Source organism: Pseudarthrobacter sp. lyk4-40-TYG-27, from assembly GCF_030209295.1.
GTDB lineage: Bacteria > Actinomycetota > Actinomycetes > Actinomycetales > Micrococcaceae > Arthrobacter.
Genome location: NZ_JARVSH010000005.1, coordinates 1 through 224,258, shown reverse-complemented (window position 1 = coordinate 224,258; position 224,258 = coordinate 1). Strand labels below are relative to the sequence as shown.

The 224,258-nt window shown below is 66.7% G+C and carries 221 protein-coding genes and 1 pseudogene (1 of these 222 running past the window's edge); 119 read left to right on the top strand and 103 right to left on the bottom strand.

Going from position 1 to position 224,258, the window contains the following annotated elements; genetic code table 11:
• From QRM96_RS11790 to QRM96_RS11750, 9 genes are all read right to left on the bottom strand, one after another.
• Positions 1–487, bottom strand: the 5' portion of a protein-coding gene (locus QRM96_RS11790) for an HNH endonuclease signature motif containing protein (RefSeq protein ID WP_285319816.1). Its footprint begins 1,007 nt before the window's first position; the window shows 487 of its 1,494 coding nt (coding positions 1–487); its start codon is at positions 485–487; its stop codon lies off the left edge, out of view.
• A 147-nt stretch (positions 488–634) separates the two neighbouring features.
• Entirely contained in the window at positions 635–1,282 is a 648-nt protein-coding gene (locus tag QRM96_RS11785; RefSeq protein ID WP_018761071.1) for a uracil-DNA glycosylase, read from the bottom strand.
• Between the two features lie 21 nt (positions 1,283–1,303).
• The gene (locus tag QRM96_RS11780; protein ID WP_026264396.1) at positions 1,304–2,284 is read right to left on the bottom strand and encodes an aldo/keto reductase; all 981 of its coding nucleotides are present in this window, start codon (positions 2,282–2,284) and stop codon (positions 1,304–1,306) included.
• A 51-nt stretch (positions 2,285–2,335) separates the two neighbouring features.
• Positions 2,336–3,700 carry an LssY C-terminal domain-containing protein gene (locus tag QRM96_RS11775; protein WP_081624116.1) on the bottom strand — a complete coding sequence of 455 codons (1,365 nt, stop codon included), beginning with the start codon at positions 3,698–3,700 and terminating at the stop codon, positions 2,336–2,338.
• Between the two features lie 20 nt (positions 3,701–3,720).
• Positions 3,721–6,546 carry a molybdopterin-dependent oxidoreductase gene (locus QRM96_RS11770; protein WP_285319814.1) on the bottom strand — a complete coding sequence of 942 codons (2,826 nt, stop codon included), beginning with the start codon at positions 6,544–6,546 and terminating at the stop codon, positions 3,721–3,723.
• Positions 6,547–6,548: 2 nt separating this feature from the next.
• Positions 6,549–7,478, bottom strand: coding sequence for an FAD binding domain-containing protein (locus QRM96_RS11765; RefSeq protein WP_018761067.1), 930 nt, complete (start codon positions 7,476–7,478; stop codon positions 6,549–6,551).
• Entirely contained in the window at positions 7,469–8,692 is a 1,224-nt protein-coding gene (locus tag QRM96_RS11760) for an XdhC family protein (protein ID WP_285319813.1), read from the bottom strand. Before QRM96_RS11760 ends, QRM96_RS11765 begins: the two co-directional genes overlap by 10 nt.
• A 100-nt stretch (positions 8,693–8,792) precedes the next feature.
• Positions 8,793–10,322 carry an NCS2 family permease gene (locus QRM96_RS11755; protein ID WP_109044979.1) on the bottom strand — a complete coding sequence of 510 codons (1,530 nt, stop codon included), beginning with the start codon at positions 10,320–10,322 and terminating at the stop codon, positions 8,793–8,795.
• 14 nt (positions 10,323–10,336) lie between these two features.
• Entirely contained in the window at positions 10,337–10,831 is a 495-nt protein-coding gene (locus QRM96_RS11750) for a nucleoside deaminase (RefSeq protein ID WP_018761064.1), read from the bottom strand.
• Positions 10,832–11,216: 385 nt separating this feature from the next.
• Here QRM96_RS11750 and QRM96_RS11745 point away from each other — a divergent pair, with 385 nt between their 5' ends.
• On the top strand, positions 11,217–12,593 hold the full coding sequence (locus QRM96_RS11745; protein ID WP_285319812.1) for an 8-oxoguanine deaminase: 1,377 nt from the start codon (positions 11,217–11,219) through the stop codon (positions 12,591–12,593).
• A 39-nt stretch (positions 12,594–12,632) separates the two neighbouring features.
• Positions 12,633–13,877 carry a non-homologous end-joining DNA ligase gene (gene ligD / locus QRM96_RS11740; RefSeq protein WP_285319811.1) on the top strand — a complete coding sequence of 415 codons (1,245 nt, stop codon included), beginning with the start codon at positions 12,633–12,635 and terminating at the stop codon, positions 13,875–13,877.
• A gap of 9 nt (positions 13,878–13,886) precedes the next feature.
• Here the strand turns inward: ligD and QRM96_RS11735 are convergent, their stop codons facing one another.
• Together QRM96_RS11735 and QRM96_RS11730 are read right to left on the bottom strand one after the other, a co-directional pair.
• On the bottom strand, positions 13,887–14,912 hold the full coding sequence (locus tag QRM96_RS11735; protein WP_285319809.1) for a glycoside hydrolase family 16 protein: 1,026 nt from the start codon (positions 14,910–14,912) through the stop codon (positions 13,887–13,889).
• Between the two features lie 215 nt (positions 14,913–15,127).
• Positions 15,128–15,313 carry a hypothetical protein gene (locus QRM96_RS11730; protein ID WP_109044984.1) on the bottom strand — a complete coding sequence of 62 codons (186 nt, stop codon included), beginning with the start codon at positions 15,311–15,313 and terminating at the stop codon, positions 15,128–15,130.
• Positions 15,314–15,661: 348 nt separating this feature from the next.
• Between QRM96_RS11730 and pucL the strand changes: the two genes are divergently transcribed.
• Together pucL and QRM96_RS11720 are read left to right on the top strand one after the other, a co-directional pair.
• A complete protein-coding gene (gene pucL / locus QRM96_RS11725) occupies positions 15,662–16,570 on the top strand; it encodes a factor-independent urate hydroxylase (RefSeq protein WP_285319806.1) in 909 nt (302 codons plus the stop codon).
• Between the two features lie 152 nt (positions 16,571–16,722).
• On the top strand, positions 16,723–18,228 hold the full coding sequence (locus tag QRM96_RS11720; protein WP_109044986.1) for a nucleobase:cation symporter-2 family protein: 1,506 nt from the start codon (positions 16,723–16,725) through the stop codon (positions 18,226–18,228).
• Positions 18,229–18,304: 76 nt separating this feature from the next.
• On the opposite strand, the gene QRM96_RS11715 is transcribed toward QRM96_RS11720, so the two are convergent.
• A complete protein-coding gene (locus tag QRM96_RS11715; protein WP_018761057.1) occupies positions 18,305–19,060 on the bottom strand; it encodes an IclR family transcriptional regulator in 756 nt (251 codons plus the stop codon).
• A 221-nt stretch (positions 19,061–19,281) separates the two neighbouring features.
• Here QRM96_RS11715 and QRM96_RS11710 point away from each other — a divergent pair, with 221 nt between their 5' ends.
• The 4 genes from QRM96_RS11710 to QRM96_RS11695 are packed head-to-tail and all read left to right on the top strand — an operon-like array spanning position 19,282 to position 24,471.
• Positions 19,282–20,733 carry an NAD-dependent malic enzyme gene (locus QRM96_RS11710; RefSeq protein ID WP_285319804.1) on the top strand — a complete coding sequence of 484 codons (1,452 nt, stop codon included), beginning with the start codon at positions 19,282–19,284 and terminating at the stop codon, positions 20,731–20,733.
• Between the two features lie 34 nt (positions 20,734–20,767).
• A complete protein-coding gene (aceB, locus tag QRM96_RS11705; protein WP_285319803.1) occupies positions 20,768–22,366 on the top strand; it encodes a malate synthase A in 1,599 nt (532 codons plus the stop codon).
• 1 nt (position 22,367) lies between these two features.
• Positions 22,368–23,642, top strand: coding sequence for a DUF6986 family protein (locus tag QRM96_RS11700; RefSeq protein ID WP_285319802.1), 1,275 nt, complete (start codon positions 22,368–22,370; stop codon positions 23,640–23,642).
• 16 nt (positions 23,643–23,658) lie between these two features.
• Entirely contained in the window at positions 23,659–24,471 is an 813-nt protein-coding gene (locus QRM96_RS11695; protein ID WP_018761053.1) for a bifunctional allantoicase/(S)-ureidoglycine aminohydrolase, read from the top strand.
• An 87-nt stretch (positions 24,472–24,558) separates the two neighbouring features.
• Here QRM96_RS11695 and QRM96_RS11690 read toward each other — a convergent pair whose 3' ends face one another.
• The 4 genes from QRM96_RS11690 to QRM96_RS11675 form a co-directional block, all read right to left on the bottom strand.
• A complete protein-coding gene (locus QRM96_RS11690) occupies positions 24,559–25,740 on the bottom strand; it encodes a zinc-dependent alcohol dehydrogenase (RefSeq protein WP_026264394.1) in 1,182 nt (393 codons plus the stop codon).
• 43 nt (positions 25,741–25,783) lie between these two features.
• Entirely contained in the window at positions 25,784–26,494 is a 711-nt protein-coding gene (locus tag QRM96_RS11685; RefSeq protein WP_285319800.1) for an HAD family hydrolase, read from the bottom strand.
• Positions 26,494–26,784: a YegP family protein gene (locus QRM96_RS11680; protein ID WP_018761050.1), complete on the bottom strand. Its 291-nt coding sequence runs from the start codon at positions 26,782–26,784 to the stop codon at positions 26,494–26,496. The genes QRM96_RS11685 and QRM96_RS11680 overlap by 1 nt, the downstream gene beginning before the upstream one ends.
• 114 nt (positions 26,785–26,898) lie before the next feature.
• Positions 26,899–28,707: a glycoside hydrolase family 15 protein gene (locus QRM96_RS11675; protein ID WP_285319798.1), complete on the bottom strand. Its 1,809-nt coding sequence runs from the start codon at positions 28,705–28,707 to the stop codon at positions 26,899–26,901.
• A 40-nt stretch (positions 28,708–28,747) separates the two neighbouring features.
• Between QRM96_RS11675 and QRM96_RS11670 the strand changes: the two genes are divergently transcribed.
• Both QRM96_RS11670 and QRM96_RS11665 read left to right on the top strand, forming a co-directional pair.
• Entirely contained in the window at positions 28,748–29,479 is a 732-nt protein-coding gene (locus QRM96_RS11670; protein WP_285319797.1) for a DUF72 domain-containing protein, read from the top strand.
• 31 nt (positions 29,480–29,510) lie between these two features.
• Positions 29,511–30,623, top strand: a complete 1,113-nt coding sequence (locus QRM96_RS11665) for an App1 family protein phosphatidate phosphatase (RefSeq protein ID WP_133831726.1) — start codon at positions 29,511–29,513, stop codon at positions 30,621–30,623.
• 27 nt (positions 30,624–30,650) lie between these two features.
• Here QRM96_RS11665 and QRM96_RS11660 read toward each other — a convergent pair whose 3' ends face one another.
• From QRM96_RS11660 to QRM96_RS11650, 3 genes are all read right to left on the bottom strand, one after another.
• The gene (locus QRM96_RS11660; protein ID WP_285319796.1) at positions 30,651–32,198 is read right to left on the bottom strand and encodes a glycoside hydrolase family 1 protein; all 1,548 of its coding nucleotides are present in this window, start codon (positions 32,196–32,198) and stop codon (positions 30,651–30,653) included.
• A 95-nt stretch (positions 32,199–32,293) separates the two neighbouring features.
• Entirely contained in the window at positions 32,294–32,671 is a 378-nt protein-coding gene (locus tag QRM96_RS11655) for a hypothetical protein (protein ID WP_018761045.1), read from the bottom strand.
• A 96-nt stretch (positions 32,672–32,767) separates the two neighbouring features.
• Positions 32,768–33,193, bottom strand: a complete 426-nt coding sequence (locus QRM96_RS11650; protein WP_026264393.1) for an Hsp20/alpha crystallin family protein — start codon at positions 33,191–33,193, stop codon at positions 32,768–32,770.
• A 142-nt stretch (positions 33,194–33,335) separates the two neighbouring features.
• Between QRM96_RS11650 and QRM96_RS11645 the strand changes: the two genes are divergently transcribed.
• Entirely contained in the window at positions 33,336–33,650 is a 315-nt protein-coding gene (locus QRM96_RS11645; RefSeq protein WP_018761043.1) for a MerR family transcriptional regulator, read from the top strand.
• A gap of 34 nt (positions 33,651–33,684) precedes the next feature.
• On the opposite strand, the gene QRM96_RS11640 is transcribed toward QRM96_RS11645, so the two are convergent.
• The 3 genes from QRM96_RS11640 to QRM96_RS11630 form a co-directional block, all read right to left on the bottom strand.
• Entirely contained in the window at positions 33,685–34,482 is a 798-nt protein-coding gene (locus QRM96_RS11640; protein WP_285319795.1) for a phosphatase PAP2 family protein, read from the bottom strand.
• Between the two features lie 118 nt (positions 34,483–34,600).
• Positions 34,601–35,479, bottom strand: coding sequence for an NAD-dependent epimerase/dehydratase family protein (locus QRM96_RS11635; protein WP_285319793.1), 879 nt, complete (start codon positions 35,477–35,479; stop codon positions 34,601–34,603).
• A 41-nt stretch (positions 35,480–35,520) separates the two neighbouring features.
• Complete coding sequence (locus tag QRM96_RS11630; protein WP_109045732.1) at positions 35,521–36,114, bottom strand: adenylate kinase; 594 nt, start codon at positions 36,112–36,114, stop codon at positions 35,521–35,523.
• 290 nt (positions 36,115–36,404) lie between these two features.
• On the opposite strand from QRM96_RS11630, the gene QRM96_RS11625 reads away from it, so the two are divergent.
• Together QRM96_RS11625 and QRM96_RS11620 are read left to right on the top strand one after the other, a co-directional pair.
• Positions 36,405–37,148 (top strand): GAF and ANTAR domain-containing protein, encoded by a 744-nt coding sequence (locus tag QRM96_RS11625; protein WP_018761039.1) that lies wholly within the window; start codon positions 36,405–36,407, stop codon positions 37,146–37,148.
• 68 nt (positions 37,149–37,216) lie between these two features.
• A complete protein-coding gene (locus tag QRM96_RS11620) occupies positions 37,217–37,624 on the top strand; it encodes a response regulator transcription factor (RefSeq protein WP_018761038.1) in 408 nt (135 codons plus the stop codon).
• Between the two features lie 52 nt (positions 37,625–37,676).
• On the opposite strand, the gene QRM96_RS11615 is transcribed toward QRM96_RS11620, so the two are convergent.
• The gene (locus tag QRM96_RS11615; RefSeq protein ID WP_109045731.1) at positions 37,677–38,513 is read right to left on the bottom strand and encodes an alpha/beta fold hydrolase; all 837 of its coding nucleotides are present in this window, start codon (positions 38,511–38,513) and stop codon (positions 37,677–37,679) included.
• A gap of 155 nt (positions 38,514–38,668) precedes the next feature.
• Here QRM96_RS11615 and QRM96_RS11610 point away from each other — a divergent pair, with 155 nt between their 5' ends.
• A complete protein-coding gene (locus QRM96_RS11610; protein WP_081624115.1) occupies positions 38,669–39,046 on the top strand; it encodes an ArsR/SmtB family transcription factor in 378 nt (125 codons plus the stop codon).
• The gene (locus tag QRM96_RS11605) at positions 39,043–40,119 is read left to right on the top strand and encodes a cation diffusion facilitator family transporter (protein WP_285319791.1); all 1,077 of its coding nucleotides are present in this window, start codon (positions 39,043–39,045) and stop codon (positions 40,117–40,119) included. The genes QRM96_RS11610 and QRM96_RS11605 overlap by 4 nt, the downstream gene beginning before the upstream one ends.
• Before the next feature lie 71 nt (positions 40,120–40,190).
• Here the strand turns inward: QRM96_RS11605 and QRM96_RS11600 are convergent, their stop codons facing one another.
• From QRM96_RS11600 to QRM96_RS11590, 3 genes are all read right to left on the bottom strand, one after another.
• Complete coding sequence (locus QRM96_RS11600; protein WP_109045728.1) at positions 40,191–41,360, bottom strand: fatty acid desaturase family protein; 1,170 nt, start codon at positions 41,358–41,360, stop codon at positions 40,191–40,193.
• Between the two features lie 13 nt (positions 41,361–41,373).
• On the bottom strand, positions 41,374–42,471 hold the full coding sequence (locus QRM96_RS11595; protein ID WP_026264392.1) for a ferredoxin reductase: 1,098 nt from the start codon (positions 42,469–42,471) through the stop codon (positions 41,374–41,376).
• 142 nt (positions 42,472–42,613) lie between these two features.
• Positions 42,614–43,642 (bottom strand): LLM class flavin-dependent oxidoreductase, encoded by a 1,029-nt coding sequence (locus QRM96_RS11590; RefSeq protein WP_018761031.1) that lies wholly within the window; start codon positions 43,640–43,642, stop codon positions 42,614–42,616.
• Positions 43,643–43,697: 55 nt separating this feature from the next.
• Between QRM96_RS11590 and QRM96_RS11585 the strand changes: the two genes are divergently transcribed.
• Genes QRM96_RS11585 through QRM96_RS11570 form a run of 4 tightly spaced genes read left to right on the top strand, consistent with a single transcriptional unit; the run spans position 43,698 to position 46,076 of the window.
• A complete protein-coding gene (locus QRM96_RS11585; RefSeq protein ID WP_018761030.1) occupies positions 43,698–44,057 on the top strand; it encodes a YnfA family protein in 360 nt (119 codons plus the stop codon).
• Between the two features lie 40 nt (positions 44,058–44,097).
• Positions 44,098–45,300 (top strand): L-2-hydroxyglutarate dehydrogenase, encoded by a 1,203-nt coding sequence (lhgD, locus tag QRM96_RS11580; protein ID WP_285319788.1) that lies wholly within the window; start codon positions 44,098–44,100, stop codon positions 45,298–45,300.
• A 39-nt stretch (positions 45,301–45,339) separates the two neighbouring features.
• Positions 45,340–45,744, top strand: coding sequence for a YidH family protein (locus tag QRM96_RS11575; RefSeq protein WP_285319786.1), 405 nt, complete (start codon positions 45,340–45,342; stop codon positions 45,742–45,744).
• Positions 45,744–46,076, top strand: a complete 333-nt coding sequence (locus QRM96_RS11570; protein WP_285319785.1) for a DUF202 domain-containing protein — start codon at positions 45,744–45,746, stop codon at positions 46,074–46,076. Before QRM96_RS11575 ends, QRM96_RS11570 begins: the two co-directional genes overlap by 1 nt.
• A 9-nt stretch (positions 46,077–46,085) precedes the next feature.
• On the opposite strand, the gene QRM96_RS11565 is transcribed toward QRM96_RS11570, so the two are convergent.
• Positions 46,086–46,484: a DUF3592 domain-containing protein gene (locus QRM96_RS11565; protein WP_018761026.1), complete on the bottom strand. Its 399-nt coding sequence runs from the start codon at positions 46,482–46,484 to the stop codon at positions 46,086–46,088.
• Between the two features lie 86 nt (positions 46,485–46,570).
• On the opposite strand from QRM96_RS11565, the gene QRM96_RS11560 reads away from it, so the two are divergent.
• A complete protein-coding gene (locus QRM96_RS11560) occupies positions 46,571–46,807 on the top strand; it encodes a DUF2630 family protein (RefSeq protein WP_109045723.1) in 237 nt (78 codons plus the stop codon).
• 80 nt (positions 46,808–46,887) lie between these two features.
• On the opposite strand, the gene QRM96_RS11555 is transcribed toward QRM96_RS11560, so the two are convergent.
• Positions 46,888–47,574, bottom strand: coding sequence for a DUF2848 domain-containing protein (locus QRM96_RS11555; RefSeq protein ID WP_285319782.1), 687 nt, complete (start codon positions 47,572–47,574; stop codon positions 46,888–46,890).
• A gap of 158 nt (positions 47,575–47,732) precedes the next feature.
• Between QRM96_RS11555 and QRM96_RS11550 the strand changes: the two genes are divergently transcribed.
• Positions 47,733–49,142 (top strand): MFS transporter, encoded by a 1,410-nt coding sequence (locus tag QRM96_RS11550; protein WP_285319781.1) that lies wholly within the window; start codon positions 47,733–47,735, stop codon positions 49,140–49,142.
• Here QRM96_RS11550 and QRM96_RS11545 read toward each other — a convergent pair whose 3' ends face one another.
• Positions 49,143–49,799, bottom strand: coding sequence for a GntR family transcriptional regulator (locus QRM96_RS11545; RefSeq protein ID WP_109045720.1), 657 nt, complete (start codon positions 49,797–49,799; stop codon positions 49,143–49,145).
• Between the two features lie 32 nt (positions 49,800–49,831).
• On the opposite strand from QRM96_RS11545, the gene QRM96_RS11540 reads away from it, so the two are divergent.
• Together QRM96_RS11540 and QRM96_RS11535 are read left to right on the top strand one after the other, a co-directional pair.
• Positions 49,832–50,626, top strand: a complete 795-nt coding sequence (locus tag QRM96_RS11540; protein ID WP_133831736.1) for a carbon-nitrogen hydrolase family protein — start codon at positions 49,832–49,834, stop codon at positions 50,624–50,626.
• Between the two features lie 324 nt (positions 50,627–50,950).
• The gene (locus tag QRM96_RS11535; protein ID WP_018761020.1) at positions 50,951–52,300 is read left to right on the top strand and encodes an ammonium transporter; all 1,350 of its coding nucleotides are present in this window, start codon (positions 50,951–50,953) and stop codon (positions 52,298–52,300) included.
• 81 nt (positions 52,301–52,381) lie between these two features.
• On the opposite strand, the gene QRM96_RS11530 is transcribed toward QRM96_RS11535, so the two are convergent.
• A complete protein-coding gene (locus QRM96_RS11530; RefSeq protein ID WP_285319779.1) occupies positions 52,382–53,008 on the bottom strand; it encodes a PadR family transcriptional regulator in 627 nt (208 codons plus the stop codon).
• Positions 53,009–53,187: 179 nt separating this feature from the next.
• Here QRM96_RS11530 and QRM96_RS11525 point away from each other — a divergent pair, with 179 nt between their 5' ends.
• A complete protein-coding gene (locus QRM96_RS11525; protein WP_285319777.1) occupies positions 53,188–55,359 on the top strand; it encodes a transglycosylase domain-containing protein in 2,172 nt (723 codons plus the stop codon).
• 65 nt (positions 55,360–55,424) lie between these two features.
• Here the strand turns inward: QRM96_RS11525 and QRM96_RS11520 are convergent, their stop codons facing one another.
• The 4 genes from QRM96_RS11520 to QRM96_RS11505 form a co-directional block, all read right to left on the bottom strand.
• A complete protein-coding gene (locus QRM96_RS11520; RefSeq protein ID WP_285319828.1) occupies positions 55,425–56,024 on the bottom strand; it encodes a DnaJ family domain-containing protein in 600 nt (199 codons plus the stop codon).
• Positions 56,025–56,145: 121 nt separating this feature from the next.
• The gene (locus QRM96_RS11515) at positions 56,146–56,643 is read right to left on the bottom strand and encodes an SRPBCC family protein (protein WP_018761016.1); all 498 of its coding nucleotides are present in this window, start codon (positions 56,641–56,643) and stop codon (positions 56,146–56,148) included.
• Positions 56,644–56,655: 12 nt separating this feature from the next.
• Positions 56,656–56,988 (bottom strand): ArsR/SmtB family transcription factor, encoded by a 333-nt coding sequence (locus tag QRM96_RS11510; protein WP_285319775.1) that lies wholly within the window; start codon positions 56,986–56,988, stop codon positions 56,656–56,658.
• Positions 56,989–57,070: 82 nt separating this feature from the next.
• Positions 57,071–57,805: a GAF and ANTAR domain-containing protein gene (locus tag QRM96_RS11505; RefSeq protein WP_133831962.1), complete on the bottom strand. Its 735-nt coding sequence runs from the start codon at positions 57,803–57,805 to the stop codon at positions 57,071–57,073.
• Positions 57,806–57,919: 114 nt separating this feature from the next.
• On the opposite strand from QRM96_RS11505, the gene QRM96_RS11500 reads away from it, so the two are divergent.
• From QRM96_RS11500 to QRM96_RS11425, 16 genes are all read left to right on the top strand, one after another.
• A complete protein-coding gene (locus QRM96_RS11500; protein ID WP_285319773.1) occupies positions 57,920–58,636 on the top strand; it encodes a GAF and ANTAR domain-containing protein in 717 nt (238 codons plus the stop codon).
• A gap of 7 nt (positions 58,637–58,643) precedes the next feature.
• A complete protein-coding gene (locus tag QRM96_RS11495) occupies positions 58,644–58,985 on the top strand; it encodes a hypothetical protein (protein WP_018761012.1) in 342 nt (113 codons plus the stop codon).
• 168 nt (positions 58,986–59,153) lie between these two features.
• The gene (locus tag QRM96_RS11490) at positions 59,154–59,882 is read left to right on the top strand and encodes a GAF domain-containing protein (RefSeq protein WP_285319772.1); all 729 of its coding nucleotides are present in this window, start codon (positions 59,154–59,156) and stop codon (positions 59,880–59,882) included.
• Positions 59,879–60,133, top strand: coding sequence for a hypothetical protein (locus tag QRM96_RS11485; protein WP_285319770.1), 255 nt, complete (start codon positions 59,879–59,881; stop codon positions 60,131–60,133). The genes QRM96_RS11490 and QRM96_RS11485 overlap by 4 nt, the downstream gene beginning before the upstream one ends.
• Positions 60,130–60,891, top strand: coding sequence for an ANTAR domain-containing protein (locus QRM96_RS11480; RefSeq protein WP_018761009.1), 762 nt, complete (start codon positions 60,130–60,132; stop codon positions 60,889–60,891). Before QRM96_RS11485 ends, QRM96_RS11480 begins: the two co-directional genes overlap by 4 nt.
• Positions 60,892–61,124: 233 nt before the next feature.
• Positions 61,125–61,322, top strand: coding sequence for a hypothetical protein (locus QRM96_RS11475; RefSeq protein ID WP_018761008.1), 198 nt, complete (start codon positions 61,125–61,127; stop codon positions 61,320–61,322).
• A 194-nt stretch (positions 61,323–61,516) separates the two neighbouring features.
• A complete protein-coding gene (locus tag QRM96_RS11470; protein WP_018761007.1) occupies positions 61,517–61,996 on the top strand; it encodes an Asp23/Gls24 family envelope stress response protein in 480 nt (159 codons plus the stop codon).
• Complete coding sequence (locus tag QRM96_RS11465; RefSeq protein ID WP_018761006.1) at positions 61,993–62,184, top strand: DUF2273 domain-containing protein; 192 nt, start codon at positions 61,993–61,995, stop codon at positions 62,182–62,184. The genes QRM96_RS11470 and QRM96_RS11465 overlap by 4 nt, the downstream gene beginning before the upstream one ends.
• Positions 62,181–62,552 carry a hypothetical protein gene (locus QRM96_RS11460; RefSeq protein ID WP_285319768.1) on the top strand — a complete coding sequence of 124 codons (372 nt, stop codon included), beginning with the start codon at positions 62,181–62,183 and terminating at the stop codon, positions 62,550–62,552. The genes QRM96_RS11465 and QRM96_RS11460 overlap by 4 nt, the downstream gene beginning before the upstream one ends.
• Positions 62,549–63,130, top strand: a complete 582-nt coding sequence (locus tag QRM96_RS11455) for an Asp23/Gls24 family envelope stress response protein (protein WP_109045710.1) — start codon at positions 62,549–62,551, stop codon at positions 63,128–63,130. The genes QRM96_RS11460 and QRM96_RS11455 overlap by 4 nt, the downstream gene beginning before the upstream one ends.
• A gap of 17 nt (positions 63,131–63,147) precedes the next feature.
• Entirely contained in the window at positions 63,148–63,747 is a 600-nt protein-coding gene (locus QRM96_RS11450; RefSeq protein ID WP_243835462.1) for a hypothetical protein, read from the top strand.
• A 34-nt stretch (positions 63,748–63,781) separates the two neighbouring features.
• On the top strand, positions 63,782–64,012 hold the full coding sequence (locus QRM96_RS11445; RefSeq protein ID WP_018761002.1) for a CsbD family protein: 231 nt from the start codon (positions 63,782–63,784) through the stop codon (positions 64,010–64,012).
• Positions 64,013–64,126: 114 nt separating this feature from the next.
• A complete protein-coding gene (locus QRM96_RS11440; protein ID WP_018761001.1) occupies positions 64,127–64,693 on the top strand; it encodes an RNA polymerase sigma factor in 567 nt (188 codons plus the stop codon).
• Positions 64,694–64,695: 2 nt separating this feature from the next.
• The gene (locus QRM96_RS11435; protein WP_285319764.1) at positions 64,696–65,271 is read left to right on the top strand and encodes an anti-sigma factor; all 576 of its coding nucleotides are present in this window, start codon (positions 64,696–64,698) and stop codon (positions 65,269–65,271) included.
• Positions 65,268–65,612: a hypothetical protein gene (locus QRM96_RS11430; RefSeq protein WP_109045706.1), complete on the top strand. Its 345-nt coding sequence runs from the start codon at positions 65,268–65,270 to the stop codon at positions 65,610–65,612. The genes QRM96_RS11435 and QRM96_RS11430 overlap by 4 nt, the downstream gene beginning before the upstream one ends.
• Positions 65,613–65,757: 145 nt before the next feature.
• The gene (locus tag QRM96_RS11425) at positions 65,758–66,795 is read left to right on the top strand and encodes a nitronate monooxygenase (protein WP_285319762.1); all 1,038 of its coding nucleotides are present in this window, start codon (positions 65,758–65,760) and stop codon (positions 66,793–66,795) included.
• Between the two features lie 89 nt (positions 66,796–66,884).
• Here the strand turns inward: QRM96_RS11425 and QRM96_RS11420 are convergent, their stop codons facing one another.
• Both QRM96_RS11420 and QRM96_RS11415 read right to left on the bottom strand, forming a co-directional pair.
• The gene (locus tag QRM96_RS11420) at positions 66,885–67,925 is read right to left on the bottom strand and encodes an NAD(P)-dependent alcohol dehydrogenase (RefSeq protein WP_018760997.1); all 1,041 of its coding nucleotides are present in this window, start codon (positions 67,923–67,925) and stop codon (positions 66,885–66,887) included.
• 149 nt (positions 67,926–68,074) lie between these two features.
• Positions 68,075–69,091, bottom strand: a complete 1,017-nt coding sequence (locus QRM96_RS11415) for a zinc-dependent alcohol dehydrogenase family protein (RefSeq protein WP_109045704.1) — start codon at positions 69,089–69,091, stop codon at positions 68,075–68,077.
• A 140-nt stretch (positions 69,092–69,231) separates the two neighbouring features.
• On the opposite strand from QRM96_RS11415, the gene QRM96_RS11410 reads away from it, so the two are divergent.
• The 8 genes from QRM96_RS11410 (at position 69,232) to QRM96_RS11375 (ending at position 77,149) form a co-directional block, all read left to right on the top strand.
• Positions 69,232–70,125, top strand: coding sequence for a helix-turn-helix transcriptional regulator (locus QRM96_RS11410; RefSeq protein WP_018760995.1), 894 nt, complete (start codon positions 69,232–69,234; stop codon positions 70,123–70,125).
• 62 nt (positions 70,126–70,187) lie between these two features.
• On the top strand, positions 70,188–70,835 hold the full coding sequence (locus QRM96_RS11405; RefSeq protein WP_240617782.1) for a hypothetical protein: 648 nt from the start codon (positions 70,188–70,190) through the stop codon (positions 70,833–70,835).
• A 318-nt stretch (positions 70,836–71,153) separates the two neighbouring features.
• Positions 71,154–72,269, top strand: coding sequence for an ABC transporter substrate-binding protein (locus QRM96_RS11400; RefSeq protein ID WP_018760992.1), 1,116 nt, complete (start codon positions 71,154–71,156; stop codon positions 72,267–72,269).
• A complete protein-coding gene (locus tag QRM96_RS11395; protein WP_285319760.1) occupies positions 72,266–73,120 on the top strand; it encodes an ABC transporter permease in 855 nt (284 codons plus the stop codon). The genes QRM96_RS11400 and QRM96_RS11395 overlap by 4 nt, the downstream gene beginning before the upstream one ends.
• Positions 73,096–73,866: an ABC transporter ATP-binding protein gene (locus QRM96_RS11390; RefSeq protein ID WP_018760990.1), complete on the top strand. Its 771-nt coding sequence runs from the start codon at positions 73,096–73,098 to the stop codon at positions 73,864–73,866. Before QRM96_RS11395 ends, QRM96_RS11390 begins: the two co-directional genes overlap by 25 nt.
• 61 nt (positions 73,867–73,927) lie before the next feature.
• A complete protein-coding gene (locus QRM96_RS11385; RefSeq protein WP_285319759.1) occupies positions 73,928–75,307 on the top strand; it encodes an LLM class flavin-dependent oxidoreductase in 1,380 nt (459 codons plus the stop codon).
• A complete protein-coding gene (locus QRM96_RS11380; protein ID WP_285319758.1) occupies positions 75,307–76,653 on the top strand; it encodes an LLM class flavin-dependent oxidoreductase in 1,347 nt (448 codons plus the stop codon). Before QRM96_RS11385 ends, QRM96_RS11380 begins: the two co-directional genes overlap by 1 nt.
• A gap of 73 nt (positions 76,654–76,726) precedes the next feature.
• The gene (locus tag QRM96_RS11375) at positions 76,727–77,149 is read left to right on the top strand and encodes a universal stress protein (protein ID WP_026264383.1); all 423 of its coding nucleotides are present in this window, start codon (positions 76,727–76,729) and stop codon (positions 77,147–77,149) included.
• 79 nt (positions 77,150–77,228) lie between these two features.
• On the opposite strand, the gene QRM96_RS11370 is transcribed toward QRM96_RS11375, so the two are convergent.
• The 5 genes from QRM96_RS11370 to QRM96_RS11350 form a co-directional block, all read right to left on the bottom strand.
• Complete coding sequence (locus QRM96_RS11370) at positions 77,229–77,624, bottom strand: (R)-mandelonitrile lyase (RefSeq protein ID WP_018760987.1); 396 nt, start codon at positions 77,622–77,624, stop codon at positions 77,229–77,231.
• A gap of 40 nt (positions 77,625–77,664) precedes the next feature.
• On the bottom strand, positions 77,665–78,891 hold the full coding sequence (locus QRM96_RS11365; RefSeq protein WP_285319757.1) for an MFS transporter: 1,227 nt from the start codon (positions 78,889–78,891) through the stop codon (positions 77,665–77,667).
• Between the two features lie 70 nt (positions 78,892–78,961).
• Positions 78,962–79,858 (bottom strand): DUF817 domain-containing protein, encoded by an 897-nt coding sequence (locus QRM96_RS11360; RefSeq protein WP_133831757.1) that lies wholly within the window; start codon positions 79,856–79,858, stop codon positions 78,962–78,964.
• The gene (locus tag QRM96_RS11355) at positions 79,851–80,669 is read right to left on the bottom strand and encodes an oxygenase MpaB family protein (protein WP_285319755.1); all 819 of its coding nucleotides are present in this window, start codon (positions 80,667–80,669) and stop codon (positions 79,851–79,853) included. Before QRM96_RS11355 ends, QRM96_RS11360 begins: the two co-directional genes overlap by 8 nt.
• An 85-nt stretch (positions 80,670–80,754) precedes the next feature.
• The gene (locus tag QRM96_RS11350) at positions 80,755–81,273 is read right to left on the bottom strand and encodes a hypothetical protein (RefSeq protein WP_240617781.1); all 519 of its coding nucleotides are present in this window, start codon (positions 81,271–81,273) and stop codon (positions 80,755–80,757) included.
• Between QRM96_RS11350 and QRM96_RS21015 the strand changes: the two genes are divergently transcribed.
• On the top strand, positions 81,272–81,550 hold the full coding sequence (locus tag QRM96_RS21015) for a hypothetical protein (RefSeq protein ID WP_350224067.1): 279 nt from the start codon (positions 81,272–81,274) through the stop codon (positions 81,548–81,550). The genes QRM96_RS11350 and QRM96_RS21015 overlap by 2 nt on opposite strands.
• Positions 81,551–81,625: 75 nt before the next feature.
• Here QRM96_RS21015 and ilvD read toward each other — a convergent pair whose 3' ends face one another.
• Positions 81,626–83,485: a dihydroxy-acid dehydratase gene (gene ilvD, locus QRM96_RS11345; RefSeq protein WP_018760982.1), complete on the bottom strand. Its 1,860-nt coding sequence runs from the start codon at positions 83,483–83,485 to the stop codon at positions 81,626–81,628.
• A gap of 85 nt (positions 83,486–83,570) precedes the next feature.
• On the opposite strand from ilvD, the gene QRM96_RS11340 reads away from it, so the two are divergent.
• Positions 83,571–84,407 (top strand): helix-turn-helix transcriptional regulator, encoded by an 837-nt coding sequence (locus QRM96_RS11340; RefSeq protein ID WP_285319754.1) that lies wholly within the window; start codon positions 83,571–83,573, stop codon positions 84,405–84,407.
• On the opposite strand, the gene QRM96_RS11335 is transcribed toward QRM96_RS11340, so the two are convergent.
• The 3 genes from QRM96_RS11335 to QRM96_RS11325 all read right to left on the bottom strand — a co-directional run bounded on the left by QRM96_RS11335 (position 84,404) and on the right by QRM96_RS11325 (position 88,247).
• Positions 84,404–85,639 (bottom strand): amidohydrolase, encoded by a 1,236-nt coding sequence (locus QRM96_RS11335; RefSeq protein ID WP_285319752.1) that lies wholly within the window; start codon positions 85,637–85,639, stop codon positions 84,404–84,406. The two genes, QRM96_RS11340 and QRM96_RS11335, sit on opposite strands and share 4 nt — an antisense overlap.
• A 46-nt stretch (positions 85,640–85,685) precedes the next feature.
• On the bottom strand, positions 85,686–86,633 hold the full coding sequence (locus tag QRM96_RS11330; RefSeq protein WP_109045695.1) for a polysaccharide deacetylase family protein: 948 nt from the start codon (positions 86,631–86,633) through the stop codon (positions 85,686–85,688).
• A 63-nt stretch (positions 86,634–86,696) separates the two neighbouring features.
• The gene (locus QRM96_RS11325) at positions 86,697–88,247 is read right to left on the bottom strand and encodes a purine-cytosine permease family protein (protein ID WP_285319750.1); all 1,551 of its coding nucleotides are present in this window, start codon (positions 88,245–88,247) and stop codon (positions 86,697–86,699) included.
• Positions 88,248–88,353: 106 nt separating this feature from the next.
• Between QRM96_RS11325 and QRM96_RS11320 the strand changes: the two genes are divergently transcribed.
• Complete coding sequence (locus QRM96_RS11320) at positions 88,354–89,964, top strand: PucR family transcriptional regulator (protein WP_285319748.1); 1,611 nt, start codon at positions 88,354–88,356, stop codon at positions 89,962–89,964.
• Positions 89,965–90,035: 71 nt separating this feature from the next.
• Here QRM96_RS11320 and QRM96_RS11315 read toward each other — a convergent pair whose 3' ends face one another.
• On the bottom strand, positions 90,036–90,599 hold the full coding sequence (locus QRM96_RS11315; protein ID WP_018760976.1) for a dihydrofolate reductase family protein: 564 nt from the start codon (positions 90,597–90,599) through the stop codon (positions 90,036–90,038).
• 160 nt (positions 90,600–90,759) lie between these two features.
• On the opposite strand from QRM96_RS11315, the gene QRM96_RS11310 reads away from it, so the two are divergent.
• Positions 90,760–91,602 (top strand): sulfurtransferase, encoded by an 843-nt coding sequence (locus QRM96_RS11310; RefSeq protein WP_285319747.1) that lies wholly within the window; start codon positions 90,760–90,762, stop codon positions 91,600–91,602.
• 71 nt (positions 91,603–91,673) lie between these two features.
• Here QRM96_RS11310 and QRM96_RS11305 read toward each other — a convergent pair whose 3' ends face one another.
• The 12 genes from QRM96_RS11305 to QRM96_RS11250 form a co-directional block, all read right to left on the bottom strand.
• Positions 91,674–92,507, bottom strand: a complete 834-nt coding sequence (locus QRM96_RS11305; RefSeq protein ID WP_285319745.1) for an IclR family transcriptional regulator — start codon at positions 92,505–92,507, stop codon at positions 91,674–91,676.
• 61 nt (positions 92,508–92,568) lie between these two features.
• The gene (locus tag QRM96_RS11300; RefSeq protein ID WP_285319744.1) at positions 92,569–93,825 is read right to left on the bottom strand and encodes an aminopeptidase P family protein; all 1,257 of its coding nucleotides are present in this window, start codon (positions 93,823–93,825) and stop codon (positions 92,569–92,571) included.
• An 83-nt stretch (positions 93,826–93,908) separates the two neighbouring features.
• A complete protein-coding gene (locus tag QRM96_RS11295) occupies positions 93,909–95,279 on the bottom strand; it encodes an MFS transporter (RefSeq protein WP_026264380.1) in 1,371 nt (456 codons plus the stop codon).
• A gap of 270 nt (positions 95,280–95,549) precedes the next feature.
• Positions 95,550–95,870 carry a ferredoxin gene (gene fdxA / locus QRM96_RS11290; protein ID WP_133831768.1) on the bottom strand — a complete coding sequence of 107 codons (321 nt, stop codon included), beginning with the start codon at positions 95,868–95,870 and terminating at the stop codon, positions 95,550–95,552.
• A gap of 4 nt (positions 95,871–95,874) precedes the next feature.
• Complete coding sequence (locus QRM96_RS11285) at positions 95,875–97,347, bottom strand: aldehyde dehydrogenase family protein (RefSeq protein WP_285319743.1); 1,473 nt, start codon at positions 97,345–97,347, stop codon at positions 95,875–95,877.
• A gap of 22 nt (positions 97,348–97,369) precedes the next feature.
• Complete coding sequence (locus QRM96_RS11280) at positions 97,370–98,170, bottom strand: SDR family oxidoreductase (protein WP_285319742.1); 801 nt, start codon at positions 98,168–98,170, stop codon at positions 97,370–97,372.
• Positions 98,170–99,123: a dihydrodipicolinate synthase family protein gene (locus QRM96_RS11275; RefSeq protein WP_231369841.1), complete on the bottom strand. Its 954-nt coding sequence runs from the start codon at positions 99,121–99,123 to the stop codon at positions 98,170–98,172. The genes QRM96_RS11280 and QRM96_RS11275 overlap by 1 nt, the downstream gene beginning before the upstream one ends.
• 13 nt (positions 99,124–99,136) lie before the next feature.
• Positions 99,137–99,970, bottom strand: a complete 834-nt coding sequence (locus QRM96_RS11270) for an enoyl-CoA hydratase-related protein (RefSeq protein WP_285319739.1) — start codon at positions 99,968–99,970, stop codon at positions 99,137–99,139.
• Positions 99,967–101,226, bottom strand: coding sequence for a CaiB/BaiF CoA transferase family protein (locus tag QRM96_RS11265; protein WP_133831770.1), 1,260 nt, complete (start codon positions 101,224–101,226; stop codon positions 99,967–99,969). Before QRM96_RS11265 ends, QRM96_RS11270 begins: the two co-directional genes overlap by 4 nt.
• Positions 101,223–102,620: an FAD-dependent oxidoreductase gene (locus QRM96_RS11260; RefSeq protein WP_285319738.1), complete on the bottom strand. Its 1,398-nt coding sequence runs from the start codon at positions 102,618–102,620 to the stop codon at positions 101,223–101,225. Before QRM96_RS11260 ends, QRM96_RS11265 begins: the two co-directional genes overlap by 4 nt.
• Before the next feature lie 11 nt (positions 102,621–102,631).
• A complete protein-coding gene (locus QRM96_RS11255; RefSeq protein ID WP_109045684.1) occupies positions 102,632–103,963 on the bottom strand; it encodes an MFS transporter in 1,332 nt (443 codons plus the stop codon).
• A gap of 162 nt (positions 103,964–104,125) precedes the next feature.
• A complete protein-coding gene (locus QRM96_RS11250) occupies positions 104,126–104,731 on the bottom strand; it encodes a helix-turn-helix domain-containing protein (protein WP_018760963.1) in 606 nt (201 codons plus the stop codon).
• 160 nt (positions 104,732–104,891) lie between these two features.
• Between QRM96_RS11250 and QRM96_RS11245 the strand changes: the two genes are divergently transcribed.
• From QRM96_RS11245 to QRM96_RS11205, 9 genes are all read left to right on the top strand, one after another.
• Entirely contained in the window at positions 104,892–105,356 is a 465-nt protein-coding gene (locus QRM96_RS11245) for an LpqB family beta-propeller domain-containing protein (RefSeq protein WP_018760962.1), read from the top strand.
• Positions 105,293–107,113 (top strand): DUF5671 domain-containing protein, encoded by a 1,821-nt coding sequence (locus QRM96_RS11240; RefSeq protein ID WP_285319736.1) that lies wholly within the window; start codon positions 105,293–105,295, stop codon positions 107,111–107,113. Before QRM96_RS11245 ends, QRM96_RS11240 begins: the two co-directional genes overlap by 64 nt.
• Positions 107,114–107,220: 107 nt before the next feature.
• Positions 107,221–107,382, top strand: coding sequence for a hypothetical protein (locus QRM96_RS11235; RefSeq protein WP_285319735.1), 162 nt, complete (start codon positions 107,221–107,223; stop codon positions 107,380–107,382).
• Between the two features lie 276 nt (positions 107,383–107,658).
• Positions 107,659–107,757, top strand: coding sequence for a potassium-transporting ATPase subunit F (locus tag QRM96_RS11230; protein WP_018760959.1), 99 nt, complete (start codon positions 107,659–107,661; stop codon positions 107,755–107,757).
• Positions 107,758–107,764: 7 nt separating this feature from the next.
• Positions 107,765–109,432 carry a potassium-transporting ATPase subunit KdpA gene (gene kdpA / locus QRM96_RS11225; RefSeq protein WP_285319734.1) on the top strand — a complete coding sequence of 556 codons (1,668 nt, stop codon included), beginning with the start codon at positions 107,765–107,767 and terminating at the stop codon, positions 109,430–109,432.
• A complete protein-coding gene (gene kdpB, locus QRM96_RS11220) occupies positions 109,429–111,564 on the top strand; it encodes a potassium-transporting ATPase subunit KdpB (protein WP_285319732.1) in 2,136 nt (711 codons plus the stop codon). Before kdpA ends, kdpB begins: the two co-directional genes overlap by 4 nt.
• Positions 111,565–111,572: 8 nt before the next feature.
• Complete coding sequence (gene kdpC, locus QRM96_RS11215; RefSeq protein ID WP_109045680.1) at positions 111,573–112,184, top strand: K(+)-transporting ATPase subunit C; 612 nt, start codon at positions 111,573–111,575, stop codon at positions 112,182–112,184.
• A 30-nt stretch (positions 112,185–112,214) separates the two neighbouring features.
• Positions 112,215–114,935 (top strand): DUF4118 domain-containing protein, encoded by a 2,721-nt coding sequence (locus QRM96_RS11210; RefSeq protein WP_285319731.1) that lies wholly within the window; start codon positions 112,215–112,217, stop codon positions 114,933–114,935.
• Positions 114,932–115,609 (top strand): response regulator, encoded by a 678-nt coding sequence (locus QRM96_RS11205; RefSeq protein WP_109045678.1) that lies wholly within the window; start codon positions 114,932–114,934, stop codon positions 115,607–115,609. Before QRM96_RS11210 ends, QRM96_RS11205 begins: the two co-directional genes overlap by 4 nt.
• Positions 115,610–115,683: 74 nt before the next feature.
• Here QRM96_RS11205 and QRM96_RS11200 read toward each other — a convergent pair whose 3' ends face one another.
• The 3 genes from QRM96_RS11200 to QRM96_RS11190 all read right to left on the bottom strand — a co-directional run bounded on the left by QRM96_RS11200 (position 115,684) and on the right by QRM96_RS11190 (position 118,456).
• On the bottom strand, positions 115,684–117,636 hold the full coding sequence (locus QRM96_RS11200) for an ATP-binding protein (RefSeq protein WP_285319730.1): 1,953 nt from the start codon (positions 117,634–117,636) through the stop codon (positions 115,684–115,686).
• A 101-nt stretch (positions 117,637–117,737) separates the two neighbouring features.
• Positions 117,738–118,145, bottom strand: coding sequence for an SRPBCC family protein (locus QRM96_RS11195; protein WP_018760952.1), 408 nt, complete (start codon positions 118,143–118,145; stop codon positions 117,738–117,740).
• Complete coding sequence (locus QRM96_RS11190) at positions 118,142–118,456, bottom strand: ArsR/SmtB family transcription factor (RefSeq protein WP_285319728.1); 315 nt, start codon at positions 118,454–118,456, stop codon at positions 118,142–118,144. Before QRM96_RS11190 ends, QRM96_RS11195 begins: the two co-directional genes overlap by 4 nt.
• Before the next feature lie 177 nt (positions 118,457–118,633).
• Between QRM96_RS11190 and QRM96_RS11185 the strand changes: the two genes are divergently transcribed.
• On the top strand, positions 118,634–119,368 hold the full coding sequence (locus QRM96_RS11185) for an EAL domain-containing protein (protein ID WP_285319727.1): 735 nt from the start codon (positions 118,634–118,636) through the stop codon (positions 119,366–119,368).
• Here QRM96_RS11185 and QRM96_RS11180 read toward each other — a convergent pair.
• Positions 119,365–119,670 (bottom strand): hypothetical protein, encoded by a 306-nt coding sequence (locus QRM96_RS11180; protein ID WP_285319726.1) that lies wholly within the window; start codon positions 119,668–119,670, stop codon positions 119,365–119,367. The two genes, QRM96_RS11185 and QRM96_RS11180, sit on opposite strands and share 4 nt — an antisense overlap.
• Positions 119,671–119,717: 47 nt before the next feature.
• On the opposite strand from QRM96_RS11180, the gene QRM96_RS11175 reads away from it, so the two are divergent.
• On the top strand, positions 119,718–120,077 hold the full coding sequence (locus tag QRM96_RS11175) for a VOC family protein (RefSeq protein WP_133831780.1): 360 nt from the start codon (positions 119,718–119,720) through the stop codon (positions 120,075–120,077).
• 57 nt (positions 120,078–120,134) lie between these two features.
• Here the strand turns inward: QRM96_RS11175 and QRM96_RS11170 are convergent, their stop codons facing one another.
• Positions 120,135–120,479, bottom strand: a complete 345-nt coding sequence (locus tag QRM96_RS11170) for a hypothetical protein (RefSeq protein ID WP_285319724.1) — start codon at positions 120,477–120,479, stop codon at positions 120,135–120,137.
• A 97-nt stretch (positions 120,480–120,576) separates the two neighbouring features.
• Between QRM96_RS11170 and QRM96_RS11165 the strand changes: the two genes are divergently transcribed.
• Positions 120,577–121,101, top strand: a complete 525-nt coding sequence (locus QRM96_RS11165; protein WP_285319723.1) for a flavodoxin domain-containing protein — start codon at positions 120,577–120,579, stop codon at positions 121,099–121,101.
• A 73-nt stretch (positions 121,102–121,174) separates the two neighbouring features.
• Here QRM96_RS11165 and QRM96_RS11160 read toward each other — a convergent pair whose 3' ends face one another.
• The gene (locus tag QRM96_RS11160; protein WP_285319722.1) at positions 121,175–122,164 is read right to left on the bottom strand and encodes a patatin-like phospholipase family protein; all 990 of its coding nucleotides are present in this window, start codon (positions 122,162–122,164) and stop codon (positions 121,175–121,177) included.
• A gap of 189 nt (positions 122,165–122,353) precedes the next feature.
• Here QRM96_RS11160 and QRM96_RS11155 point away from each other — a divergent pair, with 189 nt between their 5' ends.
• The gene (locus QRM96_RS11155) at positions 122,354–122,827 is read left to right on the top strand and encodes a GNAT family N-acetyltransferase (protein ID WP_285319721.1); all 474 of its coding nucleotides are present in this window, start codon (positions 122,354–122,356) and stop codon (positions 122,825–122,827) included.
• A gap of 75 nt (positions 122,828–122,902) precedes the next feature.
• On the opposite strand, the gene QRM96_RS11150 is transcribed toward QRM96_RS11155, so the two are convergent.
• Both QRM96_RS11150 and QRM96_RS11145 read right to left on the bottom strand, forming a co-directional pair.
• Positions 122,903–123,943 (bottom strand): metallophosphoesterase family protein, encoded by a 1,041-nt coding sequence (locus QRM96_RS11150; RefSeq protein WP_285319720.1) that lies wholly within the window; start codon positions 123,941–123,943, stop codon positions 122,903–122,905.
• A gap of 273 nt (positions 123,944–124,216) precedes the next feature.
• Entirely contained in the window at positions 124,217–125,836 is a 1,620-nt protein-coding gene (locus QRM96_RS11145; protein WP_285319719.1) for an HNH endonuclease signature motif containing protein, read from the bottom strand.
• Positions 125,837–126,064: 228 nt separating this feature from the next.
• Here QRM96_RS11145 and QRM96_RS11140 point away from each other — a divergent pair, with 228 nt between their 5' ends.
• From QRM96_RS11140 to QRM96_RS11095, 10 genes are all read left to right on the top strand, one after another.
• Positions 126,065–126,523, top strand: a complete 459-nt coding sequence (locus QRM96_RS11140) for a hypothetical protein (protein WP_285319717.1) — start codon at positions 126,065–126,067, stop codon at positions 126,521–126,523.
• Between the two features lie 214 nt (positions 126,524–126,737).
• A complete protein-coding gene (locus tag QRM96_RS11135; protein WP_051083420.1) occupies positions 126,738–127,601 on the top strand; it encodes a MurR/RpiR family transcriptional regulator in 864 nt (287 codons plus the stop codon).
• Positions 127,602–127,662: 61 nt separating this feature from the next.
• A complete protein-coding gene (locus QRM96_RS11130) occupies positions 127,663–128,574 on the top strand; it encodes an NAD(P)-dependent oxidoreductase (protein WP_285319716.1) in 912 nt (303 codons plus the stop codon).
• Between the two features lie 37 nt (positions 128,575–128,611).
• Positions 128,612–130,159, top strand: coding sequence for an aldehyde dehydrogenase family protein (locus tag QRM96_RS11125; RefSeq protein WP_285319714.1), 1,548 nt, complete (start codon positions 128,612–128,614; stop codon positions 130,157–130,159).
• A gap of 7 nt (positions 130,160–130,166) precedes the next feature.
• The gene (locus QRM96_RS11120) at positions 130,167–131,393 is read left to right on the top strand and encodes an amidohydrolase (protein WP_285319713.1); all 1,227 of its coding nucleotides are present in this window, start codon (positions 130,167–130,169) and stop codon (positions 131,391–131,393) included.
• On the top strand, positions 131,390–132,778 hold the full coding sequence (locus tag QRM96_RS11115; RefSeq protein WP_285319711.1) for a DUF3100 domain-containing protein: 1,389 nt from the start codon (positions 131,390–131,392) through the stop codon (positions 132,776–132,778). The genes QRM96_RS11120 and QRM96_RS11115 overlap by 4 nt, the downstream gene beginning before the upstream one ends.
• Positions 132,779–133,041: 263 nt before the next feature.
• A complete protein-coding gene (locus tag QRM96_RS11110) occupies positions 133,042–134,133 on the top strand; it encodes a type I restriction endonuclease (protein ID WP_285319710.1) in 1,092 nt (363 codons plus the stop codon).
• Positions 134,130–134,795, top strand: a complete 666-nt coding sequence (locus QRM96_RS11105) for a DUF8548 family protein (RefSeq protein ID WP_285319709.1) — start codon at positions 134,130–134,132, stop codon at positions 134,793–134,795. The genes QRM96_RS11110 and QRM96_RS11105 overlap by 4 nt, the downstream gene beginning before the upstream one ends.
• Positions 134,796–135,117: 322 nt before the next feature.
• Positions 135,118–135,684 carry a DUF6932 family protein gene (locus QRM96_RS11100; protein ID WP_285319707.1) on the top strand — a complete coding sequence of 189 codons (567 nt, stop codon included), beginning with the start codon at positions 135,118–135,120 and terminating at the stop codon, positions 135,682–135,684.
• Positions 135,675–136,736, top strand: coding sequence for a hypothetical protein (locus QRM96_RS11095; protein ID WP_285319706.1), 1,062 nt, complete (start codon positions 135,675–135,677; stop codon positions 136,734–136,736). Before QRM96_RS11100 ends, QRM96_RS11095 begins: the two co-directional genes overlap by 10 nt.
• A gap of 696 nt (positions 136,737–137,432) precedes the next feature.
• Here the strand turns inward: QRM96_RS11095 and QRM96_RS11090 are convergent.
• The 3 genes from QRM96_RS11090 to QRM96_RS11080 all read right to left on the bottom strand — a co-directional run bounded on the left by QRM96_RS11090 (position 137,433) and on the right by QRM96_RS11080 (position 142,477).
• The gene (locus tag QRM96_RS11090; RefSeq protein WP_285319705.1) at positions 137,433–139,490 is read right to left on the bottom strand and encodes an ABC transporter ATP-binding protein; all 2,058 of its coding nucleotides are present in this window, start codon (positions 139,488–139,490) and stop codon (positions 137,433–137,435) included.
• The gene (locus QRM96_RS11085) at positions 139,487–141,235 is read right to left on the bottom strand and encodes an ABC transporter ATP-binding protein (RefSeq protein WP_285319703.1); all 1,749 of its coding nucleotides are present in this window, start codon (positions 141,233–141,235) and stop codon (positions 139,487–139,489) included. The genes QRM96_RS11090 and QRM96_RS11085 overlap by 4 nt, the downstream gene beginning before the upstream one ends.
• Positions 141,236–141,385: 150 nt before the next feature.
• Positions 141,386–142,477, bottom strand: coding sequence for an SDR family oxidoreductase (locus QRM96_RS11080; protein WP_109045659.1), 1,092 nt, complete (start codon positions 142,475–142,477; stop codon positions 141,386–141,388).
• Positions 142,478–143,007: 530 nt separating this feature from the next.
• Between QRM96_RS11080 and katG the strand changes: the two genes are divergently transcribed.
• Positions 143,008–145,302 carry a catalase/peroxidase HPI gene (gene katG, locus QRM96_RS11075; protein WP_285319702.1) on the top strand — a complete coding sequence of 765 codons (2,295 nt, stop codon included), beginning with the start codon at positions 143,008–143,010 and terminating at the stop codon, positions 145,300–145,302.
• On the opposite strand, the gene QRM96_RS11070 is transcribed toward katG, so the two are convergent.
• A complete protein-coding gene (locus QRM96_RS11070) occupies positions 145,209–145,448 on the bottom strand; it encodes a nuclear transport factor 2 family protein (RefSeq protein ID WP_285319701.1) in 240 nt (79 codons plus the stop codon). The two genes, katG and QRM96_RS11070, sit on opposite strands and share 94 nt — an antisense overlap.
• A gap of 149 nt (positions 145,449–145,597) precedes the next feature.
• On the opposite strand from QRM96_RS11070, the gene QRM96_RS11065 reads away from it, so the two are divergent.
• Complete coding sequence (locus tag QRM96_RS11065) at positions 145,598–146,137, top strand: GNAT family N-acetyltransferase (RefSeq protein ID WP_285319699.1); 540 nt, start codon at positions 145,598–145,600, stop codon at positions 146,135–146,137.
• Positions 146,134–146,436 (top strand): antibiotic biosynthesis monooxygenase family protein, encoded by a 303-nt coding sequence (locus QRM96_RS11060; RefSeq protein ID WP_109045655.1) that lies wholly within the window; start codon positions 146,134–146,136, stop codon positions 146,434–146,436. The genes QRM96_RS11065 and QRM96_RS11060 overlap by 4 nt, the downstream gene beginning before the upstream one ends.
• A 167-nt stretch (positions 146,437–146,603) precedes the next feature.
• Here QRM96_RS11060 and QRM96_RS11055 read toward each other — a convergent pair whose 3' ends face one another.
• The 3 genes from QRM96_RS11055 to QRM96_RS11045 all read right to left on the bottom strand — a co-directional run bounded on the left by QRM96_RS11055 (position 146,604) and on the right by QRM96_RS11045 (position 150,358).
• Positions 146,604–148,217, bottom strand: a complete 1,614-nt coding sequence (locus tag QRM96_RS11055; RefSeq protein WP_285319698.1) for an AMP-binding protein — start codon at positions 148,215–148,217, stop codon at positions 146,604–146,606.
• Positions 148,218–148,353: 136 nt separating this feature from the next.
• Positions 148,354–149,013: a response regulator transcription factor gene (locus tag QRM96_RS11050; protein ID WP_285319696.1), complete on the bottom strand. Its 660-nt coding sequence runs from the start codon at positions 149,011–149,013 to the stop codon at positions 148,354–148,356.
• Positions 149,006–150,358, bottom strand: coding sequence for a sensor histidine kinase (locus tag QRM96_RS11045; protein ID WP_285319695.1), 1,353 nt, complete (start codon positions 150,356–150,358; stop codon positions 149,006–149,008). The genes QRM96_RS11050 and QRM96_RS11045 overlap by 8 nt, the downstream gene beginning before the upstream one ends.
• Before the next feature lie 165 nt (positions 150,359–150,523).
• On the opposite strand from QRM96_RS11045, the gene QRM96_RS11040 reads away from it, so the two are divergent.
• Both QRM96_RS11040 and QRM96_RS11035 read left to right on the top strand, forming a co-directional pair.
• Positions 150,524–151,627 carry an FtsX-like permease family protein gene (locus QRM96_RS11040; RefSeq protein WP_285319693.1) on the top strand — a complete coding sequence of 368 codons (1,104 nt, stop codon included), beginning with the start codon at positions 150,524–150,526 and terminating at the stop codon, positions 151,625–151,627.
• Between the two features lie 26 nt (positions 151,628–151,653).
• Positions 151,654–152,358 (top strand): ABC transporter ATP-binding protein, encoded by a 705-nt coding sequence (locus QRM96_RS11035; protein ID WP_285319692.1) that lies wholly within the window; start codon positions 151,654–151,656, stop codon positions 152,356–152,358.
• Positions 152,359–152,438: 80 nt separating this feature from the next.
• Here the strand turns inward: QRM96_RS11035 and QRM96_RS11030 are convergent, their stop codons facing one another.
• On the bottom strand, positions 152,439–155,393 hold the full coding sequence (locus QRM96_RS11030) for an exo-alpha-sialidase (RefSeq protein WP_285319691.1): 2,955 nt from the start codon (positions 155,391–155,393) through the stop codon (positions 152,439–152,441).
• Positions 155,394–155,542: 149 nt separating this feature from the next.
• On the opposite strand from QRM96_RS11030, the gene QRM96_RS11025 reads away from it, so the two are divergent.
• Positions 155,543–157,261 carry a sialidase family protein gene (locus tag QRM96_RS11025; protein ID WP_285319689.1) on the top strand — a complete coding sequence of 573 codons (1,719 nt, stop codon included), beginning with the start codon at positions 155,543–155,545 and terminating at the stop codon, positions 157,259–157,261.
• A 4-nt stretch (positions 157,262–157,265) separates the two neighbouring features.
• Here the strand turns inward: QRM96_RS11025 and QRM96_RS11020 are convergent, their stop codons facing one another.
• Positions 157,266–158,159: a DUF4862 family protein gene (locus tag QRM96_RS11020; RefSeq protein WP_018760919.1), complete on the bottom strand. Its 894-nt coding sequence runs from the start codon at positions 158,157–158,159 to the stop codon at positions 157,266–157,268.
• 151 nt (positions 158,160–158,310) lie between these two features.
• On the opposite strand from QRM96_RS11020, the gene QRM96_RS11015 reads away from it, so the two are divergent.
• Genes QRM96_RS11015 through QRM96_RS10985 form a run of 7 tightly spaced genes read left to right on the top strand, consistent with a single transcriptional unit; the run spans position 158,311 to position 166,485 of the window.
• Positions 158,311–159,951 carry an ABC transporter substrate-binding protein gene (locus QRM96_RS11015; RefSeq protein ID WP_285319688.1) on the top strand — a complete coding sequence of 547 codons (1,641 nt, stop codon included), beginning with the start codon at positions 158,311–158,313 and terminating at the stop codon, positions 159,949–159,951.
• Positions 159,952–159,972: 21 nt separating this feature from the next.
• On the top strand, positions 159,973–160,929 hold the full coding sequence (locus QRM96_RS11010; RefSeq protein ID WP_285319686.1) for an ABC transporter permease: 957 nt from the start codon (positions 159,973–159,975) through the stop codon (positions 160,927–160,929).
• Between the two features lie 3 nt (positions 160,930–160,932).
• Positions 160,933–163,053 carry a dipeptide/oligopeptide/nickel ABC transporter permease/ATP-binding protein gene (locus QRM96_RS11005; RefSeq protein WP_285319685.1) on the top strand — a complete coding sequence of 707 codons (2,121 nt, stop codon included), beginning with the start codon at positions 160,933–160,935 and terminating at the stop codon, positions 163,051–163,053.
• Positions 163,050–163,856 carry an ATP-binding cassette domain-containing protein gene (locus QRM96_RS11000; protein ID WP_285319683.1) on the top strand — a complete coding sequence of 269 codons (807 nt, stop codon included), beginning with the start codon at positions 163,050–163,052 and terminating at the stop codon, positions 163,854–163,856. Before QRM96_RS11005 ends, QRM96_RS11000 begins: the two co-directional genes overlap by 4 nt.
• Before the next feature lie 43 nt (positions 163,857–163,899).
• Positions 163,900–164,829, top strand: a complete 930-nt coding sequence (locus tag QRM96_RS10995; protein ID WP_285319681.1) for a dihydrodipicolinate synthase family protein — start codon at positions 163,900–163,902, stop codon at positions 164,827–164,829.
• Positions 164,830–164,839: 10 nt separating this feature from the next.
• Complete coding sequence (locus QRM96_RS10990; protein WP_285319824.1) at positions 164,840–165,805, top strand: ROK family protein; 966 nt, start codon at positions 164,840–164,842, stop codon at positions 165,803–165,805.
• The gene (locus QRM96_RS10985; RefSeq protein WP_109045645.1) at positions 165,802–166,485 is read left to right on the top strand and encodes an N-acetylmannosamine-6-phosphate 2-epimerase; all 684 of its coding nucleotides are present in this window, start codon (positions 165,802–165,804) and stop codon (positions 166,483–166,485) included. Before QRM96_RS10990 ends, QRM96_RS10985 begins: the two co-directional genes overlap by 4 nt.
• A gap of 6 nt (positions 166,486–166,491) precedes the next feature.
• Here the strand turns inward: QRM96_RS10985 and QRM96_RS10980 are convergent, their stop codons facing one another.
• The 3 genes from QRM96_RS10980 to QRM96_RS10970 form a co-directional block, all read right to left on the bottom strand.
• Positions 166,492–167,052, bottom strand: a complete 561-nt coding sequence (locus QRM96_RS10980; RefSeq protein ID WP_285319679.1) for a hypothetical protein — start codon at positions 167,050–167,052, stop codon at positions 166,492–166,494.
• A 229-nt stretch (positions 167,053–167,281) separates the two neighbouring features.
• Positions 167,282–168,049, bottom strand: a complete 768-nt coding sequence (locus tag QRM96_RS10975) for a glucosamine-6-phosphate deaminase (RefSeq protein ID WP_285319677.1) — start codon at positions 168,047–168,049, stop codon at positions 167,282–167,284.
• A gap of 106 nt (positions 168,050–168,155) precedes the next feature.
• Positions 168,156–168,887 (bottom strand): FadR/GntR family transcriptional regulator, encoded by a 732-nt coding sequence (locus QRM96_RS10970; RefSeq protein ID WP_018760909.1) that lies wholly within the window; start codon positions 168,885–168,887, stop codon positions 168,156–168,158.
• A gap of 236 nt (positions 168,888–169,123) precedes the next feature.
• Here QRM96_RS10970 and QRM96_RS10965 point away from each other — a divergent pair, with 236 nt between their 5' ends.
• Entirely contained in the window at positions 169,124–169,600 is a 477-nt protein-coding gene (locus QRM96_RS10965; protein WP_285319675.1) for a sensor histidine kinase, read from the top strand.
• A 314-nt stretch (positions 169,601–169,914) separates the two neighbouring features.
• A complete protein-coding gene (locus tag QRM96_RS10960; RefSeq protein WP_285319673.1) occupies positions 169,915–172,557 on the top strand; it encodes an exo-rhamnogalacturonan lyase family protein in 2,643 nt (880 codons plus the stop codon).
• A gap of 80 nt (positions 172,558–172,637) precedes the next feature.
• Here QRM96_RS10960 and QRM96_RS10955 read toward each other — a convergent pair whose 3' ends face one another.
• The 3 genes from QRM96_RS10955 to QRM96_RS10945 are packed head-to-tail and all read right to left on the bottom strand — an operon-like array spanning position 172,638 to position 175,749.
• Entirely contained in the window at positions 172,638–173,873 is a 1,236-nt protein-coding gene (locus QRM96_RS10955) for a metal-dependent hydrolase family protein (protein ID WP_018760906.1), read from the bottom strand.
• Positions 173,870–174,358 (bottom strand): GAF domain-containing protein, encoded by a 489-nt coding sequence (locus QRM96_RS10950; RefSeq protein WP_109045638.1) that lies wholly within the window; start codon positions 174,356–174,358, stop codon positions 173,870–173,872. Before QRM96_RS10950 ends, QRM96_RS10955 begins: the two co-directional genes overlap by 4 nt.
• Positions 174,355–175,749 (bottom strand): MFS transporter, encoded by a 1,395-nt coding sequence (locus tag QRM96_RS10945; protein WP_285319672.1) that lies wholly within the window; start codon positions 175,747–175,749, stop codon positions 174,355–174,357. The genes QRM96_RS10950 and QRM96_RS10945 overlap by 4 nt, the downstream gene beginning before the upstream one ends.
• A 102-nt stretch (positions 175,750–175,851) precedes the next feature.
• On the opposite strand from QRM96_RS10945, the gene QRM96_RS10940 reads away from it, so the two are divergent.
• On the top strand, positions 175,852–176,730 hold the full coding sequence (locus tag QRM96_RS10940) for a MurR/RpiR family transcriptional regulator (protein ID WP_109045637.1): 879 nt from the start codon (positions 175,852–175,854) through the stop codon (positions 176,728–176,730).
• Positions 176,731–176,786: 56 nt separating this feature from the next.
• Here QRM96_RS10940 and QRM96_RS10935 read toward each other — a convergent pair whose 3' ends face one another.
• On the bottom strand, positions 176,787–178,799 hold the full coding sequence (locus tag QRM96_RS10935) for a rhamnogalacturonan lyase (RefSeq protein WP_285319822.1): 2,013 nt from the start codon (positions 178,797–178,799) through the stop codon (positions 176,787–176,789).
• 198 nt (positions 178,800–178,997) lie between these two features.
• Here QRM96_RS10935 and QRM96_RS10930 point away from each other — a divergent pair, with 198 nt between their 5' ends.
• Entirely contained in the window at positions 178,998–179,225 is a 228-nt protein-coding gene (locus QRM96_RS10930) for a hypothetical protein (RefSeq protein ID WP_018760901.1), read from the top strand.
• 11 nt (positions 179,226–179,236) lie between these two features.
• Here the strand turns inward: QRM96_RS10930 and QRM96_RS10925 are convergent, their stop codons facing one another.
• Positions 179,237–179,716, bottom strand: coding sequence for an Lrp/AsnC family transcriptional regulator (locus QRM96_RS10925; RefSeq protein WP_165838029.1), 480 nt, complete (start codon positions 179,714–179,716; stop codon positions 179,237–179,239).
• 83 nt (positions 179,717–179,799) lie between these two features.
• Between QRM96_RS10925 and hisC the strand changes: the two genes are divergently transcribed.
• From hisC to QRM96_RS10900, 5 genes are all read left to right on the top strand, one after another.
• Positions 179,800–180,918 (top strand): histidinol-phosphate transaminase, encoded by a 1,119-nt coding sequence (gene hisC, locus QRM96_RS10920; protein ID WP_285319669.1) that lies wholly within the window; start codon positions 179,800–179,802, stop codon positions 180,916–180,918.
• Positions 180,919–180,953: 35 nt separating this feature from the next.
• Entirely contained in the window at positions 180,954–181,604 is a 651-nt protein-coding gene (locus tag QRM96_RS10915; RefSeq protein WP_285319820.1) for a YitT family protein, read from the top strand.
• A gap of 100 nt (positions 181,605–181,704) precedes the next feature.
• Positions 181,705–182,322: a PAS and ANTAR domain-containing protein gene (locus QRM96_RS10910; protein ID WP_018760897.1), complete on the top strand. Its 618-nt coding sequence runs from the start codon at positions 181,705–181,707 to the stop codon at positions 182,320–182,322.
• A 25-nt stretch (positions 182,323–182,347) separates the two neighbouring features.
• Positions 182,348–183,016 carry an NADPH-dependent F420 reductase gene (locus QRM96_RS10905; RefSeq protein ID WP_331271247.1) on the top strand — a complete coding sequence of 223 codons (669 nt, stop codon included), beginning with the start codon at positions 182,348–182,350 and terminating at the stop codon, positions 183,014–183,016.
• A gap of 200 nt (positions 183,017–183,216) precedes the next feature.
• Complete coding sequence (locus QRM96_RS10900) at positions 183,217–183,567, top strand: hypothetical protein (RefSeq protein WP_018760895.1); 351 nt, start codon at positions 183,217–183,219, stop codon at positions 183,565–183,567.
• Between the two features lie 48 nt (positions 183,568–183,615).
• On the opposite strand, the gene QRM96_RS10895 is transcribed toward QRM96_RS10900, so the two are convergent.
• On the bottom strand, positions 183,616–184,548 hold the full coding sequence (locus QRM96_RS10895) for a threonine/serine dehydratase (RefSeq protein ID WP_285247804.1): 933 nt from the start codon (positions 184,546–184,548) through the stop codon (positions 183,616–183,618).
• Positions 184,549–184,550: 2 nt separating this feature from the next.
• Positions 184,551–184,826 (bottom strand): hypothetical protein, encoded by a 276-nt coding sequence (locus QRM96_RS10890; protein ID WP_018760893.1) that lies wholly within the window; start codon positions 184,824–184,826, stop codon positions 184,551–184,553.
• A gap of 188 nt (positions 184,827–185,014) precedes the next feature.
• Here QRM96_RS10890 and QRM96_RS10885 point away from each other — a divergent pair, with 188 nt between their 5' ends.
• The 5 genes from QRM96_RS10885 (at position 185,015) to QRM96_RS10865 (ending at position 189,510) form a co-directional block, all read left to right on the top strand.
• The gene (locus QRM96_RS10885; RefSeq protein ID WP_285319667.1) at positions 185,015–186,190 is read left to right on the top strand and encodes an SLC13 family permease; all 1,176 of its coding nucleotides are present in this window, start codon (positions 185,015–185,017) and stop codon (positions 186,188–186,190) included.
• Entirely contained in the window at positions 186,139–186,267 is a 129-nt protein-coding gene (locus QRM96_RS10880; protein WP_285319666.1) for a hypothetical protein, read from the top strand. The genes QRM96_RS10885 and QRM96_RS10880 overlap by 52 nt, the downstream gene beginning before the upstream one ends.
• A 116-nt stretch (positions 186,268–186,383) precedes the next feature.
• On the top strand, positions 186,384–186,968 hold the full coding sequence (locus QRM96_RS10875) for a dTMP kinase (RefSeq protein ID WP_285319665.1): 585 nt from the start codon (positions 186,384–186,386) through the stop codon (positions 186,966–186,968).
• Positions 186,969–187,076: 108 nt separating this feature from the next.
• A complete protein-coding gene (locus QRM96_RS10870) occupies positions 187,077–188,564 on the top strand; it encodes a cation:dicarboxylate symporter family transporter (RefSeq protein ID WP_133831829.1) in 1,488 nt (495 codons plus the stop codon).
• 193 nt (positions 188,565–188,757) lie between these two features.
• Positions 188,758–189,510 carry a GntR family transcriptional regulator gene (locus QRM96_RS10865; RefSeq protein WP_018760889.1) on the top strand — a complete coding sequence of 251 codons (753 nt, stop codon included), beginning with the start codon at positions 188,758–188,760 and terminating at the stop codon, positions 189,508–189,510.
• A gap of 6 nt (positions 189,511–189,516) precedes the next feature.
• On the opposite strand, the gene QRM96_RS10860 is transcribed toward QRM96_RS10865, so the two are convergent.
• Together QRM96_RS10860 and QRM96_RS10855 are read right to left on the bottom strand one after the other, a co-directional pair.
• Positions 189,517–189,975 carry a PTS sugar transporter subunit IIA gene (locus QRM96_RS10860; RefSeq protein WP_109045626.1) on the bottom strand — a complete coding sequence of 153 codons (459 nt, stop codon included), beginning with the start codon at positions 189,973–189,975 and terminating at the stop codon, positions 189,517–189,519.
• The gene (locus QRM96_RS10855) at positions 189,975–190,205 is read right to left on the bottom strand and encodes a PTS sugar transporter subunit IIB (RefSeq protein WP_018760887.1); all 231 of its coding nucleotides are present in this window, start codon (positions 190,203–190,205) and stop codon (positions 189,975–189,977) included. Before QRM96_RS10855 ends, QRM96_RS10860 begins: the two co-directional genes overlap by 1 nt.
• Positions 190,206–190,436: 231 nt before the next feature.
• On the opposite strand from QRM96_RS10855, the gene QRM96_RS10850 reads away from it, so the two are divergent.
• Genes QRM96_RS10850 through QRM96_RS10835 form a run of 4 tightly spaced genes read left to right on the top strand, consistent with a single transcriptional unit; the run spans position 190,437 to position 194,493 of the window.
• Positions 190,437–191,687 carry a PTS transporter subunit EIIC gene (locus QRM96_RS10850; protein WP_285319663.1) on the top strand — a complete coding sequence of 417 codons (1,251 nt, stop codon included), beginning with the start codon at positions 190,437–190,439 and terminating at the stop codon, positions 191,685–191,687.
• 43 nt (positions 191,688–191,730) lie between these two features.
• Positions 191,731–192,510: a glucosamine-6-phosphate deaminase gene (gene nagB / locus QRM96_RS10845; RefSeq protein ID WP_285319661.1), complete on the top strand. Its 780-nt coding sequence runs from the start codon at positions 191,731–191,733 to the stop codon at positions 192,508–192,510.
• Positions 192,495–193,304 carry a copper homeostasis protein CutC gene (locus QRM96_RS10840; protein ID WP_133831832.1) on the top strand — a complete coding sequence of 270 codons (810 nt, stop codon included), beginning with the start codon at positions 192,495–192,497 and terminating at the stop codon, positions 193,302–193,304. Before nagB ends, QRM96_RS10840 begins: the two co-directional genes overlap by 16 nt.
• Positions 193,294–194,493, top strand: a complete 1,200-nt coding sequence (locus QRM96_RS10835) for an N-acetylglucosamine-6-phosphate deacetylase (protein ID WP_109045622.1) — start codon at positions 193,294–193,296, stop codon at positions 194,491–194,493. The genes QRM96_RS10840 and QRM96_RS10835 overlap by 11 nt, the downstream gene beginning before the upstream one ends.
• 91 nt (positions 194,494–194,584) lie before the next feature.
• Here QRM96_RS10835 and QRM96_RS10830 read toward each other — a convergent pair whose 3' ends face one another.
• The 6 genes from QRM96_RS10830 to QRM96_RS10805 form a co-directional block, all read right to left on the bottom strand.
• The gene (locus tag QRM96_RS10830) at positions 194,585–194,932 is read right to left on the bottom strand and encodes a hypothetical protein (RefSeq protein ID WP_018760882.1); all 348 of its coding nucleotides are present in this window, start codon (positions 194,930–194,932) and stop codon (positions 194,585–194,587) included.
• 93 nt (positions 194,933–195,025) lie between these two features.
• On the bottom strand, positions 195,026–195,403 hold the full coding sequence (locus QRM96_RS10825; protein WP_018760881.1) for a low affinity iron permease family protein: 378 nt from the start codon (positions 195,401–195,403) through the stop codon (positions 195,026–195,028).
• Between the two features lie 114 nt (positions 195,404–195,517).
• Positions 195,518–196,345: an MBL fold metallo-hydrolase gene (locus QRM96_RS10820; protein ID WP_285319658.1), complete on the bottom strand. Its 828-nt coding sequence runs from the start codon at positions 196,343–196,345 to the stop codon at positions 195,518–195,520.
• A 170-nt stretch (positions 196,346–196,515) separates the two neighbouring features.
• A complete protein-coding gene (locus tag QRM96_RS10815) occupies positions 196,516–197,391 on the bottom strand; it encodes a Rieske (2Fe-2S) protein (RefSeq protein ID WP_109045620.1) in 876 nt (291 codons plus the stop codon).
• 113 nt (positions 197,392–197,504) lie between these two features.
• Positions 197,505–197,804 carry a putative quinol monooxygenase gene (locus tag QRM96_RS10810; protein WP_018760878.1) on the bottom strand — a complete coding sequence of 100 codons (300 nt, stop codon included), beginning with the start codon at positions 197,802–197,804 and terminating at the stop codon, positions 197,505–197,507.
• 109 nt (positions 197,805–197,913) lie between these two features.
• Positions 197,914–199,383, bottom strand: a complete 1,470-nt coding sequence (locus QRM96_RS10805; RefSeq protein ID WP_285319655.1) for a cation:dicarboxylate symporter family transporter — start codon at positions 199,381–199,383, stop codon at positions 197,914–197,916.
• Between the two features lie 238 nt (positions 199,384–199,621).
• Here QRM96_RS10805 and QRM96_RS10800 point away from each other — a divergent pair, with 238 nt between their 5' ends.
• Complete coding sequence (locus tag QRM96_RS10800; RefSeq protein WP_285319653.1) at positions 199,622–200,650, top strand: hypothetical protein; 1,029 nt, start codon at positions 199,622–199,624, stop codon at positions 200,648–200,650.
• A gap of 12 nt (positions 200,651–200,662) precedes the next feature.
• Here the strand turns inward: QRM96_RS10800 and QRM96_RS10795 are convergent, their stop codons facing one another.
• Positions 200,663–201,691: an Lrp/AsnC family transcriptional regulator gene (locus QRM96_RS10795; RefSeq protein ID WP_109045617.1), complete on the bottom strand. Its 1,029-nt coding sequence runs from the start codon at positions 201,689–201,691 to the stop codon at positions 200,663–200,665.
• Between the two features lie 130 nt (positions 201,692–201,821).
• Between QRM96_RS10795 and QRM96_RS10790 the strand changes: the two genes are divergently transcribed.
• Both QRM96_RS10790 and QRM96_RS10785 read left to right on the top strand, forming a co-directional pair.
• Positions 201,822–203,048: a M20 metallopeptidase family protein gene (locus QRM96_RS10790; RefSeq protein WP_285319651.1), complete on the top strand. Its 1,227-nt coding sequence runs from the start codon at positions 201,822–201,824 to the stop codon at positions 203,046–203,048.
• Positions 203,049–203,140: 92 nt separating this feature from the next.
• Entirely contained in the window at positions 203,141–204,391 is a 1,251-nt protein-coding gene (locus QRM96_RS10785; protein ID WP_502934887.1) for an MFS transporter, read from the top strand.
• Positions 204,392–204,459: 68 nt separating this feature from the next.
• Here the strand turns inward: QRM96_RS10785 and QRM96_RS10780 are convergent, their stop codons facing one another.
• From QRM96_RS10780 to QRM96_RS10745, 8 genes are all read right to left on the bottom strand, one after another.
• Positions 204,460–205,827 carry a NosD domain-containing protein gene (locus QRM96_RS10780; RefSeq protein WP_285319648.1) on the bottom strand — a complete coding sequence of 456 codons (1,368 nt, stop codon included), beginning with the start codon at positions 205,825–205,827 and terminating at the stop codon, positions 204,460–204,462.
• Between the two features lie 20 nt (positions 205,828–205,847).
• Positions 205,848–206,792 carry a carbohydrate kinase family protein gene (locus tag QRM96_RS10775; protein ID WP_285319647.1) on the bottom strand — a complete coding sequence of 315 codons (945 nt, stop codon included), beginning with the start codon at positions 206,790–206,792 and terminating at the stop codon, positions 205,848–205,850.
• Between the two features lie 13 nt (positions 206,793–206,805).
• Positions 206,806–208,386, bottom strand: coding sequence for a glycoside hydrolase family 32 protein (locus tag QRM96_RS10770; protein ID WP_285319645.1), 1,581 nt, complete (start codon positions 208,384–208,386; stop codon positions 206,806–206,808).
• Between the two features lie 38 nt (positions 208,387–208,424).
• Complete coding sequence (locus QRM96_RS10765) at positions 208,425–209,468, bottom strand: LacI family DNA-binding transcriptional regulator (RefSeq protein ID WP_018760869.1); 1,044 nt, start codon at positions 209,466–209,468, stop codon at positions 208,425–208,427.
• A 69-nt stretch (positions 209,469–209,537) separates the two neighbouring features.
• Positions 209,538–210,488, bottom strand: coding sequence for a carbohydrate ABC transporter permease (locus QRM96_RS10760; RefSeq protein WP_285319643.1), 951 nt, complete (start codon positions 210,486–210,488; stop codon positions 209,538–209,540).
• The gene (locus QRM96_RS10755) at positions 210,488–211,375 is read right to left on the bottom strand and encodes a carbohydrate ABC transporter permease (protein ID WP_285319642.1); all 888 of its coding nucleotides are present in this window, start codon (positions 211,373–211,375) and stop codon (positions 210,488–210,490) included. Before QRM96_RS10755 ends, QRM96_RS10760 begins: the two co-directional genes overlap by 1 nt.
• 66 nt (positions 211,376–211,441) lie before the next feature.
• Positions 211,442–212,722, bottom strand: a complete 1,281-nt coding sequence (locus tag QRM96_RS10750; protein WP_285319640.1) for an ABC transporter substrate-binding protein — start codon at positions 212,720–212,722, stop codon at positions 211,442–211,444.
• 265 nt (positions 212,723–212,987) lie between these two features.
• On the bottom strand, positions 212,988–213,848 hold the full coding sequence (locus tag QRM96_RS10745; RefSeq protein WP_285319639.1) for a hypothetical protein: 861 nt from the start codon (positions 213,846–213,848) through the stop codon (positions 212,988–212,990).
• Positions 213,849–214,039: 191 nt separating this feature from the next.
• Between QRM96_RS10745 and QRM96_RS10740 the strand changes: the two genes are divergently transcribed.
• From QRM96_RS10740 to QRM96_RS10705, 8 genes are all read left to right on the top strand, one after another.
• Positions 214,040–214,840, top strand: coding sequence for a hydroxypyruvate isomerase family protein (locus QRM96_RS10740; RefSeq protein ID WP_285319638.1), 801 nt, complete (start codon positions 214,040–214,042; stop codon positions 214,838–214,840).
• Positions 214,841–214,890: 50 nt separating this feature from the next.
• Entirely contained in the window at positions 214,891–215,769 is an 879-nt protein-coding gene (locus QRM96_RS10735) for a 2-hydroxy-3-oxopropionate reductase (RefSeq protein ID WP_285319637.1), read from the top strand.
• 158 nt (positions 215,770–215,927) lie between these two features.
• Positions 215,928–217,718 (top strand): glyoxylate carboligase, encoded by a 1,791-nt coding sequence (gene gcl / locus QRM96_RS10730; protein WP_285319635.1) that lies wholly within the window; start codon positions 215,928–215,930, stop codon positions 217,716–217,718.
• Between the two features lie 2 nt (positions 217,719–217,720).
• The gene (locus QRM96_RS10725; RefSeq protein ID WP_285319634.1) at positions 217,721–218,914 is read left to right on the top strand and encodes a glycerate kinase; all 1,194 of its coding nucleotides are present in this window, start codon (positions 217,721–217,723) and stop codon (positions 218,912–218,914) included.
• Complete coding sequence (gene allB / locus QRM96_RS10720; RefSeq protein WP_109045606.1) at positions 218,907–220,250, top strand: allantoinase AllB; 1,344 nt, start codon at positions 218,907–218,909, stop codon at positions 220,248–220,250. Before QRM96_RS10725 ends, allB begins: the two co-directional genes overlap by 8 nt.
• A gap of 9 nt (positions 220,251–220,259) precedes the next feature.
• Complete coding sequence (locus tag QRM96_RS10715) at positions 220,260–220,910, top strand: winged helix-turn-helix domain-containing protein (protein WP_018760860.1); 651 nt, start codon at positions 220,260–220,262, stop codon at positions 220,908–220,910.
• A 79-nt stretch (positions 220,911–220,989) separates the two neighbouring features.
• Positions 220,990–221,469, top strand: a complete 480-nt coding sequence (gene bcp / locus QRM96_RS10710; RefSeq protein ID WP_018760859.1) for a thioredoxin-dependent thiol peroxidase — start codon at positions 220,990–220,992, stop codon at positions 221,467–221,469.
• Between the two features lie 129 nt (positions 221,470–221,598).
• A complete protein-coding gene (locus tag QRM96_RS10705; RefSeq protein WP_018760858.1) occupies positions 221,599–222,171 on the top strand; it encodes a GNAT family N-acetyltransferase in 573 nt (190 codons plus the stop codon).
• Between the two features lie 201 nt (positions 222,172–222,372).
• Here the strand turns inward: QRM96_RS10705 and QRM96_RS10700 are convergent, their stop codons facing one another.
• A complete protein-coding gene (locus QRM96_RS10700) occupies positions 222,373–222,654 on the bottom strand; it encodes a hypothetical protein (RefSeq protein WP_285319631.1) in 282 nt (93 codons plus the stop codon).
• A gap of 257 nt (positions 222,655–222,911) precedes the next feature.
• On the opposite strand from QRM96_RS10700, the gene QRM96_RS10695 reads away from it, so the two are divergent.
• The gene (locus tag QRM96_RS10695; RefSeq protein ID WP_285319630.1) at positions 222,912–224,027 is read left to right on the top strand and encodes a PP2C family protein-serine/threonine phosphatase; all 1,116 of its coding nucleotides are present in this window, start codon (positions 222,912–222,914) and stop codon (positions 224,025–224,027) included.
• A pseudogene (locus tag QRM96_RS10690) lies at positions 224,024–224,258 on the top strand (cellulose synthase); the annotation flags it as partial. The gene QRM96_RS10695 and the pseudogene QRM96_RS10690, both read left to right, overlap by 4 nt.

Here is a 224,258-nt window from a genome sequence, read left to right as displayed (position 1 = left end):
CGGGGTCCAGGAAATGGGTCTCCAACCCCGCCGCCCCCGCAGCATCCAGCCCGGCCGTTTCATCGGCCAACACCGTGGCGTGCTGCCAGGAGATCACCCCCGCCTGCAACGCCGACAAGGTCAACGGCAACCCCTTGACCACAGCCTGCGAGGTGGCCAGGAACGAAGACGCAGCCCGCGGACCAAGCGCCAGCACACACCCAACCTCCGCCGCGACCGCCATCTCCTGCGCCACCACCGGCACCCCCGGCCCCGCCACAACACCCGCAGCATCCGCAAACGCCACCGCAGCCCGCGCCTTCAAACCAGCGACCCGGGCCTCCACCTCACGGACACCGGCCAGAACATCAAGGCAACCATCCGCCAACCCAGCCAACGGATCAGCAGCAGAGAACGGCTCGGCTCCCGCTCCGTCCACCTCGGCAACCAACACCGCAAGGGCAGCACGAATATCCGCCAACGCCCCCACCACCGCCGCTTTCCCCATAAACCCATCATCACAAGGGGGTACGACATTCAAGGGGCAGAGATTTAGGGGCCGGCCACGACAACCGGTCACCCAAAGAAGGCAGATTAAGTTTCGACAAACCAAACCACCGGCTCCCGGTTTCGGCAAGCTCAACCACCGGTGCCCTCAACCACCAGCGGCGAGCAGTTCCTCCAGCCCTTGTTTGAAGCCCGAGCGGCCGCCGTGGGCCGGATGCCTGATCTTGGGCGCAGCCACCCCGCTGCGTTGCAGGCTGTGCTGGGCCACGTTGCCCACCGCAACGATGGAGCTGATCCCAAACAATCCGGCCAGTTCCTGCCAGAAGGGCGTGCCGAGTTTGGTTTCGGACGGCTTGGGCGTGCGGTTGGACCACGGCTTTCCGGGTTGGTGCGGGTGCCAGGGGAAGGCACTCCACAGCAGTGGGAGGAAATTTACTTCTTCCAGGACCTGCCACAGCACCGTTGCCGTTGGCTCGGCAGCTACCCCAGCAGCTTCGGGCGGCACAACGTACCCCTTGCCCGGGCCAAAGAGCCCAAAGCTGTTAAGCGGGCCCTCCAGGATGGTCCGGTTGGTAAACGGCACGCCGGTAATACGCATGCCCCTGAAACCCGGCGCCTCCCCCAGCAACAGCACGCCGGGCTGCCGGTCCCGCATTTCCTGCAAATAAATCTCCAGGTTCCGGCGGCGCAGCGCATTCTCCGGCGCCGCGTCGGAGAAGAAGTTGGTGCAGGCCGGTCCGGTTTCCGCGGCTGCCAGCCGCGCCACGAACTCCTTGATGCCGCTGCCGGAACGCACGCCGATACCTGCGGACAGGTATTACCAGCGGGGGTGGATGGCCTCGCGGAAGTAGTGGTCGTAGATCCAGCGGACCCCGTCGTCGAACTCCTTGCCAACACTTACACCGGCAGCGGCGGCGTTGCCCTGGGCCTGCTCCACGTTGCGCGCGCCGGGAATGACGGAGCTGACGCCGTCCTGCGCCGCAATCCAGGCGATGGCGGCCTGTGCCGTGGTGGCCCCGGCGGGCACCAGTTGCTCGAACTCCGCCACGGCCTTCAGGCCCAGCTCAAAGTCGACGCCGGAGAAGGTCTCTCCCACGTCGAACGCTTCGCCGTGGCGGTTGTAGTTCCGGTGGTCGTTCTCCGCGAAGGTGGTGTCCTTCGAGTACTTTCCGGACAGCAGGCCGGAAGCGAGCGGCACCCGGGCGATGATGCCCACGCCGGCAGCCTTGGCCGCGGGGAGGACTTCATCCAGCGGCTTGAGCCGGAAGGCGTTCAGGATGATCTGTACCGATGCGGTCCCTTCGTGGCGGATCGCCTCCAGCGCCTCGTCCGTTCGTTCCACGCTGACACCGTAGTTGCGGATGGCGCCTTCGGCGACCAGCGTGTCCAGCGCGTCATACACCTCGTTGTTGCTGTAGACGGCACTTGGCGGGCAGTGCAGCTGGACCAGGTCGAGGGTTTCGGTGCCTAGGTTCTTCCGTGAGCGGTCCACCCACTGGCGGAAATTGGCCAGTGAATAGTTTTCCGGCCGCTGCTCCATCCGGCGGCCCATCTTGGTGGCAACGGTGACGCCGTGCCCCGGGTTGTCCGCGAGGAACTTCCCGATGGCCTGCTCGCTCTTTCCGTCGCCATAGACATCGGCCGTGTCAAAGAAGGTGACGCCTGCCTCCACGGAGGCGGCGAGGATGGCCTGGGCCTGTGCCGGGTCCACGGTGCCCCAGTCCGCGCCGAGCTGCCAGGTGCCCAGCCCCACGATGGAGACGTTCCGTCCGGTCTTACCTAAAATCCGCTGTTCCATCCCCTGACTATATGGGTTTGGCGTAAAGCTGGGTGAATCCTCCGAAGGAATTTAGCTGCCCGGCACCGGTACGCCGCCCAAAGACCCGGGGTGCCCCAGGGCGCCCGTCCGCCGCCGGGCGAAGGTCCTGGACCGTTCGCTGGAGAGTGCGAGGATCAGCAGGATGTCCAGCGACAAGCTGACCAGCGTGGTGCCCAGCGTGATGGGCGGTCCGCCCGAGGCAGTGGTGGCGAATTGGGTGATGATGGAAAGGCTCCCCAGTGTCATGGCAGTTACCCGGGCGCGGTTTCCGCCCCGGGCGATGAACCATGCAAGGAGGAACTCAGCGAGGGCGAAGACCCCCATGACGATGGCCCCCGGAAGCAGTGCCCCGGACACGTCCAGGTCGCCGGCGGAACCGCCCAGGAGCGGAGGCGCCAGGGTTTCGTCGGATGCGGCGGCCAGGAGCAGGAAAGCCAGGAAGAGGGCGGCGAATCCCCTGCATGTGACCAGAACTGCCCCGAAGAGAGTGGGCAGTGGCCGCCGCTCCTTCGCAGCCTGCACCCGGGCCGGTCCAGGACCAGCCGCCGGTATCCGGGTGAGGTCCACAATGGGCAGGTCGCCGTCGGTCATGATGTTGTCCCCTCCCCCGTTCCTGGAGTGGTAGCCGGTGGAGAAGTCCTTGATGATCGTCACGGCCGCTTCCGGCGCAGCCGCTTGGATGGACCCCACCACGTAGTCCCGTTCCTCGTCGATGCCTGGGGCGATTTTGTGCGTTACCTGCAGCGTGAACAGGGAAAGTCCCACGGCCCTGTCGTAGGTCCCGGCGGCGAGCCAGTCCACCGGGATGCCCCCGGGAAGCAGCCAGCCCGGGGGTACCTTCCAAAAGCGGATGTGGTGGCGTTTGCCTGGGTTGCCGTCCACCTCCTGCTGGTAGGCGAAATCCTGCTGGCGGCCAAAAAGGAACAGTGGACTCACCGGCGCCTCGTCGTAGCTGCGCCTGGTCAGCGTGGAAGTGATGATGCGGCGGCTTGAGGCGAAGGTCACCGGATCGGCGAGGGTCCATCGGGCCTGCCGCATGGCTGCATGGATTTGGGCCTCCCGGCCACGCAGGGCCACGTTGACCGGGTCCCCAAGCAATCCGTCGCTGGTGCGCGAACGGCCAATGAAGTAGTCGGGCAGGTAGATCCTGGTGAGGATGCGGTGCAGGCGGGGAAGCACCAGGTAGGCAAGCGCTGCCCAGAAGACCACCAGGACCCAGATGTGCGGCCATTCCAGGCTCGACTGCAGGAGCAGCACGGCAAACCAGATCGAGCTGAGGCCGCTGAACGTAAAGAACAGCCGGTCGACCACGGTGTCCGCCGCGGCCGTGGCGGCGGGCGCGGGGCCCGGCATGCCTCCGTCCCGGCCCGCATCCATGGCTGTCTCGCCCGTCATGGCCACAGGCTACACCTGGATTACCGCACCGCGCCCGCCTCAGCCGGAACGAGGCCTGCTTCCTTCAGCCCCAGGTAGATCCGGTCCCGGGCGATGGGAAGCTGCGCGAAGCGGACTCCGGTGGCGTTCCTGATGGCGTTGGCGAGCGCCGGGGCCACGGGGTTGAAGGGACTCTCGCTCATCGATTTGGCGCCCAGCGGGCCCAGCGTGTCATTGGTGTCCGCGAAGTACACCTCGCTGCGCGGCACGTCCGCAAAGGTCGGAATGTGGTACTGACGCAGGATGTCCGTGGTGACCTTGCCGTCGTCGTTCACCACCACTTCCTCGTAAAGCGTGGCACCAATGGCCTGGGCGATCCCGCCTTCGATCTGTCCACGGCACTGTCGCGGGTTGACCACCACGCCGGCATCGGCCGCCTGGACGCTCTGCAGGATTTTCAGCTCGCCGGTGCCGCGGTTCACCGCCACCCGGAACCCGTGCACGTTGAAGGCAACCGAACGCGGCGTGCCGCCCCAGCGTCCCTCGGCGGCGAGGTCGACGCCGGCTTCCTCGGCGGCCTGCGCCAGCTCAGCAAGTGCCACGCGGGTTCCGTCGACCACCACGGCGTCGCCGTCGAGGACGCACGCGGAGGCCTGCGTTTGGCGGATGCCGGCCGCGAACGCCCGGATCCGGACGGCCAGCTCTTCGGCAGCTTCAAGGGTGGCCTTGCCGGCCACCACGGTTCCGGCCGAACCGAACGCGCCCGTGTCGTGCTCCACCAGGTCCGTGTCCGATTGCCGCACCGCCACCCTGGATGCCTCCGTGGACAACGCCGTGGCGGCAAGCTGGGCATGCACCGTGGTGGTCCCGTTTCCGAACTCGGCGGTCCCGACGTCGGCCTGGTACGTTCCGTCCGGCAGGAGCCGGAGCCGGGCATGGGCAAAGTGGCCACGCGGCGGGACGGTATCGATCATGGAGAGCGCCGCGCCTTCGCCCACCATCCAGTCCGGCCCGAGGTCCTCAAGCCCAGCCTGCCGGTAGCGTTCGCTGCCCCGGCCCAGGGCGTCCCGGACCAAGTCCAGGCACTGGTCCAAACCGTAGCTTCCGTAGAGGACGTCCTCCTCCGGCTGGGGCTGGGTGGACAGCATGTGGTCCCCTTCCCGGACCATGTTCCGGCGGCGGAACTCGAGCGGATCCATCCCGATCCCGGCGGCCAGCTCATCCATCGCGGACTCGATCGCAAAAATCATCTGGCTGAGGCCGTAGCCGCGGAACGCGCCGGCCGGGACGGTGTTGGTGTAGACCGACTGGGCGTCCACCTTCTTGTTGGCGCACTTGTAGACCGCCAGCGATTCACCGCAACCATGGAACATGACGCCTGGGCCGTGGTTGCCATAGGCGCCGGTGTTGGTCACCACGTCCAGTTGCAGGGCTGTCAGCCGGCCGTCCTTGGCGGCACCGGCTTTCAGCTTGATGGTGAAGGGGTGCCGGGTTGTGGTGGCGGTGAACTGTTCCGTGCGGGTCAGTTCCAGCTGGACTGGCCGCTTCAGTTTCAGGGCCGCGAGCGCCACGAGGTCCTCGGTGAGGACTTCCTGCTTGCCGCCGAATCCGCCACCCACGCGTCCGGCCACCACGTGCACGCGGTCCTCTTCGAGCCCGAACACCCGGCACAGCGTGCGGCGGACCAGGAACGGGACCTGGCTGGAGGTGCGGACCTGCAGCCGCCCGTCGTCGTCTACGGTGGCGATGGCCGCATGGGTTTCCAGGGCGACGTGCTGGACCCTCTGGGTCTGATAGGTCTGTTCGTGGATGAAGTCGGCGCCCGCGAAGCCGCCGGCGACGTCGCCCAGTTCCGAGTGCAGTTCAGCCACCACGTTCCGCTCCGGGCGGGAGATGCGCGCTTTCACGGCATCCTTGTCTCCGTGGACCAGGGGGGCACCAGGCAGCAGCGCTTCCTGCGGCGAGAAGACGGCGGGAAGTTCCTCATATTCCACCTGGAGTGCGCGGACACCGGCTTCCGCGGCGGCCACCGATTCAGCCACGACGGCGGCCACCCGCTGCCCGATGAACCGCACCACGTCATCGAGCACCCTGGTATCGTCCGGGTCGTCAGTGAAGAGTTCGTGCTGGGCGGTGGAGAACAGCTGCTCCGGGGCGTCCTCGGAGGTGAAGACCGCCACCACGCCTGGCACGTTCAGCGCTGCGTCCTTGGCGATGGAAAGCACCCGGGCGTGCGGGTGCGGGGAACGGAGGATCTTCAGGTGCAGCAGCCCTTGCTGCTCCTCTTTGGGCAGGTCCAGGGTGTAGCGGGCAGCGCCCGTGACTACGGCGCGGCTGGCTGGAGCCGGGACGTCGTCACCCAGCCGGCCCGGCGCAGGATCCGGTTGCCCCTCCCCTGCGATGCCGGAGCCCGGCCCCTCGGGATCAGGGTGCCCGGGGTGCCCGCAGACGGCGTCGGCGATGGCGCGGTAGCCCGTGCACCGGCAGAGGTTGCCTTTGAGGTTCCGGGGCAGGTTGTCCTTTTGGGCGTCGTCGAACGAGGCCGCCGTCATCACCATGCCGGCCGTGCAGAAGCCGCACTGAAACCCCTGCCGCTCCATGAACTGCTGCTGCACCGGATGCAGGGGGCCGCCGGCGGTACCGGCCAGCCCCTCAATGGTGGTCACCGAGCGCCCCTCGGCCCGGACGGCGGGATAGATGCAGCTGTGAACGGGCGTGCCGTCCACATGTACCGTGCATGCGCCGCAGTCGCCGCCGTCGCAGCCCTTCTTGACGCCGGTGTTGCCCTGCTCCCGCAGGAACGTCCGCAGGCATTGGCCGGGGCGCGGAGCCGCCCCGGACGCGGTGCCGTTGATCTCGATGCCCATGCTCAGGCCCCTTTCGGAAGTGCTGTGGAAACGGGAGCGGAATCGCTCCGGGGCGGCCAGAAGTCGCCGGACACGGGCAGCCCGGGCGTTCCCGCCGGCGCAGCGAGCTCGGCGCGGATTTCCTCGGCCAATCGGTAGGTCATGTCCCGGCGCCAGGCGGGCAGGCCATGGATGTCGTCGTGGTAATGGTCCGCGGGAATGGCGTCGTCCAAGGCAGCTGCCAGCCGGTCGGCATCGGGCAGGCCGTCGAACCGGAGCTGAACGGGCCGCTTGGTGGCCGCGGTGACGGTCAGGACCAGGGAGGTAGCGGCGTCGAGCCGTCCGATCAGGAGCACCCCGGACCGGCCCAGGTTGCTCAGCGACAGCCGGCGGAACGCCACCCGGGAAGAAAGGGCCGACGCCGGGAGGTGGACGCTGCGAAGCAGCTCGCCCGGTGCCAGGCAGTTGGTGGCGTCACCGGTTACGAAGTCCGCCACGGGAACGGTGCGGCTGCCGCCGCCTGGTGCGAGGACCGTGGCAACGCCGTCCAGTCCGGCGCAGAGCGAGATGACGGGCCCGGCGGGCAGGGACGTGCACAGGTTGCCGCCCACGGTGGACATGTTCCACACCTTGAACGAAGCCACGAAGGAATCGCAGCAGGCCCGGACCAGGTCCAGCCCGGGCCAGACGCGGCCGTCCGCGCCGGCGCCGGCCGGCAGGGTGTACAGCTCGGCAATGGTGCAGGTGGCGGCGAGGTCGATGCCGTCGTCACTGACGGTTATGGGAGTCCAGCCGGCTGAGCCGAGGTCCAGCAGCCGCTTGAGGGGTTGAGGCCCAAAGGCGTAACTGCCGTAGGAGAAGAGGACCGTTCCGCCGGCCAGCCAGGCGTCGCCGTCTCGCCAATCTGCGGGGTCGGTGGTGCGGACCACCGCCTCGATGGTGTTCATGTCCATGCGATCTCCTGCGGGGTAAGGTCTGTGGGCGCCGGTGCCGGCGCGCGGTGGTGGATGGTGCCGGCGGTGTCGCGCAGCGGCGCGCACGTGGCGTCGCGGCTGCGCGCGGCGATGAGCTCGGCGGTGACGGAGACCGCCACCTCGGCGGGGGTAGTGGCGCCGAGGTCCAGTCCGATGGGTGAGTGCAGCCGGGCAATCCGTTCCGGCAGGACCCCGGCGCTGAGGAGTTCCTCGACCCGCTGGAGGTGGCTGCGGCGCGATCCCATGGCGCCCACGTAGGCGAGGTCCAGGGCCAGCGCGGCCTCCAGCAGCGGAAGATCGAACTTGGGGTCATGGGTCAAGACGGCCGCCACGGCGCGGCTGTCCAGGCGGCCGGCGGCTGCTTCCGCCGCGAGGTAACGGTGCGGCCAGTCCGTCACCACCTGGTCTGCGGCGGCGAACCGTGGCTGGCCGGCAAAAGCGGGCCGGGCATCCACCAGGGTCACGTGGTAGCCGAGCAGCTTGGCCGCCGGCACCAGGGCCGCCCCGAAGTCGTTGGCACCGAACACCAGCATGCGTGGCGGGGCGAGCCGGGACTCCACCAGGACGGCGGGCCCCCCGGGATGCCTGCTGTGGCCGTCGCGGTCCGGCAGGCAGTCCCCTGCCTGGACCAGCGGGACCAGACCGGCGCCGCCGCTGCGCAGGATGGATTCCACCCGAAGCTCTGACTCTCCGTGCAGCAGCGGGGCCAGTTCCGGGGATGCCGGTCCGTGGTGCTTGGCCGGGTCCGGGAGTACGACGGCGGCACCGCCCGATGCTCCCAGCAGCCGTACCAGCGCCACGGGTTCGTCGTGGCGGAGGCCGGCGAGTTGCCGGACGGCGGCCCGGAGCGGTTGCTCCGGTTCACCGGTAACGGCTGCAGGAACCGGCTGGATGTGGATCTCCAGCTGTCCCCCGCAGGTGAGCCCGGCGGCGAAGGCATCGGCGGAACTGAAGCCGAAGACCTGGTGGCGCGGGCCGCCGTCGTCCATTGCCTCCCGGGCGAGCGCCACCACGGCGCCTTCCACGCAACCGCCGGAGAGGCTGCCAAGCACCTCACCGGACTCCGTGACGAGCATGGAGGTCCCCACAGGGCGGGGCACCGAACCCGAGGCGGCAACGATGGTGGCCACTGCGAACCGCTTGTCCGCGAGTCGGGGCAGCCAGGGGCCGAGCGAAGGGATCAGGTCAAGCATGGCGGCACTCCTTCTTCCGCGCGGCGGTGGTGTCCATTGTCTGTCCTGTCAGGGGCCGGGCCAAGGGTTGGCCCGGCCCCCTGTGCGGCTGGGGCAACGATCAGCCGCCCAGCAGGAGGTTGATCGGCCCGCGGGCGAAGTACACCAGGAACCCGGCGCTCACCACCCACATCAGCGGGTGGATCTTTTTCGCCTTGCCTGATGCCGCCCCGATGACCGCCCAGCTCACGAAGCCGACGCCAATGCCGTTGGCGATCGAATAGCTCAGCGGCATGGTCACGATGGTGAGGAAGGCAGGCAGCGCCACGGTGAACTTGGTGAACTTGATCTCGCGGATCTGCGCCATCATCATGGCACCCACCACCACCAGGGCGGCGGCGGCGACTTCCAGCGGGACCACGCTGGTGAGCGGGGTGAGGAACATTGAGCCGAGGAACAGCAGCCCGGTGACCACTGATGCCAGGCCGGTCCGGGCGCCTTCGCCGATCCCTGCCGCGGAGTCGATGTACACCGTGTTGGAGGAACCTGAGGTTGCCCCGCCGGCCACGGCGCCGAAGCCTTCGACGATGAAGGCGGATTTCAGCCGCGGGAACGTGCCGTCCTTGTGTGCGACGCCTGCGCTCTTGGCCAAACCGGTCATGGTCCCCATGGCGTCGAAGAAGTTGGTGAACACGAGCGTGAACACCAGCATGGTGGCCGCAAGTCCGCCGATCCGGCTGAACGAACCAAAGAGGTCAAAGTGGCCCACCAGGCCCAGGTCGGGTGCGGAGACCAGCTGGCCGGACAGGACAGGGGTGTTCAGGTGCCAGCCGCCGGGGTTGGTGGTGCCGGCAGGACCCAGTTTCATGATGGCTTCCACGACGGCGGCCAGCACGGTGGTGCCGACGATGCCGATGAGCAGCCCGCCCTGTACCTTGCGCGCCACGAGGATCCCCATGGCCAGGAGGCCGACGACGAACACCAGCGTTGGCACGGAGGTGATGGAGCCGCCGTCGCCCAGCTGGACGGGCGGGCCGCCGGTGGTGGGACGGACGAAGCCGGAGTCGACGAAGCCGATGAAGGCGATGAACAGGCCGATGCCCACGGTGATAGCGGCCTTGAGTTCCTTGGGAACGGCCCTGAAGATGGCGGTCCGGGCGCCGGTGACGCCGAACAGGACGATCAGGATGCCGTTGATGACCACCAGCCCCATGGCCTCGGGCCAGGTGACTTCGTGGATCACCGAGACGGCCAGGAAGGAGTTGATGCCCAGTCCGGCGGCGAGCCCGAACGGCAGGTTGGCGATGAGGCCGAACAGGATGGTCATGACGCCGGCGGTGAGGCCGGTGACGGCACCCACCTGGGATGCGGACAACCAGCCCCCGGCAACGTCGGTGGGGGCGTTGTCGGCGCTGAACCCGCCGAGGATGAGGGGGTTCAGGATGACGATGTACGCCATGGTGAAGAAGGTGACCAGGCCGCCCCGGAATTCCCGGGCAACGGTTGAGCCACGGCGGGTGATCTGGAAGAAGCGGTCCAGGTAGGATCCCGACGCCGGCGGGCCGGGTACGGATGGGGTACGCGGCGACCGCCGCGAGGTGCTGGTGGTTGGAGCCGGATGCTCCTCGTGGGAATGGTCCAGGATGGTCATCTCAGCCGCCCGGCCTAGTAGTCGATCCTGGATTCGAGCGTGTTCCAGGTATTGAACGGTTCCAGCGGTGCAGGTGCCTGGGGATCGCCCAGTTCCAGCTTGGATACCGGCATCAGGGAGTCCCTGTCCTGGTTTTCGAAGTATTCGTAAAAGACGGCGTCGTCGAAGCCCACGGAGGCGGCATCGTGCCGGTCGGCGGCGTAGACCACGCGGTCAACACGGGCCCAGAGGGCGGAGGCCAGGCACATGGGGCATGGCTCGCAGCTGGTGTAGAGGACCGCACCGCTGAGGTCGAAGGTGCCGAGTTCGCGGCAGGCGGTGCGGATGGCGGTGACTTCGGCGTGGGCCGTGGGATCGTTGTCCGCAGTGACGCGGTTGACGCCGTCGAACGTTTTGCCGTCCGCGGTGACGATCATGGCGCCGAACGGGCCGCCGCTGTTCAGGACGTTGGCTGTTGCCAGCCGAATGGATCTGGCCAGGAACTGCTCGGCCGTGACGGTGGTACTCATGATGCGACTTCCTTTTGCCGGGAAGCCTGTTGCCGTGCAAGGACCAGTAGAACCAGGTGCGACGGTTACCAGGCTTCAGCATGTGCTGTGAAGGTTAAGTTGCGCCTGGTAGATAGCTTCCCGGGTTCGGGTGCCCGCCTTTGGCAGAATCGAGATTAGCACCGCTTTGTGGCCCGCGCCATAGTTTTCTGGAAATTTATTTTCGCTATGTGAAATCCATGTTTCGGTCCGCTAACCCCCTCCAGTCACATCCCGCCGGTGTTGACGCCCCGCGCCCGGGCTGGCTAATCTCATCGGATCCGCGGTCCGCCGCGGCCACCTGGATCAGCAGACAGGGCCTCACTGAGCTGGAAAATTGCCACCGCGCTCAGGACAGGAACATCCCATGCACCAGCCCCTTCCCGCACCCGCACCCCGGCTCTGGATCCGGAATCCGCAGGCCGCATTCACCGCCAACAACCTTGACGCCTCGGGCGGGGTTGTCATCAGCGGCGGCGTCATCACCGAGGTCCTGGCGGCCGGACAGATACCGTCCGAACCCTGCGCCGAGACGTTCGACGCCGGCAGCCACGTGCTGCTGCCGGGACTGATCAACACCCACCACCACTTCTACCAAACGCTCACCCGCGCCTGGGGTCCGGTGGCCAACGCCCCGCTGTTCCCCTGGCTGCAGAACCTCTATCCGGTCTGGGCCCGGCTCACGCCCAAGGATGTGGAGCTCGCCGCCACCGCCGCCCTCGCTGAGCTGCTGCTCAGCGGCTGCACCACCGCCGCCGACCACCACTACCTCTTCCCCGCCGGCCTGGAAAACGCCATCGACATCGAGGTGGCGGCCGTGCGCCGGCTGGGCATGCGGGCAACACTCACCCGCGGCTCCATGACGCTGGGAACGGACGACGGCGGCCTGCCGCCGCAGTCAACGGTCCAGGCACCGGAGGTGGTGCTGGCGGACAGCGAGCGGCTGATCGGCGCGTACCACGAGCGCGGGGAGGACGCCGTCATCCAGATCGCCCTGGCGCCGTGCTCGCCGTTCTCCGTCACGAAGGACATCATGGCCGAGAGTGCCGCGCTCGCCGAACGGCTGGACGTCCGGCTGCACACCCACCTGGCCGAAACCCTTGACGAGGAGGACTTCTGTCGCGAGATGTTTGGGCTGCGGACCGTGGACTACCTGGAGAGCGTGGGCTGGCTGACGGACCGCACCTGGCTGGGGCACGGCATCCACTTCAGCGACGAAGAAATCGGCCGCCTCGGTTCGGCGGGGACCGCCGTCGCCCACTGCGCCACCTCCAACATGCGGCTCGCCTCGGGCACGGCCCGGGTCCTGGAACTTGAGGATGCGGGCGTTCCGGTGGGGCTGGGAGTGGACGGCTCGGCGTCGAACGATGCTTCCAACATGATCCTGGAGGCGCGGCAGGCGCTGTACCTCCAGCGCCTCCGCTATGGCGCTGATGTCCCCGTGGAGCGGGCACTCGGCTGGGCCACCCGTGGTTCGGCCGCAGTGCTGGGACGGCCCGGGCTGGGCCAGCTGGCGCCAGGGATGCAGGCCGACCTTGCCCTGTTCACGCTCGAAGACCTGCGCTTCTCAGGCAGCCATGACCCCGTCGCCGCCTTGTTGTTGTGCGCCGCCGACCGCGCCGACCGGGTGATGGTGGGCGGCCAGTGGCGCGTCGTGGATGGACAAATCCCCGGCCTGGACATCGCCGGGCTCATCGCTGAGCACTCAGCGGCGGCCAAGCGCCTGGTAAACGGGGTCCGGTGAACGGCTGACACGGAACCGGGCCACTGCTACCGTGGCGGCATGACTCCGTCAAAGACGCCGGCCGAAGTCCTGGATATCGAAGGTGTTGAGGTCCGGATCTCGAGCCCGGACAAGGTGGTGTTCCCGGACCCCGGGCTGACCAAGCTGGACCTGGTGCGGTACTACCTGGCCGTGGCGGACGGGGCGCTGCGCGGCGCGGGTGGAAGGCCGATGGTGCTCAAGCGGTTTCCCAAGGGCATCAACGCCGAGCCCTTCTTCCAGAAGCGCGTGCCGGAGAACCATCCACCCTTCGTCGACACCACCACACTCCATTACGCGTCCGGAACGTCGGCAGAAGAAGCTGTCATCCGGGATGCGGCGGGCCTGGCCTGGGTCATCAACCTTGGCTGCCTGGACCTGAATCCGCATCCCGTCAGGGCCGAAGACCTGGAGCACCCGGACGAACTGCGGGTGGACCTCGATCCGATGCCTGGCGTGGACTGGTCGCAGATCGTGGACGTCGCCTACGTGGCCCGGGAGGTCCTGGCCGACGCGGGGCTGGTGGGCTGGCCGAAGACGAGCGGGTCGCGGGGGCTGCATATCCTGGTACGCATCGCCCCGCAGTGGTCGTACCGCGATGTCCGGCTCGCCGCCGAAACCCTTGCGCGGGAGGTGGAAAACCGCGCGCCCGGCCTCGCCACGGCACGGTGGTGGAAGGAGGAGCGCGGTGAAAGCGTGTTTGTGGACTTCAACCAGAACGCCAAGGACCGCACCGTGGCCTCCGCCTACTCGGTCAGGCCCCTGCCTGACGCCCGGGTGTCTGCGCCGCTCACGTGGGAGGAAGTCCGCACCGCACGGCCGGAGCAGTTCACAGTGCAGACGGTACCGCAGCGCTTTGCGGACATCGGCGACCCGCACGCCGGCATTGATGACGCGGTGGGCACACTCGACGGGCTCCTTGCCTTGGCCGAAAAACTCGGCCCGGCAGAGAAAGCGCCCCGCAGCGGCAATGGAAGCGGCCGCCGGCAGTCGCTGATGCCGCTTATCGAAGTTGCCCGGACCAAGACAAAGCCCGAGGCGCTGGCAGCCCTTGACCAGTGGAAGGCCCGGCATCCCGCAGCCGTTGGCGGCCTCCAGCCGGCCGACGTCCTTGTCGACGGGATGCGCGGGTCCAGCTCGCTCTGGTACCGGGTCCGCGTCAACCTCCAGCATGTCCCCGAGGACAAACGCCCGCCGCAGGAGGACCTCATCGCGGACTACGACCCCTGGGCAGGCAAGCAGTGGCCGGGACGCCCCGGTTCCTGAGCCTTGCCGCTACTGCCAGACCCGCACCCAGTCGACTTTGATGGCTCCGGCCGGTCCGAACGTCCTCTGGTTGGGGTTGAGTCCCACGTTCAGGAGCAAGTAGTGCGGCGCGTTGCCGTCCTGGGACGAATATGAATAGACCTTGCGGCCGTCGAAATAGATGTCGTTGACACCCGCCATCCGATGCACGCCGTAGGTATGGTACCCACCGGCCCAGCACCCCACGATGGCACTTCCCAACTCGCCGCCACTCGCAGAGTGATACACGGTGCTCATGTTCCCCGCCAAGGGCTCCGCTATGTCAATCTCACCGGTTTTCGGATAGGACTGTCCGGTGGTCCACCAGGCTGGCCAGTTGTAGATGCCGCCCGAGCAGGTACCCGGAAAATAGATGCGGGCTTCGACGTATCCCGTGGTGTATTGGAAGCCCACGTGGCCGGAGACCCCATCCTTGGGATTGGTGGACAGCAGCGCCCCGGAATCGGAGTCGGAGAGCTGGAGGACGGCCTCGCCGTTGGCAACCGTGATGTTGCTGGAGCAGGTTTTGACACCGTTCATCTTGGACTTGGGATCACAGTCGTTGAACCAGTAAGGGGTCCAGACACCGGGGTTCAGGGTGTTGAATTCCTCATCGAACACCAAGTGCCAGGCGCCGGGAACCCCGGCGGGGCCCAGTCCCTGGCTGGAAACGACGGGTTTGCCTTCCAGCGGGTCGCCCTGGGCTGTGTCATCGGCGGGTGGCGCAGCGGGAGGAACGGCCTCCGAGGGGGCGGCGTCGGCCGGCGCTGCAGCCCCGGTTGAGGCATCCAATCCGGGTACTTCCGGGGCCTCCGGCGGTGCTGCCGGTGCGGCGGAGCCGGTAGGCCCGGGACTTCCAGAGGGTGCAGGGATAATGACTCCGGACGACCCGGAAGCCGCCTCCGCGGGATCCGCGGGCAGTCCGGACTCCGCCGGGGCGAGGACCGCACTGGCCGAAAGGCCGCCAACCACCAGGAGGCAGCATACGCATTGCAGGACGCGGGTCTTCATGGACATGCCCCGCACGTCCCACGTCGGGAATCGGGCTGCTTCACACGTTCCTGCATCCTCGCCTCCCCGGCGCTCAACGGAAATCCGGCCCGGGCAGGCACGCAAGCCCAACTCCGGGCAACGACTTACCGCCTCAGGCTATGGGAGTTCGCTGCCGGGGTCGCCAGTAGCGACTACTTGTGTTTGGCCGGCGTGGTTCCGCAGGTAGGCAGGGGCGGTACTCACATCCGCCGGCCGAATACCGGCAACGCGTGGACCCAGCGCGAGAACAGCCCGCGTTCGTGGTGCCGTTCTTCCGGAACGAACAAGTCCGGGTCAATCCCGCCGCCGATGGGGAGGTAGAACTCCTGTGCGCCGGTTCCCGCGGCCGGGGCGGCCGGCACGGAAGGGGTGTCCTGCTGGTACATCGAAACCTCCTAATTTCATATTGCGGAAAGCAAATTCTGCTTTGTGAAAGTTTAGAAGCAACACTGCGGGGCGTCAACAGTCGGCCGCCTGGCCCTTCCCGGGCGATCCGGTCACAAACTGATTTTTGGGGTTGTGATGTACACCACCGGCCGGCGGGGGTACGCTGGTAGGCAACTCGTGGCGCACGTCACGTAACCTGGGAGCAGCAGGCAGGGTCGTAATGAGCTGGCATCAATGGATGCCGGCTCTTTTTTGTTGGGTCGGCTCCACCGGAAACGCGCTTGAAACGCGCGCTTAATTTCAGTGATGGAACCTTGGTTCCACTTACCGGAGATTGGGAAAAGACCATGAGCAGCAAGATCATTCTCGGCGAAAACCAGTACGGCAAGGCCGAAGTCCGCGTCGTCAAGATCACCAGGGACACCAACCGCCACGAGATCGAAGACCTGAACGTCACCTCGCAGCTGCGGGGCGACTTCGCCGCGGCCCACCTTGAAGGCGACAACGCCCACGTGGTGGCCACGGACACCCAGAAGAACACCATCTACGCCTTCGCCCGGGACGGCATCGGTTCGCCCGAGGCGTTCCTGCTGCGCCTCGGCGAGCACTTCACCTCCAGCTTCGACTGGGTCACCGGCGGCCGCTGGGAAGCGGAATCCTACGCCTGGAGCCGCATCCAGGCGCACGGCAGCGAACACGACCACTCATTCGTCCGCAACGGCCGGGAAGTGCGAACCGCGGTCCTGGTCCGCGACGGCGCCGCCACCCACCTGATCTCCGGACTGAAGGACCTGACCGTCCTCAAGTCCACGGAGTCCGGCTTCGTGGGCTACCCCCGCGACCGCTACACGACGCTTCCGGAGACCACCGACCGCATCCTCGCCACGGACGTTTCAGCCCGCTGGCGCTTCAAGGCCGGCACCGACTTCAGCAGCCTGGACTTCAACAAGAGCTACGACGACGTCAAGGGCCTCCTGCTCGAAGGCTTCACTGAGAAGTACTCCCACGCACTGCAGCAGACCCTGTTCGACATGGGCGCAAAGGTGCTGGAGGCGCACAGCGAAATCGACGAGATCAAGTTCTCCATGCCCAACAAACACCACTTCCTGGTGGATCTCTCGCCGTTCGGCCTGGACAACCCCAACGAGGTTTTCTTCGCCGCCGACCGGCCGTACGGCCTGATCGAGGCCACCGTCCAGCGTGATGACGCAGCTGCCGCACCGGCGGCGTGGTCGGGCATCGCCGGCTTCTGCTAAAGGGCCACGCCCATGGTTTCGACAGGCTCAGCCATCGGTGGTTGAGCCTGTCGACGCCACACCCGGCACCACTCCCACATCTTCACAACACCTGTTAGCCAGACACCAGTTAGCCAGACGATGACGTCTGCCATGAACCAAGAAAGTCTGCCATGAACACCAAGAAGAAACTTGCCGCCGCAGCCGCTGGAAAAGGCGCACGGCCTGGCCGCCCCGAGGACCAGCGGCTCCCCGTTGGAAGCATGTTTGCCTACGGCTTCCAGCACGTCCTGACCATGTATGGCGGCATCATTGCCCCTCCCCTGATCATCGGTGCCGCCGCGGGAATGAACTCCCAGGACATCGGCCTGCTCATCGCCGCCTGCCTGTTCGTCGGCGGCCTCGCCACCATCCTGCAAACCGTCGGCATTCCGTTCTTCGGCTCGCAGCTGCCGCTGGTGCAGGGCGTGTCTTTCGCCGGTGTCTCCACCATGGTGGCCATCGTGCACGGCGGCGGCGGGATCCAGGCGGTGTTCGGATCCGTCATCGCAGCCTCCCTGATCGGCCTGCTGATCACCCCGCTGTTCTCGAAGATCATCCGATTCTTCCCGCCGGTGGTGACCGGAACCGTGATCACCACCATCGGCCTGACGCTGATGCCGGTGGCTGCCAACTGGGCCATGGGCGGCAACAACAAGGCTCCGAACTACGGCAGCGTGGCCAACATCGGCCTCGCCGCCGGCACCATGGGCATCGTCCTGCTCCTGAGCAAGGTGGGCAGTGCGGCCATCTCCCGGCTCTCCATCCTCCTTGCCATGGTCCTGGGCACCCTCATCGCCCTGGTTTTCGGCATGGCCGACTTCTCCAAGGTGGGCCAGGGCGAGATTGTCGCCTTTCCCACCCCCTTCGCCTTCGGACCCCCCACATTCGAGATCGCAGCCATCGTCTCCATGCTGATCGTCATCCTGGTGACCCTCACGGAGACGTCCGCGGACATCATCGCGGTGGGCGAGATCGTGGGCACCAAGGTGGACTCCAAGAGGATCGGCAACGGCCTGCGCGCGGATATGCTGTCCAGCGCCGTCTCGCCCCTCTTCAACTCCTTCACCCAGAGCGCCTTCGCCCAAAACGTGGGCCTGGTGGCCATCACCGGCGTCAAGAGCAGGTTCGTGGTCAGCGCCGGCGGCGTAATCCTGGTGGTCCTCGGGCTGCTTCCCGTCCTTGGCCGGGTGGTGGCCGCGGTGCCGACGCCCGTCCTGGGCGGTGCCGGCGTGGTGCTCTTCGGCACGGTTGCAGCCAGCGGCATCCGGACCCTGTCCAAAGTGGACTACAAGAACAACATGAACCTGATCGTGGTGGCCGCATCCATCGGCTTCGGGATGATCCCCATAGCCGCACCCACGTTCTACGACCAGTTCCCGTCCTGGTTCGGCACCATCTTCCACTCCGGCATCAGCTCCGCGGCCGTCATGGCCATCCTGCTGAACCTTCTCTTCAACCACTTCCGGGCTGGAAATTCGGACAACCAGTCCGTCTTCGTCGCTGGCACCGAGCGGCTGGTCAAGGCGGAGGCCCTCCGTTCCCTGGCGGACGGCGACAGGTTCGAGAACGGCAAGCTCATCGACTGCGACGGGAAGGAAGTCCGGATCGACTCAGCCGAAAAGGCATCGGAGCATTAGCAAGGACACAGCGAACGACGACGGCCCGCACCTTCCAGCGAAGGTGCGGGCCGTCGTCGTCAGCAGTTCCGCAGTATCAAGTGCGGTTGAGCTCGCGGGAGATGGCCTCGGCGGCCTCGCGGAGGACGGGAACGGCCTTGTCGGCGAAGTTTTCGTCCACCCGGGACACCGGGCCGGACACCGAGATCGCGGTGGGCGTTGGGGCGTTGGGCACCGCCATCGCAAAGCAGCGGACACCGAGCTCCTGCTCCTCCTCGTCGATGGAGTAGCCCCGTTCGCGGATGAGCTTGAGGTCGGCCAGGAGTTCTTCGACGTCGCCAATGCTCTTGGCGGTGGGGGTGGGCATTCCGGCGCGGGCCACGATGCCGCGGACGGTGTCGTCGTCAAGCTGGGCCAGGATGGCCTTGCCGACGCCGGTGGCGTGGGTGTGGGCGCGCCGGCCCACCTCCGTGAACATGCGCATGGAGTGCAGCGAAGGGACCTGGGCCACGTAGATCACCATGTCCGAATCAAGCACGGCCATATTGGAGGTCTCCCCCAGGCGGTCCACCAGGGTTTTGAGCTGGGGGCGGGCCAGGGCGCCGAGCTGCTTGTTGGCGCCCTCGCCCAACCGGATCAGCCGGGGACCCAGGGCATAGCGCCGGTTGGGCAGCTGGCGGATGTAGCCGAGCGATACCAGCGTGCGGAGCAGGCGGTGGATGGTGGGAAGCGGCAAATCGGTCGACGAGGACAGTTCACTGAGCGTGACGTCGCCGCCGGCATCCGTGATGAGCTCCAGCAGCTCGAAGACGCGCTCCACCGACTGCACTCCGCCGGAGGCTTTTTCTGCCATTCCGTTGTCTCCTATGGCTCGGAATCCGACAACTCTTATCCGCATCGTGAAAAGAGTTGCTTAGACCACCCAACATACAGCACGGCAGGACGCGCGGCGATGTCCCTCGGCAGTCACATCGCGAAGGGGTTGTGTTTCCATAAAGTAGATAATAATATCCATAATACGAAAATATTCGGATTAGAGCAGAAGCCGGACAAGGCCTAACAGGAGGACATTCAATGGCGAACCCCAGCCCCGGAAATTCGATCACCCTGCGCGTGGAAGCACCGTCGAGCTTCAGCGCCACCAGCGAACTCGCGGCAGCCGTCGGAGCAGCCGGCGCCGCAATCACCGCACTGGACGTCACCGAGTCCCACCACGAAACCCTCGTCGTCGACGTCACCTGCAACACCACCGACGACGCCCACGCCGCGCGGGTCAAGGACGCCCTCAACGCCCTCGACGGGGTCACCGTCCAGCACGTCTCGGACCGCACTTTCCTGATGCACCTCGGCGGCAAGCTTGAAGTGGTCCCCAAGGTCCCGCTGCGCAACCGCGACGACCTGTCGCGCGCCTACACCCCCGGCGTGGCCCGCGTCTGCCTGGCCATCGCCGAAGACCCCGCCGCCGCCCGCAACCTGACCGTCAAGCGCAACACCGTCGCCGTCGTCACCGATGGCTCCGCAGTGCTGGGCCTGGGCAACATCGGCCCCGCCGCCGCCCTCCCGGTCATGGAAGGCAAGGCCGCCCTCTTCAAGCAGTTCGCCAACGTGGACGCGTGGCCGGTCTGCCTCGATACCCAGGACACCGAGGAAATCATCCGCACCGTCAAGCTCCTGGCCCCCGTCTTCGGCGGCGTGAACCTGGAGGACATCGCCGCGCCGCGCTGCTTCGAAATCGAAGCCCGCCTGCGCGAGGAACTGGACATCCCGGTGTTCCACGACGACCAGCACGGCACCGCCATCGTGACCCTCGCGGCACTGGTCAACGCGCTGCGCGTGGTGGACAAGAAGATCGAGGACGTGAAAATCGTGGTTTCCGGCGTCGGCGCCGCAGGCTCAGCGATTATCCAGCTGCTCAAGGCCCAGGGTGCCCGCCACATCGTGGCGGCAGGACGCTCGGGCGCCATCCACCAGGGCGAGACCTACAACGATCCGCACCGCACCTGGATCGCTGAGAACACCAACCAGGAGGGTTTCTCCGGCAGCCTGCACCAGGCCCTGGCAGGCGCGGACGTCTTCATCGGCGTGTCCGCCCCGAACATCCTCGACGAAGAGCACGTGGCCTCCATGGCAAAGGACTCCATCGTTTTCGCCATGGCCAACCCCACCCCCGAAGTGGACCCTGCCATCGCCTCCCGGCACGCCGCCGTCGTGGCCACCGGCCGCAGCGACTTCCCCAACCAAATCAACAACGTCCTCGCCTTCCCGGGCCTCTTCCGTGGGCTCCTGGACGTCGGAGCGAGCGACATCACCCCGGAAATGCTGGTGGCCGCCGCGGAGGCAATCGCCAACCGGGTGAATGATAATGAGCTCAATGCCAGCTACATCATCCCGAGCATCTTCGACCCGCACGTGACCGCCAACGTCGCGGCGGCCGTCGCGGCCGCGGCCCACGCCTCACATGTGGCAACGGCTGCCGTTCCCGCCGATTCCGCCAAGGAGCCGGTGGCAGCACTGGCCTCCGCCTGACCGCCCGACTTCCCGCACAAGGAAAGGACCAGAAATGGCCATCACCGTCACAGATCCCCGGCCGATCAACCGCGCTGAGGAGATCCTCACCCCCAAGGCACTGGCCTTCGTGGAGGAGCTCCACAACCGGTTCGCCGGCACCCGCAACGAGCTCCTGGCGGCCCGTGCCGCCAAGCGGCAGCGGGTGGCAGAGACCGGCAAGCTGGACTTCCTGCCGGAGACGCAGGAGGTGCGCGACGGCGACTGGAAAGTTGCGCCCGCACCCGCCGCCCTGCAGGACCGCCGGGTGGAAATGACCGGGCCTGCCTCACCGGCGAAGATGGCCATCAACGCCCTGAACTCCGGAGCCAAGGTGTGGCTGGCGGACCTCGAGGACGCCAGCACCCCCACCTGGGCCAACGTCATTGACGCCATCCTCAATCTCCGGGACGCCGCGCAAGGCACACTGAGCTACACGTCGGAGGAAGGCAAGGAGTACCGGCTCCGCACCGACGCGCCGCTGGCCGTGGTGGTGGCCCGGCCCCGCGGCTGGCACATGCAGGAAAAACACCTGCTGCTCAACGGCGAACCCGCAGTGGGTGCCCTGGTGGACTTCGGGCTGCACTTCTTCCACATCGCCAAGCAGCTGGTGCTCAACGGCCAGGGCCCCTACTACTACCTGCCCAAGATGGAGAGCCACCTTGAGGCCAGGCTGTGGAATGACGTCTTCGTGTTCGCCCAGGACTACCTTGGCCTCCACCAGGGCACCATCCGGGCAACGGTCCTGATCGAGACCATCCCGGCAGCCTTCGAGATGGACGAAATCCTCTACGAACTGCGGGACCACGCCTCTGGCCTGAACGCAGGACGCTGGGACTACCTGTTCAGCATTATCAAGTACTTCCGCGATGCCGGCGAGGAATTCGTCCTCCCGGACCGCGCCTCCGTGGCGATGACCGCCCCGTTCATGCGCGCCTACACCGAACTCCTGGTCAAGACCTGCCACCGGCGCGGCGCCTTCGCCATGGGCGGCATGGCCGCGGTCATCCCCAACCGGCGCCACCCGGAAGTAACCGAAGCCGCGTTCGAGAAGGTGCGGGCGGACAAGACCCGCGAGGCCAACGACGGCTTCGACGGCTCCTGGGTTGCGCACCCGGACCTGGTCTCCACCTGCCGGGAGGTCTTCGACTCCGTGCTGGGGGACAAGCCGAACCAGGTGGACAAGCAGCGCCCGGAAGTGTCGGTCACGGCGGAGCAGCTGCTCGACGTCTCCTCCGCCGACGGCCAGGTCACCGAGGCCGGGCTGCGCCTGAACCTCTATGTGGCCGTGGCCTACACGGCAGTGTGGCTGTCCGGAAACGGCGCCGTGGCCATCCACAACCTGATGGAGGATGCCGCCACCGCGGAGATCTCCCGCTCGCAGGTGTGGCAGCAAATCCGCAACAAGTCCATCCTGGCGGACACGGGCAACACGGTGACCAAGGAGCTGGTGGAACGGATCCTGGGCGAGGAGACCGAGCGGCTCCGGACCGAGTTCGGTGACGAGGCCTTCCGCCGCTACTACCAGCCTGCCAGCGACCTGATCGCGGACATCTGCCTCTCGGACGGCTACACGGACTTCCTCACCACCCCCGCGTACGAACTGGTGGGCTGAGATGGCAGCACCCAAACCCTCCCTTTCGGCTGCGGACCTGGCCCACATCGACGGACAGCTGGCCGCCACGGACCGGCTGCTGGAGCAGAACTACCCCGGTGACGACGGCTCACGCCAGCCCGTGCACACGGTGTACGTGCCCGCTGACCGTTTCACGCCGTCGCTCGCCGCGGACTGGGGCGCCCAGGCAACTGCGACGGCGGATGCGCACGGCGGCTTCGAAAAGCTGGGGCGGCTCCTGGGCCACAACGAAGGCCTTGCGGGGGCGGTAGCCACCCGGGTGGCGGCCAAACTGGCTGCCGAGCCGATCGAGGACTTGCGGCTGGACTTCGAAGACGGCTTCGGGGACCGGGGCGATGACGCCGAGGACGCCGCCGCGGTTGCCGCAGCGGCCGCGGTGGCCGCCGCCGTCCAGGCCGGGTCCGCTCCCCCGTTCATCGGCATCCGCTTCAAGTGCTTCGAGGCGCCCACCCGTGCCCGCGGCCTCCGCACCCTGGACCTGTTTGTCTCCGGCCTCGCCGCGGCCGGCGAACTCCCGGAAGGCCTGGTCCTGACCCTGCCCAAGGTCACCACCGTGGCCCAGGTCCAGGCGATGGACTACGCGGTGTCCAGGCTGGAGAATATCCACTCCCTGCCCGCCGGACGGCTCCGCTTCGAGGTCCAGGTGGAGACGCCGCAGCTGATCCTCGGCCCTGACGGTACCTCCCCGGTAGCGCAGCTGCCGCATGCCGTGCCCGGCAGGATCAGCGGGCTGCACTACGGCACCTACGACTACTCGGCATCGCTGCAGATCTCTGCCGAGTACCAGTCCATGGAGCACCCGGTGGCCGACTTCGCCAAGGAAGTCATGCAGCTGGCCGTCGCCGGCACCGGCATCAGGCTCTCCGACGGTTCCACCAACATCATTCCGGTGGGCGACAACGTGGAGAACGCCTGGCAGCTGCACGGCCGGCTGGTCCGGCGGTCGCTGGAGCGCGGCTACTACCAGGGCTGGGACCTGCACCCCGCCCAGCTGGCCAGCCGCTTCGCAGCCACCTATGCCTTCTACCGTGAGGGCCTGCCTGCCGCGGCGGGCAGGCTGCGCAACTACGTGGAACGGACCGAAGGCGGGGTCATGGACGAGCCCGCCACCGCCCGGGCCCTGGCCGCATTCGTACTCCGCGGAGTCCAGTGCGGCGCCGTCGGTGCCGAGGAAGTCCAGGCGCTTGCCGGCGTCGGAATTCCGCAGCTGACCGGCCTGGCGCATCCTCGGCTCGCCACCACTTCCAACTCCTAGGCAAAGGATCCCTCTCATGGGCAAGTACTACTCCCCCACCGGCGGACTCCCGCCGCAGACCCACCTGACCACCGAGCGTGCCATCGTGACCGAGGCGTATACGGTGATCCCCAAGGGCGTCATGACGGACATCGTCACGTCCAACCTGCCCGGCTTTTCGAACACCCGGTCCTGGATCATCGCCCGTCCCATCTCCGGCTTTGCCACCACGTTCTCCCAGCTGATCGTGGAAATCGGCCCGGGCGGCGGGGCTCCCAAGGCCGAGTTCGAGGCCGGCGTCGAAGGCGTCATCTTCGTAACCCGCGGCAAGGTCAACCTCACCCTGGACGGCGAACTGCACCCGCTGGAGGAAGGCGGCTATGCCTACCTGGCCGCTGGTTCGGAGTGGGGCCTGGAGAACGTTTCGGACGACGTCGTGTCCTTCCACTGGATCCGCAAGGCCTACGAACGGCTTGAAGGATACGAGGCGAAGTCCTTCGTCACCAACGAGAAGGACGTGGAGCCCACGTCCATGCCGGACACGGACGACGTCTGGAAGACCACCCGGTTCACGGACTCCAACGACCTCGCCCACGATATGCAGGTGAACATCGTGACGTTCCAGCCCGGCGGCGTGATCCCGTTCCCGGAAACCCATGTCATGGAGCACGGCCTGTACGTCCTGGAGGGCAAGGCCATGTACCTGCTGAACAACGACTGGGTGGAGGTGGAAGCGGGTGACTTCATGTGGCTGCGCGCCTTCTGCCCGCAGGCCTGCTACGCCGGCGGGCCCGGCGAGTTCCGGTACCTGCTGTACAAGGACATGAACCGACAGGTGAAGCTCACCTAGGCGCGCACTCCGGGCCTGCAAAGACAAAGCAGGGGCTGTTACGGAAGATCCGTAACAGCCCCTGCTTTGGTATCCAGGTACCCGGGCTCAGGCGCCCGGGTTAAGGACCACTTTGATACAGCCGTCTTCTTTTTTCTGGAACTTTTCATACAGGGCGGGCGCGCCATCCAAGCCCGCACGGTGGGTGACCAGGTCCATTACGCCCAGAGGATCGTCGTCGTCCTCCACCAGGGGGAGCAAGCGGTCCGTCCAGTTACGCACGTTGCACTGCCCCATCCGGACCTGAAGTTGCTTATCGAACATGGTCAGCATGGGCAGCGGGCTGGCCTGGCCGCCGTAGACGCCGCTCAGCGACAGGGTGCCGCCGCGGCGGACCGCGTCGATGGACGCATGCAGGGCGGCCAAACGGTCCACGCCGCCTGTCTCCATGGCTTTCTGCGCCAGTTTGTCCGGCAGCAGCCCAAGCGCCTGGTGTGCAAATCCTGCCAGGGGGGAACCGTGGGCTTCCATGCCGACGGCGTCCACCACCGCGTCCGGGCCGCGCCCAGCGGTCATCTCCCGGAGTTCGTCCCCAATGGTCTTGCCGTAGTCGAGCGTTTCCACGCCGTGCCGCGCCGCCATTGCGCGCCGTTCGGGGACGGGATCAATACCGATCACCCGGAAACCACGATGTACGCCAATGCGGCCGGCGAACTGGCCCACGGGTCCCAGCCCGAACACGGCAAGGGTGCCGCCGGCCGGGACATCCGCGTACTCCACGGCCTGCCAGGCGGTGGGCAGGATGTCGGAGAGGAACAGGTACCGCTCATCCGGAAGCTCCTTGCCAACCTTCACAGGACCGTAATCCGCGTGCGGCACACGCAGGTATTCGGCCTGGCCACCCGGAACGGAGCCGTAAAGCTCGGAATACCCAAACAGCGCCGCGCCGGAGCCCTGCTCCGTGACCTGTGTGGTTTCGCATTGAGACTGCAAGCCCTGCCTGCACATGAAGCACGTGCCGCACGAGATATTGAAAGGGACCACGACGCGGTCGCCTTTGCGGAGGTTGGTGACCCCGCTGCCCACCTCCTCCACGATGCCCATCGGCTCATGTCCAATGACATCGCCCTTGTGCATGTAGGGGCCCAGTACCTCGTAAAGGTGCAGGTCGCTGCCGCAAATGGCCGTGGACGTGATGCGGACGATCGCGTCCGTCGGTTCCTGGATCACCGGATCAGGAACTTCCTCCACGCTTACAGAACGCTTGCCTTGCCACGTCAGTGCTTTCACAGTTTCCCTTTCGCGCTGCTTTCCCTGGTGCAGTTCGGGTGGATCAGTTGCTCCCGCGCGCCAGCAGCCGGCCAATGGCGCTTGAGCCAAGGTTTTCCAGCAGGTGACGGGGGCTTTCATAGACCTCGACGGCGCCCGCGGCCCTGAGTTCAGTCGCGCTGATTCCGCCGCAGGTGACGCCGATGGCGGGAATATCCAGCGCAGCAGCAGCCTTCATGTCCCACACGGCGTCACCGACATACACGGCGTTCGCGGCGTCGATTCCGAGCGCTTTTATGGCCGCCGCGAGGATGTCCGGCGCAGGCTTGCTTTCCTCAGCGTCCTTGGAACTCGTGGCGGCATCGATAAAGGCGTCCGCGTCCAGCACGGAGCGCATCACCTGCAAGTCCCTTTCCCGGGCCGAGGACGCCAGTGCCACCGCCAAGCCGTCCGAGTGGCATTGCTCCAGGAGCTCCTTTGCCCCTGCGAAAGCACGCAGCGAGGGCCAGTGCGAGGCATACAGGGCGCCGTGGCTGGCCATGACGTCGTCGTCTTCGGAGCGGTCCCGGTCCGGCGGCAGGAGGTTGTCCACCAGGCGGGCGCCGCCCATGCCGACAAAGTGGTGGATGGCCGCCATCGGAACATCGTGTCCGTACTGGCGGAACGCGCCCCACCAGGCGAGCGTATGGATATAGGACGAGTCGATCAGCGTCCCGTCAACGTCAAAAAGGACTCCGTAGCGTCCATTGTCAGGCGGCGAGGAGGCTCCGGGCATCAGCCGACGGCCGTCCGCCGCACATCCGGCGCTTTTTTCCGTTTCGCCGCGTCTTCCTTCGGGGAGCTGACGGGCCGCACCCGCTCCCGTATCACCGAACCCGCGCCGTCCAGGCTCTTGTCCCGAATGAGTCCCGTGCCCGCGATTTCCCTGGCCATGGCAATGCCTGCGACGGCCGCCCGTTTAGTCGGGAAAGTCACTGAAATGGCCATCAGGTTCCCGCTTCCGTCCATCATCCTGATCCGGTATCCGCCGTCAGGGGCATCCACGAGTTCAAAAAATCCGGCCACAACTATCACTCCTCCGTCAATCACGGCATTGTGCTGGGGAGCACTCCATGAGGTGTTAGTAAGTATACTTATCTATCCCGCGAAGGAGAAGTTGCGGCCCCGGCCCGCGCCGCCTCAGCGCGAGTCCGCCCCTTCCGGCGGAATGGGAGCGTCACTGCGCCGAACCGTATCCTGATGCAGCTCCAGGGCGCTAGTCACAAGGGCGAAGTGGCTGAACGCCTGTGGCGTGTTACCCAACTGGCGGCCGGCTTTGACCGCCCATTCTTCGCTCAACAGCCCCACATCATTGCGCAGTTCCAGCAACCGTTCGAACAGTTCCCGTGACTCTTCGTGTCGTCCGGCGCCGAGGAGCGCCTCCACCAACCAGAATGAGCAGGCCAGGAAGACGCCCTCATCCCCGGGCAAGCCGTCGTCGCTTTGTTCCGGCCGGTACCGGAGCACGAACCCGTCCTGGGTCAGCTCCCGTTGGATGGCCTCGATGGTCCCCACCACTTTGGGATCGTCCGGGGGCAGGAAACCCACCCTGGGAATCAACAGCAGGCTGGCGTCCAGCTCAGGCCGGCCATAGGACTGGACGAATGTGTTGCGCTCCGCGTCGTAGCCGTTGGCCAGGATGTCCTGCCGGATCCGGTCCCGCAACGCCTCCCAGCGCTCCACCGGGCCAGGCAGCCCGGAGTCCCGCACTCCCTTCACCATCCGGTCCGCGGCCACCCATGCCATGACCTTGGAATGCGTAAAGTGCCGGCGCGGCCCCCGCATTTCCCAGAGCCCGTTGTCCGGCTGGTCCCAGATGGTCTCCAGGTGCTCCATGAGGGCAATCTGGACGTCCCAGGCCTCGTCCGTGTGCTTGAGCAGCGAGTTCCGGGTCAGCGCCAGGCAGTCAAGGACCTCACCCCATACGTCCAGCTGGAATTGCTCGGCCGCCGCATTTCCGATCCGCACCGGAGCGGAATTCTCGTAGCCCTTCAACCAGGGCAGTTCCATCTCCGGCAGCCGCCGCTCGCCGTGGATCCCATACATGATCTGCAGGTCCGCGGGGTCTCCTGCCACAGCACGGAGCAACCAGTCCCGCCAGGCGGCCGCTTCGGCCTTGTACCCGGCAGCCAGCAGCGCCTGGAGGGTCATGGTGGCATCCCGCAGCCAGCAATAGCGGTAGTCCCAGTTGCGTTGGCCGCCCGGCTGTTCCGGCAGCGATGTTGTGACAGCGGCGACGATCCCCCCGGTGGGCGCGTAGGTAAGGGCCTTGAGGGTTACCAGGGAGCGCACCACGGCATCCTGGTACTTCCCTTGGACCGTGCATTGCGAGGACCAGCCCTGCCAGAACTCGAACGTGCTGTGCAGGACTTTTTCCGCCTCGACCGAAACCGGCCGGCCCACATGGCTGGGAGCCCACGTCAGCACGAACGGCACTTTCTCGCCCGCATTGACCGTGAAGTCGCTGACGGTATGCATGTTCTCGCCGTGCAAGGGTGCGGGGGTCACCAGGTAGACGGCGTCCGGGCCGGCGATGGCGTGCAGGCCGCGCTTGTCCTTGCGCACCCAGGGCACGATATGCCCATAGTCGAAGCGAAGCACCAACTCGCCGTGCATCTTTACGCTGCCGCTGACACCCTCGACGATCCGGACGATGTCGGCCACGGAGTCGCGGGGCGGCATGAAGTCTGTGACGCGAACCGTTCCGTCCGGCGTTTCCCACTCGGTATCCAGGATCAGGCTTCCGTCGCGGTAGCTCCGGCGGGTGCAGGTACCACCGCCTTCCGGAGCCAGCAGCCAGCGCCCGGCGTCCGGTGAGTCCAGCAAGGCGTTGAAACACGCAGGGGAATCGAACCGCGGCAGGCAGAGCCAGTCGATCGAACCCTCCTTGCTGATGAGGGCACCTGTGTGAAGGTCGCCAACGACCGCATAATCCTCAATTCGCGCCATGGCATTACCCTGCCACACAACACTGTAGGAACATCGAAGAATGGCAGTCCACATCGGTACCTCCGGCTGGAGCTACGACCATTGGGAGAACGTCCTGTACCCGCCCGGCCTGCCGGTCCGGGACCGGCTCCAACGCTATGCCGCCAGGTTCAGCACAGTTGAGCTGAATGCCAGCTTCTACCGCTGGCCCCGCGACACCACCTTCGCCGGCTGGAACAGGCGGCTGCCACCCGGTTTCAGCATGTCCGTCAAGGCTCCCCGCGGCCTTACCCACGCCCGCAAGCTGTACGCACCCGAAGTCTGGGTGGAACGCATCGCCCGGTGCTGGCATGAACTGGGGGACAAACGTGCTGTGCTCCTGGTCCAGCTGCCGCCGCAGTTGGGCCGCGACGACGCCCGGCTGGAGTACTTCCTGGCAGCGGTTCCGGAATGGATCCGGGTTGCCATTGAGTTCAGGCACCCCAGCTGGGACTGCCCGGAGGTGTTTTCCCTGTTGGAGCGGCACCAGGCGGCCTATTGCATCATGAGCGGTGCCAACCTGCCGTGCATCCTGCGCGCCACCGCGCCATTTACCTATGTCCGCCTGCATGGTCCCGACCACGAGCACTTGTACGGCGGCTCCTACTCGGAGGCCGACCTGCACTGGTGGGCGGACCGGATCCGCGAATGGGACAGCGGCGGCCTGGACGTCTACGCGTACTTCAACAACGACGGCGGCGGGAACGCCGTGCGAAACGCCGAAACACTGCGTGGGATCCTCGGCGCCGGCTGATCCGAACTCCACGCTGTGGCAGAGTGGTGGCATGGACACGGCTCCCCAGCATCCGGCCCGGAAGACGGCACGCAAGCCCACTCAGGCGGTGCTGGCCCAGTACGCCCTCTCCGGGAACCAGGCCTTCCGGCTGGCCCACCGGGTCTCGGACGCGGTCAACAGCCTGCGGATCCGGCTGGCGAAGCGCTGGAATTTCGTGCCGCAGACCATCGCCTACCAGGGGTACGGTTCCACGACCCGGGTACGTGTGCTGGGCCGCGTGCTGCTCACGCAGAAGCCGCTGCCGGGAAGCCGGGCGGAGCGGGAAGCGAAAATCGGCAACCAGAACATCCGCGGCTGGCGTGCCTTCACTGGCGTGCCGCTGCAGTTTTCCGACGTCGAGATCACCATCGGCGACGTCGTCACCCACATGACCGCGGACCGGGGCGGACTGATCGACACCGAAGTGGACGTCCAGCTTCCCCCCGGCTGGCACACGGCGGTCCTGCGCGCTGAGGGAACCGAACCGGCCGAGGCGCTGATCCAGGTGATCGCACCGGAGGTGAAGTTCGGAATCGTCTCGGACATCGACGACACCGTCATGGTGACCGCGCTGCCCCGGCCCTTCCTGGCGCTGTGGAACACCTTCGTGCTCAGCGAACGGGCACGGATGGCCACTCCGGGCATGGCGGTGCTGCTGGACCGGCTGACCATCGAGCATCCCGATGCCCCCGTCATTTACCTGTCGACGGGCCCTTGGAATGCGGCCCCCACCCTGGGACGCTTCCTGACCCGCAACATGTACCCCAAGGGCGCGCTGCTCCTGACGGACTGGGGCTTGACCCAGGACCGATGGTTCCGGAGCGGCCAGGAACACAAGCGGCGGAACCTGGATCGCCTGGCGCAGGAATTCCCGGACATGCGGTGGCTCCTGATCGGTGACAACGGCCAGCACGATGAAGCCATCTATTCGGCGTTCGCCGCGGAAAACGCCGACAAGGTGGCGGCCATCGCCATCCGGCAGCTGTCCGTCAGCGAATCGGTGTTCGCCGGCGGCCACTCCGAAGACGGTGACCACACCTCATCAAAAGTTCCGTGGATCTACTCCCCGGACGGGGCAGGCATCGCCAAGCAACTGGCCATGCTGGACCTGCTCCGGGGCTGACCCCGAACCGGCCCGGCCCCGCACGGTCTAGGCGCTGGCACCCAGCGCCGCGCCGTCGTCGGGCGCTTCACTGCCGTCCAAAGCCTCCGGAACAACGGCCTGGGCGATGGCGGCATCCGCGGCCAAGGCGAGGTCGCGTTCCTCGATGAGCTCCTGGAACCAGAAGTAGGAGGCCTTGGGCGTCCGCTCCAGGGTCTCGAAATCCACGTGCAGGAGGCCGAACGGCTGCTTGTATCCGGCGGACCATTCGAAGTTGTCCAGGAAGGACCATACGTAGTAGCCGCGGAGGTCAACCGATTCCGCTTCGCCGCCTGGGGCCGTAGCCTTCAAGGCGGCCTCAAGGTGGTCGGAAATGTACTTCAGCCGGCGCTCGTCGGGAATGAACCTGGTATTGGTGGACTTGTCCCGGACAATGATGTCCTCAAAGCTCGCTCCACCCTCGGTAATGATCACCGGAGGCAGGTTGGGGTACCGCTCCGCCATCTCCTTCAGCGCGACCGCCATGTACTCGGGCTTGACCGGCCACCCGTAGGCGGTGATGTCCGCTTCAGGCCACGCCTCGACGTGGAACGGTGTGGCACCGCCGCCTGCTGCGTTGAGGTCGCTCCCCATCGCCTCCGCCATGCTCGGCGGCACCGCGCCGCTGCCGGGCCCCACGGCGACCTTGGTGGGCATGTAATAGTTCAACCCGTAGAAATCCAGGGGCTGCGAAATGATCTGCATGTCCTCCTCGGGATGCTCGAAGGAGCTGAAGAACTTGGCCGCCCGGATCACGTCCGGGTACTTGCCGGTCAGGACCGGGTCCGCGTACAGCCGGTTCTGGCCCAGGTCCATCAGGCCGGCGCTGAGCTTGTCCAGCGGGTTGATGGAGTTCGGCACCATGGGGGAATAGACGTTGGTCATGCCGATCTCTCCCGGCACCCCAGCGGCACGGAGTGCCTGGACCGCCAGGCCGTGGCCGAGCAGCTGGTGGTGGACGGTGGGGAATGCACCCAGGGCCAGCTCCTTGCCGGGTGAATGCACTCCCAGCGAGTAGCCGTTGGCGCTCACCGTTGCCGGTTCGTTGATGGTGACCCAGCGGGCCACCCGGTCGCCGAACGCATCGGCTACGAGGCCCGCGTACTCCCCCAGCCGGTAGGCCATGTCCCGGTTCATCCAGCCGCCCGCCTCGTCCAGCTCCAGCGGCGTGTCCCAGTGGTAGATGGTGGCCATGGGTGAGATCCCGTTGGCCAGGAGTTCATCCAGGAGCCGGTCGTAGAACGCCAGGCCCGCACGGTTTACCGGCCCGGTTCCGCCGGGCTGGATGCGGGGCCAGGAGAACGAGAAGCGGTACGAGTCCACGCCCAGCTGCTTCAGCAGGGCCACGTCCTGCGGCATGCGGTGGTAGTGGTCGGTGGCTATGGCCGGGCTGTGGTCCCCCACGATAGCCCCGGGCTTGGCGGCAAACACTTCCCAGCCGGACTTGCCGCGGCCGTCTTCGTCCAGCGCCCCTTCAATCTGGAATGCTGCGGTGGCGACGCCAAGCGTGAACCCCGGGGGGATAAGCGCTGCGAGGTCCTTGGCGGTTTTGTGCATGGAGGCCAGCCTTTGTTGCAGTGGTTCGGGTACGTCTCAGGATTACACAGCAGGGACAGGCTGACGAACAGCAACTCCCTTGGCCGGCACGTTGGCTACTGCGAGCCGAAGAGGAACTCCTTGGCGTGCGCCACTGCCTTGCGGAAGGCGTCATTGCGCAGGGTCACCAGATGCTCTGCGTCGCCGTCGGACGGTTCCAGGTACCCGGTGTAGCCGGGCCGCAGGACCCAGATATCGCCGGCAGGTGGAAGGTAGAACACGCCGAAGGACCGTTGCTGCGCCTCATCGGCCGTCCAGATGGGGACCACTGCCAAGGCAGCACCGGTGGCCGGGTTGATCCATTGTGCCCGCGGCATGGGCTGCTCATGTGCTTCCGGGTCCAAAAACGGCGCAGTTCCCGGGCCCCACCGCTGCTCGAAGCGCTCATGGAATGCAGGAATCAGCGGTGAATCGTAGCGCCGCCACTCACTCATGGGGTTTCCGCCTCCTTGGATGAAGTCCTCTGTGCCCGCCAATGGCTGCCGGCGTCCCCGCCCGGAGGCAGGGACGCCGGCGCAGCGCCACGGATCCTAGGCGTCGATCTGCTGCATGCCGCCTTGTTGGGTCTGGATCTCGATCTTTCGCGGCTTGGCTTGCTGGGCAACCGGGATCCGCAGGGTGAGCACGCCTTGGTCGTAGGCGGCCTTGATCCTGTCGGTATCCAGGGTGTCGCCCAGGATCAGTTGGCGGCTGAACACGCCGCGTGGACGCTCGGACGCCACCAGTTCCACGTTGGGCTGCGTGGGGTCCTTGCGTTCGGCCCGCACCGTCAGGACGTTCCGTTCCACGTTCAGGTCCACGGAGTCCACGTCCACGCCGGGAAGGTCGAACGCCACCACGAATTCGCCGTCTTCCTGCCAGGCGTCCATCGGCATGGCTGCCGGGCGGGCGGCGGTTCCCAAAACCTGCTGCGCGAGCCGGTCCAGCTCACGGAACGGGTCCGTACGCATCAACATCATTTCCCACTCCTTCAGCTTCAAGGTGTCGGATATCCGGCCACCCACCACCTACTTATCTATGGCGGTGAATGTAGATTTTTTATAGCACCAGTGGGAAAATCGGGCAAGACCCTGTTGCGCGGATTTTTTGGGAGAACCCATGACGGAACCTGCAGGCGGCCGGCCCGGCCGCTCCCCCGGCCCACGCGCCCTGTACGCGATCTCGGTAGCGGCGGAACTGGCAGGCACCGGACAGCAGAACATCAGGCTGTACGAGGCGAAAGGTTTGCTGACGCCTGCCCGGACCGCAGGCGGCACGCGGCAATACAGCGAGGAGGACATCGCCGTGCTGCTTCGGATTGGCGAACTCCTCCAGGAAGGATTGAACCTCGCCGGTGTCGCCAAGGTCCTGGAGCTGGAGGCAGCAAACCTGAAACTGCACCGGGCGCTGAAACGGGCGCGGTCAAGGCCTTAGCGGGGCAGGAAGCCAACCGGCTCGTCGCGCCGGCTCACTCCTGCGGCGATTCCGCCTTGGAGAGCTCCCCGGTGATCGGTTCACCTTCGATCCTGGCCGTCCGCCAGGTGTCGAGGGCGATGACTCCGCCGAGGATCATCAGCGAGAGGGAGAACGACGCCAAGGTGTCAGTGGGCCAGTGGTAGCCCAGGTAAAGGCGGCTGGCGATTGCCAGGACAATTCCGATGCCGGCTCCAATAAATCCGAAAAGGGCTGCCCGCCGGCTGCGGCGCCGGGACACGATCAGGTACGCGCCCACCAGCAGGAAGTCGCAGGCACCCAGGACATGCCCGGATGGGAACGAGAACGTTTGGTCCGCACCGAACAACATCTGGTCCACCGGCGGCCGAGAGCGCTGCACGATGTGGAGGATGATCTGCGAAACGATCACCCCCGCCAGCATCGCGGACGCCAGCAGGATGGGCCGCCAGGCATGTTTGGCCGCGAAGCCCCAGACGAGGATCACCACCAGCACAATGATGGGCAGGGCGATGGGTCCAAAGAACACCGCCAGGAAAATCATGATGGCGGTGACGGTGCCCGAACGCGTGGTCAGCAGCCAGTCATGCACGGGTTCGTCGGCCACCGTCAATCCAGTGGACTGCACCACGCTGACAAGGATGGCGGTAAAGAGCGCCAGCCCCACTACGGAGAGGATGACCGACGCCCGGTACAGCCCGCGCCGGTCCGCCACGTCCACGTAGCGCTCCTCCACGACGAACTTCTCGTTGAAGGTATGCCACTTGCCGGCCTTGTGCTCCGCAACCCCGGACCCTGATGATCTCTGTACCAATGTGCTGCCTTGTCCCTGCGCCGTGATAAATGCTTAGGGCTGAACACTATCCCGGTGAAGGCCCATTCACTCCATCATGCGCCCGGCAATCGCGGCGGCCGCGGGAAAAACGCAGGCGCTACCCGATGCCGCCCGCCGTGCCGGCAGGAGCGGCTGCGTGGTTCCGCCAACTGTGCTCGGGTTCGAAGCCAAGCATGCGCCGGGCTTTGTCGATGGAGAGCATGGTTTCGTGTTCGCCCAGTTCCTTGGTGACCTTGACGCCGGGGAAGACCTCCGCGGCCAGGCTGGCGCTCGAGCGGCTCATAACGGTGTCTGCGTTGGCAATGATGAAGGCTTCAAAGCCGGGCTTTGCGTTCTCCAGTGCCCGGGCCACTGCCTGCGCACCGTCCCTGCCGTCGATGTAGCCCCATAGGTTCCACTTGCGCAGCGTTGCGTCCTCATCGAACGAGGGGAACCGCTCGTAGTCAGACTCGTCCATGACGTTGGAGAAACGCAGCCCGGTGATGCTCAGCTCCGGGTCCCAGCGGGTCAGTTCCACGGCCATCCGTTCCTCCAGCGTCTTCACCAGGGAATAGGTGCTCTCCGGCCGGGGAGGGTATTCCTCGTCCACCGGAATGTAGGGCGGGTCGACGTCGAACGGCAGGCCGAGCACGGTCTCGCTGGAGGCGTACACCAACTTCTTGATGCCGGCCCGTCGCGCTGCTTGGAAGACGTTGTAGGTGGAGAGCATGTTGTTCTCGAACGTCGCGGCGTCCGGAAGGATGCCAGGGGCGGGGATGGCACCAAGGTGCACCACGGCGTCGAATCCGTCGTGGCGGTCATCCACGCCCAGGAGCGCATCCACCACCTGGCCGTAGTTGCGCAGGTCCACCACCAGCAGGCCCGGGCTCCGGCTACCCGCGCGGTCCAGGTTGAGGACCTGGTGGCCGTCGTCGGTAAGCCGGCGCACCACGTGCCGGCCAAGTTTTCCGCTTCCGCCTGTAACCGCAATTCTCATCAGTGTTTCCTTCTGTTCGAGTCCACCATGCTTTGCTCCGGTCAGGATGGCCGTCGCGGTGCTGCCAGGAATTGTTCGACGGCGGCAATCGCCAATGCGGTAATCTCCCCCGGATCCCCGCTGCCGTTGACGGATACCAGGATTCCCCGGCCCGCGTACACCGAGACTACTTCATGCGTCTGGCGGTGGTAGAGGTCCAACCTGCGTCGGAAGACGTCGATGGTGTCGTCGGTGCGGCCTTGTTCCTGCGCCCGCCGGTGCATGCGCTCTTCCAGTTCGGCGTCGGGAGCGCGCAACTCGATGACAGCGTCCAGCCCGTGCCCCTGGGCGGCGAGCATACTGTCCAGTTCCGTTGCCTGCGGTGCCGTGCGCGGGTAACCATCGAGCAGGAAACCGTGGCTGACGTCGCCATCAAGGAGGCGGTCCTTCACGAGGGCATTGGTGAGGTGGTCGGGAACGAAATGGCCGCCGTCGAGGTATTCGGCAGCCTGGTTCCCCAGCTCCGTCTTCCGGCTGACGTTGCTGCGGAAGATATCCCCTGTGGACACCGCCGGGACCCCGAAGTGCCTGGCCAGGTGTTCAGCCTGGGTTCCCTTGCCGGAGCCCGGCGGGCCGATGATAAGAAGCCTGGTCATGTTCCTGTCCTCCCCGGCGGGCTGCCTTTGGGTTGGCGCCGCATCCGGTGGCCGGCTCCCGCTTCATTGTGCCGGTTACCCCCTGCATGGCGCCAGCGTCCGGGCTGTGACGGCGCAGCGGGCATGACGTTTCGCCTTCCTTGCGGATGTATATACTCTGGTTATCGGTTTAGCAGCGGGCCGTTGGAAAGTTCTTCGATCCAGCGACCATCACCGACTCCCCGCCCACATTGCGGGGCGTTTGTGTGTTGCCGGCTCGTTTTGACCTGAGCGAATGGCACCAAGAAACAGTGGCCAGCGAGTCAACAGCTAAACCCGATACATCCATAACCGAGTACCTGCATGAAATTGTCCTGGACAGCTCCGACGTCGAGGACTTCCTCAATGAGTTGGCGCAGGTCTCCGCGCGCAACCTCTCCGAACCCGGCGATGAGATGCTGTGCGCCGTCACCCTGCTCAGGCAGCGGAAGGGCACCACGGTAGCCAGCAGCAGCGCTGAGGCACGGGTCATTGGACGGTTTGAGCACCGGTTCACCGAGACACCGGGCATGACTGCAGCAACTGCCCAGGAAACTGTCCACGTCCCGGATCTCAACGCTGATGGCCGCTGGCCCGACTACTCCTCAGCTGTGCAGGCAGAGGGGATCCGGTCCGTCGCGGCGCTCCCGTTCCGGCTGGAGGGCGACACCAAGGCAGCCTTGCTGCTCTACTCCGGCCGTGCGCACCGTTTCGAGGGCCGCATCATGAAATGCGCCGAGGATTTTGTCAGCCAGACCTCGCTGGCCCTGCGGCTGGCGATCCGCTTTGCGCACTTCAGCGAAACGGCGGCGAACCTCCGCGCCACCCTGGAAAGCCGGACCGTCATTGACATGGCCGTCGGGATCATCATGGCCCAGAACCGGTGCAGCCAGCAGGACGCCTTCGACATCCTGAAGACGGCGTCAAGCACCCGCAATTCCAAGCTTCACGATGTGGCCGCCGCCGTGGTCCACTCCCTGGGCCAGGGACCCGCGCGGACACATTACGACGGATAGGGCCAGGGCCCCGGAAACCCGGCACAGGGGCGATAGACTGTTGCCAACTTTTTCGCCGGGGGGCTTGGATGGAACAGCAGCGCACCTGTCTTGTCGTTGAAGACAACGACGACATCCGCGGACTGATTTCAATAGTCCTTTCACGTGCGGGCTTCGTAGTGAAAGCCGTTGGCACCGGGTCGGAAGCCATCGCCGCGGCGTCCGACCCAGGCATCGCCCTGGTCACCTTGGACCTGGGACTCCCGGACATGGACGGGCACGTGGTTGCCCGTGCCATCCGCGCCAGGAGCTCTGCCCCGTTACTCTTCCTCACGGCCCGCTCGGAGGGGGATGACGTCCTGGCAGGCATGGCGTCCGGGGCCGCCGCCTACCTCACCAAGCCTTTCCACCCCAGGGAACTTGAAGCGCTGGCACGGCGGTTGTGCCCCACACCATTGGCAGAGGAGCCCAGCACCACCGGCACCTCCCTCTGCTGAGCGGAGCGGCATAGGGCGACGACGGGACTCCCGCCGCCGCCCCGAGGTTTCCTTACTTGGAAAGGAACCCGAGCAATGCCTCGTTGACCTCTGCGGCGTGCGTCCAGAGCAGGCCGTGCGGCGCTCCTTCGATCTCGACGTATTCCGCCGTGGGCAACGCCTTGGCGAACTGCCGCCCGGTCGAGTCGATGGGCAGGATGTTGTCGGCAGTGCCGTGGACGATCAGGGCGGGAACATCGATCTTGGGGACGTCCTGCCGGAAGTCCGTCAGCCAGGTGGGCTGGGCGGCAACGGACGCGGTGGCACCGGCACCGGCGGCGAGGTTCCAGCTGGCGTCGACGGCTTCCTGGCTGAGGCGCGGAGTGCCCAGGAAGGTGTCCGAGTTGTAGAAATTCTTGAAGAATTCGGTGAAGAACGCATACCGGTCGGCAGTAACCGCGGCCTTGAGGCCGTCAAAAACGTCCTGCGGAACGCCGTCAGGATTGTCGTCGGTCTTGAGCAGGTAGGGCTCCAGGGATCCGAGGAATGCGGCGCGGGCCACCCGCGCCGAGCCATAGGTGCCAAGGTAGCGGCCCACCTCGCCGGTGCCCATGGAGAAGCCGACCAGCACCACGTTGTCCAGGTTCAAGGTGGTCAGCAGGGTGTTGAGGTCTGCCGCGAAGGTATCGTAGTCGTAGCCGTCGGCAGGCTTGCTGGACTTGCCAAAGCCGCGGCGGTCGTAGGTGATGACCCGGTAGCCCGCGCCAAGGAGCGCGGCAGTCTGTTTTTCCCAGGACGATCCGTCCAGCGGATAGCCGTGGATAAGCACCACGGGCTGGCCCGAACCGTGATCCTCGTAGTAGAGCTCGATGTCGGTGCTGTTCTCCGTACCAACGGTAATGAAAGCCATCGGGGTAAATTCCTTTCGAGACTGGCCGAAGCGGCCGGCGTCACGCCGTGCCCGTACCCCTCCTACTGTAGGTGGCCGCGCTGGCTCGCCCGCGATGGCCGTCCGACAGACAGGCGTGCAGTGCGTCCCGGTCCGCGTTGTGACACTATATGCGCATGAATGCAGATAAGAATGCTTGCTCGCTGGGGACGGACAGCCAGTACGTGGAGTTGGCCGTGGAGGTCTTCTCGATGCTGGCTGACGCCACGAGGGTGCGGATCATCCTTGCCCTTCGCGACGGCGAAATGGCAGTGGGCGCCTTGGCCGACACGGTAGGCAAATCCCCCGCTGCCGTGTCCCAGCACCTGGCCAAAATGCGGCTGGCCAGGATGGTATCCACCCGGCAGGACGGGACGCGGGTGCTGTACCGGCTGGAGAACGAACACGCCCGGCAATTGGTGGCTGACGCCATTTTCCAGGCCGAACACGCACTCGGCGGCGAACCGGCGCACCACCGCGCACCCGCCCACCACGCACAAGGGAGCGCCTCATGACCGGGCCGCACCAGGAATCAACGCATGCGCACACCCATCACGACGACGTCCACGCGGGCCACCATCACCACCACGATGACGATGCGCACGATCACGACCACCAGCACGGGCACGGGCACGACCACGGGCACCATCACCATTCCGGTTTCAAAGGATGGCTTTTCGAGCTGTTCGTGCCGCACACCCACGATGCCGCGGATTCCATCGATGACGCCATGGAGGCCAGCACGGAGGGCATCCGGGCGCTGAAGATCAGCATGTTTGTCCTGCTGGCCACCACGCTGCTGCAGTTCCTGGTGGTCCTGTTCAGCAGTTCCGTGGCCCTGCTCGCGGACACCATCCACAACTTCTCCGACGCCCTGACCGCAGTGCCACTGTGGATCGCCTTCATCCTGGGGCGCAGGGCCGCGACCCGCCGGTACACGTACGGGTACGGCCGGGCAGAAGACCTCGCCGGCCTGTTCATCGTGGCTGTGGTGGCCCTTTCCGCTATTGTGGCGGGTTGGCAGTCCGTTGACCGGCTCATCCATCCGCAGCCCCTGCAAAACCTGGGGTGGGTCATGGCGGCGGGCCTGATTGGCTTCGCCGGGAACGAGGCGGTGGCAATCTACCGCATCCGGGTGGGCCGCAGGATCGGTTCTGCGGCGCTCGTGGCGGACGGTGTGCACGCCAGGACGGACGGCTTCACGTCGCTGGCCGTGGTGATCGGCGCCGTTGGCGTCATGCTTGGTTTCCCCTTGGCGGACCCGATCGTGGGATTGGCCATTTCCGCCGCGATCATGGTGCTCCTGTGGGGAACGGTCCGCAGCATCGGGCGGCGGCTCATGGACGGCATCGAGCCGGAACTGGTGGAACTCGCCCAAGCCGCACTCGGAGGGACTCCCGGGGTCCTCGCGGTCCGGCAGCTGCAGCTGCGGTGGTCCGGCCACCGGCTGCAGGGGTCTGCCCGACTGGAACTGGCCGAAACCGGGTTGTCGCAGGCGGCAGAGACCCTGGACCGCGCCGAGCACCGGCTCCGGCACGCCCTGCCGAAACTGGACCACATGCTCCTGGCGCCTGAAGCCCGGCGCTAGGGCCCAAACGCAGGAAGTGACCCCGCCGGATTTCGCCGGCAGGGTCACTTTTTGCGTCGTGTGTGTGGTTCCTAGGCCCGGGCAGCCTTGCCGGGCAGCGCCAGCTTGAACACCTTCGCCCAAGACGAACCCACCTGCTTGAGCAGCGGACCGGTGGTGTATTTCAGGCCATAGCGCTGGCAGATCTCGCGGACCCTGGGGGCCACCTCCGCGTACCGGTTGGAGGGCAGGTCCGGAAAGAGGTGGTGCTCGATCTGGTGCGACAGGTTGCCGGTCATGAGGTGCATGAACCGGGAGCCCGAAATGTTGGCGGAGCCGATCATCTGGCGAACGTACCAGTCGCCCCGGGTTTCACCCTCCACCATTTCTTCGGTGAAGGTGTCGGTGCCTTCCGGGAAGTGGCCGCAGAAGATGACGGCGTGGGCCCACACGTTGCGGATGGCGTTCGCGGCGATCGTGCCGAACAGGGCCTGCTTGGCGGAGCCGGTGAGCATCGCGAGCGCAGGGGTGGCAGCGTAGTCCTTGGTGAACTGGGTGATCACCTTGCGGCCGAGGGCCTTGAGGTCCTTGAGCAGGGCCTCCTTGGACTTGGTGCCTTCCTTGTATTCGGTCAGCTCGAGATCGTAGACGGCGATCCCCCACTCGAACACCGGCGCAAGGATCGCATTGAACAGCGGGTTGGCCAGGTTGATGGGCTTCCACGGCTGGTTCTCATCCATCCGGAGGAGGTTGTATCCGACGTCGTTGTCCTTGCCCACCACGTTGGTCCAGCGGTGGTGGAGGTCATTGTGCGTGTGCTGCCAGGAGCGCGACGGGGTAACGAAGTCCCACTCCCACGTGGTGGAGTGGATATCCGGATCCCGCATCCAGTCCCACTGTCCGTGCAGGATGTTGTGGCCGAGCTCCATGTTTTCCAGGATCTTGGCCAGGCTCAGGAGCGTGGTGCCGGTAACCCAGGCTGCTTTGTTCTTGCTGACCAGCAGGGCGGCCCGGCCGGAGATTTCAAGCCCCCGCTGGATCTTGATCATGCGGCGGATGTAAGCGGCGTCTTCCGCACCGCGCTTTCCCAGGATTTCGTCCCGGATGGCGTCGAGCTCACGGCCGAGCTCCGCCACTTGTTCGTCGCTGAGGTGCGCTGCCGCCGGGGGCCGGACCGTGGGGCTGCCGGATTCTGCGAGCTTGCCGGGGCGCGTTCTTGAGCTTCCCGTGGCCGTGGCCTTGGCGGGTGAGATTACTGACATACCGTGGTGCTCCTCAGATTTCGAGGTTGACGGGTCCGGCGGCTGCCGAGACACACGTTTGGATAAGTTCGCCGGGTTCGCCATGGACTTCCCCGGTGCGGAGGTCGCGGACCTGGCCGGCCAGGAGCGGAGTGAGGCAGCTGTGGCAGATACCCATCCGGCAGCCGCTGGGCATCAGGACCCCGGCGTCCTCGCCGATGTCCAGGATGGGGGTGTCGCCGTCGGCCTCCACCTCCCGGTCGGAGGCCTCAAAGGTGACCAGGCCGCCGTCGTGGCCTACACCGGCGTTGAAGGTGGTGTTGAAGCGTTCGATCATCAGGTTGCCGGCGTCTCCGGCCACTGCGACGTCGGTCCCGGGCGCGCCGGTGGTCAGGGCTGCCCGCTTCCACAGCGCTTCGGCGTCGTCCAGGAAGCTGTCCGGGCCGCAGGCGTAGGCTGACCGTTCCTTCCAGTCGGGACAGATCTCGTCCAGCTCCCGGGTGCTGGAGAAGTCCATCCGCCCCTGTTCGCCCGTGTACCAGTGCGCCAGCCGGAAATTCGGGAACTGGTCCGCCAACTCGGCCAGTTCCTCGCGGAAGAGGCTGTCACCCGGGGTGCGGGCGGAATGGACCAGGACGACGTCGGCATCAGGCCGCCGCGGGACAAGGGTGCGGATCATGGACATCACCGGGGTGATGCCACTGCCGGCCGTGACCATGAGCAGGGGCCTGGGATGCTCAGGAAGAACAAAATCACCCTGCGGCGGGGCAAGGAACAAGACGTCGCCCGGCTTGGTGGTGCGCACCAATGTGCCGGAAACAGCTCCGACATCGGTAACGGTGATGGCGGGGTCCTTGCCCGCCGGGGCGCTGAGGGAGTAGGAGCGCCAGTGGCGTACGCCGTCGAGTTCGACGCCGATGCGCGCCCACTGCCCGGCAAGGTGCGCCTTCCAGCCGCGCCCGGGACGGAAGAAGATCGTGGCCGACTGGGCCGTCTCCTGGACCACGCGGGTCACGACGCCCCGAAGCTGCCGGGCCGAGTAGACAGGGTTGAACAGGGACAGAATGTCCTCTGGCGCCAGAGGCGTGGTCAGCACAGAAGCCGCTTGGGCCAGCTGTCGTAGCCGGATCATGCGATCAAGCCTAAGGCGGTGTGAGCCATATTTCTCTCTCTCCGTCATATGACCGTTCCGCAGTCACACAGTAGTAGGGGCGCGAAGCCCCCACCACGCTCTTCAAGAGTAACGGTTAGGTCTCACGGAAAGTTCCCCGGCGTCAGCGGCGGCGCCATCCCAGGGCCGGCGCAACGTGTTCCACGATGGTGCCCAGGAGCTTGGAGTTGTACTCCACGCCCAGCTGGTTGGGGACGGTCAGCAGCAGCGTATCGGCCGCCTGCACTGCCGTGTCTGCCGCCAGCTGCTCCGCCAAGAGGTCAGGTGCGCCAACATAGCTCTTGCCGAACCTTGCGGTGAAGCCGTCAATCACGCCCACCTGGTCGCGGCCGTCGCGGAGCGCGCTGCCCGCAAAGTAGTAGCTGTCCTCGTCATCCACGATGGGAAGGACGCTGCGGCTGACCGACACCCGTGGAGGGCGTGTGTGTCCTGCCGCGGCCCACGCCTCCCTGAACAGCTGGATCTGTTCAGCCTGGAGTTCATGGAACGGAACGCCGGTGTCCTCCGTGAGCAGGGTGGAGCTCATCAGGTTCATGCCGAGTTCAGCAGCCCACACCGCGGTCTTCCGGCTGCCTGCACCCCACCAGATCCGGTCCGCCAAACCGGGCGACTGGGGCTGGACGGGCAGGAGTCCGGTGGCACCGCCGGCGTACCGGGGGTCTGCCTGGGCCACGCCCGCACCCGTGATGGCCTGGCGGAAAGCCGCCGTATGGCGCCGGGCCATGTCCGCGTCGGTCTCCCCGGGCTCCGGCCGGTATCCGAAAGCCGAAGCGCCGTTCCGGGCAGGTTCGGGTGAGCCGCGGCTGATTCCCAGCTGCAGCCTGCCGCCACTGATCAGGTCTGCCGCAGCCGCTTCCTCCGCCATGTACAGCGGATTCTCGTAGCGCATGTCAATAACGCCTGTGCCGATTTCCAGCTTGCTGGTGCGCGCGGCAATGGCAGAAAGAAGTGGGAACGGGGAGGCCTGCTGGCGGGCGAAGTGATGGACACGGAAAAATGCGCCGTCAACTCCGAGTTCTTCGGCGGCTACCGCAAGATCAATCCCCTGGAGCAGGGCGTCGGCCGCTGTCCGGGTACGGGAACCCTGTCCGGGACCCCAGTGGCCGAAGGAAAGAAATCCGATGCGCTCCATACTTTCCTCCAACCGCGCGGCAGCCTGCCGAATTCCCGGCTGGCATGATGGCTGCGTGGATATTCCTGAAGGAACCGTCAGTGTCTTCAAGACGATTGTGCTGTTCGTCCTCGCCGCCGCAGCCGAAATCGGGGGCGCATGGCTGGTCTGGCAGTCCGTCCGCGAGGGCAGGGACTGGTGGTGGGCCGGACTGGGCGTGATCGCCCTGGGCGCCTACGGCTTTGTGGCCACCCTCCAGCCCGACGCGCACTTCGGCCGGATCCTGGCGGCGTACGGCGGAGTGTTCGTGGCCGGTTCCCTGGCCTGGGGCATGGCGTTCGACGGTTTCCGTCCAGACCGGTGGGACATTGCGGGGTCCGTGGTGTGCCTGCTGGGCGTAGCACTGATCATGTTCGCGCCGCGGAGCGGAGCGTGACGGGTAGCTAGACTCTAGCCACGACGAAAGGCGGAGAGCCGTGGAACGGACGGACTACTGCATCATTGGTGGCGGAATCGTGGGCCTTGCCACCGCCTACCAGCTCCTGCGGAAAGAGCCCGACGCATCATTGGTCCTGCTGGAGGCGGCCCCTGTGCTGGCTTCGCACCAGACGGGGCACAACAGCGGCGTCATCCACTCCGGCATCTACTACGCCCCGGACAGCCTCAAGGCCCAATTCTGCAAGGCCGGAGCCCGCCAGACCAAGGATTTCTGCCGCGACCACGGCATCAGGTATGCCGAGCCGGGCAAACTTCTGGTGGCAACCTCGGCGGTGGAACGGGAACGGCTGGACCGGCTTGAGGAGCGTGCCGCCATCCACGGCCTGGACTGCGAGCGGATCGACGGGGCCGAGCTCAACCGGCGCGAACCCAATGTTGCTGGGCTGGGGGCCCTGTTCATCCCAAGCACCGGCATCGTTGACTACCCGGAGGTGGCGCGCAAGCTGGCCGAACTCATCACGGCCGCCGGCGGACGCGTCTACACCGGAGCCCGGGTCACCTCCATTGTGGAGCACGCCGGCCACGTGGAGGTTGGGACCGACCGGGACACCTACGCCTGCCGCCGCCTGGTGGCCTGCGCCGGGCTGCAGTCGGACCGGCTCGCCGAATTGGCGGGTATGAAAATCGACGTCCAAATCGTTCCCTTCCGGGGCGAGTATTTTGAGCTGCCGGCCGCAAAATCGGACTACGTCAAACACTTGATCTACCCGGTGCCCGACCCGGACTTGCCCTTCCTGGGCGTGCACCTGACGCCCACCATCGACGGCGGCATCACCGTAGGACCCAACGCGGTGCTGGGCCTGTCCCGGGAGGGGTACGCCAAGTTCTCGGTCCATCCGAAGGACGTGGCCCGCTACCTGCGCTTTCCGGGGTTGTGGCACGTGGCGAGGTCCAATGCCGCCACCGCCGTGCGGGAGGTCCGGAACTCCCTGTTCAAGGGAAGCTACCTGCAGGAATGCCGAAAATACGCGCCTGGCCTGGCCAAAGGCGACCTGCTGCCCCGCGAGGCAGGCATCAGGGCGCAGGCGGTCCGCCGGGATGGCACGCTCCTCCACGATTTCCTGCTGTCAGGGACCGACCGGATGCTCCACGTATTGAATGCCCCGTCCCCCGCAGCCACTGCCGCGCTCCCCATCGGTGAGCATCTGGCCGGCAAGGCGGCACTCCGCCGGGCGCCCTGACCGGAGTCCGTGCTTTGACGGCGCGGCTACACTGGGCCCGTGACCAACAGTGAGCATCCGCCCGGGACCGCAGCCCCGCCGCCGCGCGGACGGCTCGCCGAACGCCTGTTGCCGGGCGGCGAGGAACCGGATCCGCGGTTCACCCTCGCGAACGAACGCACCTTCCTCGCATGGATCCGCACCTCCCTTGCGCTGCTCGCCGGTGGCATTGCCCTCGAAGCCTTTACCTCAGGCCTTTTCATCGAACCGGTCCGCAAAGGCCTGGCCATCATCCTCCTTCTCATGGGCATGATGCTCAGCGGCGGCGCTGCCATGCGGTGGCTTCGCGTGGAGCGCAGCATGCGTAACAAAGCACCGCTTCCGCTGCCTTTCTTCGTCCCCCTGCTGGCCGGGGCAGGCGCGCTGGCGGCCGCCGTCGTCCTCGTTTTTATCCTTCTGCGCTGATGGCATCCGGCGCACCCCGTCCGCACGGTGATCCGGGTCTCCAACCCGAACGGACGGCGCTGGCCTGGGGCCGGACCATGTTGGCGCTGGTGACGGCGAGCGCCTTCTTCCTTCGCTGGCTTCCCACGTACGGGCCGCCCATCCTGATGCTCCCGGCGGTGTCCGGAGGCGCCGCCTTGGCCATTTACCTCACCCAGCGCCGCCGCTACCGGGCGAGGTCCCACGGCCTGGCCGGGGAGAGCATCGAAGCGGACCTTTCGGCTGTGCTCTGGACCGCCTTCGCGGGCGTCGTCCTGGGCGCCCTCGGCGTTGTGGTGGTGGTGACGGGTTAGCAGCCGAAGCTAGAACATCGGCAGGACGAAGCCGCCCAACAGGGCCACGGTGCCGATGGCCGTCAGGCAGCGGCCCAGGACTGACGCCGTCCTGCCCGCCTCTTCCGGTACGGTGGACTGCCACTGGGTTGGGCGTTTGGGGTGGTAGTAGATCGGCAACGTGTCCCCCACGGCCATGTCCCTGATGTCGTACGGGGACATGGGGGCGTTGTGCACCTGGTGCTTCCGGTCGTACCAGCGGAACCCGACGCCGGTGGAGTCCGAATACACCACGGCTTCTGCCACGTCCCACGGGTGGATGAAGCGGCGGAGGAACCCGGTGTAGAACAGCAGTCCCAGCCCGGCGGGCAGGCACAACCAGGTCAGTACTTCCAGGATGGGACCTGCCATATCGAGCGCAGTGGACATGAAATCGATGGTACAGCGCGGGGCTGGTGGCTTCAGCACCAGCTACGTAGGCTGAAGGTGACCGGACCGGAGTGAGGGGAAGCCCAATGAATGATCAGGATATTTTGACGCACATCCAGGCCCTCGTGGAAGAGGAGCATGCGCTGCGCGAGGGGTCCGCCGGAGGCCAGGCTCCGGACCAGGCGCGCCTGAAGTACGTGGAGGAAAGCCTGGACCAATACTGGGACCTGTTGCGACAAAGGCGGGCCAAGAAGGAATCCGGGGAAAACCCCAACGAGGCCCAGGCCCGTCCCGTCAGTGAAGTGGAGGGCTACAGGCAGTAGCTTCGCGGCACGGAAGTGTTCCGCCGCCCCTGGTGGGGCGGCGGAACCTTTTTTATGCCGCTATTGCCCCGGTGCAGCGCTTAGCCGATGGGCTGCGGCATTTGCTCCACGACGTACTGGACGTCCAGCGATTCTCCCGTCTCCGGATCCGCCATCTCCACCTTCCAGCTGCGGGCGAACTGGTTGACGCCGCCCGTCATCGCCACGGTGCCGGAAATCAGCACGGTGCCCGGCTGGTTGAGCCCGCGCGCGGCCAGCACCTCCAGCCAGTAGTCCGGGGTCAGCAGGGCCTCGAGGGAACTGTCCTGGATGAGGGTGTCCGGGGTCTCCCCCTCCCCTACCCAGCCGCGCAGCGTGATGCGGTCCAGGTGGTCCCGCACATCGTCAAGCCGCCACGCCCTGCGGCCAAGGACGTCAGGGCTGGCATTCTTGCTCCACGCCACACCATGCACTTCGAGCTCACGGTCCGTGTGATCGCAGGCGACGGTGAGCAGGACGCCCTCGTCGGTGATGACCAGCGCCCATTCCGCCTCACCGGACGTGCGTCCATGCTGGACCCGGACCTCGGATACCTGCTGCGCGAGGTAGGGCGAGACGGGGTACATGGCCGGAGTGGTGGTGGGGCCGGGGACCCCGAGCTCGGCAAGTTCTGCGATGTGGGCCTGCACCTCATCCTGCTCACGCCCCGCGTAGCCGGCGTTGAGGAGGTGCCGGACCTGCACGTTCTTGATGCTGCCGTCGGGAAGTTCAAAGCTGAGAGCCGTCATGGTGCCGTCCTTTTCGAAGGCCGCGGAGCCGGTGCACCGCGGGAAAATTAACAAACCGGAAACCGGAAACAGTCGCCAATGTACATCCAGTATGCGTAATGTATACATTTAACGCCAGCGTGACAGGCGTCACCTCAAAATCCACTGTGGAGGACACAATGAGCAATTCTCCGGTTTCTGGTGCGGGCGCAGCGACCCAGTCAGGCCCGCCAATCCGCCCAAAGGGCCTGGTCAAGGCATTTGCGGCAAGCCTGACCGGCACGGCACTGGAGTGGTATGACTTTGCCGTCTATTCCGCGGCGGCCGCTGTCGTTTTCCCCATCGTTTTCTTTCCGTCCTCCGATCCCCTGACCGGCACCATCCTCGCCTTCTCCACCTACGCGGTCGGCTATGTGTCACGGCCCGTGGGCGGTGTGGTCTTCGGACGGCTCGGTGACCGGATCGGACGCAAGAAGGTCCTGGTCACCACTTTGATGATCATCGGCGTGGCAACGGTGCTGATCGGCGTCCTTCCGGGCTACGACAGCATTGGCATTGCCGCCCCGATCATCCTGGTGCTCCTGCGCTTCGCCCAGGGCGTGGGCGTGGGCGGTGAATGGGGCGGCGCAGTGCTGCTCTCCAGCGAATACGGCGACCCGCAGCGGCGGGGTTTCTGGGCCTCGGCCGCGCAGGTGGGTCCGCCCGCCGGGAACCTGCTGGCCAACGGTGCGCTGGCGGTCCTGACCCTGATGCTCACCGAACAGCAGTTCATCAGCTTCGGGTGGCGCATCGCGTTCCTGGTCTCCGCACTGCTGGTCGGTTTCGGCCTGTGGATCCGGCTCAAGCTGGAGGACACCCCCATCTTCAAGGCGATCGAAGCCCATGGAGAACAGCCCGCCGCGCCCATCCGGGAAGTGTTCAGTACGGAACTGCGGCCACTCGTTGCCGCCATCCTGTGCCGGGTGGGCCCGGACGTGCTGTACGCCCTGTTCACCGTCTTCACCCTCACCTACGGCATCCAGGCGCTCGGCTACGAACGCAACCAGGTGCTCACCGCCGTCCTGGTGGGCTCGGCCTTCCAGCTGTTCATGATTCCCCTGGCCGGCGCAGTCTCGGACCGTTTCAACCGGCGTCTGGTCTACGGCGTGGGCGCAGTGGCCGGCGCCGTGTGGACCTTTGTCTTCTTTGGCGTCCTTGGCGGCAACAATGAGCCGATGCTGATCGTGGGCATTGTCCTGGGCCTGGCGGCGCACTCCTTCATGTACGGGCCGCAGGCCGCCTTCATCGTGGAGCAGTTCTCACCCCGGCTCCGGTCCACGGGCAGTTCACTGGCCTACACCTTCGCAGGCGTCATCGGCGGCGCCATCGCACCCTTGTTGTTCACCGTGCTGCTGTCGCAGTTTGGCACCTGGATTCCGGTGGCCATCTACGTTGCGGTCGCAGCGGCCGTAACCCTCGTGGGGCTTGCCCTGGGCCGCGACAGCAACACCGTGGAGGACCAGGACTACCGCCTGCTACTGGAAGGCAGTGCTGAATCCAGGGCGGCCGGCGAAGCGGCTCGCGTGTCCGGCGCAGGCGAAGCCCGGTGATCAGCTCCGCAGGAGGATGTCCCGCGTCACCGCGAGGTGATGGTCGATAGCCTCTTTGGCACGTGCGGAATCGCCGGCCACCAGGGCATCGAGGATGTCCTGGTGTTCGGCGCACACCGCCTCGCGCCTGCCTCCGGTGCGGAACAGTGCGGCAACGCCCACCAGGACCTGGCGGACATGCAGCTTGCTGTACGTTCGGGAAATGAGTTCGTTTCCGGCGGCGTCGATGAGCTGCTGATGGAAGAGCGTGTCCAGGCGGATGAATTCGCGGGCATCGTCCGGTTCATCGTTGTTCGGAATCTGCGCCTGCTGCCGCAGGGTGTCCTGCATTTGCTTGGCGGGCACCCGGTGTTCGTCAATGACAAGCTTGGCCGCATGGCTTTCCAGCACGCCGCGAAGTTCCATCAGCTCGGAAATCTCCCGGCCGGTGACCACCGGAACGTAGGCGCCCCGTTGCGGAATAAGCTCCACCAGCCCGTCGGAAACCAGAAGCAACAGCGCCTCGCGCACCGGAGTGCGGGACACCCCGATGTCCGCCGCAAGCTCCTGTTCGTTGAGGAAGCGGCCTTGCAGTTCCGGGTCCGTCAGGACGTTCTCGCGCAGGTAGGCGTACGCCTTTTCGCGGCCCGAGGCGGCCGAACCCGAAATTTTTACCATACATTATGTATACAACAGATCGGAGATCTTCCATGCGTATCGCCATCGCCCAAATCATCAGCAGTGCCGACACCGCGGCCAACCTCGGCATCATCAGGGACTACGCAGCCCAGGCGAAAAACGCCGGCGCACAGTTGGTGGTCTTCCCGGAGGCGGCCATGCGGGCCTTTGGGAACTCGTTGAAAGACATTGCCGAACCGCTTGACGGCCCTTGGGCGGGCGAAGTGCGCCGCGTCGCCAAAGACCTGGACATCACCATCGTGGCAGGCATGTTCACCCCCGGCGCGGAAGGGCGCGTCCGCAACACGCTGCTGGTCACCGGCCCCTCCGTGGAGGCGTCCTACGACAAGGTCCACCTTTTTGACGCATTCGGCTTCACCGAATCCAAGACGGTGGACGCCGGGCAGGCGCCGGTAACGTTCGAGCTCGACGGCACCGTGTTCGGCCTGGCCACCTGCTACGACGTCCGTTTCCCGGCCCTGTTCACGGCCAACGCCAACGCGGGAGCACACGTCAACATTGTGTGCGCTTCCTGGGGAGCCGGCGAGGGCAAGGCCGAGCAGTGGGACCTGCTGGTGCGTGCCCGGGCACTGGACAGCACCACGTTCGTGGTTGCGTGCGGCCAGGGCGATCCCGAAACCATCGGCGCAGGCCCCGCAGGTGCGGCGCCCACCGGAATCGGGCACAGCGCCGTCGTCACTCCCCTGGGTACCGCCGTGGTGTCACTAGGCGGAAATCCCGAACTCGCCGTCGTCGACATCGATCCGGCGTCCGTGGACTCCGTGCGCGCCACGCTGCCGGTCCTGGCCAACGCCCGCAGCTTCTGACCGGGCGAATCGCCGTTCACGGCGCCGAAACATAAGGCGAAAAGACGCACGACGGCGGATCCTCACCCGGGGAGCAGCCGGAAACCCCGCGAATGCCGCAGCGTCGCGGGGCCCGGCGGCCAGGACGGCCCCTCACGGTGGGGGCGCGTTTACATTCCTGAAACATGGCTGATACGTGAACTTCACGCAGGAGCGATTTGTGTAACGCGGCCGCAACTTTAAGCGGCACTGGCTGAAACACGCGGCACGAAAAATGGACCGCGGGGGAAATGCCACGGGGCCAACAAGGCCCGCACAACGTTCACGCTGCGAAGGGACCCACCAGTGGAAATCACTGCCCAACACGTCTGGCTGATGATTTCAGCCGCGATGGTACTGCTGATGACTCCTGGCCTTGGCCTCTTCTACGGCGGCATGACCCGCGCCAAGGCCGCCCTGAACATGATCATGATGAGCTTCATCTCTGCCGGCATCGTCGGCGTGGTCTGGGTCCTGTGGGGTTACTCCATGACCACCGGCGACGGTGTGCTGGGAGTTTTCGGCAATCCCTTCACCAGCTTCGGCCTGCAGAACCTCATTGGGTCCCCGGACCTGCTCAAGGCCGGGTACAGCGCCACTTTTGCCATCATCACCGTGGCTTTGATCAGCGGTGCCATCGCCGACCGCGCCAAATTCAGTGCCTGGGCCCTCTTCGTGCCCGTCTGGATCACGGTGATCTACTGCCCCCTCGCCTACATGATCTGGGGCGGCGGCCTGATGAGTGCAGGCGGCGCCGTCACGGCAATCTTCGGCCAGGTCATCGACTTCGCCGGCGGCGCGGTGGTGGAAATCAGCTCCGGCACGGCCGCCCTGGTGCTCGCCATCATCGTTGGCCAGCGGCACGGCTTCGCGAAGGACCCCAACCACCGACCGCACAACATCCCGTTCATCATGCTGGGCGCAGCAATCCTGTGGTTCGGCTGGTTTGGCTTCAATGGCGGCGCCGCAACCAGCGTGGAGCAGGCCGGGCTGATCTGGGTCAACACCCTGATAGCCCCCGCCGCGGCGATGCTGAGCTGGCTGGTGACCGAGAAGGTCCGCCACGGGCACCCGACCTCCTTGGGCGCCGCCTCCGGCGTGGTTGCCGGACTGGTCGCCATCACGCCGTCCTGCGCAAACATCAGCCCGCTCGCGGCCGTAGGACTGGGCCTGGTTGCCGGGGTTGCCTGCTGCGTGTTCGTGGACCTCAAGTACCGCTTCGGCCTCGATGATTCGCTGGACGTCGTGGGAGTCCACCTGGGCGCGGGGCTCATCGGCACCTTGGCGCTGGGATTCATTGCCCTGCCCGTAAACGGCCAAGGAGGCGGACTCTTCTACGGCGGCGGCATCCAGCAGCTGGTGGCCCAGGCGGCCGCCGTCGTCATTACCCTGCTGCTGTCCGGAATCGGGACGGCAATCATTGGCCTGGTCATCAACAAGACGGTGGGGTTCCGTGTCAGCCATGAAGCTGAGACCGCCGGCGTGGACCTGTCCGAGCATGCGGAAACGGCCTACGCCTTCGGAGAAATGGGCTCGGGCTTCAGCGCCCTGGGCCACATGCTGAACCACCACGCTGCCCACGCCGCCGCGGGACCGGCCAAAGCCGCTGCACCAGCCGAGGCCGGGGTGCCCGCCAAGGAAGACGCGTTCGCGTAGCTTCTCCGCCCGGGAACTCTGTTTCCGGGACCCGCGGCCGGGCGCTGCCCGGCGCCTGCCGGCCCGGACCGCCTGGAGCTGCTAGTCAGCAAGGATCTTGTAGAGGGCCCGGCGCGTTTCATCCATCTTTGCGACAGCTGCAGCGCGCTGTTCCCCGGTCACACCCGCGCGGAATTGATGGATGGCACCCATTAGCTTTCCAATGCTCTCGTGGAAGTCCCGGTCTGCACTGTCGGGCTCTGCATTCCAGGCGTTTTCCATCTCCTCTGCATGCTCTGCCACATAGGCCCTGCCCGCATCGGTGAGCGCGAACTCTGTTCCCCGGCCTTCGCTGAGCGCCTCGATCAGGCCTTCGTCCACGAGTTGCTGGAGGGTGGGGTAGATCGATCCGGGGCTGGGCCGCCACATGCCACCGGTCTTCGTGGCAATGGTCTTGATCAGTCCGTACCCGTTGGATGGCGCCTCGGCCAGGAGGGAGAGGATGGCCGCGCGGACGTCCCCCCGGCTGGCCCGCCGGCCGCCGCGGCCAAAACCGGGACCGAACCCGGGACCAAAGCCCGGGCCAAAACCGGGTCCAAAACCGGGTCCGAAGCCGGGCCCAAACCCCGGCCCACGGTGCCCGTGCGGCCCCTTGTGGGCCCTCCCCCGCTCGAAGCGGCCTTTGGCGAACTCCGGGCCGGGGTGCTTGTCGTCGAATATGCCTTTCATAGCGGCATCGTCCTTTCACTTCAGGTATCTCGCTGATTACTTCAGCGATAGTTAACGATATGTCGGTAACTATCGCTGGTCAAGACTTTTGACGTGACCAAATCCTGACCGTCAGGCCTCTGTTACGCCGGTGGCCGGCGGCGTATCCTGATCACACCCTGGAGCACGAGGGCTGAGGAATGGCGAAGAAGCGGAAGCGCAGGCATGGATTTGGCGCAGCCGTGGGACGGCTCGTGGGGTTCATTGCAGCCAGCATCCTGTGTGGCGTATTGGCTGCCAGCCTGGTGGTCCCGGCAGTGGCAGCCGCGGGCCTCGGCGTCAGCTCCTCCATTGGATTCTTTGACAACCTGCCTGCGGAACTGACGGTGCAGCCGCCGTCACAAGCCACCAGGGTCCTGAGCGCCGACGGCCAGCCGATCGCGACCCTCTATGCGGAGAACCGCGTTCGGGTGCCACTGGACCAGATGTCACCGTTCATCAAGGACGCCATTGTTTCGATCGAGGACAGCAGGTTCTACGAGCATGCCGGGGTGGATCCGCAGGGCATCCTCCGCGCACTGTTTTCCAACCTGACCAAAGGCGGCGAGCAAGGGGCGTCAACCATCACCCAGCAGTACGTCACGAATGTCCTCAATGAGTCCCAGCTTTCACAGGACAGGCCGGATGCGGTGGTCCTGAGCGGGCAGAAGAACCTGGGCGACAAGCTGCGGGAGATGAAGCTGGCCATCGCCCTCGAGAAGAAGTACACCAAGAACCAGATCCTCGAGGGCTACCTGAACATCGTCTTCTTCAGCAGCAACGCGTACGGGATTGAGGCGGCGGCCCGCTACTTCTTCAGCACCACGGCAAAGGACCTAACCCTGCCGCAGGCGGCCCTGCTGGCCGGGCTGGTGAACAGCCCCACGTTCTACAATCCGGCCATCCATCCGGACAACTCGGCAGTACGCCGGAACCAGGTCCTGTCCGAAATGCTGCGCCTGGGCAAGATCACCCGGGCCCAGCATGACGAGGCGGTGGCCGCTCCCATCGAATTGAAGATCACGCCCCCGGAACAGGGGTGCGCCAATGCCGCCATGGCGCCGTACTTCTGCGATTACATTTCCCACTTGATCCTGGACAATCCCGCGTTCGGGCAAAGCGAGGCCGAGCGGGAGCGGCGGTTGTACCGGGGCGGACTCACGATCGTGACCACCCTGGACAGCAGGCTCCAAGCTGCGGCCCAAGCACAGGTGGACGGGACGGCAGGCGCCAACCCGGACCGCTGGGCCGCATCCCTGGTGAGCATCCAGCCGGGCACCGGCAAGATCCTGGCGATGGCCCAGAACACGGTGTTCCTTCCACAACCGGGCAAGTTCGACACGAACCTGAATTTCAACGTGGACGCCAAGGACGCGCAGGGGAACGACCTCAACGGGGCAGGCGGGTTCCAGCCGGGATCGACCATGAAGCCGTTCACGTTTGCCGAGTGGCTGAACGAGGGGAAGGCCCTTACCGCGGTGGTGGACGCGTCACGCCGGGTCTATCCCCTCGACTTCCCGTGGAAGGACAGCTGCGGCAAAGTACTGGGCGCCTATGACACAGCGCAGAACAATCCCACGCTCGGCGCGGCGGACGACCTGCAGAACGCAGAGGACGGCTTCTACCGGCCAATGCCTGTCAATTTCGGCCTCTACAACTCGATCAACACCGCCACGTTCGCCTCGGCAGCACAGCTCGACTTCTGTGGCATCCAGAAGATGGTGGACTCGGTGGGCCTGCATAGCGGACTGGACAGCACCCCGGTCAACATGCACCAGCTGGGCAACTTGCTGGGCGGCACAGGAGTCGCACCCCTGACCCTTGCGAACGCTTTTGCCACCTTCGCCACCGAGGGCCGCTATTGCACGCCCATCGCCCTTGTGGAGGTCACTGATGGCGCAGGCGCGAAACTTCCCGTACCGGCCCCGGACTGCCGTGACGCCGTCAAGCCTGAGGTGGCCCGTGGCGTGAACTCGGTGCTGCAGGACGTTTTGAAGCGGGGATCAGGCGTGTGGATCAACCCGAAGGTGCAGGACAAGTTCCCCACCGCAGCCAAGACCGGAACGTCGAACAATAATGGCTCCACCTGGGTGGTGGGCTACACCACCGGCCTGGTCACCGCGTCCTTCTTTGGGGATGCCTTGGGAGGCCAGACGCGTGCCGGCCAGAACGTCACCATCAACGGCACGTTCTATCCCAGCCTGGACGGTTACATGATTGCCGGGCCGCAGTGGGCCAACTACATGCTCAAGGTGGCGGCCCTGTATCCCGCAGCACCGTTCGCTCCGCCGCCAGCATCGATGATTGGCCCAAATCCGACACCGAAGCCCTAATACCCGAGTCCCTGGTACCCGAAGCCCTGATACCAGCGCGGGATCGGCCTGCGCCGCAAATTGCGCTAGCCCCGGCCGGGCCCTTTCCACAGCCGCTGCCACCAGGAACGCACAGGCTCCGGCTCCGCGGGTACTTCCACAACGCGCGCTGCCCGGCGGTTCCGCCAGCGGTCCAGTTCCACTTCTACGTCCCGCGTCTTCGTGATGACCGGCGGACCGCCCTGCAATTGCCGGCGTGCATCGACAACCCGCTTGTTGAAGTCCTGCAGGAGGTCCTGCACCTGCTGCTCCGTGGACAGGGCGTCGAGAGTCGCATCAAGGTGGGCATCCTCAGCGCGGAGCAGGATGGCTGCCGGCCCCAGGCCGCTGATATTCTCCCGCTGGATCAGCCCCTTGACCCACCAGTCCGGATCATAGGAATCGCCAAGGCCGGGAATCGGTTTGCCGGCGTACTTGGGGTTGTCGAACTTGCCCTGCGCCATGGCATCGCGGACCAGGTATTCCGCGCGGGCGGCGTCGCTGACCTTCCGGCGCTTGTCGCGCTCCTGAGCGTCCAGGGCATCCAACGTGGCTTCTTCCTCGGCGCTGATGCCCGCACCGCGGTATGAACGCACTTCGGCCGCCCGCTCCAGCCGCCTCCGGAACCCCGCCGACCCGCCACTCATTGCCGCCACCGCCTCACCTCAGGTTGGTCCGCCTTCCAGTATTGCGGCGCCGGCCTGCGCGTTCAACGCCCACTTGGCGCCGCCGCAAGGTTCCTGCCGGTTGCCGGGTTCAGATGCAGGTTCAGATGTTGGCGGGCTCTGCGAGGATGCCGTCGATCTGGCCGGCGGCCAGCGTCATCCCTTCCTCCATCCCCATGGCAACCATCTTCTCCAGCTGCTCTTCGGACTCGAACGCGGAATGGATGGTCATGCGCGTCCGCTCCCCCAGCGGCTCGAGCGTGACCGTCGCATGGGTGACGCCCAGGTCGCCCGTGGGGTTTCCGTCGCTGTCCGCGAACCCGTCGTCGAACTGAAGCTCCCGGGGTGCCTCGATGGCCGTAAACTCCCACCAGCCATGGGCCTTCTCGCCCTCCGGGCCGGTCATGTAGTAGTTTGCGCGCCCGCCGGGGACGAAGTCGTGCCGGTGGAACGTAGCCGGCCAGGTGGGTGGTCCCCACCAACGCTCGAGCTGGCGGGGATCTTCCCAGAGCTGCCAGACGCGTTCGACGCCGGCGTCGAACTCGGCGACCAACGTGAGGGAGAGCGCCTCGGGGTTCTTGTCCATACTGATGACTGCCATGGCCGTGCCTTCCTAACCTTCAGCAAGAATGTCTGCCATCCTGGCGGCCCGCTGCCGCCAGATCTGTTCGTATTCGTCGAGCAGCCGCCGGGCTTCCTGGAGCCCTTCGTGGTTGCCCCGGACAACCTGCTCCCTTCCGCGTTTTTCCTTCGTGACCAGCGATGCGCGTTCCAGCACCGCCACATGCTTCTGGACAGCGGCGAAACTCATGGAATAGAAGGCCGCGAGCCCGGACACGGTGTACTCGCCCACCGTGACCCGGCGGACGATGTCACGCCGGGTGGGATCGGCGAACGCCTGGAAGAGGCGGTCACGTTCGGACTCACGGAACTGATCTACAACCATTTGGTTGTACGTTAGTCCGCCAGTATGGAGGTGTCAACGGGGCTCCTGAACAGCCTTGGACGCCGGAACGGCCGGCAAACAGTTACGCTTCGAAATGGGTCCTGACGCCATTCCCGGTCAACTGCTCGATGAGTTCGTTGGCGACATCCCGGAGTTTCCGGTTGCGGTTGCTGGAGACCCGGGCGAGGATATCCATCGCCTCCTGCTGTGAGCAGCGGTTCTGCGCCATGATCACCCCACAGGCAAGGTTGATGGCGGTCCTGCTCTCCAGGGCAGCCTCCAAGTTGTCAGCACGGTTCCGGGCGGTATCGATGCGCACCGACAAATGCAGTGTGTTCTGGGCGGCGGCCGCAAAGCCGAGTGCCTTTTCGAGGACGTCCGCTGTGAATACGCCGGGCCGCGAGGCGAAAAAATTCAATGCCGCGGCGGTCTCGCCCGTGATCTCCAAGGGAACACCGAGCGAGCTGTGGACGTTGGCCGCCAGGAGCGCCCGGTTGTATTCAGGCCATCGCGAATCGGACTCGACGTCGTCGATCAACACCAATGACATCTCACGCAACGCCTTCACGCAGGGACCATCACCCAACGCCTGTTCCAGCTGGTCCAGCTCCAGGGCACGTGCACTGCTGGCCGCAGCCGTGGTGGGCCGTCGCTTCATCTTCAGGGTGACGGCACACTCCACCACACCCCCGCCTGCCTCTGAAACGGCGGCGGCGGCAAGGCGTGACAACCCGGAAAGGAACTCGATGCCATTCTCTGAGCCCACCAGGATGCTCTGGAGGTCTTGGGCAGATTCAGGGTCGGATGAACTCAACATGTCCTCCAGCGAACCGCCACCCACCCATCCAGTCAAGCCCTCGCTGCCTAGGCGGGTTTCGGACGGTCCGGGCCGCGCGGAGCCCCGGTGCGGGTATGGATCTATGCTGGGACCATGGCGCAACTTCCCCTTGACGAGCTAACCGCAGTGATCGCTCGCATCCAGGGATTACTGCTAACGGAAGAAAAGGTCACAACCGCCATCCGTTTGCTGGCCCGGGCCGCCAAGGAATCAGTCCCCGGCACCATCGGGGCAGGCGTCTCACTCATCGACGGCCGGGGACGCCGTACCAGCAGTGGATACACCGACACGATCGTTTCCCAGGCGGACACGGTTCAGTATGAATATGGCGAAGGACCTTGCCTTACGGCGTGGGCGTCAGAGCGGCCCGTGCTGGTCACCGACCTCAACGTGGAACAGCGGTGGCCCCAGTGGCGCAACGGCATCGCCGGGCTGCCCATACTCGCAGTAGTCAGCGCGCCGCTGTTGGCGGGGAAGGAATCGCTGGGTGCCCTGAAGTTGTACGCCGCAGCCCCCGACACCTACGACCACAGGAGCGCTGCACTGCTCCAGCTCTTCGCAGCGCCGGCCGCCACGCTGATCTCCCATATTCAGGCCAATGAGGCTCCGCATCGGATGACGGCGGAACTCCAGGCGTCGCTGTATACCCGCGACCTGGTCAACCGTGCCACCGGGGTCGTCATGGAACGGATGGGTTTGCGGCAGGAAGACGCCGTGCGGTTCCTCATCAGGCAGGCCCGGGAGGAAAAAACATCGCTGCAGCAGGTCAGCGAACGCGTCGTGGCCGGGACGCCGGCCTCCGGAACCTAGGTTCGCCATGGGCTTCGACCCCAACGAACCGGAACAGCGACGCCAACTCAGAGCCGCGATGAAGGCTGCCGACATCTCGGTCCCCGACCTCTGGCTGAAGTACTTTGGCCTCTCCGGAGACGCCGGCGAGTACGAAGTGGAGGCCTACCTGCAAGGGCTTCTTTCCCTCCCACCGATCCAACGGGACCTGCTTGCCTTGGCGGCGAACGAGCTGATCGACGACCTTCCCCGGCCCCGGGCGCCCTACTCCGACGATTTCAACGGATCCCACCGCTCCGAAACGGAAGACAGCGGCGAAAAGGACGGCGGCGACCAGGACGGTGGCCACCGTGCAGGTTCCGACGGGTAGCGCGTGCCGGCGCCCGCGTACCAAATGCAGGTGCGGAGGCGTAGTGTCGGATATAGGAGATTTCCGGATAGCCAGCAGATCCAGGGGTTGCCACACGGGCCAGCCGCGCAGAGAGCGGGGGTCGCAAGCCGGGAGCAGCAACCCTGGCGTACTGAGGATCGAGGCCCGATGGCCAAGGAAAATATCATCTCCCCGTCAGACAGGCTGCAGGACCTGCTCCTGGACAGCCCCGGCTTCCCGGACTTCCTCCTTGGCCTGGCCACTATCTCCGCTGCGCAGCTGGGCGCGGACGGCCGCACCATGGAGTGCACCATCACGGTGGAGCGGAACGGCGGACTCGCCACCGTGGCCGCGAGCAGCCAGGAAGGGTACCGGCTCGACGAGACGCAGTATGGTTTCGACATTGGACCCTGCCTTACGGCCCTCCGGCAGCAAAGAACGGTACTGATTGGCGACCTGGCCAGTGATCTGCGCTGGAGCCGGTACTTGGACAGCATCGCTGAAGACAATGTCCGCTCCGTACTGGCGGTCCCCATCCACACAGACTCCTCCGCACGTGCAGCGCTGAACTCCTACGCTTACACCACACACGCCTTCAATCCGGCCGCCATTGCCTTCGTGGAGGACCACGCGGCCTCGATGTCCCGCATCCTCCGCCTGGCGCTGCGGGTGCATGCGCCGGAGGCCCCTGGAGACGATTTCCGATCTGCGCTCAAATCCCGCGCCGTTGTGGACGCGGCCGTCGCCCTGGTCATGCTCCAGACCCGCGGCGGCAGGAACAGCGCCCTCACGGTGCTGCAGGCCGCTGCCGCATCAAACAACAAGCGGATCCGGGAAATTGCTGCCGAGATCGTTGATGGGGGCTACATCCCGGGATCGCCGGATGGACGGCAATGATGAACGCGGACTGGATGGGTGGCCCGGACCAACTGAACGAGGCAGATGCGCACCGCCGGATTGCAGCGAAGCGGTTCCGGGCCTCCAAGGTGACGCTGGTTGAACTCTGGACGTACTACTACGGCATCGGCGGGGACGTTGACGAACTGGCTCTGGATGCCTACCTCAATGAAGCCCTGCACCTGCCCGCAGCACAGGTGGGACTCGTCACGCTGGCTATGAACGAATTCATTGGAGGCGACGGCGCATGACCGACAACGAAGGTTCCCTTCCCACCGGATTCAGGAGTGGATGGGATGCCGATTTGTCGCTGCAGGAACTCGTCCTTGAGAGCAGCGACATCAGGGCATTCATGACGGAATTGGCCGTCCTGGTGTCTTCCCGGCTGAGCGTCCCCGGCAACACCATCCACAGCGGCGTCACGGTTATCCGGCAAAAGAAACCCGAAGCCGTTGCCGCCAGTGACGCCGCCGCGAGCGCGTTGGATGAATTGCAGAACGGCTTTGGCGAAGGCCCCTGCCTGACAGCGCTGCGGGAGGAGCGCACCCTCCTGGTTCCCGACCTTGCCGCCGAAACCCGCTGGCAGGATTACGTCCGGACCGCCTTGCATCAAGGGGTCTCCTCCATCCTCGCCGTCCCGTTGGATCTCGGTGGAGATGGCGAGGCAGTGCTGAACCTCTATTCCGGCCGCACCAACGGCTTCTCGGTCGAGGACATCGCAACCGTGGAGACTTTCGCCGGGCACGCGGCAAACTCGCTGCGCCTGGTCTTGCGGATTGCCCGCTTGCGTGAAACCAGGAACGACCTCTCCGCGGCCATGCAGTCCCGGACAGTCATCGATATGGCGGTGGGGGCGGTCATGGCCCAAAACCGCTGCACCCGGGACACGGCGTTCGGCATCCTCACCCGCGCCTCGAATACCCGGAACATCAAGCTCCGGCAGGTGGCCGCCGCCGTCATTGCATCCATTTCCGGCGAGCAAACGATCCCGGCGCACTTCGACGAATAGACGCCGCGCCCCGCTTAAACGTGACGAGAAACACCCGCGCTAAAGCGCTTTTTGGTTTCGAGCGCCGTTCCGGCTTGGGCACTATGGATATGGAGGGCGGGCAAGCTCCCGCTCCGAAATCCTGGTGACGCAACGAGGCCCACCGGTGAGCGCAGGCCACCGATCCCCGAAGCGTGGACAGGCCACTCCAGCGGCCCGAAGGGGGCCGCACTGACGAAGGAAAGTACTGAACAATGACGTTTAACGCTGCCAAATCCGTGACGCTGAAGATCTGGGACCGGGCGTCTTTCCACGAGACCCTCGACTCCGCGGTAACGGACCTTTCCGCCCGGCACAACACCACCACCTGCCGCATCGCCGTCACGTGCAGCGGCCCCAACACCTTCACGCTGAGCGTTCGAGGCGACGAAGCGGCCCTGGCGGCCGTCTAAGCGGCGCCCCATGGGGAGTGGACGACGACGGGACCTCCCGTCGTGGTCCACTCCCCTTTTTCACGCCCCCAGTCAGGTGTGACAGGGGTCACGCAAAAAACTGCGTGACGTTTTCCGCCCTGGCCCCGTCCTTACTTGTGAAGGCGCACAACGCGCCCTTGGAACCCTTTCCAGAGCAAACAAGGAGTGACGCAATGACTACCCAGGCGCAGAACCCCGCAGCAGTCCAGCAGAAGAAGGCAGCCACCGCACCCGGCCATGAACTGTCCCCCGCCAATGGCGCGGACGGCCGCGGACGCACCACGGTGGCCGACGGCGTGGTGGCAAAAATCGCCGGCATCGCCATCCAGGAGATTGACGGCGTGTACGCGCTGGGCGGTGGGGCAGCCCGCGCCATTGGCACCCTCCGCGAGAAGGTGGGCCAGAAGGACCTCACCCAGGGTGTCAGCGTGGAGGTCGGCCAGACCCAGGTGGCCGTGGATGTCACCTTGGTGGTCGAATACCCGCACCCCCTGCAGCAGGTGGCGGACCGGGCCCGCGATGCCGTCTACACGGCAGTGGAAGACCTGGTGGGCATGGAAGTCACCGAGGTCAACATCACCATCACCGATATCCATGTCCCGTCCGAGGGCGATGACGCGGACGACGCCGAGCGCGAACCGAGGGTCGCATGACCCCCGTCGTCGCCGGCACGGCCGCAGGGGCCGTGCTGGCTGTGGCCGCCCTCGCCTTCGGTTTCTGGGGCTTCCTGCTGACGGCCATCTTCATGGCCATCGGCGCGGTCCTGGGCCGGGCGGCCGAGGGGCAACTGGACCTCGGCGCCGTGCTGGACGCCCTGCGCGGCCGGCGCTCGTCGTCGTGACCCGCCGGGGCCATACCCGGATCGCCCCGGCTGCCCTGCGGCACACCTTGGAAGCCGTGGCCGCCGGCGCGTACGGCGTGCCCCGGGATGACGTTTCCGCCGCCCTCCGGGACGATGCCGGAAAACTCGGGGTCGATCTCCAGATGCGGCTCCCTGTTCCCCCGCTCCTGGCCGCGGCCCCGGCGGGAAGGGAGCAACACTCCACATTCGAGCAGGCAAACATTGCCCGGCTGAGGATCGCCTTCGCCGGGCGGCGGATCACCGGGATGGACATTGGCCGGATCAACATCCAGCTCACCGCGGCCCCACGGGCGGCCAAAGCAGCCCGCACGGACCGGGCACGGAAACAGGACGGGAGGCAGCCATGAACCAGGGCCGCATGCAAAAGCGGATGCTCCGGAGGGAGACGCACTCATCGCGCACCGGACTGTCCTTGGCCACGGCCGTGCTGCTGCTCGCCGGCTTCGTGTGGCTGGGGGCCGAGTGCGTCCTCGCACTCCTGGGCCGCGGTCCGCTCGTGGCCGGCCCCGATGCCATGGCGAATGCCATAAGGGACCTGCCACAGGCGGTGCAACCGGCCGGGCTGACAGCAGCCGGTACCGCGGCGGCGGTACTTGGGGCAGTGCTTCTCGTGGCTGCGCTCAAGGGCGGCCGCCGGGGCCGGCGGACCATGCACAGCGAGCGCGTGGCGTTGGTGGTGGATGACGAAGCCATTGCCGCCGCCGTTTCACGCCAAGTGCGCCTGGCCGCCAACCTGGCGCCGGAGCAGGTGAGCACAACGGTAGGACGGCGCCGCGCGCACGTGTCGGTCCGGCCGACGTCGGGCCAGCCCCTTGACCGGGAAGCGCTCACCGAAGCGGCAGCCCGGGAAGTGGCTTCCTGCCGGCTGGCCAGGAACCTGGCAGCGGATGTGGCCATTGCCGCGGAAGGGGCAGTAGGACGATGAACAACACGAACAGGGCAATGAACAGGACCTTTCTGGCCCTTGCCGGAGTGATCCTGATCGGCGCTGGAATCCTGGTGGCGGCCGCCGGGCTGAGCGCGGACGTACGCACGGGCTGGACCGCCGTCGCCGGCAGCGCCTTGACGGCGTGGCAGGCCCTCCGGGACACCGCGCCGTCGCCGGAACCGCTGGGCAGCTGGTGGTCCTTGGCCGTGCCAGCGGTTCTGCTGCTGGCGGCGCTCACCACGATTCTCTGGCTGGCCCGCCAAGGCGGCGGCCGGACCAGGACGGCGGCGCGGGAAGACGACCCGGAACTGGGGGCTACCGCAGTGGAGGTCTCCTACCTGGCAGCCGCCGTGGAGGCGGCGCTGGAAGGCAACCGGTCCGTCGTCGGCAGTTCCCTGACCGCGTGGCGCCGGCGCGGCTCCAAAAACGCCGCGCGCACCTCCCTGCGCCTGACCCTCCAGGCACGCCGCGGCGCCTCGCCGCGGGAGGTGGCGGACGTGGCCGAGGAACTGGTCCGCAGCATTGATGCACTGCTGGGCCATCACACCGACGTCCTGGTCCGAATAGGAACTGGAACCAGGACCAAACTGGCCCGGGCACTGCGCGCGGGCTAGCACGAAACCGAACACGACAGAAAGGCACACCATCATGGGACTCGACGACAAGCTCAACAACGCGGCAACCAACCACCTCGGCGCCGCCAAGGAGGGTGCCGGCAAGCTGACCGGCAACGAGGAGCTGGAACGTGAAGGCCAGCGGGACCAGGCGCAGGCGAAACTCCAGGAAGCGGGCGAGAAGGTCAAGGACGCAGCCAAGGGCATCGGCAGCAACCTCAAGGACGCTGCCGCCAAGGTCAAAGAAGGTTTCCGCAAAGACTAGCCAATCCCGGCGGCAGGCCCGCGGCACCGCCACGGCGGTCCGCGGACCTGCCTGCCGCGCGTCAGGCGTTCGCGCCGATAGTGAAAGCAGGGTTCGGTGACAGGTTCACCCTTGATGCGGGACCAGTTGGATCTGGTCCCCGATGCCATTTTGGTGGGCAGGGCGGCCGACGGCGACACGGCGGCCTTTGAAGCCCTCGCCCGGCGCTACGGCCCACACATGCGGGCCTCCGCGCGCAGGCTGACAGGTTCCTACGCGGACGCCGACGACGCCGTGCAGGAAGCGCTGGTCCAAGCGTGGAAGCAACTGGACACCCTGCGCGACCCGGCGGCCGTCAAAGGGTGGCTGCTGCGGCTGACCGGCAGCCGGAGCATCGATTTGCTGCGCCGCCGCAGGAACCACACCAGCCTGGCCGGCGGGGAGGACGACGCGCCGCCGGACACTGTCTCGCCCGGAGCCGGGCCCGAGACGACAGCGGTGGCCGGCGCCGGCATCGAATCGCTGAAGGCGGCCCTGGCCACCCTGCCCGAAGAGCAGCGGCGCTGCTGGATCCTGAAAGAGATCAACGGACAGAGCTACGAAGAAATTGCGCAAACCCTGAACATCAGCCCAGCCAGTGTCCGGGGGCGGCTTGCCCGTGCCAGGACTGCCTTGGTCCGCGAAATGGAGGATTGGCGATGAGCATGCCCCACGACACATTCGAGTGCGGCCACACACTTGAGGAACTCAGCATCTACCTGGACACGGGTGAATTCGCCGACCCGCACCACCTGGAATCCTGCCCGGAATGCCGCAACGGGCTCGACTCCCTCCGCCGGCTTTCCGCCGCCGGCAACGAGCTCTTTGCCAGCGACGTTGCCGCGGCCGGCAGTGGCACGGACGAGTGGATGAAGGACATCCTGGCGAACCTGGCCTTGGAACTGCGGCCCGGCAGGACCATCCCGCTGCGGTCCGACGACCCCGCCGACACGCTGTCCGAAACGGAAGGGGCCGTGCTTGCGCTGGTCCGGTCCGTGGCTGACAGCCTGCCAGGGACAGTAGCCGGACGCGTAAAGCTCGACGGCGACGTCACCCTCCCCGGAGAGCCGGTGACGGTCCGCGTGGACCTCGCCGTGCTGTTCGGCCAGCACCTCATGGACAGTGCGGCATCGCTGCGGCAGGATCTGGCCGAGGCGTTGGCGAGGCACACGGAATTGACCATTGCGGCCATCGACATCACCATCACCGACGTCATCGACGCCCCCCGGGAGGAACAGTGACCACACCATTGAAGAACGTCGTCATGGCGGTCGACGGCGTCACGGAAGTTTTTCCCGCACGGAGCCTGTGGCAGCGCCTTCCGGCCCGGGCCGCGTCCGTACTGAACCCGCGGGCCGCGGAGCCGGAAAACGACGCCCTGGTGGACGTCCGTGACCAGGACGGCCGCACCGAGGTGACGGTGCGGGTAGGCGTCAGCGCGGAGGCCCGTACCCCGGATGTGGTCCGTGGTGTTGCCGCCGCGGTCCGGAAGCACTTTGCCCCGGCGGACGTTTCCGTGAAGGTCACGGTGGCGCGGATTGCGCCCGCAGGCCCGGTGACGGCAGGAAGCCACGACGCCTAGGGACGTTCCCCCGCACGCCCCGGCCCTGTCACGACGGGCCCATACCGGCGGGTCCTTACCGGCGGCTCCATCCCCGCCGCTTCGTGCCGGAGCAGGACCGGCGTAGCATTCGTCAGGTAGGCGCAGCCGGCCCGGGAGGCATGAGTTGAACAGCGAGCGGAAACCACGTCGGTTCAGTCCCAGGTCCCTGGAACTGCCCGTCATCCAGGCGCCCATGGCGGGCGGGCCGTCCACTCCGGAGCTGGCGGTTGCGGTCAGCGCCGGCGGCGGCCTGGGTTTCCTGGCCGCCGGGTATAAGACGGCGGACGCGATGCGCGCCGACATTGAAGCCGTCAGGGGACACACGGGCGCACCCTTCGGTGTCAACCTCTTTGTCCCCCAGCCCTCCGTCATCACTCCCGACGCCCTGCAGCGCTATGCCGCCTCGCTCGCCCCCGACGCCGAACGCTTCGGCGTCGAACTGGGGGATCCACGGCACGACGATGACGGCTGGGACAGGAAGCTCCAGGTCCTGCTGGACCTGGCACCGGCGGTGGTGTCCTTTACCTTCGATTTTCCCGGTGCAGACGTTGTGGATTCCCTGAAGGAACGCGGCGTGTACGTCATGGCCACGGTGACCGGCCGGGACGAGGCACTCCAGGCACTTACCCGGGGTGCGGATGCCCTCTGCGTCCAAGGGCCCGAGGCCGGCGGCCACCGCGGCACCTTCGACGCCGCCGGCGCCCCGCCGGACGTGCCCCTGCACGGGATCCTCGAGGAGCTGTTCGACCTCGACGTGCCCCTGGTCGCGGCCGGCGGGATCACCACTGCGGACGAAACGCGGGCCGCCCTCAGCATCGGTGCAGCAGCCGTCCAGGCCGGCACGGCTTTCCTCCGCGCCGACGAAGCCGGAACCAAACCGGCGCACCGGGCGGCACTGGCGTCCCCGGAGCATTTCACCACCACCGCCGTTACCCGTGCGTTTTCCGGCCGCAATGCCCGCGGGCTGTACAACGCGTTCATGCGCCGCCACGACGCCGATGCCCCCTACGGGTACCCGGAAATCCACCACCTCACCACTCCCCTGCGTGCCGCGGCTTCAGCCGCAGGGGATCCGGAAGGGCTGAACCTCTGGGCAGGCATCAACTACCGGACCACCACGGCGGGCCCGGCCGCGTCGATCCTGCGAAGCCTCGCGCCGTGAGGCCGGTCCGGCGTCGTCCTTCACCCACGGGTTAAGCACGACGGCGGGCCGGCCCCTTTCGGAGCCGGCCCGCCGCACGTGGTGGTGCTTTAGAGGGTGGCGGTATCGATCACGAACCGGTACCGGACATCCGAGGCGAGGACGCGCTCGTAGGCCTCGTTGATCTTCTCGGCCGGGATGACCTCGATCTCGGCGCCCAGGTGGTGCTCGGCGCAGAAGTTGAGCATCTCCTGGGTTTCACGGATCCCGCCGATCATGGAACCGGCGAAGGAGCGGCGCCCGCCGATCAGTGCGAAGGCGTTGACAGGAAGCGGCTCGGCCGGGGCACCGACGTTCACCAGCGCGCCGTCCAGCTTCAGGAGGCCCAGGTAGGAGCTGATGTCGATCGAGGCACTGACCGTGTTGATGATCAGGTCGAAGGATCCGGCGAGCTCGGAGAAGGTGTTCTCGTCGCTGGTCGCGTAGTAGTGGTCGGCGCCCAGCTTCAGGCCGTCTTCCTGCTTCTTCAGCGACTGCGACAGGACGGTCACTTCGGCGCCCATGGCGTGGGCGAGCTTGACGGCCATGTGGCCCAGCCCGCCGAGGCCGACGACGGCAACGTTCTTGCCGGGGCCGGCACCCCAGTGGCGCAGGGGCGAGTAGGTGGTGATGCCTGCGCACAGCAGCGGCGCGGCAACGTCGAGGTCGATGCCCTCAGGGATGGTCACCACGAAGTCCTCGGTGACCACGACGTGGGTGGAGTAGCCGCCCTGGGTGATGGTGCCATCGCGGTCAACGGCGCCGTAGGTGCCCACGTTGCCCTTGAGGCAGTACTGCTCCTCGCCCTTCTGGCAGTTGACGCACTCCTTGCAGGAGTTGACCATGCAGCCAACACCCACACGGTCGCCGACTGCATGCTTGGTGACGGCCGAGCCAACCTCGGTGACGATGCCGGCGATTTCGTGGCCGGGGACCAGCGGGTACTGCTGCGGGCCCCAGTCGCCGCGGACGGTGTGGATGTCCGAGTGGCAGATGCCGGCGAACTTGATTTCGATCATGACATCGTGCGGACCCACCTCGCGGCGTTCAATGGTGGTGGCCACCAGGTCCTCCGTTGCGGACGGGGATGCATAAGCCTTGACGGTAGTCATGGTTCTCCTCTGATCTGTTGGGGGATAACTCGATGCTACAAGGGCTTCCCTGGTGAAACCCTGTGTGTTGAGGCGGCCAGGGTGGCCCTGTTGTAACTGGTCTTGGGAGTCCTACCCTCGACGGCCTCCAGTCGGGGGCAGGACCGTGGTCACGGGCGCAGGAGCACCTTGATGGCCCGGCGTTCGTCCATGGCCTTGTACGCCTCCGCTGCCTGTTCCAGGGGAAGTTCAAGGTCAAACACCTTGCCGGGATTGATCTCGCCGCGGAGGATCAGGTCGATCAGCTCGGGCAGGTACTGCCTGACCGGGGCAGGGCCGCCGTGCAGGTGGACGTGCGAGTAGAAGAGGTCCCGGCCGGGCAGCGCCACATCATGGGAGACGCCCACGAACCCTACGTGGCCTCCGGCGCGGGTGGCGTGGATGGCCTGCAGCATCGATTCCTGGGTGCCCACGGCCTCCAGCACCGAATGCGCGCCAAGGCCGCCGGTGAGTTCCTTGATCTTTTTCACGCCTGCGTCACCACGTTCTTCGACAATGTCGGTGGCACCGAACTCGCGGGCCAGTGCCTGCCGGTCCGCATGCCTGGACATGGCGATGATCTTCCCGGCGCCCATCTGCTTGGCTGCCAGGATCCCCAAGAGCCCCACCGCGCCGTCGCCCACGACCGCTACAGTCTTGCCAGGGCCCACCTCGGCTGCCTTGGCGGCGAACCATCCGGTGCCCAGCACATCGGAGGCGGCAAGCAAGGATGGAATGTGTGCGTCGTCGGGCATTTCCGGGGTAGCCACCAAGGTGCCGTCCGCCAGCGGGACGCGCAGGTATTCGGCCTGGGCGCCGCCCACGCCCTGGCGGTGGACGCAGCCGCTTTGGTAGCCGGAACGGCAGATCTCACAGGTGTTGTCCGAGGCGAAGAAGGACCCCACGACGAATTGGCCCGGTTGGACGTTCTTCACGTCGGCGCCGATTTCTTCGACTATGCCCACGTACTCGTGGCCCATGGGCTGCGGCCGGGCCAGCTTGTCGGCGCCTCGGTAGGGCCACAAATCGGACCCGCACACGCAGGCGGCAACGAGCTTGATGACCGCGTCCGTGGGCCGCTGGACGGCTGGTTTGTCACGGTCCTCGACGCGGACGTCTCCGGGGGCGTGCATGATGGTTGCGCGCATGCTGGGTCCTCCAAATGCTGAACGGCTGAAAGCGGACAAGTACATCAAACCCGCAGCGCCGGCAGTTGGCGAGGGTCTTGCCGAAACTGGTTTTGGCAGACCCTCCTTACGGTTCGCGGAATCGTCGTAACGTGGTCCCTATGGATAACCGAGCCGAGGTACGGCAGTTCCTCTCCTCCCGCCGTGGACGCATCACCCCCGAGCAGGCAGGCATTGAACCGTACGGCGGCCGGCGCCGGGTCCCGGGGCTGCGGCGCGAGGAGGTAGCCCGGCTGGCGGGCGTCAGCGTGGACTACTACACGCGCCTGGAACGGGGCAACCTCAATGGCGTCTCGGACAGCGTCCTGGATGCCATTGCCGGCGCCCTGGAACTGGACCGGGCCGAACACGACCACCTCTATGACCTGGCACGGACAGCCAACACCTCGGGACGCAAGCGGGCTGCGGGCGCCGGCGGTTCCGCGTCCACGGCGGTGCGGCCGGAGCTGCAGTACCTCCTGGACACCATCACGGGGGCACCGGCCTTTATTGGCAACAACCGTTTGGACATCGTGGCTGCCAACACCCTGGGCTATGCGCTCTATTCGGACATGTACCGCACTCCGTCGCGGCCGGCCAACCACTCGCGGTTCATCTTCCTGGACCCCCGAGCCCACAACTTCTACACGGACTGGGAGCGGGCAGCGAACACCAACGTGGCCATCCTCCGCCGCGAGGCCGGCCGCAATCCGCATGACAAGGGGATCGCGGAACTCATCGGCGAACTGTCCATGCGCAGCGACGAATTCCGCAGCCTGTGGGCCGCGCACAACGTCCGGCGCCACTACGCGGGCACCAAGTTCTTCCAGCACCCGGTGGTGGGGCTCCTTGAGCTGAACTACCAGGTCCTCGGGCTGGAGGAGGACCCCGGACATACCCTCACCGTTTATCCGGCCACCCCCGGCAGCCCCTCCGAGGAAGCCCTCAAGCTCCTTGCGTCCTGGGCGGTCACCGAGAATATTGCCGGCTTGGCCCAGGGCCGCGTGCGGGCCTGACATCGGGCCTGACACCGGGTTACCGTTCCATCCTCAGTCAACAGAAAGCCGGTGACCTGTCCGTGCGTGACCTAAGAGCGGATCCGTTCGTCATTGAAGGGCTTGAACGGCTCAGCCGTGAGGCCTTTGGTCCCGCCGGGTTTGCCCGCGGGACTGAGGAAGTGGTGCAAGTGCTGGTCCACCGGGGCTCCAGTACCCTGGGCCACGGCTGTGCCCGTACCGGCGGCAAACTTCGTGACCTTGTGGATGGCAAGGAAGAGTTCTCCTACGAGGCGCTGATCGTATGGCTGGACGAATACCGCAGCCGGGCCTACGAACCGGGTATCGGAACCTGGACCTCGGCGGAGGTCCATGTTTACCCTGACCGCCCCGGAGTGGTGGAGCTCTTTGATGAGGAACTTCTCAAGAAGACGGACGACGGCCGGTGGCACCCCGGCGCGGAACCGGCTGGTGCGTCCATCTGGGCACGCCAACTCCTGGCCTACCCCCGGACGGCGGACTGCATCCCTGACTGGATGTGGGCCATCTTCACTGCGGAAGGGGTAGACCCGCCGCTCTACAATCCGGAGTTCGGGGCGGTCGACTGGAACAACAGGCGCCGGCCGGTGGAACGTTGGGGGACGGATCCCGGTGCACGGCCGGCCGTCATCGACCCTGCGCTGGAACCGGGGTTCTTCCAGGGCCTCGGCAGGAGGCTTTTCCGCGCCTGACGACGGGCCTTCGCGGACGTCCAGTCACATTAACGTCCGTTGCGGTTCATGGCGCCGGGTTGCCTGCTTTGTCTCCAGGATGGCGCCATAAGTAGCGCCATTTCGCCGCGTTGAGCGTCCGTTGCGTGGTGCTGGCCAAGATCCCACAGGCCGTGTTTAGGTGTTTCCACGGCACCGGCCAAGCCGTACGCACCACCTGAGGCATCAGCGCAAAACCACGCACCCAGCGCCGTTCAGGCGCCACCAACCTCCCACGCCCACCCGGGCACCCATCCCGGGTGCCGTCGTCGTACCCGGAATCTTCCCGAAAGGAACACCATGTCCTTCCCAGCATCCCCGCCCCGCCCCGGCCCCGCTCGGACGTTTACCCGCCGCCGCGCCCTGGGCGCCCTCCTGGCCCTGCCTGCCGCGGGGCTGCTCTCAGCCTGCGGCGGTGCCGCCACCGCGGGCGGCGAACGCATCAGCCAGTCATCCCTTGGACCGCTGGCCGCCTCCGTCCCGGCCGGGACCACCATCACGGTGGGAGATCCCAGCATCAAAGTGGCCTTGGAACTGTCCGGCCTGATCAAGGACCTGGACGGCTTTACGGTGGAATTCGCCAACATCTCCGGCGGCCCGCAGACCACCGAGGCCTTCCGCGCCAACGCCCTGGACGTCGGGTCAGTGGCGGACATTCCGCCCATCCACGCCACCTGGACCGGGCTGGACGTCCGCATCATCGCCGCCGGCTACCGGCAGGACGCGGTGAACCACCCCATCTACGAGCTCGGTGTGGCGCCGGGAGCCGGCATCCGCAAGCTCGAGGAGCTGCGCGGGAAGAAAGTGGCCTACTCCCCGGGCCAGGCACAGGGCGCCCTGGTGCTGCGCATCCTGGACAAAGCCGGCCTCAAGCAGGAAGACGTCAAGCTCGTGGAGCTCCCCAGCACCGGGGACGCCTACGCCACGGCGCTGGCCAGCAAGCAGGTGGACGCGGCTCCGCTGGGCGGCGTCCAGATCAAGCGCTACCTGGCCAAGTACAAGGCCGACGGCGCCAGCACCCTCCGCCACGGGCTGCGCGATGATCCCAGCCTCCTCTACTCCCCCGCCAAAGTCCTGGCCGATCCCGCCAAGGCTGCCGCCCTTGCCGGCTACGCGAAGGTCTGGGGCAAGGCGCAGCGCTGGATCGAGGACCACCCGGCCGAGTGGCTGGAGGGCTACTACGTCAAGGACCAGGGCCTGTCCCGTGAGGATGGCCAGTACCTGATCGACGCCACCGGCAAACGCGACCTGCCCACCACGTGGACCGACGCGATCGCCCGGCACCAGGAAACCATCGACCTGCTGGCGCGCGAGCAGAAGAAGCCGCAGTTGACGGCGGCAGATCTTTACGACACCCGCTTCGAGGCCATCGCCGGCACGGCGTTCGCCTCCGCCGCCAAGGCTGGCGCGGCATGAGCGCGGTCCTGGACCGTCCCGTCGTCGCACCGCACCAGGACCCGGCGCAGGCTGGCCGGCCGGACGTGCGGCCCACAGGCAGGAGGCTCGGGCCCGGACGACGACGGCGGCTCGCCTGGGTGGGCCCGTCCGCTTTGCTGCTGCTGTGGACAGCTGCTTCCGCCACCGGGGCGCTGGAACCGCGCATCCTCTCCGAACCCTGGACCGTCGTGGCCACCGCCGGTGAGCTCATCGCCGACGGCCGGCTCCAGGAGAACCTGGCGATCTCCGCCCAGCGCGCCGGCCTGGGACTGTTCTTCGGCATCCTGGTGGGAGCGGTGCTGGCCCTGCTGTCCGGGCTGAGCCGGATCGGTGAAGCACTCATCGACGGGCCGGTGCAGATCAAGCGCGCCATCCCCGGCCTGGCCCTGATCCCACTGCTCATCCTGTGGTTCGGCATCGACGAGACCATGAAGGTCCTCACCATCACCCTGGGCGTCTTTGTCCCCGTCTACCTGCAGACCCATGCCGGGCTGCGCGGCATCGACCTGCGGTTCGTCGAACTTGCCCAGACGGTGGGCCTGGGCCGGGCCGGCTTCATCCGCAAGGTGGTCCTCCCCGGAGCCCTGCCCGGTTTCTTCCTGGGCCTGCGCTTCGCGGTGACCGGCGCCTGGGTGTCCCTGGTGGTGGTGGAACAGATCAACGCCACCAGCGGGATCGGCTACATGATGGAGCTCGCCCGCACCTACGGCCAGACCAACATCATCATCCTGGGCCTTGCCGTCTACGGCATCCTTGGCCTCCTCTCCGACGGCATTGTCCGTTTCATCGAACGAAAGGCCCTCTCATGGCAGCGCACCCTGGCGGGCTGACCGCCCTCGCCCCCTCCCCCGCCGGCACTAAGTCCGGCGCCGCTGTTTCAGTCCGCGGGCTCATCCGCAGCTTCGGTACCAAGAGTGTCCTGGACGGTGTGGACCTGGACATCGCGCCCGGCGAGTTCGTGGCCCTGCTCGGACCCAGCGGCTGCGGCAAGAGCACGCTGCTGCGCGCCCTCGCCGGGCTGGACCACGACGTTCGCGGCAGCGGCGTGATCAGCGTCCCGGACCGCGTCTCCGTGGTCTTCCAGGACTCCCGGCTGCTGCCGTGGGACAGCGTGCTGGGCAATGTCACCCTGGGCGTCCGGGAGCACGACGCCGGGGCCCGGGCCCGCAAGGCCCTCGCGGAAGTGGGGCTCGCCGGACGTGAAAAAGCATGGCCGCACCAACTCTCCGGCGGCGAACAGCAGCGTGTGGCGCTGGCCCGTTCACTGGTCCGCGAACCCCAGCTGCTGCTGGCCGACGAGCCGTTCGGCGCCCTGGACGCGCTGACCCGGATCAGGATGCACGGACTGCTCCAGGACCTGGTGGCAGCACATCGTCCCGCCGTCCTGCTGGTCACGCACGACGTGGACGAGGCCATTGCGCTTGCTGACCGGATCGTGGTCCTGGACCAGGGCCGGATCGCCACGGTCCGGCCCGTGCCGGAACCCATCCGCACCTCCGCAGACGCCGCCGGACACGAGGCCCTCCGCCGCGATCTCCTGGCCGCACTCGGCGTCGAAGCAACGGCGGGCCACTGACCCCGGTGGCTGCGCCTGCCGAAACCCACGCCCCTTCCCTCCATCCAGCAAGGAAACAGCCATGACTGCCAACAACCAGCCCACCGACCGCCAGCTTCACCTCAACGCCTTCCTGATGAGCACTGGCCACCACGAAGCATCCTGGCGGTTGCCGGAAAGCGACCCGCACGCGGGCACGAACATTGGGCACTACCAAAAGCTCGCCCAAACAGCCGAGCGCGGCAAGCTCGATTCGATCTTCTTTGCCGACTCCCCCGTCCTGTTCGGCGAGGTGGGCCGCCGCCCGGGCGGCAAGCTGGAGCCCACCGTGTTGCTGACCGCCATCGCGGGCGCCACCGAACGCATCGGGCTGATCGCCACCGCCTCCACCACCTACAACGAGCCGTTCAACCTGGCCCGCCGTTTCGCCTCGGTGGACTGGGCCAGCGGCGGCCGCGCCGGCTGGAACGTGGTAACCACAGCCGGCCCCGACGCCGCCCGGAACTTCGGCGTGGACGATCAGCCCGCCCACGCCGTCCGGTACGAGCGTGCCGCCGAATTCATCGAGGTGGCGCAGAAACTCTGGGACAGCTGGCAGGACGACGCCGTGCTCGCAGACAAAGCCGCCGGCGTATGGGGCGACGCGGACAAGATCCGCACCATCGACCACCAGAGCAAGCACTTCAAAGTCCGCGGCCCCCTCAATGTCCCCCGCTCACCGCAGGGCCATCCCCTGATTGTCCAGGCCGGATCGTCCGAGGACGGCAAGGACCTCGCCGCCCGTTATGCGGATGCCGTCTTCACCGCACACCAGACCCTGGCCGACGCGCAGGACTTCTACCGCGACCTCAAGGCCCGCACCGCAGCCGCCGGCCGCGACCCGGAAACCATCAAGATCCTGCCGGGCATTGTCCCGGTCATCGGTGCCACCGAGGAGCAGGCCCTGGAGCTGGAGCGCGAACTGGACCGGCTGATCAAGCCGGAGTACGCCCGGATCCAGCTGGCCAGAACCCTCCGCGTGGACCCGGAGGACCTGCCCCTGGACCGCCAACTGCCGGCCAACCTGCCCAGCGAGGATGAGATCGAGGGCGCCAAGAGCCGCTACACCTTGATCGTGCAACTGGCCCGCCGCGAGCAGCTCACGGTGAGGCAGCTGATCGGCCGGCTGGGCGGCGGCCGCGGACACCGCACCTTCACCGGCACGCCCGAGCCGGTGGCAGACGCCATCCAGGAATGGTTCGACGGCGGCGCGGCGGACGGCTTCAACATCATGCCGCCGGTGCTCCCCTCCGGGCTGGAAACCTTTGTGGACCAGGTGGTGCCCATCCTCCAGGAGCGCGGACTGTTCCGCACCGAGTACACCGGACGGACCCTGCGGGAGCACTATGGGTTGGCGCGTCCGGAGAACCGGTACGCCGGAGCTGCCGCCCCTGAACTGGCCTCGATCGCTTCGGCGTTTTGATGAGCAGGCAACTGAAACTCAACCTGTTCATCTACCCCGGCGGGCACCACGAGGCGGCGTGGCGGCATCCACGGTCCCGCACGGACAGGCTGCTGGACATCCGTTTCTACCAGGAACTGGCGCAGCGGGCCGAAGCGGCCAAGTTCGACGCGGTGTTCTACGCGGACGGGCCGGCGCTGGAAAGCAATGTCCAGTTCGCCACCCGGTTCCGCATTGAGCCGTTCACCTGGTTGTCAGCGATCGCCGTCGCCACGGAGCGGATCGGCCTGATCGGCACCGCCAGCACCACCTATCTGGAGCCCTACAACGCGGCCCGCCTGTTCGCCTCGCTGGACCACCTCTCCAACGGCCGCGCAGGCTGGAACATCGTGACCACCGGCGCGGAGCGGGCGGCCCAGAACTTCGGGCTGGACGAGCACCCGCCGCACGCTGAACGCTACGACCGGGCTGACGACTTTGTCCGCGTGGTGGGCAAGCTCTGGGACAGCTGGGAGGACGACGCTGTGGTGGCCGACGCCGGCACGGGGGTCTTCGCCGACACGTCCCGGATCCACCCGGTGGAGCATGAGGGCAGGTATTTCCGCGTGGCGGGGCCCCTGAACACGCCGCGTTCCCCGCAAGGCCGCCCGGTGTACGTGCAGGCAGGTTCCTCCGAGGACGGCAAGGCGTTCGCCGCCGAACACGCGGAGGCGGTGTTCACGGCCCGCCAGTCCCTGGACAGCGCGCAGGCGTTCTACGCGGACATCAAAGCCCGTGCGGCGGGGTTCGGCCGGGACCCCGGCCAGCTCCTGGTGCTGCCCGGGATCAGCCCGTACCTGGGCTCCACTGAAGCAGAGGCGAAAGCCTTGAAGCAGGAGTTCGACGAACTCACGCAGCCGGAGTACGGGCTGGGGATCCTGCGGAAGCTGCTGGGGATCGACCTGGACGGGGTGCCGCTGGACGGGCCGTTCCCGCCGGAACTGCTGGCCACCGCGGGCAAGGCGGGCAGCCGCAGCCAGCTGGTGCTGGACATTATCCGCCGCGAAAACCTCACCGTCCGGCAGGTTCTGCACCGGTTTGCCGGCGCCCGCGGACACTACGTGTTCGCCGGGACCCCGGTGCAGGTGGCGGACGAAATCCAGCGCTGGTTTGAAGGCGGCGCCGCGGACGGGTTCAACTTCATGCCGCCGTGGCTGCCCGGAGGCTTCGAGGCTTTCGCCGACGAGGTGGTCCCCATCCTGCAGTCCCGCGGCCTGTTCCGCACCGGGTACTCCGGCCGGACGCTGCGTGAGCACTTCGGCCTTGACCGGCCGGACAGCCAGTTCGCCAGGCAGGCAGCGGCGGCGTTTGCGGCAGCAACTGTGTGATACCGAAGCATGACGGGGGTACTCCCTAGACTGGCAGGTGGACATTGCGCCAGGACTAACGAAGGAGTGCAGGATGAGTGGAGTAGTGGTTGTAGGCGTGGACGCGAGCCCGTCGGCACGGAAGGCAGCGGAAGTGGCCTTGGGCCTGGCGGAATCGCTGGGAGCATCACTGCATGTGGTGACCGGGTTTGAAAGCGAAACCGCCGAAACTTTCGGCGTGGGTTCGGACAAGGTCAGGATTTCCAATGCGGACAGCTCGGAGATCGTGGCGAAGGACCTGGCCAACTCCCGGCCCGGGGTGGAGGTAACCCACTTCGCTGCCCGGGGCAAGCCCGCCGATTCCCTGATCAAGGAAGCGATCCGCCTGGACGCCCGGTTGATCGTGGTGGGTAACCGCAGGATGCGCGGCATCGGCCGGCTCCTGGGCAGTGTCGCCAACAGCGTGGCGCACAACGCCCCGTGCGATGTCTACATCGCCAACACCTACGACGACTGACCCTTCCCCGCGACGAGGAGAGCGGACGGCGCCGGATTCTTCCGGCGTCGTCCGCTCTTTTTCCTGTCCGGGACGGGAGCTAGGCCCCGTATTCCTCGTCAGTGACGTGGTCGAGCCAGGTGACCACCTGGCCGTCCGCATCAGCTTCCTGCATGGCCACGTGCGCCATGAACCGCTCGGGGGTGGCCCCGTGCCAGTGTTCCTCGCCGGGCTCGATGTAGACGACGTCGCCCGGACGGATTTCCTGGACCTCGCCGCCGCGGCGGGCCACCAGCCCGATGCCGTCGGTGACGTAGAGGGTCTGGCCCTTCGGGTGGTGGTGCCACGCGGTGCGGGCACCCGGGGCGAAACGGACATGGGCGCAGCCGATGGCCGACTGTTCATCGGGATTGCGGATCCCGTCGATCTGCACCGTCCCCGTGAACCATTCCTTTGGCCCGGCGCCGGTCTGGCCGCCGCTCTTGGTGAACTTCATGGTCTCCTCCTGTTGATTCGGTTGGCTGGAAATCTGTTGGTCACGCCACCCGGTGCGTGGCCTTGGCAGTCACGAAGGCCAGGACGCCGGCGGCGGACAGGACCGTTGCGCTGGCAACGAAGGTGCCGCCGTAACCGGCGGAGTCGAACAGGAGGCCGCCCAGGGTTGAGCCAATGGCGATCGAGGTCTGGACTACGGCCACCATCAAGCCGCCGCCTGCCTCGGCGTCGTGCGGCATGGCCTCGGCGACCCAGCTCCACCAGCCCACCGGCGCGGCCGTTGACAGCAAGCCCCACAAACCCAAAAGAACCACGACGGCGGCGAACCAGCCGCCCGCCGGCACGAGCAGCGCCGCAATGACGGCCATGAGCGCGGGAATGGTGGCGAGCGTCCGGTACAGGCGTTGCCCCAGGAACCGGCCGATCAGCATGGTGCCGGCAAAGCCTGCCACGCCCAGCACCAGCAGGACCAGGGACACCGTAGCCGCATCAACCCGCGTCACCCGTTCCAGGAACGGGCGGATGTAGGTGAACAGGACGAACTGTCCCATGAAGAAGGAACCGCATGCGGCCATGCCCCAGGCCACCGGGCGGTTCTGGAACGCGGCGAAGATCGCCAGGACGCTGCCGGCTTCCCGCGGCTTGTCCACCGTCATGGACGGAAGGCTGAACCACTGCCAGGCCAAGGCAACGGCGGCCAGTGGAACCAGGCAGAAGAAGGCCGCCCGCCAGCCCATGACGGCCCCCAGCCAGCTGCCCAGCGGGGCGGCCAGGACGGTGGCGAGGGCATTGCCGCCATTGAAGATCGCCAGGGCGCGCGGCACCTGGTGGGGCGGGACCAGCCGCATGGCGGTGGCCGCGGAGAGGGACCAGAATCCCCCGATCACCACGCCGATGAGGGCGCGGCCGATCATGAAGAGCAGGTATCCCGGCGCCAGGGCCACCAGTGCCCCGGAGACCGCCATCAACGCCGTGAGGCCCAGCAGCAGGGCCTTGCGGTTAAGGCTGCCGGCCAGGCGGGAGACGGACAGGCTGGTGAGGACCGCGAACAGGCCGGAGACCGCGATGCCCTGCCCCACCATCCCTTCGGATACCTGGAGGTCCGCTGCCATGGGTGTGAGCAGGCTGACCGGCATGAACTCCGAGGCGATCAGGGCGAAGACGCACAGCGACATCGCAAAGACGCCTCCCCAGTGGGCCTGGCGATGCTCGCTGCCAGAGGTTTGTTGCGGCGCGCTGGTACTGCTGGTTGTGGTTTCGGGAGGCATACAGTCCATCAAAGCGTGGTCCCGAAGCCCTAGCGAGGGCCCTGCTGAAACGGGTCTTGGCAGACCCCCTTTAGCGCGGCAGTGCAGCCGACGGAATGTCCCTGCGTCGTATGCCTCGTGGTTCCGGCGGCCGGGGCTTGTAGACCCAGGCCACCAGCACCACGGAGATGAGCATCAGCAGGAACCAGGCCACGAGTTTCTCCAGGCCCACCGGATGCCAGCCTGCGGCCTGGCTGGGGTAGAGCCAGGCCCCGGACCAGGTGGCAATGTTCTCGGCGATCCAGATGAACAGTGCCACCAGCAGGAAGGAAACCACCAGCGGCATGCGGAACTCCTTGCGGAAGACACGGAAGTGCATCACGCAGCGGCCATAGACAACCACGACGGCGGCCAGCAGCACCCAGCGCAGGTCCCAGATGTAGTGGTGGGTGAAGAAGTTGGCGTAGATGGCGCCGGCGAGGATGGCAGTGATCCAGCGCCTCGGGTAGGCAGCGAACCTGAGGTCGAAGAGCCGGTAGACACGCACCATGTACGAGCCCACGGCGGCATACATGAAGCCGCTGAAGAGCGGTACAGCCCCGATCCGGAGGACGCCCTCGGCCTCGTAGGACCAGGAGCCGACGTCCGTCTTGAACAGTTCCATCACGGTCCCCACCAGGTGGAACAGGACGATGACGCGCAGCTCCCTCAGGGTTTCCAGTTTGAACGCGACCATGAGGACCTGGATGACGACGGCGGCGAGCGTCAGGAAGTCGTTCCGCGCCAGCACCGCATCGTCCGGGTACCACAGCCGGGCGGCCATGAGCACGGCCAGGAGCGCGGCTCCGAAGATGCAGGCCCAGCCCTGCTTGAGGCCGAAAACGGCGAACTCGGTGAGCCGTGCCTTGGCGCCGCGGGCCGGGGCCGTGGCCAGGAAGCGGCGGGCGTAGTCGTCGATCCTCTGCTCGACGGGGGTGGAACTACGCACGGCTCCCCTGGCGCTGCTGCAGCCGGCCGTTCCCGTGCAGGTCCTTGTCGAGCTCGCCCAGGCAGTAGTCCTTGAACCAGTGCCGGGTTCCCCGTGGAAGTTTGGGGTAGGCCACCGCCAGGACGCGCATGGTCAGGTTGAAGCGCCGCTCGTGACGGTCGCTCCAGGCGAGGCCGAAGTCCTTCCGCAGCTGGCCCGGCAGCAGCCCGGCGGTCAGGAAGCGGGCCGAGGGCATCATGGCCCGGTACCAGAAGGCGGTGTTTTCCGGGTACAGCAGGCCACGGCCAACCTGGGCGCCTTCGGCTTCCACCCGCAGTGCGGCGAGCTGCTCCTTCCAGTAGCGGCCGAACGCGTCCCGGTCCGCAGGCCACATGGCCGCCGGAACCTGCAGCGCCGTACCGAGCCGTGCATAGTCCCGATACATGGCGTCCGCGGCGGCTTCATCGAGCGGGCCGTAGATCTTCTCGATGACGGTGAGCGCTGTGTCGTAGAGCGTGGCCGCCACCCAGAGCTGCAGCGCGGGATCGAAGGCGCTGTACCCGGCGGACGATTCGTCGGGAATGCGCCGCACGGGGGCATGGGCCCGGTTCACCCTGCGGCGCACCTCATGCACCTGCTCATCGGTTCCGTACACGACGGCGTAAACATAGGTGAGCGTGCCCTTGAGCCGGTTGACGGGACGCTCGGTGAAGGTGCTGTGTGCCGCCACCCCGCGGCCGATGGCGGGATTGGCAAGCTGCAGCAGGATGGCCCGTCCCGCCCCGGCGAGCAGGATGCCTTCCGCCCGGTAATCGGCCACTTCCTGCACCATGTGAAAAGGGTACCGGAGAGGCAGGACGGCAGGCGGGGCGTTGGTCCCCCCATTGGCCGGGCGCCCCCCTGCCAACAGCGTCCGGCTAGTGCTGCACCGGCCGCAGCGAGGTGATCATCTTCCTGATGTCCGAATACTCGGACGTGCCCCGGTACTTCCGGGCGAGGTCCAGGTACGGGAGCGACGGGTCCCCTGGCGTCGCGTTGTTGTTGGGGTCGTAGGACGCCCCGAACATGGCAGCGTTTGGGGGCCACCTGAAGAACTGGAAGATGGGGCACGCGTCCGGTCCGCTGGCCGCTGGGCCCGAGGTGATGCCGTAACCGGCAGCCGGGGTGCTGTACAGGCCGGGGGTCGGGGCATTCGCACGGGATTCGAACACGAACTGCGGCACCTCTCCGCCCTGGACAAGCGCCGGGACGTCCACCGTGTCCAGGATTTCGTAGGGGTACCTTTCGGTGCAGGTGGATCCGGTGGCCATGTTGGTCCTCAGCGTGGCCATTATCTTTCCGGCCTGGTTCCGGACCTCGGCGAATGCCCCGCCACCCTCGGCCAGTTCACCCGCAGGGTCCTTGACGCGCCAGCCGGCGGGAAGGTCGAACGCCATGCTGCCATCCGCCGTCGTAAACGTGGTCCAGGCCGCCGCGGCGGAACTGACCCCGGGAGCGCCGGGCGCTGTTTCTGCGGGCGGTGAGGACGGAACGTCCGACGGCGTCGGCGGGGCGGGCGCTCCGGTCGCCGGTGCGGAGGCAGCAGCGGAGGACCGCGATGGCTGTGGACTTGCCGGCTGCGGAGAGCAGCCCGCCAGCAGCACCATCACGAGGGCGGCTGCCGCGAGGGACGGTTCAAACCTGCGCACCACACCTCCCCGGGCCCGACGATGACCCTTCAAGTGTGGCGCCGTATTCCCTGGCGGAGGAGGGCCAATGGACCTGCCCTTCCCCCGCCAGGAACCAGCGTTACCGCTCCAGCAGCGACACGTCCCGGACGGCGCCCTTGTCCGCCGAGAGGGCCATGGCGGCGTAGGCGCGCAGGGCAGCGGAAACCTGGCGGTCCCGGTCCTTGGGCTTGTAGCCGCCGTTGACCTCCAGCTTCTCGCGGCGCTCGGCCAGGACCTCGTCAGAGACCTCCAGCTGCATGGAGCGCTGCGTGATGTCGATGCTGATGATGTCGCCGTCCTCCACCAGGGCGATGGCGCCGCCGGAGGCAGCCTCCGGCGAAATGTGGCCGATCGACAGGCCGGACGTGCCGCCGGAGAAACGGCCGTCGGTGATGAGGGCGCACTTCTTGCCCAGGCCGCGGCCCTTGAGGAACGACGTTGGGTAGAGCATTTCCTGCATGCCGGGACCGCCGCGGGGGCCTTCGTAGCGGATGACCACCACGTCGCCTTCCTTGACGGTCTTGTTCAGGATCTTCTCCACGGCTTCATCCTGGGATTCGCACACCACGGCCGGCCCGGAGAAGACCCAGATGGACTCGTCAACGCCTGCGGTCTTCACCACGGCGCCGTCGACGGCCACATTGCCGTGGAGCACGGCCAGGCCGCCGTCCTTGGAGTACGCGTGCTCCACGGAGCGGATGCAGCCTTCCGCCGCGTCCGTGTCCAGGGAAGTCCACTCGTTCGACTGCGAGAACGCGGTGGAGGAGCGGACGCCGCCGGGGGCCGCGTGCCAGAGTGCCTTCGCTTCTTCGGTGGCCTTGCCGCCGCGGATGTCCCAGTCATCCAGCCAGCCGTCCAGGTCATTGGAGTGGACGGAGTGGACGTCCTTGTGCAGGAGTCCGCCGCGGTTCAGCTCGCCCAGCAGGGCCGGGATGCCGCCGGCACGGTGCACGTCCTCCATGTAGTAGGTCTTGTCCTTGGCGACGTTGGGTGCCACCTTGGCCAGGCAGGGCACCTGGCGGGATTTGGCGTCCATCTCGGCCAGGCCGTAGTCCACGCCTGCCTCCTGGGCGGCGGCCAGCAGGTGCAGGATGGTGTTGGTGGAGCCGCCCATGGAGATGTCCAGGGCCATGGCGTTGTCGAAGGCCTTGGCGGTGGCGATGGAGCGCGGCAGCACGGACTCGTCGTCGCCGTCGTAGTAGCGCTTGACCAGCTCGACGACGGTGGCGCCGGCCTTCTCGTACAGCGCCTTGCGGGCGGTATGGGTGGCCAGTACGGAGCCGTTGCCCGGCAGGGACAGGCCGATGGCCTCGGTGAGGCAGTTCATCGAGTTGGCGGTGAACATGCCCGAGCAGGAACCGCAGGTGGGGCAGGCATTCTCTTCGATGAGGTTGATGTCGGCATCCGAGATGGACTCGTCCACGGCGTCGGCAATCGCGTTCACCAGGTCCAGTGACCGGACGGACCCGTCGGTGAGGGTCACGCGGCCGGCTTCCATCGGGCCGCCCGAGACGAAGACCACGGGGATGTTCAGGCGCAGGGCCGCCATGAGCATCCCCGGGGTGATCTTGTCGCAGTTGGAGATGCAGACCAGGGCGTCGGCGCAGTGCGCGTTGACCATGTACTCCACGGAATCGGCGATCAGGTCGCGGGACGGCAGCGAGTACAGCATGCCGCTGTGGCCCATGGCGATGCCGTCATCGACGGCAATGGTGTTGAACTCGCGCGGCACGGCGCCGGCGGCGAGGATCGCATCGGAGACGATCCTGCCCACGGGGGCAAGGTGGGTGTGGCCGGGGACGAATTCGGTGAAGGAGTTGGCCACGGCGATGATCGGCTTGCCGATGTCCGCGTTGGCGACGCCGGAAGCGCGCAGCAGTGCGCGGGCTCCGGCCATGTTGCGGCCGTGGGTGACAGTTTTAGAGCGAAGTGCAGGCATGCTTACCATCCTGCGGGCATGGCCCTCCATGCGGAAGACGCTCTTACTACTAGTAGCAGGAGTACCAGAGTAATAGTATTTTCTGGTGACTGAACCAGGGCGCCGCAAAGAACTCGGCCTCTTCCTCCGCGCCCGCCGGGACCAGGCGCTCCGGGCGGATTACGGCCTGCCGCCGATCGGCCGGGCGCGCGACCGGGGACTGCGCCGCGAAGAGGTGGCGTTCCTTTCCGGCGTCAGCGTCACCTGGTACACCTGGCTGGAGCAGGGCAGGGACATCAGCCCGTCCCGGCAGGTGCTGGAGGCGGTCAGCCGGGCCCTGCATCTCTCGGCAACCGGCGTGGGCTACGTCCTGTCCTTGGGCGGTTACGCAGCAGCGGCCCCTGCCGGCCCCGCAGCCGATTCCGCCCCGCCCCATATCCAGCGCCTGCTCGATGCACTGGACCCCAATCCGAGCTTCGCGCTGTTTCCGGACTGGGGCGTGGCCGGCTGGAACACGGCCTATGCCGCCCTGTTTCCGAACATCGCCACGGTGGCCCCGGCGGACCGCAACCTCCTCTGGCTGGTGTTCACCGATCCCTACGTCCGCAACCTCCTGCCGGACTGGGAAACCACCAGCAAGCGGTTCCTTGCCGAATTCCGCGCCGAAGCCGGGCAGCGGCTCGGTGATCCGGACATCCAGTACCAGGTGGAACGGCTGAAGGAAGCCAGCCCGGAATTCCGGCAGGGCTGGGACCTGTACGACATCCTGGGCTTCGAATCCCGCGAGCGCCTTTTCCACCACCCGGCCGTGGGTGTGCTCCAGTTGGAACACCACCAGGTGTCCCCGTCCGACCGGCCGGACCTCCACATCGTGGTGTACACCCCCGCACCGGGCAGCCACGCGGCCGCGCAGATGAAGTCCCTGCTGGCTCGAAACGGTTAGGAAGCCCCGGCGCCCAAGTACGCGAGGGCCGCGGCAGCCTGCGCCTGCGTAGCCACGCGCAGGGTGGGATCCACGGCGGGCAGGAAGAACGGTGAGTGGTTGGCTGGAATATCGGTGTCCACGGTGCCCGCTGCCACCGCCTGCCGGTAGGTTTCCCGAGGCACCGACCCGACAACCCAGTACACGTACGGGGCCCCGAAAGCGTCGGGGATGCGGCTGAAATCCTCCGACGCCGTCTGCGGCGCGGTGCGGTAGACGGCGTCGGCACCGAACGTCGTGGTGAAGGCCGCCGTGCCCCTGGCGTTGGCCTCCGGATCGTTGCTGGTCAGCGGGTATTGGTCGTAGTACTCGAACTCAGGTTGCCGCGGCGAGCCTGCAGCCGCGCACTCGCCGCGGACGATCCGCTCGATGGCGGCGAGCATCTGGCTCCGGACCGCCATGTTGTAGGTACGGAGGTTGAGCAGCAGTTCCGCCCGGTCCGGGATGATGTTGGCCGTGGCACCGGCGTTCACCGAGCCGATGGTCAGCACCGCGAACTCCCCCGGGCGCGTTTCACGGGACACCACGGTCTGCAGGCGGAGGACGATCGAGGCAGCCAGCACCACCGGATCGACCGACTTGTGCGGCATGGATCCGTGGGCGCCCCGGCCGTGCACGATGATCCGCACCGAATCTCCGGCCGAGAGGATGGGACCCGGCGTGGTACCGATGGTTCCCGCCTCGGTGGGCATGACGTGCTGGGCAAGCGCAACGTCCGGCCGCGGGATTCCGGCGGCCAGGCCGTCGTCGAGCATTGCCCGGGACCCCGCCGCTGTCTCCTCCGCCGGCTGGAACAGGACAACGTAGGTGCCACGCCATCCGTCCCGGTGGCCGGCAAGGTACCGTGCCGCGCCCAGCAGGGCCACCACATGCAGGTCGTGGCCGCAGGCGTGCATGACGCCCGGGACGGTGGAGGCGAAGGGCGCCCCGGTGGCCTCAGCAACCGGCAGGGCATCCATGTCCGCCAGCGACAGCACGCATGGACCGGCGCCGTTGGCGAGGACGCCCACGACGCCGGTCCCCCCGAAGCGCCGGACGTCGAAGCCCGAGCGGACCAGGTTGTCCGCTGCGGCGGCGGACGTTTCGTGTTCGGCGAGGCCCAGCTCCGGATGCCGGTGGAACTGCTCGTACAGCGGAATCTGCCAGGCAAGTTCCTGCCCGATGCTGTCCTGAAGGCTGGCCATGAGGTCCATTCCGGCACTCCTTCCGGCCGGCGGCGCCGGCCCTTTTTCGGCCACTCTAGGCCAGGACCCCCTGCCGCACCACGGCCGGCTGGAATTGCGCACCCGCGCCCGGGAAGACCGGTACGTCAATCCGCGCGTGCGTGTGGACCTCCGTGACCGAGGCCTTGGTGTGCCGGGCAATCTGTTCCATGGTGGCGACCCACATGCCGTCCATCGCCTTCACCCGCTCGATCAGCTGTTCAAGGGCCACGGCCTTGGACGGCCGGCCGGAAATGAACGGATGGTTGGTCAGGACGAAGCAGCTGCCCTGGGAGTGGTGGGCCTGCGCCTCGAGGGTCCACATTTCCAGGACCTTCGCCGGGCTTTCGATGACGCCGCTGCCGGTCACACCGGGGTAGAAGGCGTACTGCTCCCAGTCATCAAGGGTCCAGTCCACGGGGATCTCCACGATGTCCCTGGGATCATCGGCGGCGACGGCGAAGCGGTAGGGGGCATCGCCGTCGAGCAGGCTGGAATCGTAGAGGAAGCCGCGGTCCGCGAGGAGGCCCGGGGAGTGCCAGTTCAGTTCCCACCACGGTGCCCGGTACCCCACCGGCCGGACCCCGGCCACCTTCGCCAGGGCTTCGAGGCCGCGGTCAAGGTAGCCGGCCTCGGTGGCGGCGTCGATGCCCTGCATCGGTTCGTGCAGGTAGCCGTGGTGGCCCACCTCATGCCCGCCGTCGACGATCCGCCGGACCACGTCCGGGTAGGACTCGGCGGTGAAGCCCGGGATGAAGAAGGTGGCTTTGATGTCCTGGCGCTCGAGGATTTTCAGGAGCCGCGGTACGGCGACTTTGGGACCGTACGACTGGTGGGTCATCAGCGACATGCGCCGGGTGGAGCTGGGGTCGTGGGCGATCGTGCAGGACTCCGCGTCCACGTCGAAGGTGAAGGAGGCTGCGGCTTTGGCGCCGTCGGGCCAGGTGACCGGATGCAGGGCGTCCGCGATGGCGGGCTGGTTCACGGGAAATCCTTTCGGCGGGCGCAGGGCGCCCGCCAGGTGTTGGGGGATGGGAAGCTGTGCGGCCTAGCGGGCGGGCAGGACAGGGGCGGCGTCCGTTTCCTTGCCGCCTGCTCCGGGGGCGGGGTTCACGGCGGTGACCGTCCGGGGCTTCACTGCGAGGTACCGGATGTGCTGCCGCGGCCCGAGGATGGCGTACACCCCGGCGCTGGTCAGTCCGCCGGCCAGCCAGGACAGGTCCCAGCCGCCCAGGGCCACTGCGATGGGGCCCTGCATGATGGGGATCAGGCCGTACATGAAGAGCCAGGTTGCGAAGATCCCGGCCACGAGGGAGATGACACCGGCCCAGTTGACGCCGGGCAGCCGCTTGGTGCCCACGGCGTCGAACAGGCGCTCCGGCTCGCCCGGCCAGCGCTTGTCCAGCCAGAAGTAGTGCACCAGCATGATGCCGCCCCAGGCGGCCACCCAGGCCACCAGGCCGATCAGCCAGGCGTCGAGCACCGCGGCGAAGTCCTCCTGGAAGATGAAGAAGACGACGGCGGCGAGCGAGAAGACGCCGACGAACAGGTTGAGCTTGCGGCGGCTGATGGAGATATCCAGTGCCTGGGTCGCGACCGAGAACGTGTAGATGTTGAGGATATTGGTGGCGATGGGGCCGTGGAGCACCATGAGCAGCACGGGCAGAGCCATGGCGCCGAAGTTGAGGACGATCAGCTTGCCGGGGTCGATCTCCCCGGAGTTGGTGGCCAGGCTGGCGCCCAGGACACCCAGCCAGACCACAGGAATGAACTGGCCCAGGACCGAGGCCAGGTAGACCTTCTTCTTGGGGACGCTGGTGCTGACGAACCGGGAGTAGTCCGCGGCGTAGGTGAACCAGGTGATACCCCAGCCAATGCCGATGGCAGTCATGACGGCGCTCATGGCGGCGATCCGTTCCGAGCCTTCCAGGATGGCGCCGGCCGGTCCGGCGTAGCCCCAGTCGATGTCCATGCCGAACCAGGCGACGGCGGACATGACGGCCAGGATGAGGATGGTTGGCGGTACCGTCCATTTTTCGAAGGCCGCGATGGCTTTGTAGCCGAACCAGGCGATAGCGACCTGCAGGGCCATGATGAAGGTGGCGACGCCGATCTTCCAGGCGTAGTTGGGGGCTTCAGGGTCAACCCAGCCGAGGGTTCCGAAGAGTGCCATGACCAGGTCGAGGATGATCCAGGTGTTCACCGCGCACCAGCCGATGACCAGCAGGGCCTGGATGGCGGCCGGCAGGTAATTGCCGCGGCGGCCGAAAGCGGCCCGGGCCAGGACCATGCCGGTGGCTCCGGTCTTTTGGCCCAGGAGGACGAAGCAGCCAAAGAGGAGCATGCCGATCAGGTTGCCCAGGACCAGGACGGTGACGGTGTCCGCCAGGCCGAGTCCCAGCTGGATACCGAGTGCCCCCAGCACCCAGTTGATGGGAGCCAGGTTGGCGCCCGCCCAGATCCAGAACTGGCCGGATACCTTGCGTGTGCGCGCTGATTCGGGGATGGGCTGCAGCCAGGCTTCGTGGTCCACGACGTTGTGGTCCTGGCCGGCAGGGGCCGCGTGCCCGTGCGTTGCTGGTGAAAGCTTTTCTTGCATGGGGGCCTCCGTGAGGTGGATAAGTACTCAAAGGCTATGTGGCCCCCATCACAAGGAACAAGATACAATCTGTCGAACAGATTCCCCTACTACGTTACGGAATGTCGTGTCAGTGTTTCTTGGCGAAATACTCGCCCACCCCGCCCTTGCCGCCGCCGATCCCGTACTCCATCCCCTGGGCGTGGTGGCCGATGCGCAGCCGGTGCGCTGGGTCCATTCCAGCGAAGTCCTGGACATCGCTCCCCTGCTCCGTGGCGGCGAGCTGCTGCTCTGCGGCGGGATCACCCTGGCCACGGCCACCCCCGCCAAACGCGAGGACTATGTCCGCGAACTGGCCCAGCGGGGTATCGCGGCGCTCGCCATCGAGACGGGGGGCGCCCTCCCGGAAATCCCTGCGGACATGCTGCGGACGGCCGAGGCATACGGCCTTCCGGTGGTCGAGCTGCGGAAGGTGGTGCCCTTTGTGGGCGTCATGCAGGCCATCAATTCCATGCTGGTCAGCGAGTCGGTGGGGCACCTGCAGCAGGCCGACGCCGCCACCCGCGCCATGGCGGCGGAGCTGGCCCACGGGGCCTCGCTGGACAAGATCCTGGCCGTACTGGCGGGCATCACGGGTTCCGCCGTGCACCTCACCTCCCCGTGGGGAGTGACCATGGGCAGCGCCGTCCCCGAGGGGTGGAGCAGCGGGGTGGCCGCGGACGCCGGGGAGGGGCCGGCGGACGACGACGGCTCCGGACCGGGCGCTCACGGCAGCCTTGCCGGCGGGGCCGGGCTGCCCGGCGGAACGGTGGTCAGCGTGGACATTCCCGTGCGCGGCGTCCTGATGGGGCGGCTTGAGGTGCGGGTACCGGAGGCCGCAGACGTGGCGCTGGCGCAGGTGGCCGGGGAACGCTCCGTGGACATCCTCGGGCTGGCGCTGCTGCAGCACACTCCACCCGGACTGCACGCCCTGGCCGGAGCAGAACTGATGCGGGCAGTGCTCAATTCCGCCCCGGAGTGGCGGCTTGAGCAGCTTGCCCCCGGGGCCGGCTTTCCCACGGATTCCCCGGCAGTGGTGGCGGCAATCCATGCGGCGTCACCGCAGGAGGTGCGCTGCGCCGTCGAAACCTTCCTGAGCTCACGCCGGATTCCCTGTGCCGCGTACCTGGACGACGCCGAGCTGGTGGTGATGATCGGCCTCCCCTGCACCGATGCCGCCGGTGAGCGGCGGCGGCTGTTGGTATCGTTGCAGGGCCTGGCGGGGGACCCTGACGCGGTGATTGCCGTGGGGCCCCTGGCCGGCGGGGTGGCTGGGGCTTCCTGGTCGCTGGCAGAGGCGCGGCGGGCCTTGGAGGTGCGCCAGATCCGGCGGCGGAACGCCTCGGCACGCCGGCAGTATCCGGCCCGCGGCCTGGTGGTGGTGGACGCGGAGGATTCCGCGGTTGAAAGCCTGTCCCTGACCTGCCTGGATGCCTCGGCGCGGGAGGCGTTCGTGAACCGGCAGCTGCGGGCGGTCCTGGAGCATGACGCGCAGCGGCAGTCCCAGTTGCTGGAGACTTTGCGGGTATGGCTGGACTCGGGCTGCAACACCGCGCAATCGGCGCGCGAACTGCACTTGGAACGGCAGTCCATGCACCACCGGCTTCAGCGGATCTTTGAGCTGTGCGGTGGCGATCCTCGCGGGACGGGGCGGCTGGCGGCATTGCATCTCGCCGCCCGGATGGCGGGGCTCCCCTGAGAGGCCCGTCCCGGTAAATTTGCCGCCCTATCCCCAAGCGCGGAGGCAGGCCGCTTTGAGTCTTGGCCTGCTCAGCGACGAACGTCGTACCGGGCCAGGACCGCGCCACCGGGAAAGGCCCTGGTCTCCACAAGCTTCAGCTGCACCCAATGGTCCAGGGAGGTAAAGAAGGGCGTCCCGCCGCCCACCAGGACCGGATGGGTGACCATCACGTACTCGTCGATCAGTCCGGCCCGCATGGCCGCCGCGGCGAGCGTGGCACCGACGATATCAATCGGACCGCCCTCCCCTGCCTTGAGCCGCGCGATCTCCGGAACTGCATCGCCGGTGACAAGGCGGGTATTCCAGTTGACCGGGCGGGGCTTGGAGGAGAACACCACCTTCGGCATGTCCCGCCAGCGTTGCGCGAACTCAATCTCCGCCGGCGTGGCACCAGGCTCCTGGTCCGCGGTGGGCCAGTGGGAGCTCATCGCCTCCCACAGCCTGCGTCCGTACAGGGCCAGGCCCGTCGCCGACACGCGGTCGGACCACCATTGGAACAGTTCATCGTCCGGCATGCTCCAGCCGAGGTCGTCCCCGCGAGCTGCGGTATAGCCGTCCAGGCTGACGTTCATGGCGAAGGTTAGTTTGCCCATGGCGCCAGTCTCCCGCGGGCCGGTGCCGGTTGTACAGACCGGCACGGCTCCGACGAGCGCTCGGCCCGGCCACGTCGAAGCCGGGGACTGCCACGCTTGAGTATCCACATAATGGGACATTTTTGCTCACATTATGGACGCATCGTCTAGCCTGCACTGTATGGACCCCACCCCAACCACCCGGGCGGAGCTGCCGCCGTTCGTTGATAGCTCGTGGCTCGCGGCGCATCAAGGAACCGTTGTCACCGCCGATGCGCGCTGGTACCTCGACGGCTCGTCAGGCCGTTCGGCGTACGACAGCGGCCATCTTCCGGATGCAGTGTTTGTGGACATAGACGCCTGGTTGTCCGGCGATCCTGGACCCGGCGGACTGAACCCGCTGCCCGAGCCTGACGTGTTTGCCCGCGGGATGTCCTCCCTGGGAATCGGTGACGGCGCAGCCGTGGTCGCCTATGACGACGCGGGAGGGGTGATCGCTGCGCGGCTCGTCTGGATGCTGCGCGCGATCGGACACCCTGCAGCTCTCCTCGACGGCGGGATGGCGGCATGGACGGGACCGTTGGAGACCACGTCAGTGAAGCCGACCCCCGCGACGTTCACGCCGGTTCCGTGGCCCGAGTCCCGCCTGGCCCGGCTGGAGGACATCACGGCAGGAGCAGCCGCCGGGATCCTGGTCGATGCCCGCAATGCCGACCGCTTCGACGGAACGCTCCAGTTGCCCACCGATCCCCAGGCAGGCCACATTCCTGGCGCCGTGAACGTCCCCTGCCGGGCGAACCTCTCCCCCGATGGACGCCTGCGTCCGATCACAGAGGTACGGGCCGCATTCGCGGGGGTTGGGATCGACCATGCCGCCGCGGTCATCTCCTACTGCGGCTCAGGCGTCACGGCGTGCCACAACCTCCTGGCCCTTGAACATGCCGGACTCGGCCAGGGCCGCCTCTACGCCGGCGGATGGTCGGAATATGCAGCCGCCCCAAGCCGTAGAGCCGAGCTGGGCTGATAGGCGGCGTAGCCCGTGCGCGTGGCCAACCGCCGTCGGGCAGGAGGTGGCCCGCCTCAGCCTGCCGCGGCTTAGCTTGGCCGGCCGCCCAGACGGGTGGTCACCTTGGCGGCGGCAGCAACGCAGGCTTCAGCCAGCCTCTCGAATTGCTCTCTAGATACCCGGAAGCGCGGGGCCGGAATCAGGACGGCCGCTACCACGTCGCCACGATGGTCGCGGACCGGGGCCGCCACGCCCACTTCATCCATGGACGATTCACCGTAGTTGCCCGCCCAGCCCCGCCGCGCCACGTCCTGGAGCCGGGCCTCGTAAGCCGCCAGGCCGGCGTCGTCCATTCCGGGAAAGGTGATGGCTCCGCTCCGCAGCAATTCACGCACCCGCTCGGCCGGCAGCGTGGACAGGAACACCTGGACGGAAGCGCTCATGGCGTCCCGGTACCGGGCGCCCAGCGGCGTGGTGTGCTTGATCTGGTGGTGGCTGGCGATCTGCTCCACGCAAATGGCTTCGTCCCCGTTCCAGAGCATGAGCGCACTGGTTTCGCCGGTCTGCTCCGCCAGTTGCCGCAGCACGGGGTACGCAACGCGCCGTTCCTCCATCTCGGCCAGCAGCGGCCCGGCGACGGCGATCAGCCCCAGGCCCAGCCGGAACCGCTTGGTTTCCGGGTCCCGTTCCACCAGGTTCTCCTGCTCGAAGGTGGCCAGGATCCGGGAGACACTGCTTTTGTGCATGCCCACCCGGTTGGCGATTTCCGTAACCCCCAGCAAGGGTTCGTCCGCGGTAAAGGTGCGCAGGACGGCGATGGCATTGACGACGACGGAAGCGCCCTTGGCGTCCGTCCCGCCGTTGGTGCTGGTGCCTGTGCCGTTGCTGTCGGAAGTCGTTGCAGGAGTCATGGTGGACACCATCTTTCCTCATGGACGGCAGAAGCGGCGCCACGTGCATGGCGCCGCTTCGCTGTGGTGATGGTTAGGCCTGGACGATGTTGTGTTCCGGGCCGAAGGGGAACTTGGTGATGTTCTCCACCGTGTTGTCCTCGCCGATGACCAGGATGTCGTGCTCGCGGTAGCCGCCCGCGCCCGGCTGGCCGTCCGCCACCGTGATCATGGGTTCCATGGAGACCACCATTCCGGGTTCCAGGACGGTGTCGATGTCCTCGCGCAGCTCCAGGCCGGCCTCCCGGCCGTAGTAGTGGCTGAGGACGCCGAAGGAGTGTCCGTAGCCGAAGGTGCGGTTGGCCAGCAGGCCGTGGCTCATGTAGATCTCGTTGAGTTCGGCGGCGATGTCCTTGCAGACGGCGCCGGGCTTGATGAGTTCCAGGCCGCGGCTGTGCACCTCCACGTTGATGTTCCACAGCTCCAGGGACCGCTCGTCCGGCTGGCCCAGGAAGAGCGTGCGCTCCAGGGCCGTGTAGTAGCCGGAGGTCATGGGGAAGCAGTTCAGGGAGAGGATGTCGCCCTGCTGCAGCTTGCGGGTGGTGGCCCAGTTGTGGGCGCCGTCGGTGTTGATGCCGGACTGGAACCACACCCAGGTGTCGCGGACTTCGCGGTCGGGGAAGGTCCGGGCGATCTCGTGGACCATGGCTTCGGTGCCGATCAGGGCCACCTCGTACTCGGTGATGCCTTCGCGGATGGCGTTGCGGATGGCCTCGCCGCCGAGGTCGCCGATGCGGGCACCGTGCTTGATGACCTCGATTTCCTCCGCGGACTTGATCATGCGCTGGCGCATGGCGTCCTGGGAGACATCCAGGAGCGTGGCGCCGGGGAACGCTGCGGCGATCTTTTCGCGGGTCAGGCCCGCGAGGAAGTCGTCCTCGACGCCCAGCCGGGTGGCCTTGACGCCGCGCTGGCGCAGTGCCTCCTGGAGGCCGAAGTAGAAGTTGTCGCGTCGCCAGTCGGTGTAGACGATGTTCTCGCCGTAGGAGGTGCGCCATGGCATGCCAGCGTCGATGTTTGCGGTGACGGTGACCGAGTCGTCCGCGGTGACAACCAAGGCGTAGTTGCGGCCGAACGTGGTGTAGAGGAAGTCGGAGTAGTACTTGATGCCGTGGTAGCTGGTGAGGATGACCGCGTCCAGCTCCTTGGCGGCCATGATCTGGCGCAGGCCGCCGAGGCGGCGCTCGAACTCTGCGTCGGAGAACGTGAGCTTGCCCTTGGTGCCGTTGTGCAGGACCTTGAGGCGCTCGAGTTCGGCGATGGATGAGGCGTTGTCGGTGGTGATGGTCACGGGTGTGCCTTTCGATATTGCGGGCAGGTATTTGGCCGCACATGGGTGGGTAGGAAGGAAGAAAGTTCCGGGGCCCTGCAGGATCAGAGGTGCTTGAGCGGCTTGCGCGAGGTTTCGGCGGCGAACAGGACTGCGGCGAGGGACACGGCGGACGCGGCCACGAGGTACCAGCCGGGGGCCAGCTTGCTCTGGGTCAGGCCGATCAGCAGGGTGGCCATGAACGGCGCGGTCCCGCCGAAGATCGCGTTGGACAGGTTGAAGCTGACGGCGAAGCCGCTGTACCGGACCTTGGTGGGGAACAGTTCGGCCAGGAAGCTGGGCAGGGTGCCGTCGTTGAGGGTGAGCATGCCGCCCAGCAGGATCTGGACCAGGACGATCACCAGGAAGTTGCCGGTATCCAGCAGCATGAACGCCGGGACGGTGAGGAGCATGAACAGCACCGAGGCGGTGATCAGCATCCGCTTGCGGCCGAACCGGTCCGAGGCCATGCCGGTGAGGAAGATGAAGCCGATGTAGCTGGCCAGGGCGATGGTGGTGGCCAGGAACGATTCGGTGGGGCCGAAGCCCAGTTCCTCGGACAGGTAGGTGGGCATGTAGCTGAGGATGACGTAGAAGCCGACGGCGTTGAGCAGCACCGCTCCGCAGGCGATGAGCAGCTGCTTCCGGTAGGTCCGGAACATGTCCAGCGCCGGCGCCTTGGGGGCGGACTCTTCCTGCTCTGCCAGGGCGCGGAAGGCGGGAGTGTCCTCGAGCTTGGTGCGGATGTAGCGCCCGATCAGCCCCATGGGGGCGGCCAGGAGGAACGGCAACCGCCAGCCCCAGTCGTGCAGCTGCCCGGTGCTGAGTACCGAGCTGAGGAGGGCCGCGATCAGCGAGCCCAGGAGCAGGCCCGCAGCCGTGCTGGCGGGCACGACCGCAGCGTACAGGCCGCGGCGGTTGGCCGGCGCGTATTCCACCAGGAAGGCCGACGCCCCGGCGTATTCGCCCGCTGCCGAGAAGCCCTGGACGACCCTCACCAGCAGGAGCAGGACCGGGGCCAGCATGCCGATGGTTCCGTAGCCGGGAATGAGGGCGATGCAGAAGGTGGAGACGGACATGATGACGATCGAGAGGGACAGTGCCTTGCGCCTGCCCAGCTTGTCGCCGATGTGGCCCCAGAAGAAGCCGCCCAGGGGCCGGACGAAGAAGGAAATCGCGAACACCGCGAACGTGGCCAGCAGCGCAGTCTGGCGGTCGGCCTCAGGGAAGAAGACGGACGAAATGACGGCCGCGAGGTAGCCGTAGACGGCGTAGTCGAACCATTCGACGAAGTTGCCGATGAAACTGGCCGTGACCACCCGGCGTCGAACGTCCTTGCTTGCCACGGGGCTGCCGGCACCCTGGCCTGCCACGGCGGGGCCGTTGGCGTCAGCGGCAACGGCTCCTGCTCCGGAGGAGTTGGAATTGGTACTCATGGAACCACCATCAGAAAGTATGAGTTGCACTGCTTGCAACGTGGTTGTTTCAACATAGGTGGTGACGAGCGACACAGTCAAGAGGTTTTGTAGCTTTCTTCATGATTAAGTCCGGCCCATAACGCCTGGCGGGCAATCACGCCTTCGCTTCGCCCGCTCCGACTGCGGTTGCATACAGAGCAACATAGTTGTAACAAGCGCGAAATGTGGGCATTAACGCAGCAATGGCCGCCAAGCGAAGGCTTGGCGGCCATTGAAAGGGTTGGGTCCCTAGCGTGCCGGGACGGGCTCGGCAGCAACGACGGGATGGTCCCGATGCAAGTTTCCCAGTGCGGAGGCGCCCTGCGGCGAGCCCAGTTCATGGAAGAACTCCACGTTTGCGCGGACGTAGTCTGCCCATTCGTCCGGCACGTCCTCCGCATAGTAGATGGCCTCCACCGGGCAGACCGGATCGCACGCACCGCAGTCCACGCATTCGGACGGATGGATATAGAGTGACCGGTCGCCCTCGTAGATGCAGTCCACGGGGCACTCCTGGATGCACGCTTTGTCCTTCACATCCACGCACGGCTGGGCGATCACGTATGTCATGGGACTACACGCCCGTGTAGACGGTTTTACCCCAGGTAAAGAACTCCAGGGCGGACCTGCCCTGCTCGCGGAACGTGTTGGTGGAAGAATCCTTGACCCCGCCGAACGGCACGTTCAGGTCCAGCCCGGCGGTGGGTCGGTTGACCTTGATGACCCCTGCCTGGGCCCTGGCGGCGAAGTCGGTGGCCACGGCCAGGGAGTCCGTGCAGATGCCGGCGGTCAGGCCGTAGCGGGAATCGTTGATCCCTGCGAGGCCGGCCTCATAATCGGGGACCTCAAGGACCGCAACCACCGGGCCGAAGATCTCCTCCGTCACCGCAGGATCGTCGAAGTCAAGGCCGGTGAGCACGGCGGCAGGGAAGAACAGCGCCTCGGAGGAATCGCCGTCGTACTTTCCGTGCAGGAGCGTGGCGCCACGCTCAACGGCGCCGCGCACCGCCGCCTGGTCCTGCTCGAACTGCTGGGCGCTCACCACGGCCCCCATGGCGGATTCCAGGCCGTCTCCGGGGGTGTACTTTGCCGCCTCCGCCACCAGGGCGTCGAGGAATGCCGCCCGGATGCCGGGGGTGACGTACACCCTCGACGTGGCGGTGCAGGCCTGGCCGGTGAGGCCGAACGCGCCCGCCGCCACGACCTGTGCGGCCTTGGCAGGGTCCGCGTCATCCAGGACCAGGACGCCGTTCTTGCCGCCCATCTCCAGCTGGACGCGGGCACGCCGGCCGTTCAGGATCTCCTGCAGTCCCAGGCCCACGCTGGTTGACCCGGTGAAGGACATCCCGGCGATGCGCGGGTCGCGGGCCAGCGCATCACCCACCACCCGACCTTTGCCGTGCACCAGGTTGAACACGCCCGCCGGCAGTCCTGCGTCCTGCAGGGCACGGGCCAGGTGGGTGGCGGACAGCGGGGTGAGCTCGGCGGGCTTGAGCACCACTGCGTTGCCGCTGATCAGGGCAGGCGCCGTCTTCCAGGCCGGAATGGCGATGGGAAAGTTCCAGGGGGTGATCAACCCAACCACGCCCAGCGGTTCACGCCGGGTGGTGATGGTGGTGTCCGGCAGTCCGCTGGGCAGCACCTCTCCGGTGGCGGCCCAGCCCAGCGAGCCAAAGAAACGCAGCACGTCCGAGGCACGCTTCACCTCACCCTTGGCCTCGGCCAGGGTCTTGCCCTCCTCCCGGACCAGGTCCTCGGCGATCGCGGACTGCCGTTCGATCAGCAGGTTGCCTGCAGTGATCAGGATGGCCCCGCGGGAGGGTGCCGGCAGGGCGGCCCAGGCAGGCTGCGCTGCCGCGGCGGCGGTGATGGCGGCGTCAACATCCTCCGCGGTGCCGCTGGGCGAGAGTGCTGCCAGTTCGTCCGGGCGTGCGGGGTTGGTGCGGCGGGTTTCCGCGGTTCCCAGCCATTGCCCGTTGATGAGGTGCTGGGCGGTTTTGCTGCGATCCAGTGCGGTGGTGTTGGGGTCCAGGGCGGTGGAGGTCATGGCATTCCTTTGGAAGTTGGGGCTAGAGGCTGCGGATGAGGCCGCCGTCGCACCGCAGCGCCACACCGGTGATGTACGACGCCGGGGCGCTGCAGAGGAAGGCGGCGGCCGCACCGAATTCGGCGGGCTCGCCGTAACGGCGGGCGGGGATGGTTTTGCGGGATTCCAGCCGGATGTCCTCCAGCGTGGTGCCGCGGCGCTTTGCTGCTGCCTGGTCCAGCTCGGTGACGCGGTCCGTGGCGATCCTGCCGGGCAGGAGCAGGTTCACGGTGACCCCGTCCAGGGCTACCTCGGCGGCGAGCGTTTTGAGGTAGCCGGCAAGGGCTGCGCGGCCGGTATTGGAGACGGCCAGGTTGGGCAGCGGTGCTGCGACACCGCTGGAGCCAATGGCAAGGATCCGCCCCCACCGCCGTTCCCGCATGGCCGGAAGGGTGCGGGAGACCAGGGCATGGTGCGGCTTGACCAGGAGGTCGAACGCCGCGGCGACGTCCTCACTGCCCAGTGTTGCGGCGGCTCCGGGCCGGGGGCCGGGGCCGTTCAGGACCAGGATGTCGATCGGCCCCAGGCCGGCCTCGGCCTGCGTCACCGCGGCGTCAACGCCCTCGGCACCGGTGAGGTCAGCCTCGACGGCGATGGCCGCAAAGCCCGGCAGGCCACCGAACGCCTCCTGCAGCTCGTCCACGATCTCCTTGGCACGGACGCCGCGGCGGCCCACGATGGCCACCTTGGCGCCTTCCGCGGCGAGGGCGCGGGCCACGGCGAGTCCCAGGCCGCCCGTGGAGGCGGCCACCAGCGCCGTCTTGCCGGCAATTCCCAGGTCCATCAGTTCCTCCCCGCCGGGGCGAGCGCCCGGTTCAGGTCCAGGGCCATGGCGGCTTCGCGGAGATGGACCTCCATGGCATGCCGCAGGTTCTCGGGAAAGCCGGCCGCCGGGGCACGGACGCCCGGGTCCTTGATCCAGCCCCGCTCGCGCAGGCATTCCTTGCGGATGGCCAGGGCCACCTTGGCCTGCTGCTCGAAGTTGATCAGCGGCAGGTAGGGCACCAGTTGCCCGGCGGCCGCCGCATACCCCTGCTCCCGCCAGGCGCGGACGCAGGCAATCAAGGCCTCGGGGTAGGAGAACCCGGTCATGGCACCGGCGGCGCCTGCCAGGAGCTCGTCCAGCAGCCCCTGGCCGCCGAGTCCGCCGAATACCGAAACCCCGGTACCGGCGTGGAGCTCGGCGATGGCCACACTGGTGGGCGGCGCCTCAGCCTTGATGGCGATGACGCAGGGGCTTGCCGCGACCACATCAACCAGGGCGGCGGTGGAGATGGCGACGCCGCTGGCCAGCGGATAATCCTGCAGCACCACCTTGGCTCCGGTGGCGCGGTGGATGGCGTCCAGGTGGGCGCTGACCACCTCGGGCTTTGCCGAGTTGGCCTGCACCATCACAGCGGCCAGCCGCTGCCCGGCTATCTCCTGGGCGGCGCGGATTTCCTCGATGGCCGGCCTGGTGGCCAACGCTGTTACGCCCACCACCAGGGGCAGTTCCGTGCATTCGACGGCGATTTCGAGGACCTGGCGGCGTTCCTCCGGGGTCAGCGCGGCGGCCTCCCCGAAGACGCCCAGGACGGTCAGGCCCGTGGCGCCGATGGTTTCGTAGCGCTCCACGAGGTCCGAGAGGCTGTCCAGGTCCAGGTCCAGCGTGCTGCCCTGGAACGGTGTGGCAACGACGCCCCACACGCCCGGCGTCAATGACTCCCGCATCGGGTTCTCCCTTGGTTTGTTGTTCATCTGGCGGCTTTCCCTATCTGCCGGGCCACGCCGGTTTCCGCTTTTCCTGGAAGGCGCGGACGCCTTCGGCGGAGTCTTCGCTGTCCAGGGCTGCCATCAGGGCCGGCAGCCGCAGGCCGCGGGCTTCCTTGGCGGTGAGGTGCCCGGTCTGCGTGACCATCTGCTTCACGGCCCGGACCGAGGTGGGAGCGCAGGCCAGGACCTGGTCCACCCAGCGCTGCACGGCGGCGTCGAGCTCGTCCGCCGGGACCACCTCGTTGACCAGGCCCATGGCCTGCATTTCTGCCGCGTCAGCCTTCCGGCCGGTGAGCAGCAGGCCCATCGCCTGGGTGTAGGGAACGCGGCGCACCAGCTGGTGGATGCCGCCGTCGAGCGCCAACCGCCCGACTCGCGGCTCCGTCAAGCCGAACTTTGCGCTGTCCGATGCCACCACGATGTCCGCGCCCAGGACAATTTCCATGCCGCCGCCCAGTGCGTAGCCGTTCACCTTGGCAATCACGGGGATATCCAGCGTGGTCCGCAGGCTCAGGCCGCCGAAACCGTTGGGGTCCAAGCCGGCCCAGTATTCCAGGCCCGTCTTGTCCACGGCGGACGCGGACATGTCCGCACCCACGCAGAACGCCCGGGGGCCGGCGCCCGTGATGACCACTGCGCGGACGTCCGGATCAGCCTCAAGCTGCTCCCAGATGGCGTTGAGCCTGGCCTGGGCCGTGCCGTCCACGGCGTTGAGGACGTGCTGCCGGTCGATCACCACGGTGGCCACCTGGTCCTCGATGGCCAGGGTGACCTGGTCCACCGGAGCGGAGGCCTCCGCCGGTGCCTGGGGCTCCGCTGCAACCGCCGTCACCGGAGCACCCCGAGTTCCTGCAGCCGCTTGATGGTGGCTTCGTCGAAGCCGTTCTCCAGCAGCACTTCCACATTGTGTTCGCCCAGGCGGGGCGCCGCCCGGCGGACGCTCGGCGGGGTGGCGGAGAGCCGGATGGGAGCGTTCAGCATCTTCACCGTCCCCACTCCGGGGTGTTCGGCCTCCACGATCATGCCGTTGGCCTCGGTCTGGGCGTCGGCGAGCGCCTGTTCCAGAGTGTGGACGGGAGCGTTGAGCAGCCCCTGTTCCTCCAGCTTGCCGGTCCAGTACTCGGTGGTGTTGGCGGCGAAGTGTTCGCGGAAGATCGCCTGCAGCGCGGGCTTGTTCTTGAACTGCTGTTCCAGCGTTGCGAATCCAGGGCGTTCGGTGAGGTCCTCGTCCAGGCCCAGGGCATCGGAGATCCGTGCCAGCGGGTCCGGGGTGAAGCCGCCCACCATGCACACGGCGCCGTCGGTGGTTTCAAAGACGCCGCTCAGGGGCATGGCGCCCCAGTTGACCTCGTAACCGCGGTTGAGCTGCATGCACGCCTCCTGCATCTGCAGGTGCAGCATGGAGTCGTACATGGTCACCTCCACTTTTTGCCCGGTTCCGGTGGTTTCCCGGGTCCGCAGCGCCAGCAGGATGCCCTGCATCAAGTGCATGCCGGTGATGTAGTCGCACAGGGTGGTGGGGTAGATGGCCGGTTTCTGGTCCTCCGATTCCCGCCGCCACATCACGCCGGAGTACGCTTGCGCGATCGCGTCCTGGCCACCCTTGTGCGAATACGGTCCTACGGGGCCGAACCCGGTTCCGGAGGCCCAGATGATGCCGGGGTTGTCCGCCTTGAGCTCCTCGTAGCCGAAGCCCATCCGTTCCATGACCCCGGAGCGGAAGTTGCTGACCACCACGTCCGCGTCCGCCATGATGGCGTGCAGGACATTGCGGCCCTCCTCGGTGCGGGTGTCGATGGAGACGCTCCGCTTGTTCCGGTTGATGGACAGGAAGATCGGGTTGTCCTGGCCGTCCTTGTCCGGGAACGAGTTGCGGGAGATGTCACCGGCGCCGGGGCGTTCCACCTTGATGATGTCGGCGCCGTAGTCGCCCAGCAACTGGGTGCAGGAAGGGCCCATGAACACCTGGGTGAAGTCCACGATCTTGATGCCGTCCAGCGGAAGCGGGGTGGCCGGCCGCGCGCCCCCGGTGAGGGGCGAGGCAGCGGCGGGTGCCGTCGTCGGGCGTTCTGCCGTTGCCATGCTCATGCCGGCACCGCCGCGTCGGCATCGATGGTGGCGTTCGACGACGGGACGTCGCCGGGGTCCGCGCCGTGCCGGCGCATGCCCTGCTGGATGTCCGTTGCCGCGACGTCGCGGACCAGTACGCCGGACTGGACGGCGAGCGCTGCTGCGACGCCGACGGCCTGGCCCATGGCCATGCACGGCGGAATCTCGCGCGACATCTTCTGCGCCTCGGGGGTGGCGGAGTAGTGGCGGCCGGCCACCAGCAGCTGGTCCACTTCCTTGGGCAGCAGCGAGCGGTACGGGTAGTAGTAGTCCCGGCCGCGGGCCACGCTGTCCTGGAAATGCCGGCGGGAGGTGACGTCCTCCTTGGTCATGACGTATTCGCCTTGCAGCAGGCGGGTCTGGCGGACGCCCATCTGGGAGGCGACGTCCAGCATGTAGCACTTTTCGAATCCGGGGAGGTTGGCACGGACGTAGTCCACGGCTTCGGAGATCTTGTCGCGGGCGGCGAATTCGGCGGCGGTCATGTCCGCCGGGTCCACGCCGTCGTAGCCGGTCATGTGCGGGGCGTTGCACCAGACCACGCCTTCGATGGGGGTCTTGAGCCACCACAGTTCCCAGGCGCCGCCGAGGAGGCGCTTGATCTTGCGGTTGATGGCGCGGGCTTCCTTGGGGTTGGCCTGTTCGAAGGCCTCCGCGGCCGCGGTGTCCACGTTGCCCAGCCGGAACACCAGGGTGGTGAGGTAGTTGTCCTTGGCGTAGGCGGCGCCGGCGCGGGAGGCGACGTCAATGTCTCCGGTGGTGTCGATGACCACGTCCGCCGTGAAGGCCTGCGGGCCAAGCTTGGTTTCGCAGACCACGCCCTTGATCACGCCGTTGTCCACGATGGGGCGGGAGAACCAGGAGTGCAGCCGCAGGTCCACACCGGCTTCGCGGACCAGGTCGTTGGAGACGCGCTTCCAGCCGTCGGGGTCGAATGCGGCGGCATAGCAGATGGGCTTGGGGGTGGTGTGGGAGTGGAAGTCGAAGGTGCCGTAGCGGCCCCACTTGTTCCAGAGTTCCTCTGAGGTGCGGCGGTCTTCGGCCGGCGGGACGATGGCCAGGCCCAGTTTCTGGAGCCGCTCCACGTACTCGGAGACGATCCCGGTGACCGTGATGTCCTGGCCGTTGATCATGTCGTCCAGCACCAGCACCATGCCGCCGGAGGCGAGGCCGCCCAGTGAGGAGTAGCGCTCCAGGAGGGTGACCTTGGCCCCGGAGCGGGCCGCGGTGACGGCGGCGGCGACGCCGGCGGGACCACCGCCTACCACCAGGACGTCGGAGCGGGAGATCACCGGGGCGGTGAGGTCCGCGGTGGTGGTGGACAGTTCCAGGGACCCGGTTTTGGGCGCGGCAAAGGTAGGTGGGTTGTTCATGGGGGAAATCCTTACTTTCCGACGAAGATGCCGTTGGAGCGGCGGGCGGCGAGGTAGAAAACGATGCTGAGGACGGAGAGGGCGGCCACGTAGACCGGGAACACCCAGGTGAGGTTCAGGGACTGCAACCACACCAGGAGGTAGGAGGCGGTGCCGCCGAAGACGGCCACACCGATGCCATAGCCCAGGGCCACGCCGGTGCCGCGGATGTTCTTGGGCATCAGGGACGAGCTGACCACGTTGTAGAGGGTCATGTTGAGGACCAGCACGATCGAGCCGCCGAGCAGCACGGCCGCGAAACCGCCGATGCCGGGCTGGACGTACAGGAGCATCAGGAAGACGGAGGGAATGGCCAGGACCCGCGTCACCAGGAACCACCGGGACATGGACCGGCCGTCGGCGAGCTTGCCGATGATCCAGCTGCCCACCACCAGGATGGCGCCCAGGATGGTGGTGAGGGCGAAGACCGCGGTGGGATCTTCCTTGAAACCGCTGCGTGCTGCGCTGGGCAGGCCCACGTTCCAGGCGTAGTTGTAGGCCTGGGCAGCGCCCACCACGAACACGATTGCCAGGACGGAGAGCCAGTGCTTGCCGACTCCGGACCAGACGGACTTTGCCGTGGTGGCGGCCATTTCCTCGGCCTTCAGGGTTTCAGGCAGGGAACGGCGGAGGTAGAGCACCACGAAGCCGAACACGGCGCCGATGATGAACGGGACACGCCAGCCCCACTCCCCCATGGCCGCGCCGCCGATCACCAGGCTGCAGACGAAGCTGACCAGGGACGCGAGCAGGATGCCGATGTTGACGTAGAAGGACATGATGCCGGCCACGTAGCCTTCGCGGCCTTCCGGGGCGAGTTCCACCGCGTGGGAGGTGGAGAGCGGCGCCTCGATGCCGGTGGAGATGCCCTGCAGGATGCGACAGGCAACCAGGATGATGCCGGACCAGGCGCCGATGGTGGCGTAGCTGGGCGTGATGGCGATGACCAGGGTGGTGCCGGCCATCAGCATGATGGACAGCAGCATCACGCGGCGGCGGCCGATGCGGTCTGCCAGCGTACCGAGCAGGATGCCGCCCAGCGGCCGGAAGGCGAATCCGACGGCGAACACGGCCAGTGCGTTCAGGGTGGCCGAGAGCGGCTCGTCATTGGGAAAGAAGTTGGGGCCGATGAAGGCGGACAGGAGGCCGAAGACCATCCAGTCGTACCATTCCAGGGCGTTGCCCAGGCCAAGGCCCAGGAGTCCCTTGCGGACTTCGGGCGTGAACTTTTCGCGGTTGCGGGGGGATGAGATGGTGGAACGGGGTGACGGGACTGCGTTGTCCGTAGCTTGGATGTCGAGCATGGAAGTGTCCTTACGCTTGCGCCGGGAACGGCGCAGGAGGGTATGACGCAGCGGCGCCTGTTGGAGGAGGCGCATGCTGCGAAGGTGGCAAGGATTGTCCGGGGCCACGTGGGGGTCCGGGCAGTTAAGGGTGGACGTCGGCGCCGGCGGGGACCGGTATGCCTACCACTTGTGTGGTGCGTTCACCCAGATGGCTACGCATACCTCTTCGTAGCTGTTCTTGTACCAGTGCGGGGTCTCTGCCGGGTAGGTGATGGAGTCGCCCTCTTCCAGGCTGTAGCAGACGCCGTCCAAGTAGACGTCCTTGCGGCCCGAAATGATGTAGCAGAACTCTTCCCCGCTGTGGGTAAAAGGTGTCGCGCTGGTGTCGTGCCCTGGGGGCGTACTGATCCATTGCGCTTCGATGGTGCCGTCGCGGTCCGGGGTGAGCAGTTCATGGACTGCTTCGCCCACGGATTCGCGGGTGACGTTTTTCAGGTTGCGCCGTGCCGACCTGCGCACGACGGGGGATTTTGATTGTTCCTGGCCAATGAAGAACCTTCCCACGGGAATGTCGAGTCCATGGGCCAGCTGGGCAAGGGTCGTGAAGGACGGGTTGGCCATGCCGCGTTCGATCTGGCTGACGATCGCCTGGCTGAGTCCGGTGATGTCCGAGAGCTTGGCGAGGGTCATGCCCTTCTCCTTGCGCATGGCCCGCACCTTGTTTCCAACCGTGGCCAGCAGTTCGCTGGTGGCTGGAGGTGCGGTGGTGCTACTCTCGGTGGTCATCGATTGTCTTTCACTCGGTGAGCTAACTCACACAACTATAGTGAAGATTTCTGCCCAGTCAACGCTCTTTCTTAATTATGTTGAATATTGGCCCTGAACCCTCAAGGGAACGGGCCTAAAGGCACAGGTGAAAGCGGCTGCACGGATCCATACTCGTGCCATGGACGACGCAGCACGAAGACCGGACCGGATCCTCCTCGCGCTGGTGGGTGTGGTGGCCGTGCTGGTGGTGGTTGCGCTGGCAGTGGTGTTCACCCGCGGTGAGCCGGCCCCACTTGACCAGGCCAGCCCCGCCGGAGTGGTCCAGCGGTACAGCAGGGCCGTGATCGACGGCGACATACCCACCGCGGAAACCTTCCTCACGCCGGGTGCCCGGAGCAGGTGCTACGGCTCCTATTCCGGCGAACCCCGTCCGGCCCGCATCGTGTTGATTTCGACGACGGAGCGGACCGATTCGGCCACCGTACGGGTTTCGATCGTCCAGTCCCCCCGGGGCGGCCCGTTCGGTCCGTCCGAGTATGAAATGGAGGACGCCTTCTCGCTCCTGAAGGTGAATGGACAATGGATGATCGACCAGGCGCCGTATCCCCTGATGGCCTGCACGGCAGTTCCGGCGAAGCCGTGAGCACCCCGGCAGGAATCGTTGCCCCCGTCCCGGCCGGAGGCTTGGCAACCCTCCGCCGGCTGATCATGTACGGCCTGCTTTTTGCCGTGGTGGTCATTGCCGCCTCGGGCCTGGGCGGACTCCTCGAGCGGCTCTTCCGGACGGCAACCACTCTGGTTTCCGGTGATGTGGCCGGGCTTGCCCTCTCCCTCGCCTTCACCCTGATCGGCGGGCCGCTGGCCCTGCTGCTGTGGTGGCTCGTGTGGCGGCGCCTCGACGACGAAGCCGAGCGCACCGCCGCGGGCTGGGGCTTCTACCTGACCGGGATGTACGCCGTCTCGCTCATCATCGCCACCACCTCCCTGCTGGACCTCGCCTCCTCCTTCATCGGTGCGAGGGACAGCCAGTGGCCGTCCCCGCTGGCCAACGGACTGGTCTGGGCGGCCATCTGGGTGTGGCACCGGTGGATGTGGAAGCACCCCCGCAAGCCCTCGTCCCACCTCGAGGACGTGCGGGCCGTCGTCGGCTCCGTTTTTGGCTTGGTGCTGGGCGCCGGCGCGGCGATTGCGGCGTTGAGCGCGCTGCTGGACATTGCCATCCGCGGTTTCACGGCAGCAGCGTCCTTTGAACCCTGGTGGTTCGATGTCCTGCGTTCACTGCTGTGGGCGGCCGGCGGAGCACTGGTGTGGTGGTGGCACTGGTTCCACGAGGGCGGCCGGCGTTTCCGGACCGGCCTGGTGGACGTTGCCATCATCGCCGTCGGCATCTTCGTTGCCGGCATCACCGCCCTGGGTGGCCTGGGCGTGGCCGTGTTCGTCGTGCTGCGGCTGGCCTTTGACCGGACCGATCCCCTGACCGTCCTCCTGGAGCCGCTGGCCCCGGCCATCGCGGCTGCCGTCATCGGAGCCGTGATCTGGCGCTACCACCGCACGGCCTCCGTCCGGCGTTCCACCCCGACCCGGCGTGCCAGCCTCCTGGTGACATCCGCCGTTGCCCTGGCGGCAGCAGCCTCCGGGGTAGGCGTGGTGGTCAACGCACTGCTGGCTGCCGCCGTCTCGCCGCTGGCGGGCGGCGCCACCCGCACCCTGCTCCTTGGCGGCATCAGCTCGCTGGCAGTGGGCGGCCCGGTCTGGTGGCTGGCGTGGAAACCGCGGCACCAGCCCCGGACGGCGGACCAGATCCCGCCCGGGCGGCGCGTCTACCTGGTGGCGTTCTTCGGAGTCAGTGCCGTCGTTGCCCTGGTCACGCTGCTGGTGATCGGCTACCGGCTCTTCGAGTTCCTGCTCAGTGACATCACGGCCGGGAGCGTCCTGGACCGGATCCGCGCCCCCTTGGGCCTCCTGGTGGCGGCCGGGCTCGTGGCGGGATACCACTTTGCATTGTGGCGGCATGACCGGACACTGCTCGCCGCCGCGGCCCCGGCGGGCAAGCGGGTGATCGAGCACATCACCCTGGTTTGCGGCTATCCGCCGGGCACCGTAGACCCCGAGGCCCTGGCCCGCGGCATCGCTGCCGCCGTTGGCGGAGCCAAGGTGACCACCTGGCTGCGGACGGACGACGGCGGTCCCGGCCCCACGCCGTCGTCCGCACTTCCGCCCTCCCTGGAGGAGCTCACGGCGGAGGCGGCGGAAATGCTGGGCAGCGTGGCGGCACGGCACGTCCTGGTGCTTGCCGGCCCCGCCGGCAGGATGGAAATCATCCCGCTGGCGGGCGCCGATTCGCGGGCGCCGATAAGTGTGGAACCTCGGCGCAGGGCCGCCGTTCCGGGTTCCCAGTAGCGGAGATCCTCAAGATTTGCGCAGTTTATCCCGGCTGTGGACTAACCCTCTTCCCATGCCATTGGAGGGCTCCTAGGGTGTGCATACAGGCTTGTCGAGGGGGACGCGTGAAAAGCTCAGTTGAAGATCCTCAAGGCACCGCAAACCAGGATGCGCAGCAGGCGTCCGTGCCTGAGGTAGACGCAGATACTACCGTCCCCGAATGGTCATCCGACCTCCTCCTCACGCTGCACAGCCAGGTCCGGTTCACCCGCGCCGACTGGCCCTGAGCCCCTACGCCACCCCGCCTTCCTTCCGGGGCGTCCGCGCGCATTAAATCCGCGTTAAGATTCACGGCCCTGCCGTTAAGGATCCGTTAGGCCCGCCTTACATCGCCACAGCGGGCTATTCACTGGAACCAGGCCCCGCTTCCGGGGCAACAGTGAAAGGAACCTGATGGCCGACGTGGCTGTAATTGGAATCTTCGCGGCCTGCATGGGATTCGTCATGTGGATCGGTCACCTGCTGACCGCCGCGGCCCGCCAGGAGAAAGCGGAGGACTGGCAGTGAACGGGGACGCACTCATGTGGCTGATCCTGCTGCTGGCAGGGCTTGGCCTGTTCGGCTACCTGCTCGCCGCCCTGATCAAGCCCGGGAAGTGGTGAACGGCCGGTGGCCTTTAACGCTCCTTCCTTCCTCATCCAGGTGGCGGCCCTGGTGCTGGCCCTTGCCGCAGTCCACAAACCACTGGGCCTCTACCTCGCGCGCGTCTTCGACGGCACCGCTTCGAGCCGCCCGGAACGGCTGTTCTACCGGCTCGCCGGCGTGGACGCCGGCAGCGAACAGGCGTGGCCAACATACCTCCGCAGCGTCCTGGTGTTCTCCGCCGTCTCCATACTGGCGGTGTTCGCCCTCCAACGGGCACAAGGCCTGTTTCCCGGCAGCCCGGCGCTGCCCGGAGTGGACCCGTGGGTGGCCATGAATACCGCCATCTCATTCGTCACCAACACCAACTGGCAAACCTATGCACCCGAATCCACAATCGGCATTGCCGTCCAGATGCTCTTGCTCGCCGTCCAGAACTTCCTCTCGGCAGCCGTGGGCATCGTGGTGGCCGTCGCCCTCATCCGCGGCATAGCCCGAACCAGGACGGACAGGCTGGGGAACTTCTGGGTGGACCTGGCCAGGACGTCATTCCGGGTCCTGCTGCCACTGGCCACCCTCGCCGCCCTGGTGATGGTTCTCGGCGGTGTGGTGCAGAACTTCGCACCCACGGACGTCACCAACAGCGCCACCGGAGTCTCACAGGTTGTCCCGGGCGGCCCGGTGGCATCCCAGGAAGCCATCAAAGTCCTCGGTACCAACGGCGGCGGCTACTTCAACGCCAACTCGGCCCACCCGTTCGAAAACCCGAACGCGCTGGTCAGCATCTTCCAGGTGTTCCTGATCCTGCTGATTCCCTCGGCGCTGCCGTATGCCTTCGGCAGGATGGTGGGCGACCAGAAGCAGGGGCACACGATAGCCGGCGTCATGGCCACGCTGTGGCTGGCATCCACCGCGCTGACCGGCTGGGCAGTAGCCACCGCGCAGGGGACCGCGACGGCCGCCGCCGGCGGAATCGGCGAAGGGTTCGAGAGCCGCTTCGGCCCGGCGTCGAGCGCGATCTTCGCCGCCTCCACCACCCTCACCTCCACGGGCGCGGTGAATGTAGCCCACGATTCCTTGCCGCCCTTGGCCGGTGGCGTGGCAATGGTCAACATGATGCTCGGCGAAGTGGCGCCGGGCGGCACAGGGTCAGGGCTCTACGGGTTGCTCATCCTGTCCATCATTTCCGTGTTCATCGGCGGCCTCATGGTGGGCCGCACCCCCGAATACCTGGGCAAGAAGATCGGCCCCACCCAGATGAAGCTCGCGGCCCTGTACATCCTGGTGACACCGCTGCTGGTGCTCACCCTGGCCGGGATCACCGTCCTGCTCCCGGATGCCATGGCCAATGCTCCGGCCACGGGACCGCACCAGTTCAGCGAGGTCCTCTACGCCTTCACCTCCGGTGCCAACAACAACGGTTCAGCATTCGGCGGCATCACCACTTCCGGCCCCTATCTTTCGACGATGCTTGGCGCGGCCATGCTGCTGGGCCGGTTCCTGCCCATCGTCCTGGTTCTTGCCCTGGCAGGTTCCCTGGCCCGGCAGGCCCGGATTCCCGCATCCACCGGCACCGTCCCCACCCACGGCCCGCTGTTCGGCACACTGCTGCTGGGCGTGACGGTCATCCTGACCGCCCTGAGCTACTTCCCCGCACTCGCCCTGGGACCCCTCGCAGAAGGACTCCTGAAATGACCCGGTCCACCATGGACACCGCCCCCGGGGCGGAAACCCAAACCTTTGCCGACGGAAATCCGCTCGGCACCCCCGGCGCGCACAAGCACCACACCAAGGCACCCGCCAAACTCACGCCGGCCGTGGTTGCAGCGGCCCTGCCGCTCGCGGTCCGCAAGCTGGCCCCGGGGCAGATGATCCACTCGCCGGTCATGTTCACCGTGCTGGTGGGGGCCGCGCTCTGCACGGGTATCTCCGTGTTCCGGCCGTCCGTCTTCGGCATCACCGTCACCGCATGGCTCTGGCTCACGGTCCTGTTCGGAACCCTCTCCGAAGCCATCGCCGAGGGCCGCGGCAAGGCGCAGGCTGACAGCCTCCGCGCCGGCCGCAAGGGAGTCCAGGCCCGGCTGAGGCTGCCGGACGGAACCACCAAGGAAGTACCGGGCACGGAACTGCGCCTGAACGACGTGGTGGTGTGCGAGGCCGGTGATGTGATCCCCTCCGACGGCGAGATCATCGAAGGCCTGGCCAGCGTGGACGAATCCACCATCACCGGTGAATCCGCGCCGGTGATCAGGGAATCAGGCGGGGACCGTTCCTCGGTCACCGGCGGAACCCGCGTGCTCTCCGACCGGATCGTGGTCCGGATCACGGCCGAACCGGGCCAGACCTTCATCGACAGGATGATCCAGCTCGTCGAGGGCGCTGTCCGGCAGAAGACACCCAATGAGATCGCGCTGCACGTGCTGCTGGTGTCGCTGACCATCGTCTTCCTGGTCGTCACCATGACGCTGGCCCCGTTTGCCGCCCTCGCCGGCGCAGCGCCGTCGCCCATTGTCCTGGTGGCACTGCTGGTGTGCCTGATCCCCACCACCATCGGCGCGCTGGTTCCGGCCATCGGCATCGCGGGCATGGACCGGCTGGTCCAGCACAACGTCCTGGCCACGTCCGGGCGTGCCGTGGAGACGGCAGGTGACATCACGTCCTTGCTGCTGGACAAGACAGGAACCATCACGTTCGGCAACCGCCGTGCCGTCCACTTCCACCCGGCAGCGGGCGTGGACCGGGCCGAACTGATTGAAGCCGCGCGGCTCTCCAGCCTGGCGGACGAAACCCCGGAAGGCCGGTCCATTGTGGACCTCGCGGCCGAACACGGCGTGCTGGGCCCGGACCTGGCCGCCCTGGAATCGGGCGCAGAGCCGTTGGCGGTGGTCCCTTTTTCGGCCACGACGCGCATGAGCGGGCTGGACCTTGGCGGCCGGATGATCAGGAAGGGCGCGGCCTCCACCGTTGGCAGCTTCGCCGCCGATCTGGGCGCCCGCATGCCCGGGGAGGTGGAACGCCAGGTGCAGGATATTTCGTCGCAGGGTGGCACTCCCCTGCTGGTTGCCACGGCCGATGCCGCCGGCGCACGGGTCCTGGGGACCATCCATTTGGCGGACGTGGTGAAACCGGGCATGCAGGCCAGGTTCGCGGAGCTGCGCAAAATGGGGATCCGGACCGTGATGGTCACCGGCGACAATCCGGTCACCGCCAAGGCGATCGCCGCCGAGGCCGGGGTGGACGACTATCTGGCCGAGGCCACCCCGGAGGACAAGCTGGCGGTGATCAAGAAGGAACAGGCCGCGGGCCGCCTGGTGGCGATGACCGGGGATGGCACCAACGATGCCCCTGCGCTGGCGGCGGCGGACGTGGGCGTGGCCATGAACTCCGGCACGCCTGCAGCCAAGGAAGCCGCGAATATGGTGGACCTCGATTCGGACCCCACCAAGCTGATCAACATCGTGGGGATCGGAAAGCAACTGCTGATCACCCGCGGCGCGCTCACCACGTTCTCGGTGGCCAACGACGTCGCCAAGTACTTCGCGATCGTCCCGGCGCTGTTCACGGCGACGTTCCCCGGGCTTGGGCTGCTGAATATCATGGGCCTGGCAACGCCGTCCTCAGCCATCCTGTCGGCCGTGATCTTCAACGCGCTGATCATCATCGCCCTGGTACCGCTCGCGTTGCGCGGGGTCAAGTACCGCGCTATCTCGGCCGGCCAGGCCCTGGGCCGGAACCTGTTGGTGTACGGACTCGGCGGCCTTATTGCCCCGTTCATCGGCATCAAAATCATCGACCTCCTCATCTCCCTCATCCCCGGCATCGGCTAGGAATCCCCATGAATGCGCTCACCGGTTATCTCCGACAGTCGGGAACGGCCATCCGTTTCCTGTTCCTCGCCACCGTGGTGCTTGGCCTCGCCTACCCGGCCGCCGTCTTTGGCGTCGGGCAGCTGGTTGCCCCGTACCAGGCGAATGGCTCCATCCTCCGCGACGGTGCCGGCGCGCCCGCGGCATCGGCGCTGATCGCCCAGGTGAAGGACGACGACGGCACGCAGGACCCCGCCTGGTTCCACGCCCGTCCCTCCGCCGTCGGCTGGGACCCGGCGTCGTCGTCGGCCTCCAACCTGGGCCCCAACGACGCCAAGCTGACCGATGCCGTCAACGCCAACCGTGCCGCCGTGGCGGAGGCCGAGGGCGTGCAGCCGTCCGACGTCCCCGCGGACGCCGTCACCGCCAGCGGGTCGGGGCTGGATCCCGGCATCTCCCCCGAGTACGCCCGGCTCCAGGTACCGCGGGTTGCCGCCGCCCACCAGTTGGGCACCGAGGCGGTCCAGGCCTTGGTGGACAAGAACACCAGCAGTGGCCTTGCAGCGTTCCTGGGCCAGCCCACCGTCAACGTCACGGCGCTCAACCTCGACGTGGCGGCGGCCGGATCGCCGCGGTCCTGAGCGGCGTTGCCGGAGTGGAAGAATAACGGCATGGCACGTGGAACGCTGCGGATCTTCCTCGGGGCGGCGCCCGGGGTCGGCAAGACCTACGAGATGCTCGAGGAGGCCCACCGGCTGGCCAACCGGGGCGAGGACGTGGTTATCGCGTTCGCCCTTGACCACGGCCGGGCCGAAACCCGCGCCCTCATGGCAGGCCTGGAAACCATCCCGCCCCGGCGGCTGCCCTACCGCGGCACCGAGTTCGAGGAAATGGACCTGGACGGGGTCCTGCACCGCGCCCCGGCCACTGCGGTGGTGGACGAATATGCCCACTCAAATGTTCCGGGAAGCCGGCACGGTAAACGCTGGGAGGACGTTGACGAGCTCCTCAACGCGGGCATCAACGTCCTCTCCACCGTCAACATCCAGCACCTGGCCTCGCTGGGCGACGTGGTGGGCACCATCACGGAGGTCAGGCAGGCCGAGACGGTGCCCGACGAGGTGGTGCGCCGCGCAGACCAGATCCACCTGGTGGACATCTCCCCCGAACTGCTGCGCCAGCGCCTGGGTGAAGGAAAGATCTACGCCCCTGACAAGGTGGACGCCGCCCTGGCCAACTATTTCCGGCTGGGAAACCTGACCGCGTTGCGGGAACTGGCCCTGTTGTGGCTGGCGGACAGGGTTGATGAGGGCCTGGCCCGGTACCGGGCGGACAACGACATCCAGGCGACCTGGCCGGCGCGGGAGCGGGTGGTGATTGGCCTGACCGGCGGACCGGAGGGCGAGATCCTGATCCGGCGCGGGGCCAGGATTCTTAACCGGGTCAACGGCGGGGATCTGCTGGCGGTCCATGTCCGTGCGGCGGACGGGGTGGTCCATGAGTCCCCGCAGTCCCTGGAAGCCCAGCGCCGCTTAATCGAGGACCTGGGCGGCAGTTACCACATTGTGGCCGGTGAGGATCCGGCCGCGGCCCTGCTCGATTTTGCGCGCAGCGTCAACGCCACACAGATCGTGGTGGGCATTTCACGGCGGGGCAAGTTCGCGGGCACGGTGGGCGGCCTGTTGGGCGGGGGCATCGGCACGCGGGTGGTCCGCGATTCCGGCGACATCGACGTGCACATGGTGTCCCATCCCCTGGGCGGCCGGGGAGCCGGTCCACGGCGAGAACGGGACCTGGGCCGAGTCCGCGTCACGGTGGGCTTCATCCTCGCCGCGGTGCTGCCGGTGGTCCTGCAGCTCCTGCTGGCATTGGACCCGGACCCCGGTGTGTCCACCGCCATCCTGGTGCAGCTGACCGGATCGGTCACGGTGGCCCTGGTGGGCGGTCTGTGGCCGGCGGTGCTCGCCGCCCTGTGGAGCAGCCTGCTGGTCAACTACTTCTCGACGCCTCCCGTGGGCACCCTGACCATCAGCGATCCCCACAATTTCTTCTCCCTGCTGGTCTTCGTCGGGGTTTCCGCCGCCGTCGCCGTGGTGGTGGACCTCTCCGCGCGGCGCTCCAAGGAGGCCTCACGCGCCCGCGCCGAGGCCACCACGCTCTCCGACCTCACCCGCGGCGCCGTCCGGTCCGAGGATGGCGTGAAGGACCTGCTCCAGCAGGCCCTCGACGTCTTCAGCGTCCGCGGGGCAGCTTTGTACGGCAGCGGCCCGGACGGCAATGAGCGGACGACGGCGGGCTGGCGGCTGGTTGCCGGCGCCGGCGAGGTGCCAGGACCGGGCGAGACCGGAATCCCGGATTTTGGCAGCGGGAATGCTGGCACCCGAGGTTCCGGCGCAGGGAATTCCGGGGCCGCGGATTTTGGCACCGAAACGACGGAGAACATCGATCCCGCCACACGGCTGGTGTTGTTCGGCCGTGCGCTTCCCGCGGGAGACCGGCGCCTGCTGGCGGCGTTCGGCGTCCACCTTGCCGCCCAGCTGGAGCGGCAGCAACTGGCGGACAGCCGCCGTGAAGTGTTGCGCCTGGCCGAGGGCAACACCATGCGCACGTCCATCCTCCGCGCGGTTTCCCACGACCTCCGCACTCCCCTGGCCGGCATCAAGCTTTCGGTGGGCATGCTGTTGCAGAAGGACCGGCACTACGCCCCGGAGCAGGAGCACGAGCTGTTGCAGACCATTGATGAATGTTCGGACCGGCTGGACCTGCTGGTGGGGAACCTGCTGGATATGTCCCGGCTCAGCTCCCCCGGGGCCGAGCCACTCCTGCGGCCCGTGCGCTGGTCCGAGGTCATCCCCAGCGCCCTCCGGTCCGTCCCCGCGGGCAGGGTTCGGGTGGAACTGCCGCCGAATATGCCTGAGATCGAGGCGGACCCCGGGATGCTGGAGCGGGTGATCGCCAATGTGGTGGAGAACGCGGTCAAGTATGCGCCGGGTTCCGATATTGCCGTGGTGGGCGGCGCCGGCGGCCTGAGCAACACAACGCTGAAGGGGCAGCCGGCCGGAGAGATCAGTATCATCGACCACGGCCAAGGCGTTCCGGCAGAGAGAGTGGTGGAGATGTTCCGTCCGTTCCAGCGGCTGGATGACATTCCGCAGACCACCGGCGTGGGCCTGGGCCTGGCCGTGGCCAAGGGATTTACCGAGGCGATGGGCGGCACGCTGACCGCGGAGGAGACCCCGGGTGGAGGACTGACCATGGTGATCAGGCTGCCGCTTTCCACCGGCTTTCCCGACGACGGACCCCGCGGACAGGCGCCCGTGGTGCCCCAGTCGTTCCTGGCCCGGCGGATCCACCAGGCCCCCTTCCAGGCATCAACGGCGGATCAGCAGTGACGGGCGTCCTGGTAGTGGATGATGACCCGCACCTGCTGCGGATCCTGAAGCTTGCCCTCGAAACCAGCGGCTATGCGGTCACCACTGCCGTTGACGGGAGGTCAGCGCTGCTGGCCGCCACCCAGAATCCGTTGGCCCTGGTGATCCTGGACCTTGGGCTGCCGGACATCGACGGCGTCACCGTGATCAAGGAACTGCGGGAATGGAGCCGTGTCCCGGTCCTGGTGCTCTCGGCCCGGCATACCTCGGAGGACAAGGTTGAAGCCCTGGATGCCGGCGCCGACGACTACCTGACCAAGCCGTTCGGACCGGACGAACTGCTGGCCCGGCTGCGGGCGCTGCTGCGCCGGTCCGCGGACCTGCAGGCACCGGAACCGGTGGTGGTCACGGAGAACTTCACGGTGGACCTGGCCAAGCACCGGGTGAGCCGGGAGGGAGCGGATGTCCGGCTGACGCCCATCGAGTGGAAGATCCTGGAGATCCTGGTGCGGAATCCGGAAAAGTTGATCACCCACCGGCAGCTCCTGACCGATGTGTGGGGCCCGGCCTATGCCAAGGACTCAAACTACCTGCGCGTCTTTATGGCCCAGCTGCGCCGCAAACTCGAGCCGGACACCGGAAACCCCCGCCACCTGCTGACCGAGGCGGGCATCGGCTACCGGTTCCAGCCCTGAAGCGCCGCTGGGGGGTGCCACCCGACCTACGCGGTGCCACCCGACCTACGCGGTGTCACCCCAGCAACGTAGTGTCACCCCAGGAACGTCCGGTGGACCTCACTGCCGTAGCGGCCGATGATGCTGCGCTTGGCTTTCCGGAAGGCGTCAAGGTCGCCGGCGTGGCCGTTCTGCTCCACCCGGCGCCGCGCCAGTTCCTCCGCGATCACGTCGAGGAACAACTCGGCCAGCAACAGCCGGGCGGAGTCACGGAACCGGCCGCGGCCATCGACGTACAGCTGCACGGTGGGCGCGGCGGTGTTGATGATGACTTTGCGCTCCGCCTCGCTGTAAACGGCCCGGTCGGTGGTGTTGTGGAGGTTGCGGAAGTCGTAGCCGGTGAAGAGGTCAACGCCATGGTCCCGGCCGGGACGGTGGGCCTGGTGGCGCGCGCCCGGCGGGGTGCCGTAACCGGGGACTGCAGGGTGCGGCGGCTGGTCCGCGCTTCGACGTGAGGCGTGTTCGGCGATGACGATTTCGCTGAGCGCCCAGTAGTCCCCGGCACGCACGGTGATTTCCCCTTGGTCTCCGGGCCGGTCCCCGGTAGCCGTCCATTCAAGCCGGGTTGTGTCCTGCACACCGGAAACGGGAAGGGACACCGGGACCGGGACCAGGCGGATCGATTGCGGCAGGTCCACATCGAATTCCAGGGTCCCGCCGGCGGGGAGCTGGCCGGGATCCAGCAGCAGGGCCACATGGAACGGATGCCCCGGCGGGCGGTAGTAGAACGGCGTGGTGAACCCCAGCGCCGCGGACGCCGGCTCCCCGGTTCCCGGAGTTCCGGCGTCGCGGACTGGTCCGGTGTCCAGGCCCAGGTCCAGGACGGCGGCAGCGCTCATGTGCTGCAGCAGGCGTTCGATCATTTCGGCAGTGCGTCCGGAGGTGGTGGCGCGTTCCAGGTGGGTGAGTTTTTCCTTCTCTGCCTGCACGGCCCCGGCGATCATCCGGCTCACGGCGGCGGAGAAGGCGGCAACGAACGGATCTTTGGGGTTCAGCCCCTCGCGTTCGTCGCTGATGATTGCTTTGCCCCGGCCCAGCATTTCGGTCAGCGACGGGCACCTGACAGTGCCAAAAAGGTACTCCGTGCCTACCTGGTTTTCGTAGTCGAACATCTGGCAGTCCAGGACGGCCATACCGGATTCCACCACCAGGCCGGCGGTGCGCTCGTCGCCCTTCATGGCCAGTTCAACGCCGTTGGCCCGCTTGAGCGTGACGGTGAAGGCATAATCCACGCTGTCAACGGTGAAGGTTCCGGGACGGTCCGGGCCGATGAGCGTGGCGGCCGGGGGTTCTTCGAAGCGGATGGCGTCCCTGCTGTAGCCGTCGGTGCCCGCAGTCCCGCGCACCAGTTCCACGTTGCGGCGGCCCAGCACGTCGCGCAGGTAGATGTTGTCCGCGAGCAGCTGCAGCAGGGTCGCCTGCTGCGTGATCGTGGCACGGGGATTGTCGACGACGATGGTCACCTTGGTGCCGTTCCGTACGTCGGCAGGGATCCCGCCGTCGTCTATTCCCAGCCGGGCGTAATCCGCAGGGAAGGCCTCGCGGTCGGCGCCGTCGTCGTCGTAGAGGTAGCCGCCGTTTTCGCCCCGGAAGACGTCGATGCGGGTGAACCTGCCGCCCTGGATGGTTTCGATCCAGCCGTGGCCCAGTCCGAAGATGGCCTGTTTCAGTCCGCGCCCGAAGTACCCGCGACCGGCGCCCTCGCCGCGGGCCAGGGGGCTGTGTGCGCCGCCGTAGCTAAGGATCCGGCCGGCCTGCTCGAAGGACATTCCTTCCGCCTGGTCGCTGACCGTCAGGACCGCGCCGGCGTGGTGGCGCTCATAGCCCACCACGATCCTGCCGGTGACCTGGCCGCCGGCCTTTTCCAGGCGCGCGTAGCTGTCGTCGCTGTTGGTGATCAGCTCCACCAGCGCCTTCTCCACCGAGGCGAACCGCCGGGAGTCGATTCCGATCACGCGCTGGTCCACCTGGATTTCCGCGACGGCCATGCTGGATACCCCGCTTACACGTGAATCTGCTGGTGGCTGGTGGCCGCCTGAAGGCTCATCGACGGGCCAACTACGTGGAGCGTAGCAGGTATGCGCCGATCTCAGGAGACCTCGGCGAGCAGCCCGTCAATCCTTGCCAGCAGGCCCGGCCAGCCGTTGCCCATGCCTTCGATCGCATGGCGGCCCATGGGGGTATCGAGGCGGAAGCCGGCGTGCTCGAAATGGAGGATCGTGCCGCCGTCAATGGGTTCCAGCCGCCAGGTGATGGTGGTGTCCAGCTGGCCTTCGGCGAAGAGGAAGCTGATGGACGTGCCCGGGTCCACGGCGAGTACCTCGCACTGCTGCCGGCCCCAGGAGTCCATGTCCATGGTGAAGCGGTGGCCCACGGCGGGTGCGATGTTGCCCGGCGCCCACCACCGGGCCAGCAGTTCGGGTGTGGTCAGTGCGGCCCAGACCGCCGCTGCGGGATGCGGGAAGCGGCGTTCGAGCCGAATGGCGTTATCTGTCATGACGGTTTCTCCTCGTCCAGAAGGTCGGCCAGCGCATCCAGCCGCTGGTTCCAGTAGTGCTCAAAGTGCTTCACCCAGCCGCCGATCTCGGCGAGGGCGGCAGGCTGCAGGTGGTACACCCTGTTCCTGCCCTGGCGTTCTTCCCTGACAAGGCCTGCCTCGCGCAGGACTGCCAGGTGCTCGGAGGCGGCGGGGCGGCTGAGGTCCAGCAGCCCCGTGAGTTCGCCCGCCGTTCGGGGTCCTTGCCGGAGCTCGTCGAGGATGACGCGCCGCGCCGGGTTGGAGACGGCGGCAAAAACATCAGGAAGCACAATGGCAGTATATGTCGGACTTATCCGACGTATCACCGGATGCCGGCTGAACAGGGGAAAGGATTATCCCGCGCACCTGCCCGGCCGTGTCCTACTCTTGAGTAACCATTCGAGAGGACCCCAACTTTGGCATGCGACGGCTGCACCACATCTTCACGGCTTGATTTCGACTTCAGCATGGCTTTCCAGCCGATCTATGACGCTGTTGCCGGCAGGGTGTGGGGCTATGAGGCGCTGGTCCGGGGCGTGGCGGGCGAAGGCGCGTACGAGGTCCTGCGGAGGGTTTCCCCGGAGCAGAAGTACCGCTTCGACCAGGACTGCCGCGTCAAGGTCATCGAACTGGCGGCGCGGCTCTTCCCGGCCGGCGAGAACCTGATGCTCTCCATCAACTTCATGCCCAACGCGGTCTACGAACCGGCGGCCTGCCTCCGCGCGACACTGCTTGCGGCTGCGAAAGCCGACTTCCCGTTGTCCTCGATCATGTTCGAGTTCACGGAGAACGAAGAAGTCACTGACACCGCCCACCTGACCAACATCATCACCGAATACCGCAAGCACGGCTTCATCACGGCGATCGACGACTTCGGGGCCGGCCATGCAGGCCTGGGACTCTTGGTCGACTTCCAGCCGGACCTGATCAAGATCGACATGAAGCTCATCCGCGGCATCGACGGCAGTCCCGCACGGCAGGCAGTGGTCGCCGGCATCGTGGCCATCGCCGGGGACCTCAACATCACCGTGCTCGCCGAGGGCATCGAAACGGAGGCGGAATACCGGGTTTTGCAGGCAGCCGGTGTCCGCCTGCTCCAGGGCTATTGGTTCGCCAAACCGGCGTTCGAGCAACTTCCCGAGATCCATGTACCCGTTGCCACCGCTGGCGGCGTGCAGGGCCTGGCGGTCTTCCCCCGCTAGCGGCGGAGGGAGCCAGCCCGACGGCCCGCAACCATGCCTGCCCAGAAAGAGAGCACTAGCAGTCCCACGCCGGCAAAAGCCAGGCCCGCCTGCGTGCCTTGCGTGATGAACGCAGCCCCGTTGGCGCTGAAAGGCTGGTTGCTCAAGGGAGCGTAGGCAACCCAGCCCGTGAAGTCGCGATTAAGGTACGCGACGAGGCAGCCGACCAGCACTGCCGCCAGACCGAGGCAGGGCACGACGACGGCGGGCAGTTTGGCGCGTTTGGATGGTCGTTCTTCCCCGGATGTGTTGTTTTCCCCCATGCAGGCGAGTCTAGCCGGACCTGCCCCGGCCGGTTTAGGCTGGGCGGATGTTGACCATCGGCACCATCGTCCTCGGCGTCAACGACGTCGCCGCCGCTACCACCTTCTGGCATGAAGCCCTCGGCTATGTCCCCCGGGAACCTGGTGACGACACCTGGGTGACCCTCGAACCGCCGTCGGGCCCCGGCGCCCACCTGTCCCTCATGCTCAGCGAAACATCTGTCCAGGCTTACCCGCGGATCCATCTGGACCTGTACGCGGACGATCAGGCCGCGGAGGTGGAGCGGCTGGTCTCCCTCGGCGCCAAGCGCGTGGACTGGGATATGTACCCGGAGGACCCGGACTTCGTGGTGCTTGAGGATCCGGACGGCAACCGGTTCTGCGTCATCGACAAGGGTCCGGAGTAGCGTCCCTGGCGGCCTACAGGCAGCCAGCCGGGCTAGGAGTCCTGGCCGGCAGCCCAGTCAACGGTGGTTCTTGCGCTGCTTTATAACGTGAAGCTCACTGCTTTCGGTTTTCGCCTTTTTTTCAGCACGTTTCTCAAGGATCGACTTGCCGACCTTTTTGGCCGCTCCGCCTTTTGATTTTCCAGACACCGGAACCACGCCCTTCTCTCGCGTTAACGGCCACCATACGCTCTTTTGCTTTTTTAGCCAGTCCCGCCGTCCTGCCCGGCCTGGGGCTTGGATTGGCGGCAGAATCGGGACCAATGACGTGACCTGGCCAGTTATGGCGACTTCATAATTTTGACGGCCTCCGACATTCTTTGCTCCTTTTGTCATCCCCTCTGAGAAGTGCCAAAGGCTCATGCGCCAAAAACTTCCGGGACGTTGGGCCCTACGCCACGGACCGGGAATTCGGCAAGGTAATACAGGACCCGGTCCGGACACCACCAGGAGGCCAACGATGGGCAGCATCTACATCCCGTACGGGACCACCGAGGGCCAGACGGCCAGGATCGCCGAGTTCATTGGGGACGTCATCCAGGCGCATGGGCACCAGGCCCGCGTTGCGGACATCAAGCAGGCAGGCGACTCGATCCCGCCCGGGTGTGACGCGGTCCTGGTGGGGGCATCGGTGCACATGGGCAAGCACGAGGAATACGTCCAGGACTTTGTCCGGAAGAACCGGGAAACCCTGGAGCGGCTCCCATCCGCCCTGTTCTCCGTCAGCCTGGCCGCGCACGGGGATGCCGAAAACGCCGAGAGCTACGTCCGGGAGTTCGAGGAGCAAACCGGTTGGCGGCCGGCCCATGTGGCGCTGTTCGGGGGCGCCCTGCTGTACACGCACTACGGGTTCATCAAGCGCCTCATCATCAAGAAGATCGCCGGCGACAAGGGCTCCCTGGACACCGATACGTCCCGGGACTACGTCTACACCGAGTGGGACGGCGTGAAGAGGTTCGCGGAGGATTTCCTGGCCACGCTGTAGCGGGGCACGTTCGACGCCGGGCGCCCACCCGCCGTCGAACGCGCAGCCGCCGTCGAACGCGTCCCCGGAGGCGTCAGCTCCAGAAGGCGGCAAGCCGCCCGGCAAGGGCCCTACCTTGGGTGTAGCCAGCCTGGGCGGCTGCGGGGCGCACCCGCAGGTCCATGGCGTTGGCACCGAACAGGTGTTCCGAGCCGGCGTCCGGGAAGACCGTTTCCACCACGCTGCCGGTGGCCCGCAGCTCATCGGCCTGCGCTGCGAGCTGCATGTTCCACTCCAGCGGCATCCGTGTCCTGCCCCCGAAGGGCGAGAGGACCAGCACCCGCCCGCACCCGGCCGCCAGGTCGGCGTTCTCGTTGCGCCGGTAGCCGCCGTCGATATAGCTGCTGTTCCCGATCCCGTACGCGAAGCCGCTGGCGCAGCTGGCGGCCACGGCGTCCACCAGGTCCACGCCGCTGTGCCGGTGGAACACCACCGGTTCGCCACTGTGGGCATCAACCGCGGTCATCAGCAGCTCGTGCTGCGGCCATTCGAGCGTGGGGAGCCGCGTTGCAACTGTTGCGCGCCACTGCTCCCGGAGGGAGCCGCCCTGGGCTGAACTCTCCCCTGCAGAACCTGCCGGCGACGCGCTGTCCTGCACCGGAGCGGTCGCCGTTGAAGGGTTCCGGGCAGCCGCCATTTCCAGGGCAACCGCACCCATCCGGCGGCGCATGTCGGCCGCATCCTCGGCGGCGGCAATGATCCTGCCGGTCCGCTCCAGGTGGTCGGACACCGGCCTGGCAGGGGCATGGCCGGCTGCAGGGCGTTGTGGCGGCAGCGGCGCGTCCAGGATGGCGGCATACAGTTCAGCCGGGGGCGCCCCGGCGATCTGGGCTGCGGCCGTGGATCCGGCGGAGGTACCGATGACCCGGTCGGCCCGGGTCACGTCCAGTCCGGCATCGGCGAGGCCGGCCAGGACGCCGATCAGCCAGGCATTGCCTGTTGATCCGCCGCCGCCGAGGACCAGTGCGCGGCCGGGAAGTGACCCCTGGGAGGGGTGTGGGTGGGAGGAAGGTGTTGTGTGCATGGGAGTCGCCTTTCGCGAATTGCCTGGTTGGCGCTCCCGGCGGCGGCTAGTTCAGCCGCGCGATCGTGGACTGCGAGGGAGCACCCATTGCGGATACTGCATTCATGGGTCTCACCTCCTGCGTTCGGATCACGATCACCCGAATACTCGCACACCGCGGCGCGGCTGGCAACCGGTAAATTTGACGCAATGATTGCCATAGACCGGGACAGCCCCGAGCGGGACGACGTCCACCGCCTCCTGAGCGAACACCTGGCGGACATGTACGCCACATCGCCGGCCGAAAGCGTCCACGCGCTGGACCACTCTGCGCTCTCCGCCCCATCCATCACGTTCTGGACCGCCCGCGAGCAGGGTGCACTGCTGGGCTGCGGGGCACTCAAGCTCCTGGGCTCCACACCGGGCGCAGCCGGGAAGGGCGAGATCAAGTCCATGCGCACCACCACATCGGCTCGGGGACGAGGCGTCGCCAGCCTCATGCTTCGGCACATCCTCGCCGACGCGCGGTCCCGGAACCTGGAGCGCGTCTACCTGGAAACCGGGACCGAGGACTACTTCGCCCCGGCCCGACGCCTCTATGCCCGCCACGGATTCACCGAGTGCGCACCATTCGCCGGCTATGTGCTGGATCCCCACAGCGTGTTCATGGAGCTCCGGCTCTAGGACGGCCGGTTTCCGGCACACAGGAAAGCGGACGACGGCGGGTGGGCGCCCGCCGTCGTCCGCTTCAGTGTGGTGCTACCCGCTGTACGGGACCTTTTCCCAGCTCAGGACGTCTGCGCCTTTGGCGTTGTTGCCTGAAACGGTGACGCGGAGGTAGTCGACGGCGTTGTTGGCGCCGTCCACGGTGATGCGCTGCAGGTTGTCCGCGGCCGGCGAACCGTAGATATCCAGCCAGGGCGAGCCGGCGGCAAGGGGCTTGTTCTGGGCGAAGACGTGGCTGTCGCCGTTGACGAGGTAGACCGGGGCGTCGAAGTGGTTCGTTTCGTCCACGATCGCCTGCACGATCTCCCGGAAGCCGGACACGGTCTTGGGGTCGGCGGCGGCGTCGGCGAGCAGCGCGGGATCGAACATGTCCGCCTGCTGCATGAGTACCACGGCCCGGTCGTTGCTGCGCTTGGCATCGGCGAAGGTCTGGTGGATCTGGGCCAGGACGGCGTCCGTGCGGTGTTCCACCTCGGCGAGCTGTTCCGGCGTGGGAGCGGTCTTGCCCAACCCCGTCCACGGCAGGAGCGAGTTGTTGCTGCCTTGGACGTTCAGAACGGAGAAAGCCACCCGGTTCTTGGTGAAGCGGACGTCCTCGGGCAGCCCCAGGTTCGCCTGGCTCTTGACGGGCATGGTGGCGCCAAGCGTCTTGCCAGGTTCGTTGAAGAACACCTCCCTGATCTTGTCCAAGCGCTCCAGCGGGTTGTAGGCGCCGTTGTTGGTTCGGTGGCAGTCCACCCATTCGTTGTCGCCCGGCGTGTAGACCAGCGGGTGGGTGAAGGTGTCGAACTGGGAGCGGATGTAGGAGAAGTACTCGTTGGAGCAGATGGAGGAGCCGTTCTTGATGTCGCCCACGTGTGCTACAAACTTCAGGTCCTCATCGGCGTTGAGGTCCCGGATGTGCGACGGGAACTTTGCGATCTCGGCCGCACCATAGGGAATGTCGCCGATAACGCCGAAGGTGAAGGCCTGGCTGCTGTCGCTTGTGTTGTCGGCTGCCTGGGCGGGAGCTGCGGCTGCTCCGGCGAGGGTGGCGAGGACGGCAAGCGTGGCCAGGGTGGATCTTACGAACACGGGGTACTCCTTGGACGGTGGGCCTTCCGCCCTTTGTATCGCGAGCCGCCGGGCAGTGGGTGCCTGCCAAGGCTTGTCCGCCCGAAAGAACGGAGGTGGACATGGTGGTTGCGTAGGGATGAACTGGCCGGGACATTGCTGGGGCACGGTCATGGGCCGGGCACGGAACGGACGACGGCGGCACGCATCCGCCGTCGCCCCCCTTCGCTGCATCGGCCGCTGCGTCGGCGCGGCAGTTTCGCCGCAGCAGTGTTCTAACTTTGTGCCGTGGCGTCACGAGGCGAGGTACGCCACGATGATCTCCTCGAATGGGCTGGCCCCGCACGGTGGGCAGCCCGGCGGCACGATCCACTCCCCTGCCGGGAATCCTGGCGGCCATTGCGGTTTCTGCCAGTCAGGTTGTTCGGCCGGATAGTGACGGCCGGCAGGGGAAGTCCATCCGGGTGGCTCGTTCATGGTAGCCGGAGTAGGCGTCCACGTGGAGCTGTGTTTCAGGCGGTGGTGCTTGGGACACAGCTGCCCGAGGTTGCTGATTCCAGTGGTTCCACCGTGTTGCCAAGCGGTGAGGTGGTCTGTTTCGTTGTCCTGGGTGTGGTTGCTGCAGCCGGGGAAAGTGCACCTGCCGTCACGCATCCGGATCCACCGCTTCATGCTTTCCGGCAGCCGGTAGCTGGTGCGTCCGATTTCCAGCGGCGCCCCGTCCCGCGGGTCCACCAGCACCCGGTAGAACGAACCAGCCCCGTCTGCCACAAGCCTGCGAGCCATGGACGCCGGAATGGGACCAAACCCGTCCAGGTCGGCTGGTTCATCCGTGAGACCCAGAAGGGAAAAGACGGGCACTGTGACCAGGACGTCTGCTCTTGGTGTGGGAATCCTGCCCAGGTCAACGGCGTAAGGGTTGCCGTCCTCGGTATGGGGGCCGTTGCCGGCATCGAACGAGCGGCCGGCATCGTGGCCGACGTCGCCGGCGGCACCGGGGTTCGAGGCGTCGCGGTTCGAGGCGTCTCCCGCAGCCCCGGGGTTCGAGGCGGCACCACCCGCGCCACCAGCCCTGGCACCCATCAGGAGTGCGGCCGCGACATCGGCACGCAACTGGGTCAGGGTGCGGCCCTCCCCAGGGCCCTGCAACCCGCGGGCCACAGCGGACGCCTTATTCCACACCGCGCAGGCCGTATCGCCGGGAAGGTACAGGGAAAGCCACGCCATGCCGTCCACGTCCGGCCGGTATTCCATTCGCCGGTCCGCCACGCCAATTGCGTGCCGCTCTTCCAGCGACTCCGGAAAGGTGCGCTCCCGCCAGGCCCGGACCTTCCGCCGGAAGCGCGACGGCACCAGGTCTCCGGGCGCGGCGCCGCGGGCAGGGTTCGGATCCTCGGGGTCGAAGAAGTGGGCCACCAAAGCCGCAGCACGTGCGGGATCGAGCCCTGTGGTTTCGTCGACCACGGCGCGGGCGTGCTGCCATGAAATGGTGCCTGCCTGCAACGCATCCAGAGCCGCCGGCAACGTGGTGGTCAGCGCGTGGGCCTGCCCCAGCAGGGCCGATGCGGCGCGTTCGCCGATGGTGAGTACGCAGGCGATCTCCGCCACCATTGTCATTTCCTGGGCTGATTCCCTGTATGCGCCGACCGGGGGTGCCTCCAACAGGGTTGCCGCCTCCGCGTGCACGGCGATCATCCTGACCTTGGCCGCGGCTGTTGCCGCCTCAATCCGGGCCAGCACTTCCAGTCCCTCAAGGGAGGCTTCGGACAGCTCCCGCAAGGGATCGGGCCCTGCGCCAGCCGGGCTGCCTCCGGCCACGAGCCGATCCAGTTCATGGACCAGCCCGGCCACAGAAACGATCGCAGAGTCGATTGCCGCCCTGCCTCCCGCACCTGCCCCCACACCGGTTTCCATAACCAAAATCTTCGCAGCAGGGTCTGACATTTTGGGGTGAGGCCAACAACCTGCACCCCGGCTGGAACAGACAGCCCGCGAGGTACCAAAGCAGCCGCGCAGCACGGAGGCGTACGACGGCGGGTGCCCACCCGCCGTCGTACGCCTTGCCAAGGTGCTGAAGGGAGCCTGCGGGTACGGGTTCCGGGCCGTAGGCTGGGATTTCAGCTTTCTGTAGGGGGAACAGAAATGAAGCACATCATTACCGTCGGCACGGCCGTTGCAGCCCTTTTCGCGCTGGCGGCCTGTTCAGCGCAGGATCCCGCGCAACCGGCTGCCGCGAGTCCCGCTCCCGCGGTCCAGCGGGAGCTCACCACCAAGCTGCTCGTCTCGGATGGGGGCACCAAGGCACTCACAGTCGAGAATGCACCGTCAGGGCCGCGGGTGGAAGCCACGGTGGCGGGACAGGTGTCCAGGGATGGCGCCGGGTGCGTCATCCTACTTGGGAATGACGGCACCGACTGGACCTTGATCTTTCCGGCGGGCACCAGCCTGGACGGGGAGGCTGCGGTTTTGCCGGACGGCTCGGTCTTGACCCACGGGGACCACGTAAGCGTGGACGGGAACAGGGTTCCGGCCAACGAGGGCGCGAGCATGTGCTTGAACTACGCGAGGCTCTTGTCGGTTGAAAGGGCCGCAGCAGGCTAGGTTTTACATCCCCGAAACGCAAAACACTGTTCGCAAACGAAATTGCAGAGTACATTAGATGCAATTGAACTTGCAGAGTGATCTGCGTTACAGGATGGGCACCAGCGTGAACCCCAGCGCTTCCACAGAGCAGGCAGAAGAGCAGGCACCAGGGCAGGCAACCCAGCCGGCAGTAGTGTCAGCAGCAGAGCCAGCACCCGGGCGCGCCGCCGACATTGACGGCAACGGCTCCGGCATCAGCTCCCACGCGTGGCTTGGTGATGCCCTGCCGGACGTTGCGCTGACCAAGGCCCAGAGCCGCGTGGTGGAGGTCATCCGCCGCAACCCGCAGCTGTCCTCCTACGCGGACATCGCCGAGATTGCCCAGCGCGCGGACGTGAACAGCTCCTCCGTGGTCCGCACGGCACAACACCTGGGCTACCGCGGCTGGCCTGACCTGCAGCGGGAACTCCGGTCCCGCTACCTGGTGATGATCTCCACCGAGGACACCCTTACCGAGCACGGCGAAACCCGCAGCCCGCTGTACGAAGCCATCACCCACGACATCGAAAACCTCCGCCTGACGCTGGACTCGAACACCCCCGAGGAAGCCGAGGCGGCCATCGCCGCGCTGGCGTCAGCGAAGTCCATCACCGTCGTCGGCATCGGCTCCTTTGCCGGCCCCGCCAGCGTCATGGCCCACCTGGGTTCCACCATGGGTTACCCGATCAGCCTGGAAAACCGTGCCGGCCCCCACTTGGCGTCCAGCACCAACAGCCTTGGGCCCGGTGATGTCCTGGTGGTGATCAACATGTGGCGCTCCGTCAAGCAGATCATCATCGCCGCCGAAGCCGCGAAAGAGGCAGGCGCAACGGTTGTTGCCATCAGCGACCTGCGCCGCGGCCGCCTGGCCACCGCCGCGGACCACCTCCTGGTGGTCGCTTCCGAAGGCATCTCCTTCTTCCAGTCCGTCACCGCCGCAAACTCACTGGTCTACGGTCTGCTCGCGGGCATGGAGGCAGCACATCCGGAGCGCAGCCGGGCCACCATCCGCCGCACCCAGCAGCTCTGGAAAGACCTGGACATCTACCTCGACTAGCTGCGCCGCAAATACAAAACCGCGGCACGCAGAACCACCAACAGCCACCAGGAGTACCTCTATGAACGAGCCACAAAACAACCGCGTCGCCGTCATCGGCCTCGGCGCCATGGGCGGAGCCATGGCCGCCACCCTGCACAAGGCGGGCTGGGACGTCACCGGCTTCGACCCCTCGGAAGCCGCCCGCCAAGCAGCCGCAGAAACCGGCATCGGCACCACGGACACCCTGTCCAGCCTGGCCGGAACACCTTACGCAGTCCTTTCACTGCCCGCTGCCGGCATCGTCGAAACCACCGTGCCGCAGCTTCTGGCCAGCCCGGGAACGGTCGCCATCATTGACACCACCACCTCCGAGCCCGCCACCAGCAAGCACATGGCCCAACTCGCGGAGGCCGCCGGCGCGGCGTTCATCGACGCCCCCGTTTCCGGTGGGCGCGACGGCGCCGCAACGGGAACGCTCAGCGCCTTCGTGGGTGCCACGGACGCCGCGCTGAAAGCTGCCGAGCCGGTTCTGCTGGCGCTCACCGGCGGCAACTACAGCCACATCGGCGGCCCCGGCAGCGGCAACGTGGTCAAGCTCCTCAACAACGTCCTGGCCGCCGCGAACCTCGCCTCCGTGGGCGAGGCGCTGGGCGTGGCCAAGGCCTACGGCATCGATCCCGCTACGGCAGCGGCCAGCATCAGCGGAGCCTCCGGCGGCAGCAAAGTCTCGGCCGCCATGTATCCCAACTGGGTCCTCACCGGCACGCACGATTCCGGCTTCTCCATGGGCCTGATGGCCCGGGACGCCGCCCTTGCCGTGGACGTTGCCGCCCAAATCGGCGAGAAGCCCGCGCTTCTGGCCGCCGTCGCCAACCAGTGGCAGGAGGCCCTTGCAGTCCTTGGCCCGCGGGCTGACTTCACCGAGATCGCCCGCACCGTGGCCCCCGCCATCACCCCGGCCGGCGCCCCGGCCTCCACCTCCGCCGCCTAGAGCCCACGCGACTACATCCCCCAAAGGAAACAAGAACTTGAGTATCACCACAGCACCCACCTCCTCCTCCACGGCCACCGCCAGGTCGGTCCTGGACGCCGCCTTCCCGGGCGGCCTCGGCGCGTTCGTTGACGGCCGCGTCGCCACCGGAAGCGGAGACAGCATCACGCTCACCGCAGCGGCCACCGGCGAGCCGTTCGCCACCTACGCGGACCCCGGCGCCGAAGGTGCCAACGCCATCCTGGAAAGTTCGACGGCGGGCGCCCGGGTGTGGGGCGCGCTGAACGGCTTCGAGCGGGCCGCCATCCTCCGGAACGTCAGCCGCGCCGTGGAGCAGCACGCCGAGGAACTGGCCATCCTCGAGTCCGCCACCACCGGCAAGCCCATCCGGGACGCCCGGGCAGAGGCGGCCAAGGTGGCCGAAATGTTCGGGTACTACGCCGGGTGGGCGGACAAGCTCACCGGGCAGACCATCCCCGTTCCGGGCAACTGGCACACGTACACCGAGCGCGTGCCGTGGGGCGTCGTCGTCGCCATCACGCCCTGGAACGCACCGCTGTTCACCGCCGGCTGGAACTCTGCCGCCCCATTGGCCGCTGGCAACGCGGTGATCATCAAGCCCAGCGAATTCACCCCGGCGTCGTCGGTCCGGCTGGCCCAGATCGCCCATGAAGCGGGCCTGCCGGCGGGCGTCTTCAACGTCGCCGCGGGCCTGGGCCAGACCGTGGGCGCGGCACTCACCACCGACCCGCGGGTGGGCAAAGTCAGCTTCATCGGTTCGGTCCCCACCGGGCGCCGTGTCGCCGTGGCCGCAGCCCAGGCGGGTATCCCGGCCCTGCTGGAGCTCGGCGGCAAGAGCGCCAATATCGTCTTCGCCGACGCCGACCTGGACCGAGCCGCGGACGGCGCCATCTCCGCCATCTTCTCGGGTGCGGGCCAGTCCTGCGTGGCCGGGTCCCGGCTCCTGGTGGAGCGCAGAGTGCACGCCCAGTTCGTGGAGATGGTCGCCGCCAAGGCCGCCCTGCTGCGGGTGGGTGATCCGCTCAGCGCAGACACCGAGGTGGGCCCCATCATCACCGCGCAGCAATTTGCCACCGTCACCGGCCTGATCGAGGCGGGAATGGACGACGGCGGCCGTCGCCTCACCGGGTCAGCGTTGCCGGAGGCGTTGAGCGGCTCGGCGCTGAAAGGCGGCCACTGGGTGATGCCCACGCTGCTGGACGGCGTCACCCCGGCGAACCGGCTGGAAACCACCGAGGTGTTCGGCCCCGTGGTGGGGGCGGACGCGTTCGATACCGAGGCCGAGGCAATCGCCCGCGCCAACAACACCAGCTTTGGCCTGGCCGGGGCGGTGTGGACCTCGGATGTGTCCCGCGCCCACCACGTGGCCCGCGAGGTCAAGGCCGGCACGTTCTGGATCAACTCCTACAAGACCATCCACGTGGCGGTGCCGTTCGGCGGGTTCGGGGATTCCGGCCACGGCCGTTCTTCCGGCCCGGGCGTGCTGGACGAGTACACCCAGACCAAGGCCGTGTGGGTGCCAACGCGCGCCGCCGGATCCCCCTTCCCGTCACTGTCCTACTAGGAGACCCATGCACACGACTGACACAACCCCCGCCGCAGGTGCGTTGCGCACTGCCCTGGCGGACGGCGTCGAACGCTGGAAACCCCGCGTGGAGGCGCTGGCCAAGGACATCCACGGCTTCAAGGAACTCTCCTTCGAGGAAGTGAAGTCTGCCGAGGCCATCACCGCGCTGCTGGCTGAGGGCGGCTTCGAGGTGGAGCACGGCAGCGCCGGGCTGCCCACCGCCTTCACGGCGACCGCCGGCAGCGGCGACCTGACCGTGGCGCTCTGCGTGGAATACGACGCGCTGCCGGGAATCGGGCACGCCTGCGGGCACAACCTGATCGCCGGCGCGTCGGTGGCCGCGGCCCTTGCGCTGCAGCCGTACGTGGATGAGCTGGGCATCACGCTCAAGGCCATCGGCACCCCCGCGGAGGAGCACGGCGGCGGCAAGGCGCTGATGCTGGAGCAGGGAGCGTTCGACGGCGTGGGGCTGGCTTTGATGGTCCACCCGGTCCAGGACGGGGTCACCTACAACCCGGCCGGGACCAGCGCCCAAGCCGTGGGCCGTTACAAGGCGACGTTAACCGGCAAGGCCGCTCACGCGGCTGCGGCCCCGCACCTGGGCGTGAACGCCGCCGATGCGGCGGTGCTGAGCCAAGTGGCGATCGGGCTGCTGCGCCAACAGATCCCGTCCGACCACCGGATCGCCTGTTTTGTGGCGGAGGCCGGCCACGTCACCAACATCATTCCGGAGAAAGCCGTGGTGGAGTTCGAGTGCCGGGCCTTCACCCTGCCCGAGTTCGAGGCGCTGCTGGTGCGGGTGCGGCGCTGCTTCGAAGGGGCGGCGCTGGCCACCGGCACCACGCTGGCGTTCGAGGACACCGAACCGCTGTACGAACCGCTGATCCAGGATGACGACCTCGCCGCGCACTGGACGGCGGCGATGGACGCGTTCGGCAAGGACACCTCGCCTGCGGCAGGCCTGAGCGGCGGTTCCACGGACATGGGCAATATCTCCCAGGTCATCCCGTCCCTGCACCCGTGGCTGAGCATTCCCGGTGCGGACGTTCCCATCCATTCGCACGCGTTCGCCGCCCTGGCGGACACTCCGCAGGCGTACGGGGTGATGTTCGAGGCCGGCACCGCGCTGGCCTGGACCGTTGCCGCGGCTGCCTCAACCCCCTCCCAACGTCAACGCTTCACCCAAGCGGCGTACCGCCGTCGTACTTTCACCCAGGAAGGCGCATCATGAGCACTGTCACTACAGCCCGGACCGATAAGGCCGGCACCAGGCTGACCATCCCCATTGCCGCTTTGGCGTTCGTGATTGCCCTCGCCGTCCAGTTCATCGGGCAGGCGAAGATCGACCTGGGCATCGGCGCCATCATCATTTTCCCCATGGTGTGGGGCCTGATCCTGGGCCTGCTGGTGTCCATCCAGAAGTTCAAGCCGCTGGGCATCGACCTGCAGCGGGTGGCGGCGGCGCTGGTGGGCGTGGCCGTGCTGCTGCTGGTGGCGCGGCTGGCGTTCAACATCGGCCCCAGCCTGCCCACCCTGTTGAAGGCGGGCCCGGCGCTGCTGCTGCAGGAGGTGGGCCACCTGCTGGGCACCATCGTGCTGGCGCTGCCGCTGGCTGTGCTGCTGCGGATGGGCAAGGCGACGGTGGGTGCCACGTTCTCGCTGGACCGTGAGCCGTCCTTCGCCATGGTGTCCGAGAAGTACGGGCCGGACTCTGACCAGTACCGCGGCGTGCTGGCCATGTATGTGTTCGGGACGCTGTTCGGTGCCGTTTTCATCACGCTGCTGACCTCGCTGGTGGCCAACTGGAAGATCTTCGATCCGCTGGCGCTGGCCATGGGTGCCGGCGTGGGGTCCGGTTCCATGATGGCTGCGTCCGTTGCGAGCATCACCGCCGCGTACCCGGGCGACCAGGACGCTGTCCTTGGGATGGCCGCCGTGTCCAACCTGATCACCACGGTGCTGGGTGTGTACGTGGGCATCTACATTGCGCTGCCGCTGGCGGACAAGTTCTACCGGGTGCTGACGCGGAAGCAGGCGAGCCGTGAGGTGGTTGCTGCCGGTGCTGGTGCTGGTGCTGGTGCTGGTGCTCCCGCTGTATCTGCTGCCGACGCCGAGCGCGAGGCCGCCCAGGCTGAGGAGAACCGGCTGTTCCGTGAGCGTGTGGCCGAATCCTCCGCGGTGATCAAGCTGCCGTTGTGGCTCTCACTGTCCGTGCTGACGGTGCTGGGTATTGGAACTGCTTCCGTTGCGGCGAAGGGCTTGTCGCTCTCGATTGTGCTGGGGTATGTGGTCCTACTGGCGCTGGTTCTGGTGAGCATTGCGCTGGCCAAGGTCACCAGGAAGATCTCGGCGATCGTGTTCATCACGACCATCGGCGCGTACATCTCCAGCCCGTGGTTCTTCGGGGCCGAGGCGCTGAACGCGGCGGTCAAGACCGTGGACTTCCTTTCCATCGCTACCGTGATGCTGACCCTGGCCGGCCTGTCCCTGGGCAAGGACATCCCGCTGCTGAAGAATATCGGCTGGAAGATCATTCCGGTGGGGCTGCTGGCCATCACGGCCTCGTTCCTGCTGTCCACGGTGATCGCAGAGTTCGCACTGGGGCTGTGGCACTGAGGTAGGTTGCAGCTCCCTTGTGGCGGCTTGGGCGGAGCGGACGACGGCGGGTGGGGACCCGGCGTCGTCCGCTTTTGTTTTGTAGACCGGGGGTTCAAATCCCCCGGCTGGTACTCGACTGGGACTCAGTGCAACATGACGGCGGCAGTTGGGGTATTGCGTGTAAATGTCCCTCCTCGGATGTAAGTTTTGCTGCAGCAGCATCAAACTGCTGTTGGGCACGCAGTGGTGTCCAGCTACTGGGGACTTATCGGGGGTAAGGCATGGAGTTCGCGGAAAAACTTTCGGCTCTGGCGGCAAAGGTGCGGCAGCAGCGGGGTGTCATTCAAACAGAAGAGGCAACCAAGAACGCATTCGTGATGCCATTCATCTCGACAATTCTTGGTTACGACGTCTTCAATCCGCTGGAAGTCGTTCCCGAGTTCATTGCCGACGTGGGGCTCAAAAAGGGCGAGAAGATCGACTACGCCATCGTGAAGGACGGCGAAGTCCAGATTCTGATCGAATGCAAGAAGTCCACTGAGCCGGTGAAGATCGAGCACGCATCACAGCTCTTCCGCTACTTTGCGGTCACCAATGCTCGGATTGCCATCCTTACCAATGGCGAGGTCTACCAGTTCTTCACGGACCTCGACGCGCCGAACCGCATGGACGCCAAGCCCTTCCTTGTGCTGGATCTGAACGACATCGACCAGTCTTTGATCCCGGAACTGCAGAAGCTGTCCAAGGATGTTTTCGATCTCGACTCGATCATTAGCGCCGCGGGCGAACTGAAATACATCGGTGAACTGAAGCGCACCTTGGCTGCGCAGTTCAAGGAACCAGAAGATGAATGGGTCAAGTTCCTTACAGCCAGGGTCTATTCCGGGCCGTACACGCAGAAGGTGCGGGAGCAGTTCACCACGCTGGTTGGGAAAGCCACCAAGCAATTCCTCAATGACCAGGTGAACGAACGGCTGAAGAAGGCGCTCGGCAACCCTGGTTTCCCGCAAACCGAGGACGCCGCGGTAGCTACCGCCGTGACCAGTGCTCCAGTCGCAGAAGCGGACCTCGCCGAAGCTGACGGTTTGGAGACGACGCTTGAAGAAATTGAGGGCTACCAAATTGTGCGCGCCATCGTTTGCAGCGAAGTAAAGCCAGTTCGCGTGGCGCAGCGTGATGCCAAGTCCTACTTTGCTGTGCTACTCGACGACAACAACCGCAAACCCATTGCACGGCTGCACTTCAACCGAACCCAGAAGTACATCGGCATCTTTGACGAGAGCAAAGAAGAGACTCGAGTTCCGATCAACTCGCTCGAGGAGATTTACGAACACACCGAAGCACTTCGAGCGACGGTGAAGAGCTACCTGTGACTGCGGCAGCCAGCGACCTCGATCGGCTCTTGGTCGCAATCGCCAAGATTCCTACGCCGTGGAAAGAATGGCCGGGCGGCTACCCCACTAGGCTGGACCTAGCACTGATTGACGCTGTCATGTCCATTCGTTTCCGTTACGGCCGGGAACGCAGCGATGGCTCGTGGACTGGAGCCCGGGGAGCGGTACTGCGCTACCAAAAGCACTCGGAGCACGTGTCCCACAGCGAGAAGATGAGCTACTTGGCCGGCCAGGACCCTGTTGCCCTCGAACGGGTTCTGAACCGCCAAAAAGTCCATGCGGGAAAGACCAAGGCGAGCGCCATTGTGGAGGCGGCGCAGCGCCTTGTCGGTATTGGGGTTACAGAGCCGGGAGACCTCCAGCCAGACAATGCTGAACACAGGAAGCAGTACATTGGCGTCTCGGGGCTCGGACCGATTACTTGGGAGTACCTGACCATGCTTCTTCACAGTGACGGGGTCAAGGCAGACACCTGGATCACCAGGTTTGTCCAGCAGGCTCTACAGAAACTGGTGTCCAATGAAGAGGCAGGGGCTTTGGTCAAGGAAGCTGCTCAAAAACTGGAAGTGACTGAAAAATCCCTCGATCACGCCATCTGGAGTTACGCCAGCACCGGAGGGTTGAAGATAAACCCCAGATGACCCGGGACTGAAAGCGCCCGGGGAGGCTCGATGAACGGATCGAAGAAGCCGAAGACAAGTGGCACCCCACTGGTGCACCGCTAACGTTCGTCTTGTTTTGTTACCTTCACCCTCTGCCGTAGCCGCCGGGTCGTAGGCACGAGTGGATGAGTCAAAGAGACGCGTGCACCGCCCGCCCAACTGAAAGGACTTGACGTGGTATATAGACGGACCCGACGGGTCAAAGGCCCTGATCAACCGGGCGCACACCGCCAGCCCAGGGTCCGGGCGGTTCGGGGAACAAAGACGGGGTTCTCGATGCTTACATATGCATAATGGACACATGATTCCGCCGATGGACCCGACCACCAACTTCCTGCCGCTTGGTAGGTATGCATGCACGCTCGCCGAGTTGGAACAGGAGTACGTGAGAGATCCGAAGTTTTCCACGTCTACAACGCGAACTGAGATATACGAGGATCTACTGGATGCGCGGAAGATGTTAGATGCTGTATCGCAGGATCTAGTCGAGTTGGTTTGGGTAGGCGGAAGTTTCGTTACAGGCGCTCTTGACCCAGACGATATTGATTGTACTTTCGTCATCAATGGCCCAGCGTTTCGCGCACTGTCGAGCAACGGCAAGCGCGACAAAGTCATGAAGTTCAACAAGAATGGGTGGCTACGGGACAGGACCGGCCTACGCGTGGAGTCTTTCCTCTTGATCCGCGAACCGATCGCTAACCCTTGGTTCAAAGACGGTTTGAACCCCGACGCTGTTGAGTACCTCAGCGTCAGGGGTGCGTGGGACGATTGGTGGATGAGGGTCAGGTCGAACCCCGACAAGACGGCCGAGCCCATACTTGCAGATGCCGAGCCGAAGCGTGGTTACTTGGAGGTGAGTTGGAATTGAAGCGCGAGCGTAACGTAGATGCACTTTGGGCTGCCCTTATGGATGGCGAGCCCGAGGTGGACGAAAGCCGGCCCATCACCTCGATGTCTATCAATCAACAGTCTGCAATGCGATTAGCTGCGAAAACGGCAAGCCACGCGGCGGCAGTTGACCGAATGAAGCTGCGGTTTTCGGGCCAGTCCACGGTGGATCACCGCCTTGCAGTTCGGACTGCCACTAAGGGCCTTTTAGCGATACAGGAATCGCTTAGTTCCGTCGGAGCTAGCATCGTTGACCACATTGGAAAGGCAGGCCGTTGGCCCGCAGAAATCATCGCGGCGACTGAACTGAAGTTCACCCCGCGCGTCCTTCCGGGGTCGATCGAGTTTGCACTGGTGCATACCCCCCCAGGAGAGGACGATCAGGCACTTTTCAAAGTTGAAAAAGAAGAGCCATTATTCGAACGCTCGCTTAGCGCCTTGCTCGCACTGTTTGGCAGCCTTGCCGATGACAACTTAGCTACGAAGACCGTCACCGACCAATTGGTGAGTTTTGGGCCGCGAACATCCAAGCACCTCTTTGACTTAGCGCAGCTTCTTGTCGCTGAGGATTTGTCTTTAGACGTGGAGTGGAGATCTCCTGAAGGAAAGGTGAACGCAGCCGTAGTTGGACGCCGGTCTGCCGCCTACTTGAAGGAGTTGGCGAAAGCCAGTGCATCGAGCACGCGAGAGCGCGTCCTCATAGGTCAGCTGATAACGGTCAGCGAGGTGGACAAACAGGGACTGCTCCTTGACGACAGTTCAAAAGTCCTGTTGGAGGCTGGTTCGGATTTCCAAGACGAACTTGCCGCCCTGTATCGCCGCCGAGTCCAAGCCCGGGTTGAAGAGACTCTGACCGTGAATTTGTCGACCGGTGCAGAGACGAGAAACTACGTCCTAACGGCTATAGCACCATTCGGGGCCGCCTCTTTGGCGCAAGGTGACCCCGGCTCTGTGCAGCAGGACTATGCCGGATGGGCAGACCTGACCCTAGAGGAACAATCTAGAAGCGACATTCCCAACGAGACTCTCTAGGAAACGAAAACCGCTTCACTAACAAATGGCCCCTTTTGGGGCCGAAAACCTTTCGTGCATAACGACTAGGCCCCCACCGGCTCATCAAACAGTGGGGGCCTTGTCGTTTACTAAGCGCTGGCGGGTCATCGGTCCCGAAAGGTTAGGTTGCCTCGCCGCCATCGTCCCGTGTTAGGGACGCTTACGCCCCATCCGTTTTACCGGGCGTCTTGACCGCCTTATTGCCCGCGCGGCTGTGCGGGCGGCTCGGGCGCTGGAACGGCAGCTGCTTCGGCGTCCACGTACCACGATGGTTTGGCCTCTCCGGGGCGGAACACCACGTCTAGGCCCGTCTCCGGGTGGACTGTGTGCACGTAGTCCTCGAACACGGGCTAGGCCGTGTACGGGGATTAAGCGAACGTGAGCGGGGTGGCCCGCCGTTCGTTGGATAGCATCTCAATCTCCTATCGGTACGGCTGAGCCCAGACGGGCAACGCCTCCCCCGGCATGAACGTCACCGGGTGCCCATTGGGGTCGGTGAGGTTCATGATCCGGAGGGCGTTGATCGGCGTCTGCCCTGCCCATGGAACTGAGGACGGTAACCGCCCATCCCCGGCGCCCTGCCAGTACGGGAATGTGTCCGGCGAAACTTCGATGATGGTCAGTTATCCCTACCCTCTGGCACCGCTCGAAGGTAGCACCATCACAACTGATCCCTTAGACCTCCGCCACCGGCGCCGCGAACTGTGCCTCGTACAGCCGCGCATATGCCCCGCCGGCGGCCAGCAGTGACGCATGGGTACCCTGCTCCACGATCTGCCCTGCCTCCATCACCAGGATGAGGTCGGCGTCGCGGATGGTGGACAGGCGGTGCGCGATCACGAAGGACGTACGGTCGGACCGCAGGGCACTCATGGCCTTCTGCACCAGCACCTCGGTCCGGGTATCCACCGAGGACGTCGCCTCATCCAGGATCAGCACCGACGGCCGGGCCAGGAACGCCCGGGCAATGGTCAACAGCTGCTTCTCGCCCGCGGACACGTTCGCGCCCTCGTCGTCCAGCACGGTTTCGTACCCCTCGGGCAGCGACCTCACGAACCGGTCCACGTAAGTGGCCCGGGCCGCCTCCAGGATCTCGTCCGAGGAAGCGGTGGGCCGGCCGTACGCGATGTTGTCCCGGATGGTCCCGCCGAACAGCCACGTATCCTGCAAAACCATTCCCATCCGCGAGCGCAGATCGTCCCGGGTCATGGTGGTGATGTCCACGCCATCCAGCGTGATCCGCCCGGCGTCCAGCTCGTAGAAGCGCATCATCAGGTTCACCAGCGTGGTCTTGCCCGCCCCGGTCGGCCCCACAATCGCCACCGTCTGCCCCGGCTCCGCCACCAAGGACAACCCCGAAATCAGTGGCTTGTCCGGCGAGTAGGAGAAGGACACGTCCTCGAACACCAGCCGCCCGCGCCCGGCACCATCCGGACTCTGCAGCGAAGAACCAGAAGGATCAGCAGACTGCTCGTCCGTATCCAGCAGCTCGAACACCCGCTCGGCAGAGGCCACACCGGACTGGAGAAGGTTGGCCATGGACCCCAGCTGCGCCAGAGGCTGCGTGAACTGACGCGAGTACTGGATGAACGCCTGCACATCGCCCAGCTGCATGGCACCGGACGCCACCTGCAGGCCGCCCACCACCGCGATCCCCACGTACACCAGGTTCCCGATGAACGTCATGGCCGGCATGATCAGCCCGGAAATGAACTGGGCACCGAAGCTCGCCTCATACAGCTCCGCGTTCTTCTGCCGGAACCGCTCCCCCACCTCACGCTGCCGGCCGAACACCTTCACCAGCGCATGCCCGGTGTAGGTCTCCTCGATCTGGCCGTTCAGCTCGCCCGTGTTCTTCCACTGCTGCACGAACAGCTTCTGCGAGCGCTTGGCAATCAGCGCGGTGATCCCCAACGTCAGAGGAATGGTCACCAGGGCGATCAGCGCCAGCGTGGGCGAGAGGATGAACATCATCACCAGTACGCCCACCACGGACAGCACGGAGGTCACCGCCTGGCTGATGGACTGCTGCAGGCTCTGCGAGATGTTGTCCACATCGTTGGTGACCCGGCTCAGCAGCTCACCGCGCTGGATCGAGTCGAAATAACGCAGCGGCAGCCGGTTGATCTTCGCCTCGATCTTCTCGCGCAGCCCGAACACCGTCCGCTGCACCACGCCGTTGAGCACATACGCCTGCCCCCACATGAACGCCGACGCCAGCACATACAGCACCAGCGCCCAGGTCAGCACGCTGCCCAGCGCCGCAAAATCGATCCCGGCACCCGGCGTCAGCGTCATGGCGCTGAGCATGTCCGCCTTCTGGTTCTCCCCCGCCGCCCTCAGTTGCGCAATCAGCTGCGCCTGCGTCACGCCCGGCGGCAGCTGCTTGGACACCACGCCAGAAAAGATCAGGTTGGTGCCCTCACCCAGCAGCCGCGGACCAATCACCTGCAGCACCACGCCCGCCACGGCCATGACCAGCACCAGCATCAGCCACAGCCGTTCCGGCCGGAGGGTGGCCAGCAGCCGCTTGGCCGAGGCGCTGAAGTTCATCGCCTTCTCCGCCGGCACGTTCATCCCGGCAAACGGTCCGCCACGTCCGGGTCCGCCGGCCGGGCGCGGGATGCGTACGACGGCGTCCTGGCCGCCTTTGCCGCCACCTGCGGTTCCAGCAGGCGTACCTCCGCCCGGGCCGGTTCCGGCGGGGCGGGTTCCTGCGCGGTGCGTGCTCATACCGTCTCCTCCGCTGCCAGCTGGGACGAGACAATCTCGCGGTACGTCTCCGACGTCTCCAGCAACTCGTGGTGCGTGCCGTGCGCAACGATCCTGCCGTCGTCGAGCACCAGGATCTGGTCTGCTTCCACGATGCTGGACACGCGCTGGGCGATGATCACCATGGTGGCCCCCGCGGTGTTGCGCTTGAGCGCCTGGCGCAGCCGGGCGTCCGTGCCGGTGTCCAGGGACGAGAACGAATCGTCAAAGATGTAAAGCTCGGGCCGTTTGACCAGGGCCCGGGCGATGGCCAGCCGCTGCCGCTGCCCGCCGGAGACGTTGGTGCCGCCCTGCGAGATGGGCGCGTCCAGCCCCTCCTCCATCTGCTCCACGAAGTCGCGCGCCTGCGCGATCTCCAGCGCGGTCCAGAGCTCGTCCTCGGTGGCGTCCGGGTTGCCGTACAGCAGGTTGCTGCGCACAGTCCCGGAGAACAGATACGGCCGCTGCGGCACCAGGCCGATGTGCCCCCAGAGCAGGTCCGGATCCAGGTCCCTGACGTTGACGCCGTCCATCAGGACCGCCCCGGAAGTAACGTCGAACAGCCGCGGCATCAGGTTCACCAGGGTGGTCTTGCCCGAGCCCGTGCTGCCAATAATTGCCGTGGTCTCCCCCGCGCGGGCGGTGAAGCTGATCCCGGACAGGACGGGCTGGTCGGCACCCGGGTAAGCGAACCCGACGTCGCGCATTTCCAGCTCGCCGCGCCGCGGCTTGCCGGCAAAGGCCGCGCTGGTGACCGGGTTCTCCGGCGGCAGGACGCTGGAACTGGTGCCCAGCACCTCGCCAATCCGGTCCGCCGATACTGAGGCGCGCGGGATCATCACGGCCATAAAGGTGGCCATCATGACTGACATCAGGATCTGCATCAGGTAGCTCAGGAACGCGATCAAGGTGCCCACCTGCATGGACCCGTCCTCGATCCGGAACGAACCGAACCAGATCACCGCCACGCTGGAAATATTCAGGACCAGCATTACCACGGGGAACATGAGCGCCATCAGCCGGCCGGCACGCAATGCGACCTCCGTGACGTCCCTGTTGGCACCGGCAAACCGTTCCGTCTCCATGTCCTCGCGCACGAACGCCCGCACCACCCGGATACCGGTGAGCTGCTCGCGCAGCACCCGGTTCACGGTGTCGATCCGGGCCTGCATCTTGCGGAACAGCGGCACCATCCGGGTGACAATGAGCCCGACGGCGATCAGCAGCACCGGGACGCACACCGCAATGAGCCAGGACAACTGGGCGTCCTGCCGGATGGCCATGATCACCCCGCCGATGCTGAGCATGGGCGCGGCAACCATCAGCGTGGCGGACATCAGCACCAGCTGCTGGACCTGCTGGACGTCGTTGGTGGAGCGGGTGATAAGGCTGGGAGCCCCGAACTTGGTGACTTCCTGCTCGGAGAACTCACCCACCCGTTCGAAGATGGCGCCGCGCAGGTCCCGGCCCAGGCCCATGGCCGCCTTGGCGCCAAAGTACACGGCGATGACGGCACACACGATCTGCGCGAGCGTGATCAGCAGCATGAAGCTGCCGGTGGACAGGATGTAGCCGGTATCGCCCCGGGCCACGCCCTGGTCAATGATGTCCGCGTTCAGCGTGGGCAGGTACAGGGATGCGATGGACTGCGCCAGCTGGAAAACCACGACGGCGGCCAGCAGCGGCCGGTGCGGCCGGAGGTATTCAACGAGTAGCTTCCAGAGCATGGGCGGCTCCAACCTGACGGTGTGTCCACAAACGTGGTGCGACAGTCAGTGTACGTCCGGAAACTGGGACTTGGCCGGGGGTTTCCGCCAGAACTTTCAGGGTTCACTGACGGCGTACGGCAGGCCGTTTTGTGAGGCCTTTCGTCCCCCTCAGGGAATCAGGTTGTCGGCGCGGTAACGGTCAAACAATGCCGTGAAGGAATCCAGCGTCCGACGGTATCCCGTGAAGCCGGCGTCCCTGCTCTTGCCCATATCCGTGACCACTTCGATGCCGCGCCCCAGGTCGCCGTCCGTGTGCCACCAGGACGCCACCCGGTCCAGTTCCGGTTCGCTGAGGTTGTGGTCCGCGGCAATTTTCCGCCATTGGTCCGCCCGCCCCGCCATGGACTGTTCGAGGGGACGGGGCGCATCCTGGTAGCCCTCCCACTCCACGCCAAAGTAGGCCGAAAGTTTCGGCCACATCCAGCGCCAGCGGAACACATCGCCGTTCACGATGTTGAAGGCCTCGTTGGCCGCCGCCGGCGTGGTGGAAGCCCACAGCATGTGCTCGGCAAGCAGCCCTGAGTCCGTCATGTCGGTCAGGCCGTTCCACTGCGTCTCGGAGCCCGGGAAGACAAACGGCTCCCCGCTGTCCCGGCATAAGGTGGCCTGCGCCGCCAGGGTGAGGCCCATGTTCATGGCGTTGCCCACCGCGTGCCCGATCACCGTATGCGCGCGGTGCACGGACCAGGTGAATCCCTGCCGGGCCGCTGCCGCCCAGAGCTCATCCTCCTGGGCGTAGTAGAAGTTCCGTACCGGAAGGCGCGGTTCCTCCTCGTGGAAGGGCGTGTCCGGCATTTCCCCTGCGGCATACGCTTCGAACGGTCCCAGGTAGTGCTTGAGTCCGGTCATCAGGGCGACGTGGGCCACGTCCTTTCCCCGGAGTGCGGCGAGGAGGTCACGCACCATGCCCGCGTTGACGGCGATGTTCTCTTCCTCGGTGGCCCGCCGCGACCAGGCGGTGAAGTAGACGTGGGACGGATTCTCCGGACCAAGCACAGCGGCCAGCGACGAAGCCGAGGTCAGGTCTGCGGAGAGCCACCGGACGCCGGGGCGCTCGGCTCCGGGCCTGCGGGACAAGGCAAGGACTGCCCAGCCTCCGCCCACCAAGGTATCCACCAGGGCGGATCCTGCGATGCCGGTGGCACCCACCACCAAAGCGGTCCGTCCGTTGCCTGCTGTTGTTCCTGATCCGATGGTCATGGTGCTCCTTCTCTAGGTGCCGGGGGTCTCCGCGCGCCGACGCGGCCTTCCGCTGTGGCGGAAGGCCCGCGCGCTGCTTCGCGCCGGGAGGTTGGGCCGCCTGCTGGTGCCGATGACGGCCCTCTTGCGACAAGCCGCAGCCTCCGGCAGATATTCCGTCCCTAGCCGGCAGCCGTTCCAGGCGCATCGGGCCGGACCCGTTCGGCGAGCGCGATGACCGGCGCCAGGGCCGGGTTGTTGTCCGAGTCCCCGGGGCAGGCAGAGGTGCAGGGCTTGGAAGGTGCCCGTCGTGTCAGGCTCGATCGCCCACGCAAGCCGGTGGAGCGCACTCGCCAGCCGGCCACGCAGGACGGACCAACGGCTCCGAAATGCGGGCTTACGCCGGTTGACCAACTGTTACAGATACTCCGGGACGGGACCATGGGCCATCAAATTGGGGGCCTCCCCCCGTGCCTCTATGTTCCAATGGGAGGGTTGCACCGGCTGCCCGAGTCCAACCGCGGCCTCGGCCCAACGGAAGGAAGAAGCACATGACCGAACGCCCAGACCATCCCCCGGTACCCGCTCCCGGAAGCGCACAAAGCCCGGAGCAGAATGCCGGGGACGGGTGCCCGGTGGCCCATGGAAGCGCCACGGCCCAGGGCAGCGAGAGTGAAAACCCGGCCATCGATACACCCCAGCCCAAGGGAAACCGGCCGCGGACCAACCAGGACTGGTGGCCCAACCAGCTGGACCTTTCCGTTCTCCACGCCCACGGGCGGTCCAGCAACCCGCTGGGACCTTCGTTCAGCTACCGCAAGGAATTCGAAAAGCTCGACGTCGAGGCCCTCAAGCGGGACATCACGGAGGTCCTGACCACCTCGCAGGATTGGTGGCCGGCGGACTTCGGCCATTACGGCGGCCTGATGATCCGGATGAGCTGGCACGCCGCCGGCACCTATCGCGTCCATGACGGCCGCGGCGGGGCAGGCGACGGAGGCCAGCGGTTCGCGCCGCTGAACAGCTGGCCGGACAACGCCAACCTGGACAAGGCCCGGCGGTTGCTGTGGCCGGTCAAGCAGAAGTACGGCCAGAAAGTGTCCTGGGCGGACCTGCTGGTCCTGGCCGGCAATGTTGCGCTCGAGTCCATGGGATTCACGACGTTCGGCTTCGCCTTCGGCCGGGAGGACGTGTGGGAGCCCGAGCAGATCTTCTGGGGCCCCGAGGACGCCTGGCTGGGCGATGAGCGGTACACCGGTGACGCGACGATGGCCGAGGACGTGGGCTCCACCGAGATGGGGTTGATCTACGTCAACCCCGAAGGTCCCAGGGGCAACCCGGACCCCGTGGCCGCGGCAGCGTTCATCCGCGAGACATTCAAGCGGATGGCGATGAACGATGAGGAGACGTTCGCGCTGATCGCCGGGGGCCACACGTTCGGAAAGACGCACGGCGCCGGTCCCGCCGACGCCCATGTGGGCCCCGAGCCGGAAGCTGCCGACCTGGAGTCACAGGGCCTGGGCTGGCTCAGCACCTACGGCAGCGGCAAGGGTGGCGACACCATCACCTCTGGACTGGAAGTGACCTGGACGGACCAGCCCACGCAGTGGAGCAACCGGTTCCTCGAGATCCTGTTCGAGTACGAGTGGGAGCTGGTCAAGAGCCCGGGCGGCGCCCACCAGTGGGTTGCCAAAGATGCCCCGGAGATCATCCCGGATGCGCACGATCCGCACAAGAAGCACCGCCCCACCATGCTGACCACGGACCTGTCGCTTCGTTTCGACCCCGCCTACGAGCAGATCGCCCGGCGCTTCCTGGCGAACCCGGACGAGTTTGCCCTCGCGTTCGCCAAGGCCTGGTACAAGCTGCTGCACCGTGACATGGGACCGGTGGGTCCGCACATGCTCGGGCCGTGGGTTCCGGAGGCGCAGCTGTGGCAGGACCCTGTTCCCGCCGTCGACCATGAACTGGTCACCGAACAGGACATCGCCCAGCTCAAGGCCAAGCTCCTGGATTCAGGCCTGACCATTCCGCAGCTGGCCGGGACGGCATGGTCCTCGGCCGCGACGTTCCGGAAGACCGATAAGCGCGGCGGCGCCAACGGCGCCCGCATCAGGCTGGAACCCCAGCGCAGTTGGGAAGCCGGCGAACCGGAGCAGCTGGCCACCGTCCTCCCCGTGCTGGAGCGCGTGCAGGAGGAGTTCAACGCGGCACAAAGCGGCGGCAAGAAGGTATCGCTCGCGGACCTGATCGTCCTCGGCGGCGCCGCGGCCGTGGAAAAAGCAGCCGCCGACGCCGGGTTCCCCGTCAAAGTGCCGTTCCGGCCCGGCCGCACCGACGCCACCCAGGAGCAAACCGACGTCGAATCCTTCCAATACCTGCAGCCCAGGGCAGACGGCTTCCGCAATTACCTGCGTGCCGGCGTAAAGCTCCAGCCGGAGACGCTCCTGCTGGACAAGGCGTACATGCTGGACCTCTCCGCGCCGGAGATGACGGTCCTGGTGGGCGGCATGCGTGCCTTGGGGACCAACGTGGGCGGCTCCAGCCACGGCGTGCTGACCGACAGGCCTCAGGTTCTCACCAATGACTTCTTCGTCAACCTGCTCTCGCCCGGCACCAAGTGGAAGGCCTCTGAATCGGAGGAAAATGCCTACGAGATCACGGATGCCGCAACCGGTGAGCTGAAATGGACCGCCACCGCGGTGGACCTGGTTTTCGGTTCCAACTCGCAATTGCGCGCCCTGGCCGAGGTTTATGCGAGCGAGGACGCCGGGGAGAAGTTCGTCAATGATTTCGTTGCCGCCTGGGCGAAGGTCATGGAGCTGGACCGCTTCGACCTGAACTGATTGGCCCGTGTTCCGGGCCGGCCGCCTGTGCGGCCGGCCCGGTAGACGGCATCAGGGGCGAACAGCCCCTTGAGGGTTTCCACGTCGCCCGTATTGAAGGCTTCGTAACCGCGCCGCACTACTGCCGCGTCTTCTTCAATTCCCATCTCGAACCCTTTCCGTCATCTTTCTCGGGGGTCCCAGCGATCGATTTTAAGTTCGGCCGTGTTCCGTTGTCCATGGCGAATGCAGGCGTGCCCGGCCCGTTGCTCCGGGCCCACCGCGCCCGCCCTTGGGGCTCGGCTACGATCGTTGAATGGCCCATCTCACCAGCCCCGACGCAACCCTGCACGCCTCGTGGATGGAGGCCGCCACGGAATTCGACGGAGCCCGCATGGATGGCGCCGGCCTTGACGGCTGGGCGCTGGAGGACTTCAAGGACCCCACCGTTTTTGCGCAGCTGGTCGGCACCCTCATCAACGACGCCAAACCGGAAACAGTGCGTAGACCCGGGTACGTCCCGTGCACCTACCTGTGGATCGTGGAGGGCACCACCGTCCTCGGCTCGCTGGCCATCCGGCACCACCTCAACGAGTTCCTCCTCAACGAGGGCGGCCACATTGGCTACAGCGTCCGGCCGTCGGCAAGGCGCCGCGGGCACGCTGCGAAGGCGTTGGCAGATGCGCTCCCGGTGGCCCGAACGCTCGGAATCGAACGGGTTCTCCTGACCTGCGACGAGGACAACTCCGGGTCACGGGCAACGATCGAAAAGAATGGCGGCCGCTACGAGGACACCCGCAACGGCAAGCGGCGCTACTGGATCGGCGTCGGGGAAACTGCGGGGCCTGCCAGGTGATTACCGAACACGCCCTGCTCCCGGTGCTGCCGGGCCGGGAAACGGATTTCGAGGCGGCCTTCAACCAGGCCCGGACGATCATCGCTTCAATGCCGGGTTTCCGAGCGTTGTCGCTTTCCAGATCGGTGGAGTCGCCGGGCACCTACCTGCTCCTCGTCGAGTGGGAGACCCTGGAGGACCATACCATCGGCTTCCGCGGATCCCCCGAGTACCAGCAGTGGCGCCAGCTGCTGCACCACTTCTACGAGCCGTTTCCGGTGGTGGAACACTTCGAGGCGGTGTCCTCCGCAGGACACTGAGTTAAGCAATATTGGGACAGCCCCCGCGCGAGTCTCGCTCCAGCGCGGGGGCTTCCAGTACTTCCTGCCGGGGAACTGGCCTGGAAGCACTTAAGAATTACCGGCCGGCGTGCGGCACCAACCCGTGTCCCGGACTTCTTTGGCCAATCTTGATCCAACCTTGAGCGCTAGCTGCCGGAGGAAGCGGCCCGCTGCTGCCGCAGGATGTAGCGCTGCAGCTTTCCGGACGGCGTCTTTGGCAGGTCCTCGACGAAGTGGATACGGCGCGGATATGCGTGTGCGGCGAATTGCGTCTTGACCAGGGCCTGGAGTTCAGCGACCAGGGCGTCGCTTCCTATGGTCCCGCCGGCCAGGACAACGTAGGCTTCCAGGACTTCTCCGCGCAGTTCGTCGGGGGCGCCCACCACGGCGCTTTCCGCCACCGCCGGATGCGTGGACAGGACGCTCTCCACCTCGAACGGACCAATCCGGTATCCGGCCATGATGATCACGTCGTCATCCCGGGAGGAGAAAAAGTAGAAGCCGTCCTCGTCCACCATGCCCGCATCACCGGTCAGGTACCACTTGCCGTCCGCGCTGAACCTCCCGGCCGTCTTCTCCGGCGCATCCTGATACCCCCGGAACCACATCATGGGGCTCCCCGCCACGTCTACGGCAACGCGGCCCAGCTCACCCGGCGCGGCCGGTTCGTCAGCATTGTCCTTGAGGACCGCGCAGCTCCACCCCGGCAGGGGCCGGCCCATGGAACCGGGCCGCAGCTCCGTCCTGACGTCGTCGTGCCAGGCGTTGATGATCATCATCCCGTGTTCGGTCTGTCCATAGTGGTCCCGCACCGGAACCCCAAGCATTTCCCGGGCCCAGCTGATCACCTCCGGGGTCAACGGTTCGCCGGCGGACGAGGCGCGCCGAAGGTGGAAAGGACCTGTTCCGGCGCCGGCTTTCGCGCGCATGGTGCGGTACACCGTGGGAGCAGCGGCGAAGTTGGTGACGGAAAAAGCCTCCAGCACCTTGAAGCTGAGTTCCGGGGAGAAACCCGGTCGCAGCAGCAGGTTCCGCCGCCCCGCCGCCATCGGGCCGAGGATCCCGTAGTACAGGCCGTAGGCCCAGCCGGGGTCTGCGGCATTCCAGAACACATCCTCCTCGCTGACGTCCAGGCCCAGTTCGACGTACTGGCGGAAAGCGGCCAACGCCCGGAGCGGCACCGGCACACCCTTGGGAGCGCCGGTGGTTCCGGACGTGAAGATCAGCACCAAAGCACCTTCACCGCCCACGGCTTCGGCCGCGATGCCGGGTTGTTGCCTGGCCAGGAGCGGGCCGAGCGCCACGTCGGGAAGGGAGGCCTCCGCACCGGCCACCACCACGGCGGCCCCGGTTTCCTGGATCTTCGTCCGCTGGTCGGGGTCGGTGATCACAGCCTTGGCGCCGGAGGCTGTGAGGCGAAGTTCGATGGCGGGCCACGCGAAGGCCGTGAACAGCGGGACATGGACTGCCCCGCGCCGCCAGATGGCCAGGAGCATGACCACCAGGTCTGCCGACTTGCCCATCAGGGTGGCCACGGCATCCCCGGGCCCAATCCCCATTTCCGCCAATGCAGCCGCTCCCCGCTCCGAGCGCTCCCGGAGATCCCCGTAGGTGATGTCCTCCGCAGAGAGGTCCGCTGCAACCACCGTAAAGGCGACGGCGCCCGGATCGTGGCTGTCGCACAGGAGCTCCGCTGCGCAGGCATCGGCCGCGCCGTAAGTGGCAAGAAGGGCATCAACGGCGGGAACCGGACGGGACATTCGTTCTCCTTTGAACAGCGTGGCACGGGGGCAGTGGAATAAACCTACTGCACAGTAGGGCCACCGGGCGTCCCCCGGCACTGTGTGGCAGGCACGCGGCAAGGTCCCGTGGCCCGACACGTCGCTCCATCAAAACTCAGCCCTTGGCGCCCGGCGGCCGGATGATGCGCCGCTGGGTGGCTGCGGCGATGGCGGCCGTGCGGTTGTCCACGCCGAGCTTGCCGTAGATGTGCACCAGGTGGGTCTTGACCGTCGCCTCCGAGATGAAGACCTGCCTGGCGATGGCCCGGTTGGACAGGCCGGTGGCCAACAGTTCCAGCAGCTGGACTTCCCGCGGTGTCAGTGAGGTTCCGGGGTTGCTGATCCGGTCCATCAGCAGTGCTGCCGCCCGCGGCGCCAGGGCCGTGCCGCCGGCCGCGGCCTGCAGCACCGCCTGCCGCAGCTGTTCCGGGGGTGCGTCCTTCAGCATGTACCCGCTGGCACCGGCCTCGACAGCGGCAAGGATGTCCGCGTCGGTGTCGTAGGTGGTGAGGATGAGCACCGGTGGAGCCGGGTGGAGCTTCCGGATCTCGGCAGTGGCGGTGACGCCGTCCATCCCCTCCCCCATCTGCAGGTCCATGAGCACCACATCCGGCATACCGCCCAGCGCTGCCAGCCGCGCCAGTTCGTGCAGCGCAGCCCTGCCGTCGGAGGCTTCAGCGGCAATGGAAATGCCGTCGAACCCCGTCAGCATGGCCCGCAGGCCGGCACGCACCACGGGATGGTCGTCCACCAGCAGGACCCGGACCTCACCCATCGCTTCCTCCCTCCAGCGGGGCAGCACCGTCCGAAACGGCACTGTCCACCGGCAGCCGGATGGCCACCACCGTTCCCTCCCCGGGTGCGGATTCCACCGCCAGCGAGCCGTTCAGGCCGTCAACGCGCTCCCGCAGCGAACGCAGCCCGAACCCGCTGCCGTCCGCAGCGTCCGGGGCACCGGCCGCACGGGACGGCTCAAAGCCCGTGCCGTCGTCGTAAATGTCCATGGTCACCTCCGTGCCAAGGAAGGCAAGGGTGACGACGGCGTTCGCTGCCCGGGCGTGGTCGCGGACATTGGCGAGGCTCGCCTGCGCCGCCCGCAGCAGGGCCACGCGCACAGGCTGGGGCAGATCCTGCGGCTCACCGTCCACCTCCAGCCGGCACCGCAGCGCAAGCCCGGCGGCTGCGGCGCCGGTCTCCGTGGTCCCGCACAGCCGGCGCAGGGCCTCCACCAGCGTGGTCCCCTCAAGGTGCGGCGACGACAGCCCGCGCACAAAGCTCCGCGCCTCGGCAAGGTTGTCCGCTGCGGCCTGCTGCACCAGCGCCAGCCGGGCGGCCGCCATCGGTTCGTCACCGTCGGCCAGCGACTGTTCGGCGGCCCTCCCCAGGAGCACGATGCTGGACAGCCCCTGCGCCAAAGTGTCGTGGATCTCCCGGGCCAGGCGCTCCCGCTCCGCCAGCACCCCGGACTGGTGCTGGGACCGGGACAATTCCTCGCGCGTGCGCCGCAGTTCGTCCGCCGCACGCCGCTGGTTCTCTGCCTCCCGGTAGAGGGCCGCGTAGGCGAGGCCGGTGATCACGGAGAACACCGCGCCCAGCACGGGCCCCACCACGGCGGCCGCAGGCGGGACCGGCGCGCCGCTCGCTGCCCACTGGGAGACGATCACCGCCGCGGTCATCAGGGCGATCGTCAGCAGCGCCGCGCGCCGCGGCAGCAGGTGCAGATGCAGGAAGAAGATGGGGAAGGCCAGCCAGGCGAAGTCCGCACTCCCGGCAAGCAGCACCGCCCACAGGGCCGTGACCAGGCCCAGCCACAGGAGGCCGTAGCGGCGGGGGTTGAAGCCGATCCTGGCTTCGGCGTGCCGCTTTTCCAGGACGGTCCCAGCCAGGTAGATGACGGCCAGGACGACGGCGGCTGCCGCCCACAGCCAGCGCAGCGGACCGCCGTCAAGGAACAACCGGACCAGGGCGACGGCCAACAGGACGGCGAACCCAGCGTGCAAGGTGACGCGCAGGACCCGGAGGATCGCGGCCGATGACGCATTTTCCAGGGCGGCCAGCGGCCCCTTGGCCGGGGCGCCGCCGGTTTTTTGCGGTGACGGCGGCAGGGGCGTGGCAGGCATTTCATCAGCTTATGCCGGGCCCGCCGGGACGGGATCAACCAAAAGGTTGACTGCGGGCTCAACCTTTCCATTCCCGCGGATCAACCGTCCCCGCGATGCCGCCGCAGGCTTCCGCCGGGAGAGTGGAAGGACAAGAGAATCCACCCTGCTGAGAGAAGAAACAACGTGTTCCTGGCAATCCGCGATATCCGCTTCGCCAAAGGCCGGTTCGCCATGATGGGCGGCGTCGTAGCCCTGATTACCCTCCTGCTGGTCATGCTGTCCGGCCTGACGGCGGGACTCGCCGAGCAGTCGACGTCGGCAATCGGCAAGCTCGGTGCGTCCGCCGCCCGGCCGGTGGACGTCATCGCGTTCGGCGCCCCCGGGGCCGGCACGCCCAAGGCGTCCTACACGGAAAGCTCCGTGACGGCCGGGCAGGTGGCCCGGTGGAGGAACCAGCCCGGCGTCCAGTCCGCCGAACCGCTGGGCATCACCCAGACCCGGGCGCAGGCGGCCGGCGGCGCGGGGACCGCCAACGTCGCCGTGTTCGGGGTCTCGCCGGGCAGCCCGCTGGCACCGGTGGAGGTATCCGCCGGGACCGCGGTGCTGGGCGCCTCGACGGCGGAAGCGCTGTCCGCAGGCCAGGGCGACAAGATCTCTGTTGGCGGCATCGAGTTGGGCGTAGCCGCCGTGGTGCCGGACCAGTGGTACGCGCACACCAGCGTGGTGTGGACTGCGTTGCCCGCATGGGCAAAGGTGGCGCACGTGTCCGACGGCGACCAGCTGGCCACGGTCATCGCCGTCACTTCCGTGCCCGGGACCGCGGTGGACGGGGCCGAGGCCAATGCGGCCGCAGGCACGGTCAGCGAATCCCGGACCGGATCATTCCAGGCCCTGGGCTCCTTCAAGAGCGAGAACGGGTCCCTGACCCTGATGCAGGCCTTCCTGTACGGGATCTCGTCATTGGTGATCGTTGCCTTCCTGACGGTCTGGACCATCCAGCGCACCCGCGACATCGCCGTCCTGAAGGCCATGGGCGCCTCCGGCTCCTACATCCTTAAGGACGCCATGACCCAGGCCGCGATCGTCCTCGTGGCCGGGGCCGCCATCGGTGGAGCAGTGGGCGTCGCCGCCGGTGCGCTGGCGGCCCAGGCTGCCCCGTTCCTGCTGAACGCCGGCACCACGGTGCTTCCCGTCGTCGGGATTGTTGCCCTGGGCCTGGCCGGCGCCGCACTGGCGGTCCGCCGCGTCACCAAGGTCGATGCGCTGCTGGCGCTCGGCGGCAACTGATCCGCCCTTACGAAAGGAACGCCATCATGTCCTCCCCCACCCCTGCTCCCCTGAGCCTGGTCGACGTCACCCTCGAATACCCCGATGGCGGCGGGACCACCACGGCCCTGGACCGGGTCAGCCTCACGGCCCGGGCCGGTCAGCTGGTCTCGCTGGTGGGCCCGTCCGGCTCGGGCAAGTCCAGCCTCCTGGCCACCGCCGCCACCCTGGTCCGCCCCACCCGCGGGCAGGTCCTCATTGACGGCACGGACACAGCCGGCCTCAAGGACAAGGAACTCACCGCCCTGCGCCGGGACAAGGTGGGCATCATCTTCCAACAGCCCAACCTGCTGGCATCGCTCACGGCCGCCGAGCAACTCATCATCAGCGACCACCTGCGGGGCAGGTCCGACAAGGCGGCCCGGGCGAAGGCTGCGGAACTGCTGGACGTCGTCGGGCTCGGTGGCAGCGCCCGAAAACTGCCGCACCAGCTCTCCGGTGGCCAGCGCCAGCGGGTGAACATTGCCCGGGCACTCATGGGCAATCCCAAAGTGCTGCTGGTGGACGAGCCAACCGCCGCCCTGGACCACGAACGCAGCGCCTCGATCATCGGGCTGCTGCGCCAGGTGACCACCGAGTTCGGGGTTGCCACTGTGATGGTCACCCACGACACCGAGTTCGTGCCGCTGACGGACCTGGTGGCCACCATGCGCGACGGCAGGCTCACCGCGCCTGTGCTGGCGGGAGCCTGAACACGGGCCTCACCCCGGATGGCCCCGGCGGGATCACCGCCGGGGCCATCCTCATCGATGCTGCCCGCTGGGCAGCCGGGCTAACCTTTCGGGGTCACCTGGAGCCGGTCGAACGAGACCTGCTTACCGTCCTTGTCCAGCACCACCACGTCATCACGGCCGTTTTGCACGCCGGCGGGCAGGATGAATTCCACCGTGTTGTCCGTGGTGGGGAAGATCCAGCCGATCCGGTAGCTGCGCTTGTTCAGGTACACGTAATACCACTGCCCGTAGTCGAGCCCCGCGAGGACCACTCTTTGGCCGTTGCGGTATTTGTCCGCGGTGCCGAGGTCGAACGGTGCCACCTGTCCGTCCAGGTCCTGCACCGCAAGCGCGGGAACCAGGTCCGGCTGGGCAGGCTGCACATTCAACTGGATGGCACCGCCGGTCACCGTGGCGGACACGCCTTTGGCACCGTTGTTTGCCGTGGCAGCGAACGTGACCGGTCCAAGCTTCCCGGCCGCGACGTCCGCGGCGGTCAGGCTGTACGACCGGGTGGCCGCCAGGGTGCCGCCCGCCGCCAGGTGCGGTGCCTCGATGCCGGCATCCGGGGCGTCCACATTGTCCAGGGAGACGTTTCCGGCGTTGCCCAAGGTGTAGGTGTACGTGATGGCGTCGCCTGCGGAGGCATAGCGGTCGCCGTCCCGGTCCGTCCACTCGGCCGCAACGGTGCCGTCAAGCCTGGCGTCCCGGACTTTCACGTCGGTTTCGCCGCCGTTCACCGCGTAGGTCCGGGTGGTCTGGCCGGCGGCACTGACCTCCCAGGTGGAGTCCGGGACAAAGAATCCCTGGTCCGCTTCCGCGGCCGTCACGGTGTGGCGGGGCGTGGCACATGTGTACCCCTGTCCGGCGGGAAGGACGCTGTAACGGCAGTTGCCCGGCCCCTCGGGAAGGAACGGGCTGAAGTTGCCGGCGGTGGGGACCACCTTTTCCACCAGCGGACTGCTGTTGGTCACATCAAATTTGTACGGGAACGCTTCGCCTGCCGTGTACGGCTGGGTGGCGAGGTCGCGGCCGGCGTCGTTGCGGCTGCCTGCGATGCCGGCGGACACCAGCCCGTCCCGCAGCGGCACCGCGGCCCCGCTGAAGGCAACGGTCTTGGTGAGCGTCGGCGTCGCGCTGGCCGTGATGCTGAAGGTTGCCTCGGGGACGAAGTAGCCGCGGTCGATGTCCTGCGCGGTGAGCGTGTGCTTGGCAGTGGTGCAGTTGTAGGAGGCGCCGGCGGCCAGGTTGTTGTACCGGCAGTTGGGCGCCGACGGCGGCAGGAAACCTGCATCGAAGTTCCCCGAGACCGGCACCGAGTTGGCCGTCACGTTCGCCGTGCTTTTGACGGCGAAGGTGTACCCCAGCACGTCGCCGGCTTTGTAGGGGTTGGCCGCCACGTCCCGGGCGGGTGCAGCTCCCGTGATGCTGAGGCCCACCTGCGGCGCCACCGGCACGGTGGCGGTGAACGTGGACTGCGAGACCCGGCCGTCCGCCGTCGTTAGCGCTGCGTTGAGGTTCTGCGGCCCGCTGGCCGTGGCCGCCGCAGTCAGGGCGACGTTGACGGCAACCGAGGCGCCGGGGGCGACGTCGGGCACGGGCACCGTGGTGGCGGACCAGCCCGTGGGGGTAAAGACGGTGGCGGTGGCCCCTGACAGGGTGGCGGCTTCCTGGTTGGTCACCGTGACCGCCACCTGCTGGGTGGCACCGGGCGCCGTGGTGACGGCGGGGACGGACAGCGGTGCGCAGGCGTAGTTGAGCCAGGCGTCGTCGAAGGTGGAGAACTGCATGTTGTCCGTGTAGTTCCCCTCGTAGAGAACGCCGAACCTGCCATCCTCCAGCCGGGTCACGGTGGAGTAGGCGGAGAACCCGGGACGGATGGTGCGCACCCCGGGCCAGGTGGCGCCGTCGTCGCACGAGACCCGGGCGGAGACGTTCTCGCGCGCGGTCTTGGAATTGGCGTTGGTGAAGACCAGTTTCCTGGCGTCCGCCGTGCCCGGGGCAGCGGTGGGGAACATGCGGGCGATGGAACCGTTGTTGGCCGGATCCGGCAGCTCCGTGTCCTGCGTGACGGGACCGTAGGTGGCCCCACCGTCGCTGGAAACAGCAACCTTCCGGTAGCCCTGGTTGGCGTTGTCCCGGGAGTTCAGCAGGACCCTGCCGTCGGAGAGCTCAACGGTCTTGTTCTCATCCATCCGGTCACCCACGTTGGCGCCCTTGTGCCAGGTGGCACCGTGGTCGTCCGAATAGACGCTGTACGCCTGGATTTTGTTCGTTCCATCGGCCTGGCGGACGTCACCGGCATACTGCTGGATCAGCCGGCCCTTGTATGGGCCGTACTTGAGCTGGATGCCTTCGCCGGAGGATGCGAAGTTGGACCGGACATCGCCCGCAACCGGGCTGGTGCTGCTGGCGCCCGGCTTGGTGACGTTGGTGATGAGCCGCGGCCCGGTCCACGTGAGGCCGCCGTCGGAGGATTCGATCACGGCGGAGGAAATGACGTTGCGGTCCGCGTCATCATTGCCGAACTGGCTGCCGCCGAATCCTTGGTCCTTTGAGTAGACGAAGAACGCAAAGACCTTGCCTGCCTCCGCGTCGTAGACGTAGGAGGGATCGCTGTAGCCGTATTTCGGCCCCGCGGCATCGGCCACGTGGCCTGCGGCAATCACCTGCACCGGCCCCCACGTGCGCCCGCCGTCCGTGCTGCGCCGCTGGACGATCGAGTTGGGGTTGGGCGCGTCCGCGGAGCTGCCCGGCCGCCCGTCCCAGGCCGCCAGGACCACACCGTTGCCAAGGTAGGTCAGCGCGGGGATGCGGTAGAAGAAGTTGTCCGCGGTGCGGTCGGACCCCAGGTTGGTTTCCTGGAAGTTTCCGGGCGGATTGGTGGGGCTGTTGCCAGGAATGGGCGCCGCCTGCGCCGCAACACCTCCGGCAAGCAGTGCCAGGGCCAGGGCGGCTGATCCGGCGGTTCTGCACAGTGTCAGGGGTGTGCGGTGTCTTTGGGAATGTGGCAAAGGGACTGACCTTTCTGGATGCCGCGGCGATGCGGCTCTCGGCAGGGCGTCGCCGTTCAGGACCTTCAAATGTTGTTCCCACTACGTACGACGTCCTACCAATGTAATGTGCCGACAGTCACAAAGCCAGAGGTGGCTATGCTGTAGATGTGACATCCCATCTCCTTCCCGCCACCCGCGCCGCACGCCCCGCCATCCCCGCCGCGCGGCCCGCCGTCGAGCATGTCCTGGCGGCCCGCGGCCGCGGCGGCTACCGTCAGTACCGGATCCCCGCCCTCGCCGTCACCGTCAGGGGGACACTGCTCGCGGCCTATGACGGCCGGCCCAACCTGGACGATCTCCCAAGTCCCATCGACCTGCTGATCCGGCGCAGTACGGACAGCGGGCGCACCTGGAGTGGCCAGGAAGTGGTGCGGACCGGAACCGGGCTGGAAGGATTCGGGGACCCCAGCCTGCTCGTTGACGCCGAGACCGGACGGATCTTCCTCTTCCACGCCGCCGGGACGCATGCCGGCTTCTTCGAGGCCACAGCGGGGATGGACCACCACGACCACCAGGTCCAGCATTGCGATCTCAGCATGTCCGACGACGACGGCCTGACCTGGCAGCACCGGCGCATTACGGCGGACCTCAAGGCAAGCAGCGGACGGGAGATCACGGGCATCTTCGCCGCGGCCGGCCAAGGGATCCAGGTCCACTGCGGCCCGCACCAGGGGCGGCTGGTGCAGCAGTATGTGGTGTTGAGCGGGGGCAGGATCATGGCAGCCTCGGCCTACAGCGACGACCATGGCGATACCTGGCGGCTTGGCCGGCTGATTGAGGGGACAGCCGACGGCGGCGCCCCCAACGAGAACAAGGTGGCCGCGCTCAGCGATGGCAGGCTGCTCCTGCACAGCCGGGCCACGCCGCAGCGCCTTGCGGCCGTCTCCGACGACGGCGGCCACAGCTGGAGCACGCCGGTTCCGGTCGCGGACCTTCCCGATCCCAGCGACAACGGTTCACTGGCCCGCTTCGACGGATTGCCGCCCGTCACCGGCCTCGCCGCGCCGGCCACGGATTCCTGGCTATTGGCCACCAACAACCAGGACCCCAATCTGCGCCGCAACACCGTGCTGAGCCTGTCGCCCGACGACGGCGCCACCTGGCCTGCCAAGCTGGTGCTGTGCCCGGGCAGCTCGGCGTACTCCACCGCCACCCGCCTGCCGGACGGCAACATTGGTGTGCTGTACGAACGCCAGGGCTACCGCGAGATCGTTTTTGCCTCGGTGCCGTCGGGCCAGCTCACCGGCCAGCTTTCGTCACCGGATACAGCAGGGCCCGACGCCGGCCTGCCGCCATCGGAGCCGGGCCTGGTCTTCGACATGGAGTTGCGGTCCATCACCCCGGGACTTCCCGACGTGTGGCAGAACGCCGGCGAGTTCCACGTGATGGCGCCAGGCAAAGACGGCTGGGGCGCCGAGTCGTGGAAAGAGATCGGCCAGGCCTACTCCCCCGACCAGGCCCAGGTCCTGGGCACCAGGGAGGCGCAGGACCTGAACTACGGCCCGGTCATTCCCGGGTACAAGGCCGGGGACATTCTGGCATTCACCGGAAGGGCCCGGAATGACGGCAGCCACACCGCCCGGGACGTGCGCCTGCACGGTCCGGGGGCAGGGGAGTTTCCGGCAACCGACCTCCCGCCGGGCCAGGAGGTTCTCTACTTCACGCCCACCTACACCGTGACGGCGGAGGACGTGGAACAGGATGCGTTTGAGGTTGCCTTTGCAGTGGAAGCAGCGGTGGGGGCCGGCAGGCGACAACTGTCCCGGACCTTCCGCTGCGACGTCGCGTCGGGAGCCATCACCGTGGCCGGGAGTACCGGGCGCTGAGCCGCTATTCCCCCACCAGGACCGACATGTGCCGGAGCCGCTCCACGCGTTCTTCCGGCGACAGCTGGTCAGGACCAAGCCCGACCTTGAACCCAAGGATGGGGAGCGGACCCGCTGCGGCAAGGCACCGGTCAATTTCGTGGCGGTTCAGCATGGAGCTGGGCGGGGCGCCCTGGATCTCCACTGCGGGGAGGTGCGCGTCGATCCACGCATAGCCGAAGCCGGTTTCCTCCGGCGAGCAGCCGGAAAAGACCAGGCCCTCGAGGACGCCTGCTTCACGGCCGAGCGACAGGTGTTCAACTGCCGTTTCAGGACTGCCTGATTCGATGACTGAGCGCGCCCAGTTAACGGTCACACCCACGCGCTCCAAACCTTGGTTCCGGAGCGAAACGGCGATGTCCACCTCTTCGGCAAAGGACAAGAACCCCTTCTCCGGACTTGCCCCTGGGCGTGGGGCGTCGCAGTGTTCGATCAGCACTCGCGCCGATCCCCAGTCCCACTCCAGGACTTCCTTGAGCGATTCCTCGAACCAGCGGGCGGAGGCGCCCCCGGTAGGCGCGGAATGGAGTTCAACAGCCTCCACCTCATGCCCGGCATCCTGCAGCCCGCGGGCATACTCCCGGACACCCGCCGCGAAGTCGAGGGCTTCCCGCCGGCCCGCCGTGTCAGCGGAGGCCAGGCCGAACGCCGCGTTGGCGGCCAGCCGCTGCATGGTCCCGGGGATGGCGGTGACCACCGCGGACCAGGCCTCCGGCGCCCCGGCGGGCCAGCCGGTCCCGCCATGCGGACCATAGGGAAGCTCAAGTCCGCGGATCGGGGAAATGGCAGCGAGGCCCCGGTAGAACTGCTCCTGCAGTTCGACGGGCTGGGCGGGGTAGGCGCCGACAATCAAGGACAAGGAAGCTCCATTCGCGAAGGGTATGGCGTCAGGCCAAGCGTAAATGCAAGAAACATTAGTCCACTTGACGCTGGCTGTGATGGGACTTACAGTTTTCCATACGAGCTAGGACATCCTACATCCGATAAACATCTCCTGAACGGTGAGGCCAATGAACAACATCAAGAACCTGCCGCTGGTCAATGACGCCAGCCGCCGGAACTTCCTCAAACTCGGCGGGGCCATGGGCCTGGCCGCAGCCTTTGCCAGCTCCCTGGCCGCCTGCGGTGGACCGGCCGCCACCACCAGCAGCTCAACCACCAACACCTCGCCGATCAACAAGGACCTCACCATCGAGGCCGGCATCTCCTACGCCCTCTCCACCGGCTTCGATCCCATTTCCTCCTCCGGCGCCACCCCCATGGCCGCCAACCTGCACGTCTTCGAGGGCCTGGTTGAGCTCCACCCGGCAACCCGGGAGCCCTACAACGCCCTGGCTGCAACTGATCCCAAGATGGTCAACCCCACCACCTACCAGGTGGCCATCCGCGAAGGCGCCACGTTCCACGACGGCACCCCGGTCACCGCCGAGGACGTGGTCTTCTCCTTTACCCGGGTCATGGATCCCGCCAACAAGTCCCTGTTCTCGCAGTTCATCCCGTTCATCCAGGACGTCAAGGCCCTCGACGCCAAGACCGTGGAATTCACGCTGAAGTACGCCTTCCCCGGCTTCGGACCCCGGATCTCTGTGGTAAAGGTGGTGCCCAAGGCGCTCACCAACTTCCCGGCCGGCTCGGACCAGCTGAAATCCTTCGATGCCAAGCCCGTTGGAACCGGCCCGTACAAGCTGGTTTCCGCCGTCAAGGACGACAAGATCATCTTCGAGGCGAACCAGGCCTACAACGGCCCCATGCCGGCACTGGCCAAGGGCATGACCTGGCTGCTGCTCTCCGATGCCGCCGCCCGCGTGACCGCAATGCAGTCCGGCCGGGTCCAGGCCATCGAGGACGTCCCCTACCTGGACATGCAGGGGCTCAAGTCCGCAGCCACCGTTGAATCCGTACAGTCGTTCGGCCTGCTGTTCCTGATGTTCAACTGCTCCGCCGCGCCGTTCGACAACAAGCTGGTCCGCCAGGCCCTGCACCACGGCCTGGACAAGGACTCCATCATCAAGAAAGCCCTGTTCGGCAACGCCAAGCCGGCCAGCTCCTACTTCCAGGAGGGCCACCCGGACTACGTCAAGGCCAAGAACGTCTACAGCTACGATCCCAACAAGGCTGCAGACCTCCTCAAGCAGGCCGGCGTCTCCAGCCTGGAGTTCGAGCTCCTCACCACGGACACCGCGTGGGTCAAGGACGTTGCTCCCCTGATGCTGGAATCCTGGAACAAGATCCCCGGTGTCAAGGTGACCCTCAAGAACCTGCAGTCCGGCGCCTTGTATACGGACCGCGTCGGCAAAGGCGACTACAAGGTGGTTGCGGCGCCAGGCGATCCGTCCGTCTTCGGCAACGACGCAGACCTCTTGCTGAGCTGGTTCTACGCCGGTGACACCTGGATGAAGAACCGCGCCTACTGGGGCTCGACGCCTGAGCGTGCCCAGCTCGTGGACCTCATGACCAAGGCCGGCCAGTCGTCCAAGGATGACGCCAAGAAGCTCACCGGGCAGATCGTGGACCTGGTCTCCGAAGAGGTGCCCCTCTACCCGCTGTTCCACCGCCAGCTTCCTAGCGCCTGGGATGCAAAGAAGCTCAGCGGCTTCAAGCCCCTTCCCACCACCGGAGTTTCCTTCGTTGGTGTGGGCCGCACCGCCTAGCCACACCAACCGGAGACTACATTGACCACGATATTGCGCCTCCTGGGCCGGAGGCTGGCAGCCCTGCCGCTGATGGTCCTGGGCATCACCTTGCTCGTGTTCCTCGTCCTGCAGGCCGCTCCCGGCGACCAGGCGAGCAGCGCCCTGGGCGAAGGGGCCAGCGAGGAAGCGAAAGAGCAGTACCGGCAGGCGAACGGCCTGAACGATCCGCTGCTGCTGCAGTACTTCCGCTTCCTTGGAAAACTCCTCCAGCTCGACCTCGGAGTCACCACTCCGCCGGCGAAATCCGTGGCAAGCATGATCGGCTCAGCCTTCCCCCTGACGCTGCAGCTGACGCTCCTGGGCGTCATCATCGCGGTCGTGGTCTCGCTGGTCTTCGGCATCATCGGCGCCTTGTACCGGGACAAATGGCAGGACCAGCTGGTGCGGGTCTTCTCCATCGCCGCGGTGGCAACGCCGTCGTTCTGGCTGGGCATCCTGCTGATCCAGTGGTTCGCCCTTGGTCCGGCTCCGCTGTTCCCGTCCGGCGGCATTGCCACCCCGGAATCCGGGTTCGGCGGCTGGCTCAACTCGATGGCGCTGCCCGCCCTGGCACTGGGCATCCCGGTCTCGGCTTCCCTCATCAGGGTGGTCCGCACCTCCATGGTGGAGGAGCTGGACCGGGACTATGTCCGCACCGCCATCGGCAACGGCGTCCCGTACCGGGAAGTGGTCTCCAGGAACGTGCTCCGCAACGCCCTGGTCACTCCGGTCACCGTGCTGGGACTGCGGATCGGCTACCTGCTGGGCGGCGCCGTCGTCATTGAAATGATCTTTGCGCTGCCCGGCATGGGCCAGCTGATCCTCAACGGCATCACCAACCTTGACGTGAACCTGGTGCAGGGCGTGGTCCTGACCATTTCCGTGACTTTCGTCCTGGTGAACATTGCCGTGGACCTCCTCTACCTGCTCATCAACCCCCGAATCAGGACCGTGTGACCCATGCGCAGCAAACTCGCTGAACGTCTGAGCGCCCCCGGACTTCGCTTCAAGGCCCTGCCCTGGGGCTCCCGCCTGGCCCTCTCCTTCCTGGTGGTGATCGCCCTCGCGGCCCTCTTCGCCCCGGTCCTGGCACCGCACGACCCGCTGGAGACCTTCCTGCCGGCCACGCCTCCCGGCGCCGAGCACTTCTTCGGCACCGACCGGCTGGGCCGCGACATCTTCTCCCGCCTGCTCTACGGTTCCCAGTCCTCGCTGATGATCGGCCTGGGCGCCGTGGCCCTGGCGGTCCTCGCCGGCGCGTTCCTCGGCTCGCTCGCCGCGACATCCAGCAAAGCCGTGAACGAACTGCTCATGCGCCTCATGGACATCCTCATGGCGTTCCCGGGCATCGCCCTGGCGGCGGTCCTGCTGGCGGCATTCGGCAACTCGGTGCCCACCATCATCGTGGCCATCGCCATCATCTACACCCCGCAGCTGGCCCGGGTGGTCCGCGCCAACGTGCTCGCCCAGTACGGCGAGGACTACGTCCGGGCGGAACGGGTCATCGGCGCCGGCCGCTTCTACATCCTGGCCAAGCACATCGTGCGCAACACCGCGGCCCCCGTCCTGGTGTTCGCCACGGTGATGGTGGCCGACGCGATCATCCTCGAAGCCTCGCTGTCCTTCCTGGGCGCCGGCGTGCAGGATCCGGCCCCGTCGTGGGGCAATGTGATCTCCTACGGCCGCAACTTGGTCCTCTCCGGCGGGTGGTGGGCCACCACTTTCGCCGGCCTCACCATCCTGCTGACCGTGCTGGCGCTGAACATCCTGGCCGAAGGACTCACCGATGCCATGGTGAACCCGCGGCTCCGCAAGGCACCTGCGGTGAAGGACGACGACGGCGCTGCGGCATCGGTGGCCGGCGCGGCTGTCGCCGCGGTGGACACCGAGGTGGCCACCTCGGTTGCGCAACCCTCAGTCGTAGAGGAACACGAGCTCGACGGCGTCCGCGAGGCAACAACTGCGAATGCCGGCGAGCGCGAGCTGGCCCATTCCGCCCTGCTGACCGACCGCCGCGCGGCGGCCGCCACCCCGCACGCCCTGCTGGACCGCGAGCTGGAACTCCTCGCCGCCGTCGAGGCCACCCGCACCGACCGGCTGCCCCAGGTCCCCGCCAACACCCGCACCGTCCTGGAAGTCAGGAACCTGTCCATCCGGTTCCCCGGCCGCTTCGGTGACACAGCCATCGTGGACAACGTCTCCTTCACCGTCCGCGAAGGCGAAACCATGGGCCTGGTGGGTGAATCCGGCTGCGGCAAGTCCATCACGTCGCTGGCCATCATGGGCCTGCTGCCCAAGACAGCGAAGATCACCGGTTCCATCACCTTCGACGGCAAGGAACTGCTGGATCCAAAAACCGGGCACAGCAACGTCAAGGCCTACCAGGGGCTTCGCGGCGAACAGATCGCCATGGTCTACCAGGACGCGCTCAGCTCGCTGAACCCGTCCATGAAGATCAAGGACCAGATGACGCAGCTGACCCGCCGCGGCGGCCGGAAGACACCGGCCGAACTGCTGGAGATGGTCAAACTGGACCCCGTCCGCACCCTGGCCAGCTACCCCCACGAGCTCTCGGGCGGCCAGCGCCAGCGCGTCCTGATCGCCATGGCGCTCTCCCGCTCGCCCAAGATCGTGGTGGCAGACGAACCAACCACCGCGCTGGACGTTACCGTCCAGAAGCAGGTGGTGGACCTGCTCAACGAACTGCGGGAGCAGCTGGGCTTCGCCATGGTGTTCGTCAGCCACGACCTGGCGCTGGTGGCCTCGCTGGCCCACCGGATCACGGTGATGTACGCCGGCCAGGTGGTTGAATCCGCCCGCGCCTCCGAACTGCTGCGGAACCCGAAACACGAATACACCCGCGGCCTGCTGGGTGCCGTGCTCTCCATCGAAGCGGACGCTGCCCGCCTCCACCAGATCCCCGGCACCGTGCCTTCGCCCCAGGATTTCGCCAGCGGCGACCGCTTCGCACCCCGGTCGCTGCGCAGCGATGCCGACCCCAACCAGGCACTGGTCCTCACCGCCGTGGGCGGGGACTCGGACCATTACTGGGCCAGCCACCTTAAGGAGGACGCCAAGTGAGCGTATCCACCGGCAAACCGGTCATCGAACTCAAGGACGTAAAGGTCCATCACCGCGCACGCACCGGGGGGCTCTTCCGGCCCAACATCGTCAAGGCCGTCAACGGGGTTGACTTCACCATCAGCCGCGGCGAAACGGTGGGCATCGTTGGCGAATCCGGGTGCGGCAAGTCCACCCTGGCCTCGGTCCTGGTGGGGCTGCAGGCGCCCACGTCCGGCGAGGTGCTGTTCCACGGCAAACCGGCCATCAAACGCAACGCCGCCATGCGAAAGGAGTTTGGCCGCGCCGTCTCCGTCGTCTTCCAGGACCCCGCCACGGCACTGAACCCGCGCATGACCATCCAGGACATCCTGACCGACCCGCTTCAGGTCCACGGCATCGGCAACGCCGCGTCCCGGGCCGCCAAAGTCAAGGAACTCCTGGCGCTGGTAGGCCTGCCAGCCTCCGCGGCGGAAGTAACGCCGTCGCAGGTTTCCGGCGGGCAACGCCAGCGTGTTGCCATCGCCAGGGCCTTGGCCCTTGACCCGGACATCATCGTTGCCGACGAACCCACCTCGGCGCTGGACGTGTCCGTCCGCGCCCAGGTGCTGAACCTGCTCTCGGACCTGAAGACCCAACTGAACCTGGGCATGGTGTTCATCTCCCACGACATCCAGACCGTCCGCTACGTTTCCGACCGCATCTGCGTCATGTACTTCGGCGAAATCGTGGAGGAAGGACCGGCGGCCCAGGTGTTCGACACCCCCCGGAACGACTACACCCGCAAACTCCTCGGTGCCGCACCCAGTTTGCTGCACACCTGAAATTTTCAACCCCACCTCTTACAACCACGCATTGGAGTTTTCCGTGTCTTCCCAGTTCTCGGGCGTCATTCCCCCTGTCGTCACCCCCCGCCACGCAGACGGCAGCATCGACACCGCCTCGCTGCAGAACCTCACCAAGCACCTGCTCGACGGCGGCGTGTCCGGGCTCTTCGTCCTGGGCTCCTCAGCGGAGGTGCCTTACATGACCAACGCCGAACGCGCACAGGTGGTCAGCACCATCGCCGAGGCGAATTCTGCTGCTGGCGTAGCCCGCGTGCCCCTGATCGTCGGCGCCAACGAACAGACCACCAACCGCGTCATCGAGGAAGCCAAGCGGGTGGTGGACCTTGGCGCGGATGCCATCGTGGTCACCTCCATGTACTACGCGATCGGCAACGCCGAGGAAACCGAAACGCATTTCCGGAGCATCCATGCAGCCGTTGACGTCCCGGTCTTCGCCTACGACGTCCCCGTGCGCACCCATTTCAAGCTCCCCACCGACCTGCTGGTCCGGCTGGGCCGCGACGGCGTCATCGCCGGCGTCAAGGACTCCTCCGGGGACGACGTCGCCTTCCGCCAGCTCCTGCTCGCCGCCCGTGGCATCGACAACTTCGACATCTTCACCGGACACGAAGTGGTGGTGGACGGTGCCCTGCTCGGCGGCGCACAAGGTGTTGTTCCGGGCCTGGGCAACGTGGATCCCCGCGGCTACCGCAACCTGGTGGACGCTGCAGCTTCCGGCGACTGGGCGAAAGCCGCCGCCGAACAAGACCGCCTGGCCGACCTCTTCGAGATCGTCTACACCCCCAACGGACGAGTCTCCGGAGGGGCGGCCGGGTTGGGTGCCTTCAAGACGGCGCTGCAGCTCATGGGCGTCATCGAATCCAACACCATGAGCGCACCCATGCAGGCGTTGAACGAAGAAGAGACCACCGCGATCAAGGTCATCCTCGAACGCAACGGCCTGGTGTAAAACGCTGGTGATGTACGCCGTTGGTGTTGATCTTGGCGGTACCAAGACTGCAGCGGGAGTGGTCTCTGCCGCGGGGGAGGTTCTGTTTTCGGAGACCATCCCTACGCTGAACCGTGACGGCGGGTCCGCCATCCTCGATGCCACTGCTGCGCTGGTTACCGCGTTGATTGGCCGGGCCCGCAAAGAGGGCCTGGCCGTGTCGGGGGTTGGAATCGGCTCCGCCGGTGTGATCGATTCCGCCCGCGGCGTGGTGGTCTCGGCCACGGATGCCATCCGGGGCTGGGCCGGGACGGCACTGACCGCAGGCCTGGCCGCCCGGCTGGACCTGCCGGCGTCGTCCGTCCGGGCAGTGAACGATGTCCACGCCCACGCCCTGGGTGAAGCCTGGACCGGAGCGGCCGCAGGGACTGCAAGTTCATTGCTGGTGGCGTTCGGCACGGGCGTTGGCGGCAGTTTCGTGGTGGACGGCCGGCCCGTCCTGGGACACCGGCATGCCGGCGGACATGTGGGCCATTTCGCCTCACCGCACGCCTTTCACGGGGGCGTTGCGCTGGCGTGCGTCTGCGGCGGGTCAGGGCACGTCGAAGCGATCGCCTCGGGCCCGGCCCTCCTGGAGGCCTACCTCCGGCTGGGTGGCACCGCCCCTGCCCGCGACGCCCGCGGCGTCTTCGCCCTGGCCGGCGCCGGCGACACCACTGCCGCCAAGGCCATCCACACCTCCGCTGCGGCCGCCGGCCAGGCGGTGGGCGGCCTGGCCAACATCCTCGATCCCGAAATCGTTGTGGTCTCCGGCGGCCTGGCCGATGCCGGGGAGCGGTGGTGGGAGCCCATGCGGGTGGCGCTCCGGGCTGAACTGCTGCCGGCGCTGGGAGACCTGCCGGTGGTACCCGCGGCCCTGGGCAATGCCGCTGCCCTTGTGGGCGCGGCCCGCCTGGTTCTTCTGCCCCTCCACACCAGCCAAGGAAGCACTCCATGATCCTGTCCCCCGAAGCCCTGGAATCCCTGCGGGGCCGGCTCATCGTGTCCTGCCAGGCCTACCCCGGCGAACCCATGCGGGATCCCCGCACCACCGCCCAGGTGGCTGCCTCCGCCGTGATCGGCGGCGCCGCGGCGGTCCGCGTGCAAGGCCTGGCAGATATCCAGTACACGCGCGCCGCCGTCGAGGTTCCGGTCATTGGGCTCTGGAAAGACGGGCATGACGGGGTCTTCATCACACCCACGTTCAGGCACGCCCTGGCCGTGGCCAACGCCGGCGCCCACGTGGTGGCGGTGGACGGGACCCGCCGTGACCGGCCGGACGGCCTGACCCTGGCGCAGACTGTCGCCGGGATCCACCAGGAATCCCACGCCCTGGTCATGGCGGACTGTGGTTCGCTCCAGGATGCCGCCGCCGCCGTCGAGGCCGGTGCGGACCTCATCGGCACCACCTTGGCCGGTTACACCGGCGAGCGCCCCAAGACCGCCGGCCCGGACCTGGAGTTGCTGGCGGATATCGCAGCGGCCGGTTTCGGTGTCCCGCTGATCGCCGAGGGCCGTGTCCATTCGCCGGCGCAAGCCCGGCAGGCCCTCGACGCCGGCGCCTTCGCGGTGGTTGTGGGCACGGCCATAACGCACCCCGCCACCCTCACCGGCTGGTTCGTGGACGCCTTGGCCTAACCGCGGCTAACCGGTCTTTTGCAACGTTGCGTTGCGGGTCAGCAGTTCGGGAGCTTGGGGCTGCCGCGGTTCAGTGAAGGGCATGACCAGCAGGTTGCGGTGCAGGGTGACCCAGCCGTCCCGTTCCATCGGGCCGTGATCAAACTGGTCGGGGACAAAGAGAATGTCCCTGCCGTCGGGGTCCTGCACTTCCGCCAGGATGTCCCGGCCGTCGGGGATGTAGTCGCAGGCCTCCCAGTAGGACACCTGGTCCAGGTCATACTTCCCCACCAGGCATGCGACGCCTGACGTCCTGGCCGGCGCGGCGTAGTAGGTCATGGACTCATAGGAGGCGAGCTTCCGGGATTCACGGATGACCGCTTCGCGGTCCTCGTCCTGGATGGCCTGGATGGCGTCGCTCTTGGTCAGCTGCCGTTCCAGCACTGCCATGGTCCCGGGCGTTGCCATCAGGAAGTGCGTGTAAATAAGCCAAAGACCCGCGCAGGTACCCACGCCCACCACGGCGGAGAGGGTGATGATGAGTTTCCAGAACAACGTCAACGGTTGCGCCTGCCGTTTGGCGTTCATGGATGCCCGCTGCCGAGGTCTCCGTGCGCCGGACGCACGGCTGTGACGGACTCGGTGATATTCAAGCGCTGCCCCCTCAGGCTGTTGATCTTCCTGCACGCTACACCGTGCAGGCGGCGCCCTTTTGCTTTGCCTTCGTGTCGCAGCCTTCGCCGTCGTGCCGCAGCAACGGGCCGACGGGCAGGATCCTGTGGTGGCGGCCGGGCGGCCGGGACACGGAGGGACGGTCCTAGACGCCAACAGCCTCCCGGGGAACGCGCACGGGAACCTGGCCGCTGCCGGGAGCCAGCAGTGCCGCCGCGGCTTCGTCTGCCACCACCGTCACGTGCTGGTGGAGTTGCAGCGCGGATGCGGGGCAGTCCTCCGAGACCTCGCCGTGCAGGGCGCGGGCGAGGATGCCGGCTTTGTCAGTTCCGGCCACCACCAGGAGCAAGTGCCGGGCCTCGAGGATGGTTCCGAGTCCCTGCGTGATGCACCGGCGCGGCACGTCGGATTCGGACGTGAAGTACCGGGCGTTGGCGGCGCGCGTGCGTTCGGCCAGGACTTCCACCCGGGTGCGGGAGGAGAAAGCGGATCCTGGTTCGTTGAAGGCAAGATGCCCATTGTGCCCGATGCCCAGGAGTTGCACGTCCACCCCGCCGGCAGCACGAATGGCAGCGTCGTAGTCCTCGGCTGCCTGCCCGGGGTCCGCCGCGTTGCCGGCGGGTACCCGAACGAGCGCCGGGTCCATTCCCAGCCGTTCGGTCACCTCCCGCCGCACCACCTCGCCATAGCTCTGCGGGTGTCCGGCAGGCAGCCCGACGTACTCGTCCAGGGCGAATGCGCGGACCCCGGACATGTCCAGCCGGTGCCCCGCAAGGGCTGCGTAGGCAGGAAGCGGAGAGCCTCCGGTCGCCACGCCCAGCACGGCGGCTGGCTTGGAGCGGACGACGGCGGCAAGAATCCCGGCGGCGACCACACCGGTGGCGGCGGCATCGGGAACGACAAAGATTTCCAAGGCTGGGCTTTCTCGTAAGGAAGGACTTAAGCAGGGCATGCGGCAGCCGGGCCGGCCGGCGTAGGGCCGCCTGCCGCGGAAGCGTGGTGGATCCGGGTTTGCGCCGCTAGGCGGACGCGACGTCCTTGAGTTTTTGGCGGATGCCGTCGAAGTGGCGCTGCAGGCGTTCGGCCGCGAGCGCCTTGTCCCGGTTGGCCACGGCCTCGTAGATGTCCCAGTGGATCCGGGCCTGTTCCTCCAGGTTGACCGGCCCCGATCCCAGGGCCTCATGGATCTGCCGGTAGACCTGCCAAAACACATCCATGAGATTGATCAGGAGTTCGTTGTTCAGGGGGGCATAGAGCTTCCGGTGGAATTCCGCGTCGTGCTCGGCCAGCGGCTCACCTTGGGCTGCGGCGGCCTGCATGGCCTCCATCGAGGACTTCAGGTCCGCGAGGTGTTCCTCCGTCAGCAGGTCGATGGCTGAACCAATCAGCCCTGACTCGAGGGCCTGGCGCACGTCGATGAGCTCCATGGCTTCTTCGCCTTTGTGCCGAAGGGACAGCCGGCCGCGGAACGTCAGTCCGGAAACCAGGGCGCTGAAGTTGTTGGGTGCCACGAACATGCCAAAGCCATGGCGGATTTCGATGACGCCGAGGGCTTGGAGGACCTTGAGGGATTCCCGGACGGTGTTCCGCCCGACGCCGAGCTCTGCGGACAGCTCGCTCTCGGTGGGCAGCGCATCGCCAACATCCAGGCCACGTTCCAGGATGAGCTCCATGATTCGGGTCTGGAGGGCATGGGACCGGATTTGTGCACTGAACCTTGCGGGCGGTACCGCTGCGGATGCTACTGTCACGTCATCTCCTTTGACCGCACCGGGCGGCGGCCTCTCGTCTTCCATTAGTGTACAGGAGATGGGACGTCCTTCGTCTTATTTCGTTCATGCTTCCGGGAGCACGCACCACAGACCACCTTCGCCTCATGGTGCCCCGCGCAGAATTGATCCGATCTTGAGGCAAATCTTGCACCCCCTAGACATTTGAGGTCCACGCTGGAGGTATCAGACAAAACCAGCTTGGGGAGCAGGAAGTCATGGGAACCAAGACAGCATTGGACAACGAAGTCACCACAGTCGGAGGCGTGCTGACCGACCTCCAGCCGCTCGATTTCCACACTTTGGGGCTGGCCGGGTGCATCGACCGGCTCACGGCACCGCTTCGCCAGCACGGAATTACGGTCCACTGGGATACTCCGCACTGGGGCATCGAGATCCCGGCGGACTGTGCCTCCCTGCTGTACCAGTCGGCCCGGGAAGCCCTCAGCAACGCCTTTAAGTTCTCCGGCGCATCCACAGTGACCGTCCAACTGCTGGCCGTTGACCACGGGATCCGCCTGGTGGTGGCCGACGACGGTGCGGGCTTTGACCGGGACGCCGCCACGTGCGGGCGGCACCACGGGTACGGGCTGCGGCTGATGGCGGTGGCCGTCCAGGAAGCCGGCGGCACAGTGGAGATCACATCCACACCGGGCAGCGGCACCAGCGTGACGGTAACCCTGCCGCTGGACTAACAAGCTCGGATGGCCGCTGTCGCTGGGACGGCGGCCATCCGTATTCACGCCCGCGGCAGGACGCCAGCGTGAAAGCTTGGCATTGTCCGGTTCAAGCGTCGATGCGTCCGGGCGGATGGGCCTCCGGGACCCTGGCCACGAAGACCGAACACTCATCAGATGTGACCGTCACCAGCCGGGCAGGTAGTCCGGAAGGCAGAAACCCCTTGCGCCCGGTATTGCCGTCTATTACGTTGTAGTCGTAATCGAGAAAGCGCTTTCCTGCATTCTGGCGGGACCCCTGAGCGCGGCAATCACCAGTGGAATCGGATGACATGACGGACAGCACCCTCATCAGGTGGATCGATGGACAGGCCCCGGCAGAAATCAGCGGCGGTACAACGTGGGGCATGCCGTTCGCCCGCGGCTCAGTGCCCGGCGCTGATGCACTTTCGGTGGCGGACGCCGCCGGCACTCCCCTCCCCAGCCAGGCGTGGCCGCTGGCCACGTGGCCGGACGGCTCCCTGAAATGGGCGGGAATCGCCCTCCCGGCGACGGACACCCCGTCGGAAACCTACCGGGTGCGGACCGGCGCCGGTACGCCCGCAGCAGCAGGCCGGCAGGCGCCGGAAGGTACGGCCGTCACGGTCACCGAGGATGCCGGCGCGCTGACAGTTGATACCGGCGTCTTGCAGATGGTGATCAACCGCAGCGGATCCACCCTGTTCAGCAGCCTGTCCAGGGACGGCAGGCCCGTTGCCCGCGACGCACGGCTGGTCAGCCTGCTGCAGGACGGCGTTCCCGAAGGGGCCGGAACCGCGGGCCGGAAGGCCTTCACCGGCGAGGTAACCGCCGTCGTCCTGGAACAAGCCGGGCCCGTGCGCGCGGTGGTGCGGCTGGAAGGGCGCCACCACCCCGACCTGGCGGACATCGCGCATCGCGACTGGCTGCCGTTTGTGGTGCGCTTCTACTTCCACGCCAACGCCCGCAGCGTGCGCATGGTGCACTCCTTCATCTGGGACGGGGACCCGGAGCGGGACTTCCTGGCCGGCCTCGGCGTCCGGTTCAGCGTGCCGCTGGAGGCTGAACTGCATGACCGGCACGTCCGGATCGCCGGGGCCGACGGCGGGTTCCTCACCGAGGCCGTGCGCGGCCTGACCGGGCTGCGCCGGGACCCGGGCGCGGACGTACGGGAGGCGCAAATCGCCGGCCGCGCCACTCCCCCCACGGAGGCATGGAACCCCGAGGTCTCAGGCCGGCTGCACCTCATCCCCAGCTGGGGCGACTACACCCTTACCCAGCTCAACGCGGACGGATTCGAACTGCGCAAGCGGACCACCGGCGGCCATGGCTGGGTGGGAATCTCCGGCGGCACCCGCTCGGCAGGCTTCTGCTCCCTGAGCGACACCCGCGGAGGCCTGGGCGTGGGAATCAAGGATTTCTGGCAGTCCCACCCGGGCCAGCTGGACATCCGCGGCGCTGCTACCGGCGAGGCAACCCTGACGACATGGCTGTTCTCCCCGGAAGCCCAGCCCATGGACCTGCGGTTCTACCACGACGGCCTGGGCCAGGACACTTTCGAGGAGCAGCTCGAGGGGCTCGAGATCACCTACGAGGACTACGAACCCGGATTCGGCAATCCCACCGGCATTGCCCGCACCCACGAGGTGACCCTGTTCGCCTATGACGCCACCCCGTCCACCGTGGGCCTCGCCGCCGACGCCGCCGCCGCGTCCACCCCGGCGCTGCTGCAAGCCACGCCGGAACACCTGCACTCCGTGGGCGTCTTCGGTGACTGGGACCCGGTGGACCGCAGCACTCCCGCACGTGCCCGGCTGGAGGACCAGCTGGACTTCCTCTTTGACTTCTACGCCGGCCAGGTGGAGCAGCGCCGCTGGTACGGCTTCTGGAACTTCGGCGACGTGATGCACACGTATGACTTCGACCGGCACGTGTGGCGCTACGACGTGGGCGGATACGCCTGGGACAACTCCGAGCTCTCCCCCGACCTGTGGTTGTGGTACTCCTACCTCCGCTCGGGCCGGGCAGACATCTTCCGCTTCGCCGAGGCAATGACCCGGCATACCGGCGAGGTGGACGTGTACCACCTGGGGCCATGGAAGGGCCTGGGTTCCCGGCACAACGTCCAGCACTGGGGCTGCAGCGCCAAGCAGTTGCGGATCAGCACCCCCGCCTACCGCCGCTTCTACTACTACCTCACGGCCGACGAGCGCACCGGAGACCTGCTGAGCGAACTGGTGGACAGCGACCGGAACTTCCTGGGCCTGGATCCGGTCCGCAAGGTGCGCCCGGATGCTGCCACCTACCGGCCCAACCGGGGCGCCCTGGGCGTCGGGCTGGGGACAGACTGGGGATCCCTGGCCGCTACCTGGCTCACCGACTGGGAACGCACCGGAAACCCATGGTCCCGGGACCGGCTGCTGGGCACCATGGCGGACATCGGCGCGCTGAAGTACGGCTTCCTCACCGGCGAAGCCTTGTACGACCTGGACAAAGGCCGGTTCGACACTGGCCGCGAACAGATCCAGGTCTCACACCTCAGCGCCGTCTTCGGGCTGGTGGAGATCTGCAGCGAACTGGTGGACCTGGTGCCGGATGCGGACTTCGAACGGGCCTGGCTGCAGTACTGCCGCCTGTTCCTGGCCACCAAGGAGGAGCAAGTGGAAGCGGTCGGCCAGCCCTTGGAGGGCGTCTACCTGACGCAGGCGCACAGCCGGCTGACGGCGTACGCGGCGGCAAGGTTGCAGGATCGTGACCTCGCAGCCCGGGCCTGGGACAAGTTCACCGAGGGTGGCGAGCACCTGAACCACGGATCCGCCTTCACGCTGCGCCGGATCGAGCCACCCCACGTACTGCTGCCCGTGGACGAGGCACCCACCGTCTCCACCAATGACACGGCGCAGTTCGGGCTGGCGGTGATCCAGAACCTGGCACTGGTGGGCAAGTACCTGGACTGACAAGTCCACCGCCGCGGACAAACGGGCGACGACGGCACCTGGCCAGGTGCCGTCGTCGCCCGTTTCCGTTCGCAGGAGCGTCAGGCGCGTCCGCCGACGACGGTGCCATCCTGGACTACGTATTCCAGGTGGTCGGCGATGTCCGCCAGCACGGCAATGTCCTCCACCGGGTCCGCCGAGAGCACCAGCACATCAGCGTCCGCTCCGGGGGCGATGACTCCCAGTTCACCCGGGCGGCCCAGCAGTTCGGCGGCGGTGGTGGTCGCGGACCGGATGGCGTCGATGGCCGGCTGGACCTTGCCCAGCAGCCGGAACTGCTCGTTCTGGTGCCGGTGCATCCCGCCCAGCAGGTCCGAGCCGTACACCATCTTCACGCCGGCCTCGTGCGCCCGGGCGATCGCTTCCAGGCCGCTGCTGAGGACTGAATCCACCTTTGCCCACATCTCCTCGGTCAAGCCAAACTCCTTGCCTTCTTCCTTCAGCGCCCAGTAAGTCACCAGGGTGGGCACCAGGAAGGCATCCCTCTCCAGGAAGAGCCGCAGGCTCTCGTCGTCAAGGAGGTTGCCGTGTTCAATGGACCTGACCCCAGATTCGAGGGCGCGGTTGATGGCCCGGGCCGTGTAGGCGTGGGCTGCCACGTAGCGGTTGGCCGCTTCCGCTTCTTCGACGGCGGCCCGCATCTCCTCGAGCGAGTACTGGGTGGAGTCGATGCGGTCCGTCGGGGAAGACACACCTCCGGACGCCATGATCTTGATGTGGTGGGCCCCCTTGCGGAGCTCGTCGCGGGCAGCGGCGCGCACGGCGTCCACGCCGTCCGCCACCCGCCCGATGCCACAGCATCCCCGGCCGTTGGGTTCGTGGTCCTCGCCGGGAAGGCGCATGTCGCCGTGGCCACCGGTCTGGCTGAGGGCGCGGCCGCAAAAGTGCAGCTTCGGCCCCTCCAGGAGCCCCTCGGCCTGGGCTTTCGCCAGGCCAAAGTCGGCGCCTGAGAGGTCGCGCACGGTGGTGAAGCCCCGGCTCAGCATGCCCTGCATGATCCTCGCAGTCTGGGCGTACACGTACGAGGCGGGCGTCCAGGTCAAGGACCGGAAGTCCGCGCTGGAAGCCACCACGTGGACGTGGGCGTCAATGAGGCCGGGAATGACGTATTTGCCCGTGCCATCGATGACCCGCGCATTATCCGGCGCTTCCGCACCAGGCCCAACGCTGCGGATTTTTCCGTCGGAGGTCACGACGTCGGCCAAGGAGAAGGTGCCGGCATGGATATCCAGGACGTGGGCGTTCCTGATGACGAGTGGTTCGGTGGAGGAGGTCACGGGAGGACTGCATCCTTTCCTGTCGTAATGGTTTGGTCTGAATCGATGAAGGCTGCGGCAAGCCTTTCGGAGGCAGCGGACACTGCCGCGGACGCCGCGTCCAGGCTGTGGCCGGTGTACTGCCCCTCGGCGTCGAGCAATGCCAAGACGCCCACCACCTCGCCGTGGCTTGTCACCGGGATGTTGATCACTGCGCCGCAGCCCAGGGACTGGATCAAGGCGACGTCCGTGAACACCTCCGCGAGGGCGGCGGCATCGGGAGCGAGGAACGGCCGCTGGTTGGCTATGACGGTGTCAAGCCAGCCTTCGGAGATTTCCACCGACTTTTCGGCACCCAGCGGGTAGTCCACCGGGTGGCTGGTGGAGACCCTTCGGAGCACGGAGGGCCCCGGCAGCCAGCGCAGCGCGGTGAACAGGATGACGCCCGGTTCGCGGCGGAGGTGCTCGTAGATTTCCTGGAAGGCGGGGTTGGGATCCTGCGTCATTTGCCGCCTCCCAACACGGCTGCCTGCTCGGGTTCGGTGCGGGCATTGATGTCTTCCAGCGATTTGCCCGCCGTGGACGTTCCGAAGATGACGACTCCGAGAACGCCCACGGCCAGGACCACTGTGGTCATGGTGAACACGCCGCCGAAGCCGAGCGTTGCGGCGAACACACCGATGATGGACGGCGCCAGGATGCTGCCCACGCGCCCTACCGCGCTGGCCAGTCCGACGCCGGTGGCGCGCATCCAAGTGGGGAAGAGTTCCGGGGTGTAGGCGTAAACCCCGGCGTAGGTGCCGTTGAGGAAGAAGGACAGCGTTGCCGCGGCCACCAGGATCATCCCGGAATCGTTGGACTGGCTCAGCCAGAACGCACTGAGGGCCGAGCCCGCCAGGTACAGGGCGATGGTGTTCTTGCGGTCGATCCGGTCGCACAGCCAGGCCGCGGAGAAGTAGCCGGGGATCTGCGCAAGGTAAATGATGATGGAGTATTCGAAACTCTTGGTGACGGTAATTCCGCGCCCCACCAACAAGGTGGGGATCCAGGAAAAGAATCCGTAGTAGGAGAAGGTGATCACGAACCAGATCAGCCAGATCACGGCGGTCCTCCGACGCAGGGCGGGAGACCACATGACCTTCAGGGCGTTCCAGATGCTGATCTTCTGCCCGTGTTTGGTGATGTCTTCCCCACCGCCTTCCACCACCGGAAGCTCCTTGCCGGTGGCGAGGAGCACCTTCTGCTCGAACCCTTCCACCACCCGTTCAGCCTCCGCCGCACGGCCCTGGCTCATGAGGAAGCGGGGTGATTCGGGAAGGCTGCGGCGCCACCAAAGAAGCAGGAGGATGGGGACGGCGGTAATGACCTGGGCCCACCGCCAGCCGTCGTCACCCAGGGGAACCACAAACCGCCCGATGAGCGCCGCGGCCACGAAGCCGAACGAAAAGAACCCGGCCAGGGTCCCGATGAACCAGCCGCGCCGCTTGGGCGGAATGAACTCCGAAAGGAACGGGGCGATGATGACGCTCTCCGCGCCGGCGCCGAGTCCCGCCAGGACCCGGGCAACAAGGAAGACTTCGAAGTTCGGGGCGACGGCGGCCACCACGGACATGGCGCAGTAGAAGGCAAGCGCCCACAGCATGACCTTCTTCCGGCCGAACCGGTCACCCAGCCAGCCGGACAGGATGGCACCGAAGAAGAAGCCCAGCGGCGCTGCCGAGCCCACCAGGCCCAGGCTTGCGGTGCTCAGGCCCCAGATCTCCTGGATGCGCGGCAGCAGGAAGGCCACCACGGCGCCGTCCATGCCGTCAAAGGAGTAACCGAGCCCTCCGATGAGGAGGAGCTTGTAGTGTGGACGACTGAGTGGGAGCCGGTCCAGGCGTGCTGTGAGAGACATTGGGAATCCTGCCGAAGTGGGCCAAGTTGTACAGTTTTTAGGATTTGCACAGATCTGTGCATGTAGATTGAAGTTACGTGCATCACTTGCGGAGGTCAATAGGTGAAACAAGAAGTTAACAGCGCCACCTTGACCGAATGGCTCGATGGCCAGGCCCAGGGGCGGAAGCTCGCGGCCCGCCAGCTGCAGGTCTTGGGCGTCCTCCGTTCCCAGCCGCGGCTGGCTTCCTACGGCTCCGTCAGCGACATAGCCGCCGCGGCGTCGTCGAACGCCTCAACCGTGACCCGGACCGCCCAGACGCTAGGCTTCAAGGGCTGGGCGGAGTTCCAGTTCGAACTCCGCTCCCGCTTCCTGGCGTCCTTGAGCGCCGTGGAGATCGCCGCACAACACAACGGCCACGTGAGCAGCCCGGCGCAGGCATCCCTGACCACGGACCGGTCCAACCTGGCCCACTTGGAGCGGACCGTGGACCCTGCCGTGATCCATGCCGTTGCGGAGGCCATGGCAGGTGCGCGGCAGACCCTCATCATCGCCGCCGGCAGCTACGCCATTCCGGGCAAGGCGCTGGAGCACAACGGCATCATCGCCGGCTATGACGTCCGGCTGCTGGATGCCGATGTGGCAGCGTTGACCAATGCGGTCGCGCGCCTGACCCCGGACGACCTGGTCATTGCCATCAGCCTCTGGCGGGTCTATGACAGCACAGTCCGCGCCGTGGACATCGCCCATCAGCTCGGGGCCCGGATCGTCAGCATCACCGACACCGCAAGTTCGCCGGTGGCAGCGCACGCCGTTCATAAGATCGTGGTCCCCGCCGAAAGCGCGGGCTTCTTCCCCTCCCTCACGGGAGCCGTTGCCGCAGTGCAGGCGGTGGCCGTCGAGCTGGCTTCCCTGGACCGTGAACGGTCCACCCGGAGCATTGCGGCCTCGGAGCGGACCTGGGACCAGATGCGGATCATGCATCCGCGGCCGAGCACATAAAAAGACGGCCGCCCCGCCCCCGGATGGGGCGGAGCGGCCGCGCTTTCTTCTCCGTGCTACTTGGCCTTGCCGGCGTAGTAGACCGCCGGCAAGGCCGGGGCCTGCATGCCCTCACCGAGGAAGAAGCTCGGGTGCGGGGGCTGGTTGTAGCCCACGGTCTCGCGCGCTACGCCGGTCCGGTACATGGGATCGTGCATCAGGGTGCGGAGCCGGACGTCGGTGGGTGAGGTGCTGGTATAGATCCGCAACTCGGTGCTGTCAGCCGACGGGAACACCAGCTCTTCGCGCCAATCGCCCAGGAGGTCCGCCTGCAGCGACGGGTTGCCCTTGGTGTAGTTGTTGGTGCGGGCGCCGGTGGCGGTCAACAGCCGGTCGCTGGACTCCGTTTCCCAATTCCACTTGGAAATGGTGGGCACGCCATAGCCGGCCACGGCGTCGAAATCGTGGTCCACGATCTCGCGCAGCAGGTCGCCGTCCCACCAGGCCATGAAGTTGGCGGCAGGAATCTTGTCGGAAATCCGCTCACCCTTGGCGGACATCAGGTAGCCGACGGTGGAGTTCCACGCGGCGTCGCCACCCACCGCCCAGCTCTCCGAACCCGGGAAACGGGGGTCGATGTCGCCGGTGGCGCCGCGGCCGGTGTCCTTGAAGGCCGGGATGCTCCACAGGACCTCACCGGTGGCGGCGTCACGGAAGGTGGCACCGCGGTTTCCACTCGACCGCATGTCCTCGTGCACCGCGAACGTTTCCAGGCCGGGCCGGGAGGGATCGAGGTCGCCGGTATGGATGGCGTCGCCGTGGCCAAGCTTGGTGTTGTACAGCGGCTGGCCGTCGTCGTCGATGGTCATGGAGCCAAAGACGAACTCGTCCTTGCCATCCTGGTCCACGTCCGCCACGGAGAGGTTGTGGTTGCCCTGGCCCTTGTATTCAGCCCCGGCAGCGTCGGAATCGAACTTCCACCGCTTGGCCAGCTTGCCGTTCACCAGGTCATAGCTGACCAGGACGGTACGGGTGTAATAGCCGCGGCTGAACATCATGGACGGATGCTCGCCGTCGAGGTATGCCACAGCACTGAGGAACCGGTCCACGCGGTTGCCGTAGCCGTCCCCCCAGGCGGTGACGGTGCCGCGGGGCGGATCATAGGGAACGGTGTCCATGGCGGTGCCGGCAGCCCCATTGAACACCGTGAGGAATTCCGGCCCGGACAGGACATAGCCCGCGCTGTTGCGGTAGTCAGCCGCCGGGTCGCCAATGACGGTGCCCGCGGCATCCGTGGTGCCGTCGGCGGTCTTGAAGGCAACTTCGGCCTTGCCGTCGCCGTCGAAGTCGTAGGCGAGCATCTGGGTGTAGTGGGCGCCGGCGCGGATGTTGCGGCCCAGGTCGATGCGCCAGAGTTTGGTGCCGTCCATCTTGTAGGCGTCCACGTAGACGTTTCCGGTGTACCCGGACTGGGAGTTGTCCTTCGCGTTGGAGGGATTCCACAGCTGGATGATTTCGTAGGCGCCGTCGCCGTCCAGGTCCGCCACGCTCGAGTCGTTGGCGCTGTAGGTGTAGGCCTGCCCCGCCGGGGTGACGCCGTCGGCCGGCTTATCCAGCTTGATGGGCAGGTAGTTTTGGGCCAGCGGACTGAACCCGGCGCTCAGCTTGTCCTGCCCCTCGCCGTTGCCCACGGTCTTGATGACGTAAGTGGAGTCCGCCTTGCCTGCGCGGTCCACGTAGGTGGTGGTGCCACGGACGGGTTGATCGGTGATCTGGACGCCGTCGCGGATGACGTGGAAGCCCACGCTGTCCTTGTCCAGGCCCAGCATCCGCCAGCCCAGCGAGACGCCCTGGTCCGTCAGGACGGCGACCGGGGCCCGGTCAAGGCTTTCCACCTGCCGCTTCAGCTGCTGCCCTGCCGGCGCTGCCGGGACAGCCGGGGAGCCGGAATTTGCCGGCGTTGCGGGAAGTGCCGGCGCCGCGGGGTCCGCGGCCGCTGATGGAAGGCCGGTGAAGGCAATCGCTGCCGCCGCCAGGGCGGCAGCAGCAGCCTTCGGCGCCCTGCCCGTCCGGGGCGTCGGGGAATACATTGAGGGGTTTGCCAAAAGAACATCTCCTTTGATGCGGCGGCAGCACAGGGCACCGCCCAGCCATTTTGGAACGTTTCATTCACAGTGGACAGTCCGCCTTACGAGTGATTTTGAGGAGGATTGCTGCGAGGAAACGCTTTCTGCCCTTAACGTCTATCAGCGCCTGACAATTTCAGTCAAGGCTTTGACGGGATCCTAATGGGAGAAATTGTTCTGTTACGTTTCTTTCCGTTCGCCGGCGTTTCGCTGGTGGGTGGCCTGTCGCTGGACCGGCGCGACAAGGAGGACCTGGTGACCGTCACCCTGGAGCACCCGGTGCTGCGGCAACGCCAAGGCCAGATCCAGACCATGACCGGCCGCACCCAGCCGGCCATCCTGACCGCATTCGTAGACGCGCTCATCGACGCCCTGGACCAGCTTGCCTGACGGCGGTCCCGCTACTTCCGCGCGGCTGCCCGCAGCAGGGGCAGGGTCCGTGTGGGCATCACTTCCACCAGAGACATCGCGGTGCTGGTGCGGACGACGCCGTCGATGGCCAGCATCGCGTTGGTGATCCGGTGGAGATCGGCGGGGTCCTTCGCAGCCACTTTGGCGAGCAGGTCCGCGTCCCCGGTCGTGGCGTGCATTTCGATAATTTCCGGGATGGTCTGCAGTGCCGCTACGGCCTGGTCGCTGGATGACTGGCTGATGGAAATCGAGATGAAGGCAACCAGCGGCAGCCCCAGCGCCGCTGTGCGCACCCGCTGGCTGAAAGGGGCCAGGCTGCCGTCGTTCACCAGCCGCCTCAGCCTGGCGTGCACGGTGTTACGGGCCACGCCCAACGTCCGGGACAGTGAAAGGACGGTGGCTTGGGGGTCCTGGTCGAGTGTGAGGAGGATCTCGGCGTCCAGGGCATCAATGTGGTGCATAGTGAGCATTTTGCCACTTTCCCGGCAAGTAGGTGCCTGATCTGTCCTGCCCGGGACGTCTGTGTTGCGCAGACGTCCTGCCTCACCCCACCATGCTGTCCATGACCGCTACCCTTCCCGATGCCGCCATGCCGGAACTCCGTGCCGCCGTCGCCCAGCTGCCCGCCTACGTGGCAGGCAAGGGCGCGCAGACTGATTTGACGGCCGCCCTGGCCGCCAACGAGAGCCACTTCGCTCCCCTGCCGTCGGTTGTGGAGGCGATTTCGGCGGAAGCGGGCCGGATCCACCGGTACCCCGGCATGGGAGCGCCGGAGGCCCGGGAAGCCATTGCCCGGCATTTCGGTGTCGCAGCCGAGGAAGTCGCTGCCGGCCCGGGCAGTTCCGGGGTGCTCCAGCAGATCATTTCGGCCGTGTGCGGCCACGGCGACGAAGTGGTGTTCGCATGGCGCTCCTTCGAGGCCTACCCCATCCTGGTGGCGGTGGCCGGCGCCGTTTCGGTGCCCGTGCCGCTCCTGGCCAATGAGCAGCACGACCTTCCCGCCATGGCGGCTGCCATCACGGACCGCACCCGGCTGGTGATCCTGTGTTCACCCAACAACCCCACGGGGGTCTCCATCAGCGCCGGCCAGCTGGAGGAGTTCCTCCAGTCCGTCCCGCCGCGGGTGCTGGTGGTGCTGGACGAGGCCTACATCGAGTTCCAGCGCGGACCCGGCGTTGATGCCCTGGATTTCTACCGCCGGTACCCCAACCTTTGTATCCTGCGCACTTTCTCCAAGGCCTACGGACTCGCCGGCCTGCGGATCGGCTACGCGATCGCCCGGCCGCAGATCGCGGAGGGCCTCCGGCGCACCGCCGTGCCGTTCGGCGTGAACAGGATGGCGCAGGCCGCCGCGGTTGCCTCCCTTGCGGCCGGGGACGAAATCCTCCGGCGGACGGAGGCGGTGGCGGCGGAACGCAGCCGGGTCATCGACGCCCTCCGCGGCCATGGCTGGGACGTACCGGACAGCCAGGCGAACTTCTACTGGCTCCGCGCATCCGACGAGCTCCGCGAACAGGTCCTCGCCGCCCTGGGTGAGGCCGACATCCTGGCCCGCGGCTACGCCAAGGACGGCGTCCGGATTACGCTTGCGGACCCGGACACGAACGACAGGGTGCTTGCCGTCCTTGCCAATCGCGGACGGTTCCTGCCCCAGTCGGGCGCGGCCCAGTGAGCGCCCCCGCGGAAACCACCGCCGCCGCACCCAGCATGGACGGCCGCGGGCACCAGGAAGGGCCGACGGCGGCGCGTCCAGGGCCGTCGTCGGCCGTCCGCCATTCGGCAGTCGAGGACGTCCTGGGCATCCTTACCGGCACCTTCGCAGCGTCCTTGGGCTTGTTCCTGCTCAAGTCGAGCGGGGCGGTGACGGGCGGAACCGCCGGCCTGGCGCTGCTGGTCAGCTACACCGTACCTTTGCCGTTCGGCATCATCTTCTTTGCGGCCAACCTGCCGTTCTTCGCCTTGGCAGTCTGGAAGAAGGGCTGGGATTTCGCCCTTCGGACCGGGGCGGCCATCGCACTGGTCTCGGTCCTGGCCGGCGTGCACCCTGCCGCATTCGGCTCCGTGCACCTGGACCCGCTGTACGGCGTGCTGGGCGGAAACCTGCTCGCCGGCGTCGGGCTGCTGATCCTGTTCCGGCACAAATCCAGCCTGGGCGGTTTCAACATCCTGGCCCTGCTCCTGCAGGAGAAGTTCGCGTGGCGCGCAGGCTACGTCCAGATGGTGCTTGACGTGGCCATCGTCCTGGCATCCCTCGTCCTCGTTGCTCCGCTGATGGTGGTCCTGTCCGCGGTGGGCGCCACCCTGTTGAACCTGGTCCTGGCCCTGAACCACCGGCCCGGCCGCTACCTGGGAATGTAAGCGGACAAGGGCCCATCCCGGCGACGGGAACTGCTATATTCTGTTCACTTGAATTTCCGGGCCAGGGGAGCCCGGATACAGCACGTCGAACGGCCCCACTGTGACTTCCAACAGCATCTCTTCACTTCCGGAATCAGCGGAGGATCTTAGCCCCGCGTACCTCAACTGCCCCACCGGGCTGGTGGAATATTTCTTCTCCGACGGTATCTTCCGCTGGTCTGATGACCTGTACCGCATTTACGGCTACGAGCGTGGCGACGTCATCCCCTCGATGGACATGGCCCTCGCCCACATCGAACCGGACGACAGGCCCACCGTGCAGGCGTTCTGGGACCGCGTGGCGGCATCGGGCGGCCCGTCATCGATCTACGTGTCCATCCGGGACCGAAAGGACCGGCAGCACAAGCTGCTCTTCTCGGCGGACTTCATCATCGAAAACGGTACCCCGGTGGGCGTCTGGGGTGTGGTGGTGGATCTGACCCAATCGATCCATACGGACCGGCACCAGCTGGCAACGGAAGCAGTCGCCGCCTCGGCCCGCAACCGCGCGGTCATCGAACAGGCAAAAGGCATCCTGATGGGCCGCACCGGCGTCACCGCGGACGAAGCCTATGAGCTGATCAACCAACAAAGCCAGTCGCTGAACAAGAAGGTCCATGCGATTGCGCACGAAATCGTGGACCGGGCCGCACAGCATTCCCGCAGCCCACAGGACTGACGCACTGGCAGGGCCCTGAAATATCCTGGCGCGGCCCGGTGTTGCCGCCCGTATGACAACAATCGGAATCATCGGTGCAGGACATATTGGCAGCCAGGTTGCACGGAAGGCCGTGGAGCTGGGCTACGACGTGGTCATCAGCAACTCCCGAGGGCCGGAAACCCTCCAGGAACTGGTGGCTGAGCTTGGCCCCAAGGCCCGCGCCGCCACCGCAGCCGAGGCTGCGGCCGCCGGGGACTTTGCCGTGGTCACCGTGCCGCTGAAGAACTACAAGGACATTCCGGCCGAGCCGCTGGCCGGCAAGATTGTCATCGACACGAACAACTACTACTGGGAGCGGGACGGCAGGATTCCCGCCCTGGACAACGGCGAGGCCACCACCTCCGGCCTGCTCCAGGAGCACCTGCCCGAGTCCAAGGTGGCCAAGGGATTCAACCACATCATGGCCAAGGACATCACCTCCGACGGAACTCCGGCGGGAACCGAAAACCGGCGTGCGCTGGCCACCGCCAGCGACTACCCGGAGGCCGCCGAACTGGTCACGCGCCTGTACGACGAGTTCGGTTTCGACACGGTCAACGTCGGCCCGCTCTCGGAAAGCTGGCGGGTGGAGCGTGACCGCCCGGCCTACGTGAAGCGGCAGACGGCCGCTGAGCTGACCGCCAACCTGGCCAAGGCCCCGCGGACCATCTGACCCTGCAGCAGCGGGTTCAACCACTGGCCGGCAGGTCCTCCTGCCGGCCAGTGGTGCGCTCGGTGGCGCGTGGCGGGTCCTCGATGAGCCGGCTGCAGGGCAGAAAGGGACCAAGGAAAGAAGCAATGAAAGCCGCCCCGAAGGCGGGGAGGTACCCGATCTGCTTACAATCGAAACCTCTGACCACTACTGAGGGACCCATGAAGAAACTCGCCACAGCCCTGTTTGCCGCCGGCCTCGTTGCCTCCGCCACGGCCTGCTCCGCCTCGCACCAACTGACCACCGCTGAAACCTGTGAGCGGATCCAGGCTGTTGTGTCGAACCCCGCCAACAACGCCGGCAAGACGGGCATGAACAACCTCGCCAACCAGATCCGCCCCATCCACGCCGTTGCGTCGGACGATCTCAAGCCCGCCCTCGCTTCGATCCTTGCGTACACGGATGAGCAGGCCAAGGAGAACCCGGACAAGGACAAGCTCGCCGATCTCCAGTCCGGCTACCAGGAGGCCGGCAGCACCTACAGCAAGTTCTGCGGCCAGGCCGCCGGCTAGGCTGCCGGGCGAAGGAACCGGCCGCCCCTCCGGGCGGCCGGTGACCTTTCAGAGCGTCGCCGGGTCTGTATTCGCGCCGCACAGGATCACGGCAACACGTTCATCCTTCCCGGGCACGTAAGCCCCGGAGGCCAGCGCGGCGTAGGCGGCTGCGGCGCCATGCTCCACCACAATCCGGTAGTCGTTCCACAGCGCGGAGCGGGCGGCGACGATTTGTTCATCGGAGACCAGGACGCTTTTGACGCCGCAGCGGACCGCGACGGAGAAGCCGATGTCGCCTATGCGGCGGGCACCCAGGGAGTCCGCGGCGACGCCCGATACCGCGACGTCCACCGGTTCCCCTGCCGCCAGGGCGGCGTGGAGGGTGGGCGCAGTTTCCGGTTCCACAGCCACCACTTTGGCGCGGCCTTCCACTGCGGCAGCCACGCCGGCCATCAGTCCCCCGCCGCCCACGGCCACCAGGACGGTGTCCACCTCCGGCACCTGTTCCAGCAACTCGGAGCCCACGGTCCCGGCGCCGGCGGCAATTTCCGGCTGGTCGTAGGCATGGCAGTAGACGGCGCCGGTCTTCTCTGCGTGCGCAATGGCGGCCTGATAGGCGGCCGCGTACTCTGAACCGCCCTGGACCACGGTGGCACCGATGGCCCTGAGCTTGCCGACTTTGACGGCCGGTGCCGCTTCAGGAACGAAGACCGTTGCAGGCACCCCGAGCTGGGCCGCCGCATAGGCGTTTGCCAGGCCCGCGTTCCCGCCGGATGCCACCACCACCCCCACGTCCGCCTGCAGTTCACCCCGTTCCTTGCTGGCCAGGATCCGGTTCAGGGCGCCGCGGGCCTTGAACGTGCCCGTGTGCTGCATGAATTCGCATTTGAACCAGACCGGGCCGGCGGCGGTGCCGGCATCAGCCTGCAGGACTGGTGTCCTGCGGACAAGGCCCGCTGTCCGCTGCGCGGCCTGGTCGATGTCAGCGCGGGTGATCATTGTCAGACTTCGTCATCCCAGGTGCCCGGCTCCGCCAGCGCCTCTTCGGGCTTCTGTTCCGGGTCAGCCTCTTCGCCACCCACATACGATGCCGGGACCGTTCCGGCAGCATGGCCCTGCTGTTCCTCGCGGATGTTGGATGCTCCCGGCTGTTCCAGGTGCTGGCCGGACTGCGGGGCCTTGGTGACGTCGTCCTTGGTTTCGTCCTTGGCCCCGTCCGGGTCGCCCGGCCCGCGGAGGTCTGCGGTGTTCTGGGGATCGTCGCTGGAAACGGTCATGGTCCTGCCTTTCACCTGGGAACTGCTGTACCGGCCGGGGAACCCCCGACCGGCTTCCAGCCTACGGCCTGGGATTTCGTATTCGATGAAACCTTCACGTCATCCCGGTCCGGCTCCGCCCGGCGTCGTATCCTGCTGTGGACGATGGCCGGCATGGCCAGCCGGCCACCCAGAACCCGGAGCCGAGCATGACTGCAGTCCAGATCATCCCGCTGGTGATACTCGTGGTGATGTTCGTTGCCGCCACCAAGTGGCCGCTGAACATCGGCGTGATGGGACTCGTGGCGTCCTTCGGCGTCGGGTACTTCATGCTGGGCATGTCGGACAGGCAGATCCTTGAGGCCTTCCCGGCCACGATCGTCCTGACCATCATTGGCGTCACGTATTTCTTCAGCATGGCCCAGCGGAACGGAACGATCGACCTCATCGTCAAGGGCTGCGTGCGCATGGTCCGCGGCAAGATGCTGCTGCTCCCATGGGTGTTCTTCCTGATCGCGGCCTCCCTCACTTCCCTGGGCACGTTCTCCCCCGCCGCGATTGCGCTGCTGGCACCGGCCGCCATCGGATTCGCCTATGAATCCCGCATCCACCCGGTGGTCATGGGCGCCTTCACCGTTAACGGCGCCCACGCAGGCGGGTTCTCACCGCTGTCCGTGGCCGGCGTCCTGGTCCACGACATTGCCCTCCGGAACGGCTTCCCGATCTCCCAGGCGGGCCTGTTCCTGGCCAGCTTCGCGCTGAACCTGCTCCTCTCGGTGCTGACCATCGCCTTGTTCGCCCTGCTGGGCAGGCTGCGCGACGGCGCGGGCGTCCGGGGCCAGGACATCGACACCGCTACCGGCCGCCCGCATGGCCAGCAGGTGCTGACGCTGGCACTGATTGCCGGCATGCTCGTCTGTACCCTCGGCTTCCACATGCCCATCGGCTTCGTTGCGCTCTCCGCGGGCCTCCTGCTGGCCTTCATTAACGTCAGGGAACACCGGTCGTTCATCGGCGGGATCTCCTGGTCCACCGTCCTGATGGTGGCCGGCATGATCACCTATGTGTCCCTGCTGCAGCATGTAGGCATGATCGACACTCTCGCCGGGGAGGCCCTGGCACTCGGTGCGCCGCTGCTGATCGCCCTCATCCTGTGCTACGTGATTGGCGTCGGCTCCGCTTTCGCCTCCTCCACCGCCCTGTTGACCGCCTTCATCCCGCTGGCCGGCCCGCTGCTGGCCACGAGCTCGCTCAGCTCTTCCGGGACCATTGCCGCGCTGGCCGTCGCCGCCACCGTCGTCGATGTCTCCCCTTCTCCACCGACGGCGCCCTGGTGGTGGCCAACGCCCGCGACAACGACCGCCCGCGGGTCTACAAGCAGCTGATGTTCTATGCGGGCGGCGTGGTCCTGGTGGCTCCGGCGCTGGCGTGGGCACTGCTGGTACCTACCGGGGTCATGTAGGCGGCTGACTCCGGGCGGCCTGCCCGGGCCCCGGCCGTTCCCCACCCTGTGAATTGCGCCTCACCCGGGACGTTGCGCCCAGGCGCGGCGTTAAACGGGGCATCGGAGGAGGCCGGATGATCATTGTGCTGACAGGCATCGACGGATCGGGGAAGTCGACGGCGGCCCGTGCCCTGGTCGCCGGTGTCCGGGCCCGGGGAGGCCGGGCCCGGTTGGTCAACAACCATGCGGGCCGGCGTGTCATGTCCCTGCTGGCCGCCAGGTTGGGAGTTGGCTTGCCCGCCAGGTTGTCCGACGCCGTCGAGACCGTCCTCAGGGTGGGCAACGTGCTGGTTTCACACCTGCGCGCCGGCCGCTACGACGGCTTGGTTGTCATGGACCGGCACCTCTACTGCCAGCTGGCGCTGCGAACCGCCAATGGACTGCCACGGGGCCGGTTACTTCCATGGTTGCTCGCCCGCCTCCCGGAACCGGACGCCATCTTCCACCTGGACATCGAACCCGCCGAAGCATACCGCCGCATCGTTGCACGTGGCACGGATTCCGAGACCCTTGATGACCTCGCCGCATTCCAGTCGGGATACCGGGAACTGCCGGAGTACGCGGGGTTCGTGAAGCTGGACGCCTCGGTCCCGGCCCATGAGCTGGCAGCCGACCTGGCCTCGCGCCTGGCGCTGCCTTCAGTCACAAAGCCGGATTAGCCTTCCGTATTGTGGAATTTGGTTTTCCTCTTGCGGAATAGTGTGACCGGGATTACGTTGGAAACGAGCCCCGAAAACGGGCTGTTCCCAATTGATAGGCAAAGGTCAATGAAGATCCCTAACCCTGAGGCACTGAAGGCGAGTTCGGTGCCCGCGAAGAGGAAGCCGCTGTATAAGTCGCTCTTCTTCCAGATTCTGATCGCCGTCGTGGCAGGTGTGCTCATCGGGCATTTCTGGCCGGACCTCGGATCCCAACTGAGGCCGCTTGGAGATGGCTTCATCAAACTCATCAAGATGATCATCGCGCCGCTGATCTTCCTGGTGATCGTCACCGGAATATCGGCCGTTGGCGACGTCAAAGCGGTCGGCCGGGTTGGCGTCAAGGCCCTGCTCTACTTCACCGGGGCCACGCTGTTCGCCCTTGTCTTCGGCCTGATCGTGGGCAACATCGTCCAGCCGGGCGCCGGGCTGAACATCGACCCGTCCACCCTCTCCCAGGCCGACCTGGACGCGAAGACCGGGTCCGCGGCACCCAAGGATGCGGCGTCGTTCATCCTGGACATCATTCCCGCCAGCGTCATCGGCGCCTTCGCCAGCAACAGCCTCCTCCAGGTCCTCTTCTTCTCCGTCTTCTTCGGTGCAGCGATCGTCGTGATCGGCCGCGAGCGGTGCATGCCGGTGGTCAATGTCATGGAAACGGTCCTGGAACTGATCTTCAAGATCATGGCCTGGATCATGAAAGTGGCTCCCCTGGGCGCATTTGGTGCCATGGCCTTCATCATCGGCCAGTACGGGCTGGACACGCTGAGTACCTATGCGGTCCTGATTGCCGCCTGCTACGGCGCTGCGCTGGTGTTCATTGGCCTGCTGTTCGTCGTGGCCTGGGGCTTTGCCCGGGTGCCGCTCTGGCATTTCCTCAAATACACCCGGGAAGAATTCCTGCTGGCCCTGGGCACAGCGTCCACCGAAGCGGTGATGCCCCGGATCATGACCAAACTGACCAACGCGGGCTGCTCCCGCGCCACTACGGGCCTGGTGGTTCCCACCGGTTACTCCTTCAACCTGGACGGCGCGGCGATCTACCTGTCGATCTCCCTGCTGTTCCTTGCCCAGGCCTTCGGCCACCACCTTGACCTGGGCCAGCAGCTGGCGGCCCTGGGCGTGCTGCTGCTGACATCCAAGGGCATGGCAGGGGTCCCGGGATCGTCGTTCCTGGCCCTGTCGGCCACGGCCGCCGCACTGGGCATCTTCCCGGTGGCCGGCGTCGCGCTCCTCCTCGGCGCCGACCGGCTCATGGACTCGATGCGCGTGGTGGTGAACCTGCTGGGCAACTGCGTGGCAACGTTCGTGGTGTCCAAGTGGGAGGGCCAGTTTGACCACAGCGTCATGGTGCGGGCCTTCAAAGGTGAAATCACCAACCACGACTCGGCCATCCTGCTCGGCAAGGAAGAGGATTTCGAAGGCCAGGAGTTACAGCGCCTGACCGAAGGCCAGGATCCTTCGCCGAAGTTCCGCGGCGCGCCAACCCGCGACGTCATCCCCGAACTCCCGGCGGATGGGAGTGCCCGCGTGGGGTTCGGCAGCAAGGCACAGTAGGCATCCTGCCCGGCAGGTAAAGGAAAAAAGGGGAAGGCCAGGACAGCGACGTCCTGGCCTTTCCGTCTTTCCTGCCGCTGCCGGCCAAGCGTCCGGCAGCCCGCCGCCAACACGCCTCTCCCTGGACGGCTCCGTGTGGAATAATCCGAGGAAGTGGTCCTAACCGGACCGCTCCAGACGAAGGAGGGGCTGGATGTCCGCCACACCCGGCAACACGGCGCAGGCGGCCACCGCGCCCATCAATAACACCCAGGTCCCCAAGCATGAGCAGCTCCGGCTCATCATCCTCAAACTTGCCAAGGAGGAGCTGGAGCCCGGCGCCCGGCTTCCCAGCGAGCGGACCCTCATGGATTCCTACGGCGTCAGCCGCATCACCGTGCGCGCCGCGATCGGCCGCCTGGTCAACGAAGGGCACTTGGTGCGGGTTCCGGCGAAGGGGACGTTCGTGGCGGACTCCCCGGTCCAGTCCACGCTGCACCTGGCTTCGTTCACGCAGGAGATGGAGGCGATGGGCCACGTCCCCAGCACGGTGGTCCTGGTGGCCGAACAAGTCCCGGCCCCCGAGGACACGGCCGCCGCACTCAGCCTCGCCCCGGGCGCGGAGGCGTTCCACCTGAAGCGGCTCCGCCTTGCGGACGGCCGGCCCGTGAGCGTGGACGACGCCTGGTACAACCCCCAGCATGCGCCGGGACTGCTGGGCATCGACCTCACCGGCTCCGTCTACAAGGCCCTGGCCGCGCAGTTCGGCCACCAGATCGACCGGGCGCGCCAAAGCGTCCGGTCCGAGGGCGCCCCGGCCGACATCGGGGCACTCCTGGGGACTGGCACCGGAGCGCCGGTGCTGGCGTTTGACCGCGTGTCCTATTCGGGCGCGCTGGCCATCGAGCATTCGCGCTCCTGGTACCGCTCGGACCGCTATTCCCTCAGCATGGAGGTCCGCTTGTGAGTCGGTTCAGCCGAGCGTAAACAGCAGCTCGCCGGCACTGACGGTCCCGGCCTCCACCAAGGTGGCAGTGTCCGGCTTGGTATCCAGGACGACGACGGGGCTCACCATTGAGTAGCCCGCAGCCAGGGCTGCCGTGGGATCGACGTGCATGACCGGCTCGCCGGCCTCGACCACGTCTCCTTGCGCCACCAGCACCTTGAAGCCTTCGCCCTTGAGCTTGACGGTGTCGATGCCTACGTGTGTCAGGACGCCGCGGCCTGACGGCTCGACCACCACGAAGGCGTGCGGCAGCATCTTGACCACTTTCCCCGCCACGGGGGACACGACGTCGAACGCCTCTCCGGCGGGCGGCTCCACGGCCGCGCCGGAACCCACCATCTGGCCTGCGAAGACGGGGTCCGGCACGTCGGCCAGCGGAATGACCGACCCGCCGATGGGGGCATAGACCGGCAAGGACTGCGCCACTAGAGGAGGTCCTCGATGTCTTCGGCCAGTGTGTCCGCCTCCGGGCCCACAATGACCTGCACGGCGGTGCCGGCGGCCAGAACGCCATGGGCTCCCGCAGCCTTGAGCGAGGCCTCATTGACCAGTGAGGAGTCCTTCACCTCGGTGCGCAGCCGCGTGATGCACGCTTCCACTTCCACGATGTTGCCGGCTCCGCCCAGGCCTTCGATGATTTTTTCTGCTTTGGACATGGCTGCCCTTTCTGACGGTGCCCGCACGGAGCACATCTTCCTCCACCTGGGCCGGCGGCCCCGGTACGACCAATGCTGGCTTCTTTCGCCACGGGCGGCCCGTCCTGGAGGGATTTTCCTTCCTTGACACCGGACCGTGGGATGAATCACACTGAACTGGTCATAACCAGACAGTACCGGCTGGAACCCATTCTTCACAAGCCCCCACCCGAACCCCGCAGAGGTGCAACCATGCCAACATCCGAGACCAACGCCCTGGCCCCAGAGAAGAAGCCAAACCGGGCCTTCGCCACCCTTCAGCGGCTGGGCCGCTGCCTGATGCTCCCCATCGCCGTCCTTCCCGCCGCCGGCATCCTGCTGCGCATCGGCCAGGCCGACCTGCTCGGCGCCATCCCCGGCTTCGAAGGCGGGGCGTCCGTCATCTCCGCCGCAGGCAACGCCGTCTTCACCTGGCTGCCCCTCATCTTTGCGGTGGGCATCGCCGTCGGCTGGGCCAAGAAGGCAGACGGCTCCACCGCACTTGCGGCGGTGGTGGGCTACATGGTGATCGACGGCGTCTTCAAGGCGATGTCTCCCCTGGTCCTGGACGGCCAACTGGACCCCGCGGGGAAGCCGGCCATGATCAATTACGGCGTCCTCGCCGGAATCGTGGTGGGCCTGTTGTCCGCCGGCCTGTGGCAGCGGTTCTACCGCACCAAGCTGCCCGACTTCCTTGGCTTCTTCAGCGGCCGGCGCCTGGTCCCCATCCTGACATCCGTCACCAGCCTGGTGGCCGGCGTCGTCCTGGCCCTGCTGTACCCGCTCTTCAACGCAGGCCTCTCCGCAGTGGGACAGGCTGTGGCGGGCAACGCGGTACTCGGCGGCGGAATCTACGGCTTCGCCAACCGCATGCTCATCCCTGCAGGGCTCCACCACATCCTGAACTCGGGCGTCTGGTTCCTCATCGGCGATTACACCGACGCATCCGGCCACCTGGTCCGCGGCGACCTCAACCGCTTCTTCGCCGGCGACCCCACGGCCGGCACCTTCATGACCGGTTTCTTCCCCATCATGATGTTCGGCCTGCCCGCCGCAGCCCTTGCCATCTGGCGCCACGCCAAGCCGTCGCAGAAGAAGATCGTGGGCGGCATCATGCTCTCCACCGCACTCACGGCGTTCTTCACCGGCATCACCGAGCCCCTTGAGTACTCGTTCATGTTCGTCGCGTTCCCGCTCTACGTCGTCCACGCCGCCCTGACCGGAACCTCCATGGCCCTGGTGAACGCACTGGGCATCCACGACGGCTTCACGTTCTCAGCCGGCCTGATCGACTTCGTCCTCAACTTCGGCAAAGCACAGAACGCGTGGATGCTGATCCCGATCGGCCTGGGCTACGCGGCCATCTACTACTTCCTCTTCTCGTTCGTCATCAAGCGCTGGAACCTTCGCACGCCTGGCCGTGAGGACGACGAAGTGACGGTGGAAACCGAAGCCGCAAAGTAGACCGCCCACCAACTGCACCCTCCAGCCGAAAGCAACACACCGCATGGAAATCATCATTCTGCCCACCCCTGACGACGTCGCCCGCACGGCCGCGGATGCCATCGAGGAACAGGTCCGCCGCGGCCCGTCCGTCCTGGGACTGGCCACGGGCTCCACACCCCTGGGTACCTACCGCGAACTGATCGACCGGCACCGGAATGGCGGGCTGAGCTTCGCCTCGGCCCAGGCCTTCCTGCTGGACGAGTACGTGGGCCTGCCTGCCGGGCATCCCCAGTCCTACCACTCGGTCATCCGGGACGAATTCACGGCAAGCGTGGACTTCGGCGCCGGTGCGGTCCACGGGTTGGACGGCATGACCCGGGATCCGCAGGCGGAGGCCGCCGCGTACGAAGCCCGGATCTCCGCCGCCGGCGGGGTGGACATCCAGATCCTGGGCATTGGGACGGACGGCCATGTGGGCTTCAATGAGCCCATGTCCTCGCTCGCCTCCCGCACTCGAATCAAGACGCTCACCCGGCAGACCCGCCAGGACAACGCGCGCTTCTTTGCTGCACCGGAGGACGTCCCGGACCATGTGCTGACCCAGGGCCTGGGCACCATCCGGGAGGCCCGGCACCTGCTGCTGCTGGCCATGGGCGAGGCCAAGGCAGAGGCCGTGGCGGCCGCCGTTGAAGGTCCCGTCGCGGCGGTCTGCCCGGCGTCGGCCCTCCAGCTGCACCCGCACGTGTCGGTGCTCGTGGACGAGGCGGCTGCCTCACGGCTCGCCCACCGCGAGTACTACCAGGACACCTTCGGCCGGAAGCCGGCATGGCAGGGACTCTGAGCTCCAGGCGGGTGCCCAGGGCCGGGACCGTGCAGTTGGAGTTGGCGGTGGAGAATGCCGGCGGCGTCCGGCTGGCCGCTGCCGTGGGCGCTGCCCGCGTTGAACTGTGCGCCGCCCTGGCGGAAACAGAGGGCATCACGCCGAGCATCGGCACCATCGGGCAGGCCTGCGGCCTGGGACTTCCCGTCCATGTCCTGGTGCGTCCGCGGCCCGGCGACTTCAGCTATTCGCCGGAAGAGCTCGATGTCATCGAGCACGATGCCACCGCGGCTTTGGCCGCCGGAGCCGCGGGTGTGGTGGTTGGTGTCCTGTCCCCGGACGGCAGCCCGGACATCCCGGCGATCCGCCGCATCGTTGCTGCTGCGCGGGCCGTGAAACCGGAAGCCGAAATCACGTTCCACCGCGCGTTCGACGCAGCCCTGGCAGCTGGTGCCGACCCGGCCGAGGTGCTCTCCTTACTGGAGCACGCCGGAGTGGACCGCGTCCTCACCAGTGGGGGCGGTCCCGACTGCGCCGCGGGGTTGGAGATGCTGGGCCGGCTTGTGCAGCAGGGGCGCCACAGTGCGCCATCGGTCCAGATCATGGCGGGCGGGGGCGTCACCCTGGCGCTGGTACCGTCGCTCCTTGAAGCGGGGGTCCATGCCGTGCACACCTCGGCGCGGCCCCGGCACGGCGGCGCTGCGGGCGGCGGACACCGGTCCGGCGCCGCGGACCCCGCACTGGCAGCACGCATTGCCGCTGCTGTTTCCATCGATGATTTCACCGAACAAAGGACCTTGAACCATGGGCGATGACGTTGTTCTTCGCGGCCGCATAGTCACCGCCTCGCTGGATGTTGCGGATGGAGTGGTGGCGGCCGACGGCGGCCTGGTCACCTTCGCCGGGCCGGCGCGGGGCTTCCCCGGGGTTCTTCCGCCCGAGGCACCCGCCGGCCGGGTCTTGATGCCGGGCCTCGTGGACGTGCACTGCCACGGCGCCTATGGTTCGGATTTCTCGGAGGGCGATCCCGATGGCGCGGCGCGGGCGGCGCGCTACCTGCACAGCCGTGGAACCACCACGCTGGTGGCAAGCCTGGTCACCGGAAAGCCCGGGGACCTGGTGCGGAACCTTGGAATGCTAAGGGAGCTGGCGGGCCAGGAGCTGGTTGCCGGCTCGCACCTGGAAGGTCCGTTCCTCTCGGGCCACCAGTGCGGTGCGCACGATCCCGGCCTGCTCCTGGAACCCGATCCGGATTTGGTGGCCCGCATGCTGGCCACGGCGGGGAAATCCCTGGTATCGATGACCCTCGCGGCAGAGCTGCCGGGTGCCTCCGAACTTGCGGTCCGGCTTGCGGCCCAAGGGATCATTCCGTCCCTGGGCCACACCGCCGCGGACCATGCGACGGCGGCAGCCTTCCTGGCACGCGCGGCGGAGGCTTTGGATTCGGCCGGCAACGCGACCGGGAGGAACCGGCCAACGGTGACCCACCTGTTCAATGCCATGCCGCCACTGCACCACCGCTCGCCCGGGCCGGTATCGGCGAGCCTCAGTGCGGCCAAGGCCGGGCAGGCCGTGGTGGAGCTGATTGCCGATGGCGTTCACCTTGCCCCGGAAACCGTGAAGTTGGTGTTTGACCTCGTGGGCCCGGAGAACATCACGCTGGTGACCGACTCGATGGCCGCCACCGGCCTGGAGGATGGGCAGTACATGCTGGGCTCCCTCGCCGTGACGGTTGCCGGCGGCGTAGCCCGGGTTGACGCCACGGGTGCCATTGCCGGGGGTACCAGCACGTTGCTGGATGTCATCCGCTCCTGCGTGGCTGCCGGCGTTCCCTTGCGGGATGCCGTCACCTCCGCCTCCGCCGTCCCCGCATCATTGTTGGGTCTCTCGGCGCAGGCCGGTGACCTGCGCGCCGGGATGCAGGCCGACGTCGTCGTCCTTGACCACGACCTGAGCCTGGCGGCAGTGCTGCGCAGGGGCCAATGGGCCAGCGCACCCAGCTGAGCAATCGGGGCAGGCTCCGCGGGTGTTTGGGCCCGGTCCAGCATGGTCCCGGGCTCATCACCTGCGTTCATGGCAGATCTGGCCGGGCCGACTAGTCCTTGTCGAGTTCCTCAAGCAGCGACTTTGCCGCCTTGGCGATGTCGTCGTAGTTGTTTTGGGCGGCCCGGCTTTCGATGGCCAGCACGGCGCACCTGTGCAGCCGGCGGAAATCCCCGAAGGGAAAGCTGTACCGGCCCTTCGTTTCGGGGGTTTTGTCGCTGTCTTCGCCCAGGTGCCAGGTGCCGTATTCGGTGTAGCCGTGCTTGTCTATGTACGCATTTTCCTGCTCCGTGTCCGGGGCATGTTCGCTCCAGTCGTCGCGGGCATCGCGCGTGATTCTGGAGTCCTTGATCAGCTTCCGGGCCTGACGAAGTCCGGCGTCGTTCAGCTTGATGGTCATGAGGGGACCTCCGCCCTGTCGCAGTTCCGTTGGTGCGGTCAATTTCAGGCTATGCAGCCCCCGGATCGTCCAGCACCTACGACAGGTACCCTGCTATCCGCCGTCTTCGGCTGCTTCCTCGATCCGTCGGCGCTGCCGCTCAATTTCTTTTTCGCCTTCCTCTTCGGCCTCGTACAGCTTCGCGTTGCTGATCTTGAGTTCGAGCATCAGCGCATCGAGCTTCACATGCAGGGCGGCGGTGTCCCTGTTTTGGGTGTTCTGGATGATGAAGACCATCAGGAACGTCACAATGGTCGTACTGGTATTGATGACCAGCTGCCAGGTGTCTGAAAACCCCAGCAGCGGACCGGTCAAGGCCCACACAATGAGTACAGCCACGGCGAGGACGAATACCCAGGCGTGTCCGAGTATCTTGGCCGTCCTGGTGGTAAAACGCGTAAAGACGTCAGGCCGGTTCTTATCGCTCGTCATGATGGCCTCCGTTTGAGTATTTTGTTGTGGTTCCTGTGCTGACTGAGAACCTTAGGCCTGACGAGCCCCGGAGGAACCGCGGCCGCAAAGCGGCGACGCTTCGATCGCCGCACATTAGACAGCCCCGGGTGCTCCCGCGGCGCGCCGCCGAAAAGCGGTCCGCTGCCTTGGCTCCTTCGCGGCCAGTGCACGCAACCGGGGAGCGATCCCGAAAGTCAGCGGCTGCCCGTGCCCGGGCGCCAGCAGGCGGGGCCCCAGTCCGGCAAGCCGCGTGACCGAGGCCTTGGCCACGTCCATGTTCCACGTGGTGTACCGGGGCGGCCCGGACAGGTCGGGCAATCCCAGCAGAATCCCGCCAAGGGAGTTCAGGTTCACCGTGACGATTGCGTCGCCGGTGATGAGGACGCCGTCGCCTGCGCGCCAGTAGGCAACGTGCCCGGCGGTATGGCCCGGCGTGGGCACCGCCACCCATCCGGACATGCCCGGCACCTCGCCGCTGCGGGGAAGGGGCCGCACGAGGTCCGAAATGTCACCCGCGGCCTCAATCCTGCGACGCGCACGGGCCGGCAGCGACCACATCAGCGGGGCTGTAATCCACCGGTCCAGCGGCATGGACCGCGCGGGGACATATCTTCCGGCAGCCATGGGCAACTCGGCCTGGTGGGCGTACACCGGCACCTCCCACGCGCGGGCCAACGCGCCCGCGGCGCCGGAATGGTCCGGGTGGATGTGGGTCAGGAAGATCGCGTCAGGTTTCGCCCCCGGCCCGAGGACGCGCTCAACGGCGATGCGTGCTGGTTCCGCGCCACTTCCCCAACCGCAGTCCACCAGCACCCAGGCCGGCCCGGTCCGGACAAGGTAGAAGTTCGAAGCCAGTGGCCCGCTGCCGGAGGTCAGGAGCAGGAGGCCGGAAGCGATCTCCCGTGGTTCAGAAACACGCATCGTCCAGTCGCACCCCCGCGTGGCGTATCACCGAACGCAGCTCCATGTTGACGCTGCGGCGTTGACTCATAATTCCACTCCGCCGGCACCCGCCATGGGCCAATTCTCTCGTCGTTCCGTACCGCGCAGTAGGGCCGAACGGCCTTCGCGCGCAGGCCGGGGCTCCCCGCTCAGTCGGCCCCGGGCAGGCACACCTCCACGAGGCCGCCATTGGTGCGCGTTTCGAAGACAGGCTGGCGGGCGGTGGCAGGCCCGGCCTTGACCTCGCCGGTCCGCAGCGAAAAGGTACTCCGGTGCCAAGGGCAGACGACGCACGGGTCCCCGCCGTCGTCCTTGACCTTGCCTTCATGAAGCGGTCCGGAAAGGTGGCTGCAAACGTCGGACAGGACGTTGACGGTGTCACCCTCGCGGTGGACCAGCAGCGGGATCCCGGCCACGTCGCGCTTGTGGAGGCCGCCTTCGGGCAGGTCAACCAACGGCGCCAAGGGATGCCAGCCGGACGGGAACCGGTGCGGGATTTCCTCGCTGTGGTTCACCCCGGCGGCTTGCCGGTACGTGAGGTGGCCGCCCAGGAAGCCGCCGGCGCTCACCGTGGCCAGCCCCAGGTACGCCAGCACCTTGCCGCTGCCTTGGCTGCCCCTTGCCCTCTGCACCAGCGAGGCAAGGTAAAGCCCGGTGGCCGTGACGTTGGCCGCTGCGTGCACCAGGCCCACCCGTTGCTGCTGCGGGTGCAGCTGCGACCAGTCGGTGAACCCGGCCAGGGCGGACGGAACCACGCTGGCCGCGCCGACTCCAATCAGGAGCCTGGCGGCCTTCTCGCCTCCCGGAACTGCATCAAGGACGCCGGCCGAAAGCCAAGCGCCAATGGGCACCTGGACGGCGAGGGGATGGACCGGGTGGCCGACAGGGACGCCGTGCAGGACATCGCGGGCCCAACGGGCCGGGATGACCTTCTTTACGGCTTTCCGGACACTCTTGGCCAGGGGATCAAGCCAGTCGGCGTCCTCGAGGCGGGTGACAAGTTCAAGCGCGGGCAGCGGTTTCATGTGTCCTCCTTACCCCGATTACCGTAGTCCACTCAGGCTGGAACGGTACCCGGATCCCGGAACAAAATTCCCGCTCCGGAATCCGGGCGTTTCAACGAGTGGCGCGCACCGGCCTACTCCAGCGGCGAGCCCAACACCGTGAACCGGTGGCCGGCCATTTCCCCGGACAGCAACGGCATGGCCTCAGCGATGGCTGCGCGCGTGCTGTCCAACTGCAGTGATGCCTGGTGCGCCTCGGCGGATTCCCAGAGTTCGGAGACGAAAACCGTGTCCGGAACCTCGTCATTCACCCCCACCTCGTACAGCAGGCAGCCGGCCTCCCTCATCCCGGGCTTGGGCCGGAGCAGGATGGCCACCAGGGCATCGCGCTGGCCGGGCTTGGTTCCGAGCATTCCCACATTGGCAAAAGTCATAGGGACAGTCTGCAACACGGGCCGGACAACAGTCTCAGGGGGACGGACCGCCGGGCCGGGGCAACATGGTGGGCGCGGAAGGCAGGACAGGCGGCCGGGACGCGCGCACCTACCGGACTGCCGCCGACGCAGCGCTTGCCGGCTGTGCAGTCACTGCGCCCGGGTGCGTGAACTCGGCGCCGGGTCCCGCTGCCTCCCCCTGCGGCACCGCGGCAACGTCCGGCTGTCCCTCGGCTGCCGTCGTCGTGCCTCCACCGACGGATTCCGTCGCAGCGTCCCCGCCGGCGAACGCCCGGAGCATGGCCTCGCGATCGAACTGTCCTTCCCATTTGGCCACCACGAACGTAGCCACGCAGTTGCCCAGCAGGTTCACCACAACACGCATGGAATCCATGAGCCGGTCGGCGCCGAGGAGGAGCGCGACGCCGGCTACAGGGAAGATGCCCAGCGCACCAGCGGTTGCGGACAAGGCAAGGAAGGCAGATCCGGGAACTCCGGCCATGCCCTTGGACGTCAGCATCAGGATGCCCAGGGCCGCGAGCTGCTGGCCCAGGTCAAGGTCGTAGCCAAAGGCCTGGGCCAGGAAGAGCAGGGAGATGGAGAGGTAGATGGCTGCTCCGTCCAGGTTGAACGAGTAGCCGGTGGGAACCACCAGGCCCGTAGTGGCGCGGGAGCAGCCCGCGTTGGTCAGTTTGGTCATGATCCGCGGCAGGACGGACTCGGTGGATGCCGTGCCCAGGGCCAGCAGGAATTCCTCCCGGGTGTACTTGAGGAACTGCCACAGCGGCACCCTGGGGTAGGCCCATGCCACCACGAAGAGGAGCCCGATGAACACTGCTGCGGCGCCGTAGCAGGCGGCGATCAGCACCGCGTAGGTCCCGAGGGAATCGAGGCCGTACTGGCCGATGATGAAGGCCATGGCGCCAAACGCTCCCACGGGCGCGGCACGCATCACCCAGCCCATGATCTTGAAGAACAGTTCCAGCACGGTTTCCATCAGGGTGATCACTGGCAGGCAGCGTTCACGGCCGACGACGACGATCGCCGCGCCGAAGAAGACGGAGAAACAGAGGACCTGGAGGAGGTTGTTGCCGGCAAAGGCGCCAACGACGCTGGTGGGGATGATGCCGAGCAGGAAGGCGCCGGCATCCTTGGGCGGGGCGGTGGAGGTTTTGGCGTTGAGTGCGTCCTGGGACAGCGTGGCGGGATCGATGTTGAGGCCGGCGCCCGGCTGCACCAGGTTGGCGACGACGAGCCCGAAGACCAAGGCGAACAGCGTGGCGCCGGTGAAGTACGCCAAGGCTTTGACACCCACCCGGCCCACGGCCTTGACGTCGCTGACCGCAGCGATGCCGGTGACGATCACCAGGAAGATGAGCGGCGCAATGATCATCTTGATCAGCTGGATGAAGCCGTCGCCGAGCGGGCGGAGTCCTGCGCCGAGGTCCGGCCAGAAGTGGCCGATGAGGATGCCCGCCACCACCGCCACGAGGATCTGGATGAAAAGGGACCTGTACAACGGCTTCCTGAGTGCATCCTGGGCCGGCGGCAGCGGCGTGGTGGAGGCGGTGATCTTCATGCTGTGTGCCTGTTCGTTGGGAAGGACGCCATACGGGAGCGGCGCCTGCTTCGGATGGCGGCGCCAGAACGCCGCAGGGTCATCCCAAACGTAGGTAACCCATGTTTCCGGAAAGATAAATCCGTAATGCGGAAATATTAAAGTATTTATTCCACACGCTGTATTATTGCTGCGGCTATAGTCCAACCAGCCAAGGCCGCACCGGCGGACCAGCAACGTCGGCGAACAAAGGGACCCCATGGAAGACCCCGCGCAGGACACGACCCGCCCGCCGCAGGACACCGGAACATCCGTCACGGACCCAGCCTCCCGGCGCCGCGGCCGGACCGACCGCACGCCCGCAGGCCGGACTCCGGCCGCGGAAACCGGCATCGCCGTCCTGCTCGGCATCGCTGCCGCACTCGTGGGACTCGCTCCGTGGCTGGCTACGGGAGCCCGGCTCCCGCTGCAGAATCTGTGGGCCAGCGACGCCCTTCCGGCGGACATGCCCCTCACGTTCCTGCCGCTGAGCCAATACCGGGGTACAACCATTGTGGCGCTCTTGACCGTTGGCGCCGCGGCCGCGGGCTTGGCCCTCCGCGTGTGGAAACCGGGCCGCCGCGGCCTCACTACGGCCGGCGCCCTGTCCGGCGTGCTGCTGGTCCATACAGGTGCCACCATCCAGTCATTCAGCGCACTCGATAGTGGATTGGCGCCCGGATCCAGCTCAGCCCTGTACTTCGCCGGCCTGCTGGGCGGCACCATCGCAGCCATAGCTGCCGGCGTCTTGGCGCTGCTGATGCTCGCCGCAAGATCCCGCGCCGTGGCCGCGCTGGGCGTCGGCTTCATGGCCGCGCCCTTCGCCTCCTGGCTGGCCGCCGCCACCACCTTCATGGCGGGCGCGGACGCCGTCCCCGCCCCGATCAGCATGGCGTGGCGCTGGCTTCCGGCGGTCCTGGTTGGCGTGGCCTTGGCGTGGTGTGGATTCAGGCCGCTCGTCCGGCTCCTGGTGTGGGCAGCCGACGTAGCCCTGCTCTGGCTTGTCCCAGCGCTCTTCACCAGCGTGAACTACGTCCTCGGGACCCGCGTCCACCTTGGCGACTTCCAGGAGATGGCCATGCTGTCGCGCCAGATCCTGGCGGCTACCCTCGGGCCGGCGGGCGGAGCCGGGCCCAGTATCCTCGTGGCCCTGGGCATCGGGACTGCCGGAGCAGTGCTCCTCAGCATCCGGGACAGGAAGAACGTGCGGCAGGCAAGCAGCGAGGCCGGCGGCGGCCGCACGGCGTAGCGCACCGCGCCCTCACTCTGCAGCGCCCAGGCTCGCTTCATGCACCACGGCACCGGTCGCCGTCGTATCTTCCCGCAGCATCCAACCAACCCGCTTGACCGTCCGCAGCATCACCGCGCTTTCGACGATCTCGATGCCGGGCACCTTCTGCTGCAGCGCCAGCTCGGCCGACATGATGTCGGCGAGCGAGTGCAGCCACATGATGATCACGAAGTTGGTGGGTCCTGTGGTTGAGGCACTCAGCCTGACGTTGCTGATGGTCCGGATTTCCGCCGCCGCCGCATCGTGGCCGCCGGCCGGGACGTTGACAAACCATTGGCACGTCACCGGGAACGACGAATAGCGCTGGGCGATTTCGCAGCGGAAGGACAGGATGCCGCTGGCCAGCACCCGGTTCAGCTGGCGCTGCGTCGTGGCCGGGTGGCGGCCCAGCGCGCGGGCAATGTCCGCGGCGGTGGCGCGGCCGTCCCTGGCCAAAAACGGCAGGAGGTCGAGGTGGCTCTCCGGCAGCCGGCCCGCGGCCGGACCCGGTTCGGACATGGGCTGGGTACCGAGCGCCCGGAGTGCAGCCAGCTGAGACCGGCTCAGGACGTTCAGCCTCCAGTCGTCCCCGCTGCTGTGCAGCCGCGTGCAAAGGGCCACCTGGTACTTGGTCAGGCCCTCGATGGCCTTGAGCCTGGAGATGATCTTGGCGCTGAATTCCTCCAGCGAGCGGGTGATGACGGTCAGCATCAGGTCCCGGTTGCTGGCCGCCTCTTCCACGGTGACGATCTCCGGGACGGCTGCCAGCTGGGCTGTGACGCTTTCGCGCCGGGTCATCTCGCAGTCCACCGCAACGTAGGCCAGGAGCATCTGCTTCGGATCCCCGGCAAGGTGGGCAGTAACCCACGATGCGCCGCTCGACGTCAGCCGCTCCCAGCGGGCGGCCAACGTGGTGGGGTGTACGCCGAGGACCTTGGCAGCATCCGCCCAGCCCAGCCGCGGGGAGGCCTGCAGGACCTGGATCAGGGCAAGATCGTCTTCGCTCAGCTCTTCCGACACAGCTCTTCCTTTGCGTGAATCCTGTTCCAAAGCGCGGCTTCGAGCATAATTCCAGCGGTTTCGCTGAGTGTGAACCACGCCACTCCAGAATAGTCCACAAGCCCGAATGCCAATTGCCAAGGAGTGCCACGTGCCCACGACCGCCGACGCCACGGACCTGCAGGAAGAGCTCATCCGCCTGCGCCACGACCTTCACCGCCAACCGGAAATCGGGCTCCAACTCCCCCGCACCCAGGAGAAGGTGCTCCAGGCATTGGACGGACTCCCCCTTGAGATCACGCTGGGCAAGGACACGACGTCGGTCACCGCAGTCCTGCGCGGCGGGCACCCCGGAGGGGAGTCCGTTGGCCCCCGCCCCGCAGTCCTGCTGCGCGCCGACATGGACGGACTGCCGGTGCAGGAGAAGACCGGCGTCGACTTTGCGTCGCAGGCGGACGGGGCCATGCACGCCTGCGGCCACGACCTGCACACTTCCATGCTCGTGGGAGCCGCAACGCTCCTGGCCGACAAGAAGCACCTGCTCGGCGGCGACGTCGTCCTCATGTTCCAGCCGGGCGAGGAAGGGTTCGACGGCGCAAGCTACATGATCCGGGAAGGCGTCCTGGACGCCGCCGGAACCCGCGTCCAGGCAGCCTACGGAATGCACGTGTTCTCCGCACTGGAGCCGCATGGCACCTTTTGCACCAAGCCCGGCGTCATGCTCAGCGCCTCGGACGGGCTGGAAGTCACGGTCCTCGGAGCCGGCGGCCACGGTTCTGCGCCGCATTCGGCCAAGGACCCTGTCACCGTTGCCGCCGAGATGGTGACCGCCCTGCAGGTGATGGTCACCCGGCAGTTCAACATGTTCGATCCCGTGGTCCTGTCAGTGGGCGTGCTGCATGCCGGCACCAAACGGAACGTCATCCCCGAATCGGCCCGCATCGAGGCCACCATCCGGACCTTTTCCGACGCGTCACGCCACAAGATGATGGACGCGGTCCCGCGCCTGCTGAAGGGGATCGCGGCAGCGCACGGGGTGGAGGTGGCCGTCGACTACCTGCAGGAATACCCCCTCACCATCACCAGCGAGGACGAAACACGCACGGCCGAGAAGGTGATCACCGAACTGTTCGGCGAGCGCCGGCTCTCACGCTGGGCAACCCCGCTCAGCGGCTCCGAGGACTTCTCCAGGGTGCTGGCCGAGGTGCCCGGCACCTTCGTGGGCCTCAGCGCCGTGGCCCCCGGCGGCAATCCGGCCACCTCACCGTTCAACCACTCACCGTACGCAACGTTCGACGACGGCGTGCTGGCTGACGGGGCCGGGCTGTACGCGGAACTCGCCATGTCGCGGCTGGGTGCCCTCGCCCCGGCCTCCTAGGCTCCGACACCAGCGCAACCTGCCTCCCCCAAACCCAACCGACCAGGAAGAACACCATGTCCGTCGCAGTAAGCAAGCCCCAGACTGGACGCATGTCCACCGCGAAAACCATCATTGGCACCGGCATCGGAAACGCCGTTGAGTGGTACGACTGGGCAATCTATGCCACGTTCACCCCCTTCATCGCCAGCCAGCTCTTCAGCAAGGAAGACCCGGCATCGGCCGTGTTGTCCACCCTGGCGATCTTCGCCGTCGGCTTCGTGGCCCGGCCGTTCGGCGGGTTCCTGTTCGGCTGGATCGGCGACCGGGTGGGCCGGAAGACTTCCATGACGCTCGCCGTGGGCCTTGCCTCGCTGGGCAGCCTGATGATCGGTGTTGCGCCAACCTTCGCCAGCGTCGGCGCGTTCGCGTCACTCATGCTCCTGGTGGCACGGCTGGTCCAGGGCTTGGCCCACGGCGGGGAGTTGCCGTCCTCGCAAACGTACCTGTCCGAAATGGCACCCAAGGAGCACCGCGGATTCTGGGCCACGCTGATCTACACGTCCGGAACCGTGGGAATCCTGTTCGGCACCCTCCTGGGGGCTGTCCTGAACATGGCGCTGACCACGGAGGCGATGAACGCCTGGGGCTGGCGGATCCCGTTCCTGATCGGCGCGGCCATGGGCCTGTACGCATTGATCATGCGGTCACGGCTGCATGAAACCGAAGCGTTTGAGGGGGCAGCCACGGCCAAGCGGGCTGCGATCTGGCCGCAGATTGTCCGCTACCGCAAGCAGGCGCTGCAGGTGGTCGGCCTGACCGTTGGCCTTACGGTGATCTACTACATCTGGGGTGTGGTGGCGCCAAGCTACGCCACCACGGCGCTGAAGATCGACCGCGGCGAGGCACTCTGGGCAGGCGTGGCCGCCAACATCGTCTTCATCGCGGCGCTGCCGGTCTGGGGCAAGCTCTCAGACCGGATCGGCCGCAAGAAAGTCCTCTGGGCCGGGGCCATCGGCGCAGGGATCATGCACTTCCCGATGACGGCCCTGCTCAAGGACTCCGCCTGGCAGCTGGCGGTGAGCATGTCCGTCATGCTGGTCTTCATCGCCGCCAGCGCAGCGATCGTTCCGGCTGTCTACGCCGAGCTGTTCCCGACGTCGATCCGTACCGTGGGGGTGGGCGTCCCCTACTCCATCTGCGTGGCGGTCTTCGGCGGCACCGCCCCCTACCTGCAACAGTGGCTGGGGTCCTCGCTGGGCGCACCGCAGGTGTTCAACGTCTATGCGGTGCTCCTGCTGGTGATCAGTGCGGCCTTCGTGTTCACCATCCCCGAAACCAAGGGCAAGGACCTGACGCACTAGAACCCCGGCGGAAGGTCCCCGGTGGCCGGTACCGGCACCGGGGACCTTGTGCTGCACCGGTCGTTTCCCTACTGGCCCGCCGGCCCCGTAACAACCCGGACACCTACTGACGGGGTTGCCCTGACAGCGTTGGCTGCCCTGTCGGCGGCCACCTGGGCTTCGGTTCCGGAGTCAAGGATCGTATTGCGGGTGGATCCGGCATCGACCTGTACGGCCGTGACGGCGAGCCCGTCGGCAGCGTCCGTGGCCAGGAGGGCGTCCACCTGCGCCTCAAAGCAGGAGTCGCTCGAGGTGGCATTGACGTCGAGGGCAACCACATGGTTGTTGGAGACGAAGTTGGCTGACCCTTCCACCAGCCGAATGATCACCGGGGTGGCGCCCTCCGGCCGGATGGTCTGCGAATCGATGACTTCGGAGAAATGGTTGCCGATAATCGAATTGTTGTTGCCACTGACGGACAGCAGCCCGTGGAGGTCATCCAGCCCGTTGCCGATCCCCAGGAAAGGCGTCCAGGGCTCGTGGTCGCGCAGGAAATGGTTGGTGGCCACAAGGTTCTCGGAACTGCCTTCCGCAAGGACCACCATCCCGGGGTAGAAGGAATGCAGCCGGTTGTTGCTCACGCTTGACCGCGTGACCGCCCTGAGGTGGACGCTGCTCGCACCCCGGGGAAAGACGTTGTTGGCAGTGACCAACAGTCCGCCGTGGTTCTCGGCATAGATTGAATAGCCCTTGAAGCCGGCTCCCACCAGGTTGTCCGTGATCTTCGATGCCTGTCCCCAGCCGCGCAGTTCGATGCAGCTTCCGCATTCAGCGATGAAGTTGTCGTGGATGGACAGTGCGTCCGCGTTGTGAATGGTCAGTGCGTTCTCGAGATAGACGAACCCCATGCCGTTGATGCGGAACGAATCGTTGGCGCTCGCCACGTAGATGCCGGTTTTGCCGTTGACGTAGGTGTTCTCCGGGTGAAGGCCCGAACCGTCCTGAACGAAGTGCAGGCCGTCGATGCAGAAATTGGAGAACTCCACGGAGCTGATCCGCGGGCTGCCGTCCCGCTTTATGAGGAAGGCGGCTCCCGCTGCGTCCCCTGCCTCACCACCGGAAACGAGGTCCACGAGGATCCGGCTGCCTCCCGGCCACAGTTCGTGCAGGTCGGGCCATTCGCCTTCGGGAACATTGAATCGGATGCTCGATGACGTGAAGCCGTGTCCCGAACCTTGGATCTTGAGGAAGCTGACGTCGATCACCACTTGGGTACGGAGCCGGTAGTCTCCGGGCGGCAGGTAGATCACCGCGCCCGGCTTTCCGCCGTGGTCCACATCGGTGGCGGTCTGCCGTTCCTTGACGTCCGCGATGATGCTGTTGATGACTTCCCCGACGTCCTGGGCCGGGTTTCCGATGGGCCACGCCGTCACGTCGTAGTAGTTGCTGCTGGACATAGCTTCTTTCCTTGGTGTTCTCACTGGTTCGCCGGCTGGTGTTGAGGCGCGTCTGACTGCAGTTCATCCAATGTTGGCGGTTGGGCACCGGGGCGGCCAACCGTGATGGCGGCGGCCTTTGACGCCATCCGTCCCAGCGCTTCGAGGACTGACGGCGCCAGTCCGTCTGCGCCGCGCATCAGGAGCCCGTAGATCAGGGCGGACATATAGGAGTCGCCGGCCCCGATGGTGTCAGCCACCGCGGCGGTGACCGGGGGAACCAGCACTTGGGCGTCCCGTGTTGCCAGCATGGAGCCGTCCGATCCCTTGGTGATGGCGACAAGCCCGGCGCCCAAGGCCAGGAGATGGCGTGACACTTCCTCCAGTGGCCGCCGCGGATAGAGCCAGTGGGCGTCCTCGTCGCTGAGCTTGACCACTTCGGTGAACGGGATGAGTTCCTCGAAGGTGGTCTTCGCCTGGACGTGGCTGCCGAGCAGCGCGGGGCGGATGTTGGGGTCGTACGTCACAACGCAGCGCCGGTGTGATTGCTCAAGGAGGTCCCGGACTGCTGCCGCCCCCGGCGCCACGAAGGAGGCGATGGAACCGGTGTGCAGGATTTTGGGCAGCGTGGCAGGCGCCGTTCGTGGGAGGTCCCAGTGGATGTCGAAGTTATACCGGGCTGATCCATCCGCAGCCAGGACGGCGGTGGCGGTAGCGCTCGTGCCCGGCCGCCTGGAACCGGGCAGTAGGCCTACGCCGGCGCTTCGAAGGTGTTCTTCGATGGCCGTTGCATGGCGGTCCACGCCGATCGAGGTGAGGAGTGCGGTATCGACGCCCAGGCGGCCGAGTCCGTAGGCGACGTTTGCCGGTGATCCGCCCGGATGTTCAGCCGTGCCGTGGGCTGAGGCGACAATGTCCACCAAGGCTTCACCGACCACGATCACGTCCGGACCGGAACCACCGTGGAGGTGCGGGGCTGTTGACATTCTGGACCCTTCCTTAGGTAAGTGATGAAACCGCGAGGTGCAGCACGGTTGCCTGGCCTCCGTCGGCCGAGAGCCAGGTCTGCAGGTGCCCGGCGCCAGGGAAGACGAGGTCGGTCATCACCACCTTGCCCCCCTGTGCAAAGACCTCCACGGAGCAGTGGTCGACGACGATCTGCAGCTTGAGGACACCGTCTTCCAGGACCAGCGGGGCTGATTCGACCGAGGCGAACTTGGCATGGAAGCCGGTGTCGCCTGAGTGCCGGCGGTCAAGGCTGAGCCGGGCGCTGGCTGTGTCGTAGCTCAGGACGGCGCCCGTCGTCCGGTCGCTGCTGCAGAAGATCCGAACCTCGATCCGGTCAGCACCGCCAGGGGCAAGCTCGGCCTCGATGAACTGGGCGGCGCCGGGGATTGCGTCCGGCAGCCGCAGGCCTGCGGCGTTCAGCTCACGCAATCCCGCGTCCGTCAGCTCTGTGGCACGCGGGAGCCTTCCCTCCTGGCCTCGCCCTGCCAGGACTGGTTGCTGGACCAGGCGGGCGGAGCCGTTGACCGTGGCGAGCCGCAATTCGCGGGCCAGGGTCATGGACGACCGCCAGGGTGCGGTGGGCAGTTCGTTGGCGTAATCCCAGTTGTTCATCCAGCCGATGACGATGCGGCGGCCGTCCGGGGCGTTGCTGAAGGAGACAGAGGCGTAGCAGTCGCGTCCCCAGTCAAGCCAGAGGCATTCCCGCAGCGCCGCCGCAGCCTCCGAAGGGTCCGGGACGGTACGCAGCCCGGCCGGAGCCACGAGGGAACCTGCGTCCGGAACGAACCGGGCGCCGTCGAACTGGCCCACGAAGTACTGGCCGCCGGACCCCCCTGCCACTGCGCCGGGGTTGACGTTGACGATCAGGACCCATTTGGTGTTGCCCGGATCCCCGTCCACAGCGAGGGGAAAGAGATCGGGGCACTCCCAGTCACCGGCGTCGGCGTTGGCCGGGCCGAAATCGCTCAGGAAATCCCACGACTTGAGGTCGTCCGAACGGTAGAAGACCACCTGCTGGTGATGCGCTTCGACCGCGACCATGACCCAGTACGAGCCCTGGTCCCCTTGGTAGCGGAACACCTTGGGATCCCTGAAGTTCGCCGAATTCCTGGTGAGGACAGGGTTTCCGTCGTATTTCTGCCACGTCATGCCGCCGTCGGTGCTGTACGCAAGGGACTGGGCCTGCGTGCCGTTCAATTCTGAGGCGGCTTTGAAGGCACTGGTGTAGATGGCCACGAGTGCGGGCTGCTCCGCAGAGCCAAAGCCGGCCGTGTTGCCGTCGTCCACCACGACGCTGCCGGAGAAAATGTCCTCCTCGTCGTCGCAGGCGATGGCAACCGGGTGTTCAGTCCAGTGCAGCAGGTCGGTAGAGGTGGCGTGGCCCCAGGACATGTTGCCCCAGACGTTGCCGAACGGATTGTTCTGGAAGAAGAGGTGGTACTTGCCGTCGTGGAACACCAGGCCGTTGGGATCGTTCAGCCAAGTGTCCCTCGCCGTGAAATGGATGGCTGGACGAAACCTGGCGGTTCCGGCCGGTGTTTCCGGGCGTGCGGCATCAAGGAAGGTGGACATGTTGGTGCGGTCCTCCGGGAAGTGGAAGGGTTGGCTGCTCAGTGGCGTGGGGCCGCGATGGAATCGCGGCGTACCAGCGGGCAGCCCAGGATGGTCGGATGCAGTGCCATGAGGGAAAGGTCCGTCTTCCCCTCGACAGCGTCAATCAGGTGTTCGGTTGCCCAGGCGCCCATCTCGTAATGGGGCAGTGCGACGGTGCTGAGGCCCGGGTGCAGGTTCGCGGCGATGAGTTCCTGGTCATCAAAGCCCACCACGGAGAGGTCGGACGGGATGGAAAGTCCCAGCTCCGCGGCGGCCCGGTAGGCGCCCATCGCCATGCGGTCGTTGTAGCAGAAGAGCCCGGTGGGGCGGTCGTCGCGGGCCAGGATGCGCAGGGCCGCTTCGTAACCGCCCTGGACCTCCGAGGCCGCCGCCTCCACGGGCGCCGTGCCGCCATCGAGCCCTGCCTCATCCAGTGCGGCCCGGAAGGCGTGGAGCCGTTGCCGTGTCGCCGGGACATCGTCGGTGTTGTTGAGGAAGCCCACGCGCGTGTGGCCGGCCTCGAGGAGCGCACCCACAGCCGCGCGTGCGCCACCTTCTTCGTCCGGAATCACGGCTGTGATGTTGCCGTCCGTGGCCACCGAGTCAACCAGGATGGAGGGCACGCTGCCCAGGTTCGCCGGCAGCTTCACGGTGCGGTGGTACATGGTGGCGTAGAGGATCCCGTCCACCCGGCGCTCCAGGAGGGCCTCAACATCGGCCTGCCTCGATTCGAGGCTGGCGGAACCGGAGGTGTTGATGATCATGAGGTTGTACCCCCGGGCCTTCGCGGCCTCATCGGCACCCAGGATGATCCGGCCGGCGTGGGGCGTGGTGGCGATATCCTCGCTCACCAGCCCAAGCATCCCGGTCCGCTGGGTCCGGAGGGCCTGCGCAAGCCGGTTGGGGCCATAACCCAGCTGCTCGGCGGCGGACCGGACCTTGTCCCTGGTTTCGGGGCTGATCCGGGCATAGGAAACCTCGTTGAGGACGTGGGAAACAGTCGTCACGGACACGCCGGCGGCTACGGCCACGTCCTTGATCCCGATGTTCCTGTTACTCATCTGCGTCCCACGTCCTTATGGTTGGTGATGCCCCTGGGGGTTACCAGTAGGCTACTCGTTGCTGGTGGTCTAACCCTTGACGGCGCCGAGCGTCATGCCCGCCACGATCTTGCGCTGCAGCAGCAGGGTCAAAAGGATGACCGGGATGGAGTAGACGGCGGCCAAAGCCGTCATGGAACCCCAGTCCAGGCCAAATTGGGTCTGGAAGTTCGCGATGACCACGGGCGTTGTCTGGGAACGGATGGCCGTCATCAACAGGGCGAAAAGGAACTCGTTCCAGGACGCCAGGAAGGCGAAGATCGCGGTGACGGCGACACCGCCGGACACCACGGGGATCACCACCCGCCACAACGCGCCCAGCCTGCTGCAGCCATCCACCGTGGCAGCTTCTTCCAGGTCTTTGGGCACCGCCTCGAAGAAGCTGGACATGAGCCAGATCGAGAGCGGCAGCGAGATGGTGGTGTGCGCGATGGACAGGGCGATGGGGGTATCGGCAAGGCCCAGTGACGCCATCATGGACGCCAGCGGGATGCCGATGGCCACCGGGGGCACCATCCGGGTCACCAGCGCGGCCATGATGAAGATCCGGCCGCTAAGGGTCTTGTACCGGGTGATGCCATAGGCCGCCGGTACCGCCAGCACAAGGGAAAGCAGCGTGCTGATCACCGCGGTCTGGATGCTGTTGATGAACGAGGCCGGGACTCCGTTCCGGCCCAGGGCATTGGCGTAGTTCTCCAGGGTCCACTCCCTGGGGAGGATCGTGGGTGGAACCGCAATGGTGTCGATGGGGGTCTTGAACGACGTGAACAGCAGATACAGGAAGGGGAAGCCGTACAGCACCATGGCCGCCGCGAGCAGGATCCAGAGCAGGGTGCGGGTCCCTCGCCTGCCGGCTTCCAGTCCTTCCCGGTTGACGCCGCGCCGTTTGCGGGGCTGGACGGTGCCGGTCTGCGCCGAAGGTGCCGGCGCCGCCTTATGCCGCGTTCCGCCGTCGTACGTGATTCGTTCTGCGGTGCTCATCAGGTGTCCTTTCCGGGCCGCCAGATGGTGGCCACCGCGAAGAATGCGACGGCGAGCATCGCCAGCAGGTAGATGGTGCCCATGGCACTGGCCAGGCCCGGATCGCCAAAGCGGATCATGGTGCGGTAGATCAACAGGCTCATGGTCTCGGAGGCCGACTGCGGGCCGCCGTTGGTCTGGATGAGGATGGTGTCGAAGGCCCGGGCAGCGTCAATGCCCCGGACCACGAGAGCCACGGCGATGACCGGCCGGAGGAGGGGAAGGATGATCCGGAACAGGAGCGCGGGGGCGCGGGCACCGTCCAGCCGGGCCGCCTCGATGAGGTCCCCCGGAATGTTCTGCAGTCCGGCGAAGAGCACCAGGCACATGAACGACGTGGTGAGCCAGATGTCCGGGATCGCCACCGAAAAGAGCACGATGTTTGGGTCCGACAGCCAGCCGATCTGGTTGGGGTCGGAGAGGATGCCGGCTTGGTGCAGGAGGGTGCCAATGAGCCCGAAGTTGTCGATCATCAGGAACTTCCACAGCAGGCCGGCCACGATCGGGGCAATCATGAGCGGATACATGAATACGGTCCGCCAAATCTGGGAGCTCCTGCCCAGCATGGTGAAGAGCAGTGCCATGCCAAGGCCAAGTGCGAATTCGAGCGTGACCACAACCAGTGTGTAGGCCAGCGTCCGCCATCCGGCGCCGGTAAAGGCCTCGGAGGCGAAGGCCCGGACGTAGTTGTCCAGGCCCACAAAGTCGCGGGGGCCGCCGGCGATCGGGGAGATCTTGAAAAAGCTGTCCGCGACAAGGCGGAACAGCGGGAAGGCAACAAAAACTGCCAGGAACAGCGCCGCTGGTGTCATCAGGAACAATGCGAAGCGGCGATCGGAGATACGCACGGTTTTCTCTTCCGCTGGTTGGGGCCGCGGCCGGCGCCGGTAGTTCAGGCGCCGGCCGCGGGGGTCTTACTTAAGGAGATCCTCGATCTGCTTCTTGGCATCGGCGAGGAGGGTTGCGGAGTCACCACCGGCAACAGCCTTCTGAAGCATGGGAACCAGAACGGTGTCCACGATCTGCTGCCACTTCTCGGTAGCAGGTCGCGTGGCAGTGGCCTTGCCGTTGAGGGTTTCAATCAGTGGCTTGAAGCTCTCGTAGCCGGGCATGTCCTGGTACTTCTCGAAGGCAGAGATGCGCGCGGCCAGGCCCAGGTTGGATTCGATGCCTTTGTCGTTGTAGTCGTAGGCGCACTTCACGAATTTCTTGGCGGCGTCCGCGTTCTTGGTGGCCTTCGGGACGGTCAGGTACCAGGGTCCGGGGACGCCGCCGATGCCGGCCGAGCCGGCGATCATCGGGGCAGCACCAACCTTGCCTGCAACCGGGGAGTCCTTGGGGATCTGGCGGTAGGCGTGGGCCCAGAACCGGGTCATGGCGGTCTTGCCCTGGTTGAACAGGTTTTGCGCGGCAGCCCAGTCCACCTGGGCGGCCCCGGACGGGGCGTCCTTGACCAGGCTGGTGTAGAAGTCCAGGGCTTCCTTGTTGGCGGCGTTGTCGATGACCACCTTGTTGTTAGCGTCCAGCACCATGGGCGAGCCGGCCTGCAGCACGTGGGCGAGCCATTCGGTTTCCACGCCGCCCTTCACGTCCGTACCGAACATGCCGTCCTTGGTGAAGAACGCGGAAATGTCCTGGTACTGCTTCCAGGTGGTGGGAGCCGCCAGGTCGTAACCGTACTTCGCTTTGAAATCGGCCTTGTTCTTGGCATCTTCGAAAAGATCCTTGCGGTAAAGGATGATCTCGGCGTTCGTCCAGGCGGGCATGCCGATGAAGTGGCCGTCAACGTTGGCTTCCTTCACCAAGGCCGGAAAGATATCCTTTTTGGCTTCATCGGTAAAGAGTTCGTCGATGGGCTGGACCGCGTCCTTGAAGCTGGGGAGCCAGACTGAGTCCAGGGCGGCGACGTCGAAGGAAACGTTGCCGGAGGAAAATTCGCTGGAGAGCCGGTTGAACATGCCGTCATAGGGCAGTTCGACGAAGTTGACGTCGACGCCGGCTTCCTTCTTGCACTGTTCGGCGACGCCGGTCAGCTCTGCGTGGCCGCCGGCTTCGACCAGGACGTTGACCGTGTTGGTGCCGGCACTTCCCGACGTGGCGGCCGGGCCCCCTGCGCCGCACCCGGAGGCGACCAGGGCGACAGCGGTGCAGATGCCGCCGATGGCGAGCCTGTTGATGAATTTACGAGTGGACATCGCTGTCGACTCACTTTCTCTCGAACGGAATGGTGAGAATGAGCTTGGGGTGAAAAATCGTTTTGCCAAAACGACTTGGCAACACTGTAGGACCCCATTCCGTGGAGTGTCAAGTGTCACACCAGCTGGAAATTCGGCCATTGACGCAGCTCGGGATCCGGACCTAGTGTGGTTCTCACTGCCGAGAAGAATCGTTTTGGCGTGAGTTGGCAGGTCGGCTGCAGCGCACGTCAACTACCAAAGACGCGCCCACATGGAAGCTCCGTCAGGCAGCCACCGGCACCACGAGGAGGTACCCGGCCGGCAGTCCGCTGCTCCAGCGCCGCGGCTCGCGGATCACGAACTGCGTCGCCAGCTGCTCGGGACTGAGCAGGCTGTTGGGCGCCGGCGAAGGCCCCCACTGCGTGCTGCCGTAGGGATAGAGGGGATCAAGGACGTGGATGCCCGTGACGGAGAAGTCGGCGAACTGCCGGGGGTCGCCCAGCGACTCAAAGCCGCTCATCACCCAAGCATGGCGGCCACTCCACATGACCAGCCCCACCGGCCTTCCCGTCTCCGCCATGGCGCGCGCGGCAGTGCGGAGCGCCTCGCCATAGTCCGGGATGCTGACCACCCGATAGGGACCCATTCCCGATTCGGTCAGCACTTGCGCCCAGCCATAGGGGTTGGCGCCATTGAACGAGTCGGACGAGCGGGCGCGGGCCATCTCCCACAAATCGCTTTGCTGCGCCCTGTCCGCCCAGCCGCTTCCCCCCATGTCGTCGATGAGGTTATGGGCCATCTGGATGCTCGCGGCAACACACCAGTCGAAGGTGTACTGGGGAACGAAGTCACCTTCCCGATACAGGTTCAGGGTGAAGGGCTGCGGAGCCGGTGCAGGCGGAGCCGGGGTCGGCTCGGCAGCCAGTGAAGAACCAGGCGTCGATGCCGTCGCGGGCGCAGGCGGCGGAGTCGGGGCGTCGCCGGCCTCCGCCACCGCCAGGCCGGCAGACGCCGTTCCGGATGGTGCAGCCGTTGACACAGGCTCCGTAGCCGCCTCCGGAAGGCCCGTCGTCTGCGTGCAGGCCGCAAGGAATCCGGCCAGGGCGACAACCCAAGCCAAAACGCGCAGGCGGGCACCGGCCATGATCGATTGACTCCATCCCTGAGGAGCGGGCTTACCTCCCTCCAGTGTCCTGCCCACGGCGCCCCTTGACTACCCCACCCCAGGATCCCTACACTTTTCATAAAGCAGAATCTAAATTCCACAAAGCGGAAACGGTGAAGGCCCGGAAGCAAGGGAAGATAGATCAAAGCCCCTCCTCGGAAGGACCTACGATGACGTACACAGTGAACTGCTCCATCCTCCTTACGGAGCTGCCCCTGCTCGAGCGCCCGGCGGCCGCCAAGGCAGCCGGCTTCGACGCCGTCGAATTCTGGTGGCCCTTCGAAACCTCCGTCCCGGCCGACAGCGAGATCACGAAGTTCGAGAACGCCATCACGGATGCCGGCGTCCAGCTCACCGGCCTGAACTTCAACGCCGGCAACATGCCCGCCGGTGACCGCGGCCTGGTTTCCTGGAAGGGACGCTGCTCCGAGTTCAAGGACAACATCGACGTCGTCACAGGCATCGGCGAACGCCTGGGCTGCAAGGCCTTCAACGCCCTCTATGGCAACCGGCAGGACGAATTCACCCCTGAGGAGCAGGACGAGCTCGCCGTCAAGAACCTGGCGGCGGCAGCTCAAGGGGTCGCCCGGATCGGCGGCACCGTCCTCCTCGAACCGGTCAGCGGCGCACCCAAATACCCGCTCCTCACCGCCAACGACGCACTCAACGTCATCTCCCGCGTCAAGGAAGAGACCGGCGCCGGGAACATCAAGCTCCTCGCCGACTTCTACCACCTGGCCGTCAACGGCGACGACGTCGAATCCGTCATCGAAAAGCACGCCAAGGACTTCGGCCACATCCAAATCGCTGACAACCCCGGCCGTGGCGCCCCGGGCACCGGCACCCTCCCCTTGGGGGAATGGATCGCCCGCAGCCGCGAACTCGGATACCAGGGGTACATCGGCCTCGAGTACAAGGAACCACAGGAAACCGCCTTCAGCTGGGCCATCCGCGAACACGTCGTCCGGTAACCACCGCCGCACACACGCAAGACCCCCAAGACTTCAGAAAGAGAACCATCATGAGCAACGTCGCAGTCATCGGACTCGGAATCATGGGCCTGCCCATGGCCATCAACCTGGTCGAGGCCGGCCACTCCGTCACCGGTTTCAACCGCAGCCAGGACAAGATTGACAAACTGGTCTCCGAGGGCGGCACGGGCGCCTCGAGCATCGCGGACGCCGTCAAGGATGCCGACGTCGTCATCACCATGGTGCCGGACTCCCCCGACGTTGAAGGTGTGGTCAGCGGCAAGGACGGCGTCTTCGCCAACGCCAAGCAGGGCGCCCTGTGGATCGACGCCTCCAGCATCCGTCCCGACGTCGCCGTCCGCCTCGCCGCAGACGCCAAGGAAGCCGGCATCCGCCCCCTCGACGCCCCGGTCTCCGGCGGCGAACAGGGCGCCATCGACGCCGTCCTCTCCATCATGGTGGGCGGCGACAAGGCAGACTTCGACGACGCCCAGGACGTCCTGAACGCCGTCGGCAAGACCATCGTGCACGTGGGACCCTCCGGCTCCGGCCAGACCGTCAAAGCTGCAAACCAGCTGATCGTCGCGGTCAACATCGAGGTCCTCGGCGAAGCCATCGCCTTCCTCGAGGCCTACGGCGTGGACACCGACGCCGCCCTCAAGGTCCTCGGCGGCGGCCTGGCCGGCTCAAAAGTCCTGGAGCAGAAGGGCCAGAAGATGCTGGACCGCAACTTCGACCCCGGCTTCCGCCTGGCCCTGCACCACAAGGACCTGGGCATCGTCACCTCCGCCGCCCGCGAAGCCAACGTGGCCATCCCGCTCGGCGCCATCGCCGCACAGCTCGTCGCCGCCACCGTCAACCAGGGCGACGGCGCACTGGACCACTCCGGACTCTTCAAGCAGGTCCTCCAGCTCAGCGGCCGGAAGTAGCCACTCCCCGCGCAGCCGGGACAAAAAGCGCGGAAACAAGCACTTAAGCGGGGAGCCCGCCGTCGTGGATTACGACGGCGGTCCCCCCACCACACCCAAAAACAGGTTTCGACAGGCTCAACCACCGGGCCCGACCACAAGCTTTCAAGGAGCACCCCATGAGCAAGATGCGTACCGTTGATGCAGCGGTAGCCATCCTGGAAAAGGAAGGCGCCATCGAGGCGTTCGGCCTGCCAGGCGCTGCCATCAACCCCTTCTACTCGGCCATGCGCGCCCACGGCGGCATCCGCCACACCCTTGCCCGCCACGTCGAAGGCGCCAGCCACATGGCCGACGGCTTCAGCCGCGCCAAGGACGGCAACATCGGCATCTGCATCGGCACCTCCGGCCCAGCCGGCACCGACATGGTCACCGGCCTCTACGCCGCCTGGGCCGACTCCATCCCCATGCTCTGCATCACCGGCCAGGCACCCGTGGCCAAGCTGCACAAGGAAGATTTCCAGGCCGTGGACATCGAGTCCATCGCCAAGCCCGTCACCAAGATGGCCATGACCATCCTGGAGCCCGGCCAGGTTCCGGGCGCCTTTCAGAAGGCCTTCCAGCTGATGCGCTCCGGCCGCCCCGGCCCGGTTCTCCTGGACTTGCCCATCGACGTGCAAATGGCCGAGATCGAGTTCGACATCGATACCTACGAGCCGCTGCCTGTCGAGAAGCCGAAGGCCTCCCGCAAGCAGCTGGAAAAGGCCCTTGACATGCTCCTCGCCGCCAAGCACCCGCTGATCGTGGCCGGCGGCGGCATCATCAACGCCGGCGCCTCCGCGCAGCTGGTGGAGCTGGCAGAGACCCTCAACGTTCCCGTCATCCCCACCCTGATGGGCTGGGGCACCATTCCGGATGACCACCAGCTGATGGCCGGCATGGTGGGCCTGCAGACCAGCCACCGCTACGGCAATGAGAACTACCTGCAGAGCGACTTCGTGATCGGCATCGGCAACCGCTGGGCCAACCGCCACACCGGCGGCCTGGAGACCTACACGGCGGGCCGCACGTTCGTGCACATCGACATCGAGCCCACGCAGATCGGCCGCGTCTTCTCGCCGGACCTGGGCATCGCGTCCGACGCCGGCGCGGCGCTGGCAGGGCTGGTTGAGCTCGCCAAGGAACGGGCTGCTGCCGGTTCCCTGCCGGACTACAGCGCCTGGGTTGCCGAATGCCAGGACCGCAAGGCCTCGCTGCACCGCAAGACCCACTTCGAGAACATCCCCATCAAGCCGCAGCGCGTATACGAGGAGATGAACAAGTCCTTCGGCCGCGACACCACGTACGTGTCCACCATCGGACTGTCCCAGATCGCAGGCGCGCAGATGCTGCACGTCTTCGGCCCGCGCAAGTGGATCAACGCCGGCCAGGCAGGCCCCCTGGGATGGACCGCCCCGGCAGCCCTCGGCGTCGCCCGCTCCAACCCGGAGCAGACCGTGGTGGCCCTGTCCGGCGACTACGACTTCCAGTTCATGATCGAGGAACTGGCCGTGGGCGCGCAGTTCAACCTCCCGTACATCCACGTGGTGGTGAACAACTCCTACCTGGGCCTGATCCGCCAGTCCCAGCGCGGCTTCAACATGGAGCAGAACGTGTCCCTGGCGTTCGAGAACATCAACAGCGCGCACCTGTCCGAGGACACCCGCGGCTACGGCGTGGACCACCTGAAGGTGGCCGAAGGCCTGGGCTGCAAGGCCGTCCGTGTGGAGGATCCCAGCGACCTCGCCGCCGCCTTCGACAAGGCCAAGGCTTTGATGGGCGAGTTCCAGGTTCCCGTGGTGGTGGAAGTGATCCTCGAGAAGGTCACCAACATCTCCATGGGCGTGGAAATCAACGCCGTGAACGAGTTCGAGGAACTGGCAGAGTCCGCCGCTGACGCCCCCACCGCCATCCTGGCACTGCAGGCGTAACCATGCAGATCGTGATTGCCCCGGACAAGTTCAAGGGATCCCTGTCCGCCCCGGAGGTGTGCAGGTTCCTCGAAAAGGGCCTGCAGCGCGGAGCCGGCGGCAACCTTGACGTCGTCCGGATTCCGGTGGCCGACGGCGGCGAGGGCACCCTCGACGCCGCCGTCGGCTCCGGCTTCACCCGCCGCACGGCAACGGTCACCGGCCCCACCGGCCAGCCGGTGGAAGCGGACTTCGCCGTCCGCGGGCACGAAGCGGTCATCGAGATGGCCACCGCATCCGGGCTCGCCCTGGTACCGCGGACCAGCAAGGGCGCCCGGCCGGACGCGGCAGCAGCCACCACGGCGACGTCCCTGGGGACCGGCCAGCTGATCCGGGCAGCATTGGACGCCGGCTGCCGCCGCATCGTACTCGGCGTTGGGGGCAGCGCGAATACCGACGGCGGCGCGGGACTCCTGCAGGGACTCGGCGCCCGTCTCCTGGACAGCAGGAACAACGAACTCCCACCCGGCGGCGCAGCCCTCGCCAACCTGCACAGCATCGATTTCACCCACTTTGAACCGCGCTTGGTGGACACCCGCTTCGTGCTGGCATCCGACGTCGACAACCCGCTGCTGGGCGCCCAGGGCGCCGCGGCGGTCTTCGGCCCGCAAAAAGGTGCCACCCCACAAGACGTCGGCATGCTCGACGCCGCCCTGGCCAGGTTTGTCGAAGTCCTGGCCAGGGAAATCGGATTCCGCGCCGTCAAGGCCGCCGAGGCTCCCGGAGCCGGGGCGGCCGGCGGCGTGGGCTACGCCGCCATCGCCGTCCTGGCCGCAACGCGGCGGCCGGGCATCGACGTCGTCCTCGAATTCACGGAACTGGCGGACCGCCTGGCCGGCGCCGACCTGGTCATTACCGGCGAGGGCAGCCTGGACGAACAAAGCCTGCTCGGCAAGACCCCCATGGGTGTTGCCCGGGCCGCGGCGGCGCAAGGCGTTCCGGTCGTCGCCGTCTGCGGCCGGACCACCCTGGACCACGGGCAGGCGTCGGCCGCAGGATTCGACGATGTTTACGCTTTGACGGCGCTCGAATCAGATGTAAACAGGTGCATAGCAGAGGCAGGGCCGCTGCTGGAGCAGCTGGGCACCCAAATCAGTGCGGGGCTGGCGGCCAACAGGCCTGCCACCGCAAGTACCAAGGAGGACCTCCGTGTCTGAAGAACGTTTTGACCTCGTCATCCGGGGCCGGCGCATCCTGACCACCGCCGGGATTGCCCCACGCGAGGTGGGCGTCCGCAACGGCAGGATCGTGGCCCTCGAACCGCTCGGCAACGGCCTTGCCGGCGCCGAAGTCATCGAACTGGCTGATGACGAAACGCTGCTCCCGGGCCTGGTGGACACGCACGTCCACGTCAACGAGCCCGGCCGCACCGAATGGGAGGGCTTCGCGTCCGCCACCCGGGCCGCGGCAGCCGGCGGGGTGACCACCATCATCGACATGCCGCTGAACTCCGTCCCGCCCACCACCACGGTGGAAAACCTCAAGCTCAAGCGCGAGGTGGCCGAGGACCAGGCGTTCATCGACGTCGGATTCTGGGGTGGCGCCATCCCCGGCAACAAGGCCGACCTGCGCCCCCTGCACGATGAGGGCGTCTTCGGCTTCAAGTGCTTCCTCCTGCACTCCGGCGTGGACGAGTTCCCGCACCTGGACGCGGACGAGATGGAAGAGGACATGGCCGAGCTGAAGTCCTTCGACTCGCTCATGATCGTCCATGCCGAGGACTCGCACGCCATCGACCGTGCCCCGCACCCCGGCGGCGACCACTACTCCACCTTCCTGGCCTCCCGCCCGCGCGGCGCCGAGAACAAGGCCATCGCGGAAGTCATCGAACGGGCCCGCTGGACGGGCGCCCGGGCACACATCCTGCACCTGTCGTCGTCGGACGCACTGCCCATGATCGCCAGCGCCAAGCGCGACGGCGTCAAGCTCACCGTGGAGACGTGCCCGCACTACCTGACCCTGATGGCGGAGGAAATCCCGGACGGCGCCACCGCCTATAAGTGCTGCCCGCCCATCCGGGAGGCCTCCAACCGGGAGCTCCTCTGGGAGGGGCTGCAGGACGGCACCATCGACTGCATCGTCTCTGACCACTCCCCCTCCACCCTGGACCTGAAGGACCTGGAGAACGGCGACTTCGCCGTCGCCTGGGGCGGCGTCTCCTCGCTGCAGCTGGGCCTGTCCCTGATCTGGACCGAGGCGCGGCAGCGCGGCATCCCGCTGGAGCAGGTAGTGTCCTGGATGGCTGAAAAGCCCGCCAACCTGGCCCGCCTCGGCAACAAGGGCCAGCTGGCCCTTGGCTACGACGCCGACTTCGCCGTCTTCGCCCCGGACGAGGCTTTCGTGGTGGACGTCTCCAAGCTCAAGCACAAGAACCCCATCACTCCCTATGACGGCAAGGCCCTGTCCGGCGTGGTCCGCAAGACCTTCCTCCGCGGCGCCGTGGTGGACGGCCAGACCCCCACGGGCAAGCTGATCCGCCGCGGCGGCGTATAAGGACCGGCCATGGCAGTGGAAGCCCATCATCCGCGGCCGGCTGCCGCGCACCAGGTTCCAGCCAGGCGGGCCACCGCTTACGGGCTGGCCCTGTGGGTGGTTCCAGCTGAGGGCGCGAGCCCGGAACTCCTGCGCCACGCCGCCCGCATGGTCCTCGCCAAAGCCCTGCAAACTGCTCCGGAGGCGGAAGTCCATTGGCCTGCCGCCGGAGCCCCCACGTCCGCCGCGGAGGGAGCCGCAAACCACTCCTCCCGCACTCCCTCCGCGGCGGAGGACCCGTGCCCGGCACAGCCGGGGGACGACGACGGCACCCTGCTCCCGCCGTCGGCCGGGCCCGTCAGCCGGGTGGCCGTTGACCTCGCGGCCGATGCCGTCCTGCTGGACGGGACGCCGGTGGCCCTCACCGGCGTCGAATACAAGGTGCTGCACTACCTGGTGACCCACCTGTCCCGCACGGTAGGCCGGGAGGAACTGCAACAGTTCCTGGAGTCCCTGGCCTTTCCCGGCGCCACTGCACGGTCCATCGACGTGTACGTGGGGAGGATCCGCAGGAAACTGGGCAATGCCCGCCATGCCGTGGCCACCGTTCGCGGCGGCGGCTACCAGTTTGTTGCCGGTCCGCACGCAACCGTTCGGGGTCCGGCGGAATACTGCATATGACGCAGGAGTTGTATCACCAAGCGGCAAACCGCTTCACTGGATGTTTGGCCATCACTGACCAGTCTTACAAAGGAACGCCATGAGCCCCACCCTGACCACCAAGCTTCAGCCCGGCACGCCGGCTCCTGAGTTCACCCTCCGGGACGCCCAAGGCCGGGAGACCTCGTTGGCCGATTACCGTGGCAAGAACGTCATCGTGTACTTCTACCCCAAAGCCGCCACTCCCGGCTGCACCACCGAGGCCTGCGACTTCCGCGACAGCCTGTCCTCCCTGCAGGGCAAGGGCTACGAGGTTGTCGGCGTCTCCCCCGACGCCCAGGAGGCCCTGGCCGGCTTCACCGGTGATTTCTCCCTGACCTTCCCCCTGCTCTCAGACCCCGACCACACTGTCGCCCTGGCCTACGGAGCCTGGGGCGAGAAGCTGGTCAACGGCGAAATCCACGAAGGAATCGTCCGCTCCACCGTAGTGGTGGACCCCGAAGGCAAGGTCACCCTGGCCCAATACCAGGTGCAGGCCGACGGGCACGTCGCCCGCCTGAAGGAAGCCCTCGGCATCTAGACCTGCCTCCGCTTCCCGCAGCTGTTTCCCGAACGCCCCTGCACGTGGTGCAAGGGCGTTCGGCGTTCCCGGGACGGCACTTCCCCGGGTGCGTTGCCTGCGGCCGGCAGCCGGTGGAAGGATGGCGGGATGGCCATCGAGGTACGCCCGGCAACGGTTTTCGAGGACGTCAGGACCATGGTGGGGCCCAAGCGCCCTGACGCGACGGTCTGCTGGTGCCTGAGCTACCGGATCCCGTCCCAGCAGAACGTCGCGCTGCGCGCTGAGGAACGTGGCGCGCTGGTTAAGGAATTGGTGGCCCAGGACCCGCCGCCGGGGGTCCTGGCGTACGACGGCGGCGAGGTGGTTGGATGGGCCGCGGTCCACCCCCGTGCGGACACCAGCTTCGCCCGGAACCGGAAAATTCCGCACGTGGACGGACTGGACGCCTGGTCCGTGTGGTGCCTGCGAGTCCGTCCCGGACACCGCGGCAAGGGCATCTCGCACGTCCTCCTGGCCGGGGCGGTGGAAATGGCCCGCTCCTACGGGGCGCCCGCCATTGAGGGGTATCCGGTGGACAACGGCGGCAGCAAAGTGGACCTCACCATGGCCTACGTGGGCACCCGCAAACTCTTCGAAGACGCCGGGTTCGCCAAGGCCGCGGAAACGGACTCGGTGCTCAATGGCTTCCCTCGTGTCCTGATGAGGCTGGCGCTGCCCTGAACCTTCCCGGCCCGGGACCCGGAAGTGGCAGGTGCTACTTGCGGCGCCAGTACTTCCCCCAGTCAACCTCCATGGCCCACAACGCCAACAACAGCGCGTCCATGGTCATGAGTCCCGCCAAAAGGTACGCCCAGCCTGCCAACACGCCCACTGCAATCTCCTGACTATCCCCAGCCAATCGATTGCTGCTAAGTCTGGCACCTACAGCGCCGCTAAGGAATGCCCGCTTCCCGCAGTCTTTAAGAGATTCGCGAACCTGCTGTGGGCCTCGGTCTCCACCTTGAGCCGCCGGGTCAGCTTCTCCACGTGCCGGGACATCTCCTCCCCCACGGGGAGGCGGTCGCCGGGCCATCTCGAAACTTCCCGCGATTCGGCGAGCGCCTGCTCCAGGTCCTTGGCCGCGGCCCGCACTTTCCGTGCGTGGAAGTACAGGCGGATCAGGGCCCTGGCCTTGTCCGCCCCTCTGTTCCTGACGTCTTCCATGGGCTTCCCCGCCTTCCGCAAGCTGTACAGTCTCCGCGCGGTCGTCGTCGTATCCTGATGCCCGGAAGCTGCTGCGTTCCTTCGAGTGTGCGCGGGCTTCCTCAACGTCTCGGCAAGCAGGTGCCAAGATTTCCGCAAGATCTGCTGGGTGCCCCGCGGCTGGGCGGAAGGACCGGAAACCGCCCTGTCAGCCAAGTCACCGGAAACTGTGAAGCATAAGACATGCCCTGTGCGGCTTAATACGGTTAAGTAGAGCTATGGTCTCTCCCTCCGAATCCCGCCGTGCGGTGGTCATCGAAGATGACCCGGACATTCGCGGCCTGCTGGTCCGTGTCCTGGCGAAGCAGGGCTTCGATGTCACCCACGCCGGAGCCGGCCTGCCGGGGGTGGAAGAAGTCCGCCTCCGCAAGCCCGATCTGGTGACCCTGGACCTGAACCTCCCCGACCTCGATGGTCTGGAAGTGTGCAAACTCCTGCGCGAATTCTCCGACGCATTCATCGTGATGCTCACGGCACGGGCCGACGAACTGGACAAGCTGACAGGCCTGGACAACGGCGCCGATGAATACATCAGCAAGCCGTTCAGCCCACGGGAGCTGCAGTCCCGCATCAACGCACTGTTCCGGCGCCGGCCCTCCGCTGCCGCCGAATCCGCGGCCCGGGGCGAGCTGGAACGCGCCACCGAGGTACAGCAGAGCCTGCTGCCCAAGGAGGACATCCGGATGGACGGCTATGACGTGGCCGGCATCTTCCGCCCCTCGCGCAACGTGGGCGGCGACTTTTACGACTGGTACCAGACGCCCGAAGGTCTCCACCTGACGTTCGCGGACGCCATGGGCAAGGGGATGGGCGCCGCCCTGATCGCGGCCACCGTCCGGGCCGTCATGCGCTCCACCGGCCAGCAGCAGGACCTCGACGCCGGTTTCGCCTCCGCCAGTAAGGCGATCGCCACGGACCTGGATTCCTCAAACTCATTCGTGACCCTGTTCCATGCCCGGCTCGACGCATCCTCCGGAAAGGTCAGCTACGTCGACGCCGGACACGGCCTGGCGCTGCACGTCCAGCCCGTCGGGCCTGCGGCACGCCTTCCTTCCGGCGGACCACCGGTGGGCGCATGGCCCGGGACACAGTGGCCGCATGCGGAACTGGAGCTGGCCCCCGGGGACACCCTGGTGGTGGTCAGTGACGGCGTCCTGGACGTCTTCGCATCGGTGGAGGACTTCACCGACGCCGTCCGGGCGGCCACGCAGTCCGCCGGCTCCGCGCATGAGGCCAGCAACGCCATCCTGGCCCTGGCGCCGGCCGACACCGCGGAGGATGACGTCACTGTGGTCGTGGTCCGCCGGCTGCCCGCAGAGGACGCGGCCGCATGACCCGTTTCTGGACCCGCCTGGTGGTGGTCCTCACCGTCCTGACAGGCCTGAACTACATCGCCTGGCGCTGGATGTCCTCCCTGAACTGGGACGCGTGGTGGATCGCGCTGCCGCTGGTGGCCGCAGAAACCTACAGCCTCATCGACGTCATGCTCTTCGGGATGACCGTGTGGAACCTGAAGATCCGCAAGGGCGCCCCGCCGCCGCCCCATGACGCCACCGTTGACGTCT

What these genes read in the sequence shown, in the direction of transcription:
- QRM96_RS11780 (WP_026264396.1), bottom strand. Translation starts at nt 2,284, where the DNA reads ATGGAACAGCGGATTTTAGGTAAGACCGGACGGAACGTCTCCATCGTG.
- QRM96_RS11775 (WP_081624116.1), bottom strand. Translation starts at nt 3,700, where the DNA reads ATGACGGGCGAGACAGCCATGGATGCGGGCCGGGACGGAGGCATGCCG.
- QRM96_RS11770 (WP_285319814.1), bottom strand. Translation starts at nt 6,546, where the DNA reads ATGGGCATCGAGATCAACGGCACCGCGTCCGGGGCGGCTCCGCGCCCC.
- QRM96_RS11765 (WP_018761067.1), bottom strand. Translation starts at nt 7,478, where the DNA reads ATGGACATGAACACCATCGAGGCGGTGGTCCGCACCACCGACCCCGCA.
- QRM96_RS11760 (WP_285319813.1), bottom strand. Translation starts at nt 8,692, where the DNA reads ATGCTTGACCTGATCCCTTCGCTCGGCCCCTGGCTGCCCCGACTCGCG.
- QRM96_RS11755 (WP_109044979.1), bottom strand. Translation starts at nt 10,322, where the DNA reads ATGACCATCCTGGACCATTCCCACGAGGAGCATCCGGCTCCAACCACC.
- QRM96_RS11750 (WP_018761064.1), bottom strand. Translation starts at nt 10,831, where the DNA reads ATGAGTACCACCGTCACGGCCGAGCAGTTCCTGGCCAGATCCATTCGG.
- QRM96_RS11745 (WP_285319812.1), top strand. Translation starts at nt 11,217, where the DNA reads ATGCACCAGCCCCTTCCCGCACCCGCACCCCGGCTCTGGATCCGGAAT.
- ligD (WP_285319811.1), top strand. Translation starts at nt 12,633, where the DNA reads ATGACTCCGTCAAAGACGCCGGCCGAAGTCCTGGATATCGAAGGTGTT.
- QRM96_RS11735 (WP_285319809.1), bottom strand. Translation starts at nt 14,912, where the DNA reads ATGTCCATGAAGACCCGCGTCCTGCAATGCGTATGCTGCCTCCTGGTG.
- QRM96_RS11730 (WP_109044984.1), bottom strand. Translation starts at nt 15,313, where the DNA reads ATGTACCAGCAGGACACCCCTTCCGTGCCGGCCGCCCCGGCCGCGGGA.
- pucL (WP_285319806.1), top strand. Translation starts at nt 15,662, where the DNA reads ATGAGCAGCAAGATCATTCTCGGCGAAAACCAGTACGGCAAGGCCGAA.
- QRM96_RS11720 (WP_109044986.1), top strand. Translation starts at nt 16,723, where the DNA reads ATGAACACCAAGAAGAAACTTGCCGCCGCAGCCGCTGGAAAAGGCGCA.
- QRM96_RS11715 (WP_018761057.1), bottom strand. Translation starts at nt 19,060, where the DNA reads ATGGCAGAAAAAGCCTCCGGCGGAGTGCAGTCGGTGGAGCGCGTCTTC.
- QRM96_RS11710 (WP_285319804.1), top strand. Translation starts at nt 19,282, where the DNA reads ATGGCGAACCCCAGCCCCGGAAATTCGATCACCCTGCGCGTGGAAGCA.
- aceB (WP_285319803.1), top strand. Translation starts at nt 20,768, where the DNA reads ATGGCCATCACCGTCACAGATCCCCGGCCGATCAACCGCGCTGAGGAG.
- QRM96_RS11700 (WP_285319802.1), top strand. Translation starts at nt 22,368, where the DNA reads ATGGCAGCACCCAAACCCTCCCTTTCGGCTGCGGACCTGGCCCACATC.
- QRM96_RS11695 (WP_018761053.1), top strand. Translation starts at nt 23,659, where the DNA reads ATGGGCAAGTACTACTCCCCCACCGGCGGACTCCCGCCGCAGACCCAC.
- QRM96_RS11685 (WP_285319800.1), bottom strand. Translation starts at nt 26,494, where the DNA reads ATGCCCGGAGCCTCCTCGCCGCCTGACAATGGACGCTACGGAGTCCTT.
- QRM96_RS11675 (WP_285319798.1), bottom strand. Translation starts at nt 28,707, where the DNA reads ATGGCGCGAATTGAGGATTATGCGGTCGTTGGCGACCTTCACACAGGT.
- QRM96_RS11670 (WP_285319797.1), top strand. Translation starts at nt 28,748, where the DNA reads ATGGCAGTCCACATCGGTACCTCCGGCTGGAGCTACGACCATTGGGAG.
- QRM96_RS11665 (WP_133831726.1), top strand. Translation starts at nt 29,511, where the DNA reads ATGGACACGGCTCCCCAGCATCCGGCCCGGAAGACGGCACGCAAGCCC.
- QRM96_RS11660 (WP_285319796.1), bottom strand. Translation starts at nt 32,198, where the DNA reads ATGCACAAAACCGCCAAGGACCTCGCAGCGCTTATCCCCCCGGGGTTC.
- QRM96_RS11655 (WP_018761045.1), bottom strand. Translation starts at nt 32,671, where the DNA reads ATGAGTGAGTGGCGGCGCTACGATTCACCGCTGATTCCTGCATTCCAT.
- QRM96_RS11650 (WP_026264393.1), bottom strand. Translation starts at nt 33,193, where the DNA reads ATGTTGATGCGTACGGACCCGTTCCGTGAGCTGGACCGGCTCGCGCAG.
- QRM96_RS11645 (WP_018761043.1), top strand. Translation starts at nt 33,336, where the DNA reads ATGACGGAACCTGCAGGCGGCCGGCCCGGCCGCTCCCCCGGCCCACGC.
- QRM96_RS11635 (WP_285319793.1), bottom strand. Translation starts at nt 35,479, where the DNA reads ATGAGAATTGCGGTTACAGGCGGAAGCGGAAAACTTGGCCGGCACGTG.
- QRM96_RS11630 (WP_109045732.1), bottom strand. Translation starts at nt 36,114, where the DNA reads ATGACCAGGCTTCTTATCATCGGCCCGCCGGGCTCCGGCAAGGGAACC.
- QRM96_RS11620 (WP_018761038.1), top strand. Translation starts at nt 37,217, where the DNA reads ATGGAACAGCAGCGCACCTGTCTTGTCGTTGAAGACAACGACGACATC.
- QRM96_RS11615 (WP_109045731.1), bottom strand. Translation starts at nt 38,513, where the DNA reads ATGGCTTTCATTACCGTTGGTACGGAGAACAGCACCGACATCGAGCTC.
- QRM96_RS11610 (WP_081624115.1), top strand. Translation starts at nt 38,669, where the DNA reads ATGAATGCAGATAAGAATGCTTGCTCGCTGGGGACGGACAGCCAGTAC.
- QRM96_RS11605 (WP_285319791.1), top strand. Translation starts at nt 39,043, where the DNA reads ATGACCGGGCCGCACCAGGAATCAACGCATGCGCACACCCATCACGAC.
- QRM96_RS11600 (WP_109045728.1), bottom strand. Translation starts at nt 41,360, where the DNA reads ATGTCAGTAATCTCACCCGCCAAGGCCACGGCCACGGGAAGCTCAAGA.
- QRM96_RS11595 (WP_026264392.1), bottom strand. Translation starts at nt 42,471, where the DNA reads ATGATCCGGCTACGACAGCTGGCCCAAGCGGCTTCTGTGCTGACCACG.
- QRM96_RS11590 (WP_018761031.1), bottom strand. Translation starts at nt 43,642, where the DNA reads ATGGAGCGCATCGGATTTCTTTCCTTCGGCCACTGGGGTCCCGGACAG.
- QRM96_RS11570 (WP_285319785.1), top strand. Translation starts at nt 45,744, where the DNA reads ATGGCATCCGGCGCACCCCGTCCGCACGGTGATCCGGGTCTCCAACCC.
- QRM96_RS11565 (WP_018761026.1), bottom strand. Translation starts at nt 46,484, where the DNA reads ATGTCCACTGCGCTCGATATGGCAGGTCCCATCCTGGAAGTACTGACC.
- QRM96_RS11560 (WP_109045723.1), top strand. Translation starts at nt 46,571, where the DNA reads ATGAATGATCAGGATATTTTGACGCACATCCAGGCCCTCGTGGAAGAG.
- QRM96_RS11555 (WP_285319782.1), bottom strand. Translation starts at nt 47,574, where the DNA reads ATGACGGCTCTCAGCTTTGAACTTCCCGACGGCAGCATCAAGAACGTG.
- QRM96_RS11550 (WP_285319781.1), top strand. Translation starts at nt 47,733, where the DNA reads ATGAGCAATTCTCCGGTTTCTGGTGCGGGCGCAGCGACCCAGTCAGGC.
- QRM96_RS11545 (WP_109045720.1), bottom strand. Translation starts at nt 49,799, where the DNA reads ATGGTAAAAATTTCGGGTTCGGCCGCCTCGGGCCGCGAAAAGGCGTAC.
- QRM96_RS11540 (WP_133831736.1), top strand. Translation starts at nt 49,832, where the DNA reads ATGCGTATCGCCATCGCCCAAATCATCAGCAGTGCCGACACCGCGGCC.
- QRM96_RS11530 (WP_285319779.1), bottom strand. Translation starts at nt 53,008, where the DNA reads ATGAAAGGCATATTCGACGACAAGCACCCCGGCCCGGAGTTCGCCAAA.
- QRM96_RS11525 (WP_285319777.1), top strand. Translation starts at nt 53,188, where the DNA reads ATGGCGAAGAAGCGGAAGCGCAGGCATGGATTTGGCGCAGCCGTGGGA.
- QRM96_RS11520 (WP_285319828.1), bottom strand. Translation starts at nt 56,024, where the DNA reads ATGAGTGGCGGGTCGGCGGGGTTCCGGAGGCGGCTGGAGCGGGCGGCC.
- QRM96_RS11515 (WP_018761016.1), bottom strand. Translation starts at nt 56,643, where the DNA reads ATGGCAGTCATCAGTATGGACAAGAACCCCGAGGCGCTCTCCCTCACG.
- QRM96_RS11510 (WP_285319775.1), bottom strand. Translation starts at nt 56,988, where the DNA reads ATGGTTGTAGATCAGTTCCGTGAGTCCGAACGTGACCGCCTCTTCCAG.
- QRM96_RS11505 (WP_133831962.1), bottom strand. Translation starts at nt 57,805, where the DNA reads ATGTTGAGTTCATCCGACCCTGAATCTGCCCAAGACCTCCAGAGCATC.
- QRM96_RS11500 (WP_285319773.1), top strand. Translation starts at nt 57,920, where the DNA reads ATGGCGCAACTTCCCCTTGACGAGCTAACCGCAGTGATCGCTCGCATC.
- QRM96_RS11495 (WP_018761012.1), top strand. Translation starts at nt 58,644, where the DNA reads ATGGGCTTCGACCCCAACGAACCGGAACAGCGACGCCAACTCAGAGCC.
- QRM96_RS11490 (WP_285319772.1), top strand. Translation starts at nt 59,154, where the DNA reads ATGGCCAAGGAAAATATCATCTCCCCGTCAGACAGGCTGCAGGACCTG.
- QRM96_RS11485 (WP_285319770.1), top strand. Translation starts at nt 59,879, where the DNA reads ATGATGAACGCGGACTGGATGGGTGGCCCGGACCAACTGAACGAGGCA.
- QRM96_RS11480 (WP_018761009.1), top strand. Translation starts at nt 60,130, where the DNA reads ATGACCGACAACGAAGGTTCCCTTCCCACCGGATTCAGGAGTGGATGG.
- QRM96_RS11475 (WP_018761008.1), top strand. Translation starts at nt 61,125, where the DNA reads ATGACGTTTAACGCTGCCAAATCCGTGACGCTGAAGATCTGGGACCGG.
- QRM96_RS11470 (WP_018761007.1), top strand. Translation starts at nt 61,517, where the DNA reads ATGACTACCCAGGCGCAGAACCCCGCAGCAGTCCAGCAGAAGAAGGCA.
- QRM96_RS11465 (WP_018761006.1), top strand. Translation starts at nt 61,993, where the DNA reads ATGACCCCCGTCGTCGCCGGCACGGCCGCAGGGGCCGTGCTGGCTGTG.
- QRM96_RS11455 (WP_109045710.1), top strand. Translation starts at nt 62,549, where the DNA reads ATGAACCAGGGCCGCATGCAAAAGCGGATGCTCCGGAGGGAGACGCAC.
- QRM96_RS11450 (WP_243835462.1), top strand. Translation starts at nt 63,148, where the DNA reads ATGAACAGGACCTTTCTGGCCCTTGCCGGAGTGATCCTGATCGGCGCT.
- QRM96_RS11445 (WP_018761002.1), top strand. Translation starts at nt 63,782, where the DNA reads ATGGGACTCGACGACAAGCTCAACAACGCGGCAACCAACCACCTCGGC.
- QRM96_RS11440 (WP_018761001.1), top strand. Translation starts at nt 64,127, where the DNA reads ATGCGGGACCAGTTGGATCTGGTCCCCGATGCCATTTTGGTGGGCAGG.
- QRM96_RS11435 (WP_285319764.1), top strand. Translation starts at nt 64,696, where the DNA reads ATGCCCCACGACACATTCGAGTGCGGCCACACACTTGAGGAACTCAGC.
- QRM96_RS11420 (WP_018760997.1), bottom strand. Translation starts at nt 67,925, where the DNA reads ATGACTACCGTCAAGGCTTATGCATCCCCGTCCGCAACGGAGGACCTG.
- QRM96_RS11415 (WP_109045704.1), bottom strand. Translation starts at nt 69,091, where the DNA reads ATGCGCGCAACCATCATGCACGCCCCCGGAGACGTCCGCGTCGAGGAC.
- QRM96_RS11410 (WP_018760995.1), top strand. Translation starts at nt 69,232, where the DNA reads ATGGATAACCGAGCCGAGGTACGGCAGTTCCTCTCCTCCCGCCGTGGA.
- QRM96_RS11400 (WP_018760992.1), top strand. Translation starts at nt 71,154, where the DNA reads ATGTCCTTCCCAGCATCCCCGCCCCGCCCCGGCCCCGCTCGGACGTTT.
- QRM96_RS11395 (WP_285319760.1), top strand. Translation starts at nt 72,266, where the DNA reads ATGAGCGCGGTCCTGGACCGTCCCGTCGTCGCACCGCACCAGGACCCG.
- QRM96_RS11390 (WP_018760990.1), top strand. Translation starts at nt 73,096, where the DNA reads ATGGCAGCGCACCCTGGCGGGCTGACCGCCCTCGCCCCCTCCCCCGCC.
- QRM96_RS11385 (WP_285319759.1), top strand. Translation starts at nt 73,928, where the DNA reads ATGACTGCCAACAACCAGCCCACCGACCGCCAGCTTCACCTCAACGCC.
- QRM96_RS11380 (WP_285319758.1), top strand. Translation starts at nt 75,307, where the DNA reads ATGAGCAGGCAACTGAAACTCAACCTGTTCATCTACCCCGGCGGGCAC.
- QRM96_RS11375 (WP_026264383.1), top strand. Translation starts at nt 76,727, where the DNA reads ATGAGTGGAGTAGTGGTTGTAGGCGTGGACGCGAGCCCGTCGGCACGG.
- QRM96_RS11370 (WP_018760987.1), bottom strand. Translation starts at nt 77,624, where the DNA reads ATGAAGTTCACCAAGAGCGGCGGCCAGACCGGCGCCGGGCCAAAGGAA.
- QRM96_RS11365 (WP_285319757.1), bottom strand. Translation starts at nt 78,891, where the DNA reads ATGCCTCCCGAAACCACAACCAGCAGTACCAGCGCGCCGCAACAAACC.
- QRM96_RS11355 (WP_285319755.1), bottom strand. Translation starts at nt 80,669, where the DNA reads ATGGTGCAGGAAGTGGCCGATTACCGGGCGGAAGGCATCCTGCTCGCC.
- QRM96_RS21015 (WP_350224067.1), top strand. Translation starts at nt 81,272, where the DNA reads ATGCTGCCATCCGCCGTCGTAAACGTGGTCCAGGCCGCCGCGGCGGAA.
- QRM96_RS11350 (WP_240617781.1), bottom strand. Translation starts at nt 81,273, where the DNA reads ATGGCGTTCGACCTTCCCGCCGGCTGGCGCGTCAAGGACCCTGCGGGT.
- ilvD (WP_018760982.1), bottom strand. Translation starts at nt 83,485, where the DNA reads ATGCCTGCACTTCGCTCTAAAACTGTCACCCACGGCCGCAACATGGCC.
- QRM96_RS11335 (WP_285319752.1), bottom strand. Translation starts at nt 85,639, where the DNA reads ATGGACCTCATGGCCAGCCTTCAGGACAGCATCGGGCAGGAACTTGCC.
- QRM96_RS11325 (WP_285319750.1), bottom strand. Translation starts at nt 88,247, where the DNA reads ATGCAAGAAAAGCTTTCACCAGCAACGCACGGGCACGCGGCCCCTGCC.
- QRM96_RS11315 (WP_018760976.1), bottom strand. Translation starts at nt 90,599, where the DNA reads ATGGGCAAACTAACCTTCGCCATGAACGTCAGCCTGGACGGCTATACC.
- QRM96_RS11310 (WP_285319747.1), top strand. Translation starts at nt 90,760, where the DNA reads ATGGACCCCACCCCAACCACCCGGGCGGAGCTGCCGCCGTTCGTTGAT.
- QRM96_RS11305 (WP_285319745.1), bottom strand. Translation starts at nt 92,507, where the DNA reads ATGGTGTCCACCATGACTCCTGCAACGACTTCCGACAGCAACGGCACA.
- QRM96_RS11295 (WP_026264380.1), bottom strand. Translation starts at nt 95,279, where the DNA reads ATGAGTACCAATTCCAACTCCTCCGGAGCAGGAGCCGTTGCCGCTGAC.
- fdxA (WP_133831768.1), bottom strand. Translation starts at nt 95,870, where the DNA reads ATGACATACGTGATCGCCCAGCCGTGCGTGGATGTGAAGGACAAAGCG.
- QRM96_RS11285 (WP_285319743.1), bottom strand. Translation starts at nt 97,347, where the DNA reads ATGACCTCCACCGCCCTGGACCCCAACACCACCGCACTGGATCGCAGC.
- QRM96_RS11280 (WP_285319742.1), bottom strand. Translation starts at nt 98,170, where the DNA reads ATGGACCTGGGAATTGCCGGCAAGACGGCGCTGGTGGCCGCCTCCACG.
- QRM96_RS11275 (WP_231369841.1), bottom strand. Translation starts at nt 99,123, where the DNA reads ATGAACAACAAACCAAGGGAGAACCCGATGCGGGAGTCATTGACGCCG.
- QRM96_RS11265 (WP_133831770.1), bottom strand. Translation starts at nt 101,226, where the DNA reads ATGAGCATGGCAACGGCAGAACGCCCGACGACGGCACCCGCCGCTGCC.
- QRM96_RS11260 (WP_285319738.1), bottom strand. Translation starts at nt 102,620, where the DNA reads ATGAACAACCCACCTACCTTTGCCGCGCCCAAAACCGGGTCCCTGGAA.
- QRM96_RS11255 (WP_109045684.1), bottom strand. Translation starts at nt 103,963, where the DNA reads ATGCTCGACATCCAAGCTACGGACAACGCAGTCCCGTCACCCCGTTCC.
- QRM96_RS11250 (WP_018760963.1), bottom strand. Translation starts at nt 104,731, where the DNA reads ATGACCACCGAGAGTAGCACCACCGCACCTCCAGCCACCAGCGAACTG.
- QRM96_RS11245 (WP_018760962.1), top strand. Translation starts at nt 104,892, where the DNA reads ATGGACGACGCAGCACGAAGACCGGACCGGATCCTCCTCGCGCTGGTG.
- QRM96_RS11240 (WP_285319736.1), top strand. Translation starts at nt 105,293, where the DNA reads ATGGATGATCGACCAGGCGCCGTATCCCCTGATGGCCTGCACGGCAGT.
- kdpB (WP_285319732.1), top strand. Translation starts at nt 109,429, where the DNA reads ATGACCCGGTCCACCATGGACACCGCCCCCGGGGCGGAAACCCAAACC.
- kdpC (WP_109045680.1), top strand. Translation starts at nt 111,573, where the DNA reads ATGAATGCGCTCACCGGTTATCTCCGACAGTCGGGAACGGCCATCCGT.
- QRM96_RS11210 (WP_285319731.1), top strand. Translation starts at nt 112,215, where the DNA reads ATGGCACGTGGAACGCTGCGGATCTTCCTCGGGGCGGCGCCCGGGGTC.
- QRM96_RS11200 (WP_285319730.1), bottom strand. Translation starts at nt 117,636, where the DNA reads ATGGCCGTCGCGGAAATCCAGGTGGACCAGCGCGTGATCGGAATCGAC.
- QRM96_RS11195 (WP_018760952.1), bottom strand. Translation starts at nt 118,145, where the DNA reads ATGACAGATAACGCCATTCGGCTCGAACGCCGCTTCCCGCATCCCGCA.
- QRM96_RS11185 (WP_285319727.1), top strand. Translation starts at nt 118,634, where the DNA reads ATGGCTTTCCAGCCGATCTATGACGCTGTTGCCGGCAGGGTGTGGGGC.
- QRM96_RS11180 (WP_285319726.1), bottom strand. Translation starts at nt 119,670, where the DNA reads ATGGGGGAAAACAACACATCCGGGGAAGAACGACCATCCAAACGCGCC.
- QRM96_RS11175 (WP_133831780.1), top strand. Translation starts at nt 119,718, where the DNA reads ATGTTGACCATCGGCACCATCGTCCTCGGCGTCAACGACGTCGCCGCC.
- QRM96_RS11170 (WP_285319724.1), bottom strand. Translation starts at nt 120,479, where the DNA reads ATGAGCCTTTGGCACTTCTCAGAGGGGATGACAAAAGGAGCAAAGAAT.
- QRM96_RS11165 (WP_285319723.1), top strand. Translation starts at nt 120,577, where the DNA reads ATGGGCAGCATCTACATCCCGTACGGGACCACCGAGGGCCAGACGGCC.
- QRM96_RS11160 (WP_285319722.1), bottom strand. Translation starts at nt 122,164, where the DNA reads ATGCACACAACACCTTCCTCCCACCCACACCCCTCCCAGGGGTCACTT.
- QRM96_RS11155 (WP_285319721.1), top strand. Translation starts at nt 122,354, where the DNA reads ATGATTGCCATAGACCGGGACAGCCCCGAGCGGGACGACGTCCACCGC.
- QRM96_RS11145 (WP_285319719.1), bottom strand. Translation starts at nt 125,836, where the DNA reads ATGGAAACCGGTGTGGGGGCAGGTGCGGGAGGCAGGGCGGCAATCGAC.
- QRM96_RS11140 (WP_285319717.1), top strand. Translation starts at nt 126,065, where the DNA reads ATGAAGCACATCATTACCGTCGGCACGGCCGTTGCAGCCCTTTTCGCG.
- QRM96_RS11130 (WP_285319716.1), top strand. Translation starts at nt 127,663, where the DNA reads ATGAACGAGCCACAAAACAACCGCGTCGCCGTCATCGGCCTCGGCGCC.
- QRM96_RS11120 (WP_285319713.1), top strand. Translation starts at nt 130,167, where the DNA reads ATGCACACGACTGACACAACCCCCGCCGCAGGTGCGTTGCGCACTGCC.
- QRM96_RS11115 (WP_285319711.1), top strand. Translation starts at nt 131,390, where the DNA reads ATGAGCACTGTCACTACAGCCCGGACCGATAAGGCCGGCACCAGGCTG.
- QRM96_RS11110 (WP_285319710.1), top strand. Translation starts at nt 133,042, where the DNA reads ATGGAGTTCGCGGAAAAACTTTCGGCTCTGGCGGCAAAGGTGCGGCAG.
- QRM96_RS11100 (WP_285319707.1), top strand. Translation starts at nt 135,118, where the DNA reads ATGATTCCGCCGATGGACCCGACCACCAACTTCCTGCCGCTTGGTAGG.
- QRM96_RS11090 (WP_285319705.1), bottom strand. Translation starts at nt 139,490, where the DNA reads ATGAGCACGCACCGCGCAGGAACCCGCCCCGCCGGAACCGGCCCGGGC.
- QRM96_RS11085 (WP_285319703.1), bottom strand. Translation starts at nt 141,235, where the DNA reads ATGCTCTGGAAGCTACTCGTTGAATACCTCCGGCCGCACCGGCCGCTG.
- QRM96_RS11080 (WP_109045659.1), bottom strand. Translation starts at nt 142,477, where the DNA reads ATGACCATCGGATCAGGAACAACAGCAGGCAACGGACGGACCGCTTTG.
- katG (WP_285319702.1), top strand. Translation starts at nt 143,008, where the DNA reads ATGACCGAACGCCCAGACCATCCCCCGGTACCCGCTCCCGGAAGCGCA.
- QRM96_RS11070 (WP_285319701.1), bottom strand. Translation starts at nt 145,448, where the DNA reads ATGGGAATTGAAGAAGACGCGGCAGTAGTGCGGCGCGGTTACGAAGCC.
- QRM96_RS11065 (WP_285319699.1), top strand. Translation starts at nt 145,598, where the DNA reads ATGGCCCATCTCACCAGCCCCGACGCAACCCTGCACGCCTCGTGGATG.
- QRM96_RS11055 (WP_285319698.1), bottom strand. Translation starts at nt 148,217, where the DNA reads ATGTCCCGTCCGGTTCCCGCCGTTGATGCCCTTCTTGCCACTTACGGC.
- QRM96_RS11050 (WP_285319696.1), bottom strand. Translation starts at nt 149,013, where the DNA reads ATGGGTGAGGTCCGGGTCCTGCTGGTGGACGACCATCCCGTGGTGCGT.
- QRM96_RS11045 (WP_285319695.1), bottom strand. Translation starts at nt 150,358, where the DNA reads ATGCCTGCCACGCCCCTGCCGCCGTCACCGCAAAAAACCGGCGGCGCC.
- QRM96_RS11035 (WP_285319692.1), top strand. Translation starts at nt 151,654, where the DNA reads ATGTCCTCCCCCACCCCTGCTCCCCTGAGCCTGGTCGACGTCACCCTC.
- QRM96_RS11015 (WP_285319688.1), top strand. Translation starts at nt 158,311, where the DNA reads ATGAACAACATCAAGAACCTGCCGCTGGTCAATGACGCCAGCCGCCGG.
- QRM96_RS11005 (WP_285319685.1), top strand. Translation starts at nt 160,933, where the DNA reads ATGCGCAGCAAACTCGCTGAACGTCTGAGCGCCCCCGGACTTCGCTTC.
- QRM96_RS10990 (WP_285319824.1), top strand. Translation starts at nt 164,840, where the DNA reads ATGTACGCCGTTGGTGTTGATCTTGGCGGTACCAAGACTGCAGCGGGA.
- QRM96_RS10985 (WP_109045645.1), top strand. Translation starts at nt 165,802, where the DNA reads ATGATCCTGTCCCCCGAAGCCCTGGAATCCCTGCGGGGCCGGCTCATC.
- QRM96_RS10980 (WP_285319679.1), bottom strand. Translation starts at nt 167,052, where the DNA reads ATGAACGCCAAACGGCAGGCGCAACCGTTGACGTTGTTCTGGAAACTC.
- QRM96_RS10965 (WP_285319675.1), top strand. Translation starts at nt 169,124, where the DNA reads ATGGGAACCAAGACAGCATTGGACAACGAAGTCACCACAGTCGGAGGC.
- QRM96_RS10960 (WP_285319673.1), top strand. Translation starts at nt 169,915, where the DNA reads ATGACGGACAGCACCCTCATCAGGTGGATCGATGGACAGGCCCCGGCA.
- QRM96_RS10950 (WP_109045638.1), bottom strand. Translation starts at nt 174,358, where the DNA reads ATGACGCAGGATCCCAACCCCGCCTTCCAGGAAATCTACGAGCACCTC.
- QRM96_RS10945 (WP_285319672.1), bottom strand. Translation starts at nt 175,749, where the DNA reads ATGTCTCTCACAGCACGCCTGGACCGGCTCCCACTCAGTCGTCCACAC.
- QRM96_RS10935 (WP_285319822.1), bottom strand. Translation starts at nt 178,799, where the DNA reads ATGTATTCCCCGACGCCCCGGACGGGCAGGGCGCCGAAGGCTGCTGCT.
- QRM96_RS10930 (WP_018760901.1), top strand. Translation starts at nt 178,998, where the DNA reads ATGGGAGAAATTGTTCTGTTACGTTTCTTTCCGTTCGCCGGCGTTTCG.
- QRM96_RS10925 (WP_165838029.1), bottom strand. Translation starts at nt 179,716, where the DNA reads ATGCTCACTATGCACCACATTGATGCCCTGGACGCCGAGATCCTCCTC.
- hisC (WP_285319669.1), top strand. Translation starts at nt 179,800, where the DNA reads ATGCTGTCCATGACCGCTACCCTTCCCGATGCCGCCATGCCGGAACTC.
- QRM96_RS10915 (WP_285319820.1), top strand. Translation starts at nt 180,954, where the DNA reads ATGGACGGCCGCGGGCACCAGGAAGGGCCGACGGCGGCGCGTCCAGGG.
- QRM96_RS10900 (WP_018760895.1), top strand. Translation starts at nt 183,217, where the DNA reads ATGAAGAAACTCGCCACAGCCCTGTTTGCCGCCGGCCTCGTTGCCTCC.
- QRM96_RS10895 (WP_285247804.1), bottom strand. Translation starts at nt 184,548, where the DNA reads ATGATCACCCGCGCTGACATCGACCAGGCCGCGCAGCGGACAGCGGGC.
- QRM96_RS10890 (WP_018760893.1), bottom strand. Translation starts at nt 184,826, where the DNA reads ATGACCGTTTCCAGCGACGATCCCCAGAACACCGCAGACCTCCGCGGG.
- QRM96_RS10885 (WP_285319667.1), top strand. Translation starts at nt 185,015, where the DNA reads ATGACTGCAGTCCAGATCATCCCGCTGGTGATACTCGTGGTGATGTTC.
- QRM96_RS10875 (WP_285319665.1), top strand. Translation starts at nt 186,384, where the DNA reads ATGATCATTGTGCTGACAGGCATCGACGGATCGGGGAAGTCGACGGCG.
- QRM96_RS10870 (WP_133831829.1), top strand. Translation starts at nt 187,077, where the DNA reads ATGAAGATCCCTAACCCTGAGGCACTGAAGGCGAGTTCGGTGCCCGCG.
- QRM96_RS10865 (WP_018760889.1), top strand. Translation starts at nt 188,758, where the DNA reads ATGTCCGCCACACCCGGCAACACGGCGCAGGCGGCCACCGCGCCCATC.
- QRM96_RS10855 (WP_018760887.1), bottom strand. Translation starts at nt 190,205, where the DNA reads ATGTCCAAAGCAGAAAAAATCATCGAAGGCCTGGGCGGAGCCGGCAAC.
- QRM96_RS10850 (WP_285319663.1), top strand. Translation starts at nt 190,437, where the DNA reads ATGCCAACATCCGAGACCAACGCCCTGGCCCCAGAGAAGAAGCCAAAC.
- nagB (WP_285319661.1), top strand. Translation starts at nt 191,731, where the DNA reads ATGGAAATCATCATTCTGCCCACCCCTGACGACGTCGCCCGCACGGCC.
- QRM96_RS10840 (WP_133831832.1), top strand. Translation starts at nt 192,495, where the DNA reads ATGGCAGGGACTCTGAGCTCCAGGCGGGTGCCCAGGGCCGGGACCGTG.
- QRM96_RS10835 (WP_109045622.1), top strand. Translation starts at nt 193,294, where the DNA reads ATGGGCGATGACGTTGTTCTTCGCGGCCGCATAGTCACCGCCTCGCTG.
- QRM96_RS10830 (WP_018760882.1), bottom strand. Translation starts at nt 194,932, where the DNA reads ATGACCATCAAGCTGAACGACGCCGGACTTCGTCAGGCCCGGAAGCTG.
- QRM96_RS10825 (WP_018760881.1), bottom strand. Translation starts at nt 195,403, where the DNA reads ATGACGAGCGATAAGAACCGGCCTGACGTCTTTACGCGTTTTACCACC.
- QRM96_RS10820 (WP_285319658.1), bottom strand. Translation starts at nt 196,345, where the DNA reads ATGCGTGTTTCTGAACCACGGGAGATCGCTTCCGGCCTCCTGCTCCTG.
- QRM96_RS10815 (WP_109045620.1), bottom strand. Translation starts at nt 197,391, where the DNA reads ATGAAACCGCTGCCCGCGCTTGAACTTGTCACCCGCCTCGAGGACGCC.
- QRM96_RS10810 (WP_018760878.1), bottom strand. Translation starts at nt 197,804, where the DNA reads ATGACTTTTGCCAATGTGGGAATGCTCGGAACCAAGCCCGGCCAGCGC.
- QRM96_RS10805 (WP_285319655.1), bottom strand. Translation starts at nt 199,383, where the DNA reads ATGAAGATCACCGCCTCCACCACGCCGCTGCCGCCGGCCCAGGATGCA.
- QRM96_RS10800 (WP_285319653.1), top strand. Translation starts at nt 199,622, where the DNA reads ATGGAAGACCCCGCGCAGGACACGACCCGCCCGCCGCAGGACACCGGA.
- QRM96_RS10785 (WP_502934887.1), top strand. Translation starts at nt 203,141, where the DNA reads ATGTCCACCGCGAAAACCATCATTGGCACCGGCATCGGAAACGCCGTT.
- QRM96_RS10780 (WP_285319648.1), bottom strand. Translation starts at nt 205,827, where the DNA reads ATGTCCAGCAGCAACTACTACGACGTGACGGCGTGGCCCATCGGAAAC.
- QRM96_RS10775 (WP_285319647.1), bottom strand. Translation starts at nt 206,792, where the DNA reads ATGTCAACAGCCCCGCACCTCCACGGTGGTTCCGGTCCGGACGTGATC.
- QRM96_RS10770 (WP_285319645.1), bottom strand. Translation starts at nt 208,386, where the DNA reads ATGTCCACCTTCCTTGATGCCGCACGCCCGGAAACACCGGCCGGAACC.
- QRM96_RS10765 (WP_018760869.1), bottom strand. Translation starts at nt 209,468, where the DNA reads ATGAGTAACAGGAACATCGGGATCAAGGACGTGGCCGTAGCCGCCGGC.
- QRM96_RS10760 (WP_285319643.1), bottom strand. Translation starts at nt 210,488, where the DNA reads ATGAGCACCGCAGAACGAATCACGTACGACGGCGGAACGCGGCATAAG.
- QRM96_RS10750 (WP_285319640.1), bottom strand. Translation starts at nt 212,722, where the DNA reads ATGTCCACTCGTAAATTCATCAACAGGCTCGCCATCGGCGGCATCTGC.
- QRM96_RS10745 (WP_285319639.1), bottom strand. Translation starts at nt 213,848, where the DNA reads ATGGCCGGTGCCCGCCTGCGCGTTTTGGCTTGGGTTGTCGCCCTGGCC.
- QRM96_RS10740 (WP_285319638.1), top strand. Translation starts at nt 214,040, where the DNA reads ATGACGTACACAGTGAACTGCTCCATCCTCCTTACGGAGCTGCCCCTG.
- QRM96_RS10735 (WP_285319637.1), top strand. Translation starts at nt 214,891, where the DNA reads ATGAGCAACGTCGCAGTCATCGGACTCGGAATCATGGGCCTGCCCATG.
- gcl (WP_285319635.1), top strand. Translation starts at nt 215,928, where the DNA reads ATGAGCAAGATGCGTACCGTTGATGCAGCGGTAGCCATCCTGGAAAAG.
- QRM96_RS10725 (WP_285319634.1), top strand. Translation starts at nt 217,721, where the DNA reads ATGCAGATCGTGATTGCCCCGGACAAGTTCAAGGGATCCCTGTCCGCC.
- QRM96_RS10715 (WP_018760860.1), top strand. Translation starts at nt 220,260, where the DNA reads ATGGCAGTGGAAGCCCATCATCCGCGGCCGGCTGCCGCGCACCAGGTT.
- bcp (WP_018760859.1), top strand. Translation starts at nt 220,990, where the DNA reads ATGAGCCCCACCCTGACCACCAAGCTTCAGCCCGGCACGCCGGCTCCT.
- QRM96_RS10705 (WP_018760858.1), top strand. Translation starts at nt 221,599, where the DNA reads ATGGCCATCGAGGTACGCCCGGCAACGGTTTTCGAGGACGTCAGGACC.
- QRM96_RS10700 (WP_285319631.1), bottom strand. Translation starts at nt 222,654, where the DNA reads ATGGAAGACGTCAGGAACAGAGGGGCGGACAAGGCCAGGGCCCTGATC.
- QRM96_RS10695 (WP_285319630.1), top strand. Translation starts at nt 222,912, where the DNA reads ATGGTCTCTCCCTCCGAATCCCGCCGTGCGGTGGTCATCGAAGATGAC.